The sequence below is a fragment of the Stenotrophomonas sp. TWI1149 genome (assembly GCF_039673155.1).
Classification (GTDB): domain Bacteria; phylum Pseudomonadota; class Gammaproteobacteria; order Xanthomonadales; family Xanthomonadaceae; genus Stenotrophomonas; species Stenotrophomonas maltophilia_AA.
The window spans coordinates 1-208932 of record NZ_JBDJLB010000010.1; the positions used below are offsets into that span (position 1 = coordinate 1).

The window sequence follows — 208932 nt, forward strand, 5'->3', positions numbered from 1 at the left end:
GCTCCAAGGTGTCCTGCCGGCCAGCGGCCGGCACTACCGTTGATGGTGTCCTGCCGGCCAACGGCCGGCACTACCGCTCATGGCGTGATGCCGGCCAGCGGCCGGCACTACCAGGTTCTGGGCAGCGCAACGTCAGCGCAGGATCCGGAACCGGACCTGCGTCCAGGCACCATCGGCGGCCAACGCGGTCAACGTGTGCTCGCCCACCTCATCGAAATCGCGCTGGAACAGCCGCGCGCCTTCGGTGCGGGCGATCCAGCGGTCATCCAGCAGCCAGTCCACCGTGGTCTCATTGCCCAGCGCACGCAGTTGCAGGCGCACGCCGTGTTCGGCATTCGGCGCGCGTGCGAGGGTCGCGCGGTCGTTCAGCCCCTCGATGTGCAGGGTGCCGCCACTGTCGCGGCCGTCCGCGCTGCAATCCGGCGACAGCACCGGCAGTTGCGAGGCCTGGCGCTGCGCCTGCGGCAGCCACGGCGACAACAACGCCGGCCAGCGTGCGATCTCACGCGACTCCGCCTCATGCGGCCGGCTGCACTCCGGCGACAGCCGCAGCCCCGTGCGCGCATCCACCTGGAAGCGCTGCAGGCCCGGCTGCCACAGCCGCGCATCGCGCTCGGCGAAGGTCGGCGGTACCGCGCCGTCCAGCACGAACGCCGGCATCCGCCGCTGGCACAACGCGGGCGTCGTCTGCTCGGCCAGACCCCCGGTCGGCCAGCAGATATCGGCCTGCGCCACGCTCGCCGGCATCGGCGCTGCACTGGCATCGCCGGCCTGGCGCGGCAGACTGTCGATCACCTCGAACATCAGCGGCAACGCGGTCACCGCGCCGTACTGCCCGGGCAGCGGCGTGCCATCCGGGCGCCCGACCCAGACACCTACCGTGTAATGCCGCGTCGTGCCGATCGCCCAGGCATCGCGGTAGCCGTAGCTGGTGCCGGTCTTCCAGGCCACGCGCGGGCGGCCGGTGACGTCGAAGGTGCCCGCGCCATACCCCGGGCGGGGATTGGATTCGAGCATCTCGCGGGTGATCCAGGCCGCGCCCGGTGACATCAGGCGACGCTCGATCACCGCATCCTCGGCGGTGTAACGCACCCGCCCGGCGATGCCGTTGCGATTGAACGCGGCAAAGGTACCGACCAGGTCCTCCAGCCGCGCGCCGGTACCGCCCAGTATCAGCGACAGGTTCGGCGCACTGCCGTGCGGAAAGCGCAGGTTGATGCCCGCATGCGAGAGGCGTGCCGCGAAGCGCGCCGAGCCGACCCGGTCCAGCAGGTCCACGGCCGGCACGTTGAGCGACAACCGCAGCGCCGTGGCCACACTGACCGGCCCGTTGAAAGCCGCATCGAAGTTGCCCGGCCGGTAACCGCCGAAACTCTGTGGCGCATCCACCATCAGGCTTTCCGAATGGATCAGGCCATCATCCAGCGCCATGCCGTACAGGAACGGTTTCAGCGTCGAGCCCGGCGAGCGCCAGGCCTGGACCATGTCCACATGGCCGAGCCGTTGCTTGTCGCCGAAGGCGACCGAGCCGACATAGGCACGCGCCTCCAGCGTGCGGTTGTCCACCACCAGCAGCGCGGCCGAGGTGCGCTCGGGCAACTGCGAAAAGTACGACGACACGCGTTCTTCCAGCGTGCGCTGCAGGCCGATGTCCAGCGTGCTCTCGATCCGCGCCACCCGCGGCTGCGCCGAGCGCAGCCGCTGCGCCAGCAACGCCGCATGCAGCGGCGGCTGCAGGGCACGCGTGACCACCGGCTCGATGCGCGCATCGTCGACCTCCTCGCGTGACCACACGCCGAGCGACACCATCCGCTCCAGCACCTTGTCGCGCGCACGTTGCGCCGCCTCCGGGTGACGGTCCGGACGCAGCCGGCTGGGCGACTGCGGCAATACCGCCAGCAACGCCGCCTCGGCATGCGACAGCTGCGAGGCCGGCTTGCCCAGATAGGCCCAGCTCGCCGCCTCCACGCCTTCGATGGTGCCGCCATAGGGCGCGCGTTCCAGGTACAACGCCAGGATCTGCGCCTTGCTCAGGTGCAGTTCCAGCTGCACCGCGCGCAGCAGCTGCTTGGTCTTGCCCCATGGCGTGCGCGTATGCGGATCGAGGATGCGCGCGACCTGCATGGTCAGGGTCGAGCCGCCGGAGACGATCCGCTGTTCGAACAGCCATTGCTTGCCGGCGCGCAGCAGTCCCCACGGATTGATGCCCGGATGCCGCCAGAACCAGCGGTCTTCGTAATTCAACAGCGCCTGCAGGTACAGCGGCGAGACGCTGTCGGCGGAGGCCGGGTAGCGCCACACCCCGTCGGCATCGGCGAAGGCGCGCAGCGGGGTGCCATCGCGCGCGACGACCAGGGTGCTGGTGTCGCGCTGCCTGGGCAGCGGGGGCGGGAACGCAAGATCCATCACCAGCAGCAGCGCGAGCACCGCCGCCGTGCCCCAACGCAGGCAGGGCAGCACGTTGCGTCGTACGGAGGCCCACGACCGCTTGGAAAAAAGAGACGTCATGTCCATTCAGCAGCGAGGCAGGCGGGCCGTCATCGCGACGGCCCGCCCTGCGATCAGGGCTGCACCACGGTCAGCGAGGCCGGGAGACTGCGACCCACGCCACGCAGGTCGGGACGGTACATGTCCTCCACCAGCGGCGGCGGCACGCGATACGTGCCCGGCGTGACCGCACGCACCAGGTAGAACACCTTGGCGGTGCTGCCACGCGAGAGTTTCAGCGCGGCCACATAGCGGTCGTCGCGGAACTCTTCGTGCTTGATGTTGGCCGCATCGCCACGATCGTTGACGCTCAACCCGTCGACAACGACATCCGCCCACTGCTTGGCATCGCCCAGGTTGAAGTTCTCGATCTCCAGCCCGGCCGGCAGCAGATCGGTCAGCAGGGCATCGGGCATGTCCACGTTCGGGGTGACGCTGACCCGCACGATCAGGGCCTCGCCTTCCTTCAGCGGACGCGGCGTCCACGGCTTGCCGTCGGTGGTGTACCAGCTGCGCTCCACGCCGAGCGTGCGGCTGTCCGGTTCCGGCGGGTTGCGCGGAATGCCGGCCACTTCCAGGCTGGCGAACATCGGCGGCTCCCCCTGCGGGGTGAAGCGCACACCCTTGGCCAGCGCGGCGTAGTCGAAGCTGCGGCCGAACATGCGGCGCGCCGAGATGCTCTCGCTCTCGCCACCGACCACCAGCTCGCCGGACACCAGCTTCTTCTGGTTGGCCGACAGCGCCTTGCCCATGCGCGCCAGCGCCACCTGCTCCTGGGTGCTCAACCACATCCAGCCGCTGTTGCGGCGGGCATCCAGCGCGCGGCCGAGATCGACCGCGCGTGCATCGTAGGCCGGCTTGGACAGCTTGCGTTCGTGCAGCAGCGCGATCATCAACGCGTCATCGCGCACCGCGCTGCCGTAATCGCCGAAGTAGGCCGGACGGTCGTCCGCGCTCTTGGCAAAGCCGGCGGCAATGGCCGCATCACCGCGCTTGTGGTCGCCCTGCAGAGACAGCGCGATGCCCAGGTGCACCAGCGACAGGCCGGTCAGCGACTTGCTGCGCTCGTTGTCATACAGCGCACGCAGGGTACCCAGCGGCGCGCGGTTGACCCGGGCCAGCACGTAGCCCGAATAGGCCTGGTTGGCGAACTTCAGGTTCTCGCGGCGGTCCTCGCCATAGAACTGGTTGCCGCCGGACAGCAGGTCTTCGCTCAGGCGGTTCAGCGCCTTCTGCAGCACGTTGTCCGGTACCGCGAAGCCGGCGTCCTTGGCGTCGAGCAGGAACTCGGCGATGTACGGCGTCAGCCACGGATTGATGTAGCCGTCGTCGCCCCACATCGAGAAGTTGCCGTTGGCCACCTGCATCGAGGCCAGGCGGCCGAACGCACCTTCCATGCGCTCGCGGCGGGTCTTGGCATCCAGCCCGTCCGCACCCAGCATGGCCGAGGTCGCTTCATCCAGCATCAGCGCGGCATAGCCCTTGCTGGTGGTCTGCTCGGCGCAGCCATACGGATAGTTGAGCGCGCCGTTCAGGGCACTGGCGAAGGGAATCGGCGGCAGCGCGCTGACCAGCATGCGTGCGGTCACCGAGTCGTTCATGAGGCCGTCGGCCAGCCCGGCTTCCATCGTGACCGCGGCCAGCGGATCCAGCGTGCGGGTCTGTGCGCGCAGCACCTGCGGCCACGCCGCGCGCACCGGCAGGTCATAGCGGCGATCGACCTTGAAACCGTTGCCGTCCACGCGTACGCGGACCTTGGCTACCGTGTAACCCTCGCGCGCGGTCAACGGGAAGCTCAGCGTGCTCTTGGCGTCGGCGTTGAGCTTGAGCGTGCGACTGGAGTCGCCCAGGGTCAGCGGCCCGATGCCATCCACCTGCACCTTGAACTCGCCCGGCGTGCCGGTGAAGTTCTGCACGTCCAGGGTGACCGTGCTGGTATCCCCGGGCGCCATCACGCGCGGCATGCTGGCTTCGGCCAGGATCGGCGCGCGCACCACGGTCTCCACATCGCGCTTGCCGTACTGGTCATCGGCGTACACCAGCGCCGAGACGCGCAGGGTGCCGTTGAAATCCGGCACCTTCAGCGCGATCCGCGCGATGCCCTTGGCATCGAGCTTCACCGGGCCGGAGAACAGATCCACCGTCTGCACGCGCGCGGTCGGACGCTTGGCCTGGGGCATCGCGGCCAGGGCCATGTCGCCACCGAACTTCAGCTTGCCGCTGCTGCCGTCGAAGCTTTCGATCACGCGGCTGTAGATGTCATACGCATCCACGCCCAGGCGGCGCTGCGCAAAGAAGTGCGCGGCGGCATCGGGAACCGGGAAGCGGGTGATGTTGAGGATGCCCACATCCACCGCCGAGACAGTCACATGCGCGACCTTGCCGGCCAGCTGCGGGGCACTGACGGTGACCGGCAGCGTCTGCTCCGGGCGCATCTGCTTCGGTGCCACCAGGCCGACCGCGATCTGGCGGGCCTTGCGGTCCATCGGCACATGCACCACGCCGACCGCACGGGCCGGGGTGATCTTGCTCGGCGCACTGCCACCACGGAACACCAGCGCGGTGATGTAGACGTCGTGGCGTTCCCACTCGGCCGTGACTGGAATGTCGTAGGTGCTGCCCGGCTTGGCGTCGATGTCCTGGACGTAGAGCATCTTGTCGCTCTCGACCATCAGCACGCCCTTGCCGGCATGCGGCGGGGTCACGGTGACGCGCACGGTATCGCCGGCCTTGTAGCCGGTCTTGTCCAGCGCCAGCTTGACCTTGTCCGGGCGCGCATCCAGGCCGCGGTTGTCGTCGTTCCAGCTCCAGCCGGCGTTGAACGGATAGCGGCTGGTCAGCCCGGTAGCCGGGTCGAACACGTCCAGCCGGTACTCACCCCACTCCACCGGGACATCAACACCGACCGCCGCGCTGCCGGCATCGACGGTGCGGGTGTCCTTGTTCTCGAAGCGGCGGGTGAAGTCGTAATCCCAGCGGTTGTCGTTGAAGGTCCAGTGGTAATCGCGCAGCTCCCGTACCAGCGTGACCTTCAGGCCCTTGGCCGGCTGCGGCTTGCCCGCCGCGTCCACGCGCATCAGTTCGAAGCGCGCGTTGCTGTTGGCATCCGCGCCATCCTTGGGATCGAACAGCGGGCGCACGCCGACCAGGGCCGCGGCCGGCCACATCACCCGCTTCAAGGTGCGGGTCACGGTGCGGCCACCGGTTTCATACACGCTGCCGGACAGCACCACGGCGATCGGCGCGGTCGGCTTGACCTCGGCCGGCAGTTCCACGTCCTGGCGCAGCTTGCCGTCGGCCGGGAATTCGGTATCGATGACGTCGCGCGCCTCGCGCGGCAGCGCGGTGGTCGGATCGCCGAAGAAATAGCCCGGCAGCGACTCCACCGGCGACTGCTCGGCCGCCACGGCCAGGCGTGCGGTAAAGCGGTTGCCGTCGGCCGGCGCGCCGTACAGATACGCGGCGTCGGCCTGCAGCTTGAGCGGCTCGCCCGGCTTGAGCGTCTTCTGTGCGCTGTCCAGGTCCAGCTTCATGCGCTCGGGCAGGAACTCCTCGATGCGCAGGGTCATGCCCTGGATCGCTTCCTTGCTGACCGGATTGGTGCGGAACTCCACCTGCCAGCGCCCGGTCGGGGCCTCGGCCGGGATCAGCTGCTCGAAGCTGAAGTAGCCCTGCTCGCCCGGGGTCAGGCGGGTCTCGCGGAAGGTCTTGCCGTCCGGCTGCTTCAGGCGCAGGAAGACGGGCTGTGGCTTCACCGGCTTGCCGTCGTTGTCGCGCAGCAGCGCCGAAATGCGCACGGTCTCGCCGGGACGGTAGAGGTCGCGGCCCGACCAGGTGAACACGTCGAACCAGGCATTGTCGCGCCCGGCCACGGCGAACTCGCTCAGGTCCAGCGCGGGCTGGTTGAACGGCAGCATCGAGGTATCGCCGCCACTGCTGGCGATCAGCACATGGCTGGCATCCAGCGTGTAATTGAGCAGCGCATTGCCGTTGCCGTCGGTCGCGCCCTTGAGCACCACCTCGCCCTTGCCATCCAGGATGCGCAGCTCGATCTTCTTCAGAGACGCCCCGCTCTGCAGCGAGGCCGTGTGCACGAACAGCTTGTCCTTGTAGGCCCGCGTATGCAGGCCGATGTCGCTGACGGTGAAGAAGGCGGTGTCGTACTCACCTTCGAACGAACCGCTGCGCTTCATCACCGCGAAATACAGGCCGGGCTGCTGCAGCTCCTTGATGTCCTGCGTCGGCAGGTAGGTGAGCACGCGCTCGTTCTGCTTGCCGCCGATCACGAAGCGGTTCACGTAGACCGGCTCGGCCAGCTGCGACATCGGCGTCTTGTCGCCGTAATCGCTGTCCAGCTCCCAGCTGCCGCGGCGGCCGCCACGCTGGTACTGGCTGAAGAAGTTCGGCAGTTCCTTCTCGCGCACGCGCAGGAACTCCACATCCACTTCCGGCACGTTGACCGACACCACCGGCAGGCCGCGGCTGTCCTTGGCCGGCAGCACGCTGCCCTGCGAGGCGAACCCGGCCACCGGCTTGAGCTCACCGGTGAAGACTTTCTGGCGCAGCTCCTTGCCGATCCGGCTGCCATCGGCGGCAAGCAGGTCGGGCGAGACGATCAGCGAGTATTCCTTGGCCGCCTCCACGAACGGGTAGCGCAGGGTCTTGCCGTCATCGGACAGCGACCAGCTGCTGTCCTCGGTCCCGACCTTCTCGGCGAAACGGACCAGCGTGTCGAAGTCCTGGGTGCCGACCAGCGGGCGCGAAAACTCCAGCGCCAGCGACAGGCCGTCGCTCTTCTGATCGGGGTAGGCCCGGACCAGAGTGAACTCGGTGACCGCCTCGGCCTTGGCCGTGATCGGCGCGCCGGACGGTGCCGGCAGCTGGCCGCTGTCGTTGCGCTTGCAGCCCCCGACGCCGATGGCCAGGCCGGCGACCAGCGCCAGGCCCGCGATTCCCTTCCAGCTCCACTGCCCGAACCGACTGCGGCTAGCCATGACGTCACTCCTTGAACAAGGCCGCCAGTATACGGGCCGTCCCCGCTCGTTCGCGGGCGACCCCGGGCGATCCGTGCGTCATGGGCGGCGGGCGGGTCCACGGCGAAGGGCAGCCGACCAGCGGTCGGCGTCTACCCCGCCACGTAGAGATCCACATACTCGTGCACCGGCATCGCCTCCAGCGCCACCGGGTCCAGTGACGCCTCCAGGATCCGGCGCTGCTGCACGGTCGGGAACACCCCGGCCAGGTGCCGGCGGAACTTGTCCTCCAGCAGCGGGATTCCCTCGGCGCGGCGGCGGGCATGGCCCAGCGGGTACTCGACCACCGCGTCCATCGTGCTGCCATCGGTGAAGGTCACCTGCAGCGCGTTGGCGATGCTGCGCTTGTCCGGGTCGATGTAATCCGCGGTGAACCCGGGATCTTCCACGCAGGTGATCTTCGCCCGCAGCGGATCGATGCGCGGATCGGCCGCCACGTCGTCCTCGTAATCCTCGGCGACCAGGCGGCCGAAGATCAGCCCGATCGCCACCATGTACTGCACGCAGTGGTCGCGGTCGGCCGGGTTATGCAGCGGGCCGGGCTTGTCGATGATGCGCAGGCAGGCCTGCTGGGTGCGCAGGGTGATCTGCGCGATGTCTTCGCTGCGCTTGCCGCTGGCGCGCATCTGCGCGTGCAGCTGCATCGCTGCCTCGACCGCGGTCTGGCCATGGAACTCGGCCGGATAGCTGATCTTGAACAGTACGTTCTCCATGACGTAGCTGCCGTAAGGCCGCTGGAAGCGGAATGGCTGGCCGCCGAAGGACACATCGTAGAAGCCCCAGGTCGGCGCGGTCAGCGCACTCGGATAGCCCATCTCCCCGGCCGCGGCCATCAGCGACAGGCGCACTGCACGGCTGGTGGCATCACCGGCCGCCCAGCTCTTGCGCGAGCCGGTGTTGGGCGCGTGCCGGTACGTGCGCAGCGACTGCCCATCGACCCAGGCCAGCGACAGCGCATTGAGCATGCGCTCGCGATCCAGGCCCAGCATGTGCGAGACGACTGCGGTGGAGGCGACCTTGACCAGCACCACGTGATCCAGCCCGACCCGGTTGAACGCATTCTCCAGCGCCAGGCAGCCCTGGATCTCATGGGCCTTGACCATCGCGGCCAGCACATCGCGCATGGTCAGCGGCGCCCGGCGCAGCGCCTCGGCATTGCGGCTGAGCCAGTCGGCGGTGGCGAGGATGCCGCCGAGGTTGTCGGAGGGATGGCCCCACTCCGCCGCCAGCCAGGTGTCGTTGAAATCCAGCCAGCGGATCATCGCGCCGATGTTGAAGGCGCCCTGCACCGGATCGAGCTCGAAGCGGGTGCCGGGCACGCGCGCGCCATTGATCACCCGCATGCCGGGCACCAGCGGCCCGAGCAGCTTGCTGCAGGCCGGGAACGAGAGCGCCGCCAGCCCGCAGCCCAGCGTATCGATCAGGCAGTGCCGCGCGGTGGTGTACGCCTGCGGCGAGCTGACCTGGTAGTCGCGGACGTAATCGACGATGTCGGTCAGGACCGTGTCCCATGGCGGGCGCTGGTTGCTGTGGCTGTCGTGACCGGACATCGCGATTCTCCTGTGGGGTATTACAAGGGAGTGGCAGGCACCCGTACCGCACCGTCCATCAATACGCGGGCGCTGCGGCTCATGATGGCCTTGGTGACCGTCCACTGACCGTCAACGTGCATCGCCTGTGCACCCACGCGCAAGGTGCCGGAGGGATGACCGAAGCTCACCGATTCACGCTCACCACCGCCGGCGGCGAGATTCACCAGCGTGCCCGGAATCGCGGCGGCAGTGCCGATGGCGACCGCGGCCGTACCCATCATCGCGTGGTGCAGCTTGCCCATGGACAGCGCGCGCGCATGCAGGTCGATCTCGCCGGCGGCGATCTGCCTGCCGCTGGACGACACGTAGTCCTGCGCCGGCGCGACGAAGGCGACCTTGGGCGTGTGCTGGCGGGTCGCAGCCTGTTCGATCGTCTCGATCAGGCCCATGCGCACCGCACCGTACGCGCGGATCGCTTCGAAACGCGCCAAAGCAGCCTTGTCCTCATTGATCGCCGGCTGCAGTTCGGTGCCGGTGTAACCCAGATCCGCGGCATTGAGGAAGATGGTCGGAATGCCGGCGGTGATCATCGTGACCTGGAAGCTGCCCACGCCGGGCACGTCGAGCGTGTCGACCAGGTTGCCGGTCGGGAACATCGCCCCGCCCTCGCCGTCATCGGAGGGATCCAGGAACTCCAGCTGGATCTCCGCGGCCGGGAAGGTCACGCCATCCAGCTCGAAATCGCCGTCTTCCTGCACCTGGCCATCCACGATCGGCACGTGCGCCAGGATGGTCTTGCCGATGTTGGCCTGCCAGATGCGCACGGTGCAGAGGCCGTTGTGCGGAATCCGCGCCGGATCGATCAGGCCGTTGCTGATCGCGAACGGGCCCACTGCTGTGCTGAGATTGCCGCAGTTGCCGCTCCAGTCGACGAACGCGGTCTCGATCGAAATCTGGCCGTACAGATAATCCACGTCATGCTCCGGCACCGACGGTGCGGAGAGGATCACGCACTTGCTCGTACTGGAAGTCGCGCCGCCCATGCCATCGGTGTGCTTGGCATACGGATCAGGCGAGCCGATCACGCGCATCAGCAGCGCATCGCGCGCCGGGCCGGGCACCTGCGCCGCGGCAGGCAGATCGGTCAGCTTGAAGAACACACCCTTGCTGGTGCCACCGCGCATGTAGGTGGCGGGAATGCGGAGCTGGGGGAGAAACGCCATATCGAAGTCCTGAGGGAAAGACGGCCCGTTGCCGGGCCGTCGTGATGCGGGTGGGATCAGGCAACCTGCGCCGATTCCAGGAAGTCCTGCGCGAACCGCTGCAGCACGCCACCGGCCTCGTAGATCGAGACTTCTTCGGCGGTATCCAGCCGGCAGGTGACCGGCACCCGCAGCTGTTCACCGTTGCGGCGGTGGACGACCAGGGTCAGCTCGGCGCGCGGCACGCGGTCGCCGAGCACGTCGAAGGTTTCAGTACCGTCGATGCCCAGCGTCCTGCGGTTGACGCCTTCCTTGAACTCCAGCGGCAGCACGCCCATGCCGATCAGGTTGGTACGGTGGATGCGCTCGAAGCCTTCGGCGGCGATCGCCTCCACGCCGGCCAGGCGCACGCCCTTGGCGGCCCAGTCGCGCGAGCTGCCCTGGCCGTAGTCGGCACCGGCGATGATGATCAGCGGCTGCTTGCGCGACATGTAGGTTTCGATCGCTTCCCACATGCGGGTGACCTGGCCTTCCGGCTCCACGCGCGCCAGCGAGCCCTGCGTGACCTGGCCGTCGATCACGGCCATTTCATTGATCAGCTTCGGGTTGGCGAAGGTGGCACGCTGCGCGGTGAGGTGATCGCCACGGTGGGTCGCGTAGGAATTGAAGTCTTCCTCGGGCAGGCCCATCTTCGCCAGGTACTCACCGGCCGCGCTGCTGGCCATGATCGCGTTGGACGGCGACAGATGGTCGGTGGTGATGTTGTCGCCGAGTACCGCCAGCGGTCGCATGCCGGTCAGGCTGCGCGCACCGGCCAACGCGCCTTCCCAGTACGGCGGGCGGCGGATATAGGTGCTCTGCGGGCGCCAGTCGTACAGCGGGCTGATCGGGGCGCCGTGTTCCACCTTGAAGGTGAACATCGGGTCGTAGACCTTGCGGAACTGCTCCGGCTTGACGCTGGCCTTGACCACCGCGTCGATCTCGGCATCGCTGGGCCACAGGTCCTTAAGCGTGATCGGGTTGCCGTCGGCATCATGGCCGAGCGCGTCCTTCTCGATATCGAAACGCACCGTACCGGCGATCGCATAGGCCACCACCAGCGGCGGCGAGGCCAGGAAGGCCTGCTTCGCATACGGGTGGATGCGGCCATCGAAGTTGCGGTTGCCCGAGAGCACGGCGGTGGCATACAGGTCGCGGTCGATCACTTCCTGCTGGATCTTCGGGTCCAGCGCGCCACTCATGCCGTTGCAGGTGGTGCACGCGAAGGCGACGATGCCAAAGCCCATCTGCTCCAGCTCGGTCAGCAGGCCGGCTTCTTCCAGATACAGCTGCACGGCCTTGGACCCCGGCGCCAGCGAGCTCTTCACCCACGGCTTGCGGGTCAGGCCGGCACGGTTGGCGTTGCGCGCCAGCAATGCCGCGGAGATCACGTTGCGCGGGTTGCTGGTGTTGGTGCAGCTGGTGATCGCGGCAATGATCACCGCGCCATCGGGCATCAGGCCGTCGGCCTGTTCCAGCCTGCCCGAGGCCAGCTTGCCTTCATCGGCGATGCCGCGGGCGGCCAGGTCGATGGTCGCCACGCGCTTGTGCGGGTTGGACGGGCCGGCCATGTTGCGCACCACGGTGGACAGGTCGAACTGCAGCACGCGCTCGTACTGCGCGGTGACCAGATCGTCGGCCCACAGGCCGGTGGCCTTGGCGTAGGTTTCCACCAGCGCGACCTGGGCATCTTCGCGGCCGGTCAGGCGCAGGTAGTCCAGGGTCTGCTGGTCGATGTAGAACATCGCCGCGGTGGCGCCGAACTCCGGCGTCATGTTGGAGATGGTGGCGCGGTCACCGATGGTCAGCGCGTTGGCGCCCTCCCCGTAGAACTCGATCCACGCACCGACCACGCGCTCCTTGCGCAGGAACTCGGTCAGCGCCAGCACCACGTCGGTGCAGGTGATGCCGGGCTGCGGGCGGCCGGTCAGCTCCACGCCGATGATGTCGGGCAGGCGCATCCAGGAAGCACGGCCGAGCATCACGCTCTCTGCTTCCAGGCCGCCCACGCCGATCGCGATCACGCCCAGCGCGTCCACGTGCGGGGTGTGGCTGTCGGTGCCCACGCAGGTATCCGGGAAGGCCACGCCATCGCGCACCTGCACGACCGGCGACATCTTCTCCAGATTGATCTGGTGCATGATCCCGTTGCCCGGCGGAATCACGTCGACGTTCTTGAACGCCTTCTTGGTCCAGTTGATGAAGTGGAACCGGTCTTCATTGCGGCGGTCTTCGACGGCGCGGTTCTTCTCGAACGCCGCCTTGTCGAAGCCGGGGAATTCCACCGCCAGCGAGTGATCGACGATCAGCTGGGTCGGCACCACCGGGTTGATCTGGGCCGGGTCGCCACCGGCATCGGCGATGGCATCGCGCAGGCCGGCCAGATCCACCAGGGCGGTCTGGCCCAGGATGTCATGGCAGACCACGCGGGCCGGGAACCACGGGAAATCCAGGTCCTGGCGGCGTTCGATCAGCTGGCGCAGCGAGGGCTCCAGCGTGGCCGGGTCGCAGCGGCGCACCAGGTTTTCGGCCAGCACGCGCGAGGTATACGGCAGCGTGGCATAGGCACCGGGCTGCAACGCGTCGACGGCGGCACGGGTATCGAAATAGTCCAGCGCTGTGCCGGGGAGGTTCTTGCGGTACTGAGTATTCATGGCTGGCGATAGCTGCTTGTTGGCGGGCCGGGGCGTCGTGACACCGGCGAAGAAGGAGTAGCGACGCCGCAACGGAGCAGACCGGCATCGCGCCGGCCTGTTCCGCAAGGCACCCGCGAACGGGTGCGGTACGTCTGTCTTACTTGCGCTGGTCGATCGGCACGAAGGCCTGGTCTTCCGGGCCGGTGTAGTTCGCGCTCGGGCGGATGATCTTGCCGTCGATGCGCTGCTCGATGATGTGCGCGCTCCAACCGGAGGTGCGGGCGATTACGAACAACGGGGTGAACATCGCCGTCGGCACGCCCATCATGTGGTAGCTGACCGCGCTGAACCAGTCCAGGTTCGGGAACATCTTCTTGATGTCCCACATCACCGATTCCAGACGCTCGGCGATGTCGTACATCTTGACGTTCTGCTGCTCGGCGGACAGGTCGCGCGCCACCTCCTTGATGATGTTGTTGCGCGGATCGCTGACGGTGTAGACCGGGTGGCCGAAACCGATCACGACTTCCTTGCGCTCGACGCGGGCCTTGATGTCAGCCTCGGCATCGTCCGGGCTGTCGTAGCGCTTCTGCACTTCGAAGGCCACTTCATTGGCGCCACCGTGCTTGGGACCGCGCAGCGCACCGATGCCGCCGGTGATCGCGCTGTACATGTCGCTGCCGGTGCCGGCGATGACGCGGCAGGCGAAGGTCGAGGCGTTGAACTCGTGCTCGGCGTACAGGATCAGCGAGGTGTGCATCGCCTTGACCCACGAATCCTGCGGCTTCTCGCCGTGCAGCAGGTGCAGGAAGTGGCCACCGATGGAGTCGTCGTCGGTTTCCACGTCGATCGCACGGCCGTTGTGGCTCCAGTGGTACCAGTACAGCAGCATCGAACCCAGGCAGGCCATCAGCTTGTCGGCGATGTCGCGCGCGCCCGGATGGTTGTGGTCGTCCTTCTCCGGCGACACGCAGCCGAGCACGGACACGCCGGTGCGCATCACGTCCATCGGGTGCGCGGACGGCGGCAGTTCTTCCAGCGCGGCCTTGACCGCGGCCGGGATGCCACGCAGCGACTTCAGCTTGGTCTTGTAGGCGACCAGTTCGGCGCGGGTCGGCAGCTTGCCGTGGACCAGCAGATGCGCGATTTCCTCGAACTCGCTGGTGTTGGCCAGATCGGCGATGTCATACCCGCGGTAATGCAGGTCGTTGCCGCTGCGGCCGACGGTGCACAGCGCGGTGTTGCCGGCGGCGGTGCCCGACAGGGCGACGGATTTCTTCGGCTTGAAGCCGGGGGCGGTAGTGGTGTCGCTCATGATCCCTCCAGAAAACAGTGTGCGGTCTTACTTCTTGGCGGCGAACAACGCATCGAGCTGCTGCTCGAAGGCGTGGTAACCGATACGGTCGTAGAGTTCCTCGCGGGTCTGCATCGCCTCCACCACATTACGCTGGTGGCCCTCGCGGCGGATGGTCTCATACACGTTCTCTGCCGCCTTGTTGGCAGCGCGGAACGCGGACAGCGGGAACAGCTGGATGGCGACGCCGGCCGAGGCCAGCTCATCGCGGCTGAACAGCGGCGTGGCGCCGAACTCGGTGATGTTGGCCAGCACCGGCACCTTCACCGCATCGACGAAGCGGCGGTAGGTCTCCAGATCGTAGGCCGCCTCGGCGAAGATGCCATCGGCACCCGCCTCGACGCAGGCGATGGCGCGTTCGATCGCGGCCTCCACGCCATCGACCTGGATGGCATCGGTGCGCGCGATCAGGAAGAAGTCCGGATCGGTCTTGGCATCGGCGGCGGCCTTGACCCGGTCCACCATCTCGCCCTGCGACACGATCTCCTTGCCCGGGCGGTGACCGCAGCGCTTGGCGCCGACCTGGTCTTCGATATGGCAGGCGGCCGCGCCGGCCTTGATCAGCGACTTGACCGTACGCGCGATGTTGAACGCGCTCGGGCCGAAACCGGTGTCGATATCCACCATCAGCGGCAGGTCGCACACATCGGTGATGCGGCGCACGTCGATCAGCACGTCTTCCAGGGTGTTGATGCCCAGGTCCGGCACGCCCAGCGAGCCGGCCGCGACGCCGCCGCCGGAGAGGTAGATCGCCCGGTAGCCGGCGCGCTTGGCCAGCAGCGCGTGGTTGGCGTTGATCGCACCGATCACCTGCAACGGCGATTCGGCGGCCAGTGCGGCGCGGAAACGGGCGCCAGCGGAAGAAACGGGGGTGCTCATGCGGCATTCCATCGTGATTGACCGGTTGATAAGCGCAAGCGCCGTGCCAGGTGGCAAGTGTCTGATTTCATTGAGGCAGCAAGGTGACTACGACGTTTCACCTTGAAACATTGAAACATCTGTAACATGGCTGCAACTGAAACATTGAACACGACCATGTCGATCAGCCTGCCCCGCCACCGCGCCCGCCTGTACGATCCCGATGCCGGCCAGCTGCCGGTGATCTGGACCGTCAGCGTGTCGCGCCTGACCGGCCTGCTGGGGGATGTGATCCCCGAGTTCGACCGCCGCGCCCGCATCGTGCCGATCAACCTCGGTTTCGAGGAGGCAGTGGATGTCATCGGCCAGCGCCTGCGCCGCGAACACTGCGATGTGGTGATTGCCGGTGGCTCGAACGCGGCCTACCTGCGCAGCCGGCTGGAAGTACCGCTGGTCCCGATCCAGGCCAATGGCTTCGACCTGATGGAAGCGCTGGCGCGCGCGCGCCGGATCGCGCCGCGGATCGGTCTGGTCACGCACGCCACCGACGTGCCGACGTTCGGCAGCTTCCAGCACAGCTTCGGGCTGGATATCGAGCACCGCCGCTTCGTCACCCGCGAGGATGCGCGCGACTGCATCGCCGACCTGCGCGCCAACGGCATCGAGGTGATCGTCGGCACCGGCATGGCGATCGACCATGCCGAGCAGGTCGGGCTGCCCGGCGTGCTGCTGTACTCGGCCGATTCGGTGCGGCAGGCGTTCGAACACGCACTGGAGCTGACCCAGACCCTGGCGCGCTCCGGTGCGCCGTCACCGCGGCGGCGCACACCGGCCAGGCCACGCGACGCCGATCACGCCCTGCTCGGCGACAGCGCGCCGATGCAGCAGGTGCGCGGGCACATCGCGTTGTATGCGCCTTACGACAGCACGGTGCTGGTGACCGGCGCCACCGGTACCGGCAAGGAACTGGTGGCGCGGCAACTGCACGTCGCCAGCGGACGACGCGGCCGCTTCGTCGCGCTGAACTGCGGGGCGATCAGCGAGTCGCTGCTGGAGGCCGAGCTGTTCGGCTACAACGAAGGTGCGTTCACCGGCGCGCGGCGCGGCGGTCGTGTCGGTCTGGTCGAAGCTGCCGAGGGCGGCACCCTGTTCCTCGATGAAATCGGCGAACTGCCGCTGCCGTTGCAGACCCGGCTGCTGCGGGTACTGGAAGAGCGCGAAGTGCTGCGCGTGGGCGCCACCGAGCCGACACCGGTGGACGTACGCGTGGTCGCGGCCACGCTGCAGACGCTGGAATTGCTGGTGGACACACAACGTTTCCGCCGCGATCTGTATTACCGCCTGGCCGCGCTGCGCATCGCGCTGCCGACGCTGCACGAACGGCGCGAGGATGTCCCCTTGCTGGTGAGCCACTTCTTCCGGCAGCTCGCCGGTACGGATGCACCGTTGTCCGCCGGGGCGATGGCACGGCTGCGCGACTACGCGTGGCCGGGCAACGTGCGTGAGCTGCGCAACATGGTCGATCGCCTGCGCATCCACTGGCAGCAACAGCCGGGCGAGCTGACGTTGCCGCAGATGCTGCAGTGGTTGCCGGAGCTGCACGCGGCGCAGCAGCCACTGGCGGTTCCAGGCGCCGGCGCCCCGGCAGCCCTCACCGCTGCCTCGGCAGCGCGGCCGGATGCGGCCGCGCTGCGGCGGCTGCTGGCCGACTGCGGCGGCAACCGCGAGCAGGCGTGCGCGCAGCTGGGCGTATCGCGGACGACGCTGTGGCGGTGGTTGCGCGAGCTTCCGCCGGCCTGATTACGGAAACAACATCCGCTTGCTCCACTGCCCGTCCACACCGGTCTCATAGCACCAGCGCTCGTGCAGGCGGAACTGCGCGCCGTACCAGAACTCGATCCGCTGCGGCACCACGCGCAGCCCGCTCCAGCCTTCCGGACGCGGCACGTCGCGGCCCTCGAAGCTGGCCTCGGTGGCCGCCACGCGCGCGTCGAATTCTTCGCGCGAGGCCAGCGTCTTCGATTGCAGTGACGCCCAGGCGCCGATCTGACTCATGCGCGGGCGCGAGGCGAAGTACGCATCGGCCTCGGCGTCGCTGACCTTCTTCACCCCGCCTTCGATCCGCACCTGGATGCCGGCTTCGCGCAGGCTGCGCCACAGGAACAGCAGCGCGGCCCGTGGATTGGCCTGCAGTTCTCGCCCCTTGTGGCTGTCCAGGTGGGTGTAGAAGACGAAGCCGCGTTCGTCGAAGGCCTTCAGCAACACGGTCCTCGCGGAGGGCTGGCCGTTCGGGTCGGCCGTGGCCACCGTCATCGCATTCGGTTCGACTTCGCGGCTTGCCTTGGCTTCTTCGAACAGCCCGGCAAAGGTGGACAACGCTTCGGCATACAGATCGGTCATGGCGGTTTTCTTGTCACGCGGTTTGGGTTTATTGTCGCTGCATGCCTGCACCTGCGTACATGCCCCCGACGAAAGGTTTTCCGGATGCACTGGTGGCACAGGCGCTGGACGACGCACTGAGCTGCGCCGCGGCCATCCCAGTATTGGCGATCAGCGGCCTGCAGGGGAGCGGCAAATCGACGCTGGCCGCCCAGGTGGTGGCACTGGCCGAATCGCGCGGCCTGCACGCGGCGATGCTCTCCATCGACGATGTCTACCTGACCCGCGCCCAGCGCCAGCGCCTGGCGCGACAGGTGCACCCGCTGCTGCTGACCCGCGGCCCGCCCGGCACCCACGATCTGGCCCTGGCCCATGCCACCCTGGACGCGGTCGCGGCCGGCGGCCCGGTCGCCCTGCCCCGCTTCGACAAACTGGCCGACGAGCGCCAGCCTGAGAAAGACTGGCCGCGCATTGACCGCCCGCTCGACCTGCTGGTGTTCGAAGGCTGGTTCCTGGGCACGCCGGCACAGGACGAGGCCGACCTGGATCCTCCCCTCAACGCACTCGAACGCGACGCCGATGCCGACGGCCGCTGGCGCCGCTGGTGCAATCACGCGCTCGCGCAGGACTACCCCGCGCTGTGGCAGCGTTGCGACCAGCTGTGGTTCCTGCAGCCGCCGGACTTCTCGGTGATCCCGCGCTGGCGCTGGCAGCAGGAGCAGAACCTGCAGGCCGCCCAACCCGACCGCAGCAGCATGAGCCGCGCCCAGCTGGAGCGCTTCGTGCAGTACTACGAACGGGTCAGCCGGCAGGCGCTGCGTACGTTGCCGGCGCTGGCCGATACCGTGATCGCCCTGGACGAACAGCGCCGGATCGTCGCGCCGCGCTGACCGCGGCATCGACGGAAACGCAGCACTCAGCCGACCAGGAAGGTCACCCGCAGATTCACCCGCCACTCGGTGATGTTGCCCTCGCCATCGGTGACGACCTTGGTTTCATTGATCCAGGCGCCCTGGATGCCCTTGACCGTCTCGGCCACCTTCTTCAGGCCGCTGCGCACCGCGTCCTCGACGCTGGTCTTGGAGGAGGCGTTGATCTCGATGATTTTGGCTACGGACATGGGTCGCTCCAGTGGCGCGCGGGACACTCCGCGCCGCACCACCATGGGGGCCGCCGCGTAAAGGCGATGGCACGGAGATGTTAGGATCGAGGGTAATGAATCCCGCTCCGAACCTCATCCTGATTGGCCCGATGGGCGCCGGCAAAACCTGCATCGGGCGCCGGCTGGCCGAGCGCTTCACGCTGGACTTCGTGGATGCCGACCAGGCCATCGTGGAGAGCACTGGCGCCAGCATCCCGGCGATCTTCGAGCACTCCGGGGAAGCCGGCTTCCGCCAGCACGAGCGCGAGGTCCTGCACGCGCTGCTGGACGGACACGGCCAGCTGGTCTCCACCGGCGGTGGCGCCGTGCTGGACCCGGACAACCGCGCGGCGATCGCCCGGCGCGGTTTCGTGGTCTACCTGCGGGTCAGCGTGCCGGCCCAGCTGGAGCGGCTGGCCCGCGACCGCGGCCGCCCGCTGCTGCAGCGCCCGGACCGCGAGCAGGTCCTGCACGAGATGGCTGCTGCCCGCGACCCGCTCTACCAGGGCCTGGCCGATCTCACCCTGGATACCGATCTCTACACGCCCGCCGAGGCCACCGCGCAGCTGGTGCTGCGCCTGGCCGCGCAGTGGCAGCGACAGGAAACATCCGAATGACCGCCTCCCCGCGTACCGTTGCCGTCAGCGGCGACACCCCCTACACCATCCACATCGGCCCGGGCCTGCTCGGCGAGGGCGAGCTGCTGGCCCGCCACGTGCGCGGCCGCCATGTGCTGCTGCTCAGCGATTCGTCGGTCGCCCCGCTGTATCTGGCCGGAGTGAAGTCGGCGCTGCTGGCCGTGCGCCCGGATCTGCTGATCGGTGAGCTGGTGCTGCCCGCCGGTGAAGCCTCCAAGACGCTGGCCCACTTCGGCGATGCGATCACCGCACTGGCCACCCTCGGCGCCACCCGCGATGCCTGCGTGATGGCGCTCGGTGGCGGCGTTGCCGGCGACCTGGCCGGCTTCGCAGCCGCCTGCTGGATGCGCGGCGTGGACTGCGTGCAGTTGCCGACGTCACTGCTGGCGATGGTCGACTCCTCGGTCGGCGGCAAGACCGCAGTGGACATTCCCGAAGGCAAGAACCTGGTCGGTGCGTTCCACCCGCCGCGTGCCGTGATCGCCGATACCGCCGCGCTGCGCACCCTGCCGCCGCGCGAGCTGCGTGCCGGCCTGGCCGAGGTGATCAAGTACGGCGCGATCCGCGACCCGTTGTTCTTCCGGTGGCTGCAGGCCGAACACACCGCGCTGCTGGCGGGTGATGACACAGCGCTGGCCCAGGCGATCGCGCGCAGCTGCGAGCACAAGGCCGAGATCGTCGCGCGCGATCCGCTGGAAAAAGGCGAGCGCGCCCTGCTCAACCTTGGCCACACCTTCGGCCACGCCATCGAGGCCGAACAGGGCTACGGCGCACCGGGCAACGACAACCTCAACCACGGTGAAGCCGTCGCCGTCGGCATGGTCCTGGCCGCACGGCTGTCCGCGCAGCTGGGCATGAGCGGGGATGCCGACACCGCGCAGCTGCGCGACCTGCTGCTGCGCTACGAACTGCCGGTCGCCATTCCCACCGGCCTGCAGCCCGAAGCGCTGCTGGCCCGGATGCGGCTGGACAAGAAGAACGTCGCCGGCCGGCTCCGCCTGGTGCTGTGGCGTGGCATCGGCCGCGCGGAGGTCGTCGCCGACGTCGACGAGGCCGACGTCCTGCGCGTGCTCGCCGCCGGCTGAGCCTGCGACGTTATGCCGCATCCGCGCCGTCGCTGACGGCCGCGTCCAGCGTTCACGGCTACAATCGGGGCATGCGCGTCTTCCTGCACCAACACGCCCGCGGTGCCGATCCGGCCCGCTATCTCCAGCTCACCCTGCAACCGGACCTGTTCGGGGGCTGGGAGCTGCTGCACGAGTCCGGCCCGATCGGCGGGCGCGGGCAACTGCGCCGCGAGCAGTACCTGCAGGAAGACCTGGCGCTGGCTGCATTCGAGAAAGCGCGCGACGCACACCTGCATCGCGGCTACGACGTGACCTACACCAGCGGCGATGCGCCGCCCTGAGCGGCCACCGCCGCCACACCCCCTCCGGCCCTGCGCCACCAGATCCCAAGGAAGCGTTCCGTGACCAGCCCCTCCCGCCATGATCGCCTGCTGCGCGCCCTGCGCCGCGAACCGGTGGACTGCACCCCCGTCTGGCTGATGCGCCAGGCCGGTCGTTACCTCCCCGAATACCGCGCCACCCGCGCCAAGGCCGGCAGCTTCCTGGCCATGGCAAAGAACCCGGACATCGCCTGCGAAGTCACCCTGCAGCCGCTGCGCCGCTTCGACCTCGACGCCGCGATCCTGTTCTCGGACATCCTCACCATCCCTGACGCGATGGGCCTGGAGCTGTACTTCGTCGAAGGCGAAGGCCCGAAGTTCCGCCACCCTGTCCGCGACGCGGCTGCCATCGCCAAGCTGGCCGTACCGGACATGGAAACCGAACTGCGCTACGTGATGGATGCCGTCCGCGTGATCCGCCGCGAACTCGACGGCAGCGTGCCCCTGATCGGCTTCTCCGGCAGCCCGTGGACGCTGGCCTGCTACATGGTCGAAGGCGGCGGCAGCAAGGACTTCGCCCGCATCAAGGCCATGGCCCTGAACGAACCGGCCGCCCTGCACCAGCTGCTCTCGGTCGTGACTGACGCGGTGATCGCCTACCTCGCCGCCCAGCGCGCGGCCGGCGCGCAGGTCCTGCAGGTGTTCGACACCTGGGGCGGCGTCCTCAGCCCCAGCATGTACCGCGAATTCTCCCTGCGCTACCTGACCCGCATCGCGCAGGAACTCGAGCGCGGCGAAGGTGCCGAGCGCACCCCGCTGATCCTGTTCGGCAAAGGCACTGGCCTGCACCTCGGCGCCCTGGCGGACACCGGCGCCGACGCCCTCGGCGTCGACTGGACCCTCGACCTCGCCGACGCCGTCGCGCGCACCGGCGGCCGCGTCGCCCTGCAGGGCAACCTCGATCCCACCACCCTCTACGGCAACCCCGCTGCCATCGAACGCGCCGCCGGGCAAGTGCTCGACAGCTACGCCCAAGGCAACGGCGGCTCCCGCGAAGGCCACGTCTTCAACCTCGGCCACGGCATGTCTCCCGACATGAACCCCGAGCACGTGCAGGTCCTGGTGGAAGCAGTGCATCGCTTGAGCCGACGCTGATCGGCGTCGGCAGGTAGTCGGCCCCGATCATTGCCGCGCTGCGCGCGGCCATCCACGCATGGCGTGGATCTACCAGATCCCAACATCGGGCCGAGCACCTGATTGCCTGCACTTCCTTGCCAGCCAGCCCACTGTCTTGGGTGTGGCACGGGTGGGTTGGCGGGACCATGAGCGCCATGGATGGCGCGACATGAGCCTCCATGGACGGATCCACGGCGTGTCCCGCCAACCCACCCGTGGCGCACCCTCTCCGCGATACCGACCGACCCAATGCTCCGGCTCCGGCTTCGGCTTCGGCTCTTGACCACACCCTGATCCCACATCGGCGATCATATCGCCCTCGTTGACGAAGGCCCGCACCATGACCACCAGCAGCTACGCCTCGATCCGGCCCCTGTTGTGGCTCGTATCGCTGGCCATCTTCATGCAGATGCTGGACTCCACCATCGTCAACACCGCCCTCCCGGCCATGGCCCGCAGCCTCGGCGAAAGCCCCCTGCAGATGCAGTCCGTCGTCTTCAGCTACGCCCTTGCCGTCGCCACCTTCATCCCCGCCTCCGGCTGGATCGCCGACCGCTTCGGCACACGACGCACCTTCCTCGTCGCCATCATCCTGTTTACCCTCGGCTCGCTCGCCTGCGCCCTCGCCCAGACCCTGCACCAGCTGGTCGGCGCCCGCGTCCTGCAGGGCATCGGCGGCGCCATGCTGCTGCCGGTCGGCCGCCTCGCCGTCATGCGCTCTGTCTCCCGCGAAGAATTCCTCCGCGCCATGAGCTTCATCGCCATCCCCGCCCTGATCGGCCCGCTCATCGGGCCCACGCTCGGCGGCTGGCTGGTCGAAGTCGCCTCCTGGCACTGGGTGTTCCTGATCAACCTCCCGATCGGCATCATCGGCTATGTCGCGGCCATGAAAATCATGCCCGACCACTACGCCGAACACCGCACCCGCTTCGACATTGCCGGTTATCTGATGCTCGCCTTCGGCATGGTCGTGCTCTCGCTCGCGCTGGATGGCATCTCCGGCATGGCCACCCCCCATGCCCTGGTCATGCTGATGACCGTCGCCGGCCTCGCCGCCCTGGTCGGCTATTGGCTGCACGCCGCCAACTCGACGGCGCCGCTGTTCTCGCTCGCCCTCTTCCACGTCCCCAGCTACCGCATCGGCATCCTCGGCAACCTGTTCTCGCGCATCGGCAGCAGCGCCATGCCCCTGCTCATCCCGCTGCTGCTGCAGGTCGGCATGGGCATGAGCCCGATGAACGCCGGCCTGTTGATGATCCCCGTGGCAGCCGCCGGCATGGTTTCCAAACGCTACGCGGTCAAACTGGTCGAACGCTTCGGCTATCGGCGCGTGTTGATGGTCAATACCGTGCTGGTCGGCCTGGCGATGGCGAGCTTCATCTTCATGACACCGGGCCAGCCCCTGTGGATCCGCATCGTCCAGCTGGCGTTGTTCGGGGCCGTCAACTCCTTGCAGTTCACCGTCATGAATACCGTCACCCTGCGCGATCTCGACCGCGACTTCGCCAGCGCCGGCAACAGCCTGCTGTCGATGGTGATGATGCTCGCCACCGGGTTCGGTGCGGCCGCCGCCGGCAGCCTGCTGGCCGCCTTCAATCACCTCGATGCCTCGCACGGCGCCACCGCCGCGCTGCACGCGACCTTCGTCTGTGTCGGCGCCATCACCCTGACCTCCACGCTGATCTTCTGGCAGCTGCCCGATACGCGGCCCTCGCCGCGCGACGTCGAAGAAGTCGCCGAGTAACCGCGGGGAGATGGGGTCACCCTCAGCGGACCAACGGTCCGCTGCTACCGGGGGGCGTGCAGGACCCGCGCGATCGCCTCCACCAGCAGGTCACCGGTCACCGGCTTGCGCAGGAACGCATCGAAGCCGGCATCGCGGGCCTGCTGCTCGATCGACGGATCGGTCCGCGCGGTCACCGCAATCAAGGGCATCTCGAAGCCCTGGCTGCGCAGATGCCCGGCCAACGCGATGCCGCCGAGGCCCGGCAGGTCGAGGTCCATCAGCGCCACATCGAACGGCGCCTCGCTGACCTCGCGCAACGCCGACAATGCGTGCTCGGCATGCACCACCTCATGCCCGCGCGCGGACAACAATCCGCTGACCACTTCAGCCACCGTCAGATCGTCCTCCACCAGCAGGATCCGCAGCGGCGGCAGCACCCATTGCGCGCCCTCGGCGGCACCGGGCGCGCCGGTCGTGCCCGGCTCCAGCGGCAACGGCAGCGTCACCGTGAAGCGGGTCCCCACGCCGAGCTGGCTCTGTACGCCGATCTGTCCCTGCATCGCCAGCGCCAGTTCGCGGCAGATCGCCAGCCCCAGCCCACTGCCGCCGTACTGCGCCGCAGTGCGCGCGCCATCGGCCTGCTCGAAGCGGCGGAACAGCCGCTCCTGCTGATCGGCACTGATGCCCGGCCCGGTGTCGGACACTTCGATATGCAGCCCGCGACCGGGCGTGATCGCCCGCAGCGTCAGACGCACTTCGCCGTGGCTGGTGAACTTGACGGCATTGCCGAGCAGATTGAGCAGGATCTGGCGCACGCGCAGTTCATCGCCGATGGTGCGGGTACCAGGCGCCACCGTGTTGTCGACCACGAACCGCAGCCCCTTCTGCCCCGCCAGTGCGGCCATCAGCGCGCAGACATCGTCGATCGGCCGCTGCAGCTGGAACGGCTGCGCCTGCAGTTCCAGCCGGCCCGATTCGATCCGCGCCAGGTCCAGCGCATCGTTGACCAGGTGCAGCAGGTGCTCACCGGCATGCCGGATCGATTCGGTATAACCGCGCTGCTGCGCGTTCAACGGCGAGGACAGCAGCAGTTCGCTCATGCCCAGCACCCCGGTCATCGGCGTCCGAACTTCGTGTCCCAGGTTCGCCAGGAAACGCGTCTTGGCCATCGAGGCCTGCTCGGCCAGCTCCTGCTTCTGCAGCGCCAGCTGGTAGGCATGCCGGCGCTGCAGCCGGCGCCGGTACAGCCAGGCGAACAGACTGAGCAGCAGCAGCACGACGGAGGTCAGCAGCAACAGCCCCGACAGGCTCCGCCACCACGGCGGCAGCACCCGGAACTCCAGCACCTGCACGCGCGACCAGATCTGGTCGGCCGAGCGCGCCTGCACCTCCAGGCGATACCGGCCCGGCGGCAGGCGGGAGAACAGACGCTCGCCCCCCGGCCCCACTTCAACCCAATCGGGATCGTAGCCGGCCAGGCGGTAGCGGTAGTTGTTGGACGTGGAATCGGCGAACGACAGCAGCCGCGCCACGATCCTCAGGTCGCGGTCGCCATCGGCGATGTCCAGCGGCACCGCATGGGTCAGGTCCAGCACGCGCTCGCCGCGGCGCACCTCGACCCGCTCGATCACCAGCGGCGCACGGCGCGTGGCCGGCTTGACCTGCGCGGGATCGAATATCACCACCCCGGCCGGCGTGCCGCCGACGATGCGCCCGCTCGCGGTCAGCGTCAGAGTGCGGCGACGGAATTCCTGGCTGGGCAGGCCATCGTGCACGCCATACTGGCGCACGCTGCCGACCTGCGGATCGACCCGCACCAGCCCCCGTGCGTTGGCCGCCCACACCACGCCCTGCCGGTCGACCACCAGGCCGGTCGCGGTGATCGCCGGATAGCCCGCACCACTGCCGATCACTTCCTGCAGGGTCAGCCGATCGCCCTGCCAGCCGTAGTGCGACAGTTTGCCTTCTTCGGACAGCCACACACTGTCATCGCCGGCCAGCGCCATGGCATACACGCCTGCCGCGGGACCGCCGGGCAGGGGCGCGAAACGCGATTCCGCCGCCACCCACTCCAGCAGACCCTGTCCGGTGGCGACCCACAACCGATCCTGCGGTCCACACTGGATGTCCAGCACGCTCTGGCCGATCTTCAGCCCGGCATGGCCCAGGGCGACCCGGTGCAGCACGCGCCCGTCGAGATCACGTTGCTGCAGTCCGTTGGCCGACGCTGTCCACAGGCGCTGGCCATCGCACAGCGCCAAGGATTCGATCGGGCCCTCCATGGCCGCATCGACCGCCGCATCGCGCCCCCAGCGCCGGATCTGCTTCTGGCGGGGGTCGTAGCGCAGCAGCGCATCCCAGGAACCGATCCAGACCTGCCCGTGCGGATCCTCGAGCACCGACTGCAGCCACTGCGTGCCATCCACCCAGGTCCGGTGCTGCTCGATCTTCCCGCTCACCGGGTCGAGCTTGTCCAGCGCGCCATGCGTGCCCACCGTCCACACGCCTCCGTCCGCCGCCGCGCCCATGCCCAGCACGTATGCGTTGCGCAGCGACGCTGGATCGTCTTCCAGCCGCGAGAGCACCGAGAACTGCCACCAGCGCGGCAGCAGGTGCCACAGGCCGCCGTTGGTGCTGGCCAACCAGATGCCCCCCTCGCGATCTTCGTAGGCGCCGGTCCAGTTCGGCCGCACCTGCCCACGGGCGATCGCGCTGTACAGCGGCACCTGCTGGAACTGACCGTTGATGGCGCGACCCAACCCGGAGCGCGTGTCGAGCCAGTACCCGCCCTGCTCGTCGCGCAGCATCATCCCCAGAATCTGATCGCCTTCGGCAACCGTCCACGGCGCCGGCGCGAAGCGACCGTCCGGGCGGCGCACGGTGACCCCGGCATTGCTGTTGATCCACAGGCTGCCGTCCGGCTCGGCGGTGAGCCCGGTGATGACGCGCGCCGACAACTGCGCGCTCGGCACCGGTGCGAAATCGTGCCCGGTCCAGCGCGCCAGGCCCGCCTGCGATCCGATCCACAACGTGCCATCGAGCGTGGTGGTGAGATAGCCGACCGAGGCCGCCGGCAGGCTGCGTGGATTGCCGGGCTCGGGCATGAAGCGGGTCAGCGTTCCGTCGCGCTCGAGCCGATGCAGCCCGCCCTGGTAGGTGCCGAACCAGATCGCGCCGTCGGGCGTGGAGGCCACGCTCCAGATCGTGTTGCTGCCGATCCCGGGATGGCTGTTGCGGTCGTAGAAGCGGATTTCGCGCCGATCGGCCGACATCATCGCCAGGCCGGCATTCTCCGTGCCGATCCACAACTGGTTGCGCGCATCCACGTGCACGCTCCAGACATGGTTGTCGCGCAGTCCATCCTCGGCGCGCCAGATCCGGTAGTTGCGGCCGTCGTAACGGGCCAGGCCATCGTTGGTGGCAATCCACAGGTAGCCGTAGCGATCCTCGGCCATGCGGTTGACGGTGTTGGACGGCAGACCATCGAACACGGTCAGCTGCCGCGGCGTCGGCGGTACCGGCTGGGCCGACGCGACCGCCGGCCAAAGCACACACAGGCCGATCAACAACGGCCACAGCACACGCAACACCTGATGGCTCTCCCGGGTCTGTCCGTGGATTCACTGCCGTCGCCCGGAATGGGCCTGTCACCCCCGACCACCCCGGTCATCGGGCAACGCCCCGCATAGTAAACCGTTCCCCAGGCCCGCACGATCCACGTTCCCTGCCATGACCCGCTGCATCGCCGCGTGCAGTGCATCGCCCTGCAGCGGCTTGTGCAGCAGACCGTCGGCCCCGGCAGCGGTGACCGAGGCCTCCAGCTCCGGCTCGCGGCGGGCCGTGAGTATCAGTACCGGCAGGCGCTGGTCGCGCTGGCGCAGCAGCCGCAGCAGCGACAGTCCGTCCATGCCCGGCAGATCCAGATCGAGCAGCATCAGCTGCGTGCCGGGCCGGGCCAGGGCAGTCAACGCCGCCAGCGCATGCCCGGCAGCAACCACCGCGTGACCCCGCATGCGCAGCAGACCGGTGACGACCTCGGCCACGAGAGGATCGTCTTCCACCAGCAGGACCTGCAGGCCATCGTGGTCAGTCACCGTCACCTGGGGATCGGGCAGCTGCGTGCCGCAACCGGCCAGCGGCAGGCTCAACACGGCCTGCCACCGATGATCGGGCAGCTGCAGCACCCGCAGCTGTCCCTGCATCGCAGCGGCCAGCACGTCCACGTCGGCCAGCATCTCGCGCACTACGGCCAGCGCAGGCGATGGAAGCGCACCGGGCACCGCGATGACGTCCAGCAGCAGGCCGGCGCCGCCCGGCAGCCAGGCCATGCGCAGGGTCACGCGGGTCGCCCCGACCTGCAGGGCGAGCCCCCGCACGAGCAGGTGGACGGCCTGTCGCAGCCGGTCCGGATCGCCGATGCCACAGGCACCGGCTGGGAGCGGCGGACCGAGCGACAGCCGGCAACCGTGCAGGTCCAGGCAGGCCGCCAGCGCCGCCTCCATGTCCGTTCTCCAGGGCCCGATGGCGAAACGGCGGGGCTGGACACGTACTTTTCCGGCCTGCAGCCGGGCGTCCTCCAGCGCTTCATCGACCACCTGCAGCAAGGCGCGCCCTCCCTGCTCGATGTGCAGTATCTGCTCCCGCGCGTCCGCAGACAGCGGCCCGGCCAACAGCAGTTCGCTCATGCCCAGCACGCCGGTCAGCGGCGTCCGCACTTCGTGGCCGAGCGTGGCGAGATACTGCTGCTTGGCCTGCGCTGCCCGTTCGGCGCGCGCCTGCCGGCGTGCCGCCGCGCGCCGCGCGTTCGCCCGCCGCTGGTGACGCCGTACGGCCCCTGCCAGCAGCACCGCGCCGCCCATGGCGACCAGGCAGGACAACGCCCATGCACCGGGATGGGCCCAGCCGCTGTAGTCCACCTGCAGGCGCACCTGCTGCAGCGGCGTCCACTCGCCGTCCACGCCGCGCGCCTGGAACTCGAGCACATGGGCACCGGCCGGCAGGCGTGGAAAGCCACGCGTCCCGCGTTGTCCGGCGCGGACCCACGCCGGATCCTGCCCACGCAACCGGAACCGGTAGTCGGTCATGCCGCGCTGCCCACCAGACAGCAGCCTCGCCGACAGCTGGATGTCGCGATCGTCGGCGTTGAGTCGCAGCGGATCGCCCACAGGCAGCTCGATCCATCGCCGCTGTCGACGCACCTGCACACGATCGATGACCAGCAGCGGAGGGACGGTGGTCGCGATCATGCCGGCCGGATCCAGTGCCAGCACGTCGCCGGCCAGATCCATCGCCAGCAGATGACCGCCGACCGCGAGCAGGCCGAGGTCGAACACCATCGGCGGCAGGCCATCATCGACCGTGTACAACCGGGCGCTGCGGCGGTCAGGTGCCAACCGCACCACGCCACGCGCGGTGGTGGCCCACATCGCCCCGTCGTCCGCATCGGCCAATCCACGCGGTACCGCCGCCGGCAGCCCCTGCGCCGTGTCGACCCGCGTGGACCGGTGCAGGCCAACCGGTGCGCGCCGGTAGACGGTCCAGCCGTCCGCATCGGCCGCCCACAGCTGGCCGTCGACGGCCAGATGCAACGCCCCGACCGCGCGGCGGGGGCTGCCCGGCACGGGATCGAAACGAGCGTGTGCCGGTTGCCACTGCTTCAGCCCCTCGCTGTCACCCAGCCACAGCTGCCCGGCAGGGTCGCATTGCAGGACGAAGGCCGTGCCGCCCGGGCGCAGTCGCGCCGCGTCATAAGTGCGCTCGACCAGGACCCGGCCGTCGTCCGCCCGCTGTTGCAGCCGCCCGTTTCCGGCCAGCCATATCCGGCCATCGCAGGCCAGCAGGGCGGTCTGTGTCGACACCGCCGACCCGGCATCGTCCGCACCCACCCGCCAGCGCCGCCGCAGCCCCCGCGACGGATCGATCCGGGTCAACCACGGGGCCGCGAACACCCACACCCTGCCCTGTGCGTCTTCGACCACCGCGTGGCGATCGGGACGCAGAGGATCCTGCGTGTAGGACCACCGGGCCCGCGAAAACCCGTGTACCGGCGAGACCTTGCCCAGCCACCCGCCCCGCGCCCACCACGCCTGCCCATCGGTCGCGGCGGCCAGCCCGCCCGACGCAGCGGCCGGTGGATCGCCCGGTGCCCTGAAACGCTCGAGGTGTCGCCACTGCGCGCCGAGCCTCCACACCCCCTGATGACTGCCCAGCAACCAGACCCGTCCCTGCCGGTCTTCGACCACCCGCACGATGCGCGGCATGCTGCGACCGTGCAGGTGGGGCAGCGTGATCGCGTGGCGGTCCAGCCCATGCCGGTCCTGCCACCACAGCTGCGCGCCGTCGGCAAACCAGTCTCCGCCGGCACGGCTGGAGCCGAGCCACCGTGCCGGTTCGCGCGGCCGTGGCGCCGGCTGCAACGCCGGCAGGTACCGCACCTCGGTGCCATCGGCGGTACTCGAGCGCATCGCGCCCTGCGCATCCCGCCCCAGCGCCGTCACCGGCAGCAGGGAGGCGCCCAGCATCGCCGGCGTCTGGAACCGATCGTCATGCCACCGCGCCAGACCCGCCGCACTGCCGATCCATACCCCGCCCTGCGGATCGGCCGCGAGGTGGTCTACCCGTGCCGACGGCAGGCCGCCGCCAGCGCCCGGCAGGTACTGGCGCAGCCGGCGGTCGCGTCCCAGCCGGAACAGCCCCGCGTCGCGGGTGCCAAACCAGACGTCGCCCGCGTCCATCGGCTGGATCGCCAGTACCGGGCTGGGCGGGGCCGCCGACGCAGGCGGTCCCGCCCACCGCTCGAACCGCTGGCGATCGGCCGACAGTCGCTGCAGGTAGCCATTCGCGGTCCCGATCCAGAGCTGGTCGCGGGCATCGAGCGCCATGCTGCGCACTTCGTTGTCGGCCAGACCGTGCTCCATGCGCCACACCCGGAAACCGCCCCCGTCGTAGCGGGCCAGGCCATCACCGGTCGCGAACCAGAGGTAACCCTGCCGGTCCTCGACGATCTGATGCACCACATTGGACGGCAGGCCGTCCACGGTGGTGACGCGCGCGCCGTGGCTCGGCAGCGCCAGTGCCGACACCGCCGGCAGCAGCCCGCCGAGCAGCACACCGACCCATCGCCGTCGCAGCCCGTGCTTCATGCGACGCGCCTGCAGCGCGCCAGGCCATCGGCCAGCGCCGCCCGGCTTACCGGCAGCCGCAGAAACACATCGAAACCTGCTGCCATGGCCTCACGCTGGGCCCCGGCATCCGCGCGCGGGGTCAAGGCGATCCGTGGCACCCCCGGCCAGCAGCGCGACAATCGCGCACCCGCCCGTTCACCGCCCACGCGCAGGTCGGGGTCGACCATGATCACATCCCAGCCCATGCCCTCGCCCGCTGCGGTCGGCACGTCATCGAGCCCCGGCACATACCGCGCCGAATGCCCCAGCGATGCCAGCACTGCCGGCAGCACCTGACCAACCACCGGCAACGGATGCACGACCAGCACCTGCAGCTGTCCGCCACCGATCGGTTCGGCACGCGCGTACAACGGCGTGCCTGCCTCACCGGCATCGACGCAGGGCAACGGCAGGCAGACGTCGAAGCAGGCGCCCTCGCCGGGACGGCTGCTGACGGTGATGTCGCCGCCCATGGCCAGCGCCAGATCGCGGGAGATGGACAACCCCAGGCCACTGCCGCCATGGCCTGCGGCCGTCCGTGCACCGTCGGCCTGTTCGAAGCGCTGGAACAGGCGCTGGCATTGCGCGGACGTCATGCCGGGACCGGTATCGAGCACCCGCAGCAGCACGCCATCACGCCCGTCCGCCCACCGCGCTTCCAGCCGGACCGCGCCCTGCGCGGTGAACTTCAGCGCATTGCCCACCAGGTTGAGCAGGATCTGGCGCAGGCGTCGTGCATCGCCGATGAAGCAGGCCGACGCCGGCACCGTGCTGGACCACTCCAGCACCAGCGCCTTGCCCTGCGCCACCGGCAACAACAGCGCATGCAGTTCTTCGATCAGATCCTGCAGCACGAACGGTGCCGGCTGCAGCTGCAGCTGCCCGGACTCGATGCTGGCCATGTCCAGCGCATCATCCATCAGCCGCAACAGGTGTTCGCCGGCGTAATGGAGGCTGTTGATCCGGTTGCGCTCCGCCGCAGCCAGCGGCACGCGCAGCAGCAGTTCGCTCCAGCCCAGCACGGCGGTCATCGGCACGCGGATGCGCTCGCCGAGCGCGGCGAGAAAGCGGGTGCGCTGCACGGACGCGCGGTCGGCATGTTGTTGCCGGGCGCGCAGCCAGCGCCAGCGTCGCTGCCGTCGGCGACGCGCCTGACAGCCGCAGCCTCCCAGCCACGCCACGCCGATCACGCTGGCCGCGGCGGCCCACCGCGCCGGCGGTGTCTGCCACCACGCCGGCGTGACCTGCAAGGTGACCCGGCGAGACGGCGACCAGCTTCCGTCGCCCTGGCGGGCCTGTACCTCCAGCGTCTGCAGACCTGCCGGGAGACGTTCGAACACGCGCAGCCCGGCGGCACCGCTTTCCTGCCACTCCGGATCATGCCCCTGCAGCCGGAACCGGTAGCGCACATGGGCCTGATCGCCGCCACTGAGCAGGCGCGCGGCGACGCGGATGTGCCGGTCCGCCCCCGACAGCGGCACGGGCCCGGTGCCGACCGGCACGCTGATCTGCGCGTTGCCGCGACGGGCGGTAATGGCGTGTATCACCAGGCCCGGCGTTCGCGCGGGACGCAGCACGGCCACCGGGTCGAACAGCAGAAGCCCGCCCTCATGCACCGCTGCGACCACATGGTCGCCGGCGGTCCGCACCAGCCGACGTGGCAACACATCATGCGCCGGCAGGCCATCGTCGCTGCCGAAGCGGCGTACACCGCCCGCATGCGGATCGACGCGGACCAGCCCACGGGTGTCGCCGGCCCACGCCACGCCGCGCGCGTCGATCACCAGCGCGCGCGCGAGCAGCTGCGGGTAGCCCTGCGCCTGGCCAAAACCGTGCGTCACGCGCAGCTGCTGCCCATCCCACCGATAGCGGCGCAGCATGCCCGGACTGCTGACCCAAACGTGGCCGTCCCCGCCGCGTGCGATCGCGCCCACCGCGTCACGGGGTGCGCCTTCAACGGAGGCGAAGCGTTCCTGTGCGGGCAGCCAGCGCTTCACGCCGCTGCGATCCACCGCCCACACCTCGCCATCGTCGGTACACAGCAATTGCGGGCCGTGCGCCGGCGGCACCAGGCCAAGGGTCTGTGGCACGGCGGACAACTGCAGCACGCCCTCGGCATCGCGTCGCTGGATGCGGTCGGAACGGGCCAGCCAGAGCGAACCGTCGCCGCAGGCCTGCAGGTCCACCGCGCCCGTACCGCCCTCCCACCCCAGCAGCCAGTGCCGCAACCGGCCGGTGCCGGGCGCGTATCGGGACAAGGTGTTGCCGCTGGTGACCCATACCTGGCCGCGGCGATCTTCAGCAATGCCGACGGCACCCGTGCGCAGCCGCGCGGGGCGGTAGTCGAAGCCACGGTCGGCGCGCCCGGTACGCAGGTCCACGCGCTGCACGCTGCCGCTCTCGCTGGCCACCCACACCTGCGCGTCGCCGGCGGGTGCCAGCGCAAGGACATGGTCGCCGTCCAGTCCCGGTCCGCCGTCGCGTGCGCCCGGCAGCAGCGTGAACTGGTGCCAGCGCGCGGGCAGATGCCACAGACCCTGGCGGCGACCGATCCACCACAGGCCGCCGACCCGGTCTTCCAGGGCATGAACGACCGCAGCGGTCTTGAGCGTGGTGCCGTCATGCCCGCGCAATGGCACGGGCTGCGCCGCGTGGCCGCGCGCATGACGCAGCAGGCCCTCAGGTCCGCTGGTCCACAGTTCTCCCGCCGCACTGCGCAGCAGCGGCATGTCGGGTTGCGCCGGCGAGGGCAGCACTGCACCGTCGGCGGTCCAGCGGTGCACGGCCCGCCGTGTTTTCGCCCACACGCCGCCGTCGGGATCGGGCCACAGCGATTGAATGTCGCCGCGTACACCGGGCGGCAACGCCACGGCCACGAAGCGATTGCCCTCGCGCCGCAGGACGCCCTCGGGCGTGCCGACCCAGAGCCGGCCATCGCGATCGGTGACCAGGGCATTCACCCGGGCGGCCGGGACGCCCTGCAGCTGCAGCGGCACGACCTGCCAACGACCATCGCCGTGCCGCGCGAACAACCCAGCGTCGCGGGTACCGACCCACAGCATCCCCTCCGGCGTGCTGGTGATCTGCACGATCCCGGTGCGCGGCAACAGCACGCTCCCGTCGCCCGGCACAGGCTGGATCACGCGCCGATCGGCGGAGACCATGACCAGGCCCTCCGAGGCCGTCGCCAGCCAGAGTCGATCCTGTGCATCGACATGCAGCGCGCGCAGGTCCACGTCCGGCAAGCCCTGCTCACGGCGCCACGCGCGGAAGCGATGGCCATCGAAGCGCAGCAGGCCATCATCGCTGGCGAACCACAGGTAGCCGACGCGGTCTTCGCCGATCGCACGGATGGCCGGGGTCGGCAGTGCGTCTGCAGGGCCCATCGGCCGCGGCCACGGCAACGTGACCAGGGTGCCGGCGGCGGCAAGCGCTGGCAGCCAGAGCATGACCCCCAGCATCACCCCCACCCACCGCCTGCCCACCGGTTCGGATCGGCCTCCTGCCACACGCACCCCGACCGCCTCCGCTGCTTGAACAGCACGGTACGTCAACGCCGCGCGAACGCAGCCGTCAGAACGGGACCACGTCACATGCCGATCAATGAAGTTTCAGATCAACAATCAGGAATCAAGACGAATCGGCAATCGCAACAGCAGGCGACCGCTCAATACCGGGGAGGTTTGCCCGCGCGCGCCTGTGCGATCGCATCGACCAGCATGTCGCCGGTCACCGGCTTGCGCAGGAAGCCATTGAATCCGGCCGCCAGCACCTGCTGCTCGGCATACGCATCCGAGCGTGCGGTCACCGCGATCAAGGGCAGTTCATAGCCCATGGCGCGCAGCTGCCCGGCAATCGCGAGGCCATCCAGCGCCGGCAGGTCCAGATCGAGCAGACCCACATCGAAGCTGCCGGCCGCCACCTCCGACAATGCCGCCAGGCCGTGCAGCACATGCACCACTTCGTGCCCGCGCGAGCGCAGCAGCCCGGCGATGACATCGGCCACGGTGGCATCGTCCTCGACCAGCAGGATCCGCAGCGGCGGCAGCTGCGTGCGCGTTTCCTGACCCGGATCACGCGGCGTGCCGAGCGGCTGCACGGTCCAGGGCAGCGGCAGCGATACCGTGAAGCGGGCGCCATCGCCCAGCCGGCTGTCGATCTGGATGTGGCCGCCCATCGCCACCGCCAGTTCCTGGCAGATCGCCAGGCCCAGGCCGCTGCCGCCATAACGCGAGGCGGTCCGCGGACCGTCGGCCTGTTCAAAGCGATGGAACAGCCGCTCCTGCTGGTCCTGGTTGATCCCCGGCCCGGTGTCGGCGACCTCGAAGATGATCGTGCGGCCGTCGTCGGCCAGCTCGACACCGAGCCCGACATGGCCGTGGTCGGTGAACTTGATCGCGTTGCCGAGCAGGTTCATCAGGATCTGGCGTACGCGCATCTCATCGCCACTGACCTGCACCGGACCGGGCAGATTGAAGCTGCGTTCGAAGGCCAGCCCACGGTGATGGGCCATCGGTTCCATCAGCGCCTCGACCTGGTCGAGCAGGGACATCAGATCGAACGGCCGCAGATCCAGCTCCAGCCGCCCCGCTTCGATCCGGGCCAGATCCAGCGCATCGTTGACCAGCCGCAGCAGGTGTTTGCCGGCGTGCTGGATCGAGCCGGCATAGCCGCGCTGCACCTCGTCCAGCGACGTGGACAGCAGCAGTTCGCTCATGCCCAGCACCCCGGTCATCGGCGTGCGCACTTCGTGCCCCAGCGTGGCCAGGAACCGGCTCTTCGCCTGCGAGGCCTGCTCGGCCAACTGCTGCTTGTGCACCGTCAACTGCCATTGCTGGCGACGGCGCAGGCGCGCACGCGCCACGTAGGCCAGCGCCGCGATGCCGACCAGGCCGAGCAGCACGTAGCCCACGATCGCCCAGCCACTGCGCCACCACGGCGGGCGCACCTCCAGCTCCAGCGTGCTCGGCGGCGTCCACGCGCCCTGCGACGTGGCCGCCTGCACCTCGATGCGGTAATGCCCCGCCGGCAGTCGCGACAGCATCCGCTCCCCATCGGCGGCCTGCATCACCCAGTTCTGGTCGTAGCCGGATACCCGGTAGCGGTAGCGGTTGCCCTGCGGATTGGCGAAGGACAGCAGGCGGGCGGACACGATCAGGTCGCGGTCCTGCGGTCCCAGCACGATGGGCGCCTGGGTCGGCAGCATCTGCTGGCCTTCGGCATCGTCGCGGCGCACCTGCACGCTGTCGATCACCAGCTGCGAGGGCGGCAGCACCCTGTCCGCCGCATCCGGATCGAAGCCGACCAGCCCGGTCGCGGTCACCGCCAGAACGCGCCCGTCGCGCGCCTGCACCGGCGGGCGATTGCTGAACTCCACATCCGGCAGGCCGTCGCGCTCGCCGTACAGGCGCAGCCGCCGCTCGGCGCCATTCCATCGGATCAGGCCGCGTGGCGTGGTCGCCCATACCTGCCCATTGCTGCCCAGCGCCAAGCCGCCCATCGAAACCGCGGGCAGTCCCTCGGCCGCCCCGACGCGTTCGCGCAGGCTCATGCTCAGGCCATCCCAGCGATAACGCTCCAGCGCGCCCTGGCGTGCCAGCCACAGTTCATCCTGGCCGGTCCACGCCGCATCGTAGATGCTGCCGCGGGAAATGCCCGGCACCTGTTCGAAGCGGTCGTTGCGCCATCGCATCAGGCCCATCGCGTCGCCCATCACCCAGAGCTGCCCGCGCGGGTCGAACACCATCTGCTCGACCGGATTCTCGGTCAATCCGCGGTTCTGGTCGTTGCGGATCGTATCGAGCACGTTGCCCTGTGCATCGCGGCGCTGGATGCCGAAGTTCATCACCGACAGCCACAGCTCGCCGTTGGGCGCCTGGCGGATCAGGTCGATGCGCTGGCGCACATCGGCGCCGCCCCCGATCTTCCAGTCGCGCAGCGTGCGTGTCGCGGGCTGGTACAGGCTCAACCGACCGGCGCGACCGAGCCATACCGCGCCGTCCTCGCGGGGCAGCAGCGACCACGTCGCGCCCACCCCGATCTGCGTGTCGTCGGCGATCTGCCGCAGCTGGCCCTGCGCATCCAACGTGTACAGGCCGTGCGCACCGGAGATGTAATAGGTGTCGCCGAGCGCTGCCGCGCCGAGCAGATAGACGCTGTCCAGCGGTTTGCCGTCGAGCTGGTACCAGCTGGAGAAGCGCTTCCAGTCCGGTGGCAGATACGCCAGCCCCTGGGTCAGCATCGCCACCCACAGGCCGCCTTCGTGGTCCTGCAGCATGTCCAGCACGCCGCTGCGGGCGGTCAGGAAGCCACTGCCGGCATCGCCCGCAAGCAAGCGTGCGGTGCGCGCATCACCGCGGTACAGGCCATCGGCCGTCCCCAGCCAGTAGCCGCCGTTGCGATCGTGGATGACGGTGGCCGCACGCACGTCGGCGCTGAGCGTCCAGGGCGCGGGCCGGACCTGGTCATCGGCACCGATCCGGAACAGGCCGCCTTCGGTTCCCGCCCAGACCGTGCCGTCGGGCTCCCGGGTGAGGCGGAACACGCTCTTGCCGCCGAGCAGCGCCGGCGCGATGCGGGTGAAGCCGTCGCCATCCCAGCGGGCCACGCCGTTGGAGGTGCCCACCCAGACCCGCCCCTGCGGATCGGCCAACAGACTGTAGATGGTGTTGTCGGGCAGGCTGCGCGGATCGTCCGGGGCGGCCTGGTACCTGACCAGGGTGCCGTCCTCGCCGCGCCGGCAGATGCCGTGCTGGTTGGTGCCGATCCACAACGATTGCGAGGCATACGCCAGCGACCAGAACTGGCCTTCGCAGGCCTCGCCCAACGCAGGAAAGCGGGTGAACGCGGTGCGGTCGGGACCGAGCATGCTCAGGCCGACCCCGTTGCTGCCCACCCAGACGCGATCGAGTGGATCGATCAGCAGCGTTTCCACCTCGTTGCCGGGCAGCGAACCCGGGTCGGCCGGATCATTCCGCCAGACCCGCAGGCCCACGCCATCCACGCGGGCCAGGCCATCATCGGTACCGGCCCAGATATATCCCTGCCGATCCTGGGCCAAGGCCAGCACCATGCGCGAGGGCATACCCTCCGCCGCGCCGAGGCGGCGCAAGCGTGGCGTTTCTGCCGATGTCCCTGCGGCTTCCAACACTGACGGCACTGCGCACAACCACAGCCCCAACAGCACGATGCCTGCACCCCAGCGGCGCGTGCTCATCGATCCGGTCTCCCTGTTGGTACGGATTGTCACACAGCGATCAGGACGGCGTCCGCATCCTGGCCGGGCTGACGTGGATGGAACGGCTGTTGTCGGCCGCACCACGATCTGTTGCAGCCATGCGCTGCATCCCGGCACACGGCTGTGCGTATGATCGCCCCAGACCCTGACGGAGCCAGCGCCTTGCTCACGCGCCTGACCCTTGCCCTGCTGCTGGCGGCCACCCCGCTGCTGGCCATCGCCGCCCCTGACCGCTATCGGCTCGATCCGGTGCACACCCGTGTGCTGTTCGCGGTCGAACATGCCGGCTTCTCGCATGCACTGGGCACCGTGTCCGGCAGCGAAGGCGTGCTGGTGTTCGATCCGGACGACTGGCGCACGGCGCGTCTGGACGTCACCGTGCCGATCCAGCGCCTGGACCTGGGCGACGCCAAATGGAACACGGCCACGCTCGCGCGCAACCTGCTCGATGGCGAGCGCTTCCCCGAAGCGCGGTTCGTCTCGACCCGGGTCGAACCGATCGATCCGACCCACGCCAACGTCATCGGCCAGCTCACCGTGCGTGGCGTCACCCGCGAGGTCACCCTGGCGGTGACCCTCAATGCGCTCAAACGCCACCCGCTGCCACCGTTCCGCCGTACCGCCGGCTTCTCGGCCACCGCCACGCTCAGCCGCAGTGCCTTCGGCGTGGATGGCTGGGCCTCGATGATCGGCGACGAGGTGCAGCTGCGGATCGAAGCCGAAGCCGTGCGTGACCCCAACGCCGGCGATCCTGCCGATGCCGCGCCCACCGATGCGCCGGGAACTCCCGCCGCCCCGGCCGACTCAGATACCCCACAGCCGGTCCAGGAGACCACGCCATGACCGCCAAGAACACTCCAACCCGCTGGGGCGGCGTCAGCCAGACCCTGCACTGGCTGATCGCCGTGCTGATCCTCGCCCTGGGCATCGTCGGGCTGACCATGGGCGAACTGCCCAGGACCCCGAAGTACTTCTGGGTCTACACCATGCACAAATCGATCGGCATCACCGTGCTGGCGCTGGTCGTGACCCGCCTGCTGTGGCGCCTGTACGCCGGCGCACCCCATCCGGTGCCGGGCACGCCGACCTGGCAGGAGCGCATCGCCTCGGCGACGCATTGGCTGCTGTACGTGCTGATGTTCGGCATTCCGCTGTCGGGCTGGCTGTACGACTCGGCCAGCGGCCTGCGCCCGTTCCGCTGGTTCGGCCTGGTCGATGTGCCGAAGCTGAGCCCACCGGACGAACGCGTCACCCAGATCTCGCACGCCATCCATGAGTGGGGCTTCTGGCTGCTGATCGCCGTGGTCGTGGCCCATGCCGGTGCCGCGCTTTATCACCATTTTTACCAACGCGATGCCACGCTTGCGCGCATGCTCCCGCAGCGCTGGCTTGCCTCCCCCCAGAAGGATTGACCATGAACATCAAGCTCACCTCCCCCGCCGCGGTCGCCGCCGCCCTGGCCGGCCTGCTGGCCACCGCCCCTGTCCTGGCCGCCGACTACGTGCAGGCGCCTGGCTCGGTACTGGCGTTTGCCACCACGTACGACGGCGAAGTGTTCACCGGCACCTTCCCGGGCTTCGATACCAAGATCAGCTTCGATCCGGCCAAGCTGGACGATGCCAAGCTGGAAGTGACCATCCCGCTGGCGGGCGCCAAGAGCGGCAACAGCGACCGCGATTCGACCCTGCAGGGCGCGGACTTCTTCAACGTGGGCAAGTTCGCCCAGGCCAAGTACAGCGCCACCAAGTTCCGCTCGCTGGGCAACAACCAGTACGCCGCCGACGGCACGCTGGAACTGCGCGGCGTGAGCAAGCCGGTCACCCTGACCTTCACCTGGACCCCGGGCGCGCAGCCCGTGCTGGCCGGCAAGGCCACGGTCAAGCGCCTCGACTTCGGCGTGGGCGGCGGCGACTGGGCCGACACCAAAACGATCCCGAACGAGACCGCGATCAGCACCAAAGTGGTACTGAAAGCGAAGTAACGCCATCCGCGGCGAGCGCCGGGCACACCCGGCGCCTCGCAGCGCTGCCCGGTAGTGCCGGCAGCTGGCCGGCCTCGCGCGCGGTGATCGACTACGGGGCGCCGGCCCGCGGGCGGCCCAAACCCAACCGGCAGCGCCCAGCCCCAACAGACACATCGAGCCGCATAACGCACCCCCCAGCGGCATCGGCACCGACGACCGAGGTCAGGCGCCTGTTGGCACGCACAGTCTCAGCCGATCCAGGCCCGCAGTCCCGCCACATCGAACGGCCAGTCCAGTTCCCGCCCCTGCGCATCGCGCACTACCGGCACCCGCAACCCGTAGCGGGCCTCCAGCGCGGCATCGTCATCGATGAACACACTGTCCAGATCGCCCACCCGGGCCTGGGCCAGTACCGCCAGGGCCTGGTCGCACAAATGGCAGTCATCACGCTGGTACAAGGTAAACACCGGCCCACCCGCCTTGGGAAATGTTGCGCCGCAGCCAGAGCCGGCGGCGCGAAGCGCATAGAATAGCGCTCCATCCGATACCCGCAGTTTGGCAATCATGGCTGTCAGCACGTTCGACGTTTTCAAGATCGGCATTGGCCCGAGTTCTTCGCACACCGTGGGACCGATGAAGGCTGCCGAACGTTTCGTGCACCGCTGGCTGCTCGATCCGGGCCACCTGCAGGACGTGGTGCGCATCCGCGCGGATGTCTACGGCTCGCTGGCGCTGACCGGCCGCGGCCATGGCACCGACAAGGCCGTGCTGCTCGGGCTGGAGGGCCAGCGCCCGAACCTGATCGACCCCGACATCATCCCGCAGACCCTCGAGCGCATCCGCAGCAGCAAGCGCATCCGGCTGATGGGGCAGCACGAGATCGCCTTCGACGAGAAGCGCGACCTGGGCCTGAACAAGCGCCAGAAGCTGCCGTACCACACCAACGGCATGCGCTTCACTGCCTATGGCGCCGATGAGCAGGTGATCGCCACGCGCGACTACTACTCCGTCGGCGGCGGCTTCGTGGTCAACCAGGACGATGCGGCCGATGACCGCATCGTGCCCGATGAAACCCCGCTGCCCTACCCCTTCAAGAGCGGCGACGAACTGCTCGCGCAGACTGCACGCAGCGGTCTGAGCATCTCCCAGATGATGTTCGAGAACGAGAAGTGCTGGCGCACCGAGGATGAGATCCGCGACAGCCTGCGCGAAATCTGGAGCGCCATGCAGGCCTGCGTGGAGCGCGGGATCCGCCAGGAAGGCACCCTGCCCGGCGGCCTGCATGTCTCGCGCCGCGCACCGGCGTTGTACCGCGAACTGTCCTCCAAGCCGGAAGCGGCGATGCGCGATCCGTTGACCACGCTGGACTGGGTCAACCTGTACGCGCTGGCGGTGAACGAAGAAAACGCCGCCGGCGGCCGCGTGGTCACCGCGCCGACCAACGGCGCAGCCGGCGTACTGCCGGCGGTGCTGCACTATTTCGACCGCTTCTGCCCCGGCGCCAACGAACAGCGCGTGTTCGATTTCCTGCTGACCTCGGCGGCGATCGGCATTCTGTACAAGGAAAACGCCTCGATCTCCGGTGCCGAAGTCGGCTGCCAGGGCGAAGTGGGCGTGGCCTGCTCGATGGCGGCCGGCGGCCTGGTCGCCGCGCTGGGCGGCAACCCGAGCCAGATCGAGAACGCCGCCGAGATCGGCATGGAACACAACCTCGGCCTGACCTGCGACCCGATCGGTGGCCTGGTCCAGATCCCCTGCATCGAGCGCAATGCGATGGGCGCGGTCAAGGCGATCAACGCCTCGCGCATGGCGATGCGCGGCGATGGCAAGCACAAGGTGTCGCTGGACAAGGTCATCAAGACCATGCGCGACACCGGCCGCGACATGCAGGACAAGTACAAGGAAACCAGCCGCGGCGGGCTGGCGGTCAACGTCATCGAGTGCTGATCGACCGCCCCCGACGGTAGAGCCGACCTCGGGTCGGCCGCTGTCGTTCGCATCATCGGCCCGCCTGCACGGCCGCTCCGGTACAGTCAGGTCTTCCCTGTTCCGGAGACTGCCATGCGCATCCTGGCCGCCGCCCTGCTCGCCTGCCTGCCGCTGACCACTCTCGCCGCCGAGACGTACGGCGCGCGGCTGGAAGGCTTCGATTACCCATACCCGGTCAAGATCTTCCGCTTCGAGTCCCAGCGCCAGCCGCTGGAGATGGCCTACATCGACGTTCCTGCCGGTGGCAAAGGCTTCGCCGGGACGGTCGTGCTGCTGCATGGCAAGAACTTCTGCGCGGCCACCTGGAAGGACACCATCGCGGCACTGAGCGCGGCCAGCTACCGGGTGATCGCGCCGGACCAGGTCGGCTTCTGCAAATCGAGCAAGCCCGAGCGCTACCAGTACTCGTTCGGCCAGCTGGCGGCCAATACGGAAGCGCTGCTGGAGCATCTGGGCTATGGCGAAGGCAAGCTGCACATCGTCGGCCATTCCATGGGCGGCATGGTGGCGGCGCGCTTCGCGCTGATGTATCCCCAGCGATTGCTCAGCCTGTCGCTGGTCAACCCGATCGGCCTGGAAGACTGGAAGGCCAAGGGCGTGCCGTGGCGCAGCATCGATGCCTGGTACGCGGGCGAGCTGAAAACCAGCTTCGACAGCATCAGGAAGTACCAGCTCGACGTCTATTACAACGGACAGTGGAAGCCCGAGTACGAGCAGTGGGTGCGCATGCAGTCGCGCATGTACGACGGCCCCGGCAAACAGGCGGTGGCGTGGAGCCAGGCGCTGACCTCGGACATGGTGTTCAACCAGCCGGTCGTTTATGAGTTGCCGACGCTGACCGTGCCGACCACGTTGTTCATCGGCCAGACCGACCGCACCGCGATCGGCCGTGATCTGGCGCCGCCGGCGCTGAAAGCGACGCTGGGCAATTACCCGGCGCTGGGCAAGGCGGCCGCCGCGGCGATTCCGGGCGCCACCCTGGTGACCTTCGAAGACCTCGGCCACTCGCCGCAGGTGCAGGATCCGGCCCGGTTCAATGCGGCATTGCTCAAGGCGCTCTCACAACACGACTGAACCGACACCCCGGTAGTTACGCCATGCGTGGCAGCGGCCGTCCTCAGCGTTCTCCGCCGACGCAGCCAGCCCACCCTGGCGCTACCGTGTGCCTGGGTGGGATCGCGCGGCAATCAGCGCCGCACGATCGCCAGCACATCGTCCAGCAGCGCGGCGGCGGTGACGTCCGCCCCGGCGCCCGGCCCCTGGATCAACAGCGGCTGGGCGTGATACCGGTCGCTGTGGATCGCCACCCGGTTGTCGGTCTGCGCGCCGCCGGCCAGCGGATGGTCGCGCGGCAGTACACGCAGCCCGACAGAGGCCCCGTCGTGATCGAAACCACCGACGAAACGTAGACACCCTGCTTGTTCCTGCGCCTGCTGCCAGTACGCCTGCAACGGTGCGTCCAGCAGTGAAAGCTGGCGCAACGCATCCGCCGGTGACTGCGCGGCGAGCGCCTCCGGTACCAGCGAGGCGACCTGTACCTGCTCGGCGCGCAGCGCGATGCCGCTGGCCCGCGCCAGGATCAGCAGTTTGCGACGCACGTCCTCGCCGGAGAGATCCACGCGCGGATCCGGCTCGGTGTAGCCGGCCTCGGCCGCCTCGCGCACCCACGCCGAAAACGGGCGCTGGCCATCGTAGTGATGGAACAGCCAGGCCAGCGAACCGGACAGTACGCCCTCCACGCGATGGATGCGGTCGCCACCGGCGACCAGCGCGCGCAGGCTGCTCAGCAGCGGCAGGCCTGCACCCACCGTGGCACTGTCGCCGTAATGCGCAGCACCCTGCTGTCCGCTGTCGGCGATGGCCTGGGCACGGGCCAGCTGCGCGCCCTGGCCAAGCTTGTTGGCGGTCACCACGTGCACGCCACGCGCCAGCCACTGTTCATGCCAGTTGGCGACCTCGTCACTGGCGGTCGCATCGACCACCACGTCGCCGCGCTGCAGGCCTTCGGCTTCCGCCCAGGGCTGCAGCGCCACCGCGCCGCGCGCCGCCAGGTTGGCCTGTGCAAGCTCCTCTGCGGGGGTTTGTTCACAGGCCCGCGCCGTACGCGAATTGGCCAGCCACGAGAACGACGGCAGGGTGACACCGCGGTCCTGCAGCGAGGCATACCGCTGGACGAAGGCGGTGCCGACCGTCCCGGTGCCGAGCAGCGCCAGCTTTCGATGGGCGGCCAATGGCAGGGTCAGGACCGCGCTCATGCATCCACCTGTTTGCGCCGCTGCACATCACGATGCTGATCGATCACCACCTGCGCGCGCTCCAGCCCGCCCTGCAGATCGGCCACCAGATCTTCCGGCGACTCGATGCCGACCGAGAGGCGCAGCAGCCCTTCACTGATTCCGGCATGCGCACGCGCTTCCGGGGTCATCGCGGCGTGGGTCATGGTCGCCGGATGCGCGACCAGGCTCTCGACGCCGCCCAGCGACTCGGCCAGGGTGAAGCAGCGCAGGCCATCCACGAACGCGCGCACCGCCGCATGCGGATCCTCGCCCGGGCACGAGGCCAGTTCGAAGGACAGCATCGCGCCGAAGCCGCTCTGCTGGCGGGCCGCGATGGCATGGCCGGGATGATCGGCCAGGCCGGGGTAGTACACGCTGGCGACCGCATCGCTGGCGGCCAGCAACTCGACCACGGCCGCCGTGTTTTCCTGGTGCGCACGCAGGCGCGCACCCAGCGTACGCAGGCCGCGCAACGTCAGGAACGCATCGAACGGCGAGCCGGTCAGGCCCAGCGCGTTCGCCCACCACACCAGCTGTTCGTGCACTGCCGGATCGCGCGCGATCACCGCCCCGCCGACCACATCACTGTGGCCGTTGATGTACTTGGTGGTGGAGTGCAGCACCAGATCCGCACCAAAGCTGATCGGCTGCTGCAGCGCCGGCGACAGGAACGTGTTGTCGACCACCACTTTGGCCCCGGCCTTGTGCGCGGCATCGATGACGAAGCGCAGGTCGGTGATGCGCAGCAGCGGGTTGGACGGGGTTTCGATCAGCACCAGGGTCGGCGACTGCGCCAGCGCGTCGGCCAGCGAACGCGGGTCGGTCAGGTCGGCGGTGATCAGGCCGAAGTGGCCCTTCTTCGCCAGCGCGTTGAACAGGCGCCAGCTGCCGCCGTATGCATCGTGCGGCACCACCAGCGTATCGCCGGGCTGCAGCAGTGCATTGAGCACCAGGTTGATCGCGCCCATGCCGGTCGAGGTGATCACCCCGCCCGCGCCACCTTCGAGTTCGGCCAGCGCTTCACCGAGCAGGTCCCGGGTCGGGTTGCCGCTGCGCGTGTAGTCGTACTGGCGCTTGTTGCCGAAGCCATCGAAGCTGAAGTTCGAGGACAGCACGATCGGCGGAGTCACCGCGCCGTGGGCGGTGTCACGGTCGATGCCGGCACGCACGGCGGCGGTGACGCGGCTACAGGACGGCTCGGTACCAGCGGAACGGCTCATGCGGTTTCTCCGGGGGATCGAAAAGCGGTGGCGAGGATCGCGTCGATGCGATCGGTTTCTTTCAGGAAGGCGTCGTGGCCATACGGCGAGCGCAGCACGCGCAGGCTGCCGCGCGGGCCCAGCCCCTCGACCAGGCCGACGCAGTCGGCCAGCGGCACCAGGCGATCGCCTTCCACGGCGACCACGACGGTCGGCACCAGGATGGCGGCCGGGTCGATGCGATGCAGGTCGATCGATTCGGACAGGCGCAGGTAGGCGTCGACCGGAGTACGGGCGACGTACTGCGCACCGGCGGCATCCAGATAATCTTCTGCGGCGACGCGCACGCGGCCATTGACCACTTCCGGCGCGGCGTCGAAGCGCTCGCCGAATTCTTCCGGCGTGCGGTAGCTGAGCATGGCGAACTGGCGCGCCAGCGACAGCCCGTGGCTTTCGGCGCACTGCAACTGGCCCAGCGCGACCGCGCGGCGCTGCAGCGCGCGCCAGGCCGCGGCATACGGATGCGGACGATGCGCGCCGCTCACCGCGATCAGCTTCTGCAGGCGCTGGCGGTGACGGATCGCGAACTGCTGGCCGACCAGCGCGCCGTAGGAGTAGCCGACGAAGCACTGCAGGCGGGCGATGCCGAGATGATCCAGCAGCAGGGCCAGCGCATCGGCCTGGTCGGCGGTATCGATCGGCAGGTCGAGCGCACCATCGGCACCGATGAAATCGAAAGCCAGGACGCGCAGCGAGGCCGGATCCAGCGCGCGGCCCGCGGCGACCAGGCCCTCGGCCCAGCCCTTTTCGGGGAATTCGGCATTGGCCGCCACGTGGCGATGCGCGGAGATGCCGCCGGCCAGCACCACCACCGGCGCATCGGCGCGACCGACGCATTCGTAGCGCAGGCGCACCGGCCGCGGCCCGCCGTGACGCATCGACAGCACCGCCGCGATATCGCCGCGCACGGCGTTCAGCCCGGCGTCGACGGGGACGCTGAGCGGTGCGAAAGAGTCGGTGGCGACAGGGGCGGCGGTGGCGAAGCTCATGGCGGTATCCAAAGTAGGAGTCGGCCATCGAGCTTTCGCGGAGCTCGCGTTCGAAGCGCACGCACGGTGCACGGTTCGAACCATCTTTCGGAAGACACCAACGGTCTCCGCAGGATTTGGCACCTACGCAGGTCGCTTTCGCGTCTGCGGGCTGCCCCGGCTTCAAAGGGCCTGTCCCTCTGCCGGTCTCGATGGTGGAGCCACGATGCCAGTGCTTCCGGGTCATGTCAATCCCTTCATCGGCATGAAGCGATATATATTCCAGATGATCATCAGTCACGCATACTCGGGGCACCTTCCCAATCGGCCAGAGCCTTGCGCTGCCTACGTCTGCCCACCCTGATCCTCGTCCTGGCCCCGGCGCTGAACGCCGGCGCCGCGCCGGCCAGTGACTGGCGCAACGGCTGGCGGATCGACCGCCCGGCGAAAACCAGCACTGCCCGTCCCGCCCCGGTGGCGGCAGCGCCCGGCCTCGCCGTGCTGACCCTGGAAGGCGCCGGCGAGCGCTGGCAGGCGCGGGTCGACAACCGTCTGGCCGGTCCGGTCCAGGTCTCGGTGCGGCCCGCCGCAGGCACCCCGGCGATGCCGGGTCTGCCCCTGCAGACGGTGATCGCCGGCGCGGCCAGCGTGGTGGTCACCCGCCTGCAGCCCCCCGCCGGTGCGACCGCGATCCGGCTGGACATGATCGCCGTCCCGGGGGATCCGGCGGCGCGCCCACGCGATGTGGCCTATCTGCTCCCCTTCGATGCCGCCCGCATCCAGGTCAGCCAGGCGCCGCAAGGGCCATACAGCCACACCGACCCGGAGAACCGCGACGCCATCGACTTCGCGCTGCCCGAAGGCAGCCCCGTGCTCGCGGCGCGGGCCGGCACCGTCATGCAGGTCCAGGACGGGTACCAGGGCAATGGCCAGGACCGCGACCACGATCTGGGCCGGGCCAACCTGGTGCGGGTGCTGCATGAGGACGGCAGCATGGCCGTGTACGCCCATCTGCAGCACAACGGCGTGCTGGTGCGCCCGGGCGAGCAGGTCCAGGCGGGGCAACGCATCGGGCTGTCGGGCAATACCGGCTACAGCGCGGCCCCGCATCTGCACTTCGCGGTCCAGGTCAATGCGGGCATGCGGCTGCGCTCGATCCCGGCCCGCATCGTCAGCCCGCAGGGCGAGCTGCGCTTCGCCCGGACCATGGACGAGGCCGGCGCATCCGCCCTGCCCTGACCCCGGCCATGCCCGCCCCCGCTATACTGAGCGGCTTATCTCCATGAAAAGCGCCCCGGGCGGGCGCGTCACGCCATGTCCGAAGTCGCTACCGAAGCTGCGCGCCGCCGCACCTTCGCCATCATTTCCCATCCTGACGCCGGCAAGACCACGCTGACCGAAAAGCTGCTGCTGTTCGGCGGTGCGATCCAGATGGCCGGTTCGGTCAAGGGTCGCAAGGCCGCGCGCCATGCCACCTCCGACTGGATGGCGCTGGAAAAGGAACGCGGGATCTCGGTCACCTCCTCGGTGATGCAGTTCCCGTACGAAGGCAAGATCGTCAACCTGCTCGACACCCCCGGCCACGCCGACTTCGGCGAGGATACCTACCGCGTGCTCACCGCGGTGGACTCGGCGCTGATGGTGATCGACGTGGCCAAGGGCGTGGAAGAGCGCACCATCAAGCTGATGGAAGTGTGCCGCCTGCGCGACACCCCGATCATGACCTTCATCAACAAGCTCGATCGCGAGGGCAAGGAGCCCATCGACCTGCTGGATGAAGTGGAAAGCGTGCTCGGCATCCAGTGCGCGCCCGTCACCTGGCCGATCGGCATGGGCCAGCGCCTGAAGGGCGTGGTGCATCTGATCAGCGGTGAGGTGCACCTGTACGAGCAGGGCCGCAACTTCACCCGCCAGGATTCGACCATCTTCCCGTCGATCGATTCGCCGGGGCTGGCCGAGAAGATCGGCGAGCGCATGCTGGCCGATCTGCGTGACGAGCTGGAGCTGGTGCAGGGCGCCAGCCATCCATTCGACGTGGAGGCCTACCTGGCCGGCAAGCAGACCCCGGTGTTCTTCGGCTCGGGCGTGAACAACTTCGGCGTGCAGCCGCTGCTGGACTTCTTCGTCGAGCATGCGCCGTCGCCGCAGCCGCGCGCGACCACCGGCCGCGTCATCGCCCCGCAGGAGAACAAGCTGACCGGCTTCGTGTTCAAGATCCAGGCGAACATGGACCCGCAGCACCGCGACCGCGTGGCGTTCATGCGGGTGTGTTCGGGCCGCTTCGTGGCCGGCATGAAGACCTTCCATGTGCGCACCGGCAAGGAAATGAAGCTGCCCAATGCGCTGACCTTCATGGCCAGCGACCGCGAGATCGCCGCCGAAGCGTGGCCGGGGGATGTGATCGGCATCCACAACCACGGCACGATCTCCATTGGTGACACCTTCACCGAGGGCGAAGCGGTCAGCTTCACCGGCATCCCGAACTTCGCGCCTGAGCTGTTCCGCCGCGCACGCCTGCGCGATCCGCTCAAGCTCAAGCAGCTGCAGAAGGGCCTGGCACAGCTGTCCGAAGAGGGCGCGACGCAGTTCTTCCGCCCGTTGATGAGCAACGACCTGATCCTGGGCGCCGTGGGTGTGCTGCAGTTCGACGTGGCCGCCTACCGCCTGAAGGACGAGTACGGCGTGGAAGCGACCTTCGAGCCGGTCAGCGTGACCACGGCACGCTGGGTGACCTGCAGCAACGAGAAGAAGCTGGAGGAGTTCCGCGAGAAGAACGCGGGCAACCTCAGCATCGATGCCGCCGGCCAGCTGGTGTACCTGGCACCGACGCGGGTCAATCTGCAGCTGGCGCAGGAACGCGCGCCGGACGTGCGCTTCGCGGCCACGCGCGAAGCCGCGCACAGCGTGTCGGTCAGCTGATCCTTCGCCGATCTGTCGGCTGAACGGCCGCGCGTGCATGCGCGGCCCATCTTGGCGATGATAGGGGGGAGTGGGATCCCCCTCCCCGCACATCCGATCATCGCCATGACCTCTGTCGTTTCCGTTCGAGAAGAAATCGCCAGCGCCTTGACCCACGGGCTTGGCGCCGTCGCTGCCCTGGCTGGCAGCGCTGTGTTGATCACGTTGGCCGCCATCTATGGCGACGGCTGGCAGTTGGCCAGTGCGATCGTGTTCGGGGTGGCGCTGCTGCTGTTGTATACGGCCTCGACGCTCTATCACGCGATCCAGCATCCGGTCGCGAAGGGCCGGTTGAAGGTGTTCGATCACTGTGCGATCTATCTGTTGATCGCCGGTACGTATACGCCGTTCACGCTGATCGGGCTGCGCGGGGGTCCGTGGGGCTGGGGGATGTTCACGGCGATCTGGGCGCTGGCGTTGTTCGGGGTGGTGTTCAAGTTGTTCTATACGGGCCGTTTCAAGCTGTTGTCGACGATCATCTATATCGCGATGGGCTGGATGGTGATGGTGGCGATCAAGCCGATGTGGCATTCGCTGGACGGGTGGACGCTGGGCTGGTTGTTGGCCGGCGGCGTGTTCTATACGTTGGGGACGGTGTTCTATCACCGGGAGTCGGTGCCGTATTCGCATGCGATCTGGCATCTGTTCGTGATCGGCGGGAGTGTGTGCCACTTCGTTGCGGTGACTGCGCAGATTCTTTGAGTGCTGTTTTCTTGCCGGTAAGGCAACGGCCACGACAACGGCAACGGCAACGGCAACGGCAAGATCTCTAGTACCAGCCACAGCAGCAACAGCAGCAGCAAGAGCGGCTCGGGCTTCAGGGATGCGCCAGGCTGGGTCGGCACGGGTGGGTTGGCGGGACACGCCGTGAATCCGTCCATGGAGGCTCATGTCGCGCCATCCATGGCGCTCATGGTCCCGCCAACCCACCCGCACCGCCCCGCTCTCGGTTCGCTGGTGCGCATGGAAAGATCAACGGCATTGCCTGTCTGGTCCGGCGGTGTCCGATCCATGCACGCCGGGGTGGGAGCGGGCAATCCTCCGGCCACCCTGACACTACGCTTACCAATGCTTCGCGTTGTCTGCACGATGCAAGGACAACCATGGGGATGTGAATACTGTCCCGTCCCCTGCTCCGTCCGATGCTCCTTCCCGTTCCCGCTGGCGCTGGCGTCGTCCCGGCAAGCGGGGGCAGCGGTGGTTGGCCATTCTGGTGTTCCTGTTTGCGGCGCTGTTGATCCTGATCGCGCTGTGGGATTGGAATTGGTTCAAGGGGCCGGTGGAGCGGGCGGTGCAGGCCAAGACCGGGCGTGAGTTCCATATCACCGGGGATCTGGATGTGGACCTCGGTCGGGTCACGACGGTGCGCGGTGATGGGCTGACCTTTGCCAATGCGACGTGGGCCAAGCAGCCGCAGATGGCGACGGCGGATCGGGCAGAGATCGATCTGCGGGTGTGGCCGCTGCTGCGCGGGCAGGTGCGGATTCCGGAAATCCGGCTGACGCGGCCGGACCTGCTGCTGGAGACGGCGCCGGACAAGAATCAGCCGGGCAACTGGGATTTCCTTGGCCCCAGCGATGGCGATCCGCCGGTGCTGCAGCGGTTGCTGATCGAGGATGGCCGCCTGCAGTTCCAGGACGCGGCAGGCAGGACGGATGTGCTGGTCTCGCTCAACAGCGGGAAGTCGCGTGATCGCGACAGTGGTCCGCCGCTGTTCGTGAAGGGCAAAGGGCGCTGGCAGGGCAATGCGTTCTCGCTGGATGGCAATACCGAGTCACCGCTGGAGCTGACCAATACCGGGCATCCGTTCCGCATCCATCTCGATGGGCGCGCGGGGAATACGCATGCGATCGCGAGCGGGACGCTGACCAATCCGTTCCAGCTGCGGGTGTTCGATCTGGAGCTGATGCTCAGCGGCCAGGACATGGAGGATCTGTTCCCGCTGATCGGGATCGCGATCCCGTCGACGCCGCCGTACCGGCTGAAGGGACGGTTGAAGCGCGACAATGCGATCTGGCGCTACGAGAATTTCACCGGCACGGCCGGCGACAGCGATCTGGGCGGTACCGCGCAGATCGACGTGAGTGGCGAACGGCCGTTCCTGAAGGCGGATCTGGTGTCCAAGCGGTTGGACTTCGACGATCTGGCCGGCTTCATCGGCGCGCCACCGAAGACCGGCGCCGGGGAATCGGCCAATGCCGAGCAGAAGGCGAAGGCGGCCGAGCTGGCCGCGCGCACCAAGGTGCTGCCGGATACGCCGTACAACCTGTCCAAGCTGCGCGCGATGGATGCCGATGTGCGCTGGAAGGCGCAGCGGATCAATTCGCCGACGCTGCCGCTGGATGACATGGATGCCCACCTCAAGCTCGACGATGGCCTGCTGCGCCTGGAACCGCTGAACTTCGGCGTGGCCGGTGGCGATATCCGCAGCACGATCCGGATGGATGCGCGCAAACAGGCGATCTCCACGCAGCTGCAGGCGACCATCCGCAAGGTGCAGCTGGGCAAGCTGTTCCCGGATGCGAAGCTGGCCGAGCAGGCCTCAGGCGGGATCAGTGGCGATGTCAAACTGACGGGCCAGGGCAATTCCATCGCCGCGATGCTGGGCAGTTCCGATGGCACGGTGGCGGTCGGTATCGGCCGCGGGCACGTCGGCAATCTGATCATGGAACTGGCCGGCCTGGATGTCGCCGAATCGGTGAAGTTCCTGTTCACCGGCGACAAGCAGATTCCGCTGCGCTGCGCCTGGGGCGACTTCGGCGTGGACAACGGGGTGATGCAATCGCGATCGCTCGCCTTCGATACGACCGATACGTTGATCCTCGGCGAGGGCAAGGTGGATCTGAAACAGGAACAGCTGGACCTGCTGCTGCGCCCGCGCCCGAAGGACATGAGCATCCTGGCACTGCGCTCGCCGCTGCGCATCGGCGGCACCTTCAAGGATCCCTCGTTCCGCCCGGACTTCAAGGCCTTGGGCATCCGCGGGGCGATCGCCCTGGCGCTGGGCAGCATCGCGCCGCCGGCGGCGCTGCTGGCGACGATCGAAACCGGTCCGGGCGAGGACAGCAACTGCGGCGGCCGCTACGCCAAGTAAGCGCGTGGACGCACGGGCAGGGACCGACGTGGGGTCGGCCTGCCCGGCAGCACGAATGCCCGCTCAGCCAGCGACGATGTACTGCTGCAGCTGGTCCAGTTTCTGCGCCTGTTCGTCGATCACCGACTTGACCAGATCGCCGATCGAGATCACGCCGAGCACGCCCGTGCCGTCGACCACCGGCAGGTGGCGGATGCGGTAATCGGTCACCAGTTGCAGGCAGTGTTCGACCTGTTCGCCAGGGGCGACGGTCACTACCTTGGGCGTCATGATCTCCCGCACTTCGGTCGTGCGCGAGGAGCGCTCGTGCAGCACGATCTTCCGCGCGTAATCGCGCTCGGAAAGGATGCCGACCAGCTGCCGGCCCTCCATCACCAGCACCGCGCCGATGCCTTTTTCGGCCATCAGCCGGATCGCGTCGATCACCGCCGACGTCGGGGCGACGGCGAATACCTCAGGGGACTTGCCTTCCAACAGCTGTCGTACCGTGGTCATCTCGCTGCTCTCCACCGATGGGATGCACGGCCGAGTCTGCCACGAACGGTGGTTGCCAGGTGTCAATCAGGTACAGCGGGCGCTGCTTGGATTCCTCATACAGCCGGCCCAGGTATTCACCGATCAGGCCCAGCGCGATCAGCTGGATGCCGCCCAGGAACAGGATCACCGCCATCATCGTCGGCCAGCCGGCGACGCGGTCGCCGTACAGGGCCGCCTTGGACACGACCACCAACGCGAAGAGGAACGCGAACGTCGCCGCCGCCAACCCCAGGTATGTGGTCACGCGCAGCGGCGCGGTCGAGAATCCGGTGATGCCTTCCAGGGCGAAGTTCCACAGCCGCCAGAAACCGAACTTGCTCTCGCCGACCAGCCGCGCGTGGCGATGATAGGGCAAGGCCCTGCGGCGGAAGCCGACCCAGCCGAACAGCCCTTTCATGAACCGGTGACGCTCACGCAGCTGGCCCAGCGCCTGCAGCGCGCGCGGCGACAACAGCCGGAAATCGCCGGTATCGGCCGGGATCGGAGTCTTGGACAGGCGCCCGATCACCCGGTAGAAGACCTTGGCCGTCGACCGTTTGAGCCAGCTTTCGCCATCGCGCACCAGGCGCGTGCCATACACGTTGTCGTAGCCCTGCTGCCACAACGCGACGAACTCGGGAATCAGTTCGGGCGGATCCTGGCCGTCGGCGTCGAGGATCATCACCGCGCCCTCGTCGACCAGATCCAGCCCGGCCGTGAGCGCGGCCTCCTTGCCGAAGTTGCGCGACAGCCGCAGAACGCCGACGCAGGCATCGGTCTCGGCCAGGCCCTGCATCACCGCCCAGGTGGTATCGGTGCTGCCGTCATCCACGTACAGCACGCGGCCGTCGATGCCCTCCAGCCCATCGAGCACCGCGCGCAGCCGCGGGTGCAGCATCGGCAGGGCCAGTGCTTCGTTGTGGGCGGCGACGACGACGGTCAGGCGAGGGCTGTTCATGCGGCGATTGTAGCGTCAGGCAATCACGTACATGAATGCTCAGTCCCGGTCGAGGTAGGCATCCCCGCCCAGCTGCCGCGCCTGTCGCTGGATCCATGCCGCGCGGCGCTGCACGTACGGTCCGGGCTTGGCCGCGCTGTAACGCCGGGGCGATGGCAGCACCGCCGCCAGCCGCGCGCTCTCGGCCGGGCTCAGCCGGGACGCGTCCTTGTTCCAGTACTGCCGCGACGCGGCCTGCGCGCCATAGATGCCATCGCCGAACTCGGCGATGTTGGCGTACATCTCCAGGATGCGGGACTTGGGCCACAGCGCTTCGATCAACACCGTGTACCAGACCTCCAGTCCCTTGCGGATCCAGCTGCGGCCCTGCCACAGGAACAGGTTCTTGGCGACCTGCTGGCTGATCGTGCTGGCGCCGCGCAGGCGACCGCCGCGCGCATTGTGGTCGCGCGCCTTCTCGATCGCCTGCAGGTCGAAGCCGTTGTGTTCCGGGAAGCGCTGGTCCTCGGCGGCCACCAGCGAAATGGGCAGGCTCGGCGCCATCTGCTCCAGGTCGCGCCACTGGTAGTGCAGGCGGTAGCTCCAGTCGCCCTGCCCCAGCGCCTCGCCATAACGCCACAGCATCACGCTGGAGACGGGCGGATCGATGACGCGCAGGGCCAGTACCTGCAGCACGCTGACCCCCACGAACAGGACCGGCAGCCACAGCAGGCGCTTCCAGTGCCAGCGGCGTGGACGTGAGGGTTCCAGGTCCGGTTCGACCTTGAGGTTGCTGCGCTCTGCCCCCATTACTGGTGCATCCTTTACTTGCACGGTGGTCGGCGCATTATCCGGCAACCGGCACTCCTTTCGCGCAGCCACCGAACCGATGACCGCCCAATCCGACTCCCTTGTCCGTTTCCTGCTTCCCGATGCCGGCGTCCGCGGCGTGCACGTGCACCTCGATGACACCTGGCGGGAAATTCTCTCCCATGCGGTCTATCCGCCGGGCGCCGCTGAGCTTCTCGGTGAGGCGAGCGTCGCCTCTGCGCTGTTCACCGGGCACACCAAGGTCGATGGCCGCCTGTCGATCCAGCTGCGCAGCACCACCGCCATGCGCACCCTGTTCGCCGAGTGCACCGCGGCCGGCACCCTGCGCGGCATCGTGCAGCTGGCCGACGGCGGCGGCGACGCGCCGCGCGACCTCACCGCCCTGGGCGAGGATGCGCTGCTGGCGATCACCATCGAGAATCCCGGCCTGGATCCGCGCGAACCGCAGCGTTACCAGAGCCTGGTCGGCCTGACCGCGGCCGGCCTGGACGAAGCCTTCGAGGATTATTTCCGCCAGTCCGAACAGCTGCCGACCCGCTTGCTGCTGGCCGCCGACGGCACCCGCGCCGCGGGCCTGCTGCTGCAGAAGCTGCCCGGCGATGAAGGCGACCAGGATGGCTGGTCGCGGGCCAGCGCCCTGTTCGAGACCTTGGGCAAGCAGGAACTGCTGGAGGTGCCGGGCCACGATCTGCTGCACCGGCTGTTCCATGAAGAGACGCCGGAACTGCTGGGCGACAAGGCCCTGCGCTTTGCCTGCTCATGCTCGCGCGAGCGGGTGGAAGGCATGCTGCAGTCGATCGGCGAGGAAGAGGCCCGTGCCGCCGCCGAGCCCAGCGGCGCGGTCGAGGTGCGCTGCGAATTCTGCGGGCAGGAGTATCACTTTCCGTTGACGGAATTCGACATACTGTTCCGCGGAATGGATGTTTCCTCGCCGGCACCTGAACGGCTTCAGTAATCTCGGCGCGAGTTTTGTTCTGGGGAGAACGAAGACTTGTTAAGAAATCATAAACGCCCTAGGATCAATGTCCCGCTTCGGCGGGAACTTGTGTTCACTGCGCTTGTCTGAGAGTTCCCATGCATCCCCTTCTGCGTCTACCGCTGGCCCTGATGATCGCCCTAGGCGCGATCCCGGGCGCGCATGCGCAGGCCAAGGGCAAGCAGGACGGCACCGTGTTGCCGGTCTGGAACAAGGGCAGTGGCAAGGTCGAAGCCCTGCTGTACCTGGAACCGACCGGCGAGCAGGCCGTCGGGGCCCGCTGGCATTTCGGGCGCAGCTCGCTGGATGCGGCCTTCGGGCTGTCGTCGGGTGACTCGCTGGGCCTGCTCTGCAACAGCAGCCGCGGCACCAGCATCAGCGGATTGGCCAGCCATTGCATGCTGGCCACGCTCGGCGATGAAGACGACAACACGCTCAGCCGCCGGGTCAGCGGCACTGCCGCGTTCAACCGCCCCGGCGGTCGCGTCGGCCTCACCGCCGGTAGTGGCCGTGACACCCTGCCGGCCTGGCTGGCCGGTCCGAACAAATCGCCGTCGCTGCGCGCCGAACAGAACGATCTGACCGTGTTCGGTCAGAAGAACATCGGTCGCGAGGGCTTCGTCTCGATCGGTGGCACCTATGCCAAGGCCCGCCTGGTCCCGATCGCGGACGCCTCCCCGGCGATCGTCGACCGCTGGGACAGCAAGAGCCTCACCATCGGCGCCGGCTATGGCAACTTCAGCGGCAACATCATCGGGCGCGTGGTCGATGTCCCCGGCCAGCCCGGCAAGTGGGAAGGCCTGGGCGTCGGCCTGACCTGGCGCACGCCCTGGAGCGGCCAGCTCACTGTCGGCGCCGAGAACGTGGTCACCCGTGGCAAGAATCCGTTCGCCCCGCGCAACGAGAGCACCGACGAAGGCACCGTGCCCTACGTCCGCTACGAGCAGGACCTGTAAGCCAGGCATCCCTGCCCAGTTTCGCGATGCCCTACCGCGCAGCAGGCGCCTCCCCCGTTTCCCTGATCCACGCCGCTCGCTCGTAGCGGCGTTTCTGTATGCGTCCGCCGCCGCCGATTGCATGCACGCGCGGGCGTCCGCCTAGCATAAGGCGTGCCTGAATACTCATTGGCGGGACAATCGCGACAGGCCGGAGGCTGCGGGCGCCGCGCGCCGGGTGCGAACCCTGACCCGTATTCAGGTAGAAAAGATACAAATCGACATAAAAAATGTGCCAAAAGTCATCACTTCTTAGCCTTGGCCAATGGGCCGTGCCGCCGGGTAATGCCCCGCAAGCCCTGCGGCACAACGACTTTGCCGAATTTCACCTGAATCACATGAAGTATTAACGGGTCTTTAATTTCTCCGAATACGTGGTTACTATCGAGTCAGCTTCGCGGCTTGGAGACGCCTTTCGTTTCCGCGCTGAAGCCCATCCCGATACGTTGCACCCAAGTCAACTTGGAGAGAGAGCCCAATGAACCGCAACAGCAACAAACTGCGCGACGCCGTCGTCCTCGCGCTGATCGCCAGCGCTGCCGGCACCGGCAGCGCCGTCGCTCAGGAAGCGAGTGGCACCACCAACCTGGACCGCATCTCGGTCACCGGCTCGCGCATCAAGAGCACCGATGTCGAGACCTCCCAGCCGGTCCTGAGCCTGACCCGCGCCGACATTGAAAAGCAGGGCGTGACCTCGGTCGCCGACATCCTGCAGCGCATCTCCGCCAACGGCGCCGCGCTGAACCGCACGTTCAACAACGGCGGTGACGGCACGGCCGGCATCAGCCTGCGTAACCTGGGCAGCCAGCGTACGCTGGTGCTGGTCAACGGCCGTCGCTGGACCACCGGCCTGGACGGCAGCGTCGACCTGAACACCATCCCGGTCGCGATGGTCGAACGCATCGACGTGCTGAAGGATGGCGCTTCGACGATCTATGGCTCGGACGCCATTGCCGGCGTGGTGAACATCGTCACCAAGCAGAACTTCGACGGCGCCGAAGCCAACGTCTACAAGGGCCAGTACAGCGCCGGCGACGGCGAGCGCGAAGCCTATGACTTCACCATCGGCACCACGACCGACCGCGCCAGCCTGATTCTGGGTGCGTCGTACGTCAATGAGCGCGAAGTCATGGCCGGCGATCGCAAGATCTCCGCCGGTGGCCCGCCGTTCTTCAGCGGCCAGAGCGGCACCGGTATCCCGGGCTCTTACGTCCGCAATGACCAGCGCTACATCATCATCAACGGCGTCGAGACCCCGTTCGTCAGCAACGTCCACGGCTACAACACCTCGCCGGACAACTACCTGCTGACCCCGAACGAGCGCACCTCGCTGTTCGCGTCCGGCTCGTTCAACATCACCGACAACGTCACCTTCCGTACCGAGGCGATGTACAACGAGCGCAAGTCCGAGCAGCTGCTGGCCGCCATGCCGGTGACGGGCATGACCCTGAGCGCCGACAGCATGTACAACCCGTACGGCGTCGACCTGACCGGCGTGAACCGTCGTTTCAATGAAACCGGTGGTCGTTCGTTCAACCAGAACGTCAAGAACTGGCACTTCTACGGCGGCTTCGAAGGCTTCTTCGAGTTCGCCGACCGCACCTTCGACTGGGACGTCGGCTACCGCTACGACAAGACCGACCAGAACGACCTGACCTACGGTCTGTTCAACATCTCGCGCCTCGACGAAGCCTATGGCCCGTCCGCGCTGCGTGGTGGCGTGCCGGTCTGCCTCAACGGCGCTGGCGACGTGATCGCCGGCTGTACGCCGATCAACCCGCTGGGTGGCCTGGGCTCGATTTCCCAGGATGCCTTGGACTACACCTCGTTCACCGCGCATGATTCGGCCACCCAGATCTCGAAGGGTTACTACGCCAACATCTCCGGTGAAATCGTGCAGCTGCCGGCCGGCGCCCTGGCCTTCGCAGCCGGTTACGAGTACCGCAAGGAAAGCGGCCAGTTCGACCCGGACGCCTTCATCGCGTCGGGCCTGAGCACCGGCAACGGCGCCAGCCCGACCAAGGGTGCCTACGATCTGGACGAAATGTTCCTGGAACTGTCGATCCCGGTGCTGGCTGACCTGCCGGGTGCCAAGCTGCTCGACTTCAGCGTGGCTACCCGCTACTCGAAGTTCAGCAACTTCGGCAACACGACCAACAACAAGTTCGGCTTCCGCTGGAAGCCGATCGACGACCTGATGGTCCGCGGCAACTACTCCGAAGGCTTCCGCGCGCCGAGCATCAACGATCTGTACCGCGGCGACACCGACTCGTTCGAAACCTACGCCGATCCGTGCGCCGCCGCCAACGGCCCGTCCGGTGCGATCCTGGCGCAGTGCCGCGCACAGGGTGTGCCGGCTGGTCTGGTGCAGCCGGGTACCGACGGTGATGCAGGTCCGCTGCAGACCGTTGAGCCGTTCACCTGGCAGTCCAACCCGAACCTGAAGCCGGAAACCTCGACCAGCAAGACGCTGGGCCTGGTGTGGAGCCCGAGCTTCGTGACCGGCCTGAACGTGACCCTGGACTGGTGGAAGATCGAGATCGAAGACGCCATCACCCGCCCGGCGATCGGCGACATCATGGATGCCTGCTACGGCGGCACCGCGCAGCAGCAGGCCACCTACTGTGGCCTGATCACGCGTGACCCGAACTACGGCACGGCAAGCGAACGCTACGCGATCACCAACGTCAACATGCCGCTGCTGAACCTGTCCTCGTACACGGTGGAAGGTTGGGATCTGGGCCTGGCATACCGCCTGCCGGAAACCTCGATCGGTCAGTTCACCGTTACCTGGGACAGCACCTACCTGAGCAAGTGGGAAACCAAGGTCACCGACGACGCCCCCGTCGACGGCCGCCAGGGTACGTACCTGAACCAGGATCCGTACTGGCGCATCCGTTCCAACCTGTACGTCGACTGGTCCATCGGTGACTTCGGTGTCAACTACGGCCTGCGTTACAAGTCCGGCCTGACCGAGGCCTGCCTGTTGGGTGCCGCGACCCGCGCGTACTGCTCGGACGCCCCCAACCGTGAGAACCACATCAGTTCGACCACGTACCACGACATCCAGTTCCGCTACAACACCCCGTGGAACGGCACCGTCATGGTGGGTCTGAACAACGTGTGGGACAAGGATCCGCCGCAGTCCTACGCTGTTGCCTACAACATGTTCGACCCGCAATACGATCTGCCGGGCCGCTACATGTACATGCAGTACAAGCAGAAGTTCTGATCGCTGCACTGATCAGCACCTGATGCAGCAACGGCCCCGCAAGGGGCCGTTGTTTTTTGTGCCACCGTTGCAGGCCCGGCATCCGCCGCGCACAAAAAAGGCCGCGTCTCCGCGGCCTTCTGCATATGCACGACGAACCGATCAACCGAGCGGAATCAGCGTCTCGATCACATGCTCCACGTAGGCCTCGAAATCCTCGCGCGCCTGCTTGGGCTGCTGCAGCTGCAGCGACAACTGCAGGAAACCCACATAGGCCGCGTAGGCCAATCGTGCACGGTGCTGCGCATCGGTGCGGCTCAGGCCGGCCTGGCGGAACGAGGCGACCAGATACTCCAGGCGCCGGTGCGAAACACGGTCGATGACCGGGCGCACCATCGGGTGATCGAGCGCCTTGAGCAGCTCGCTGTAGATGATGTGCGGCTGCACTTCATGCGCGACCACCTGGAACAGCTGGCGCAGGCGCACGCGCGGATCGGTGACATCGGCCAGGCTGCCGAAGACCTGCTCCTGCTCGAACAGTTCCCAACGCTCCAGCGCGGCCTGCAGCAATGCGTCGCGCGAGGGGAAGTGCCAGTAGAAGCTGCCCTTGGTGACACCAAGACGTCGCGCCAGCGGCTCCACCGCGACCGCGCCCACGCCTTGTTCGGCAATCAGATCCAGTGCGGCCTGGGCCCAGTCTTCGGCACTGAGGCGGCTGTTGCGGCCGGCACGTGGCTCGCCGGCGGAAGCTTCGGGTTCATTCATAGGTGGATTTAACCATACGCCGGGGTTGGTTGCAGTATGTGAATCGGTGAAAGTCCGCTTCACGCCTGCTGGCACAAGGGATGAGACCACCATACTCCGAAGTATTGACATCGCACAGGGCAGGTCCATACTAGCGAGTATGGTCACTCCTTCTTCTACCCTGCCCCGCTTTGACGATGAGCGACTGACCGGCGCGCATGACGCCGTGCTCGCCGCCACCCGTTCGGGCCCGGGGCGCCGCGGCACCGTCCTGTTCGCCCACGGCTTCGGCCAGACCCGGCATGCCTGGAACGCCACCGCGAACGCGCTGGTCGAGGCCGGCTACCAGACCCTGGCCTACGACGCGCGCGGCCACGGCGATTCCGACTGGAACCCGGCCGACCTTGCCTACCACGGCGAACAGTTCGCCGATGACCTGATCGTGCTGGCGGGCGAACAGCCGCAGCCGCCGATCCTGATCGCCGCGTCGATGGGCGGCCTGTTCGGCCTGCTCGCCGAGTCGCGCTGGCCGGGCCTGTTCTCGGCGATGGTGCTGGTGGACATCACCCCACGCTGGGATACCGCCGGTGTCGAAAAGATCCTGATGTTCATGACCGCGCACCCGGAGGGTTTCGCGTCGCTGTCGCAGGCCGCCGACGTGATCTCTTCCTACATGCCGCACCGCCCGCGCAAGTCCGACGACGCCCTGCGTGCGCTGCTGCGCGAGGACGGTCACGGTCGCTGGCGCTGGCACTGGGATCCGCGCCTCGTCGCCGAGCTGGCGCGTGACAGCGAACAACACCAGGACGCGCTTGCCGAGGCGGCGCGCCAGGTGAAATGCCCCCTGCTGCTGGTCAGCGGTGGCCGCAGCACCCTGGTCACCCCGCAGACGGTGGCCGAGTTCCTTGCGTTGGTGCCACATGCACGCCACGTGCAGCTGCCGGAGGCCACCCACATGGTTGCCGGTGACGACAACAACGCCTTTACCGCTACTGTGTTGGACTATCTGGACGTGTTGCCCTCGGCCTCCGCCGTCGCATCGTCCGTCACTACCGAGCACGTCACCGGAGCACGCTCATGAGCATTGTCGTTCCCTTCCTCGCGATCCTGCTGGCAGGCGCGTTCGTCGCCTACCACCGGATGCGCCTGATCACCTGGACGATCATCAGCCTGGTGCTGCTGGCCGCCTGCTGGTTCATTCCCTACGTCAACCAGACCGCCACGATCGTGGCCGCGGCCATCGTCGCCGTCATCGCCGTGCCGCTGCTGCTGCCCTTCATCCGCAAGCCGCTGCTGACCGCGCCGATGATGAAGGTGTTCCGCAAGGTGCTGCCGCCGCTGTCGCAGACCGAACGCATCGCGCTGGAAACCGGCTCGGTCGGTTTCGAAGGCGAGCTGTTCACCGGTGATCCGGACTGGAACATCCTGCTCAACTACCCCAAGCCGCAGCTCACCGCCGAGGAACAGGCCTTCCTGGATGGCCCGGTCGAAGAGCTGTGCAGGATGGTCAACGACTGGGAAATCACCCACGTCTACGCCGACCTGCCGCCGGAGCTGTGGAGCTTCATCAAGAAGAACAAGTTCTTCGGCATGATCATTCCGAAGGAATACGGCGGCCTGGGCTTCAGCGCGCTGGCCCACCACAAGGTGATCCAGAAGCTGGCCTCGGTGTCGAGCGTGGTCAGCTCCACCGTCGGCGTGCCGAACTCGCTGGGCCCGGGTGAACTGCTCAACCATTACGGCACCCAGGAACAGAAGGACCAGTACCTGCCGCGCCTGGCCGATGGCCGTGAAGTGCCCTGCTTCGGCCTGACCGGTCCGTTTGCCGGCTCGGATGCGACCTCGATTCCCGATTACGGCATCGTCTGCAAGGGCGAGTGGAACGGCGAGCAGGTGCTTGGCGTCAAGCTCACCTTCGACAAGCGCTACATCACCCTGGCCCCGGTGGCCACGCTGATCGGCCTGGCCTTCCGCATGTACGACCCGGATGGCCTGATCGGCAGCACCCGCGACATCGGCATCACCCTGGCGCTGCTGCCGCGTGATACCGCCGGCGTGGAAATCGGCCGTCGCCACTTCCCGCTCAACTCGACCTTCCAGAATGGCCCGATCCGCGGCAAGGATGTCTTCATCCCGCTGACCCAGCTGATCGGCGGCGCCGAGAAGGCCGGCAAGGGCTGGAACATGCTCAACGAGTGCCTGGCCGTCGGCCGCTCGATCACCCTGCCCTCCACCGCCAGTGGCGGTGCCAAGGCCGGTGCGGTGGTGACCGGTGCCTATGCGCGCATCCGCAAGCAGTTCGGCCTGTCGGTCGGCCGCTTCGAGGGCGTGGAAGAAGCGCTGGCCCGCATCGGTGGCAAGGCCTACGCGATCAGTGCGCTGTGCCAGGCCACGGCCGCTGCGGTGGACCGCGGCGACGTGCCGTCGGTGCCGTCGGCGATCGCCAAGTACCACTGCACGACCATGAGCCGTGAAGTGATCTCGGACGTGATGGATGTGATCGGCGGCAAGGGCATCATCCTGGGGCCGCGCAACTTCGCTGGCCGCAGTTGGCAGGCGGCGCCGATCGCGATCACCGTCGAAGGCGCCAACATCATGACCCGCAGCCTGCTGATCTTCGGCCAGGGTGCGATCCTCTGCCACCCGTGGGTGCTGAAGGAAATGAAGGCCGCGCAGGACCCGGACACCCGTGCCGGCCTGCAGGAATTCGACCGCAGCCTGTTCGGGCATATCCGCTACGGCATTTCCAACGCCGTGCGTTCGTTCTGGTTCGGCCTGACCGGCGCGCGTTTCGGTGCCGCCCCGGGCGATGCCTACACCCGCCGCTACTTCCGCAAGCTGGACCGCTACTCGGCCAACCTGGCGCTGATGGCCGACATCTCGATGATGACGCTGGGCGGCAAGCTGAAGTTCAAGGAATCGCTGTCCGGCCGCCTGGGCGATGTGCTGAGCCACATCTACATGACCAGCGCGATGCTCAAGCGTTACCACGACGAAGGCGCACCGACCGCCGACCAGCCGCTGCTGGCCTGGGCCTTCCATGACAGCGTGCACAAGATCGAATTGTCGCTGTCGGCCGCGCTGCGCAACTTCCCGGTGCGTCCGATCGGTTGGCTGATGTGGGCGCTGATCTTCCCGTTCGGCCGCCGTGCCGAAGCCCCGGGTGACCGCCTGGGCCACCGCGTCGCCGCGCTGCTGATGGCGCCCAACGAAGCCCGTGACCGTCTGGCCAGTGGCGTGTTCCTGACCCCGTGCGAGAACAACCCGGGCGGCCGCATCAACAGCTACCTGTCCAAGGCGATCATGGCCGAGCCGGTGGAGCGCAAGTTCATCAAGGCGCTCAAGACCAAGGGCATCGAGGCACTGGACTTCGTCACCCAGCTGGACGAGGCCGTGGCCGAGGGCGTGATCACCCAGGACGAGCGCACCCTGCTTGAGGAGCTGCGTACGCTCACCCTGGAAACGATCACCGTGGACGACTTCGATCCGGAAGAGCTGCGCTCGGCGGGCTACTACAAGCGCGCCCAGCAGGATGCGCAGTCCGAAGCCGCCTGATCCCGATCCCGGCCATCATGTGAACGAAAACGGCGGACTTCGGTCCGCCGTTTTTACAGGGAGATTCTGCATGTCCGCTCCACTGTTGAATCTCTACCGGCGCATGCAGCGCTGGCCCGCCGGCCCCTGGCTGTTCTCGCGCGCGGTGTGTTTCAAGGCACCCTATTTCGCCAGCATCGCCCCGCGCATCACCTTGCTTGAACCGGGCCGTTGCGAAGGGCGCATCGCCCACCGGCGCAGGGTCACCAACCACATCGGCACCGTGCACGCGATCGCGCTGTGCAACCTGGCCGAACTCACTGCCGGGCTGATGGTGGATGCGTCATTGCCCAAGGGCATGCGCTGGATCCCGAAGGGCATGGAGGTGCAGTACCTGGCCAAGGCGACCGGTACCCAGCATGCCGTGGCGACACCGGAGCAGCCGATCGTCGCCGCCGAGGCCGGCTACGCGCTGCCGGTGAAGGTGCAGGTCCGCAATGACGCCGGCACGGCGGTGTTCGAGGCGCGGATCGCAATGTGGGTGTCGCCGGTCAAACGTTGATCGTGCGCGCGCAGCCACCCATGGGGTGGCTCCACATCGCAGATCAGGCCGGCACCATCCACCACGCCGCCACGGCCAGGATCGCCGGCACCGCCTGGATGAAGAAGATCCGCTTGTTGACGCTGTACGCGCCATAGCAGCCGGCCACGATCACGCAGCCGAGCATGAAGTTGACCAGCATCGGCAGGTGATCGAACAGGCCCCAGAACAGGCCGGCGGCGAGGAAGCCGTTGTACAGGCCCTGGTTGGCCGCCAACACCCGCGTGGTCTCCGCCTTCTCCGGCGTATTGCGGAAGGTCTTCAGGCCCAGCGGCTTGGTCCACAGGAACATTTCCAGGACCAGGAAATACACGTGCAGCAGGGCGACCAGCAGGGTCAACGACAGCGCGATCCAATACATGGGCAGGCTTCCAGAACGTAATGCAGAGAGCTTACTCCGGGCGCTCGCCCGGCAGCTTCTTTTCTTCGCGCAGCAGGCCCAGCGCTGCAACGGTCATCGCACCGGCAACGACCAGGCCACCGACGAACACGATGTGCGAACCGAACAGGGACAGCCCCTTGTGCAGCCAGGCGAAGCTCAGGTCCGCACCGCGGTAGACCACGGTGTCGATCGCCGCGCCGGCCTTGTAGCGCCACTGGCGGTCCACACGGGTGTAGAGGGTCTCGCGCGCCGGCTTGGCCAGTGAGAATTCACTGGCGCGGGTCATCACCTGCACCATCGCGACCATCAGCGGCAGCGGCGAGGCAGCCAACACCGAGAACCCGATGATGATCGCCACACCTGGAATCAACAGCGCCGGGGCGATCCCGTACCGCGACAGCAGCCAGCGCGTCGCCCCGAGCTGGATGATCAGGGTCAGCGCGTTCACCGCCAGGTCCACGCGCGAGAAAAACGCGGTGCTGGCGGCCGGGTCGGTGTACAACCGACGCACGATCGAGGCCTGCTCGTTGTACAGCAGCGTGCCCACGCCCACGCCGAACAGCACCATCAGCGCCAGCCAGCGCAGCAGCGGCTCGCGCACGATCAGCTTCAGGCCATCGAACACGCTGCCGCCCATCGGCGTTTCGCCGGACACCAGCTGCCGCTCCTGTTCGCGTGCCACCGCCCACAGCCGCAGCCGCCAGATGCAGCCCAGGCAGATCAGCAGGAAGCCGGCCGAGACCAGCATCAGGTTGGCGATGCCGACCTTCTGTACCAGCGCCGAGGTGATGATCGGCCCCAGGAACGCCCCGATCGTGCCGGCGGCGCCGAGGTAGCCGTAGTACGCGCGCGCCTCCACGTTGGAGAACACGTCGGCCATGAAGCTCCAGAACACCGCCACCGCGAACAGGTTGAAGACCGTGATCCAGAAGAAGAACGCCATGCCGCGCCCGGGCGTGCCGGTCTCGAACATCACGTAGAACCCGAGCAGGGTGACGATGAAGAACCCGTACACCACCGGCAGGAAGACCCGGCGCGGATAGCGGCTCACCAGCGCCCCGTACAGCGGCTGCAGCACCAGCATGATGAAGAACACGCAGGTGAACAGGAACTGCAGCACGTAGTCCTGCAGGGCGATGCCATGCTCGGCGAACCACGCGATCAGCGGCAGCGGGAACACCGTCTGCAGATCGGAGGAGGCCGCCATCGCTTCGCGCACCGGGCGCAACACGTAGTAGCCGCTGAGCAGGCAGAAGAAGTAGATCGAGGCCCAGATCAGCGGGGGCGATCGGCGCCAGGCACCCAGCATGCCACTGGCGGCCGCGCCGGTTCCGGCCGCCGCGGTCATTGCCCGCTCTCCGCGGACAAGGGGCGTTGCAACGGCAGCATGCGGGGAACTCCGGTCGTCGAAGCGCGCAAGGTAAACGATGCACCGCAACATCGCCAGCGTCCGGCGCGGCCATCGGCGCAACGCTGCGTGGCCCATGGCGCAGCCCCGGCCTGCCCCAACCTGTCTTATGCTCGGCGGGCACCCCGGCAAGGAGCGGCATGTACGACTACATCGTGATTGGGGCCGGCTCGGCCGGCTGCGTGCTGGCCAACCGGCTCAGCGAAGACCCGGCCTGCCGGGTGCTGCTGCTGGAAGCCGGCCCGCGCGATACCAACCCCTTCATCCACATGCCGGCCGGGTTGGCGCGGCTGGTCAACAACCGCCGCATCAACTGGAACCTGGAGACCGAGCCGGAGCCCGCGCTCGGCGGCCGGCGCCTGTGGTGGCCACGCGGCAAGGTGTTGGGAGGATCGAGTTCGATCAACGCGATGTGTTACGTGCGCGGCGTGCCTGACGACTACGACGGCTGGGCAGCCGGCGGCGCCACCGGTTGGGGCTGGGAGCAGGTGCTGCCGTGGTTCCTGCACAGCGAGCGCAACAGTCGTGGGGCCAGCGCGCTGCACGGCGATGCCGGCCCGCTGTCGGTCTCCGACCTGCGCCACCACAATCCCCTCTCGGCTGCCTTCATCGCCGCCGCACGGGAAGCCGGCCACGCGCACAATCCCGACTTCAACGGCGAACAGCAGCTCGGCGTGGGCCTGTACCAGGTCACCCAGCGCGACGGTGCACGGTGTTCGAGCGCCGATGCCTACCTGCGCCCCGCGCGCCAGCGGCGCAACCTGACCGTGCTCACCGGCGCGCAGGCGACCGCGCTGAGCTTCGAGGGCACGACGGCGACCGGTGTGCACTATCGACGCGCGGGTCGCCACCTGCATGCGCGCGCGGCAGCGGAGGTGATCCTCAGCGCCGGCGCCATCCACTCCCCCCACCTGCTGATGCTGTCCGGCATCGGCGCAGCAGATGCGCTCCGCTGCCATGGCATCACCCCGCGCGTGGACCTGCCCGGGGTCGGCCGCAACCTGCAGGACCACCTCGACATCTGCACCGTCGTGCACACCGGGCCGGGCGTCAGCTACGACCGCAGCAGCGAGCTGCGCATCGCCGTCGATTACTTCCTGCGCGGCCACCGGGGTGCCGGCACCAGCAACCTGGCCGAGGCCGGCGGCTTTGCCCGCTCGTCGCTGGCCACCGATGCGCGCGCCGACGTGCAGTTCCATTTCGTCCCGGCGATGCTCGACAACCACGGGCGCCATCGGCTGCCCGGCGATGGCTACACCCTGCATGCCTGTCCCCTGCACCCGCGCAGCCGTGGCCAGCTGCGCCTGCGCGATGCCGACGCACGCTCGCCGCCGCGTATCCAGGCCAACTATCTGGGCGATGCCGACGGCCATGACCTGAAGATGATGCGCGAATGCGCGCGCCTGTCCGCGGAGATCCTGCGCCAACCCGCCTTCGATCGCTGGCGCGGCGCGCCGGTGTTTCCCTCCGGTACCGATCTGGACGACGCCGCACTGGACGCCTTCATCCGGGCCAAGGCCGAGACCATCTACCACCCGGTGGGCACCTGCGCGATGGGCCGGCACCCCGAGGCCGTGGTCGACCCGACCCTGCGCGTGCACGGCACCGAGCGGCTGCGGGTGGTGGATGCCTCGGTGATGCCGCGCCTGGTCAGTGGCAATACCAACGCGCCGACCCTGATGATCGCCGAACGCGCCGCCCACTGGATCCGGGCGGCCGCGGCTGGCTGAACAGGGGTGCGCTGCGCCCCCGTTCGACGTGTGCGACCTCAGCCTGTCGGGACCGGCAAAACCCGCACGTTTTCAATGTGATACGCATTCATCTTCGATTCGTTTGTGCAATGGCGAAAAGCGGCGCTAGAATCGGTCCCAGCAGTCGCGCACGGGCACCCACACGATGAACCAGAACAACAGGCGCCGACCGATCCGTTCGGCGGCCACCGGGTTGTTGGGCATGTTGATGCCCATCGCCATGTCTTCCACCGCGCAGACGCCCGCCACGGCGCCCGCCGCGTTCCCGGTCAACATCGAGGAGTCGGCGCCCAGCGCCGCCCCGCACACCCAGCCTGCCGCGTATCGCACCACGGCCGCCGGCCTGAAGGTGCAGCCGCCTGCGCAGGGCTTCAACGTCGCCTCGATCGAATCGATGGCGCAGCAGCTTACCTATGGTGAACGCGTGCCCGGCATGGCCGTGGCGATCGTCCAGGGCGGACGCGTGCTCAGCGCGCGCGGTTACGGCGTCACCGACGTCAACAACCCGCAGCAGGTCGATGCCCACACCGTATTCCGCCTGGCCTCGCTGTCCAAAGCTTTCGCCGGCACCATGGCCGGCCTGCTGGTCAACGACGGCACGCTGCGCTGGGACAGCAAGGTCACCGACTATGTGCCCGGCTTCCAGCTGAGCACGCCCGAAGCGACCGAGCGCCTGACCGTGGCCGACCTGCTCAGCCATCGCGTCGGCCTGCCCTACAACGCCTACGACCGCGACGTCGAAGCCAACGCCGAGTACTACACGCTCACCCACAAGCTGGCCGCCACCTCGCTCAAGTGCCTGCCCGGCGACTGCTATGCGTACCAGAACGTGGCCTTCAGCCTGATCGGCGACGTGGTCTACGCCGCCTCGGGCAGCTTCTACGAGCAATCGGTCGAGCGCCGCCTGTTCAAGCCGCTGGGCATGGACGACGCCAGCCTCGGCCTCGCCGGTATCCAGGCCAGCTCGCGCTGGGCACGCCCGCACGTGCGCAGCCGCAACGGCTGGGTCGCACTGACACCCAAGCCGACCTACTATCGCCTCGCCCCGGCCGCCGGCGTCAACGCCAGCGCCAGTGACATGGCGCAGTGGCTGCTGGCCCACACCGGTCACCGCCCCGACGTGCTGCCCGCCCCGCTGCTGGCCACGCTGCACGCCAGCCTGATCAGCACCCCGGGCGAATTGCGTTCGGGCTGGCGCCGCGAACGCCTCAACTCGGCCGGCTATGCCCTCGGTTGGCGCACCTTCGATTACGCCGGCCACGAAGTGATATTCCACGCCGGCGCCGTCCAGGGCTATCGCGGCCTGGTCGCGCTGATCCCCGAGCGCGACCTCGGCATCGCGATCATGTGGAACGGCGAAAGCAGCCTGCCCAGCGGCCTGCTGCCGACCGTGCTCGACCAGGCGATGGGCCTGCCGACCCAGCGTTGGCTGGACGTGGACACCGACTTCGGCAGCGACAACCTGATGGCCGAAGACGCCGCCCCGCAGGGCAAGCGCAAGGGCGTTTCGTCGAACCGGGCGGTCGCCTCGCCGCGCTGATCCCGCCCGCGAGTGGCATCAAAAAAGGCGACCTCAGGGTCGCCTTTTTTGTGCGCTCTTTTGGCGTCGCCCATAAAAAAACTCCTTCCCCGCTGGGCTGCCAGGGAAGGAGTCTCAGGTACGGCTATCGGGAAAAACTTAGATCAGCGGTGCCGGGGTTGCCGGCAGGGCGACCGGAGCGGCCTTCTTCTTGCGAACGGCCGGCTTGCGCTTTGCGACCTTCTTCACTGCCTTCTTGGCCGACGCCTTCTTGGCCGGAGCCTTGCGGGCGGTCGCCTTCTTGGCCGTGGCCTTCTTGGCTACCTTGCGGGTGGCCTTCTTGGCGGTCTTCTTGGCAGCCTTCTTCGGAGCGGCTTTCTTGGCTACCTTGCGGGTCGCCTTCTTGGCCGTCTTCTTTACCGCCTTTTTCGCGGTCTTCTTGGCGGCTGCCTTCTTCGCAGTCTTCTTGACGGCCTTCTTCGCCGTCTTCTTCACTGCCTTCTTCGCGGTCTTCTTGGTCGCGGCCTTCTTTGCCGTCTTCTTCACGGCCTTCTTCGCCGTCTTCTTCACGGCTGCCTTGCGGGCGGTCGCCTTCTTGGCCGCCTTCTTCACCGTCTTCTTGGCAGCCGCCTTCTTGGCTACCTTCTTCACGGTCTTCTTGGCAGTCGCCTTCTTAGCGACCTTCTTGGCTGCCTTTTTGGCGGCCGGCTTTTTCTTCGCAGCTTTCTTGGTTGCCATGGGATGGCTCCTCGTCAGTGATCTATGGAGTGGAAACGCCCAGGTAAAGCAAACCCGCCGTTGCTGCGTCGCGGGGACCGCCGTCGCGTCATGCGCGTCGTGACGGATACGGAGACACCTGCCATGTGCGGCCAGGCAGATATCGGATCAGGAAGGGTCTTGCGGTTCGCTGAAGGAAGCGAAGCCATCTCCACCGTCATCGGACGCGAGGTGGATGTCCAGGTTGTGCTTCGCGACTTGATGTCGATTCTGCTCACTCTGTTCGCAGGCAAGGTCTGCTGAGGCGAAACCTAATCACGCTTTTTTTCACTGTCAACAACCCCGGCGAAAAATTTTCACACCGGCGCCTTGCCGCGACGCCCCCGCCGCGCCCTGCGATCACCCCGCAAGCGCGCCACGGCATCGCCCGCGCGGGCACCGCATGCAAGCAGGCGCTGACACCGTCGAAAAGAAAAACACTTAAAAGAAGCACTTTCGTGTCGCGACATCGCAACATCGCCGTGTACTGCGGCATCGCCGTGGACGCGCACCGGGTTGGACCGCACCCGCCGCGGGACTGCCCGTGCGGACCTTAAACGGACCGAAAAACTTTTCACATCCGCCCGCGCTTTTTTCGACCCGATTCGCGTAACTGCGCAAACTTTTGACCGTCCGGCACCGACGCGTTCGTGCCTGCCATCGGCGCTAGAACGTCGCCGACGCGTCCACATCGATCCCGCATCGGCATGCCGTCGGTCGTCGACGCGGGCCAGATCACCGGCGCGCATCGACACCGGACCGATCGTCATGAGGCGGTCGGTTCGCGCGCTATGCAGGTCCGCAACACGCACGACCCTCACGCACTACTAACGGCATCGACACGCACCCGGCGCGCGGGCAAAAAAAAACGGCCGCACCAGGCGGCCGTTCTTCTCACCGGAAACGCGATCAGTGATCTTCGTTTTCCAGCAGCTCGGCGTAGTCGTCCGGACCCAGCAGTTCGTTGACTTCGTCCAGGCCGGCCACTTCGACGACATAGATCCAGCCGTCGCCGTAGGCGTCTTCGTTGATGGTTTCCGGCTTGTCGCTCAGGGCCGCATTGACCTCGACGACGGTGCCGGTGATCGGGCTGTACACGTCCGAAGCCGCCTTGACCGACTCGACCACCGCCGCCTGTTCGCCGGCCTTGACCTCCTGGCCAACCTCCGGCAGTTCAACGTAGACCAGGTCGCCAAGCAGGCCCTGGGCGTGGTCGGAAATACCGACGGTGACGCGGCCGTTGCCTTCAACGCGTGCCCACTCGTGGGACTTGAGGAATTTGAGGTCGCCGGGGATCTCGCTCATGGGACTGCTCCGAGGAATATCAGGGGGGGTCAAGAAACGGGGGTAGTGTAACCAACCGGCGCGGATGCGCATGCGTCCGCACCGGGTACTTCACGGCATCAGCCGTCGATCAACACGCCGGGCTGGGCCTGGCCTTCGCGCACGAACGGGAACTTCACCACGCGCACCGGGACCTGCTTGCCGCGGATGTCGACGCGGACGTCGCCCAGGTCGCCGCCCGGCACGCGCGCGAACGCGATGCCCTTGCCCAGCGTCGGCGAGAAGGTGCCGGACAGGATCTCGCCTTCGCCGCTGGCGGTCAGCACGACCTGGCCGTGGCGCAGCACGCCCTTTTCGTCCATCACCAGGCCGATCAGCTGACGGGCGTTGCCGGCCGTCCTCTGCGCCTCGAGCACGTCGCGCCCGATGAAGTCACGGCCTTCGTCCAGTGCCACGGTCCAGGCCAGGCCGGCTTCGTACGGGGTGATCTCTTCGTCCATGTCCTGGCCATAGAGATTCATGCCCGCTTCCAGGCGCAGCGTGTCGCGCGCGCCCAGGCCGGCCGGGCGCACGCCGGCGGCGGTCAGCGCCGTCCAGAACGCGACCACGGCGGTCTGCGGCAGCAGGATTTCGAAACCGTCCTCACCGGTGTAGCCGGTACGCGCCAGGAACAGCGGGGTGCCGTCGGCGGTGGTGGTTTCCAGCGCGGCGAACCGGCCGAGCTTTTCCAGCGCGGCGCGATCGCTCTCGCCCAGCAGGCCGATCACCCGCTCGCGTGCCGTCGGGCCCTGCACCGCGATGATGGCCAGGTCTTCGCGCTCGATGACCTCCACGTTGAAGGCGGCCGCCTGCTCACGGATCCAGGCCAGGTCCTTTTCGCGGGTCGAGGCGTTGACCACCATGCGGAAGAAATCGTCGGCCATGTAATAGACGATCAGGTCGTCGATCACCCCGCCGCGGGCATTGAGCATGCACGAGTACAGCGCCTTGCCGGTCGCCTTCAGCTTGTCCACCGAGTTGGCCAGCAGGGTGCGCAGGAACGGCTTGACCTGATCACCGCGCAGGTCCACCACGGTCATGTGGCTGACGTCGAACATGCCGGCATCGCTGCGCACCAGGTGGTGCTCGTCCAGCTGCGAACCATAATGAATCGGCATGTCCCAGCCACCGAAATCGACCATCTTGGCGCCGAGTGCGCGGTGGGTATCATTGAGAAGCGTCTTCTGGGTCATGACCGGTTCCGGGGGAATGAAGGCAAGAAAGCATTATCCCAGAACCGCCTTCACAACGCCTGCGGCGGTGCGGGAAAACCGCGGATCAGGCCTGCTGCACCTTCAGCGTCATGCCCTCCACCGCCACCACCCGCACCGGGCTGCCGGCCGGCAGATCCGGCCCGGCCACCACCCAGAACGCATCGTCGATCTTGGCCCGGCCCTTGCCGGCCACGATGGCCTGGTCGAGCACGACCACCCGTCCGATCAGCTGCTCGGCGCGCCGGTTCAACAGCGGCTGGTCGCTCTGGCGATCATGCGATCGCCCCCAACGCCGGTAGCACTGGATCGAGACGACGCTGAGCACCACGAAGGCGACCACCTGCCACAGCAGCGGGATGTCGGCGAACACCGCGACAAGCACGAACACGGCGGCGGCGCCGATCCCGATCCACAACATGAAGGCGCCGGGCGCGAGCGCCTCGGCGGCGAACAGCACCAGTGCCAGCGCGCCCCAGGCCACGACTTCCCAGCGCATGTCAGCCTCCGATCCGCGGCGGGACGCCGCGCGTGGCTTTCTTCTCTTCCTGCTTGGCGAACGCCTCGCGTGCCAGTTCGGCGACACCGGCGATCGAGCCGATCACGCCGCTGGCCTCCATCGGCATCAGCACCAGCTTCTGGTTCGGCGACGTCGCCAGTTCCTTGAATGCTTCCACATACTTCTGCGCGATGAAGTAATTGATCGCCTGCACGTCGCCCTGGGCGATCGCCTCGGAGACCATCGTGGTCGCCTTGGCTTCCGCCTCGGCCAGGCGCTCGCGCGCTTCGGCATCGCGGAAGGCGGCTTCCTTGCGGCCCTCGGCCTCCAGCACGGTGGCCTGCTTTTCGCCCTCGGCGCGCAGGATCTCGGACTGGCGCGAGCCTTCGGCTTCCAGGATCTGCGCGCGCTTCTCGCGCTCGGCCTTCATCTGCCGCGCCATCGCGTCGAGCAGGTCGCGCGGCGGCTGGATGTCGCGGATCTCGATGCGGTTGACCTTTACGCCCCAGGGGTTGGTGGCATGGTCGACGACGCTCAGCAGCTGGGCGTTGATCACCTCGCGCTGGCTGAGCGATTCATCCAGGTCCATCGAGCCGATCACGGTGCGGATGTTGGTCTGCACCAGGGCGATCATCGCCACTTCCAGGTTGGCAACCTCGTAGGCGGCCTTGGCGGCATCGAGCACCTGGAAGAACACCACGCCATCCACGCGCACCGCAGCGTTGTCCTTGGTGATCACTTCCTGGCTGGGCACGTCCAGCACCTGCTCCATCATGTTCACCTTGCGGCCCACCCCGTACACGATCGGGATCAGGAAATGCAGGCCGGGCGACATGGTGTGGGTGTAGCGGCCGAAGCGCTCCACGGTCCATTCGTAGCCCTGCGGCACCATCCGCACGGCCTTGAACAGGATGACGACGGCCACGAAGGCCAGTACCAGCGAGAACAGCATGGTCGGAAACATCAGGTCACTCCCTTTCCCCGGAATCGTAGGTCCGAGTATAGCCACGCCGTCTTCACGCGACCGTAGGGGTTTTCCGCGGACCGGTGCCGATCCGGATCAGGCGGTGCGCGGGGCGAACATGATGACCATCATGCCGGCCAGGCACAGGCCGACGCCGAGCAGGTCCCACCGGCCGGGGCGGATGCCGTCGACCAGCCACAGCCACAGCAGCGCGGTACCGATGTAGACCCCGCCATAGGCGGCATAGACCCGCCCGCTGGCGGTCGGGTGCAGGGTCAGCAGCCAGGCGAACACCGCCAGGCTGGCGGCGGCCGGCAGCAGCAGCCACGCGCTTCCGTCCCTGCGCAGCCACAGCCACGGCAGGTAGCAGCCGACGATCTCGGCCACCGCGGTCAGCACGAACAGCAGCAGCGTCTTCACGGCTTGGGCTCGTCCGCCTTGGCCTGCTGCCAGAGCGCTTCCTGCGCGTCCAGGTCGAGTGCGGCCATCGACTGCCCGGCGGCCTCGGCCTGGGCTTCCATCGCCCGGAAGCGGCGTTCGAACTTGTGGTTGGCCAGGCGCAGGGCGGCGCCCACGTCCACCTTGGCGTGACGGGCCAGATTGGCGCAGACGAACAGCAGGTCCCCGAGTTCTTCCTGCAGGCGCGCGTGGTTCTCCTGGACCGGGCCGCGCGCGAATTCCGCGGCAACCTCGTCCAGCTCCTCGCGCACCTTGTCCATCACCGGCGCCGGGCCCGGCCAGTCGAAACCGACCCGTGCCGCGCGCGCCTGCAGCTTCACCGCCCGCTGCCATTCCGGCAGGCCGCGCGAGATGCCGGCCAGCACGGAGGTGTCGGTGTGGCCCCTGGCGGCACGCTCGGCGCGCTTGATCGCCTCCCAGTTGCTGTTGACGTCCTCGGCCCCGTCCACCTGGACCTGGGCGAACACGTGCGGATGGCGGCGCTCCATCTTGTCGCTGATCGCGCGGGCGACGTCGGCGAACGCGAAGGCGCCCTGCTCCTGCGCCATCTGCGCATGGAAGACCACCTGCAGCAGCAGGTCGCCGAGTTCGTCCTTGAGATCGTCGAGGTCGCCGCGGTCGATCGCATCGGCGACCTCGTAGGCTTCCTCGATCGTGTAGGGCGCGATGCTGGCGAAGTCCTGCTGCAGGTCCCAGGGGCAGCCCTGCAACGGATCGCGCAGGCGCGCCATGATGCCCAGCAGGCGGTCCAGTTCAGGGGTGGCAGGCATCGTTGCTCCAGTCAGGTCAAGCGGGCAGCCACGCGCGCCACGGCAGGCGGGTATCGCCCAGCGCGATGAAGTCACCGTTCAACAGGGTGTCGCGGCGGTTGTAGCGGAACGGCTTGCCGGTCTCGGCCGAGAGCACCGCGCCACCGGCCGCGTGCAATACGCACTGGCCGGCTGCGGTATCCCATTCCGAGGTCGGGCCCAGCCGCGGGTAGACGTCGAGCGTGCCTTCGGCCAGCCGGCAGAACTTCAGCGAAGAGCCCTGGGCGAGCACCTCGATATCGCCCATGCGGTCCAGCAGGGCCTGCGTCTGCGCGCTGCGATGCGAGCGGCTGGCCGCCACCCGCAGCGGTGCCGAAGCCGGCGTGCGGGTGCGCAGCACCGAATCACGCATGCCATCGCGGCGGTAGGCGAGCTCGCCGCGCATGGCGTGCCAGACCTGGCCGGTGGCCGGGGCCAGCACCACCCCGAACGCGGGCGCGCCCTGGTAGATCAGCGCGATGTTGACGCTGAACTCGTCGTTGCGTTTGACGAATTCGCGGGTTCCATCGAGCGGGTCGACCAGCCAGTAGGCGCCCCAGTGCTGGCGGATCTCCCACGGCACCTGCGCCGATTCCTCGGAGAGGATCGGCAGCTCCGGGGTCAGCTGCGCCAGCCCGCGCTCGATCACCTGGTTGGCACCGAGATCTGCAGCGGTGACCGGACTGTGGTCGGATTTGATCTCCACATCGAACGGCGTGGCGTACACCGCCATGATGGCGGCCGCTGCGTCCTGGGCGATGGCGATGACGGTTTCGCGCAGATCCGTCGTGAGTTTGATCATTCCTTCCGTCCCAGCCACTCGCGGGCGATGAACAGCGCCGCCAGCGATCGGCCTTCGGAGAAATCCTCGCGCAGCATCAACTGATCCAGATCGGCCAGTTTCCACGGCACGACCTCCAACTCCTCCGGCTCGTCGCCGACCAGGCGCTCGGGGTACAGATCGCGCGCCACCACCAGCCACGACTGGTGGCTCATGTAGGTCGGGGCCAGGGTCATCGCGCGCAGCACGTCGACCCGCCGGGCACCGTAACCGGCCTCTTCCTTCAATTCGCGGTCGGCGGCCTGTTCGGGCGTTTCGCCGGCGTCGATGCGGCCTTTCACCAGGCCCAGCTCGTAACGGTGCATGCCGGCGGCGTATTCACGCACCAGCAGCACGGTCTCGTCATCGAGCATCGGCACCACCACCACGGCGCCGTGGCCGCGGGTCACCAGCCGCTCGAAGCGGCGGCGTTCGCCGTTGGAAAACTCCAGATCCAGATGCTGGCGCTGGAACGGCCCGCTTTCCTCGTCCGTGATCTGGTGGATGATGGGCAGGCGACGGCTCATGCGAGCATCTCTAGAATGGGTACTGGTGAAAACGTGTTCATGAGCCCGAAATGCTAGCAGACCCAGCCCCCCTCACGCTGGCCGATCAGTGGCGGCAACGCGATCTGGCCGTGCTGTGGCACCCGTGCACGCAGATGCGCGAGCACCCCGACACCCTGCCCCTGCTGCCGATCGCTCGCGGCGAAGGCCCGTGGCTGATCGACCACGATGGCCATCGCTATCTGGATGCGGTGAGCAGTTGGTGGACCAATCTGTTCGGCCATGCGCAACCGCGCATCGGTGCGGCCATCGCCGAGCAGGCCACCCGGCTGGAACAGGTGATGCTGGCCGGCTTCAGCCACGAGCCTGCGGTACGGCTGGCCGAGCGCCTGCTGGCCATTGCCCCGCGCCAGACCGGGCGCGATCCGCTGGCCAAGGTCTTCTATGCCGACAACGGCTCGGCCGGGGTCGAGGTGGCGCTGAAGATGGCGTTCCACTACTTCCGCAACCGCGGCGAGAACCACCGCACCCGCTTCGTCGCGCTGGAGAACGGCTACCACGGCGAAACCCTGGGCGCGCTGTCGGTCGGTGACATCCCGCTGTACCGACGCGTGTATGCGCCGTTGCTGACCGAGGCGCTGTTCGCCCCCTCGCCCGATGCCTACCTGGCCGAGCCGGGCCAGAGCGCCGCGCAGCGCGCGCACCAGGCCGCCGATGCGCTGGCCACGCTGTTCGACCAGCACCCGGGCGAGATCTGCGCGGTGATCCTGGAGCCGCGCCTGCAGTGCGCCGGTGGCATGCGCATGTACGACCCGGTCTATCTGCAGCGTGCGCGCGCGCTGTGCGATGCCAACGGTGCGTTCCTGATCGCCGATGAGATCGCCACCGGTTTCGGCCGCACCGGCACGATGTTCGCCTGTGAGCAGGCCGGGGTGATGCCGGACCTGCTGTGCCTGTCCAAGGGCCTGACCGGCGGGTTCCTGCCGCTGTCGGCGGTGCTGGCCACGCAGGCCCTGTATGACGCCTTCCTCGATGATTCGCGCGAGCGCGCTTTCCTGCATTCGCACAGCTACACCGGCAATCCGCTGGCCTGTGCCGCCGCGCTGGCCACCCTGGACATCTTCGCCGGGGAGGACGTGATCGCGCGCAACCGCAGCACCGCCGAGGTGATGCGCACCCTGGCCGCGCCGTTCGCCGACCACGCGCACGTCGCCGATGTGCGCCAGGCCGGGATGGTGGTGGCCTTCGAACTGACCCGCAATGGCGACAAGCGCACGCCGTTCCCGGCCGAGGCCCGGGTCGGGCTGCACGCCTACAAGGCCGCGCTCAAGCGCGGGGTGGTGCTGCGCCCGCTGGGCAATGTGCTGTATTGGATGCCGCCGTACTGCGTGGAGGATGAACACTTGGATCTGCTTGCCCTGACCACCCTGGCCGCCATCGACGAGGCCGTCGCATGCGCGTGACCCGCAGCCATATCGATCATCCGCTGGCGGTCGGCCAGACCCTGGCGCTGCCCGAGGACGCCGCCAATCATCTGGTCCGCGTGATGCGCCTGCGCGAAGGCGACGGCTGCGTGCTGTTCAACGGCGATGGCCAGGACTACAGCGCCACCCTGGTCACCGTGGGCAAGCGCGATGCGCAGGTGCGGATCGAGAGCGCCACCGCACTGGACAACGAATCGCCGCTGCACATCACCCTGCTGCAGGGCATCGCCCGCGGCGAGAAGATGGACCTGATCCTGCAGAAGGCCACGGAGCTGGGCGTGCAGGCCTTCGTGCCGGTCAATGCCGAGCGCACCGAAGTGAAGCTGGATGCGGCCCGCGCCGAGAAGCGCCTGGCGCATTGGCACAGCGTGGTGGTCTCGGCCTGCGGTCAGTCCGGCCGCGCCCGCGTGCCCAGCGTGGCCCCTCCACAATCGCTCCAGGACGCCGCCAATGGGGTCGCGGCCGAGGCATTGAAGTTGACCCTGGATCCGCAGGGCGAGCACCGCTTGTCCACCCTGTCAGCCGCACCGGGCGGCGTGGTGATCGCGATCGGCCCGGAAGGCGGCTGGTCGCCGCGTGACCGCCAGGCGCTGGCCGCAGCGGGCTTCCAGGGCTTGCAGCTGGGCCCGCGCGTGCTGCGCACCGAGACCGCGGGTCTGGCCGCCATCGCCGCCGTGCAGGCGCGTCTGGGCGATCTGGGCTGAAGCAGAAACGGGGACAGAAACGGGGACGGACAGAAACGGGGACGGAGGTAGTTAATCGTGCCGATTAACTACCTCCGTCCCTGTTTTTTCCTCACCCCGCGACGGGGAAGGCTTCGTCGAGCGCCGCTTCCAGCGCATCCAGATCGGGCAGCAGCGCGCTCTGCTCGCCCAGCAGCACGCGCATGTGAACGCCCTGCGGCAGGGTGTCCTCGGAGGCGTCGGCCAGCAGGCCGTCGCGCGGAACCGCGATCAGCTGCGGGAAGGTCTGGGTCAGCAGGGCGAAGTACGGCCGGCGGGGATTGCCCCCCAGCGCCTTGAGCACCACCACCTTGTTGTTGGCCACCACCGGCTCGTCGCCCTGCCCGGACAACCGGGCGAAGGACAGCAGCGGGACGTCCCAGCCGTGCCAGGCGATCTGCCCGACCAGCCAGGCCGGTGCATCGGGGACGGTTTCGACCGGCACCTTGGACATCATTTCGGCGACGGTGGCGTTGGGCAGCAGCACGCGTTCGTGCCCGGCCTGGATCAGGACACCGCGGATTTCGTCGTTGCTGGCGTAACTCATGGAGATTCCTTCAAGGGTCCGCGGCGCGCTTACGCGTCCACGCCCCAGCGTTCGGCGATGGTGGCAGCGAGCTGCGGCGGTTCACCGGCATCCTGCCCGGCAACCACCACCGCACTGGCGGCGGTCGGGTCATAGCAGCCTTCACCCACCTGGCCGGCGACCCACGCACCGGCGGCCGCCAGGGCAAGGACTGCATCGACCTCGGCGGCGTCCGCACCACTGAGCAGGACCACGCCACTGTGCTGGGCCGGCAGTGCCGCGATCTGGATGCCGGCCGGGTCGGCGATGAAGTGCAGGCCGCCCTGGCGCACGGCGATGCCGATGTCGTCGGGCAGGATATAGGCCTGCCCCGCCGCCACGGCCTGGGCATCCTCGGCCAGCAGCACCGGCAGCGCGGAAACGCGTGCCATCTGCTTGACCAGATTGCCGTAACGGCCACCGTCCAGGCGCATATGCACCAGGACCGCAGTCGTCAGCGTCGCGGGCAGCGCGGCCAGGAGGCGGCGCAGCGCATCCGGCCCACCGATACCGGCCAACACCAGCACCGCGCCGGGACAGCCACCGTCGGGACCGGCCTCGGGTTCAAGCTCGACCAGTGACAGACGCTCGGTGTCGAAACGCTCCGGCTCCAGCGCCGGCCCGCTGGCCGACGATGCGGTGGCGACGACGGCATCCTCCTCGACCAGCGACCAGCGGCTGTGATCGCCGATCGACACGGCAGCCGCAGCCGGCGGCGCCGAGGCAGGGATCGGTGGAATCGGTACGCCGACCGGATCGGCGTCCACGGGCTGCAGCGCGGCCAATGCCTCTTCCAGCGAGACCGGCTCGCTCAGCTCCGCCGGCACCTGGTACAGGCCATCGGCGGGCACGTCGGACGCCGCGTCCTCCGCTTCGCGCAGATGGAACTCCAGCGGCGCATCGGCGTGCAGCTGCGCCGGGGTGACCGGCAGGCCCGGTTCGGGCTGCAGTTGCTGATCCTGTTCCGAGCCCGGCGGCAGCACGTCCTGGTGACCGTGCAGCTTGGCCACCAGATGCCGCGCCCAGCGCTGCGCTTCCCAGCCGTCGCGGCGGGCGGCCAGCTCGGCTTCGTCGAAGATCAGGGTCAGCGAAGGCGAGCCCAGGACCGGATCCAGCCGTTCCAGTGCGTCTTCGATCGCCGGTTCAAGGGCGATCAGCACCGCGCCCGGATCGGCATCGCGCAGGGACTGCAGGTCGAGCGTGTTGGGATCGTCCTCCAGCACTACGCGCGCGCCGGCATGGGCGAGCGCCTCGCGCAGGCGGTCGCGCGCCGGCCCGGGGCGGGCCAGCAGGGCCACCGACAACAGCGTAGGAGCGTCACTCGCGTGCACGGGCGATCCCCAGCAGGTCATACACGTTACGCATCAGATCCAGTTCCTGGTAAGGCTTGCCCAGGTAGCGCTGGACACCGAGTTCGAAGGCGCGTTGACGGTGCTTGTCACCGCTGCGCGAGGTGATCATCACGATCGGCACGCCCTGGTAGCGCGGATCGGCGCGCATGACGCTGGCCAGCTCGTAGCCGTCCATGCGCGGCATTTCGATATCCAGCAGCATCAGGTCCGGCACGCGCTCCTCCAGCCGCTCCAGCGCTTCGATGCCGTCGCGGGCGACCGCCACTTCGAAGTTGTGGCGCTCCAGGATGCGGCCGGTGACCTTGCGCATGGTCAGCGAATCGTCGACCACCATCACCAGCGGTACATCGCGATCGCTGACCTTGGCGGCGGCGGTGATCGGCTTGTGCGGGTTGGCCAGGTAGCGGCGCACCAGCGGGGCGACGTCCAGGATCACCACCACGCGGCCATCGCCGGTGATGGTCGCACCGTAGATGCCGGGCACCGAGGCGATCTGCAGGCCCACCGGCTTGACCACGATTTCGCGGTTACCCAGCACCTGGTCGATCGCCACGGCCACGCGCAGGTCGCCGGCCCGGACCAGCAGCAGCGGCACCTGGGCCTGGCCTTCGGCGCGGGCCTGGGCCTGGCCGATCAGCGTGCCCAGATCGTGCAGCGCGAATTCCTCGCCACCGTAGTGGTAGCCGCCGTTGGCGGTTTCGAAGCGCTCGCGCGAGATCCGGCCGATACCACTGACCGAGGCGACCGGCACCGCGAACGTGGTCTCGCCGATCTGCACGAACACTGCCTGGGTGACCGCCAGCGTCTGCGGCAGGCGCAGGGTGAAGGTGACGCCCTGGCCGCTGACCGAGTGGATGTCCACCGAGCCGCCCAGCTGGCGCACTTCGTTGTGCACCACGTCCATGCCCACGCCGCGGCCAGCCAGCTGGCTGACCTGGTCGGCGGTGCTGAAGCCGGGCGAGAAGATCATCGCATCCAGCTCGGCATCGCCCAGCACGGCATCGGCGGCGATCAGGCCACGCTGTTCGGCGCGGCGACGGATCGCCTCGCGATCCAGCCCGGCGCCATCGTCGGCCACTTCCAGCACGATTTCCGAGCCTTCGCGGCGCAGGCGGATGGCGATTTCGCCCTCCTCCTGCTTGCCCGCGGCACGACGCTGTTCCGGGGTTTCCAGACCGTGCGCGACCGAGTTGCGCAGCATGTGTTCCAGCGGCGCGACCATGCGGTCGAGCACGTTGCGGTCCAGTTCGCCGTGGGTACCTTCGAGGATGACGTGGACCTGCTTGCCGGTGTCCTGGCCGGCCTGGCGCACGACCCGGCGCAGGCGCGGCACGAGGCCATCGAACGGCACCATGCGCGCGCGCATCAGGCCGTCCTGCAGTTCCGAACTGACACGCGACTGCTGTTGCAGCAGCACGTCGTACTGGCGCGACAGATCGTCCAGCACGCCCTGCAGACCGCCCAAGTCAGCCGCGGACTCGTTCAGCGCGCGGCTGAGCTGCTGCAGCGTGGAGAAGCGGTCCAGTTCCAGCGGATCGAACTTGTGGTCGACCTGTTCCTGCTCGCGCTGGTAACGGGCCACGATCTGCGCTTCGGTTTCCAGGTCCAGTCGGCGCAGCTGATCGCGCAGACGGGCATTGGTGCGGTCCAGTTCGCCCATGGCGCCGCGGAAGGCACCGAGCTGCTGTTCCAGGCGCGAGCGGTAGATCGCCACTTCACCGGCGTGATTGACCAGGCGGTCGAGCAGATCGGCGCGCACGCGCACCTGTTCCTGCTGCGGCCGCGGCAGACCATCGTCTTCGCTGACGGTTTCCAGTGGCACCGGCGCCGACAGCGGCGCCGCCACCAGCGCGGCAATCGCCGCTTCGACCTGGGCATCACCGGACGGCAGCGCGGTGCCCACGGTCTCGTCCGGCTCGGGCGCGGCCCGACCCTGGGTGCGCTGCTCGAACGCCGCGATCAGGTCGTCCGGCATCGCCACGGTGCGGTGCTGGCCGGTACGGGTCAGCAGCTGGTGCAGGCGATCGAAGCCGCGTTCCAGCAGGTGCACGTCACTGCGGTCGATATCGGTCCGGTTGGCCGCAACGGCTTCCAGCAGCGACTCGATACCATGGCCCAGGTCGCCGATCGGATTGATCCCGGCCATGCGCGCGCCGCCCTTGAGGGTGTGCAGATCCCGCTGCAGGCCGGCGATCACGTCGCGGTCCTGCGGCGCGGCGCGCAGCTCGCTGATCAGGCCATCGCAGTGGTCGAGCAGATCCTTGCCCTCCTCCACAAAGATATCGACCAGCTCCTGGTCCAGCTGGGTGAAATCGAGCGCGTCGCCCGGCGCTGCGTCGTCGTTGTCGTTGTCGATGACATCGCCGGCGGGGGCGGCGTCGTGCGCGGACGCCTGGGTGAGCGATGCGGCCGGCGCGTCTTCCAGCTCGAAGAAGCGGGACGGGGCGGTATCAGCGGTTGGCGCGTCGGGCGCGGTGGCCTCGATCGCCTCGGCGAACGCATCGGCTTCGCCGGTGTTGTCGTCGGTCGCGTCCAGACCCAGTACGCCGGTATCGGAGGCATCCGGCGCATCGACGACGGTCAGACCATCTTCCACGGCCTGCTGTGCGTCCACCACCTCGCCAAACGCCGGTGGCGGCGGCAGGACCTCGTCCAGTGCCCGTGCGTCCTCGTCGTCGTCCTGCCCGGTGTCGCTCCAGCTGTCGTTGGCGGCGTCATCCACGGAGACCGCGTAGGCGCTGTCCGGTTCACGGACGGTGTCGGTGTTGGTGTCGGTCGCGAACTCGGCCTCGCGCGTTGCTTCGGTTTCGGTTTCGGTTTCGGTTTCGGTTTCGGTTTCGGTTTCGGTTTCGGCTTCGGTTTCGGCTTCGACTTCGACTTCGACTTCGGCTTCGACTTCGGCTTCGACTTCGACTTCGACTTCGACTTCGGCTTCGGCTTCGGCTTCGGTACCCATATTGGACACCACCGGTTCGGCCGGTTCGGCGAGCTGATCGAAGTAGCGCGAGAGATCCTCGGCGGAGGTAAGCTCGACCGACTCCAGGCCCGCATGGACCGACGCCAGATCGGCGTCCTCGCGCTCGTCAGTCACCGCATCCAGCGTCTGCGGCGCATCGCCCGCACGCACTGCGTCGGGCAGCGCGGCATCGGGCAGTTCTGCGTCCAAATAGGCCGACAGGTCATCGGTGCCGGTCAGCTCCATGGCGACCAGTGCATCCTCGTCGTCAGCCTGCGTGGACGAATGATCCGGCGTGATCACGCTCAGTCCGTCGGCCTCGAGTTCGGCCTGCTGCACGTCGGTCCCGGCGACATCGTCGGCGGTGGCGCGGACGGGCGCAGCATCGTCCGTCGCGATGGCTGCGTCCGCTTCGTCGGTTTCGTCAGCCTGTTCGGCCCGCTCCGCTTCGTCAGCCTGTTCGGCCTGCTCCGATTCATCAGCCTGTTCGGCCTGCTCGGCTTCGTCAGCCTGTCCGGCCTCCGCCTCTTCGGCGTACAAAGCTTCGTCGAGCAGGTCCAGATCGTCCTCGACCAAGGCCGGCCAGCGCGCTTCGGGCAGGGTATCCGCCAGGGCGACCAGGCGGGCAGCCAGGGCGTTCTGCACGGGCACGCGCGGTGCCTCGTCCTGCAGCGCCGCCATCGTGGTGGTGATCGCGGCGCAGGTGTCGGCCAGCGCAGCCATCCCGGCCGCACCCGGCAGCGCATCGGCGGCCAGCGAGCGCTTGATGTAGCTTTCCGCGGCGCCGGTGACGGCCGTGATCTCGGGCACGTCGGTCATCGCGAACGCGCCATTCATCGTGTGCACGGCGCGCAGCAGGCCATCGGTGACCGGCTGCGGGCCATCGGTCGCAGCATCCAGCCACGCCTGCAGCGTCGCCTGGTGCACCTCGACCTCGGCTTCCAGGATCTCGCGCAGGACGCTGTCGATATTGGCGGGGGTGCTCTCGACAACCAGCGCAGCCTCGGTCGCAGCGACCTCCTCCGTCGGCGTCGATACAGCGACCGCGGCAGCGCGCGGCAACGGCACATGGAAGGTTTCTTCGCCCGCGGACACGCGATCGGCGATGCCCTGCATGGCCTGCAGATCGGCGGTGACACGGCTGCCATCGCGCAGCGCGGCATTGAGCTGCGGCAGCACGTCATAGGCCTGGCCGACCAGCGCGACCACGGCCGGCGAGGCCGGGCGGCTGCCGTCGAGCACGCGGTTGAGCATGCCCTCGATCTTCCAGCTGAACTCACCCAGCGTACGCGCACCGACCAGGCGGCCACTGCCCTTGAGGGTATGGAACACGCGGCGGATCGGGCGCAGGCGGTCCAGGTTGTCCGGCGCGATGCGCCAGGCCGGGAGCAGATTGCCCAGGTTCACCAGTTCTTCGTCGAACTCTTCGATGAAGACCTCGCGGATGTCCTGGTCGATGTTCTCGCCATCGTCTTCGAAGCCGGCCTCGATGCTGGTGTCTCCGGCGATCGTGGCGGCAGGCGGGTTGACCGCCGCAGCCGCGGTCACCGGGGCATCGATCGGCGCCCCTTCCGGGCGGAACTGCGCGGCCGCCGCATCCAGCTCGGCCAGGAAGCGGGTCGAGGCATCGTCCAGTTCGATACGGCGGATCACCGCGTCCTGCACGGCTGGCGCCGGCAGCGTCGTCTCGACGGCGTCGGGGGCAGCGTCGAGATCCGTCGCAAACGTGCTGGGGGGTGCTTCGGCGCTGTCTTCCGCGGCGGCGACCGGGATCTCCTGCAGGAAGGTCGGCAGTGCTTCTACATCCACCTCGCCCTGCGCGAAGGGAGCGGAATCCCCGCCCCCGGCGGCACCCGCATCGGTGTCGTCGATCTGCAGCGACAGCACATCGTCGGCGTTGTGCAGATCCTCATCGAAGGTGAATTCGATCGGCTCGTCGCTCAGCTCCAGGGTGTCGTGCTCGGCGGCGACCGGATCGAATCCGTCGCCTGTCGCAACGAAGGCCGGCAGCGCCTCGGACGCGCGTGCGTCGTCGACGTCGGCAGGTTCAGGTGACGCCACGGCGGCGTCGGCCTGCGCAGCGTCTTCCCCTGCGGCATCGGCCTGCGGGGCGGAGGCCAGCGGCGACACGTCCCAGGTGGCACCGGCCGGTGCTTCGGCAATGACCGGGTCGAAATGGGCAAAGGTCGGCAGCGTCTCCAAGTCGTCGCCGCCCGCCAGGGTCCACTGCGGTGCATCGGCGGCGATCGGGGCGGTGGAGGCATCGAACACCAGCGCCGCCGGCGCGGCGACCGTCGGCGGCGGATCGAACGTGAAGTCCGGCAGCGGCGGCGGCAGGTTGGCCGGGCGCGGAACCTCGGCCGTCACGCCAAGCGCGATCGGCTCGGGCGCAGGCGCGTCCCACGGCGTCAACTCGATGGGTTCCGGCGCGACCGGCAGCGATTCCGGACCGGTCTCGGCACTCGGCTGGTTCGCGTCGGGCAGCGGCCAGTAACGCAGGGTTTCCAGGCTGCTGCGGGTGATGTCGAGAATCTCCTCGCGCCCCGGCCGGCGCTCGCGCAGGGCCTCGAGGTAGTACTCCAGGCTGGCCATGGCATCGGCCAGCGTGTCCAGCTGGCGACCGCTCGGCACGCGCTGCTTGTCCAGTAGTTCCACCGCGATGTACTGGCGCACGCCCTGCAGGTAATCGGCCGGCTCCGACAGATTGAGCATGCGCAGCGCACCAGCGACCTCGCCGAGCAGGCGCGGGACTTCCTGCAGTTCCTGGTGGTTCCAGTTGGTTTCGATGAAGGCGACGAAATGCTCGCGCGCGGCGGCGAAGTTGGCGATGGCTTCATGCGCCAGCACCTCCACCGTGCGCCGGTTTTCCACCGCGCTGGGATCGTCTTCGCCACTGCCGCCGGCGCCCAGGTGGGCGACCTGGTCGTCCAGCGAGGCATCCACGTAGAGCAGTGCACCGGCGATGTCCAGCAGCAGGCTCTCGTCGATCTGCTGCTGCCCGTCCACCACCTCGCGCAGCGCGTCGCGCTGCTGCACGACCACGCCGCGGGCCACGCCCAGGCCCATCATGCCCAAGGTATCGGCGACCGCGCCCAGCTCGTTGACCTGGGTCTGCAGCTGCACCGGCTCGCCACCGGTACGCAGGTGCAGGTCCAGCGCGTCCTTGATCCGCAGCAGCTCTTCCTTGACCGCGTTGCCGACGGTATCCAGCAGTTCGCGGTTGCGTCCGCTCAGGCTGCCGCGCGCATGGTCCAGCTCGGCCTCGGTGGCGCTGGCGCTGTCCGGGGCGAAGGCGAACAGCACGCTTTCATTGATGCCCGGCAGGGCGCGCGCCGAACGGATGTCATTCAGCAGCGGCAGCAGCACGATCGGAATGTCCCGATGGCCGTTCTGCAGGCGCTCCAGGTAGTCGGGCAGCAGCACGCTGCCGCGCATCAGCGTGGCGCAGGCTTCGTCACGGTCCGGCACTTCGCCGGCACCGATCGCGTTGGCCAGCTGCTCCAGCTCCTCGGCCACCATCGCCGGGGCGTACAGCTCGACCATGCGCAGGGTCCCCTGCACCTGGTGCAGGTAGCCGGCGCAGAAGCGCATGCGGCTGCCATCGGCAGGGTCTTCCACGTAGTACTCGACCTCGTTGCGCACCTGGCGCAGGGTCTCGTCCAGCTCCGGCTTGACCCAGCCCAGCGCAGCGTGGCTCATGGCATCGCGCAGCGTGCTCATGCCAGGTCTCCCGGCAGCTCGGCGCACATGGCGTGCGGTGATTTCTCGCGATGCATCATCTGCTTGTTCCTTCCCTCTCCGCCCTGCCCGCGGCTCACGCCGGCAGCTTGAAGTCGGCAACCGAGCGGCGCAGGTCGGCCGCCAGCTGTGCCAGGTGGCCGATCGACTCGGCGGTCTGTCCCGCGCCCTGCGAGGTCTGGCCGGTAATCTGACGGATCACGCCCATGGTGCGGGTGATGTCCGATGCCGCGGCCGACTGCTGCTGGGCAGCGATCGAGATGTTCTTGATGAGGTTGTTCAGTGCGTTGGAGACGCGCTCGATTTCGGTCAGGGCGGTACCGGCGTCTTCGGCCAGGCGCGCACCGGAGACCACTTCGGCGGTGGTCTGCTCCATCGAGCTGACCGCTTCATTGGTATCGGCCTGGATGGCCTGCACCAGGTTCTCGATCCGTCGGGTTGCACCGGACGTGCGTTCTGCCAAGCGCTGCACTTCGTCGGCCACCACGGCGAAACCGCGGCCGGCCTCACCGGCCGATGCCGCCTGCACCGCGGCGTTCAACGCCAGGATGTTGGTCTGCTCGGAAATGTCGTTGATCAGTTCCACGATCGAGCCGATTTCCTGCGAGGACTCGCCCAGCCGCTTGATGCGCTTGGAGGTCTCCTGGATCTGGTCGCGGATCTGGTCCATGCCCTGGATCGTCTCGCGGACCACGCCGGCGCCTTCGGCGGCGATGATCACCGAGCGCTGCGCCACCTCGGCCGACTCGGCCGAGTTGCGCGACACCTGCTCGATGCTCGAGGCGATTTCGCCGATCCGGTCCGACGCGGAGGTGATCTGGTTGGCCTGGTGGCCGGCCGCTTCGGCCAGCTGCATGGCGGTGGCCTGGGTTTCCTGGGTCGACACGGCGACCTTGGCCGAGGTGTCGTTGATCGTGGTCACCAGGTGGCGCAGTTCGTCCACGGCGTAGTTGATGGCGTCGGCGATGGCGCCGGTCATGTCCTCGGTGACCGAGGCCTTCACCGTCAGGTCGCCTTCACCCAGCGAGCTGATTTCATCCAGCAGCCGCATGATCGCCTGCTGGTTGCGGCTGTTGAACTCGACCTGGGTCTGGTAACGCAGCTCCTGCTCGCGCGAGCGGCTGCGCACGGTGCTGCCGACGAAGCCGACGATGGCGATCAGCGAGAACGCGCCGGACACCACGCCCAGCCAGAAATTCGGGAACAGGCGGGTGTCGCGCAGCGAGCCGAACGACGAAAACGCCTCGAACAGCTTCTTGCTGTCGCGGAGCATGTCCGCCGAGCCACCGGTCAGGGCCGCGGCCGAAGACTGCGCCGAGAACAGCTGGCGCGAGCTGGCCAGGATCGCATCGGCGTCCTGCTTCATCGTGTCCCACTGCTTCTGCGACTGTTCCAGCGCGGCCAGCGCCGGGCCGTTGCGGACCGCGGCGATGCCCAGTTCCTCGTTGCCGTTGCGCAGCGCGTCGAGCACCTGGGTGAACACCACCGAGTCGCGTGCCAGCGCATCACCCGCGGCCGCGGCATTGGCGCCACCGGCGCGCATTTCGGTCACGCGGCGGGCCATCGAGCCGACCACCACGACCTGCTGCAGGGCGTTGTAGAGCTGCGAAGACGGCGCGCCACTGGCCGACATCGCCCGGACCACTTCGTTCAGCTGTGCCTGCAGTGCGGGCACGCCGTTGACGAAGTTGTTGGCATTGCCGGCCAGCGCCAGCACCGCCGGTTCGCTGGCGACCAGCTGGCCGGCGCTCTTGCCGAGCGGCTCCCAGGTCTTGATCAGCGCGTTGAGCGGGCCGGCGACATTGGTCTCGGCACCGTAGCGGCCCTGCAGGGCGCTGACGGTGCTTTCGATGTCGCTCTTGGTCAGCTTGAACGCGGTGAACGCCTGGGCGTTGCCCGAGACCGCTTCACGGCCCTGGTTGGCCAGCTGCTGCGAGAGCACCTGCAGGTTCGCGGCATCGGTGCTGGCACTGGCCAGGCGACTGCCCTGCCAGGTCGCCACGCCGGTGTTCACGCCGAACACGATCATCGACACGGCCAGCAGGCCGAGCCAGAAATTGGTGCCCACCGAACCGAACTTGCCGGCCTTGGCGGATTCCGAAGCAGTACTCATCGTTCAACCTCGATCTTCGATACGGAGAGACAGGCGCCTGCGGTCAGGCCGCGGCCTGCCTGAATTCGGGGGTACGCGACAGCAGCGACAGCGAGAACACGCCCCAGTCATGGCCATCGCCGTGGAAGGCGCGGTCGATGAAATGCGCATAGCGGCCGGTGGCCAGATCGCCGGCGACGATGTCCTGGTCCAGCTCGAAGCTGCGCTGGCCGAACAGTTCATCGATGGTCAGCGCCACGTCGCCGCCGGCCTGACGCATGATCAGCACGCGCTGGCCCTCCTGCTGCACGGTGCGCTCGCCTTCCAGGAAGAACTTCAGGTCCACCACCGGGAACAGGTTGCCGCGCAGGTTGCCGACGCCCAGCAGCCACGGCTGTGCGCCGGGCACCGGGGTGATCGGCGGCATCGGCACGATTTCCACCACCTCGCGGAAGTCCGAGACCAGCCGGCGCTTGCCGACCCGGTAGCCGACGCCACGCCACAGGTCCTGCGAGAACTGCCGCTCGGGCAGCTGCACGGCATGGGCCAGGCTGCGCCGTTCGTAAGCCTGGAGGATGTCGAAAGGAGAGCGCATCAGACCACCAACTGGTTGATCCGCGCGATCAGTTCCTCCTCGCGCGGCGGCTTGACGATGTAGTCGGCCGCCCCCTGGCGCAGCCCCCACGCCTTGTCGGTTTCCATCGCCTTGGTGCTGACGATGACCACCGGGATGTGCTTGATGGCCGCGTCGCGCGCCATCGCGCGGGTGGCCTGGAAGCCACTCATGCCCGGCAGGACCACGTCCATCAGTACCAGCTGCGGCGACTGCTCGCGCACGAGCTTGAGCCCGTCCTCGGCGTTGTCCGCTTCCAGGACTTCATGACCGGCCTTGGTCAACCACTGCGTGAACACCGCACGGTCGGTCGGTGAATCCTCGATCAGTACGATTCGAGCCATTGTGCCTTTCCCCCCTGGTCAGGCGTTGACGTATGTGCGGATGGCACCCAGCAGTTCTTCACGCGTGAATGGCTTGGTCAGGTACTGCTCCGAGCCGACGATGCGGCCGCGCGCCTTGTCGAACAGGCCGTCCTTGGAGGACAGCATGATCACCGGCGTCGACTTGAACAGCTGGTTGCCCTTGATCAGCGCACAGGTCTGATACCCGTCCAGCCGCGGCATCATGATGTCCACGAAGATGATCTGCGGCTGTTGGTCGGCGATCTTGGCCAAGGCCTCGAAGCCATCGGTCGCGGTCACCACCTCGCAGCCTTCCCGCTTCAGCAGGGTTTCCGCAGTCCTGCGGATGGTCTTCGAATCATCGATGACCATCACGCGCAGCCCTGCGAGTTCCCCACCCGCAGCCATGTATTCAGTCATTACCTTTCCCCAAGCGCGCGACGCTTGCCAGATCCCCGGCGTCGCTGCGAAAGCGTATCTATATCCCAATACCGGCGCGCGCTTCAAGCAGACCCACCGCGGCCCCGCCGCCAGCGGCCCGGGAGGCGCCCGTCCCGCGCCGTTTGCGCAAACCCGGACCGGCCGGACACTGCGTTCCGGCCCCCGGGGCGGGCATTGCCGGGCCTTTGTCGCTACCATCATCGGCCTGCCCGCCAGGTTGCGACCATGCCGTTGAATGTCATCGTGGTGATGGACCCCATCGCCCATATCAAGATTGCCAAGGACACCACCTTCGCGATGCTGCTGGAAGCCCAGCGCCGCGGCCATGCCCTGCACTACGTCAGCCCCGGCGGGCTGGCCCTGCGCGACGGCCAGGCCATCGCCCGCACCGCCCCGCTGCAGGTGCGCGAGGACAAGAACGACTGGTTCACCCTGGGCGAGTTCAGCCAGACGGTCTTCGGCCCCGGCCAGGTCGTGCTGATGCGCAAGGATCCGCCGGTCGATGCCGAATTCATCTACGACACCCACGTGCTCAGCGTCGCCCAGCAGGCTGGTGCGATGGTGGTCAACGACCCGCAGGGCCTGCGTGATTACAACGAGAAGCTGGCTGCCCTGCTGTTCCCGCAGTGCTGCCCGCCGACCCTGGTCAGCCGCCGCAACGCCGACCTGAAGGCCTTCGTGCTCGAACATGGTCAGGCCGTGCTCAAGCCGCTGGACGGCATGGGCGGGCGTTCGATCTTCCGCAGCGGCACCGGCGACCCGAACCTCAACGTGATCCTGGAAACCCTGACCAACGGTGAGCGCACGCTGGCCCTGGCGCAGAAGTTCATCCCGGACATCACCGCCGGCGACAAGCGCATCCTGCTGGTCGATGGCGAGCCGGTCGACTACTGCCTGGCACGGATTCCGCAGGGCGATGAGTTCCGCGGCAACCTGGCCGCCGGCGGCCGCGGCGAAGGCCGCCCGCTGAGCGAGCGCGACCGCTGGATCGCCGCCCAGGTCGGGCCGGAAATGAAGCGCCGCGGCATGCGCTTCGTCGGCCTGGACGTGATCGGTGACTACCTGACCGAAGTCAACGTCACCAGCCCCACCTGCGTGCGCGAGCTGGATGCCCAGTTCGGGCTGAACATCGCCGGCACCCTGTTCGACGCGATCGAGGCCGGCCTGCCGCGATGAGCGCCAGCGTCGTCCCGGTGCCGACGTGGCAGGCGCGCGAATCCCAGCGGCTGGGCGCGACCCTGACGCTGTCGGTGCTCGTGCATGCGCTGCTGATCCTCGGCGTCGGTTTCGCGGTCAGCGACAGCGCGCCGCTGGTGCCGACCCTGGATGTGATCTTCAGCCAGACCCAGACCCCGCTGACGCCCAAGCAGGCCGATTTCCTGGCACAGGCCAACCAGCAGGGCGGTGGCGACCACGACAAGGCCCAGCGCCCGCGCGACAACCAGGCCGGGATCGTGCCGCAGGCGCAGGCCGGGTTGTCGCCGGTGCCGCAGCAGCGCCAGGAGGCCGCCAGCGTGCCGCCGCCGCAGACCCGCGTGGTCAACAGCCGCAATGGCACCGACACCATCGCCGAGGCGCAGCCACAGCCGCTGCCGGAGCAGCCCCGCCCGGACGCGCCGATGACCGCGCGCGAGCAGCGTGACGTGGAGATGGCGCGGCTGGCAGCGGAAGTACATCTGCGCTCGGCGCAGTACGCCAAGCGCCCGAACCGCAAGTTCGTCTCGGCCAGCACCCGCGAATATGCCTACGCCAACTATCTGCGCGCATGGGTCGACCGCGCCGAGCGGGTCGGCAATCTGAACTACCCCGATGAGGCCCGCGCCCGCCGGCTCGGCGGCCAGGTCGTGATCACGGTCGGGGTGCGACGCGATGGCACGGTGGAGAGCGCGCGCATCCTGCAGTCCAGCGGCACGCCGTTGCTGGATGAAACCGCGCTGCGGGTGATCACCCTGGCCCAGCCGTTCCCGCCGCTGCCCAGGACCGAGGATGCCATCGACATCCTGCAGGTGACCCGCACCTGGGTGTTCCTGCCGGGTGGTGAGCTGCGCGACGACCGCTGATCGGGCGCACGGCGCGGATCAAGCGCAGAGCGCAGCCACGCATGGCGTGGCTCTACCGTGCTGGACGCATGGCCGGTAGAGCCACGCCATGCGTGAGCCTTACGAGCTGACCTGCTTCACGAGGCGGCCAGCTTCGCGGCCCGTGCGGCCTGCTGTTCCACCAGGGTCAGCGCCACGTTGTCGCGCAGATAGGCCGGCTCCACCCGCTCCGGCGCCATGCCCTCGCCGCGCTGGAAGGCCGGTACCGCCAGCGCCAGCACATCGGACGCACGCGGCAGTGCCAGCGCATCCACGCCGGTCAGCTGATCGGCCAGCCGCGTGGCCAGTACGCCCTCGGCCGCGCCGAAGCCGGTGCCGACGCCGAACCAGCGCGTGCTCTCGGGCAGCGCCACGGCCTCCGGCGCACAGACGATTTCCTCGCCCTGCAGCTGCCACTGCCCGTCCACCCGGATGTGGCGCGCCGCATACACCTCGCCCATCCGCGCATCGATGCTGGCCAACACGTGATCGGCCTCGGCCGGTGCGCGCAGTGCCAGCGCCTGCAGCGTGGAGACCGGGATCAAAGGGCGATCCAGCGCAAGGGCGATGCCCTGCGCGATCGCGATCGCCAGCCGCACGCCGGTGAACGCGCCCGGGCCACGCCCCAGCGCGATCGCGTCCAGCTGCGAACGCGCCACGCCCGCCTCGGCCAGCAGCGCCTCGGCCCAGGGCAGGCTCAGTTCGGCGTGGCGACGCGGAGCGATCTCGAAGCGCTCACTGACCTGCCCATCCACATACAGGGCAACGGAGCAGGCTTCGGTGGCGGTTTCAAAGGCGAGCAGTTTCATGGCGGTCAGAACAGGGAAGTGGGAAAGTCATCGGTGGCCTGCACGGCCTGCACCGGCTGCGCAGACGCAGCCGCAGGTGCGGGCGCGGGTCCAGCGACGGGCCATTGTGGCGCAAAGAAGGCCTGCACATCGCCCAGCGAGCGGGTGCGGCGGAAGGGGGGCAGCGAATCCAGGAAGATCCGCCCGTAGCCGCGGCTGAGCAGCCGCGGGTCGCACAGCACCAGCACGCCGCGATCGGTCTCGCTGCGGATCAAGCGGCCCACGCCCTGCTTGAGCGCGATCACCGCCTGCGGCAGCTGCTCGTCGCGGAACGGATTCCCGCCGTCCCGGCGGATCGCATCCAGCCGCGCTTCGAACACCGGATCGTCCGGCGCGGCGAACGGCAGCTTGTCGATCACCACCACGCTCAGCGCATCACCGACCACGTCCACGCCTTCGCGGAAACTGGCCGAGCCCAGCAGCACCCCGTTGCCGGACTCGCGGAAGCGCTGCAGCAGGGTCGCGCGCGGGGCCTCACCCTGCACGAACAGCGGCCACGGGGCATCGCGCAGCGCCTCGGCCGCTTCGCGCAGCGCGCGATGCGAAGCGAACAGCAGGAACGCCCGGCCGTGCGAGGCCTCCAGCACCGGCGTCAGCGCCCGGATCAACGCGGTGCCGAAGCCGCGTGCAGCCGGATCGGGCAGATCGGTCGGCAGATAGCACAGCGCCTGCCGGGCCCAGTCGAACGGGCTGGGCTGCAGCAGGCTGACCGGATCGTCCAGGCCCAGCCGCTGGGAAATGTGCTCGAACCCACCGTCCACGGTCAGCGTGGCCGAGGTGAATACCCAGGCCGCCATCGAGCGCTGCCGGTGCTCGCGCAGCGGGCCGGACACATCCATCGGCGTGCGCTGGCAACGGAAGCCACGCGGGGTCAGTTCGTACCAGAGCACCTCGGCCGGCGCCGGCGCCTCGTCCGGATCGGTGTCGAAGTCCAGCATCGGTGCGTCGTCGCCGAGCCAGCGCGACAGCCGCGATACGGCTTCCATCGCACGCGCATGGCAGGCATCCAGGCCGGGCGATGCTTCACGCACGCCCGCCAGCGCGTCGCGCAGCTGCACTAGCGTGCTCATCGCCGCATCGAAGCCATCGCGCACCTGCGGTACGGTCAGCGCACGCCACTGCGTGCCGCGCGGCGGCAGGCCATCCATCGCCACGCGCAGGTCGCGCAGGGTCTGTTCGAGTGCGGCAGCCGGCTCCTGCAACGCGGCCTGTGCACCGGCCACGCTGCGGCTCTCGGCCAGGCAGTCGCGTGCCAGCTCCTGCCACGGGCGCATGCCGAAGCCTTCGCCGAAGAAGTTCGCGGCCAGCTCCGGCAACTGATGCGCCTCGTCGATCACGAACGCCTGGGCGCCGGGCAGGATTTCGCCGAAGCCTTCCTGCTTGAGCGCCAGGTCGGCCAGCAGCAGATGATGGTTGACCACCACCACGTCGGCGGCCTGCGCCCGCTGCCGGGCCTGCACGACAAAGCAGTCGTCCCAGAACGGGCACTCGGTGCCGAGGCAGTTGTCGACCGTGGAGGTGACCATCGGGTACAGCGGCGAGTCCTCCGGCAGCGCCTCCAACTCGGCCATGTCGCCGAACTTCGTGCGCCCGGACCAGGCGAGGATGCGCTGGAACTGCGCGACCTGCTCCGGCGAACTGAAGCGCGGTTCGCCGCGCGCCTGCTGCAGCCGATAGCGGCACAGGTAGTTGGCGCGCCCCTTCAACAGGGCGCTGCTGTGGCCCACGCCGAGCGCGGCACGCACGCGCGGCAGATCGCGGTGATACAGCTGGTCCTGCAGCGCGCGGGTACCGGTGGAGATGATGGTCTTGAGCCCGGACAGCAGTGCGGGCACCAGATAGGCATAGGTCTTGCCGGTGCCGGTGCCGGCTTCGGCCAGCAGGACGTCGCGCTGGTCGAACGCTTCGGCGATCGCCGCGGTCAGGCGCAGCTGGGCCGGGCGCGGAACGAAGGCATCGAGCTGGCTGGCGAGCGCCCCGCCCTCACTGAGGGCATCGCGGCTGGCGTGGGCAAGTTGGGACATGACGACAGTGTAGTGCCGGCCGTTGGCCGGCCGGCGCTACATCAATACCGCATGATCCCCGGCACCGTGCAGCCTTCCAGCTGGGCATGCGCCGATGCCGCGTTTTCCTTTTCACCACGGGCCAGACGCGACTGCTCGATGGTCGCCCAATGGCGACGGCACAGCGGGCCGGTCTTCGAGCCCAGTTCGATGGACTTGCGCGCGAACGTTTCCGCTGCCGCCCAGTCGCCCTGCAGCAGCGCGATCTCGGCGCGATCCTGCAGCACCGACGGATCCGAGGCCATGATCGCCAGCGCCTGATCCAGCGCGACCGCGGCGCCGGCCAGATCATTGGCCTGGCGGCGGGCGTGCGCGGCCTGGCGCAGGTCCTCCACTTCGCTGTCGCGCAGCGGCTGCACGGCCAGTTCCTTGTCGTCATTGCCGGCGGCGGCATCCACGGCGGCCAGGCGCTGGGCCGGCGTGGTGGTGTCGACCGGGGCCTTCACGACCGGGGGCGGCGTGACGCAGGCCGCCAGGGCCAGGCACAGCGTGGCAAGCGAAGCGGAACAGATCAGGAATCGGGTGGTCATGCAGGCAGGCCTCGATCAGGGTTGACGCGCGGGGGTGGCGGCCGGTGCATTCTGCGCCGGTTCGGGGGCGGGCTCGGGCTTTTTCTCCAGGCCGAACCAGCTGCGCCAGCCACCGCCTTCACTCTGTTCGCCGCCCTCGCCTTCCGGCAACGCGCTCGGCGCGGTACACGGCACGTAGGCCGGGGTGTAGCCGACCACGAACGGGAAGCGACGCGCGCCCGGGCAGCTTTCATCGGTGGTGGCCGTGCCGCTGGCTTCCACGTACTGCCAGTCCAGGCCCTTGTTGCTCACCTTCAGCGGCGAGCTCGGCAGGCGCTGGAAGATGCCCGACCAGACCCGCATCGAGCCGGTGGCGCCATACAGCCCCGCTTGTTCGTTCTGGTCGTTGCCCATCCAGATCACTGCCAGATGGTCACCGGTGTAGCCGGCGTACCAGCTGTCGCGGCCGTCGTTGGTGGTGCCGGTCTTGCCGGCCGGTTGCAGGCGGCCCAGGCCGTCGGCATTGAGGCGCTGTGCGGTACCACTGGCCACGACCTGCTGCAGGCCGATGCTGATCAGGTTTGCGGCGATCGAGTCGCCTTCCTGGGCCGGCGCCGGCGTCTTGTCATAGCGCTTCATCAGCTTGCCCTGCGGGTCGAGCACGCCGCGCACCGCATGCAGCGGCTGGATTTCGCCACCGGAGGCCAGGAACTGGTACAGCTGGGCCATCGCGTAGGGGCTCTGGTCCGTGGAACCCAGGATCACCGCCGGATTGGGATCGGCCTTGAGACCGGCAAGGACATGGATCAACTGCGTGACCCGCTCCGGGCCGACCTGCATCCCGACCCGTACCGTGGCCTGGTTGTAGGAATGGGCCAGCGCATCGATCAGGCGGACGGTGCCGTGGCTGCGGTTGTCCGCATTGCCGGGCGACCACTGCTTGCCGCGGCTCAGCTGCACCGTCACTGGTGAATCGTCGACCCAGCTGGACAGCGAATAGCGGTCCGGCTGCGCCAGCGCCAGCAGGTAGACGAACGGCTTGAGCAGCGAACCGACCGGACGCTGGGCCTCGATGGCGCGGTTGAAACCGGGTTCGGAGACATCGCGGCTGCCGACCACGGCCAGCACGTCGCCGTTGTGCACGTCGGTCAGCACCAGGCCGGCCTGCAGTGCGGGACGACGTTTGCTCTCCAGCGATGTGATGGTCTTGGTGACCGCGCCTTCGGCATACGCCTGCGCCGACGGCGCCATGCCGGTCATGACGCTCAGGCCCGCGCCCTGCAGCACCGACTCGGGATAATCGTGGCCGAGCTGGCGACGGACCAGATCCACGTACGCCGGGAAACGGTTGGCCGCGATCAGGCCCGGGGTCTTGGGCACGCCCAGCGGCGCATCGACCGCACGCTTGTACTCGGCATCGTCGATCAGGTTGGCTTCGCGCAGCTTGCCCAGCACGAAGTTGCGCCGGTCCAGCGCGCGTTCGGGGTTGCGGCGCGGGTCGTAATAGGACGGCCCCTTGACCAGGCCGATCAACAGCGCGACGTGTTCGGTATTGAGCGAGGCGAGGTCGCGACCGAACCAGAACTCCGCGCCCGAGGACATGCCGTGGATCGCCTGGCTGCCGCGCTGGCCCAGGTACACCTGGTTGAGGTAGGCCTCCAGGATGGTGCGCTTGTCGTAGCGCGCCTCCATGATCAGCGCGTACAGGACCTCGTTGAACTTGCGGGTGACGGTCTGCTCTTTGCCGATCCCGAGCAGGCCGCTGCGGGCCAGCTGCTGGGTCAGGGTCGAGGCGCCCTGGCGGCTCTGGCCACCGGAACGCACGGTCACCCAGATCGCGCGGGCGATGCCGCTCAGATCGATGCCGTGATGGCGGTTGAAGTCCTTGTCCTCCACCGCCTGCAGGCCGGTGACCAGCAGTTCGGGGGTCTCTTCGATCCGGACCAGCCGGCGCTCTTCCTGCTTCTGGCCATACAGCGTCGCGATCCGGGCCGGATCCAGGCGCGCGGCCTTCAGGGCCTTGCGGCTGTCGGGGTCGCGCAGCGAAGCGATCGACCCGCCGGACAGGCTCAGCTCGACCCGGCGCGGGGCGACCCGGCCGTCGACGTCGTTATAGCCGCGGCTGGAGATGACGAAGCGGCCGCCTTCCTGCGAATACGTGGCCGGCGATTTGCCGATCCCGTCATCGCGGTAGGCCGAGGCCGCCAGCTCGGTCTTGAGCGTGGCCGCATCCATCGCCACCCCGGGCGCCAGCGCCAGCGGGCGCGCATAGACCCGGGTGGGAATCTGCCAGCGCAGCTCGCCGAAGCGCTGGGTGACCTGTTGGTTCAGGTACACCGTATAGGGGATCAGAAAGCCCAGCCCGAGCGCGACAGCTGCCATGCCCCAGGTGATCAACCGGCGCCGCCACAGCGGGCCGCGGCTTTCGGTGTCGTCGTCGAACTCGTCGATGTCGTCGGAATCGTAGCGTCGGGGCACGGGGATGCGAGAATATGAAGTCCGGCGAGTCTAACGCAGCCGCCGCGAGCGGCGCGTTCTCCCGGGTTCCCCCGCTTAAGCTGGAGTTGCAACGGGATGTCGATGTCCTTGGCCGATGCTCGCTATTTCCTGAACCGCATGCTCGGCCTGTTCCGTCGCAGTCTGGCCAGCCTGCGCACCCGGGGCTGGCGCGCTACCTGGCAGCGGATCCGGGTCCACACCCAGGCCGTGCCGGCCCCGCGCGGCGCGCCGCTGTACCTGCCCGCGGCCACGCCGTTCGCGCCGTTCACGGTCCCGACCAGCGAACGCCCGGTGGTCAGCATCGTGATTCCGGTCTACAACCACGCCGCGCACACCCTTGCCTGCCTGCGGGCGCTGGCTGCCCATCCGCCGCTGGTCGACTGCGAGATCCTGGTGGTGGATGACGGCAGCAGCGATGAGACCACGACCTGGATGCCGCGGATCGGCGGCCTGCGCTATGAGGTGCGGGCGGCCAACGGCGGCTTCATCGAGGCCTGCAACGACGGCGTCGCGCGTTCGCGCGGCCAGTATGTGGTCCTGCTCAACAACGACACCGTGCCGCAACCGGGCTGGCTCGATGCCCTGCTCGCCACCTTCGCACGGGTGCCGCGCGCAGGCCTGGTCGGCGCACAGCTGCTCTATCCCGACGGCCGCCTGCAGGAATCGGGCGGGGTGATCTTCCAGGACGGCAGCGGCTGGAGTTATGGCCGCTTCGAGTCGCCCGAGGATCCCCGCTACAGCGCGCTGCGCGACGCCGACTACTGCTCCGGCGCGGCACTGATGATCCCGCGCGCCCTGTGGGACGAACTCGGCGGCTTCGATCTGCGCTACAAGCCGGCCTACTACGAAGATACCGACCTGGCGTTCGCGGTCCGCGCCAGTGGCCACCGCGTGCTGGTGCAGCCGGCCAGCCGCGTGGTGCATGACGAAGGCACCAGCAACGGCACCGATACCGGCAGCGGGATCAAGGCGTACCAGGTCCGCAACCGCAGCGTGTTCGCGGCGAAATGGGCCGAGGCACTGCAGGCGCAGCCCGCGGTGGGCAGCGTGCCCTCGCCGGCGCTGCTGCACCGCACCCAGCGCCAGGTCCTGATCCTGGATGAGGAAGTGCCGCAGCCGGACCGCGATTCGGCCTCGCTGCGCCAGTACAACCTGATCCGGATGCTGCTCGACGACGGCATCCACGTGGTGTTCGTGCCGACCCGGCGCGAGCATGGCGGCGCGGCCACCGAGGCGCTGCAGGCGCTCGGCGTTGAAGTCTGGTACGCCCCCTATCTGGTCGGCGTGGCGCCGTGGCTGCGCGCCAACGGTGCCCGCTTCGACGTGGCGATGATGGTGCGCTACCACGTCGCCCACGAGTGCCTGCCGCTGCTGCGCAGCTTCGCGCCGCAGGCCCGCACCGTGTTCGACACGGTCGACCTGCATTACCTGCGCGAGCGTCGTGGGGCCGAGATCGCCGGCGACGCCGGCCTGCTGCGCAACGCCGAGCGCACCCGTGCGCGCGAGCTGGCGGTGATGGAGCAGGTGGATGTGACCGTACTGGTCAGCGCCGCCGAGCGCGAACAACTGCGTATCGATGCACCGACCGCCATGGTCGAACTGATTTCCAACCTGCATGAAGTGGCCGGGGCGGGCCCGGACTGGGCCGAGCGGCGCGACCTGGTGTTCGTCGGCGGCTTCCGCCATCCGCCGAACCTGGATGCGATGCAGTGGTTCATCGGCGACGTGTTCGCGCGGATCCGCGCACAGCTCCCCGACATCCGTTTCCACTGCATCGGCGCGGCGGTGCCGGACACGCTGCGCGACCTCGCCGCGACCCAGCCGGGGGTGGAGATCCATGGCTTCGTGCCAGACGTGGTGCCGTACATGGATGGCGTCCGCATCGCGGTCGCACCGCTGCGCTTCGGCGCCGGTGTCAAGGGCAAGGTCAACCTGAGCATGGCGCATGGCCAGCCGGTGGTCGCCACCACCTGCGGCGTGGAAGGCATGCACCTGCGCGATGGCGAGGATGTGCTGGTTGCCGATGATGCCGAGGCGTTCGCGCAGGCCGTGATCCGGCTCTATCAGGACGAGGCGCTGTGGCGCCGGCTTTCGGCCGCCGGTCTGCAGAACATCGTGGACCACTTCTCGCTCGATGCCGCCCGCGCCACCGTGCAGCGGGTGTTCGGGGACTAACTGCCGGCGCCACCGCCGGCACTGCGCAGGCGCTCGGCGAACGCCGGCAGCTCGGGCAGGTCCGGCTGCCAACGGCGGGCCTGCAGCAGCGCCTGCTGCGCGAAGGCGATGTCCCCCGAGCCGAGGCGCTCGCTGCCGATGGCCAGCCAGCGCTGTGCCAGCCGACGCCGTGCGGCCGCCTGGCCCGCCTCGTTGTTCGACAGCGTCTGCCAGGCGTCCAGGCAGGCACCGGCGGCCAGCACACGGTTCTCGCGCAGGCGATCCTCGAAGCACTGCCGGCTTGCCGGCAGCAGACGCCTGGCCGCGGCACGCACCCGCGGATCCTGCGGCGCCACGCCCTGGGCTTCACGCAGGGCGTCATAGGCACTGCGTCCGGGCGGCTCGAGGAACTGGCCACCGCGTTCCGCTTCCTCCAGGCGTGCGAGCAGGCGCTGCAGCGTGCGTTCGCGCTGCGCGCGCGGCACTGCCGGGGTCGTCAGTGCCGCCTGGGAACCGCGGGCCTGCTCGATCGCATGCCGCGTTGCCTCCAGCGCACGTGTGGACGCACCCAGTGTTTCAGCCGCCTGCACGGCCTGCGCGGCCTCGTCGAAGCGGAAGTTGCCGGCCAGCCGCGTCGCGCGTGCCAGTTGCGCATCGGCCACCTGCAGCTGGCCACGGCGCGCGGCAGGATCGTCCGGCAACGCTGAGAGCACCGCGGCGAAGGCCTCCGCCGCGACGTCCAGCTTCTGCCGACGGACCGCGGCTTCGCCGTCCCGCTGGCGGCGCTCCAGCGCATTGTTCACCGCCTCCTGGGTGGCGGGCAGATCGACATGCCCGGCATCGAACCCCCGGGCACTGCGCACCAGCTCCGCCGCGCGTGCGACATCGCCGCGATCGGCGGCGGTGCGTGCCTGCTGCAACAGGTCCGAGAGGGCATCCTCGCGCCCTTCCAGCGCGCGGAGCTGGTTGGGCGACAGGGTGAGCACCTGCTGGAACAATGGCAACGCGCTGTCCGGGCTGCCATCGAGCCGTTGCGCCTGCAGGGCCGCTTCGGCACGGCCGAGCAAGGCACCGATCCCCGCGCGTGCCTGGTCGTGTGCGTGCGGTTGCTGCGCCACCGCGTCGGCGTCGCGCTGCGGCACCTGCAACGCGCGCGCCAGCGCGAGCGCAGCCGTCGCAGCCGGGACGTCGCCACGGTCCAGCGCATCACGGGCCTGCTGGAGGGCGGCCTGGCCGGTGCGGGCCAGGCCGCTGCGCGCCTGCAGGCGGTCGTTGTCCAGCGCCAGCGCCGCCTCGAAGGACTCGCGTGCGCCGCTGCCATCGGCAGCACTCAATCGGCCCGCGGCCAGCGCGCGATCGCCTTGGTCGAGCAGCTGTTCGATCTGCGGCTCGTTCCAGAACCAGTTGGCCAGCGGCCGGCGCAGCAATGCCAGGCCGACGAAGAGCAGCACCGCGACCAGCAGCGCCCAGCGCCAGATCCGCCGCGCATGACGCGCCTGCACCCACCACCAGCGGCCCTCGCGGCGCACGCGTCGCAACGCCTCGTGGGCGGCCTCATGCCTGTCATCGTCCCGGCTCATGGCGCGAGCCTAGCGTGGGGCACGTGAGCTCAGCCTAGACGCCGGGCTTCGCTGACGCCGGGCAGTGCATCGAGCTTGCCCAGCAGGGTGGAGAGCTGCCCGTAGTCGCTGACCTTCAAACGCAGGCGCAGGTGCGCACGGCCGCTGTTGCGGACGTTGTCGCTGTGGATGTCCAGCACGTACGCATCTTCCTGTGCGATCAGGTTGGTGATGTCCTTGAGCAGCCAGCGCCGGTCGACCGCATCGACCACCACGTCCACTTCGTAGCCACCACCGGCCTGGCCCCACTCCACCGGCAGGATGCGCTGCGGACTGGCGGCCGCCAGCCGCGCCAGCGCGGCGCAGTCGGTGCGGTGCACGGTCACGCCGCGCGCACGCGTGAGGTAGCCCACGATCGGCTCACCGGCCACCGGCTGGCAGCAGCGCGCCAGCTGCACCAGCAGATTGCCCACGCCCTGGACGGTGAAGTCGGCACTGCGCACGCTGTCGCGCCGCGCGGTCGGGCGTGGCAGGACCGGCGCGGCCGGCTGGCTGGCGGCACGTTCGGCTTCCAGCAAGGTGCGGCTGACCTGGTTCGGCCCGGTATCGCCCAGCGCCACCTGGATGTACAGATCATCGACGCTGTCGGCGTGGAACTTCTTCACCGCGATGGCCAGGTCGGCGTGCTGCAGGCCGAGGCGCTTGAGTTCGCGCTCGAGCAGCTCGCGGCCGGCCAGCACGTTGCGCGCGCGGTCCAGCTTGTGGAACCAGCCACGCACCTTCTCGCGCGAGCGGTTGCTGGCCAGGAAACCGCTGGAGGCCAGCAGCCAGTCGCGCCGGGGATCGGCTTCCTTGCCGGTCAGGATCTCGACCCGGTCGCCGCTGCGCAGGCGGTAGGTCAACGGCACGATGCGGCCATTGACCTTCGCGCCACGGCAGCGGTGCCCGACCATGGTGTGCACGTGGTAGGCGAAATCCAGCGGCGTGGCGCCCTGCGGCAGGTCCATCACCTCGTCCTTGGGGCTGAGCGCGTAGACCCGGTCCTCGGTCAGCTCGGCGTCGAGCGCGCCGGCCAGTTCGCCGCCATGTCCTTCCTGGGAGTGCTCCAGCAGCTGGCGCATCCAGGTGATCTTGCGGTCGAAGGCCTTCTCCGCACCCTTGCTGCCTTCCTTGTAGCGCCAGTGCGCGGCCACGCCGAGCTCGGCCTGCGCGTGCATGTCGTGGGTACGGATCTGCACTTCGATGGTGCGCCCTTCCGGGCCGACCACGGCGGTATGCAGCGAGCGGTAGTCGTTGGCCTTCGGGCGGGCGATGTAGTCGTCGAACTCGCTCGGCACCGGGGCCCACAGGGCATGCACCACGCCCAGCGCGGCGTAGCAGGCGGCCACGTCATCGACCATCACGCGCACGGCGCGGATGTCGTAGAGCTGCTCGAAGGCCAGCCGCTTTTTCTGCATCTTCCGCCAGATGCTGTAGATGTGCTTCGGGCGGCCGCTGACCTCGGCGCGGATGCCCTGGGCCATCAGCTCACGCGACAGCGCTTTCTTGACGCCCTCGACATACCGCTCGCGGGCCAACCGGGTTTCGTCGACCTCGCGGGCGATGCGGCGGTAGGTGTCCGGTTCCAGGTGGCGGAACGCCAGGTCTTCCAGTTCCCACTTCAGCTGCCAGATGCCGAGCCGGTTGGCCAGCGGCGCGTGGATGTCGCGGGTGAGCTGGGCGAGTGCGCGCCGCTCTTCCGCGGGCAGCCGATCCGCACCGCGCATGCGGGCCAACTGGCGGGCCAGCAGGATCGGCACCACGCGCAGATCGCGGATGATGGACAGCAGCAGGCGACGCAGGCCTTCGCTGTTGCGCCCGGCCTCGCGCCCGGCGTGCAGCGCCCACACCTGGTCGGCGGCGTCCAGGCCGTCGAGCAGGCCGACCACCACCGGCTTGAGCGCGCCGACCGGCAACGCGTCCAGCCCGGCGCGCAGCCAGGGCAGATCGAACAACAGCGTGGCCAGCAATGCCGACTCGTCGGCCGACAGCAACGACAGCGCATCCAGGGTGTCGGCCAGCACCGACCAGCCTGCACGCATATCCAGATCGGCCTCGGGCTGTTGCCAGCGCTGCAGCAACGCGTCGCGCAGTTCAGCCGGCAGCGAGGCCACCGAGGGTCGGTTCAACAAGGCATCCAGGCCGGGGGCAGAAGCGCGGTTCACAGCATCGTACAGACAAGACAGAGGCCACCTACACTAGCGCCGCAGCGCCCAACCGACAATCGCCGTCGCCGGCATGTGCACATGCCGGGGCGCTGGCACTACACTGCGGCCATCCCTAGGAGAAACCCTGCCATGCGCTATTCCCGTCTGCGGTTGTTGGCCTGTGCGGCCGTTCTGATGAGTCTTTCGCTGCCGGCCCTGGCCCAGCGCGTGGTCGACGGCGATCTCCAGCAGCAGATGTCGCCGGCCGAATTCAAGGCGGCCGGACTGGACAAGCTGAGCCCGCAGGAAATGGCCTCGCTCAACAACTGGCTGCAGGGCAAGGTGGCCGCGGCAGCCGCCGATGCACGCGAGCAGGTGCGCGAGCAGGCCCGCGAAGAAGGCCGCCAGGAGGTGATCGTCAAGAACCGTGGCTTCTTCGACTTCGGCAGCAAGGACCCCATCAACAGCACGCTGCCTGGCGAGTTCACGGGCTTCGGCAAAGGGCGCACGTATACCCTCGCCAATGGACAGGTGTGGGAGCAGACCGATGCGGTGACCGTGGGCGGCGTGCGCAAGACCGACGCGAACGTCTCGGTCATTCCGGGCATTTCCAGTGTGTGGTATCTGCGCGTGGAAGGCATCAACACCCGCGCCAAGGTCCGCCGCGTCAAGTAATCCCTGCGCCCCGTGCCACATCGGCACGGGGCGTTGGCCGGATCAGGCGGCCTGCAGCGCAGCCACGCGCTGGGCCAGTTTCTTGGCCGATATGCCGGTCCTGGCACCCAGCTCCTGGGCAAACAGCGAGACCCGCAGCTCTTCCAGATCCCAACGCAGGTCCTGCCACTGCGGCCGCGCGCGCAGTCCACGTGCATCGGCCTGCGCCAGGGCATCGACGAACGGGCGCAGTTCCAGCATCCGCGCCTGATCGCGCGGCGGATCGCGCTTGGCGCGCTCGGTGCGCAGGATCATCGCGCGCAGATAGCGCGGGTACTGCGCCAGTGCATCGGCCGGCGTCTCACGCAGGAACCCGGGATGGACCAGGGCGGCAAGCTGCTGCTCCATGTCGTCCAGGTTGCCACGCGCCCAGCCCATCAGCGGCGCTTCCAGCTGCGGCTTCAGTTCAGCCACGTGCGCCAGGATGTTCTCGGCCAGTTTCAGGCGCGCCATCGCCTCGCCGAACAACGCCTTGCCCGCCTCCGCACTGCGCTTGGCGAACGCGGCCGGATCGCGGATATCGCCCAGGCCCTCGGCGAGCACGGCATTCATCGCCGCATCGACCAGATCGCCACGCAGGCGCTCCTGCGATTCGATCGCGGCATACAGCAGGCCGGTCTTGGGCGGCACCGGCAACTGCTTGCGCGCGTGTTTGGCCTTGTCGGCCAGCGCGATCTCCAGCAGGCGACGCACGCCGCGCGGATGCTGTTCCAGCGCCTCGTTGCGGTCGGCGAAAATCTTCAACGCGGCGGTTTCGCCCTGGTCCACCAGCGCCGGGTAGGCCGGCACGCCGGCTTCGCCGGGCACCTGCAGCGGGATGGGGCTGGCGGGGAAATCGCGTAGTTCCTCCGCCGCCAGCGCGCGCCCGGCGCGTGCGGCGAAGGCATCACCGGCCTTCGCCCCGAAGCGCGCACGCAGCGCGTCCAGATCGCGCGAGGTCGCCAGCACCTTGCCATCCGCATCGCGCAGGCGCAGGTTCATGCGCAGGTGCGGCTCCAGCGAGGCGTCGTCGAAATCCGTGGCGGCCAGCTTGGCACCGGTGGCGCGCGACAGGAACCGCGCCAGTTCGCCCCGGATGTCATCGGCGGTGGGTTCGGCGAACGCTTCGGCAAACGCACGCCCGAAGTCCGGTGCCGGCACGTAGTTGCGTCGCATCGCCTTGGGCAGGCTGCGGATCAACGCGGCGGCCTTGTCCGCGACGAAGCCGGGGGCCAGCCACGACAGGCGCGCCGGGTCCAGCGCGTTGAGCAGGTGCAGCGGCACCTCCAGGGTCACGCCATCTTCGTCGGCGCCCGGCTCGAAGGTGTAGTGCAGCGGCAACCGTGCGTCGCCCAGCGGCAGGTACGTGGGATAACGCTCGGCATCGCTGCCTTCGCCCGGCAGCAGATCGGCCAGCGTCCACGACAACGCGCGGCGTTTCTCCGGCGCCAGTGCCTTCCACCAGGTATCCAGGCCCATCGCCGAATGGATCTCGGCCGGAATGCGGTCCAGGTACCAGCGCGCCTGCCAGCCCTCATCGGCGACGATGCCGGCGCGGCGCAGTTTGGCTTCTTCTTCGCGCGCCTGCTCCAGTACCTTGAGGTTGTCGGCAACGAAGCCGGCGCGGGTGTTGATTTCGCCGGTCACCAGGGCCTGGCGCACGAAGATGTCGTGCGCCTCGCCCGGCGCGATGCGGCCGTAGTGCACCGGCTTCTTCGGTGCCAGCACCAGACCGAACAGGCTGATCTGCTCCGAGGCCAGCACCTGGCCCTGCGCGCGCGACCAGTGCGGGTCGAAGTGCTTGCGCAGCAGCAGGTGCGGAAGTTCGTTGATCACCCAGTCGGGCTCGATCGCGGCATTGGTCAGGCCCCAGATTTTCTGGGTGTCCAGCAGCGTCGCGGTCAGCAGCCACGGCGGCGGCCGCTTCGCCAGGGTCGAGCCCGGGAACGGCAGGAAACGGCGCTGGCGCGGTGCCAGGAAGTCGCCCTTCTCGCTGCGGTGGCCGATCTGCGTGGGCAGGCCGGCGATCAGCGCGCGGTGCAGGGTCTGGTAGGCGGCGGCGCGGACTTTGTCGCTGAAGGCGTTGCGCGCCTCGGTGTCGGCACCCTTGACCGATGCCGGCGTGCTCTCTGCCGGCGCCGGCTCGGATTTCCCTTCGCGGGCCAGGCGCGCGGCACGGTGCTGCTGACCGCGCGTCGCCTTGATCTTCGCCTCGTCATCGCGCGCCGGTGCAGGCGCGGACGAACCGGCCAGCAGCGGTGCCAGGGAGGTCTCGGCCGCTTCTTCCGTCCAGCCCAGCTCCTCGCACAGCACGCGCAGCTGGCGATGCAGCTCTCGCCACTCGCGCATGCGCAGGAAGCCGAGGAAATGCCGCCCGCACCAGTCGCGCAGCTTGGACTGGGTCAGGTCTTCGTGGGCCTGGCGGTAGCCGTCCCACAGGCGCAGCACGCCGACGAACTCCGAGCGGCCATCGGCGAACAGCGCATGCGCGTTGTCGGCGGCGGCGCGCGCTTCCGGCGGGCGCTCGCGCGGGTCCTGGATGCCCAGGAACGAGGCGATCACCAGCATCGGCCGGAGGCAGCCCTGGGCCTGCGCGGCAACCAGCATGCGGGCCAGTTTGACGTCCACCGGCAGGCGCGCCATCTGGCGGCCGATCGGGGTCAGGCGGCGCTCCGCATCGACCGCGCCCAGCTCACCCAGCTGCTGCCAGCCATCGGCGATGGCGCGCTCATCCGGTGCTTCCAGGAACGGAAAATCCTCGATCTTGCCGAGGCCGAGCTGCAGCATCCGCAGGATCACCCCGGACAGGCTGGAGCGGCGGATTTCCGGATCGGTGAATTCCGGGCGTGACTGGAAATCCGCCTCGGAATACAGCCGGTAGCAGATGCCCTCGGACACACGGCCGCAACGGCCCTTGCGCTGGTTGGCGCTGGCCTGCGAGACCGCTTCGATGTGCAGCCGATCCAGCTTCTGCCGCGGGCTGTACCGCTTGATGCGCGCAAAACCGGGGTCGATCACATAGCGGATGCGCGGCACTGTCAGCGAGGTCTCCGCGACGTTGGTGGCCAGCACGATGCGACGGTTCGCACCCGGGTTGAAGACCAGGTCCTGGTCCTTCACCGACAGCCGCGCGTACAGCGGCAGCACGTCGGTCCCGCGGTATTTGCGCCGCTCCAGCGACTGGTGCGCATCGCGGATTTCGCGCTCGCCCGGGAAGAACAGCAGGATGTCGCCACGCGGGTCGATGCGGGTGATTTCATCCACCGCCGCGACCACCGCATCATTCACGGTGCGCTCGCCATCGCGGCCGCCCTCGGCCTCGCCACCGCCCTCGCCTTCCAGCGGGCGGTAACGGACCTCCACCGGGAAGGTGCGGCCTTCGACGCTGATCACCGGCGCATCGTCGAAATGCTGGGCGAAGCGCGAGGTGTCGATGGTCGCCGAGGTGACGATCAGCTTCAGGTCCGGGCGCTTCTTCAGCAGCTGCTTGAGATAGCCGAGCAGGAAATCGATGTTGAGGCTGCGTTCGTGCGCCTCGTCGACGATGATCGTGTCGTAGCTGGACAGCCAGCGATCACTGCTGATCTCGGCCAGCAGAATGCCGTCGGTCATGAACTTGATGCGGGTATCGTCACCGACGCGATCGGTGAAGCGCACCTGGTAGCCGACCGTCGTCCCGAGTTCGGACTGCAGCTCCTGCGCGACGCGGGTCGCCACCGCACGTGCGGCAATCCGTCGCGGCTGGGTGCAGCCGATCATGCCGGCGGTGCCGCGGCCGGCGGCCAGGCACAGTTTGGGCAGCTGGGTGGTCTTGCCCGAGCCGGTCTCACCGGCGATCACCACGATCTGATGGTCGCGGATCAGCGCGGTGATGGCCTCGGCTTCACGCGCAATCGGCAGTTGCTCGTCCAGAGTGATGGCCGGCTGATTCAGCGCGCGCGCCTCGCGGCGCTGCACGGACGCCTGCAAGGCCTGCTCGAACGCCGCCGCCAGACCCGCATCCGCCGGTTTGGCCCGCCAACGCGAGAGCATCCCCAGCAAACGACCGCGGTCGCGGCTCATGGCCCCGTTGATCGCGGCCTGCTGCTGGGCCAGGCGTGCTGCTTGTGGTTTTTCGATAGCGCTCATCAATCGATTCGTTTAGAACTTTTGTTTACTACTGAAAGGGTAGTCTGATCTATTGTGAAGGCCATCCGATTCATCCCATCCATAAGGAGTTCTCCCATGGCGAAGACGACCAAGACCCCGGCAAAGACCAAGACGGCCAAGCAGAAGCTCGGCGCGGCGGCCCCATCGGCCCCGAACATCGATATCGGGATCAAGGAGGGCGATCGCAAGAAGATCGCCGATGGACTGTCGGCGTTCCAGGCAGATGCGTTCACGCTCTACCTGAAGACCCACAACTTCCATTGGAACGTGACCGGGTCGATGTTCAATTCCCTGCACACCATGTTCGAGACCCAGTACACCGAACAGTGGGCGGCCCTGGATGACGTGGCTGAACGTATCCGTGCACTGGGCTTCAACGCCCCGGGCTCGTACCGCGAGTTCGCGGCCCTGACCTCGATCGCCGAGGAGCCGGGCCTGACCGACAGCGCGGACTGGCGTGAAATGGTACGCCAGTTGGTCACCGCCAACGAGGCGGTGTGCCGGACGGCGCGCAAAGTGCTGGACGTGGCCGACGATGCGGACGATGCACCGACCGAGGATCTGATGACCCAGCGCCTGCAGACCCACGAAAAGTACGCCTGGATGCTGCGTTCGCTGCTGCAGTAAGGGTTGCGTTGCGGCAGGCTTGGCTGACTCAAGGCGAAAGCGAAAGCGAAAGCGAAGGAAAAGGCAACGGCATTGGCTGACGGGGTCTCCGTGTTGGCGAGCGGGGGCCAAGCCCTGCCGGGACGCGCCGTAAACCCATCCCTGGGGGTTCGTGGGCGCCATCCTTGGCGCCCCGACGGTCCCGTCAGGGCCTGGCCCCCACTCGCCAGACTGATCTGGATGGACGGTTGGGCAAGCCGGAGGGACTGCCGCAGGCCGTAGCCAATGGACAACTGCGACAAGAACGCACCACCACAGGCGCCGATTGGCGCCTGTCTGCGTTTGAGTGGTTCGTGACCGGCTCTTGAGCGGCTCTTGGCTGGCTCTCCTTTGAGCACCAGCCAAGTGTCGGAGGCGCGGTGTGGGTGGGTTTGCAGGACCGTTGGGCGCCATGGATGGCGCACTACGAGCCCCCATGGACGGGTTCACGGCGGGTCCTGCAGGCCCACCCACACCGCGCCAAACCCGTAAGACGGAACGCCCGGCGCTTTGAGCCTGCCTTTGAGGCCTTGAGGCTTTGATGCCTTGGCTCCTGGCATCCCTACACGCCGACCCGGCATCAGAGGACACGGCCCGTAGCCCGGGCAAGGTAAACTAGCGCGATGTCTTCCCGCCCCGCGCACGACCTGCTCAGCCGCATCTTTGGTTACGACGAATTCCGCGGTCCGCAGCAGGCGATCGTCGAGCATGTCGCCGCCGGCAATGACGCGCTCGTCCTCATGCCCACCGGTGGCGGCAAATCGCTCTGCTACCAGGTGCCCTCCCTGCTCCGCGACGGCACCGGCATCGTCATCTCGCCGCTGATCGCCTTGATGCAGGACCAGGTCGAAGCCCTGCGCCAGCTCGGCGTCCGTGCCGAATACCTCAACTCCACCCTCGATGGCGACACCGCCGCACGGGTCGAGCGCGAACTCCTCGCCGGCGAACTGGACATGCTCTATGTCGCCCCCGAGCGCCTGCTCACCGGCCGCTTCCTGTCCCTGCTCTCGCGCAGCAGGATCGCCCTGTTCGCCATCGACGAAGCCCATTGCGTCTCGCAGTGGGGTCATGACTTCCGCCCGGAATACCGCCAGCTCACCGTCCTGCACGAACGCTGGCCCGACGTCCCGCGCATCGCGCTGACCGCCACCGCCGATCCGCCCACCCAGCGCGAAATCGCCGAACGGCTGGACCTGACCAACGCCCAGCACTTCGTCAGCTCCTTCGACCGCCCCAACATCCGCTACACCGTCGTCCAGAAAGACAACGCCAAGCGCCAGCTGCTGGACTTCCTCAAGGTCCACCGCCAGGAAGCCGGCATCGTCTACTGCATGTCGCGGCGCAAGGTCGAAGAAACCGCCGAGTTCCTGTGCAAGGAGGGCTTGAACGCCCTGCCCTACCACGCCGGCCTCCCCGCCGAGGTGCGCGCCGCCAACCAGCGCCGCTTCCTGCGCGAGGATGGCATCGTCATGTGCGCCACCATCGCCTTCGGCATGGGCATCGACAAACCGGACGTGCGCTTCGTCGCGCATACCGACCTGCCCAAATCGATGGAAGGCTACTACCAGGAAACCGGTCGCGCGGGGCGCGATGGCGAGCCTGCCGAAGCCTGGCTCTGCTACGGGCTGGGCGACGTGGTGCTGCTCAAGCAGATGATCGAACAGTCCGAAGCCGGCGAAGACCGCAAAACGCTGGAACGGTCCAAGCTCGATCACCTGCTCGGCTACTGCGAATCCATGCAGTGCCGCCGCCAGGTCCTGCTGGCCGGGTTCGGTGAGACCTACCCCCAGCCCTGCGGCAACTGCGACAACTGCCTGCTGCCGCCGGATGCCTGGGATGCCAGCGTCGCCGCCCAGAAGGCGCTGAGCTGCGTCTACCGCAGTGGCCAGCGCTTCGGCGTCGGCCACCTGATCGACATCCTGCGCGGTGGCGACAACGAGAAGGTGCGCCAGTTCGGGCATACCGAACTGAGCACCTACGGCATCGGCAAGGATCTGGACGCCCGCACCTGGCGCAGCGTGTTCCGCCAGCTGGTCGCCTCCAGCCTGCTCGAAGTGGACAGCAGCGCCTATGGCGGCCTGCGCCTGACCGATGGCAGCCGTGAAGTGCTCAAGGGCCAGCGCAAGGTCATGATGCGCCGCGAGACCCCCAAGGCCGCCCGCGAGCGCGACCGCAGCGGCCAGCGCACCGGCCTGTCAGTGCTGCCGCAGGACCTGGCCCTGTTCAACGCGCTGCGCGGCCTGCGCGCCGAACTCGCCCGCGAACAGAACGTCCCGGCCTTCGTCATTTTCCACGACAGCACCCTGCGCAACATCGCCGAACAGCGCCCCACCAGCGTCGATGCGCTGGGGCGGGTCGGTGGCATCGGTGGCACCAAGCTGGCCCGCTACGGCGACCGCCTGGTCGAGATCGTCCGTGAGGAAGGCTGATGCCACGGCACGTCCAGGCAGACCCGGCTCCAGAGTTGAACCAGGCGTTCAGCCGCAGGTGCGGTCGCCGGGCTTTGGCAGTAAGGTGAGCCCCATGTCCGCCAGTGGCCTTCTCCTGCGAGTGGTCTTGATGCTCAGCCTGTTGCTCAACGGGCTGAACGTGGCCATGGCCGGCCCGATGGCGCTGGCCCTGGCCGAGCCGACCCCCGCCAGCAGCGCGGCACCGCCCTGCCACGGCGACGCGCCGGCTCCCGCCGCACACGATCACCACGCGATGGCCGCCGCCGATGCCGGCGTACAGGCGCCGCACGATGGCGACCACTGCAAGATCAAGGACTGCCTGCGCAGCTGCGCCCAGCAGCCCAGCCTGACCGTCCAGGTCGCCTGGCTGGCCACGCCGCCGCCGGTGTCGATGGCCCCGCTGACGGCCGCGCACCCCACGCTGCCGACCCCGCCGCTGGACCGCATCACCCGCCCTCCGATCGCCTGATCCGCCGCGCTCTGCGAGCGCCCGCCTGAGCTCTGTCCGCGCGCCCCCGGTGCGCGGGCGTTGACGGCACCGCGTGTGCCATTCGAACCGGATTCGGAGTTGCAATGTCTTTCCCCAAAACACCCGGCACGGGCACCCCGCCCATGCCGTCACGTCGCCTGTTCGTGCAGGGCGTGGCTGCCGGCGGCGTAGTCGCCGGCCTGGCCGCCACCGGTCTGAGCCCACGGGCGTTCGCCGCCGCCGGCCCCGGCCTGGTCGGCACCCCGCAGGTGCTCAGCAGCCAGGACGTGCAGCTGAGCATCGGCGAATCGCTGGCCAACTTCACCGGCCGCACCCGCCCGGCGATCACGGTCAACGGCAGCCTGCCGGCGCCGATCCTGCGCTGGCGCGAGGGCCAGACCGTCAGCATCCGGGTCGCCAATACGCTGCAGGGCCATCCCACCTCCATCCACTGGCACGGCCTGCTGCTCCCGGCCAACATGGATGGCGTGCCCGGCCTGAGCTTCAACGGCATCGCCCCCGGCGAGGCCTATCAGTACCGCTTCACCCTCAAGCAGTCGGGTACGTACTGGTACCACAGCCACTCCATGTTCCAGGAACAGGCCGGCCTGTACGGCGCGCTGATCATCGACCCGCTCGAGCCGGCGCCGTACCACTTCGACCGCGAGCACGTGATCCTGCTCTCGGACTGGACCGACATGGACCCCGGTGCGCTGTTCCGGCGCATGAAGAAACTCGCCGAGTACGACAACTACTACAAGCGCACCCTGCCCGACTTCCTGCGCGATGTGCGCAGGGACGGCTGGGCCGCGGCCACCGCCGATCGCGGCATGTGGGGCCGGATGCGGATGACGCCGACCGACATCTCCGACATCAACGCCCACACCTACACCTACCTGCTCAACGGTACCGCCCCGGCCGGCAACTGGACCGGGCTGTTCCGCAGTGGCGAGAAGGTGCTGCTGCGCTTCATCAACGGCGGTTCGATGACCTACTTCGACGTGCGCATCCCCGGGCTGAAAATGACCGTGGTCGCCGCCGATGGCCAGTACATCCACCCGGTCAGCATCGATGAATTCCGCATCGCCCCGGCTGAAACCTTCGACGTGATCGTCGAACCCAGCGGCCAGGACGCGTACACGATCTTCTGCCAGGACATGGGCCGCACCGGCTATGCCGCCGGCACGCTGGCGGTCCGCCACGGCCTGCAGGCGCCGATTCCCGAGCGCGACGCGCGCCCGCTGCTGACCATGAGCGACATGGGACATGACATGAGCCATGCCTCGAACGGGATGGCGGGCCACGACATGAAGGGCATGGAAGGCGGCTGCGGCGCCAGCATGGGCCACGGCGCGCACGGCGCCGATCCCAAGGCACCGCGTCACCCGGCCAGCGAAACGGGCAATCCGCTGGTGGACATGCAGAGCATGGCGACCGAGCCGAAACTGGATGACCCCGGCATCGGCCTGCGCGACAACGGCCGCGACGTGCTCACCTACGGCGCGATGCGCAGCCTGTTCGACGATCCCGATGGCCGCGAACCCGGCCGCGAGGTCGAGCTCCACCTGACCGGCCACATGGAGAAATTCAGCTGGTCCTTCGATGGCATTCCCTTTGCCAGTGCCGAACCGCTGCGCCTGAACTACGGTGAGCGCATGCGCATCGTGCTGGTCAACGACACCATGATGCAGCACCCGATCCATCTGCACGGCGTGTGGAGCGATCTGGAAAATGCGGACGGCGACTTCCACCTGCGCAAGCACACCATCGACATGCCACCGGGCACCCGCCGCACCTATCGCGTGCGTGCCGACGCGCTCGGCCGTTGGGCCTACCACTGCCATCTGCTGTACCACATGGAAGCGGGCATGATGCGCGAAGTGAGGATCGAAGAATGAGCCGCTCTCCTCTCACCGCGACGTCGGCCTTGAGCACCGCCCTGCTGCTGGCATTGTCGGCACCGGCCTGGGCGCAGTCGCATGCCGGCCATGCCACGACGCCGACCACGACCACGGCCGACACAGCACCGGCAGATGGCGGCAAGGTCGATCACAGCCAGATGGATCATTCGAAGATGGACCACGGCAGCACTGATCACGGCAAGATGGACCATTCGAAGATGGACCACGCCGCGATGGGCCATGGTGTGCCGAAGGCGTCTGCGCCCACCGAACCGCTCGAGCCGATTCCTGCCGTGACCGCCGCCGACCGCCTCGCCGCGTTCCCGCCGATCGACCACGGCGCGATGGAGCATGCGCCGGAGATCCACAGCATGCTGCTGCTCAACCGCCTCGAACACTGGGACGGTCAGCACGGCACCGGCCAGGCATGGGAGGCCAGCGGCTGGGTGGGCGGCAACATCAACAGGCTATGGCTGCGCAGCGAAGGCGAGCGCAGCGACGGCCGCACCGAATCGGCCGATCTGGAAGTGATGTACGGCCGCAGCGTGTCGCCGTGGTGGGACGTGCTGGTCGGCGTGAAGCAGGATTTCCGTCCGGCCGATTCACGCACCTGGGCGGCATTCGGCATCCAGGGATTGGCGCCGTACAAGTTCGAGACCTCGGCCACGGCCTATGTCGGCGAAAGCGGCCAGTTCGCGGCCACGGTGGAAGTGGAGTACGAGCTGCTGCTGACCAACCGCCTGATCCTGCAGCCGCTGGTGGAAGCCAGTTTCTCGGCCAAGGACGAGCCGGAGTATGGCAACGGTTCGGGCCTGAACAAGGTCGAGGCCGGGCTGCGCCTGCGCTACGAGTTCAGCCGCCGCTTCGCGCCTTACATCGGCATCAGCCACGAGCGGCTGTTCGGCGATACCGCTGATTACCACGAGGCGGCCGGCGAGCGCGCACGCGATACCCGCTGGGTGGCGGGCGTGCGGGTCTGGTTCTGATCCCGCGGCCGTGACAGGTTCCGGGTGCCGCAGGTACCCGGACCTCCTGCCGGTTGGAGCGATGGCGTAAGCTGCCGGCCCGATCTGCCTGCCTTGCGCCATGACGTTGACCCTCCGCCGCGCCACCCTTGCCGATGCCGAAGCGCTCTCGGCGATCGCCATCGCCACCTATACCGAAACCTTCGGCGATTCCTACCCGCCGCAGGATCTGCGCGAATTTCTGGACAGTCACTACGCGGTCGAACCGCAACGCCGCGAACTGGCCGATCCGCGCAACGCAGCATGGCTGCTGGAGGATGGCGGCCGCGCGGTGGGCTATCTCGCGGCGGGGCCGAACGGACTGCCACATGCCGAGGCCAGCGAGGGTGATATCGAGCTCAAGCGCCTCTACCTGCTCGCCAGCCATCAGAGTGGCGGCCACGGCGCGCGCCTGATGGACGCGTTCCTGGCCTGGCTCGATCACCCACGGCGGCGCACGCTGTGGGTTGGCGTGTGGTCCGAGAACCTGGGTGCGCAGCGCTTCTATGCGCGCTATGGCTGCAGCAAGGTGGGCGAATACGATTTCCCGGTCGGCGACAGCGTCGACCGGGAGTTCATCCTGCGCCGCGCCTGAGCGCCGCGCACGCGTGCATCAGAAGTCGAACAGGTCCGACAGGAAGCTCTCTTTCTTCTTCTTGCGGTAGCCGTGCTGATCGCCGTACGGCTGTTGGCCCAGATGGCGGGTATCACGGTGCTGCACGGCAGCCGGCGGCGGTGCGGCAGCGCGTACCGGAGCGGATGCAGGCGCGGCGGCACCGGCGGAGCGCTCGATGATCTTGTCCAGTTCGCCACGGTCCAGCCACACGCCACGGCACTGCGGGCAGTAGTCGATTTCGATGCCCTGGCGCTCGGACATCTGCAGCGCTTGGGTTTTGCATACGGGGCATTGCATGGGCGGTAATCCAAGGGGCAAAGCCGCACTCTAGCCGGTCATACCTGACCGTGGTGCAACGCGGCCATGACCGATGACCCCCCGACCTATGCCCCATGCTGCTGGCGAGGGAATCACGAACAATCCACGCCGTCCCTGGATATGGAGCGTCCCATGCCGTCCCTTCGCCTGCCGACCTGGCTGGCCGCCTGCGTGGTGGTGCTGACCCTGGCCGTGTCGATCAATCTGCGCGACCTCGCCGCGTGGCTGGGCACGCCGATTCCGAAGCTGCCGATCCCCTATGGCGGCGCCATCCTCGACAACGGCCTGGGCGTGCTGTTGGTGCTGGCCGTGGCTGCGCTGCTGCTGCGCCCGGGGCAACGCCTGCACGCACTGCTCGGGTTGCGCTGGAATGGCTGGCAGGGGCCGGGATTGGCGCTGCTGGCCACGCTGCCCTGCTGGCTCGGCCTGTGGTGGCTGGGCGGGGTGAATCCCACCCAGGATGTCCTCGCGCTGCTGATGCTCGGCGTGCTGTTCCCGTTCGCCGAGGAAATCATCTTCCGTGGCTTCGGCTTCATCTTCGCCCATCGCCAGCAGCGCTGGCCGTGGCTGGCCGCCGCGCTGGTACAGGCGGTGATCTTCGGTGCGATCCACTGGTGGTCGTTCGGCGGCGGCGGGGGCATGGCGCTGCAGGTGTTCGCCATCACCGGCATCGGCGGGCTGGTATTCGCCTGGCTCAACGCCCTGGACGACTACACCCTCTGGAGCGGGCTGGCCCTGCATGTCTCGCTCAACCTGGCCTGGAACGTATTCGTGATCAGCGAGGCGACCGCGGTCGGCTGGCCGGCGACGGTGCTGCGCCTGTCGGCGGCGGGGTTGGCGGTCGGGCTGGTGTGGGCCTGGCACCGTGGACGCCGGCGGTCGGCGGCCGTTGCCTGAGCGCCGTGGGCGCTACGGGCGGTACGATCCCGCCCTCGATTCACCCGGCATTTGGTCGCCGTCGACGGTCTCCTCACCGGCGGCCCGCGATACTTGCGCGCCCCTCTCCGGGGGTAAGCAGGAACCACGCTCCATGTTGTTGTCCAAGCACCATCCCGAACCGCGCGTGCTGTTGATCGAAGACACCGAAGACACCCGCGAACTGAGCCGCATGGCGCTGGAAAGCCAGGCCTGCGAGGTCGTTGCGGTCAGCTCCGCCGAAGCCGCCCTCGGCCTGCTGCAGGCCGGCGAGCGCTTCGATCTGGTGTTCACCGATGTCTGCCTGGGCGAAGTGAGCGGCATCGAGGCGGCGCATCGGGTCAAGCAGGAACAGCCCGGTCTGCCGGTGCTGGTCACCTCGGGCCTGGAGCCCTCCGTCGTGGTGCCGCAGCTTGGCCCGGGCATGCATTTCCTGCCCAAGCCCTACACGATGAGCGAACTGCTCGACGCGATCCGTGCCTGCTTCCAGCACCCGTTGGCGGCCTGCGCCTGAGGCGATCTTCCTGCGGAGCGACTTTCATCCGGATTTCATGTGTGCGTGCCCATCGTCGGTGCCAGGGAACGGGGGTTTCCCGCTTCCCATACGATGCGACGCGCTCCTTTTCCCTTCCGGAATCGACGACATGCTCTTCCGTATGCTGCTGGCCACGCCCCTGCTGTTGATGCTGCCGTTGGAAGACGCGCGCGCGGACGACTTCGTCACCTGCGAGAGCCGCGACAACCGCTATCAGTCCTGCACCCTGCCCCGCGCGGGCTACGTCACCCTGGACCGCAAGCTGTCCGGTGCGGACTGCCGCCAAGGCCGCACCTGGGACTACGACCGCCGCGAGGTATGGGTCGATGATGGCTGCCGCGCCTCGTTCCGGGTGCACGGCGGCAGCGATCGCGATGACCGCCATGACGATGACAACCACGACGCGAAGGTTACCGCCGGCGTGTTGATCGGCGCGGCTATTCTCGGCGCGTTGGCCCACAACGCCAACAAGGATGACGCGCGCTACGACGACGAAAACTACCAGGGCGCCCGCCACACGTCCTATGTGCCCGACTGGATGGTCGGCGAGTTCGAGGGCTACAACCCGACCTTCAACGCCGACATCCGCATGCGCATCGACAGCGACGGCCGCATGAGCGCACAGACGCGTGGGCAGTCGTTGAACGGCTGGGTCAATGGCGGCCAGCTCAACGTCGGCAGCAGCGTGTTCGACATCAGCCAGAGCCGCGACGGCTTCGTCACCACCGAAGTGGGCGACCGGCAGAACGAGGTGCGCTACCGCCGCGTGCGCTGAGCAACGCGGCGGGGGCTGCCCTTACCTGGCGACCTGGCAGTGCAGCGTGGTGCCATAGAACTCCAGCGTGGTCTGGTCGTTGTGGGTCCGCAGGTCCACGCCTTCGCGCCCCCAGCGACCGCCGTTGTTTTCATCGCGGGTGACCGGCACCGGGAACACGATGGCCTGGTCGTTGCCCCAGCTGATCACGGCCGCAGTGGGATCGATGTCGTTGTAGAACACCGCAGTCACCGGCTTGCTGTTGTCATCGCAGCGGTACTCGACCTTGGCCGGCACCTGGATGCCGCCGCCGTTGATGGTCAGCTCGACCAGACGCGTCTGGTAGGACTCCACCAGGCAACGGTGCGGATCCACCGCACGCGAACAGGCATCGCGGCCTTTGATCCAGCCACGCTGCTCGGCCGCGATGTCCAGCTCATCCGGGCTGGTCTGCACCCGCTTGTAGAGCGCGGCCAGCTGGCGATCCAGCGCGGCCAGTCGCGCGTCGCCACACACCTGCTGCTCGGCCTCGGAGTGCGCCTTGGCGCAATCGAACGACGGCGGCTGCAGGGTCGGGCTGGCGGGGGCGGCGGGCGCGCTGGCAGCGGGGGCCGACGTGGCCGGCGCGGCCGGCTCTGCCGGAGTCGCGGTATCGGACGGCGCCGGCTTGGAACAGGCCGCGAGCGCAAGCGCCCCCACACCCAGCAGGACGAAACGGTTCATGGCACCTCCAACAACGATCAACGAATGACTGGCTATTGTGCCCCCGTAAGCGATTCTGCGGTGTGCACAGGCAGACCGCTCATGGCCCACGCGCCTCTCTGCTGACCGTCATTCGAGGACAACCGATTGCCGGGCACCCGCAGGATGCCCAGGCGACGCATGCTGCGCACCGGGTTGCCGCCCTGCCCCGGGTCACCTACGCTCCATGCCCGAATCGATCCAAGGACCATGCTCCGGATGAGTGGCAGCCCGTTTTCTTCTCTCACGCGACGACTGGCACGGCCGGCGCGTGCGCCTGCCCGGACACCGCTGGGCGCGGCCCTCCTCGTGATGGTGCTGGTCGCCTCACCCGCACGTGCCGATGATATACCGCCGCAGTTCATGGCGCAGTACGAAGCCACGCGCGATTACCTGCAACTGCTGCAGCAAGCCGACGCCGACAACGCACCGGAGCAGCTCGAAAGCCCACGCGCCATGCAACTGCTGGCGGCGGTGACCAACCAGACCGACGTCCTGGCACCGGACTACGCGACGGCGGACCTGGGTCTGCTGACCAACGCGTGCCAGTACGGCGTAACGCTGTCCACCCGGTTGATGCAGTTCGGCATGGGTGCGATGCCAGCCGCCGTGCTCCTCCATTCCGGCGAGCAGGCCCGCCAAGGCAACCGCAACGCCGAGCGCTTCCAGGCACAGCTGGGTCTGCTGCTGCCGTACCTGCTGCAGTGCGGTGCACGGATGCAGCCACTGGTGGATACGTGGCTGACCGTGGCAACGCCCGCAGAGCTCGCCGGTCTGGGACCGGGCGGCACCGACACCCTTCGCCGCAATGCGCAACGCCAGTATCTGGAGATGCTGGAGGTGATGCGTGCCCAGCCGGCGGGCAGCACGCTGAAGCGGACCCTGGTCCGTGCGCTGGCGGAGACGGCGGCGCCTTACGCGCAGATGCTGCAGCCCGCGCAACGGCAGCCAGTGCGTGACGCGTTGAGGGACGCGCTGGAACAGGTGGACCCAAGCGACGTTCCGCTCCTGCAGCAGGCCATTGCCGGGTTCAGCAGCGAACATTGCGGGACACTCTGCCAATCCTGATACATCGACGGCCGCGGCCTCCAACTCGGCGTCTCGGATAAAGGCACGTTGCGGACCCGCAGCGTCGTGGGTGGTTACACCCACGCGGTGTAGCACTTGGTCATGAGACTACCCTGACCCGATGCTCATCCAAGTGCGACCCTCGCGTAACAGCGGCAGGTCCACGCTGGGGTTGCGACATCACGTCGCCTTGGAGTCACACCATGTCCAACATGCAGAACAACGAAAACAACGTCAAGAATGCCGCTGCTGCACAGAAAGGCCCGCAGTCCGAACAGGATCGCAAGGACGCGCAGGCCAAGCAGCAGAAGCAGGAACAGGACACCAAGAACGCCCCTGACGCAGGCAACAAGCCGCAGCAGAAGTAATTCGTCTGCCGCATGGTGGGCTGCGCATCCGCGCAGCCCTCACATGCAGACGGCGCCCAAGCGTAGTCGGCGCCCTCTCGCACCCTTCAACTTCCAGCGTCCTTCAACTTCTAGCGTCCTTCACTACGAAGCTCATTCGCGACGCGGTTGATTCGCGACGCTGCGCATGCGCGTGCTTCCTTGAAGGTGTGGGTGACGGTGTGGATGACTATGCATCCCGGCCCCGCAGGTCAGCTACCTCTTGGCGCATGTCGTCCCAACCGAGGCGCGTCTCCAGCAGCATGCCGTTGAGCGTTCGTCGCGCATGTGCCGTCAGTGCGCCATCGCGCGCGGCCACTTCGAGTGCCCTCACCAGACGCGCTTCAGCTGCCTGGCTCTCACTGGCGTACTGGATGCCCGCATCCCCGAGTGCGGTGCCCAACCTGCCGAAGCCGCCACGGAGGCTGCCGGCGAAGGTACCGTGGCGGGCGGGCTGGCCACCGGCGTCGCGCACCAGCCGCGTGACCCCATCGATGACCTGCACTTTCGCTGCGGCCATCCGCATCATCAGCGCATTCAACTGCGGATCCTGCGCCCCGTCGGCGACGGCTCTGGCGTAGATGTCGTGGCCATCGCGCGCGATGCCGATGATCTGGTTGAGTTCGCGTATCGCGTGGCCGGATTGGACGGTACTCATCACACCGCTCCGTGGGATCGTGGGCCCACTGTGGCCGGGTATGGCCTGATCGTGCGCGCGTCGTGGGGACGGTGGCGTGATGCGACTCCGGGACTTCCGGGGAACACGCGCATTGGCTACGATCGACCGGAGTCGATCGCACACACGATCCCGTCACCCTTGCCCCGTGCGGCACTGCGCCGGGTCGCAAGGAGGCTGTATGGCAGGGATGAGTGGCACTGTATTCATGCTCGCGATGCTGGGTGTCGCCGCACCGGGGGCATCCGTTGCCGCGCCGGCATTCGATCGCAGCGCCTGGCAGGCCGACCATGTGGCGCTCAAGCGCGCCTTGGAGCAGGACTACGCGCATCTGGCATGGGTCGCCTCGCCACAAAGTGGCGTGGACCTTCCCGCACTGGATGCCGAGGCGCAGCGTGCGCTCGCTGAAGCACGTACGGATACGCAGGCGCGCCAAGCCCTGCGCACTTTCCTGGCCGGGTTCCAGGATGGTCACCTCAGCCTGCTCGAGCCGCTTGAACAGGCGCCCGACACGGCCTCGCCCACTGCCGTGGACCCGCGCACGCTGGGCGCGAGCGCAGGGTGTGCCGCGCTCGGCGTGGCCGATGAAGGCCGGCACGATTTCAGCCTGCCGGTGGAAACGCTGGCCGGTTACCACCCCCTCAACGACGACGCCGATCCTGTGCTGCGCGCCGGCATTCTCTCGCTGCCGGATGGGCACACGGTGGGGCTGCTGCGCCTGCATGAGTTCGATGCCCTTCGCTATCCGGGCCTCTGCCACGCGCTGTGGCCACAACTGCGGCATGCGGACTCCACCGACGACATGCGCGGCACCCTGGCCCGTGGCTGGGTCGCGGTGATCGCCGCCAGCCTGCGGCGTTTCCAACAGGACGGCGTGGACGCCGTGCTGGTGGACGTCGGCGACAACCCGGGCGGCGACGACAGTGGCGATACGCTGGCGCGGCTGTTCACCCCGCAGCCGGTTGCCTCGGCCGTGCTCCAGGTCAGCCAGTCCCCGGCCGGCAAGCCCTATCTGGACGAACAATTCGAGCGGCTCGACGACGCACTGCGCAATCACCGCCCCAACGCCGTGGCGCGCAGGCTGCTCACTACAGAGCGGCAAGCGTTCCAGGCGTCGCGGCAGGCCGCGGCACTGCCGGCCTGCGATCTGTCCTGGGCCTGGCGGGTGCAGCACGACTGGAACGGCCCAACATGCCGGCGCCTGGTGCCTGCAGGTACCTCCGGCGGCCCGTTGCCGAGCGCTGCCGTGGACACCCTCGATGATTTCCTCATCGCGCACCGCCTGGACTGGTCACAGGATGTGCGCGAGCACTGGGGCGCCTGGAAAGGCCCGGTATATGTCCTCACCAATGCGAAGACGGCCTCCTCCGCCGAGATGTTCGCCGCGCGGATGCAGGACAACCACATCGCCCGCATCGTCGGCACGCACAGCGGAGGGTACGGTTGCGGCTTCATGAGTGCGCAGGCGATGCCTGAACTGCCCCATTCGCATCTGCACCTGCGCGTTCCGAACTGCGTACGCCTGCGTGCCGATGGCAGTGACGAGGTGGCCGGCATCCGCCCGGACCTGCCGGTCGCGCCGCGTCGTGGCGAAGGTGCACGGGCCCGCGCGCAGCGCCTGGTCGATACGCTCATCGGCGACATCGCGCTGCATTGAATGCGGACCGCGGCGAAGCCAATCCGGCACGCAGGCACGCGGTGAGCCCCGCTACACTGTGCACGCTGCAGGATCCGCAGCCTTCGGCATCGCCTGTCCCATGGAAAGAAGCTACTTCGCCACCCTGCTCGCCCTGATCGTTCATCAGATCGACGCCGCGTTCTGGCGTGAGTGGGAGATGTTCCTGCTGCCCGGTGGCGTGCAGGGCTTCCTGGTCTTCAACCTGCTGGCCGTCGGCGTGGTGCTGCTCGGCTACCGCCACGTGCTGCTGCAGACCAGCAAGGCGCGTGGCTTTGCGATGGTCTGCGCGGCGCTGGGCATCGCGACGTTCCTCATCCACCTCGGCTTCGCCATGTTCGGCCACCGCACTTTCCACCTGCCGTTGTCGATGACGGTGATCGCGGCCTGCCTGGTCTCGGCGATGTGCCTGTTGCGATCGCTGCGCACCGTTGCGCAGGGCCGCCCAGGCGCCTGACCGACACTTGGGAGGCACTGCGTCGGTGTCGGGCACAGGTGTGGAAGCGGCCAGGCCGTCCGACCTGCCGGCGTGCCAATGCCGAGCGCGCAGCAGCACACCAAACAGGGACAGCACCGTCGCAAAGACGACGGCGGTCTGCAGGACTTCCATCACCAGTGCCATTGCAGTGCTCCGGATCGACCGTCGGCATGCACGCGTTCTCCGGGAAGCGGCATGTCGTGCTCAAGGTCGGGAGGTACAGCGTGCGCGTCCGGGCGATGGACAGCCATCGGTCCTTGCCCTGCTGCGCCTCGGTGAAAGGCGCAATTCGCTGTGATGCAACTCGGGAGCGCCCTTCCCGGCCGCAGCCAACGGCAGCCCGAGCTGTCAGTTCGACTTGCCGACCCGAGTGCCTTCCGCCCGCCGCATGCTGGCGTACTACCGCAGCAGCAAGCTCACGTTAGGGATCAGGGCACAAAGCAGATTCCCAGAACAATTGCATTCCGCATGCGTATGATTTCTTCCGCATGCGGGACAGGTACGGATACTTTTCAACGCGTGAGGCATCCATGGCTGCAGCTAGTCGTCGGAGTTATGAATGCCACTCCTGAGTTCCTGACAACGTTTAGCCAAAATCCTGCCTCCGTCACTATCTGAAGTGATGGAGCCGTCATGCAGCAGAGGAAAAACCTCGCGTCTTACCAAGTAGGCAGTCTCTGAGGAGTTCCGCGTCGCCTCATCCGCGCCGTCCGTCAACGGGGCGCCGGGCAAGGCGGATTCCGGAATTGATCCGATTACCTCAAGCTGTGCACATAACCCAGCGTAGTAGGCAGTGCACTCATCTCCGCCCCGCCGGTCATTCGCCAGGATGCCAAGCGCGTGATAAGACTCATGCGCGACCAAATCCACCAAGTTACCGTCGAATCTATTGCGCACGCTGAAGTCAGCTGTCGCTAATGTCACGTGAATCGAGTTGATCACGAGGCTACGCCTCTTTACATATATCGAGTGCCCTTCCGGGACGACAATGATGGAATACCTCGCGCTGCGCCCTGGAAACCAATGCTCTGCCTCTCTGGCTGCAGAGCTGACGTCAAGGCATGTACTTTCAAGGTCGGAGATGGAAGCGCCGTAGTGTTCGACCCTAATGTCATGCGACACAGATCTGCATTTCGTAATGACCGGCTTTTTTGATACAGCAATCGCACCGGGAACATACGTTTCATTTTCCAGATAGATCCAGCCGCCAAATTTCCAGGATGTGAGGGCTGTAAATCCGGCCGATGACACCTGTGGAGGCACGCTTCGAGGTTGCGAACCGCAGGCTGGGAGCAGAGGGAAAAGCAAAGACAACACGAGCGTTCGCCATTGCATACAGAGGCCTGTAATACATTTCTACCAAGATCAAGTGGTACCAGGCATTTCGCGATTGATAAGCTCCACCGCTAGCACCGGTAACGAGATGTGGGGGTGCCTGATCGTGGATCATATCCAGCGTCGCCGATGTAAGATAAAGCCGGCATTCTTGTCAGAATATACCCACTCTTCAAACACTGGAGTTGAGTCCATCAGGGGGCGCAGCTTACCTTCGCGAATTCTCCGTCGCTTCATTCCATCTCTTGTCATTGTCTTCCAGGCCTGTCTGCTCAGACGTTTAATCTACTGAAAAGAGTTACGCCTCATAGCGTGAGAAGAGCCTGGTGCGAAATTCGCCGTGCCGTTTTTCCAAGGCCTTCAGCAGCGTGCTGTAGGCCAGCCGGCGGACACGCAGGTAGTCGCCCTTGCGCAATCGAGCGGACTTTGCGGCCAGGGCGGTAGACACCTTCCGTTCCGGCCACGAGAGGCCTCGTACTGCGTCATGGATCACAAAACGCGCGCGCCAACGATCAGCGGACTGGTCGTGCTCGAGCGTCACCGTGGGATCGCGGCAGCGCGCGAGCAACCCGCCGGCACGCCGGCCACGCGTCCGCGGGGGTCGCCACGGCCACCAGGAAGTCCTACGCCACCCTGACGCGCATCAGCCCAGCGACAGGTTTTCAGGAGGCAACAAAAAAGGCGCCCATCGGGCGCCTAAGTTGTTGATGCAGTGGTGGGCCGTGATGGATTCGAACCATCGACCAAAAGATTAAAAGTCTCGTGCGCTCAGCAGTCGTGGCGCGGGTTTCGGACGCGTTCGATTTCAGGAGTACGCCGCGTGGAACGCTTGACCCAGCTGGGGCGTCCTCGCTGATTTCAGGAGGCCCAGAGGCGTTGATCACCCCCACCCCTGCCAATTTGCAGCGAGGTGCGCGCGATCAAAATGGCGCGTCGTCGGTCCATTCGTCTGGCCCCTCCAGACGGGTGGCCATCCGCTCGTACCCAGCGGCTTCGTGCACCAACCGGCTGGCAGCGCGCCGACGGCGCGCCTGGACCTGCCAGTCCCCGCCTCTCATCGCCTCCAGAGCGTTCACCCGGTCCCAGAGCCTGGCCGCCTTACCACGGGCCCAGCGGGCCTTTTCCTCGACAGTCTTTCCCATGGCCTCAATTCTGAATGCGCCTCGTCGCACGGCCTGATACGTCCCCGGCCGCCCCCTGAACAGGCGCCGCCGTGAACCGGTCATCCGGCCAGTTAGTAATTGTACTAACATTCGGCCCGTCTCTCGTCATGAGACACCGCCCAGCCAGAGTTCCCGCCATGCAGTCCCTTCCCCTTCCCACGACGATCGCTACGTTGATCGGCGCCGCGGCCATAGACGGTCCGGCGCACTTCGTTCCTTTGGCCGGTGCGCGAGCCCGCCTGGGCTTCCCCTCCCCGGCCGACGACTTCATGGACGATGCGGTTGACCTGCACCGCCTGCTGGTCCGGAACCCCGCCGCCACCTTCCTGTACCGTGCCGACGGCTGGTCCATGCTGGGAGTCGGCATCAGCGATGGCGATATCCTGGTCGTCGACCGGTCCGTGCAACCGCAGCCCGGCGACCTGGTAATCGCCATCTGGGATGGCAATCAGCCAACGTGCAAGGTGCTCCAGCTGTTCGAGCACCATCTGGAGCTGCATTCTGCCAACCCCGAATTCCCGCCCATCGTGCTCGAGCAAGGCACCGAGGTGGAGGTGTTTGCCGTAGTCGGTGTCGCGCGCCAGATTCAGCGGAGGCGCGGCCATGTTCGGGCTCGTTGACGGCAACAATTTCTATGCCAGCTGCGAGCGGGTCTTCCAACCGGCTCTGCGCGGCAAACCGTTGGTGGTGCTGAGCAACAACGACGGGTGCGCGATCGCCCGATCAGCAGAAGCCAAAGCCCTGGGCATCAAGATGGGCCAGCCCGCGCACGAGCTGAAGCACCTGGTGCGGCACCACGGCCTGCAGCTGCGCTCCGCCAACTTCGGACTGTATGGGGACCTGAGCAGCCGCGTGGTATCTGTGCTGCGCGATGCGGCGCCCCGCGTCGAGGTTTACAGCATCGACGAGAGCTTCATCGGCCTGGATCGCGTTCGGAACAGGGAGCGTTTTGCGCGGGAGCTGCGCGCACGGGTTCATCGGTGGACCGGCATTCCGAATTGCATCGGTATCGGCCCGACGAAGACGTTGGCCAAGCTGGCGAACAAGGCGGCGAAGTCGGCCGATGGCGTTGTCGACCTGAGCGACCCGCGGAAGCGGGAAGAGCTACTGCGCCGGTTTCCAGTAGAGGACCTGTGGGGCGTTGGGCGGCGCTTGGCGCCCAAGCTGATGAACATGGGCATCAGGACCGCGGCCGCCCTGCGTGACGCGCCCCCCGATGACATCCTTGCCACCTTCGGGGTGACCCTCGCGCGGACCCAGCGGGAGCTGCAGGGGCATGCGTGCATGGAGCTGGAGGAGGTGGAACCCGACCGGCAGCAGATCATGGTGAGCCGCTCGTTCGCGGATCGGGTGGCCGACCACGACGCCATTGCCCAGGCGCTGGCCACCTTTGCGGTCCGGGCCTGCGAGAAGCTGCGTGCGCGTGGGCTGGTGGCCTCGGGCCTCTGGGTGTTTGCCCATTCCGACACCTTCCGGCCCGAACTGCCGCAGCACAACGCGACGCGATCGGCCGTGCTGCCGGCGGCGACCTCGGACACCACCCTCGTGCTCGGGGCCGTGAGACAGCTGCTCCGCGGCCTGCTGAGAGACGGCATCGGGTACAAGAAGGCCGGAGTCGCGTTGCTGGACTTGGCCAAGCCCCACGACCTGCAGGCCGATCTGTTCAGCCCGGCCGTTGCTGGAAACGATGCGCTGATGGCGACCCTCGATCAGATCAACCGGAAGTTCGGCCGCGGCGTGGCCGGGCTCGGCGCGTCGGGCTGGCAGAACAAGCCCGCCTGGGGCATGCGCCAGCACATGCTGTCCCCCAACTACACTACTTCGGTCCTAGAGCTGCCGCGCGCGCGCTGCTGAGAGGAGCGCGCGGAAGTCCATTGCAGTGTCACGCTGCTTGAAGAACGCGCTCCGCGCCTTCTTGGGCAGAGGTAACCGGATAGAAACGGAGGCTGGCCGCGACGGCCTCAGCCTCGATTTCCTGCCTCGCCACATCTACCGCCTGACGCTGCCGTCGATCAAGAGTCGCATCATCGTTGCGGCTCACTGCACCGATGAGGGCAGCATTTGCAATTCCGGTGAGCTCGCGCGCACGTTGTAGTTCGAACAAGCGGGCTCGTGCGTCTCGAATGCTCGCGCTGACACGGGCAGGATGCAAGACGCTGAAATGCATGACGGCACCGGGCGAGCAGAACCCGAAGCGCACACGCTGACCGCCCTGAACCAGCTGCGCGGTACGGCCGAAGTAGTCTGCGAATTCCGGCCGCAGCCCAATTACGATGTCGCGCACCTCGGTGCTGAAACGCCTATTTATCTCTTCCGGAAGAGGCGTATCGGACTGGTCGAGTTCCTCAAGCTTAGCCAGATTAGCCATGCTGGAATACAGCAATGCCGCCGTCCTGAGCAACGCTGGTATGGTTGCGGCACTGGTCAAACGAACTCCGCCCGGGAAGAGGCCCATGAATGGACGATCCAGCTGGCCAAGGCCATCTTCACGTTGATTCGCCATTGCCAAGAATGACTTTAGGGAGTGCTCGATCAGTTTCCGAGCTCCACCTGCTTGCTTGCCAAACATCCCGTCCAGCACCTCGTCACGGATCAGACGCGACACTCCGTGGGCACCGTCAAAGGAATAGATGATCCCCGCGAGGATTCGCTCCCCAGTTCCAGACACTGGCTCCCAGAACAGAGGGCGCCAGGGGTGCATTGCCCTGCTGTCTGTGGCGCTGCCTGTTTCGGTCAAGATTGTATTCATGGAGTTTGGCCTAAGAGATCGTGGGGCTGCGGAAAGCGCGCCAGAATCCGCATGCCGAGGGTATCAAGGCGCCGTAGAACCAAATCTTGCCAGGCAGTGCAATCGTGCAATACGCCGATCTCACCAGCTGCGTCGGCAACGGCGTCGCGGTCCAAGGCGGCCCATCTTGCTATGGCTGCCTGGCTGCTTTGATCGGCGAGCCCATTGAAGGTTGCGATCTCGCACAGAATGTTCCGATCCGGCATTGCAACGCCGTTGCCAAGCGCAAACGCATGGTCAATCCACGCTTCTTCTGAACCGTCCCAAAGAATGTTCCCCAAATTGCGATCTCTGTTATCTATCGCCTCATCGAGGGCGATCGCCAGCGAAGTAGTGGGGAACGACATCACGACATCGAAAGCCAATCGCGTCAACTCGTCAGCCTCCTCCGCAGAGAGATTCTGACTGTCGAGACCCAGTGCCTTCTTGAGGTTTGGATACCCTACGTCGGCACTCGCAAATGAAATCCGATCCGGCTCATTGACAAGGTAGGGCGCGGGGACCTTCAGGCCCCATTTCGTGAGCAACATGCCGCAGAGTGCCTCCGCGAACACCAAGTCTGGAGTGTCCCTTTTCAGGACCGCCGCGACTTGTTCTCCATCCTCAATTTCTATGACACAGCGTAAAGCGCCGGTGATTCCGTCGCCTGCAGGGGTTTCCGTCCCTTCAACCAGTGTTGCCCAAGCCAGCGTCATCCTTTCCCCCTGCCCAAGACCAAATCGTCGGTGAACATCGAGCCACCGTTCGACAGATCATCAACTGATCCTTTCCGCCAGTCCAGTTTTCGGGCCAGGGGGCGGCAGAGCCCAAAGTCCGCCTCTGCCTGCGGGCTATCACCTGGAGGAAGGAGCAGGCGAACCGGCGAACAGGGCCACATCACATCGCCCCGGCGGCCTACGCTGTCAGCCGGCTCGGGCTACCCTCTTACGCAGCCAACCGGTGCTCGTAGAACGGGTGCTGCTTGTCGTCGAAGATGGCGTATAGAGCGTCAAGGTCGGCCGGGTCAGGGTTGAGCCAGGAATCGACGTACTCAGGCTTGATATTGATGATCGTCCGATCGTGGCCGGCGGCGGCGACCTCGGGCTCCGGGTCATCGGTGATCGCGGCGAAGGACAGTAGATCGGGCTCCTTGCCGGCGGGGTCCACCCAGTGCGACCACAGGCAGGCCACCAGCATCGGATCGCCCGTGCGCGGTGTGAACTGCACTACCTGGTTGCCGCCGTCCGGCCCCTCCACGTTCTCGTAGAAGGTATCGACCACCATCAGCGCATGCGTGTGGCCGAAGGCGGGCCGCCAGAAGCCCTCCAGGCTGTCGCGCCTGGCGTTGTAGGTGCCGGGGTAGCGCTGGTCGTAGCTCGCCGGCTTGCCCGCCAGCCGACACTGGTAGCGCATCGGCTTCACCACCCGCTTGCCGCCTTCGGACACGATGACGGTGCCGTACACCCCTGGGTAGATTCGCGAATCCCTCGCCACATGGTCGGTCCGCCGCAGGTCGGCCAACTTGCCTTGGGCGCGGGCGATCTTGTTGGTGGCCACGCGAACGTCGTTCTGGGCCTTCTTTGTGACCTTGGTCTGCAACGCGCGTTCAGCGGTTACCAGGCGGGTCTTCTGGGTGAACAGCTCCTGCTCGAATGCCGTTGCGTCTCGGGCATCCCAGCGCTGAATGGAGGCCCAGATGGCCCGCTCGGCCGGACTCTTTCCGGCGGCAAAGGCGTCGTCCATGGCTTTGGGGGTCTTTGGCCGCTTCTTGCCAGGGTCTTCTGCGAACAACACGGCGAACTCGTCGAGCGAGACCACTGCGCCGAACTCGCGCACCAGCTTCTGGTAGTCGGCCTTGATTTGGGCTGAATAGCACATTGCCTGATTACAGCATGTCCATCGGGGCCGGGAGTGATTGAAGGCACCCCCGCCGCCCCCCCTCCCCCCGCCAGGCAAACCTGACATCCGGCAGCGCCCTGTCACGCTATTTTCATTTTATACAAACAGTGATAATATGAACGAGTCGCGCAATTTTGCGTGGCGCTCGCCTGATTTCAGGCAACCAACTAGGGAAAAGATCATGACAAGCATCCGGATATACCTAACCCAACGAGGTAATTACTATGCCCCCAAGCGATGTAACGGAACCCGCTGATCATCAGCGTGAAATCAAGTTCGAAGGCTCAACCCTTAAGGACTTGAAAGCTTTGCCGGTTGGACCGCGCGATCAAATCGCCAACTCGCTTACGGCCCTTCAAAGTGGGGCAAAAGCCGAGCTGGAGATTAGTCATCTCTCACTGCCCCGCGGTATGGTGGCAATGGAGCTGAAGATCCAAGGAAGTCCGGCTTACCGATGTGTATTCAACATGAAGGATGCAGGGATCCTTTATGTGCTTTATGTCGGGAAGAAGACGGCGACCGGCACGGACAAGCAACTGATTGAGACCGTTATCAGCAGGCTCAAAGCAGTTGAAGCAACGAAGAGGGAGGCGGCGCGAGAAGCAAAGAAGAGCACGAAGGCTGGAAAGGCGGGCAGGAAGTAGTCGGCACAAAAGGGCGATGGCTGTTACAGCATCGCCCTTTTTACTTCCATGGAAATTGGCACACGGACGTTTGCCGGATCGAACGTCGTGTCAATCTTGTAGCCACTTTTCACAAGCATGACCAACAAGGCATCGATTGAGAACTTCTCCAATCTAAGCCTAAACAGGTTACTCATGCGCGGCTGGGTGACGGACAGCTTTTCAGCAGCTGACGCTTGGGTCAGGCCCTGCTCTTTGATGAGCTCGACCAAGGCTATGGCAAGCTTGGCCTTGAGGGACTTCATGTTGTACTCGACCGGGTCGTCGGTGAGCATTTCAAATATATTTTTCGTGGTCATGAGTGTACTCCGCGCCAACATGGGAGGGGGAGTTCTTGATCAGAGATCGTATGTAGACAGCCGCATATTATACAAATATTGATATCGACGTCAATAGGCCAAAACGGCAATGAAAGCTGAACGCAACGGGTCTGTGACGCGTATCACACAAGAGCGTCACAGCGAGATGGCAAAAGCCTGCTGTAGAGAAGCGGCGCCATCGTTGTTCACCGCCACCACACGCCATTCCACGTACCCAACCGTGTAGCCGTACACGGCCACCTGCTCGAGGGCTGTGAAGTGCTCCGCCGGCGCCGCCACGGTGCTCGAGCGTATGACAGTGCCGTTGCTCACGTTCAGCAGCTCGAAGAGCCACGTGGCTGCACCGTTGGCATCCCACGCCAGCGCGATGTCACCGTTTGCCGCCTTGGTCGCTGTGCCCCCGCTCGGCTGGGCGGCGCGAGCGGAGTTCCCGTTCCACGCCACCTTCGGGCCCACGGCCCCGCGACCAGCGTCGTATTCGTACAGCTCGAAAGAGGCGAACAGCGCGTCATAGCCGTAGGCCGCCACTTGGGCCGCGTAGGTGAAATTGAACTCGGCACCTGTGATCACCTGCTCCGTCAACACCGTCATATCCACAGCGCTGATGTTGCGGTGGAAGTAGGTATCGCGGCCCGCGCGCGCGTCCCAGCGCATCACGATGTCGCCGGCGGCGTTCTTCACTGCCGCCAGCCCGGTCGGCTCCTGCAGCGCTGCCCCGTACACGCTGCCGACGAAGGTGCCGTAGGGCCCAGCGCCCGTGGCTTCGTCAAAGTGCGCAACGCTCAGGTGGACGTAGACCGCCTCGTTCCCGAAGTGGGCCACCTGCGCGGCGAGCGTGTACAGATAGCTGTTGTCGGAGACCACGGCCTCGGCCAGCACGCTGCTGTCGTTGGGGTTGTGGACGCGGACCTTGAACTGCAGCGATTCGGTGGCCCAGGTGAAGCGGACATCTCCGTTCGGCAGCTTGACGGCGTCCAGATCGTCAGGCATTTCAACGCTCGCCCAGGGTGGCGGGGAGAATGCGAGGTTCTTGTTACCCCCGATGGACTCACCCATTTCCTTTGCAGTTGCGTGGTATTCCTCCACGGTGTAGTGGACCCACCCGATGCCGATCGCCATCTCGTTGAGATAGACCTCCCAGCGGTTCGAGTCAGGCACGTAGGACCCGATCTTGAACCCCGGGATGTTCCGCGCCATGTCGATCTGCGCATCTCGCAACAGCTTGGTGCCCGCGAAGTTGGTCTCCACCGGTGGCGCCTCGCCCCAGAATGAAGTGGTCGGCCCTTGGAACCAAATCTCCAGCGTCGGATTGCCCCAGTTCGCCCGCATCCAGTCACGCATGGCGACGTTCGACGCCTTCCATGCGGCCACGATGCCGGGACGATCGGCCTCGGGCGCATAGCTGATACCGGTCGTTTCGCCAGGGCCAGATTCGATGAAGTAGTCCGGTGCCCGGCCCAGCGCGCGGACTATGTCCGTGGCGTAGCGCAGGTTGGGCCCAGGCTCCCCGGCCACCGGGTTCCACCAGTGATTATTGAGGTCGAAGCCGGCCTGATACGGCATCGGGTTGATCGGCGAGGACCCAACAACGGTCATCACCGGCATCACCTGGACCGGCCGCAGGCCCAGCGCACCGGCGAGCGCCAGGCGGAAGGTGGACGCCGCCACCTGGTCCCGGCGTCCTTCCCGGCCGCTACCGCCCGGGTTGAGTCGATCCGACAGGTCGTTGAACATGCCACCGACCAACGAGTTGATCCCCATGGCGACCACCTTCTTGACGAAGGCGTTGTTATCCAAGGGCACGGCCATCGTGACCTCATCACTGAGAAAATCGTTCTCGATGCACCTGACCTGCCAGGTGAGGTACTGCCAGGTGTACTGATCGCCGCGGTGCAAGACGGCGTCCGGGACGTTCAGCTCGTTGGGGTAGTCGCAGAACACCCGGCCGTCACTGAAGTGGCCTGAGCCCGAAACAGTGAGGGTGCGGATCACCTGGCCGGGGTTGTCGGGGTTGGTGATCATCACCTCGTAGGTCTTTCCTGCGTGGGCGTCGCCGTTGGTCTTCCACGTGAAAACGACATCACCCCAGCTGCTGCGCGCCGCGGCGAGCTCGATCGGGCTCCCCAGCAGCGGCAGGTAGTCCTCCACCACGCGCGAGGTTCTACCCGACACGACACGAAGCCGGTAACGGATGCTCGAGGGCGGCGGGTCGCCGAACAGCTGCTTGGCCTGCGCAAACGGGAAGGTCGCCCGCAGCAGCGGCGTGGTGACGCTCCAGGCAACGTTGTTGTCGCGGAAGACCTCGAACACGAAGGTTGCCCCCGGTGCCGGCGCGGCCAAGGCCCAGGCGACCACCACATCGCCGTCCGTGTTGCGCGAGCTGCTGAAGGTCACGCCGAGCTCTTCCAGAACAGAGAAATCCGGAAGGCGCGACTGGATGTAGGTTTCCGCCGCGCCGATGGAGTAATCCGACGCCGCGGTGGCGAATACCACGAGCTGGTAGAGGTCCATTCGAAGGAACCCGCTCGCTGCGTTGCGTGATCCCACGCTCAAGACGCTGTTGTTGTACTCCGGCCAGGCGCCTTGCCGGGCCGTGGACTTCGCTACGAGCGTCTTGTTGACGCGCAGATCGACCGTGTTGGGGACGATGCTCGTTACGGCGGAGGCGATGACATGGCCGGTGGCCACGGGCGAGGCGGCGACGGCGCCGAAGTAGCCAAACGACCGCATTGCCAGGCCGGCGCCCAGCTTCATCAGCCCGAAACTTCCTCGCTCGGCCTCGGAATTCAGGTTCGACTCGACGATGACGCCATCGGCTGCCCCGGCGTCGAAGCGAAGCCCGGCGAACACGGACGCCTGCGAATACGGATAGTCGATCTGTCGCCCGGTGGCGAGCGCAGTAGTCGCCCCGTCAAACTCGAGGAAGCGCTTGCCGGTGGCATCCTGGCGCAGAACTGGGCGACGCGCGGCATCGGGCTGGACGAAGTGAAGGCCGTTGCCCGACTTATCCAACGCCATCATCACCCGGCTGCCTACCTCGGCGCGCACCAGGCCTCCGGAATCAACAAACAGGGTCGCTGGATCGGAAGGGTCCAGCCAAGCACCGAGGGTGCCCTGGTCGAAAATGAATTGAAGATCGCCGCGCGTCCTGTCGAACCGAAGTGCCGGACCGGGAACCCCGCTCGCTGGGTCGAACTCTTCGATCGTCACGATCACGCCGCCGGCGACGAACCCGTACGCGGCGACCTGCTGTGCTTCGGTGAAGATCAGCGTGTTCCCGCTCTGCACGGTCGAGCTGATCGGCGCCATGTTGTCGAGACGATGGTTCGTGACCCGGAAGCTGCCTGTGCTCGAGCTGGCAGGCTGCCACGTCACGACAACGTCGTTCACCTGCCACCGTACTACCGGGGCCGACACGATGCCCATCGTGGCCCACGCCGGCGCGCTCAGGATCAGCGAGGTATCGGAGCCGATGCTCTGCCCCAGCTGCTGCGCGGCCGCATGCGCGGCCGACGGGGTCGGGTTGAGCCAGGAGCTGTTCTCGTTCCAGTAACCTGCCGCGGTTTCCGCTCCCGGCGCCCACGTGCCAACGCGGAAGGTGCCGCCGTTGTTGCGCACCGCGTTGAGCAGGGCGGCGCGCATCTGGGCATGCGCATTGCCGCGCACCTCACCCGGACTCGAGGCGCCGTAGAAGGCGCGCAGGTGTGGGTGCAGCCAGAGTCGGAATGTGCCCTTGCTGTGGTGATCCCTCAGATACCGGAACACGCCGATCATCGCGTTGCGGGCGGCCACGAGCAGCTGCTCGGAGCGCTCGGGAAAGGCGTCCAGCGCGTCCGTGTCGGCACCGCCGCCCCACACCATGCTGGTGATGCGGGTGGCACCGAGACGCGCGGCAGCGGCCAGCAGAACCGGCCCAGGCGCATTGTCGATGTCGTTCCACCAGTAGCGGGTGCTGCCGACGGCGTTGGCCGCAGACCTGGTCATGAAGCTGCCGCTCTCGGCCAGGTTGTGCACACCCACCTGCGATGGGTCGAGCCCTGCCGCAGCGGCGGTCGCACGCTGCAACGTATAGGCGGCGACAGCGAAGCGGCCGCCCTCGCCTCCCGTCGTGCCGGGATTGGCCGTATCGGTGAAGTCGGTGAAGAAATTGCCGATGTAGCTGCCGCCGACGAGAGCGACCTGGTGGCGCACCCAGTCAGGCACGGTCTCCAGGTTGCCAACGAAAAGGGCGGAAAAGTCGCTTCGGAACACCGTGGACTTCTCGGCCACCTCGAATACCAGGAATGCCGGCGGGAACCCGAAATCGGCGATCGAGTCTTGGATCGGGTAATACGCCTCGGGCACGCCGCTGCTGGTGTCGTAGGTGCGCACCACCTTGTTGCCGGCGGTGTCGTAAATCTTGACGGTGTAGCCGGTGACCTTGGCGTCGGGGCTGCTGGTGCGCTGCCAGGTCATCCGGATATCGCCCACGTCGTTCGCGGTGGCGGCCAGGTTGTTGGGGGTCGTCACCGGGATGGCACGGTTCACGCGCTGGATCAGGTCGGAGCTGATGTAGTTCGGGCCATCGAAGAGCCATAGGCGCCCCTCGTTGTTCACCTTGGTGTACTGGGAAACGCGCGCGGCGTACTCGTTGGGGGACAGCTTCAGGAAGTAGGTGCCGTCGGTGCCATCCCAGGCCGGATTGATCCTGAAGACCTCGCAGATGACGTGCACGCGTTCCTTGCCCAGGTGCCGCTCGAGCTGGTGCACTCGCTCCCGGGCAAGGGACAGCTCGAATCCGAATGCGCCCACCCCGTCCTGAAACAGAAGGGTGACATCCGGGGGCAGCAGCTCAGCCAGCCACTGAGCGGCGACCTCGCCGTTGATGTTGTTGCCGTAGTAAGCCGAGATATACAGGGGCCTTGGCAGGCGCGGCCAGATATCGCGCATGTCCTCGATCGCGGTGGTCCACGTCGGGTCAATTTCCACGGGGAAATAGAAGCCCTTGACGTTCGACGGGTACTGGAGCGTGCCGAACTTCTCGGCCCAATCTGCCATCAACGGCAAGCTGGTGCGCGACGTGTGCTCGTTGAAGAAACCGGGCAGGCCGACGATGATTTCTTTCGCCCACGGGTAGGTGGCGAGGTCATTCATGTCCAGCTTGATGTTGTAGGTTGGCAGCCAGGGGTTGTCCACGAAGCTGTAGCCGTCCACGGCGATCCACTGCAGCAGCGTCTTGTGGACGCCCAGGGTCTCCCACGAGCGACGCACAGCCACGTTGTTCAGCAGCATCTGCCACAGCATGCCGCCGGCCGGCGGCCGGCCCGTGCTGGTCTTGCGCAGTCGAATGTCGGTCATATCAAACCAGGTACAGGTAGCGCAGCGTGCCGGTGAACCCAGTAACGCTGCCGGTTTGAACCATGAACTCCAGACCCTCGTCGTACCCCAGCGAATGCGGGTTGAGGGTGAGCACACCCACGCCGCCGTTGATCACCACGCTGGCCAGCAGGTCCTTCTGCGCGGAGCCCTTTCGGACACGCAGCAGATGTACCAGCGCGGTGTCGCCGGCGGCAGAGGTGAAGTACCAGTCCTGCGCCGACGTCGGGGCGGCGAGCTGCTGGTTCGGCCAGTTGCGGGTAATCACCGCGCCGGGTCCCAAGGTCGCCCGTTCGAACACGTTGATGTCGTAGCCTGAGGCCGCCTGGACGGCGGCCCAGCTCGGGACCGATACCGGTGTGCCGTCGGCGCCGGTCACGGTCACCATGGAGCCGCTGCTGGTGTACAGGTTGACCTGTTCGTTCTTGAACCGAGCGACCTTGTCGACAAGGTCTTGCACCAGCGCCGCGAGCGCTGCAACCGATTCAGCCATTATCGAACTCCTTGCATAGTCACGTAGGCGCCCTTGAAGGTCCAACTGCCCCAGCGGTTGGTGCCGCGGCTGATCCGAATTCGGTATTGGCGCGCCACAGTTGCCTGGCTGTCCTGCACGATCATGAAGTTGGTCACGTTCGTGCTGGCGGCCATCGTGAACACCTTTTGTCTCACCGCCTGCCACGCCGCGCCGTTGTAGACCTCGAGGGTTACGACACCGTCTCGGGAGTGATCGCCACCGTTGTCCATGGTCAGTTCGATCAAAAGCTGCGGCGTGTGCGCATCGCCGACGCGAACCGGCGCATCCAGAACAAAGGTCGGTGTGAAGCCACCTGCGTCAGGCGAAATCGTGCCCTCCCACGACCAGGTGTTCCTTCGCTGAAATAGCCCGGTGATGGAGTCAGCCACGACGGTGCCGCGAATGGTCACATCGCCGGCGAAGAGCGCCGAACCGTCCTTGTTGAGGCGCCAGCCCGCGAATGTGCCGCTCCCCACGTCCCAGACAAAGTTGGCAGATTGGATGACCTCCCCGATCTTGGCGTTGGTGATCGAACCGTTCCGGATGCGCGCCTCGTCGAGGTAGACCACCCCCCTATCCACAATGAAGGGTCGATAGGCGTTGCCGAACGCGTCATCCGTCAGGATTTCGAAGGTCTCGGCAAGCACAATGACCTCGCGCTGCACCGTGGCACCATCCACGTACACGCCCGCGGAGATACCGGCCATGTAGTAGCGGCCGTTCTCTGTGACCTGTGCCTTGTAGGACCAGCTCGCCTCCAACCGGCCGTTCATCCCGGCGACCACGTTCTTAGTTTCCTGAACGGCAGAACGGAGGTCACCGACAGAGGCGCTGATCACCTCCTGGCTGATCGCACGCGCGCTATCGGCGTCGACCTTGGTTTCTTCCAGCCGCGAGAGATAGGCGCGGTGCGTCCGGGCCGTGTCCTGCAGGTCGAACTGCGCAACGGATTGCTTGACGATCGAAGCTGCGTTCTCGTCGATGTCCTCAATGGCCTTGAGGATTTCCTGCTCGTGCCTGGTCAGCTGCTGCACGACCTCGATGGTCTGCTCTCCAAGGTTCTTGGACAGCACCTTCTGCACCGTGCGCATCGACAGCGACAGATCGCCGGCGGTGTTCACCGACCGTACGGCGAAGGTCCAGCTGCCGGCAACCGGCAGCACCGAGTCAAACGCCGCGGCGTGGAACCCAGCCTCCCCCCCGAGCGGTGTCATATCCGCCCAATTCGGCGCGGGCACGCTGCCGTCGATGTAGCGAATCTGGACCCCGACGAAATCGGGCGACTGGATGGTGTCGGTTTCGAAGCTCCAGGAGTAGCGCCGGACCCCGCCGGGCTCTTCGCTGATATACAGGTTGTCGACCAGCACCGGCGCCGCGCCGGCGCCAACCGTCCTGAAGGTCACGCTGACCGCTTCACCGGCCAGGCCGTCTGGGCTGTATGGCCGCACCACGATGGCGTACTCGCCGGCACCAGGAATGCGCCACGTAGCCGTCCGCGTGCGTGTGGTGGCCACCTGCTCCAGCTCACCATTGCCGTCCATATCCGACAGCACCACCACGTCATCAACCGGCCCGGTGATGTCGAACGTGGCCGTGAGCTCGGTGAATACCGTGTTGCCCTGCACAACCTGCTGCTCGGTCACCTGCAGGTTGCTGGCGATCGGCCGGGTCTGTAGGTGGGAGCCTCCCGGCGAGGGAATGTACTCGCCGGATTCGACGTAGTGCCAGAACTCAGGGCCTTCCGGCACCACCGTAACCGATGCGCCCTTGAGGTCGGATTCCGGCTCCACCCCGACCACGCGGACGCGATAGCCTGGCGTCTGCTTGAAATCGTAAATCCAAATGGTGTCGTGGGCTGGGTTTTCCGGCGTATTGCCGGGCAGCGGAGCATCGGCGGGCCACGGGTCCATCAGGTGAATCCGGCGCGTCTCGGCGTTGATCGGCCGCACCCGGAACACCCGGTACACGCGCTCGCCCGGAATTCTCAATCCAATGAACGCGTTTCCATTGGCCGCCGGCGGCACTGGCTCGTCCAGCTCGAGGATGGCCTCGCTGGCCTCCAGCTCCACCGACACCAGGCGGCCGCCGAACCCCCATTGTGTGAGGTCGTGCTGCAGGGCGAGCACCGACAGGCGCCGATAGCTCAGGTGCTCGATGTCGGTGCTGTAGGTGATGTCCTTGTACTGATACAGGGACTGGGCGAGGTGATAGCGGGCCATCTTGGCCGCATGTGCCTCGTTGGTGATGCCCTCGCCGGTGAGCTGCGCCGGGTTGAGCATCGTCTCTACCCCCGGTGCCGTGACGCGCAGGGTCTTGGTGGACCAGTCGGTGCGATCGAAGTAGGAAAACTCGATCCCATCAGCCGCGTTGGCCAGGGTGTAGTCGACTTGGAACTGCCCCTTCTTGATCGTGGCCATGTTGACCACGCCCGACAGCGGCTGCCCGTCGGCCGCCCAAACCACGGAAAGGCGGCCAGCGGCCCAGGTGACCTGGCCGAAGCCGGCCAAGGCCACAGCCTGCAGGACGTCATCGTGGCTGCGGACGTCGCGGATCAGGTTGTCGTAGGCCAGGCCGCCAGCGGCGCAGTGCAGCATGAACGCCTGTAGCGCCGCGACGTCGATCTGCGCATCGGTCAGCCCCAGGCCGGCGATCAGCTGCCCATCCGGATCACGGAAGCCTCGGGCATAGGCCAGGATGTGCGCGCCAGGATTGCTGGTTTCCTCGATGACCCACGTCTGGCCGTTCCAGACCGGAACCGGGCTGGAATGGGCTACGCATCGAATCTCGTCGGGCGACCCGTTGAGCTGCCCGGTGGCCTTGATACGCACGCCGATGCGGGGAATCCCCGCGTAGCTGGCGTTGTCGGTCTGGATGCTGGTGAGGGTGGACCAGGTGAAATCGCTGGTTGCCCCCTTGCCGTCGGTATTGCGGCCCGCGATGCGCACTCGGACGTCGTACTGGCCCTCGTGGACGTCGAGCGAGTAGCTGCGGCGCTGCTGTTTCTGGCTATTGCTGGTGATGTGGTAGCTGCCGAAAGTCATCCAGTTGGTGGCGCCGGCCACCTTGTACTGGACCTCGATCGTCTCGCTGTTGTCCTTCTTCTTGCCCTTGCTGGTGGTGTCGAACAGCATGAAGTCCATGTCGACCTTCAGGCGGATCGTGTTCGGCGAGCTGGTGCGCTGCACCCATGCGCTGGGCTGTCCCTTCTCCGCCTCCAACGCGCCACCGGAAATGGTGTCGGCATTGCTGTAGAGCGGAATCTGCTGCTCCGGCATGCCCGGGAAGCCGCTGTGCCACACCTGGACGCCCTCATACACCGAAAGCAGGGCGTCCCCGTTGTACAGCTCATCGATGCGGCCCACGTTGAGGCCGGGCGCCATCAGCATGGCCATGTACTGGTCGTTGGCTTCGTACCAGCTGTAGGGATTGCTGGCCAGGTCCGGCGCAATCCGGACGCTGCCGAGCAGTAGCGCCAGCGGCTCGTATGGCCTCGCCTGGTTCCGCGACCCGCCCAGGTTGAATACCGCTGCGGCGTCGCTCTCAGTCGGCTTTGGGGGCTTGGGCCCCAACACCTTGTTGATCAGCAGCGAACCGACGGCGTAGATGGCCGCCTGCGCCAAGCCGGCGGCCATTGCGCTGTAGCCCGCCGCCACCATCGCGGTTCCTACGCCGGCGGTGAAGATGGTCAGAGCGATCATCGCCACGATGAGCAGCGCGGTCTTGCCGACCACGCCACGCACCTCTATCACGGTGCCGCCCTTGGGCCGCACGCGGTGCATCACCTCGTGTGGGACGACCACGCCGTTGATGCGTACTTCCCAGACATCGCCCTCGTAGTCCGGAACAGTTCGCGCCAAGAACGCCCCGAGGTTCTCGCCGGTGCGCAGCTCTGCAGCCAGGGTGCGCTGGCCGTCCAGGGTTACTGGGTGCGGCGTGACGATCAGCGAGGGCAGCGGCTTCATCACACCCATGAATAGAAACCCTCGATCCTTGCGCCGAATTCCGGCAGGTCGCGAACGCGGTGCAGCACGCTGCAGCCGTTGCTCTCGTTGGTGTGGAGAACCCAGCCCTCATGGGCCAGGAAAAAGAAAACCCCGGCATGGCCGGGGCGTTTCTGGGCGTGCTCGAACATCAGCACGAGGTCGCCATCCTGTGGCGTTCCTATTCGCGGGCGGGCGTACTCACGGGACTGCTGCCCGATCACCGCCTGACCGGCAGTGCCGCGCGCGCGCCGCTGCGGCAGGCTCACTTCACGGCCGAACAAATCACGCTGCACCAGCGCGACCAGGTCGGCACAATCAAACTCGTCCTCGTCGTATGGAATCCCGACGAAGCGCTCAACGTCCGCCAGGGGGATCAATTGAATATCCCCGGCATGGTGAAGGGGTTGGCGCGTAGCTTGACCGCCTGCTGCCGCATCAGGTAGTCGACGCCACACTGCGCGGTTGCCGTGGCGCCGCTGATCGTCACTGCGGTGATCGGCAGGTAGTAGTCGCGCTCGATGGCGTTGGGGTTTACCCGATCGGACACCATCAGGCGCGCCATGACCACCTCGTTCGCCTGCAAACCTTCCAGATCGTCCGAAATACCCCGGCCCACGTTGTCCAGCACCAGCTGGGCCCGGGGTGACTGACCCCGCGTGTCGTCCGGCAGCTTGAAGCCAAACGGCACGCCCAGATACAGCACTCCGTTGCTGGTCCAGTTCTGGGTATCGTTGACGATTCGCAGCGGCCCGCTGAACGAGGGCGCATTTACCTCGAGAAACAGGAGAACCCCGGACCTGTCAGTGACACGCTGTTTGCGCTCGGTGAAGCTCATCGCAAATACTCCACGACCAGGTCGCGGCGATAGTCCGCCGCGAACTTGTCCTCCGGCACCAGGTCACCGATCGCGCCATTCTCAAACCGCGCGGTGATCGTCGCCCCCGTGTAGGGATGCACCATGGTGAACCAGTCAATCCGCCCAATCACGCCGAAATACCAGGCTTCGAACTGCTCGGCATCGTCGATGTTGGCGAAGTAGAGCGACATCGACTGTTTGACCAGGACCTGCGTGTTGAGCAGGCGTTGCTTGGGCACACCACGCTCCATTTCCGTGCGAAGGACAGACGGGTCGAAGGTGCGCTGCTGGCCGTCGAACATGACCAGCGCCACGCCGGGAAGAGAAGCCATTACACGCTGTCCTTGGCGCCGAAGCGCCCCTTGATGCTGGTGTACGTTGAGCCGGCGCCCGTGGCGATCTGGCCGCCGATGTAGCTGTCGACCTGCCCCAGCAGCACGTCGATGTCGACACCGCCCTTGTCGTTCTTCGAAGCGCTCGCGGTTGTCCCGGCGGGCGCGTTCCGCACCGTGATGTTGACCCCGCCGCCGGCGGGTGCCGGAGTGGAAAGGCCACCGACGACACCGCCCTCGGCGTAGCCGCGGAACCCCTGCCGCATGGCTTCCACAATGCCCACACCACCAGCGCGCGCCACGTCCGCCTGGGACCACACCACTTCACCGGCGTGCACAATGCCCTTGGGCTCATACTTGCCGCCCGGGCCCGTGTAGCCACCTTCAGACTTCCCGCCGGCCATCAGCTTGTTGAACAGGTCCTGGTTGATGCCCTGGGTACCGTTGGTGACGGCTGCATTGCCGGCGGTGTTCACGCCACCGAAGTACGAGCCGAAGGCACCCGCGACGACGTTTGCCAAGCCCGTCACTGCTTGCTTTGCGGCGATGCGGGCCAGGTCCTTGATGATCGAATCAGCCAAGTCGCTGAAGCTCACCTTGCTGCTGGTTGAGAACTGGACGAACTTGTCCTCCCAGCCAGAGAAGACGTTGCCGACAACATCCCGCATCTGGCCGGCGACATCCCCGGCCTGCTGCGCGTAGTTCGACCATGCAGAGGTGGCACCAGACAGCCAGTTGCCTTCGGCAGTGGCCAGGTCGGCGTAGCCGGCCCGGATAGCCTCGATGCGGTCGCCCGTTTTCTCCAGCAGCACGGCCTTCTCGGAGTCGAACATGCCCTGGTCGATCTGCTTGGCGTTGAGCTGCAGCTGCAGCTCGCGCAGCTTGTCGGCCTGGTCGGCGTAAGCGTCGTTGATGCGCTGCTGGACTTCGTACTCGCGATCGCCCATGCCCACCTTGGCGACCATCGCGCGCATCTGGCGCTCCAGCGCATTGTTGCTAGCGTCCAAGGCGTTGGCGTAGGAAGCGATGGCGTTCGCCCGCGCTGCGGCGGCGCCGCGTTCCTCGCTAGCCAGGACTTCAAGCTTCGCTGCGCCTTCGGTTCGGACCTTGGCCAGGCGCGCCTCCAGCTCGCCGACCTGCCGGCCGACCCCAATCGCGTCCTTGCCGGCTACGGTCTGCTTCTGGAGATAGTCGATCTGGCTCTGCAGCGCCGCGGCCTCCGCAGCCGCACCGCGGGTGAGCAGCTCCCGCATCTTCCCGTAGTACTGGTCGGCGGAGATTTCGCGGGCCGCGTACTGCGCGCGCAGAGTCTGGGTGCTGGCGGCAATCTCCGCCTGCTCTTCCACCAGCTCATCCTTGAATGCCTGCAGGCCGGCCCCTCGCGTCGCCGATCCAGTCCCGCCCGTGTTCTTCTTGGCGTACTTTTCCTGAATCGCCGCGATGGCCTTCTGCCGCCGCTCTTCCAGCTCGGTGACCACGTCGGTCAGGCCGGCGGCCTTTGCCTTCTCGATGGCTTCCTGCGCGGCCACCTGCACCCGGGCGACCTCGCGGCGCTTCTTCTCTTCCTTGGACGCCTGGGCGTCGATGATAGCGTCCAGCTCCTGCGCCACTTCCTGCGACGTGGACTGTGCGGCGGTGACCTGGGCTTCTTTCGCTTCCTTCTGCTGCTGGGCGGCGATTTCCCTGATCCGGGCCGATCGCGACTTGATGGCGCTCTCGTACTGGTACACCCAGGCGTAGCCCATGCCATCGGCTACGCCCTTGTTCATGATGGCGACGTCGCGCTGGTTGTCCTGAAGCAGCTTCTGCATCTCGACAGCCGCCGAGCTGAGCCCCAGCCCGTTCTTCATCGCCTCCCAGGCCCTGCTGGCCTCTACGAACAAATCCTTGAAGCCCCGAATTACTGGGTTCTGACTCGCGCGGACTTTGGCCAGGGCCTCGGTCGTAGCATCCGCCGCAGACCGCGTCGCAACCGTTGCTGCCTCCTGGTTGCGGCCCTGCTCCTGCAGCGCGCGGATTTGGTCATAGATTTCGACCGTCAGGAAGTTGACCTGCTTGTTCAGCTCCTGCGAGTACTTCACAGGGTCGCCTGCCAGCTTTGCAAACGCTGCGACCGTGTCGTCGATGGCAGCGCCGTTGATTTCCTCCATGGCTACAGCAGCCCGCGCCACAGCCTCGAAGTTCTCGCGTGCGACCTGTCCGCTTTGCCCTATGGCCACCGCGGCTGCCTGAGCTTTGCCTACGCTCACATCCTGCGAACTGGACGTGCGTGCCGACAGATCGGCCAGCACAGCGCTGGTCGCGGCAGCTTCGTTCCGAGAGAGCACCAGGGAACGCGCGTATGCCTCCGAGCTGCGCGCGGCGTCGTACCAGGCGTAGGCCAGCACACCGACGATGGCTGCGTACGCCGCGGTGGGCGTCATCAGCCCCGCGATGCCCTTACCCACACCGCGCAGCGCCGGACCAACACCACCGAAGCTGTCCTTGATCTGGCCACCCTGCTGGACCAGCACCGTGAACCAAGGCATGCCGCCCTGCAGGCTGGTGAACACGTCGGTGAACTGCGCCGGCAGCTGCCGCATGGCCTGGGCGGTCTGGCCCGCCGACACGCCCAGCTGGTTGATCGCGTTGTTGGTCGGCAACGGTCGGCCGGCGGTATTGCGGACCTCGTTGAGGTCCTTGCGCAGCAGCACCAGGCTCTGCTTGATGTCGTTGAAGTCGGCGCCAATGCGCACGCGCAGATTGGCTGTGGGTTCGGCCATCAGGCAGGTTCCTGTTTCAGGAAGGTGGCCCAGGCGCCAGCATCCGCGCCCATTGCCATCCGTACGGCGATTGCCAGGTCCACCTGCCGCTGCCGGTCATCCCGAGCAGCGGCGGCGGTGTAGGCCCGGAGCTGGGCCAGCGTGTACGTCAGGACGTCGCGTCGGTTGTGCCCTCGGGCGACGAGGTACTGGACGAGGTCGTCCCATCCTGCTGTTGCGCTTCGGCTTCCGGCGGCGACGTGGGTGCCGTGGTCGCCGGCCTGGCCGCCGCCAGCAGCGCGGGCAGGCGGCGGACGAAAAAATCCTTGTTCAGCGCCACCACGGCCTCAACCAGCGTGGCCACCTCGTCCAGCTCGCCGGCGGCAAGCCAGTCCGGCTCCTTGCCGGTGACCACAGCCAAGGCCTGTGCGAACGCCAAGGCGTCCTGCTCGAACAGGTCAAGAATCATCGCGCCCACCTCGACCGGCGCTGCCTGGCCCATCAGGCCGGAGGCGAGCACCACCCGCCCGATAATCGGGCGAGAGGCGGTGATGAAGGGCGCGAGCTGCTCCAGCCGCAGCGGCCCCACCACGAGCACCTCGCCGCGGAACGGGACGCTGCGCCGCAGGGGTGTGATCGTCTGCAGTGCTTCCATGACGATCAGTTCTCCTGCTGCCAGAAGAAGTAGGCCGACTTGTCGTCGGTGGTGGCCTTATCGGCGTCCTTCACCAGCGCACCGGTAACGGAGCCCGCGCCGAACTGGTCGCCCAGCAGGCCCAGCTGCTCGATCATGCCGCCGCTCACCTTGTGGGCGACCAGGCGCACCTGCTTGCCACCGCGCGCTTCGTTGGTCCCGATGAACTGCATTTCATAGAAGCGCTGCGGGCGGACGCCAGCTTCAACCTGACCCAGCTCACCGTGCTTATAAGCAACGACGACGTTGGCGGCGGCAGAGCCGTTGCCCGGATCGGTGATCGCGGAATCAGCCGGGATGAACAGCATGCCCCGACGCAACACGTAGTCCTTGTCCTTTTCATAGGTAGTGGCGGGGGCGGACGCCAGCTTCACGCTGGTAATTTCGATGGCCGGGAACTTCAACGGGACGAAACGCCCCTTACTGGTGCGCACCGCCTCGTCGGGCACAGCGCCTGCGGCTACAGTCGTTGCCACGCCGCGCGTGGTGCGGGCAAAGTTGTCCTTGTTGAAGTCGTGGAAGGTGTAGGCAACGTCGTAGCCGGTCACCCGATCCACGCGGTTGGCGATGCCACCGCCCGGGTTCTGGTTGTCGGCCAGCTCGATCGTGTTGGTCTTGGGCGACACGCTGAATGCGGAGCAGTTGCCGACCTCGTCGAACGGCGCGCCGGTGTTCCATTCGCGGATCAGGATGATGCCGCTGCCCAAGTAGCTGAATTCTTCTGCCATGTTGGCGTTCCTCGTCGGTGATGCCGCGTGGGCGGCGGGATTACTTTTTCGGGATGTGGGACTGGTAGGTGACCGCAACGCCCATCCAGCCGGCGCCCGGGTCCGGGCTCAGCGGTTCCATGGCGACGTACACGGGGTACTGGAGGCCACTCGGAAAGGCCTGCTGCTGCTCGTCCATCGCCGCTTCGATGTCGGTGACCAGATCGTCGAGCCGCTGTTGGTAGTTCTCCAGGCTCGCCGGCACCTTGCCGATCACCGCAACGGTCGTCAGCCGGTGGGTGCGCACCAGCGCCGCGTCGGTGGCGCGCTGCTGCTTGTCGATCACTGCCGTCAGCACTGCCGTGGCAGCTGCGTCGACCTGCTGCGGCTCGGTGGTCCAGCTGGTGCCGGCGTCGGTGAGATATCCGTTGTTCGTGCTGATGCGGTCCAGGCAATCGCCAAAGGCGGCCAGGAGCCTCGCGCGCGGGCTAGACATGCAGCACCACCCACTGTTGGGACGACGCGTCACCGCGCAAGCGCTTCTCCAGCTTCAGGCGCGCACCGGTGCCGGTGATGCGCACGATGCCGCCGATCCGGGGCTCTACCTCGCGCAGCTGTAGCGTCACGCGATCGTAGGGTGCCGACACCGGTGCATCGTCGTCTCCATAGTCCTGCACGCCCTCGTCCAGCAGTGCGGTACAGGGCACCGGCTGGCCCGAAGGGTTCTCGTAGGTGGCGGCGTCGGCAATGCCGGCGCCGGCGAACGCGGCGAACATCAGCGCGTCCATGTTTTGCAGTGTCCACTTCTGGCTCATGGCAGGGGTCTGGCCGTTTGCATGGCCTTTTCCAGCTCGCGCTGCAGGAAGAACGGCATCAGCTTCTGCCAGGTGTCGCTGGCCATGCCGAAGATGTCGTAGCGCGGCTTGTACTTGGGCGCATCGGTGAAAATGAAGATCGACCGGACACCGGAGCCGAAGCCCGTGTTCAGTCGCTCGTAGATGCCTGGGCGCAGCTTTCCGCGGCGCTTCGTGATGACGAAATACTCGCCACCGCGGCGCTTCTTGGAGCGCCGGCGCTTGGTGCTGGCTTCGGATTGATTCTGGTAGTGGTCCCGCTGGGCCCCCAGCTGGGACAGGATGCGGTTGACCTGGCCGGCGGGAACGTTGCCGTAGACGTCTGGCGTGGCCCCTCTCCCCATGACTGCGTATTGCTTCGCCGATATCAGGCCTCGCGACTGCAACAGCCGCTCGAAACCCTTTTTGCGGCGCTGGCCACCTTCGACTTCAGGCAGTAGGTACTTCGCCGGCGGCGTGCCCTTGAACGCCTCGTCGCGGATGTAGACCTCCGCAAAGGGGTCCTTCTTGGTCGCCTTGCGGTACATCGCCGCATTCACCGTCAGCGGCGCTGGTCGGTCGAACACCTTGGGCGCGGTGCGTTTCCACCGCTCCCGGACCTCGAACGCCACAGCGTTGGCGGCCTGCATGGCCGCGTAGGGCAGCTGGCTTTTCTCGAGGTCCGTCAACTGGCGGTCGAGCGCCTTGTCGGCGTCGACCTCGATCTTGAGCTGGCTCATGGCTTCCCCGGGAGCCCGGCCTGCAGATGCAGACCGGGCCGGTTGATCAGCCGCCGGCGTTGCCGCCGCCAGTGGCCTTCAGCCGGATGACGGCGCGCGGTCGCGTGTTGATGTTCAGCGGGTTGGACTGGCTTTCCAGGTCGAGGCCCTTGTTCATCCGCAGCGGCTCGGTCTTGCTGTAGTACGGCAGGCCGACACCCTTCACCGTCTCCATGTAATCCGCCGGCGCAAAGCGGGTGATGAACATGTCCGGCACGTCCAGCGGGAAGGCCAGTGCCTCACCGGCCGGGATGAAGGGACGGTCTTCTTCCTCGGTGGCCACCTGGCCGCCGACCACCTCTTCGAAGGTGACGCCACCGAAGGTGAAGCCACGGCGGGGGTCGTCGCGCAGCGCTTCGCCATCCTGCCAACGTGCGTAGGCGGCGACCACGTTGTCGTGGTCGATCAGCGCCTCGAAGAACTCGGGGCTGCAGAAGACGTGGATGCCGTTGTGGGGCACCTGGCCGAGTTCCTTCTCGATCGCCCGCTTGATGGTCAGAACCTTGCCGCGGACCTTGGTGCTCGCCGTGGTCAGAGACATACCCAGCACGATCTGCTGAACATTGAACTCCTTGTACAGGTCCCACATGACCGAGCCATCGGCGTCCAGGACCTTGCCGCTGAGCGCGCCCATGCGGTGATACTCGATGGTGTAATCCAGGTCACGGCGGTGGGTGAGCTGGTGCGCGTTGATCACGCTGGCCACGTTCTGCCCTTCCGGGTCCGTCTCCGGAGAGAACACGTTGAGCAGGGTGTCGGCCATGATGGTCGAGCGCTGCGGCAGGTGGGCGGTCTGGAAGAGCTTGACCTTGCCGCGCTCCAGCGACTTGGGCTGAGCCGGCGCGCCGCGCGGCACGTTGGGCACCAGTACCAGTTTGGTGCCGTTGATGCCGATCTTGACGATGTCGGTACCGACCAGGCCCTGTTCCTTGAACAGGCCGAGTTCGGCGATACGGGTCGGGACGCGCGGCAGGTTGTTGATGTGGGCGTTGAGCGAATCGAAGCTCAGCACGCCCAGGGCCAGAAGGGTCTGCAGATCCATGTGTGTCTTCCTCATGCGGAAATAGAAAGCCCCGCACTTGGCGGGGCTGGAGGTGTAACGACGACCGGAGGCGGTCAGGCGGTGATGACGATCTCATCGCTGGTCGCGGCGACCAGGCCGGCGGAAGTAGCGGTCAGGGTGTACGTTCCGGCCGCGCTGAACTCGACGGCATCCCAGGTGACCACGCCGTTGACTGCGGCCTTGGCGCCGCCGCCGCTCAGGGCGCCTGCGCCCGTCGCCTTGGCCAGGCTCACGCTTGCCGAGCTGCCGGTCACCAATGCACCGAAGACATCGGTGATGTGGGCAACAACTTCACCGGCGGGCTCACCTGCCGCGGCATTCAGCGGCACATCGACGAACACCAGGTGGTGGGCGCTGTTCGAGCTGATCGGACGCGAGGTCCAGCGCACAATGATGCCCGACTCGGCCAGGCTGGCAGCAGCCAGCAGGCGCTGATCACTGCCGGTGCCCGGGGCCCAACCCAGCAGCTCGCCGTGCACCTCGGCGTCGCGAGCGACCGCCGCGCCCTTGACGGCCAGGCTGTCCGGATCGCTCCCGGTGTCGACCTGGCCATACAGCACCTTGACGGCATCAGCGCCGCTACCAGCCTTCGTGTTGTCGGCTTTCAGCAGGGTGCCCGCGGCGAGAATGCCCTGGCCGGCGGGAATGTGGATCAGCTCCCGGCTGCGTTCGCCGGCAGCCTCGGAAAGCAGAAATTGGGCGTTGCGGACGCCATCGCGGTTGATTTCCATCAGTTGCCTCGCATTTTGTAGATGGTGGTGGGATTGAGCGACGCCTTCACAGCGGCGGCGCGTTTCTCGGCGTCCGGCGCCGGGAGAGTGGTCACGATCTGCGTGGTGCGCCCTTCTTCCGCTTTCAGGGCGATCAGCTGGGCACGCACCGCAGCCAGATCGGTGTTCGATTTGATGTAGTTGCCCGCCAGGCTTTCGCCGCCGGTCATCGCCGCGGCGCATGCGTCGCGCACCGCAGTGGCATATCCCAAGGCCGCAGCCACGTCCTCACCTTGCTGCGGGCCGCGCTGGATCAGTGCCAGGCCGATCCCCGCAGGCAGCGCGCTGGCGGCAACAGCAGTTGCAAGCGTTTCGGCGGTAGCCGCCGGCGGCGCATCCGCGTGGGAAGCATCCGGCGTCGGCGACGGCTCATGCGCGAGCTGCTCCAGAAGGGTCTGCCCATTGCCGGCGACCACCTTGAACCCGTCGGCGGTAACCATGACCTGGGCCGTGGCTTCCGGCTCTGCTGCAGCATCGTCGGCTGCTCTGGCGTGCTCTACGGGCGCCGGCACGTCGCGATGGCCAAGCTCGGCCACCAGCTCGTCCCAGGTGCCGAGGCGGCTTGCAAGGCCTGCATCGACCGCCAACTGCCCGCGGTAGGTGGCGGCTTCGGTCGCTCGCACAGCTTCTTCGCCCAGGCCGAGGTTGCGCGCTACCGTCTTGACAAACAGGTCGTGGAGCAGCTCCACGTCTGCCTGGGCCTCCGCCTTCGCTTCATCCGTCAGCGCAAAATTCGGGTTGAAGTCGACCTTCCTGGCACCCGCGTAGATGGGGGTGACCTTGACCCCGATTTGCTCGTTGCCCTTGCTCCAATCGTGGTGGTACGCGACCACGCCGACGGACCCAGCGCCGCCGGTACGGCTCACCCAGATCACATCGCAGGCGCTGGCGATGGCATATGCCGCCGAGTACGCGTAATCGTCGATGAGCGCATGCAGGGGTTTGCGGCCACGTGCCTGGTAGATGCGATCCACCAGGTCAAAGCAGCCAGACGCCATGCCGCCCGGCGACTCGATGCGCAGCACGATGGCGCCGACACTGTCGTCCTCGAGCAGCTCGTCCAGCTTCTCGCGTACCGCTGCGTAGCTCACCGGACCACCACCACTGGGACCGGGCATCGGCCGGTTGACCAGGCCACCCGTGATGTTCAGCACTGCGATGTTCTCAGCGGCGATCACGTCGGTGCGCAGCTCGGTGTCTGCGCTGGTCACGGCCCCTTCCAAGTAGGCGCCAATCAACGCCTCACCCATCGCCGGATGTACCAGCAGGGGCTGGTTGAGCGCGGCAGTAGCGAGCGAGGCCACGACAGGGTGCTTGCTGCGGCCGAACAGCCGACTCAACAGCCCAGGCTTATTGGTCATCATCATTTCCTTCATCGGTGGCGTCGTTTCCGGCGCCGGGAGACTTGTTGCTGGACTGGCCAGTACCGCTGGAGTTGGTGCGCCGAGGATCGCTGTCGAACGTCAGACCCAAGCTGTCGGCACGATCGTTGTCGGCAGCGATCTCAGCGTCGACCTGCTCGGGGTCTTCGCCAGCGCCCAGGACCACCTTCGTACGGGACTTGAAACCGGCACGAACGGCCTTGGATTCGGCACCCACGTCCTGCACGGGATGGCTCCAAGGCCAGCCCTCGGGCACCCACAGGGTCTCGGTGACGTCATCGCGCAGCTCGGCGTAGCCGGGCACGTTCAGGGCGCCCACCAGCACGGCCTGGTCAAACCAGGCGTCGCGAATTCGCTGGCAAAACATCGGGATCATGAACAACCACTGGTCCTGCTCGATGACCCGCCGGAACTCGTTGAGGATGAGGCGCAGCGCGCGGTCGGATACCCCTCTCAGGTCCCCGGTGAGCACCTCATACGGCACGTCCTGGCCAGCCGCGATCGCCATCAGGTGGCCGCGCAGAAATTCTGCGTAGTCCGAGCCCGCGCTCGGCGGCTCGGCGAACTTCACGTCATAGCCTGGCGGCAATTCCTGCATGGTCGCCGGTTCCAGGCCGCCCAACGGCGTGCCGTCGGCATCCTCGCCGCTCTGCAGGTCGCCGACCATATGCGTGTCACCGTCCCCGTCGGGGGACTCGGGCACCGTGTAGAAGCCAGCGAACAGGTTGGCGATGGCCTGCCGCTCGAGTACCGCATCGTCCAACCTGTCCAGGTTGAACATCCGTAGCAGGGTAGCGGCCGAACTGGGCACGCCTCGCATGGCGCCGGCGCGGCTGGGCCGGTAGAGGTGAATCACCTGCTCCGCCGGCACGCGCACAAGTTCGTTTCCATCCACTGCTACCTGTGCATCACCCGGGTGCTCTCGGAACATCCAGTAGGCAACTCGGCGACCGATGCGGTCAAACTCGATTCCGTGGCGGATGGCGTTGCCGTTGCTCGCCACGCTGTTGAAGTACTGCGGGCATTGTTCCGACTCGATCAACTGGACCTGCATGGGAACGGGCAGGCCATCCTCTGCCCGACGGTAGCGAATGCGTGCGAAGACCTCGCCCGCCTCCTTCCATTCCCTCCAGGCCAACGCCTGCAAACCGCCCCAGTCCAGCACGCCGTCGGCATCGCTGTACTTGCTCCAGCGCTTCCACAGGCTCGCCGCTCGTGCCTTGAATTCCGGAGCGCCCCAGATCGCCTTTGCCTGAATTCCCGTGGCAATGCCGTTGGACACGCTCTTGTTGAGGGCACTGACCATCCATGGGTCGTTGCGGGCCAGGTGCCGTGCCCGCGCCAGCAGGGTTGGGAGGCCGAGAAGCGCCGCATTCGGGCCCAAGGACATGGGGCGGAACATGCGCAGGCGACGGCCGTTGCCGGCTGCACGGTAAGTTCCCTCGGCAGCGTCAGACATTGCCGGTCCCCGATTGGAAGAGACGGATGGTGCGTCGACGGGGCTTTGCTCCGGTGACGGCCGACACCTCGCCACGCATCTGCCGGAGCACGCGCCTCATGGCATCGAGGCTCTGGTAGGTGACCGTGCGGTCGGCGTATCGCACAGTCAGCACACCGGATGCGATCGCCGCCTCCAGGGTTGCCACCTGCTCTTTCGTGAATGCCATATCAGCGTCCCAAGTACTTACTGCGGATGACGCGACGCGGGCGCGCGCGCGGCGCAAAGGCCGCGCCGGCATCGCCGACGACCACATCAGGGTTGTTGTCCCAATCCGCCGCCCATAGCGGCGGCGCGTCCCACCGGATGGCCGGGACCTTGAGCCAAAGGGCCAGACCTTCGGCGTAGCCGGTGAGGTCGAATGCTTCGTTGCGGCGTCCAGCGAGGTTCTTCCAGCCGTTTGGCGTTCGCGTCTCGGCGGTCAGTTCCGCGAAGAATGCTTCGGGCAGCCAATCGGGGAAGTGGTAGTAGCCCGGACCGGGTTCTGCCCGCTTGATGTTGGCGTCAACGGTGTCTTTCAGCCGATCGACGTTGAGCAACAGCTGTGGAACGTCACCGGCAGACCCGGATTTGCGGTCCTTGCGTTTGCGGCTATCGGGGTAGGTTTCGCGGAACAGTGCGCCGCTGCGGTTGGCGTCGCCCTTCACCAACCGGACCCGTGCATGCAGCTGCCGCGCCTTCAACGAACGCCAGAATTCCAGCGCGCGAATCGACGTCCCTGATTTGCCGCCCCAGTCGATGCCGACCGCACGCACCGGCATCGTGCGGCCCGTTTCATCGTTCAGCGGGTATCGGCGGCCGATCACCTTCTCTACTAGCCGCTCCCAGTCCTCCAGGTACTTGGGCGGGTCCAGTGGCAAGAAGCCACCCGATCCGTCCTCACGCTTGGACGTACGCAGCGTGAAGGAGTCAACCACCCAGCGCTCAAGGTCTCCGTTCTCGCCTACGCCGTAGCCCAAGACGAGCACCACGAACCGGTTTGCCTGCACGTCGACCGTCGCGATCAGGAAGCGAACACCGGCCGGTACGGTGTTGGCCGGCCAACCCTCCGCGCGATCGCTCATCTCGTTGGGATCGCTGGAAGAGCGCGCCGCCATCGGGACGTAGTTGATTGCACCATCGACGTTGTGCGTGGTCTTGAGCGGGCGCTCCTCGCCTGTCGTCGCGAACGTGCGCAACGCCTGCAGGTAGCGCTCTATCAGCGATTCCCACGACTGGTAGGCAGCCGCCACACCTCCAAGCCAGTAGCTCGCGATGCGTGTATCCAGCGCCTCTCCTACCACTGTGCCGTCTGGGTAGACGATCTGGCCTTCGGCTGCCCACACGCCGGCCTGGTTCATATCGTCTTTCCAGCGATGTTCCAGACCAACACCGCACCGCGGGCAGTGCAGCAGCGAGTACCGGCGCGCCATCTGCTGGATGTCGTCGACCTGTACCCGCTCGAGCAGCTCTTCCATCGGCGGCAGCGCGAAGCCCTCGTACCCCGGCGTGGCGATGAATCGCTCACCGCATTCCGGGCACGGCCAGTACCATCGGCGCCGGTCGCCGCGTGCGTACAAGGCGGCGATACCGGCCGCGGGCGGGCCCTGGTGAGCGTGCGCCGGCTTCCAAGCCCCGTCGGTGTAATCCGTAGCCGGGCTGGACTCAGCGACCACCATGCCGGCCGACATAAACGTCTGCGTTCGTTTCAGCGCCAGGCCGAAGCACTCGTCAATGCCCAGGTCACCGGTGTAGTTGTCCACGTCCGTCATCAGGACGTCGTGGATGTCCTTGCCCGACAGCACCGATATCGAGGGCCACCCCATTCGCAGCGACATGCCCGACCGAAAGAACTTCAGCAGAATGTTGTCGTCGTGGGCGCGAGGACTGAGCCGCTTCCGCAGTTCAGGACTGGCGGCGATGCCGCGGGCGATGCGCGTCTTGCTGTAGTCCTCGGCCGCGTCCTTGGACATCTGCACGACCATGGTGTCGGCCGGGTTGCAGGTGATCAGGTACGCCAGCCGTGCGTCGATCAGCGATATCGTCTTCCCGGATCGAGCCGGGCCCACGAACACCACCGCCTCGTACTGACGGCTGCCGGTCATGTTCAACGGCTCGACCATGTACGGCGACACGGTCGGGTCCCACGCACCTGCGGCGCCGCTTGCGTTGGCGACGTGCAGGGCCTTAGCGCCTTCGCTCACATTGATGCGCCTGGGTGGCCGGATCATCTCCGCTACGCCCAGCCGTACCTCACGCGCTGTCGCGTACGTCATCAGTGATTGCCTCGAACATCGACTGACGGACGCGATCGCATTCGTCCTGCACCTTTACCACCTGCTCAGGCCTGAGCCCGGCTTTGCGCTCCAGCACGTCCGGCAGCGTGTCGAAGAACTGCACGACCTTCTTCACCAGCGCGGCGTAATCAGCCTCGACCTCCGCCGCCGGCACCAGCTGGCCTGTCGTCGTCTCGACCTTCAGGCGCTCGTTCTCCGATTGGTAGAAGGCGCGGCGCTCCATCGGCGGCAGATCGCGCGGGTCGACCACGCCGTCAGCGCCGACAGCCCCGGCCTGCACCTGCACCAGTGCCGGCGCCGCATCAGCCAGACGGTACACATCGTTGCCATTCCGCTTCGCTGCGGGCGGCACGCCGGCTTCGCGCAACCGCTTGGCTGCGGTGCGCCGATCCATGCCGAACTCGTCCGCCAGGCGGGCGACTGACCAGCCTTGGGTGAAGTCTCGAATGTCGGCCATGTCCTACCCGATGCGCAGCTCGTCTGTCGCTAAAAGCCCTCTTTTCCCCTGAAAAGCGGCGGAAATCACTGGCCTGTGGTGGAGCACCCTAGAGGCCGAAAAACGCTCAATTACCGGGGTCCGAATTCCCCCCGGTTGACCGGGGAGCGCCCAGGGGCCCCCGCCCGTTCAGGTTTCTGTGGATATCTTGTGGATATCGTCATTTCGGTGCCAACGCCCCGGATGGGCGCCTGGTTCCGCCGATGCTGCGCGCTTGCCGCGTGCCCAGAGCACGTCGGTGCCATCGAGGAAGACCTGCAGGTTCACCGTGCCGTCCGCATGCACACCCACCACGAGGGCCGGCTGCACCATGCCATCACGGGCGGTAGTACCCACGTGCGCCTGTGCGCCGACGGGCCAGCGCGCCTCGAGCACCTGGTCCTGCACGTCGGCAGGCGCGACACGCCGAGCATTGACGTAGACCGCGTCGTCCTGGCTCAGCGTGTAGAGCACCAGCTCACCGGCCCGGGGCGTGGCATCGCACCTCATTCCCTGCCGTCCGGAACCGGCTTGCCCTGTGTGCCGTCGATGCCATCGAGCTGGGCCTCGTATTGCAGCAGGCAGCGCTTTCGGCCGTTGCTGACCTCGAACACGGCGGAGGGCTTACCCTCTCGCTCCCAGCTGCAGCGCTTCCGCAGCGCGGGGTCGATGGGCACATAGGTGGCCACAGGCACGTTGATTACGGCGGGCGCTGGTGGGTTCTGTTTGTGGGCGGCTGACTGGCAACCTGCCAGCAGAGACGCCGCAGCGATAGCGAAGAGGCGCATGTCAGTATCCCTTCAGAGCCGGGCAGGCCGAGTCGAGCAGCTCGAGCGCGGCTTTGCAGCTGTCAGGCCGCTGCTGGTATCGCTCGCGCCAGGTGGTGGCATCCTTCTCGGCCGCCTCGATCTTGACGGCCAACCCGTTCAGGGCAGCGGCGCTTTCGGCCTTCATGGCTTCCAGCTTCTGCGCTTCGGCCCGGAGCGTCACCGCCACCTCGGCGAGACGCGTATCGCGTTCCTCGACATCGGACTGCAGGCGCGCGGTATCGGCTTTCCAGTCCGCGCGTACCTTCACCACCTGCGCGCTCAGGTCCTGAATCCGCTGTTCCTTCTCATACGCGGAGAGCCCGGCCACCATGAACCCGAAGGCCAGCACCGCGCACACCACCTTGATCTTGCTACCAGGCTTGCGCAGCCAGACCACCGCCTCGGTGAGCGCGTCAACGATCAGGCCCCACAGCGCTGTCGACAATCGAATCAGGCCGCTCATGGCTTTTCACCTCCGATGGTGCCCGTGGCCTTCTCCACCAGGCGCACGTAGCCAGGCAACAGCCGGCGAATCATGACCCCGGAAAGACCTGCAAGCGGAAGCTGCGGCGCCCCGGCGAGGGACGTAAAAATGGATGCTGCGACTGCGATGACCCATGCGGCCACGATGGCGTAGGCGACCACTGCCACGCCCAGCGCCAGCCAGCGCGCCACGGTCTGCAGCAAGCGGTGCCCCCGGCGCCGGCCAGCATCTGCGGCCACCCGCTCGGCGTCTTTCTCCGGCAGCAGCAACACACCAATGAGGGCGCCGGCCATCGCGACCAGCAGTACCGATTGGGGCACGCCCAGGATGATGCGCTCAGCTTCACGCAATGCATCAGCCGTGGCAGGTGCCACAACTGCCGCGGTGAAGGTCCCTACAGCGATTTTCATGGTGCTCACGGGCTCGGTCACGACACCAGTGTCCCGCCGGCCTTGCGGTATGCCGCCAGCAGGCTGTCGAGCTTGTGCTCAAACTGGCCATACCCGGCGCCGGGCAGGCTGGCCCAGATGTTGCGGACGGCGGCAATCGCCTGGGGGATTCGCCCAGTTTGGATCAGGGGCAGCGCGCGGCGCTCACGAATCAACTGGATTGCCCAACGGTCCTGCGAAATAGGCCCGAAATCCGGGAGCTGCAGCTGCGCCCGGTAGTGCGCATAGTCCTTCAGCATGAACTGGTAGCGCCCGGACGCATTCGACGTCAGGCCCTTGCCGTTGATCACCTTCGACTTGCGGTCGCGCGAGAACGGGTGCACGGAGTAGTCGGTGAAAATTTCCGGCTTCCGATCCGAACCGGTCACGATCACATCGTAGCCATCGTCCTTCGTCGCCGGGCTGGTGCTGGTCCCCTCGGACCAGGCCAGCATGTCCAGGAATGCGACGACGTTTGCGCCGCCTGCGTGTTGGGAGGTGATGCGTGCCATGGTGATCCCGGGATAGGTGCCCGCCTCGCGGCCGGCTGGGCGCGATGGTTGATCCGGTCTGGAGGCGGGCAAAAGGTATACCGGGCACGTAGCCCGGTCAGGTGGTGTAGATCAGTTCGGTCCGTGCCGCACCGGCGCCGCCGCCAACCGTGTAGCGGATGGGCACGCTGATGCACTGAAAGCGATCGAACAGCGCGCGCATCGCCGGGTGGTCGTTGATGGTGAGGATCGCCCTGCCCTTCAGGCCCGCCATCACCTCGGCCAGCTGCTGGTACTGCTCTATGGGGAAGTCGTTTCCGTAACCCATGGTGTCCCAGTACGGCGGGTCCAAAAGGAACACGGTCTCGGCCCGGTCGTATTTCTCGATGCACCGCTGCCATGGCAGCTGCTCGACCACCACACCCTGCAACCGCAGGTGGGCGTCACTCAGGTCTTGCTCCAGCCGAAGCAGGTTTATCCGCTTTGTGGATGTCGGCCCTACCCCCAGCGTCTGCCCCTGCACCCTACCCCCGAAGCTCAGCTTCTGCAGGTAGTAGAACCGCGCGGCGCGCTGGATGTCGGTCAGTGTCTCCACGTTCTGCAGCTGTGCCCACCGGAACATCTCCCGGCTGGTCAGCGACCATCGGAAGTGCCGCACGAACTCGTCAAGGTGGTTGGCCACTACGCGGTACAGCCGCACCAGCTCGCCGTGGGTGTCGTTGAGCACCTCCACCTTGGCCGGCTCGCGCTGGAACAGGATGGCTGCGCTGCCCGCGAAGGCCTCGACATAGCAGGTATGGGGTCGGGCGTGGATCAGCGGCAATATGTGCGCCGCAAGCCTGGTCTTCCCACCAGGCCATGGAAACATGGTTCTCGTCTTCAATTCTCAGCCTATGAAACTGCGTTCGGCCAGACTTGCCGCGCTCTCCGGAGAGCAGCAGGGCCTGGCCAATGGCACGCGGTTCATACGCGCGTCTGCGGTGGCGGCCCGATGCCTGCCAGCATCGGGTCGCCCCCTGTCTTTCTATCAGGTGCAATGGTTGCACCGGTGCAATGGTTGCACTATACTGTGCCCATGCCGACGATCAGCCGCCTACCGAACTGCACCATCACGATGTACGCCGCTGATCACCAGCCGCCGCACTTCCACGTAAGGATGCGCGATGGCCGTGAAGCCCTGATCGTGATCGATACCCTTTCCGTGCTGTCCGGTTCGATCAAGCCCCGCGAGCTGGCCGAAGCCCTCGCATGGGCTGGGGCGAACATTCCAACCCTCAACGCCAAGTGGCAGGAGTTGAACCCATGAACCAGCCGCAATTTGTGATCCGAAACGTCGCGGCCCTGGCACCGGGTCGCCTCGGCCTGCAGTTCGGTGACGGCTTCGATGCCGTTGTCGACCTCAGCGAGGTGATCACCAAGCATCCCTCGCTTGCGAGGCTTGCCGACCCAGTTGTCTTCCGCGCCGTCGCTCCTGATGAATGGAATCGAGGCGTCATCTTCGCCGATGACGACGATCTGACCTTGGCCAGCGACAACCTGCGGGCCATGGCAATCGAGCAGACCGGCGAGTACTCGCATCAGCAGGTAGTTGCATGGATGCACCACCACGGTCTGTCCTTGGACACCGCCGCCGACGCGCTTGGAATCAGCCGCCGCATGCTGGCGTACTACCGCAGCGGCGAGCGGCCCATTCCGAAGACTGTCGGCTTGGCGATGCTGGGCTGGGAGGCTCAGGAGAGCGGGCACCACCTGGACGCGTACGACAAGGTCGCGTAACCGGCGGCGCGTGCGCTGGAAAATCGAAGGCCGCAGGCCGGTGGACCTCCCGAGTCCAGCCGACCTGCGGCCTTCATGCTGCGCGGGACCCGCAGGACCGCCCACGATATGAATTAGGACACGATGCTGGTTCCCGCGGCAACTGCGGTTCCGCATGCGGATGATTTCTTCCGCATGCGGATCAGGTGCGGATGATTCCCACCACCTCACGTTTAGTAGAGCTTCTTACCAGTTGCTTTAAACACATGTTGGTTGACCGCACCGCCAGTCTTGGCTGCGGCATGTTTCACGAAAGCCAAGAAATTCTGCACTTGGACTTTGGAGACAGATGTCTTGGCCTTGCCTCGATGAGCAATCTCGCCGCGAAGCTCCACGAACTCGTCGAGCTTGGCTCTTGCTTTTTCCACCGTCAGCTTTTTCGACCAAATCCACTTTGAAGAAACGTTCGAAAGACCAATCGCCGATTCAAATAGCTCGTCGATGTTGCGCCACTTCGGAGTATTGAGTTTCCTATCTCTAGCTTCCTTGAGTCCGGCCATGTGATCACGGAGATATTGCCGCCATTTGTCGTCAGAAATAGACCAAATAGCAAGTTCATTTGCGTCCGATTTCAGCCTCTTAGCAATGATCTTCTTGATCTCTTTTGGAAGTGAATCTGCGTCTTTGGAATTTGTAACAATGAACTCTAACCCTTCCGCAGCAATATCTTCGCAGTAGGCTTCCCAAAAAGAAGTCAATAGAACGATTGCTGACTTATTGAGAACTTCTAAGCCATGGCGCCGCCCTGGGCCCGCTCCGCCTACTGTCGCGTGCAGAGCAAGTAAATTCTCAACGTCTTTCAAATTATTGTCGAACGCAACTCGTGCTTGGCTTGGCATCGCGTCAAATCTCCTTGAGAAGTAAATGATAGCTGCACCGCAGTAACTAGCTACCTAGCTTGTCCGTGTCAAAATTCAACGCCCATCATCATGGTGGATCGTAGTGCTCGACCATCTGGAAAACAAGTGGACTTGAGAAGCACTCTCAGCGACGCCCTTTGACAGCGTTCAATTCAAGATCGGAAATGCGCTCATTGTTGCTCCGGCTCCTATCGGTTGGAGAATAGCCGGATCGTAAACTCGTCACGCCCCTTCTCCAAAGCCTCCAGCAAGGTGCTGAAGGCCAGGCGGTGGACGCGCAGGTAGTCACCCTTGCGCATCCGAGCGGCCTTGGCGGCCACCCCGGCAGACACCTTCCGTTCCGGCCACACGAGGTCTCGCACTGCGTCGTGGATCACAAGACGCACGCGCCAGCGGTCAGCGGGCTCGTCGTGCTTGAGCGTCACCATCGGATCGTGGCGCAGCGCGCGAGCAACCCGCCGGTAGACCGGCCACGACAGCCTCGCCAGAGCTGCGCCGTCTGCGCGGGTGGCCACCGCCACAATGGTGTCCTTCGCCACCCTGTCCCGCATCAGCCCAACAGCAGCGGCAATGTCGGCGCTGCTCAACGTGGGAAGCGTGCTGCGCCCCCCGGTGGGGACGCGATATCCACCCGACACCAGCATGCGCGCCAGCAGCTCCAGCGCATCGCGGCCATCCACACTGCCGCGAGCGGTCGCAACCCCGGGCGCTGCCGGCCGCGCGGTCGATGGCAGTGCCGGAACCAATGGGGGCAACCGTACCCATGCGGACAGCGCGCGCTGTGGGGCGTGGTCACCATCGAACCAGCCGGTGTTGGCCGGGCATGCTGTACAGCCGATCCAGATGCGCGTGCGGGCACGGTTGGCCTGCAGCTTGGCGATGCCACCGCAGTTGGCACAGCCAGGGACATCGGCGGTGCCGGTGACGAAGACCGCGCTCACGCAGCCACCGGCTCGGGTACCAGCAGCGAAGAGCCGTCGCGCCACACCTTCCAGGTCGAGCCGTCGACCACGCACAGGATTGGGCCGGCCTCGTCGACTAGGTATAGATGATGGGATGCCTCGTCCAGGCTGGCGAAGGTTGGAATCATCGGGAGTTCTCCAAGTTGCTGTTGTTATTTGGTACCGGTGCCGGGGCCGTAGCTGCTGTGCAGTGCGTCGCCGTCATTCGCCCCTTGCCTTGTAGCGCGCAGCCAGCTTTTCGAACTTGCCGATTTCCTGAATCTCGCGCGCGCGCACCGACGGATCGCTGGTGTCGTGGTAGCGCTGACGTGCTTCTTCCGCCATGGCGAGGGCCCATTCCTGCTTGGTCCGCTTCTTCGCCGCGCCGCGCGCACCGCCGGTAGCAGGTTGCCGGCGACGAGTCGTGCCACAGCGTCGCGCCACTTCGGCCAGCAGGTCGTCGGTTGAGACGCCGGAAAGATCGATCCGACTCAACGCACCACCTCCACCGAGCGCGCGCCGCTGCTGGCCATGGCCTGGAGGTGATCACGGTTTCCCCATGCGAGATGGTCCCGGCTCAACAGGTCGGCCAGCCGTGCCAGGCCTTTTGCGGTCACCAGCACCTGGTCGCTGATCCGCTCGGTTCCATCCTCGAGCCGGATCACCGTCGCCTTGTGCTTGAGCACGCCAGACTGGATGCGCGGCTGGTATGCCAGCCAGCTGCGCCCACCTGCCCGGCGATAGACCCACGCGTGCTGTTGCATCCAGTCGAACAGGCGCCGGGGTGGCACCTGCAGCAGCTTGGCGGCCTCGGTGACGTTGAAGGTCCCTTCCGCGTCCGCCAGCCGCTCCAGCGCATGCACCTTGGGCTGCTGAATCAGCACTTCCGCCTCGAGCGCCTCAACGCGCCCCGCATAGTCCAGCAGAAGGCCGCGCAACGTCGCGGGGTCGGCGAGTGCTGCCAGCGGGGTCACCGGCGGCGCCATCACCAGTTGGTCGTACGCCCGGATGACCTGCAGGTGGAAGGCCGGGCTGATCCACATCGCGTACGCGTACACCAGCTCGCGGGCAACGAAGGTCCCGCCGCCGCGCCCCTCCAAGGTAACTACCGGAATCACGGTAGATCGAAGTTCCGCCACCAGCTCACCGGCCGACTGCGTCGCCAGCCAGTAGCTGGGACCGTGCTTCTTCAGACCGCCTGCCGCCTGGTGCAGATCGTTGAGGGAAAATCGCCCGTCGGCGTCGCGGCGTACCGCGGTCTTTGCGACATTCAGATTCATGCGAAGTGCTCCACTTTCCAGCCGCAGCTGTCCTTCTGAACTGCCAAGAATCGGAACGGGTACATCGCCGCAGCGACCTTCACCTTGACCCGAGCGTCTTCCTCCCAGTAGCCCTTTACCTCGTGGGCCTCCAGCTCGCCGGCGGCGGTCATTACGAAGAAGTCGATGGTCAGGTGCGTGTTGCGCGCCAATTTCAGCTTCACCGACTCGAACCGATACCACTGAATCTCACCAGCGTGCAGGCGGCGATCCAGTTCTTGGCCGTAGGCCGCCTCCGTTTTGTTCATTTCGCCTGCTACGTGGCGTGGCCGGCCGCGCGCGACCTTGCCGCCGGCAGCGCCTGTATCACCCGCGGCACCGGCCACAGGCCGGTAGGCGCGCGCTGCCGTAGTCGCATCCGCGCCGGCGGCACTTCCCGCCTTGCCCAGAAGCTTGCGCATGCCCTCGGGCATGTCGGCGGTGCTGGAGTAGCGCAGCGCGCGCGATCCCTTCTTCATGCGCGCGGCTCCACTACCTGCAGCACCCGCTTCATGCGCTCCCGGAGCGCGTCCCACTCTTGGCGCGCCTTCTCCATCGCCGCAGCGTGCTCGCGCTCTCGCTCGCTGATCCAAGTTTCCAGCTCGATCTGCATGAAAGCCAGGCGCTGGTCCAGGGATAGCGTCTTGAACGGTGACAGCGCGGCCTGATCGGTCGTGCCGCTGGTGGCGAGCTGCGCGGCCGGCGACCGGGGCACTACCACCACGAGCTCGCCGCGCGCTGCCCACACCGGTACACCACGGCCGTCCCGAGGGCTGTGCTTATTGTTCCGCCGTTCGACGTGGCCCAGACCATCCAGTTCGCGCAGGAGCCCGGCGACGGCCGCTGTGGATGCGATCAAGGCCTCGCGCGGATGACCGGCATCGAGCGCCACCATACCCATCTGCTCCAGCAGCTCCGGCGCCGTGCATTCGCCGGCAACAGCGAGGCAGTAGCGTGCCAAGGCGCGGTGGTACTGGCGGAGCGCGTCGGGCGTGATCATGCGTCGCTCCCTGCGGCGGCCATCTTGCCGGTGGCCGGCCTGCTGTCGGTATCGGACGCGGCAGGACGGTGGCGACCGAACATTGCGTCGATTGCGCTGGCGGCTTCGGCGACGGTCTCCGGCTTTGCCAGCTTTTCCTTCGGCGGCAGCGGGTCGGTCTTCTCGGCCGCCAGCCTCAACGCAGGAGGCGGCACGGTCAGCTGGCCAGCCATCACGCCCTGACGCACGAACTCGTAGGTTTCGCGCAGCAGGTGATCGCCCTGCTCGGCGCTGCTCGTCTCCAGGCGGTGGGTGTCGATGTACTGCCAGACCAGCACGGTGAATCCGCTACGCTCGCCGTTCAACCGCAGCTCGAGCTTTACCTGTGCCAGCGACGGGATGCCCAGGCAGCGCGCGCGGAACGTCGGCAGCGACGGCGGCCAGCCATCAGCACCGGCAACGCATGCCTCGATGCCGGCAACGATCTGCTCCTGGTTCAACCCGGCGAGGCCGCGAGCCCATGTGGTGCCGGCGCCCTTCGATGGGTCAACACCGAAGTCGCGTGTGAAGCGCCCGCCGTACACGTCGGCCAGCGCCACCCACAGGCCTTCAATCAGCTCCATCGAACAGGGGCCCTGATCCGCCGGCGGCGCGTGCATCGCTGCGCCTTGCGATCGAAGCTCGGACCTTTTCGCCGGGAGAGAGGTGGTGATCGACTGCATGGTTGGATGCCCCCTGGGTGGTGGGTGTAACGGGTAGCGCGAGCCCAGCCGCCATCGTCTGGCGCAGGGATTCGTTGAGGTCGTGGTGCTCGCTGGCCAGCTGCTTGAACCGCGGCAGCAGCTCCAGCCATGCCGATATCGACACCGGCTTGCGAATGGCGCGGCGGTGCCGAATGAACCTGGCCAGCACCTCACGGTCGAGGCCGGCGGGAATCGGCTGGTAGCCGACGAGCGTCTGCTCGACCTCGGCGTGTGTCAGCCGCCCGGCTTCGTCGTCGCTGCGCTCGTGCGCAGATGACGGTTCCTTACGGTTCCCTTTAGTTTCTGACGGTTCCGTGTCCCGTTTTTGGGACTGTTTCGCGGAAAAACGGTACTGTTTGGCGGGAAAAACGGTACTGTTCCCCGCCGTTTTCGGAACTGTTCCGTTTTCGGAACTGTCCCGGTTTTGGAACTGTCCCGTTTGCGGTACTGCTTGAATCAAATCCGGCCCTCGAAGGCGATACACGATGACCTGCTTCGTGTCGCCCATGCGCTTGCCGGTGTCCTCGATCAATCCGCATTCGCGCAGACGGGCAAGGTTGGTCAGCACTGTCTTGCGGTCCTGCCCGGTCGCGTCTGCGAGGTAGCCGGCCGATGGGTATGCCTGCCAGGTGTCACCGCTGGCACAGTTGGCCAACACCACCAGCACAAACTTCGTGGATGACTGCTTGATGGGCTGCTTGAGCGCCCAGGTGATGGCCTCAACGCTCATGCAGGCGGCCCATTCGACATTTCCCCCAGGTCCAGCCCATACGTTTCGGCGAGCGCGCTGCGCCAGCGAAAGGCCGTAGCACGGCTCACCCGGAAGCGGCTGATGATCTGTTCAACGGACGGGAACTGATCCAGCTCCACCGCCCACCGGGTGAAGATCATCACGATCCTCGTCTGCGTATACCCGACCAGCGCGTGCTGTGGGCGGTGCGCGCGCGGCGGCGCCGCGGCGACACCGACCACGTCGCTCTCACTGAACGACGCAGGGCGCGCATCGGTGAGGCGCGTCCCCAAAGAAGACATCAGGCTCACTGCTCAACGCCTCCCGCCACGTCCCCTGCCCTCGCAGGGCCAACGGCCGGCGAATCGAACTGCAGCGGGCGATCGCCCAGCCTGGGCGCAGCTTCCTGCTGCTCGGCCACCAGCATTCGATACCAGCGGTAGCCGGTCGCCTTGGACACCGGAAAGCGCTTGCGCAGGGCTTCGACACTGATGGGGCCGGTGTGCGACCTCGCCCAGATCACGACATCGGCATAGGGCAGCGCCTGAAGCACGTTGCGAGCTTCGCTCAATGCGATTCCGTCTCGCTCCAGCGCGCGCATGACCTGAAGCGTCTGCTCTATCGCGTGTGCGCTCATCGTGTGCTCCCGGAGACAACCCGCATCGGCTGCATCTGCTGCAGGTGGCCGTCGACGTAGCAGGCCATGGTCTGCACCTCGGCCAGAAGATCGGCCAGTTCACGCCTCGCCTTGCGCAGCTCGGGGATGTCCTGCGGGCACACCCTCCCGTCCTCGAGGACGTTGGAAAGCGCTTGGAGCGTGTGGCCAAACTCCACCGACATGCGGGCAACGCCAAGCACGCCGGCTTGCGTGTCCATCTGAGGTGCGCGCGCGCCCAAGAAGCCATACCGCTGGGCAAGCTCGCGCGCGCAGTCGTCGCTCCAGGGCTGCGGCAGCGCCTGAATCCATGCTTCCTCCAGGTCGACAGGCAGTTTCACCGTGCCGGCGCGGAACCGCGCGATCAGCTGCGCGTTCGCCTTCTGGGCCTTCTCGATGGAGTCGGCGCACGTGCCCGCGTGGAACGCGATAACGCGCTCATTCGGGGCAACGGTGGCCATGTACTGATCTGCCACCGCCTGGGCGAAGCTGGCGTCGGTGTGATGGCTGTTTCGGATGCTCTCGGTGGTGTATCGGAACACCACGGACGACCGCGGTTCTTGGAACTGAGGTTCCGGCTTCATTTACGCACCTCGGGAGGCGATGCAAGGTGTCGGCCATGGATAGGACGACAGGTGACTGGGATGTCAGAGGAACTCAAGGCAGTGATGCGACACCGCGCGCTGGCCGTGTGGCCGGCTCGGGCTGGCCGCCTCGTAATGCCTCTCGGCGAAGGCGGCCGCGAAAAGAGGGGGTGCTCCCCGGTGGTAATCTGGGATTGCGAAGTCACGGATTCACCAACCGGAGAGCACCAATGAGTCAAGAAGTACAGGCCTTAGCAATGGCGTGGTTTGAAGAGAGCGACTACGAGGCATTTCGATTAGTCCTCCGCGATCGCCACTGGCACAACACGTTTGAGGACTGGGAAGCGGACGCCGAGCAGGGCGTCGAACGCTTCAAAAACCAGGGAATTCGGGCCATCAAAGCAAAGGTGACCTCGGTCGAGCTCGTCGCCTGGTGCCATGCTTCCGGCAGAAATGTCGATACACAGGCACTCCTGGCTTACGCCAACGAGGCTGCCTATCGGCAATTGCTGGACGAGCAGTGAAAGGCGCATATCAGCAGGTCTCGACCGGGACAATCCGGTCGGCGTCGGGGTCTAAGTCGGCCGCGCGCTTGGCGAAGTAGTCGGGTTTGAGGACGAAGCGCAGTTTCAGCGCCCATTCGTCGACGATCGGCCCGTCCGGCCATTGATAAACCGCGGACGGGGTGATCCCCAGTGCACGGGCGAGGGCTGCACCGTTACCGCCGTAGGCGGCAATGGCGTCGGCTTTGCTGATACGGGGCATGTTCATGGCCCCAGTATAAGCGCGCTAACTCTTGCTGTGCAAGCACGCTTCTACGTCGACCACATAAGCTCGCTAACACTATGCCTACCACCCTCGCCTCCCGCCTGAAGCACGCGCGCATCGCGTCTGGCTTCGAAGAGCCTGCCGAAGCCGCGCGCCGGGCAGGCATCACTCCCTCTGCGCTGTACCAGCTCGAGGACGGGCGCACGAAGTCTCTCAGCGGCGAAACCGCCGTCAAGTTGGCGCGTGTGTATCGACCTTTTCGCATCGAGTGGCTGATCGACGGTACTGCACCTGAGCGCGATGGCGGTTCATCAGTCGCCACTGGATCGTCCAGTGAGACACCCACCGGGTACGTTCGCCTCAGAGTTATGGAAGGCGAAGCGTCAGGAGGGTATGGGGCGGTGAATCAGGACTTTCCTGAAGTAGTGCGTGAGATTGATGTTGCCGAGTGGCAATTGCGGCAGCAGATCGGCTTCGTGCCGGAAGGCGATCGCGTGCGCCTGGTCACTGTGCGCGGCGACTCGATGTATCCGGACATCAAGAACGGTGACCTGCTGTTCGTGGACACCGCGCGCCCTTACTTCGACGGCGACGGCCTCTACCTGATCAATTTGCACGGCCAGACCTACGTCAAGCGCCTGCAGGTGCTGCGTGATGGGCTACACGTAATCAGCACGAATAAGCGGTATTTGAGCGAGGTTGTGCCACCGAACGAGGCCGATCAGTTACACATCGGCGGGCGTGTCCTGGGCCTGGCGCTGATGCGCAGCGCAGAAGAGGTCTAGCTCTTCCTACCCGTTCGTCCATAGGACGGGAAAAGCTCGCCGGCGCAATGCCGGCGATGCCTATGCCGGCAAGTCGGCCGCGCAGTACCGGCACTTCACCGCTTCAGCGCGCACCTGCTCCGCACAGAACGGACACTTCTTGTATCCCACGACGGCATCACCGTCGGCCAGCTTCTGCGCGCGGCTCTTCATCGCCAGCGCCGCGACCAGCATTGCGGCAAGGGAAGCGAATCCTGCCAGGGCCATGGCCACGCCGTTCCCCCCCGACGCCAGCGAGACCAGGATGGCTGCAACGAATCCGATAATCGGGCAACCGATCAGGAAGAGCACCCAAGGCAGCTTGCGCACTGCGGCAATGACGGTGACCAACACCGTTCCCGCCAAGAACAACATAAAGCCGATTGCCGGTTCCATCTCTCGCTGCTTCCTATCCCTGTGCCGGTGTCTGGCCTTGGAAATCCTCATGGCTTGACCGCCACGGTCATTCAGCCTGTCCGTTAAGGATAGAAGCGCGCTGTATAAGCGTGCTTGCATTATGAATGTAAGCGTGCTTTCATTTGCCTCGCCAAGAGCGTAGCGGCCTCCAACGAAGGCCGGCGTATCCAGGAGGGCAAATCATGTTCTTCCCGAAGTTCCTCGGCCTCGCAGCAGTGCTGCTCTTGGCCTCCGCCCCGAACCTTGGACAGGAAGCGCCGGCGCCGGTCGGGGCTGCCTCTCATCGCCCCACCAACCTGGTCGTCACCAGCCCGCGAATCTGCGCCGCTCTCTCGGTGTACGAACTCGCCCAGGAAAACGACTGGGGCCTGCGCGCCACGGTTGCCCAGGCCACCCTCAACGGCTTCACCTTGGAAGGGCGCGTCCCGGACTGCGCCGCCGGTGTCGGCGTCGCCCTCACGACAGACTTCGAACCCGCCCGGTGGCAGCTCGCCCTGGACGCGGTGGATGCAGTGTCCAGCGACTCCTACGCCGTTTCCCCCGACGCCTGTGCCCGGGCCAATACCGTCGTCCCCCTGTCGGCGGAAGCCACCTCCCCCGTGGCGGCCCGGGCGCAGTGCGTCATCTATGGCCTGGCCTTCGTCGAGGTGCGCCCGTGACCGAGGCCACCGTTTCCACCGACCCCGGGCTGACGGTGAAGCCGGATGGGCGCGCGCTGATCGTCGACGGAAAGCTGATCCCCCTCACAGCCGGCGAACTGGTGCTGGTGGGCGTGCTGGTGAACACGGCTGGCGTCGTGGTGACCCGCGAAGCCCTGCACACCGCCCTCTATGCCGGACGCAGCAGCGAACCCGCATCCAACGTGGTCGAGGTCCTGATTTCCCGCGCCCGCGACAAGCTGGCTGCGGCAGGCGTGGTGAGCACGATCAAGACTGTCCGGGGCATCGGTTACCGCTTCGTGCAGCACCTCGGAGGTGACGCGTGCACCAGGTAAGCATGAACGTTGAGGTCGACATCGACCTTGAGGAACTGGTCGAGAGCCTTGGTGCCAGCGGCAAGGAGCACCTGCTCAACCTGTTACGTGATTCAACAAGCGAGCGAAGCGCCTGCGGCCGCTCGCACGACCAGGTGATCGACGCAGCGCACGCTGCAGTGCGTGCCATGCCGAACCCGCCGCGGGAGTTCTCCGATCTTCTGTGGATCGTCCACAACAGGGCAACGCCATGAGCCGCCCCGTCCCCGACCCTACCCCCGACCAAGTGGCCGCGATGCAGCGCGCGAAGAAGCCGACCTATCACCCCTATCGGGTGTGGCATGCGCCGGCGGACGTCGCCCGCGCGCTGGTTGAGGAATCCGAGAAGGTCCTGCCGCGGCGCGAACGGCTGGTGCGTGGATGAGCAGCAACCTTCGCCTCCTGGGCCGCGGGCTCGACGCAGTGCTGCTGCCGGACACCGCCCCAATCACCGCCGACCAGCGCCTTGAACGCTACTACCTCGCCGTCTTGGCGCACCCAGGCGCGATGCGCGGCCTGCGCATCCAGCTGGGCGAGTGCTTCCAGTCTGCGTGGAAGCGCGGCGCAAAGCCCCGCCTGTCCCATCTGCATGTCGACCACCCGCTGATCTTCAGCGTCCTTCGAGAGCCCTGAGCCATGTTCTTCCGCAACTTGACGATGTTCAGCTATCCCCAGCTGCCGATGTTCGATTGGCAGGATGGCCTCAAGCACTCAGCGCTGAAGCCGGTTGGTCCGCTGGAAATGGTGTCGGCCGGCTTCATTTCCCCCTTCGGCCGCGAAGAGAAGGAACTGCTGTCGCACAGCATCGGCGATGCCATGTGGCTGGCAGTGGGTGCAGAAGAGAAGATTCTGCCCGGCGTGGTGGTCAACAACTTGCTGGCGCACAAGCTGGAGGAAATCGAAGAGAAGGAAGGCCGCAAGCCCGGTGGTCGTGAGCGCAAACGCCTCAAGGACGACCTGTTCCATGAGCTGCTCCCCCGCGCCTTTGTCCGCACCTCTCGCACCGACCTGATCCTCGATCACCAGCGCGGCATCGTTTTCGTCGACACCAGCAGCCGCAAGACGGGCGAGAACATGATCAGCCAGCTGCGCAGCGCGGTCGGCAGCTTCCCTGCCCTGCACGTGAACCCCGAGGTATCCCCCATGGCGATCCTCACCGGTTGGATTGCCGGTGGGGAGCTGCCGGACGGTCTGAGCCTGGGCGAAGAGTGCGAGCTGCGCGACGTGGCCGAGGGCGGCGCAATCGTGAAGTGCCAGCATCAGGAACTGCGTTGCGAAGAGGTCGATCTGCACCTGAAGTCGGGAAAACTGGTTACCCGGCTGGCGCTGGTGCTCAACGACCACCTTTCGTTCGTCCTCGGCGACGACCTGGTCGTGCGGAAGCTGCGCTTTATGGATGGCGCGCTGGACCAGCTGGAAGACACCGACGATGGCGGTCGCCGTGCAGAACTGGATGCGCGCTTTGCCTTGCAGTCGGGCGAGCTGGGGCAGCTGTATGACCTGCTGGCCGCCACCTTCAAATTCTCGAAGGTGGCCTGACATGGCATCCCCGAATTGCGCTTGCGTACGACCTGATCTGGGCGAGGTGCCAAACGGACTATGCAGTGTCTCCGGAGAGATTGATTCCCGGGACGAGGCCTTGGGACACCGCTTGGTACCGCTCCACAAACGGACTGCCTTGTCCCTTGTACTGCTCATAGCTACGCTTGAGAGATTCGGCAACTTTCTGCAGCGTTTCTTCGCTGGCTTCCGCAAGAAGAGCATCGGCGACGGCCGAAAGCGCTGTTTCGGCAGCGGTAAGCGTCGTGTTTGCGTTCACGAGGTACAGGAAATTTGCCTTACTGCGTTTCTCTATGTCGAGAACGTGGCCGTTCACCACCCCCAGGACCGATTTGAGGTCTCTGACCTCCTTCTCCAATTCAATAAGCCGCCTCTCATGGTTGGCTTGGGTGTCCGACATTCGCTTTGCTCCGGTTGTGTGGGCTTAGATTCTATTCCGGGTCCAACAGAATGGTTTGGCTTGAACGAGTTCGACGCCAACGAGCAGCCGCTCGGCACAAGCGAGGCCGGCTGGAAGCTGGCCGCGGCTTTCATTGCGGTAGTGCTGGACGACTGCGTGCATAGTTCCGGCGGCCTGGCCGCGCGGCGTGCAGAGCAGCTGGCCCTCCGCGCGGACAGCGCGCGGCTCAGCGCGCTTCAGCAGCACTGCTGGGCGCTTGAACCCGTGGCCCTGCCGGTGGCGGGCGGCGAAGACGCCGACATCGGCTGGAGCGTAACCAACTTCCACTGCGCGGCACCCGAGCGGCGCACCGTCTCCGAGGTAGTTGAGGACGACCCGCGTGCGGCGCTGGACGCGGCGCGGCGCGCGCTGCAGGCGGCATCGGCATGAATGAGCACCTCGTGCTCGACGCGGTGACTGAGCGGCCGCCACGGCGGATGAAGCAGCCCACCAAAGACACGATCCGCGGCTGGCTCAGAAGCGCGGAGGCCCGGGCAGCACAACTGCAGACCGAAGTGCGCGACCTACGCGCCGAGCACCTCCACCCGGATGAACGCACCCGGCTGGTTGCCGACCTGGTGCACGCCGCGGCCGCTCTCGGCCACCACAAGACGCTGCGCAGCAGCAGCGATCGAACGATCAACCACTGGCAGGCCCGCGTAGACGCGCTCGCGGCCGCCCTGAAAGGAGAACAGCATGGACGTTGAAAAGACCCCCGCACCTACCTGCACCTGCCCGTCGGGCGATGGCTCGCTGCGATCGGCCTGCCCGGCCCACGGGGCGTTGCCGGCGATCAAACTGCAACACGAGTCGCTCGGCTTCGTACTGATCCCGCTCTCCCCGGCCGCTGTCGCGCCGCACGTCGCCGAGTACATCATCGGCTTCGATTTCGACGAAGTGCGCGACGTGTACGGCGAGCGCTTCGCCGTGTTCTGGCGGGGCCTGGTCGGCATGTTCGCCGGGCAGGCCGCCACCGTTGCACTCCCCGTAACTGGCACGCAGCAAGTCGCCGGGCAGCAAGCGCCGTCACACCTGGCGACCAGTGAGGGCGGTCGCCGTTTCATCGCCGAATTCTTCGCCACTGAGCTGCGCCGGCACGATTTCGCCCACTACATCAGCACGCGCCTGGCTGCGGACTTCGCCTGCGCACTGGCCCAGCACCTCGCCGCAACTGGTCGGCGAAAGGATGTTGAGGTGCACGGGGATGCGCGGGTCCAGTTTGAAGCATGGCATTGCGAGAAGTTCAAGACCCGCTGGCAAACTGGCGCTCCGACACGCGACATGCACAACGGCGTGTATGCGGAGAAATATGGCCCAGCCGAACAGCAGGTTCGGTGGGAAGCATGGCAAGCCGCTCGGCAAGCCGCCCTCGCCGCCCGCCCGCCGGTGGCTCAGGTGCGTCAGAACGGCGGCCACACCAGCCCGGAGGTTTGGTTCTACCCCGAAACCATCTACGGAACAAAAATCCCGGACGGCGCGGACCTGTTCCTGGGACCGGCCGCACAGGGCATCGACCTGGGGCAGCAGCAGGACGCCGCCCGGTGGCGCTGGGTGCGCGAACAGAGCGGCGTCACCGTGTCGGTGGAAGAAGCAGATGACGATGGCGACTTGGCGTTCGTATCCGGGCACACGCCAGAAGAGCTGGACGCAGCGATCGACGGCCAGCGCGATGCAGCGCCGGGGGTGGGCAATGGCTGATCACAAACAATGCTGCCCGAAGTGCAAGGGCACTTCCGGATACTTCTTCAGCCTGACCACCGTGCATGGAATGGCCGCATGCGGATGGACGGCGGACGATGAACCTGAAGCCGGGGAAGGAGTCCGGGGAAGTGGCGGGTCCGGCGTCTCGCTTTTCGAGTGCATGGACTGCGGCCACAAGATGCGCGAGTCAACTGTGCGGGCTATCCGTGGGGTGACCAATGGCTGATATCGAACAGCAGGTCCGCTGCATCCGGCTGAACGTCAACGGCGAATGGGGCAGCTTCTTCCTACGCGAAGGTGTCAGTGGCGAGGGAGACCGCCAGAACCACTGGTGCGAGCTGACCTGCAACACCAGTTTTGGCACCGTGGGCCACTACTGGGGAAGCATGGGCCGTCCCGCCGCGCGCTTTCTGGCAAAGATTGACCGGGGATATGCCCTGAACAAGCTGTGGGGCGCTGATGCTCACGTCTTCGACGCCGAGGTAGCCATGGCCGAGGCGCGGGCAGTGATCCTGAGCAAGCGCCAGGCAGGCGACCTCAACAGCGAACAGGCTCGCGAGCGGTGGGATGACCTCGCCGCTCACCGTCCCGCTGACGAATTCGAGTTCCGCGAATTGGTCTCCAACACCGAATGGCTGTACGCCTATCTGTGTGACGGCCATGGTCCTATGGGCCGGGTCACGAACCCGCAATCCATCGGCTTCTGGGAAGAATTGTGGCCAGCCTTCATCTCCGAGCTGGCCGCCAGCGCCGAGCCCGTCACCCTGGCCAACGTCAAGCCGCCGCGTGACCTGCGCACCAGGCTGCGGGAGGACGTGTGATGCGTCAGCACGGCTACGATCCGAAAACGCTAGCTGGCGCAATCAAGCTTCGAGCGTGGGACATCGGCGTGCCACTCACAGCCTTGGCGCCTGTAGTTGGAATGCGTCCTGATTCGCTGCGGCAGCGACTATCGAAGGCCAGGGGGAAACGGGCCCTGCAGCCATGGCAGGTCTCGGCCCTCGCCAAGGCATTGAGCATGGACGAGCGGCAACTACACGCACTGGCAGCCGCGCATGAGGGCTGGAAGGTATGACCCTCGCTCTTGCCTACAGCAGAGCCCTGAGCGGCCTATCGACAGCGTATTTCTTCCAGTTCCGCCAGCACGTCGGCAAGCCCACTGTTGCTGGTCAGCGCGCGAGCGTGCCTGCACATTCCGCCATCGACAGCGCTCAGCCAATCATCCGCGCGGCTGCGCAGGGTGATGTTCGCGGCTTCCAGCACCACCAAGTGCCGGCCGTTGCGGATGTGATCCGCCAGCTTCGGGCCGAAGACCGACAACAGTGTGGCGCCTGGGTGCTGCAGCGCTCGCTCGCCGCCGTCTGCGGCATTGCCGCCGTGGTGCACGTGGTCCGCGAGCGCTTCGAAGAGGTCGGCCATGCTTCGGTCCTTCCCCGGAGCCGGCGACACGCGGCGCCGTTGGCGCGCAGTGGCGCGGTTCCCGGCTATGAGGTCGTGGATTTCCGCCTGCTCCCGAAGCCCAGCGGCATACCCCAGCGCGGAAGCGCGCAGCTCCGCGTGGGTGAATCTGGCGAACTGATTTTTCATCGCGGCGATCGTACGGATCGCCGTCTCAAGAGTTGATAGAGGTACCCGATGAATTGTGATCTTTGCGCCGTGCGGGCGGCGATTGAACCCGTGGCAGATGGCTGCGTTCTATCCCATGGCGCTGGGGGGTTGCATGGGCGCCGCTGAGAAACTATCGGAGATTTACACGTTCCGCGATCTGCAGAAGATGTGCCAACCCGGCAAGAACCCCCGCCGCGCCACCGTAGAAGCATGGGCGGATCGGGAAGGTATAGCCTATCGGTATGACGGCTGCGGCGGAATCTGGACCACACACCAGGCCCTCAACGTCGCCTTGGGCTTGAAGAAGCCTAGTGCCGTCGAAGCGCAGTATTCACCCGAGGACATCGCGTAATGCCACGCCCACGCAAGCACAACCCCACCATCCCTGCCCACATCGACCAACCCAGGATTCCGAAAGGGGTCTACTGGGATTCCTCCGGCAACGGACGGTGGTACGTGCTCGATTTTCCTCGCAAGGCTGTGACCGTGGCCAGTTCAAAGGCGCTCCTGTCCGACCTGCACGCGATTGTGGAAGCCCGCGCGGGCACGGCCGCGCGCGGAACCGTGGGCTACGTAATGGACCGGTTCCACGAGAGCACCAAGTTTGCTGAGCTGTCTGCCGGCACAAGAAAGGGCTACGAGCACCAGCGACAGGTAGTGCAAACATACAAAACCGGGCTTGGCCTGACACTCGACAAGCTGGCCGTCTCGAGGCTGTCGGTGCCAGCGATTCAGCGCATTGTTGAGGTGATCGCCAAGGGTCGGGGCGAAGTGCGCGGCATGCCATCGAAGGCGAACCACCTCCTGCGATACCTGAGCCGTGTGTTCGCTTGGGGCGTGCAGCACGGGGCGTGCCAGAACAACCCCGCCAGCGGGGCCGCGCAGGTCAAGGAACGCGGCCAGTTCAAAATGCCCACGCCCGAAACATTCAGCAAGGTGGCGCACTTCGCGGTCGCCCGGGGAGAACGCAAGGCGCACACCGAGGGGAGCGTCGCCCCCTACCTGGGCCACCTGATGATCATTGCCTACGCATGCCGCCTGCGCGGCATTGAAGCTGTGACCCTAACCGACGCCAACGCCACCGATGACGGTGTGCTGAGTAACCGCCGGAAGGGGAGCCGGGACAACGTGACGCGCTGGACACCGGAGCTGCGTGACGCATGGGACGCGTTGGTCAAACTTCGCAAGGACGCCGAGAAGCGGCACGACAGGCCCGCGCAGCTTCGACCGGAACTGCGCTACCTGGTGGTCAGTCAGCGTGGCACGCCATTGTCAAAGTCAGCGCTTGACACAGCCTGGCAGCGGCTAATGGCCCTAGCGATGAAGCCAGATGCAGACGGTGTTTCCCTGCTGCAGGAGAGCGAGCACTTCACCCTCCATGGCATCAAGCACCGCGGCATCACCGACAGTAAAGATAAAGCCTCGGGAGGTCACAAATCGGAGCGAATGAGGCAACGTTATGACCATGAAATTCCTTTGGTCGATTCTGCAGTTCTACCTGGCCGCATAGCGTCTACTAAATCGAACGACGCAAAGTCTCGCTGACCGAAATAACGTGGGTCACTCAACTACTTTGCCCTCATCGTTCGCCGCCAAACTCGATTTCGCAATGCTCTTCCTGGCAGCCTTCCGTGCCGTTCGGCCGACGCTAATTGCCTCTTTAGACAAAGTCCACGTACCTTCCTCCGGAACGTGATACAGCGGAAATGCAAGGTGAACAACACCGATTAGCTGCCCTGAACCGTTCCTATCATCGTCAGATCTAAACGACAGTGGCACCGGGCCGTCTTGGATATTAGCGCCAGGAATTTCATGACCTAATGCCGCCTTCCAACTCTCCATAATCACGCTTGCCCGATCATGCATGCAGTACAAGAGCAATCCACCAGCGGTTTGGCCAGGCTGCCCTGTAGCATACCGTGATGTTAACTGCTGATATCCGTGAAAAATCTTTTGCAGATCACCGGCTATCTTCGCTTCCCCGAGCCACTTAAAGCCTCGCCACTCGATAACCATGTCTACATTTCCATTGACAACCTTCGCACTGCAATTCAAGCCAAGATTATCAAGAGCGAGCTCTACTACGGTTGTGATGGCATCTTCACCCAAATCCTTCAGATAGTGCCTCTTCTCAGCAACCTTATTGATCTGATAGATCATCGCCCCCTCGACTAGATCAACCCACGCAGCATACTGGGGCACATCAAAATCCCACATTAGAATCTGAAAGCTGAGGGCGCTGGCCGGCGTTGCAGCTGCTCGCTGCCGCAATTGACTCACTGTTGGATCACCCATGATTGGGCGCTCCATGCACGGTGAAGTACGGCACTATTGCGTCTTCAAAGTCGTGAATCTCAATGCCTCTCCGGGGATCGACCAAGTAGCCATGCTCATATGCTGCCGCCACATCCTTGTCTTCAATCTTCTCCCCATCTGACTCATCATCATTTGGATCAAAGAAGAGAAAATGCATATCTAACATGCGACCCCGATCCCCTGTCGCCAGTATGCGAAGTGCTGCAACCAGCATTGGATCATCCGGCTCTATTCCAACCAGCTTGGACAGGCTGCTAAAAGTCCACATTTCATCCTGATCACCAAGATGAGCCTGTAGCTTTGCCACCAATCGACTGACAACGGCCCGCAATTCATCATCGGAAATATCCGCGACAAATTTCTGAGTGTCGTCAGCTTTTGTCATATCCAGTTCTTAATGTGCGGTTGAAGCTTAGACACTAGCAAAGCCAAGTCTCGAGTCGTGAGACAGTCACGCACGATGCAATGATCGATTACCGCAACTCCTTTATTAAGGTCTTTTGCAACCCCTGGAATTAGCGCTTCCGGGTCCGTGAAGATCCCGTCGGGATGCTTGACTGACCACTGCATAGCCACCTTGAAGAGCTCTAGCGATTTGCCTGAAGCTTTGACAGCAGCTGCGCCTGCGGCGTCATAGATCGCCTTTCTAAGGCATAGCGATGTGCGGCGCCTAGCTCGATGATGATTTACAGACTGCCCTCCGGCGGAAAACCCGTAATCCACCAACTTGCCATCCACCGCCTGATACAGACCCTCAATAGCGTGCCAGAAGTTCGCCTTCTGCACTGGCCTCGCCAACATCTGTCTTACAGTTGCAGTCAAAAACGCGGCACCATCTTTAGGGAAATTCTGCCTTGGACCCTCGGATGGAAAATCAACTGCCAGCACAATGTAATCGCCAACATTGGGCAGCCACACCGCATCATAGGCTTGAATGACAACATTCTTAAATCCGACAATTCGCTCAAATCCTGCTGCAGCTGCAGGCTTTAGATCGCTGGCCGGAACTGGCACTGATTTAACGTAACCTCTTGCAGCTGTATACAAAGCTCCAATACCGCTCTCCAACTCAACATATCCGGCAGATGTAGGTTCTTGATGGCGGAACGGCGTGATTTCCGCTTCAGTTCCAACGCCAGGAAATGCTTCGGTGAGCACGTTTTTGTGTCGACGTTTGCCACGTATCCAGGCTTCAACATTTTTTCTTTCACCTGGATGTAGCTTAATAATCTGAATATATTTCTCACCTGCGACGAGATGCTCAATTAGAGCCTTTTCTAGCGCCTCAACCTTAACGACATCAATCTTCTGCTTCAAGATTGCACTGACTGTCTTCTCGTAGCCCTGAGATGTGTCGTAGTCGGCTCGAGCAAAAATATGTTTGGCGACGGCGCGCCAAGGTGCGCGCTCAAGGCCGTCCAAGATGTTTTTCAGCCCCATAGATCCCCCTGTCTTTTTAGCACTTGAGGATACGGCCTATGCTCTTGACAAGCTGTAGGGATATCCCTACCCCCACATGATCGGCACTACCGATGGCCGAGTCAGGACCGTCGGCGTGGAACCATCACGATCGCATGCGTTTTCAGGAGTGTTTTCAGGAGGCAACAAGAAGGGCGCCTAGAGCGCCCTTTAAGTCTTTGATGCAATTGGTGGGCCGTGATGGATTCGAACCATCGACCAAAAGATTAAAAGTCTTCTGCTCTACCAACTGAGCTAACGGCCCATTGCATCCCCGACGTGACGCCGGGGGTGCGCATTCTAACGCATCTTGGCGCTCATGCGTACCCGTCCGGCATCACGCGTAGTGGGTCGGGTCCGGCACGCCGGCCTCCGTGAAACCCTGCGCACGCAGGCGGCAGGCGTCGCAGTGACCACAGGCGCGGCCCTGGTCGTCGGCGTTGTAGCAGGACACGGTCAAGCCGAAATCCACGCCCAGGCGGACGCCTTCACGCACGATGTCGGCCTTGCTCAGGAACTGCAGCGGGGCGTGGACCTGGATGCCGGCGCCTTCCACGCCCGCCTTGGTGGCCAGGTTGGCCAGCGCCTGGAACGCCTCGATGAATTCGGGGCGGCAATCCGGGTAACCGGAGTAATCCACCGCATTGACGCCGCAGAAGATGTCATTGGCGCCCAGCACTTCGGCCCAGCCCAGCGCGACGGACAGCATGATGGTGTTGCGTGCCGGCACGTAGGTGACCGGGATGCCCTCGCCGCCCGCTTCGGGGACGTCGATGTCGTCGGTCAGCGCGGAACCGCCGATGCTGCGCAGATCGATGGTGACGGTCTTGTGGGCGACCACGCCCAGCGCGCTGGCGACCGCGGCGGCGGCATCGAGCTCGGAGGTGTGGCGCTGGCCGTAGCGCACGCTGAGGGCGTGGACGGCGAAGCCCTGTTCGCGGGCCATGGCGACGACGGCGGCGGAGTCCATGCCGCCGGACAGGAGGACGACTGCTTTTTTCATGGGGTGTTTCCGGTGGTTTGCGGGGAACCAGCACGCTGTCCCGCGCCGGGTACATCAGGGTACGTCGAGACGGAGTTACCTTCCGGGCTCGTCGTCCCAGAGCAGCTTGTGCAATTGCATCTGGAAGCGGACCGGCAGGCGGTCGGCGACGATCCAGTCGGCCAGTTCGCGCGGGCTGACCTCGCTCTTGCTCGGCGAGAACAGCACCATGCTGCGCTCGTTGAGCCGGTGCTCGCGGACCATGCCGCGGGCCCATTCGTAATCCTCACGGCTGCACAGGACGAACTTGATCTGGTCGCGCCTGGTCAGCAGCGGCAGGTTCTCCAGGCGGTTGCGGGCCATCTCGCCGGAGCCGGGCGTCTTCAGGTCGACCACCCGCGAGACGCGCGGATCCACGCCGCTGACATCCAGCGCACCGGAGGTCTCCAGCGAGACGTCCAGGCCGGCGTCGCAGAGCTTCTCCAGCAGCACCAGGCAGCGCTTCTGCGCCAGCGGCTCGCCACCGGTCACGCAGACGTGGTGGACGCCCTGGGCCAGCACTTCTTCCACGATCGCGTCGATGTCCCACCAGGTTCCGCCATGGAAGGCGTAGGCGGTATCGCAATAGGTGCAGCGCAGCGGGCAGCCGGTCAGGCGCACGAACACGGTCGGCCAGCCGGCGGTATCGGCTTCGCCCTGCAGGGACAGGAAGATCTCGGTGATCTTCAGTCGCGGCAGCGGGGACTGCACGATCTCACTGGGGAGAGCGGCGGCAGCGGACAGGGTCGTGGTCATGGCGGTGATTCTTGGGGGGACGGCTTCGGAAACGACAACAGCCGGGCATGGCCCGGCACGGAGGACCGGGCAGCGCCCGGTTGGCGATCAGACATTATACCGGGCCCGGCCGCTCCAGCGGCCCGGGGCGGGTTCAGCGGATCTGCTGACCCAGCCGGATCGACTGCAGACGGTCCTGCGCGGTGCGCGCGGCGTCGGAGCCGGGATACGTGGACACGACCTGTTCGAGGGTCGCCTGGGCCTGGTCGACCTTGCCTTCGCCATACTGCGAGAGGCCGATCTTGAGCAGGCCACCGGACGCCTTGTCATGGGTCGGGTAGCGCGAGAGGAGGTCGCGGAACTGCGCCTCAGCCTGCGGGAAATTACGGGTGGCGTAATAGCTTTCGCCCAACCAGTACAACGCGTTGGGGGTATAGACGCCGTTGGGATACAGCTCGAGGAAGCTCATGAACAGCTGCGCCGAGTCGTCGTACTTGCCGGCCTTGAGCGAATCGAAGGCGACATTGTAGGCCGTGCGCTCGTCGCCACTGGCAGCCAGGCTGCCGGCATCGCCGTGCACGGAGGGCGGCCGCTCGGAAGCGGCCGTTGCCGGTTTCGGGGAAGCAGCGGGTGCGGCTGCGGCCGGGGCGGCGGGAAGCACGGGGGCCCCACCTTCCAGGCGGTTCAGGCGGCTGTCCAGGTCCAGATACTGGTCCTTGCCGGTCTGCTTGAGCTGCTCGTTGTCGTGCTGCAGCTGCTCGACCTGCGACTGCAGGGCCTGCAACTGGGTACGCAGCTGATTCAGCTGATTGAGCATGTCCATGTTGGACTGGTTGTTGTTCGCCTGCTGCTCAAGCGCGCCGACGCGGTCGGCCAGACTCTGGCGCTGCGCATTGGCCGGTGCGGCAGCCACGAGGGCTGCCGCAACGATCATCGATAGAAATCGAAAGCGCATCTATTACTGAGCCGTGTACACGATCTCGACGCGACGGTTCTGCGACCAGCAGGACTCGCCCGACTCGGTGCAGACCGGACGCTCTTCACCGTAGGACACGACGGTCAGCTGCGAAGCCGAGCCACCGTTGGCCTGCAGTGCCGAGGACACGCCGTTGCCACGACGCTCGCCCAGGGCCTGGTTGTAAGCGCGCGAACCGCGCTCATCGGTGTGGCCCTGCAGGGTCATGCGCGAGGACGGACGGTCACGCAGGTACTTGGCGTGGCACGCCATGATGGCCTGGAACTCCGGCTTCACTTCTTCCTTGTCCAGGTCGAAGTACACCACGCGCTGGCGCAGGCAGGAATCGGTATCCAGATCACCCGGACCGTACAGGCCCGAGGTCGACGGGCCGGTCGGAGCGGTGGTGCTGCCGGTATCAACCGGGGCAGCCGGCACTTCCTTGACCTTCTTGGAACAACCGGCCAGGGCGGCCACGGACAACAGGGAGACAAGCAGAACGCGGGTGGTCTTGTTCATGGCGATACCTTTGAGGCTCCTAAAGCCGGATGAGGGATGAATACGGCGAAATCTTAACACTCTGTTAGCGCTTTGTACGGTATGGCGACCAAGAAGGCTCACGAACATCACCGTCAGCCAGAACCAGCCGCTGGCGCACGCGCGCATCGGCCGATACGGCGTACAACACTCCACGACCACCCTCACGGGCGGCGTACAACACCATGCTCGCGTTGGGCGCAAAGCTCGGCGATTCATCCAGCGACCCCGGCGACAGCGTGTTCCAGCGGGCCGAGCCCGTGCTGCTGTCCATCATCGCGATCTTGTAGGTGTTGCCGCTGCCCTGGGCGACCACCAGCTTCTTGCCGTCGTAGGACAGGCTCGGGGTGGCGTTGTAGTTGCCCTGGAAGGTCACGCGCGAGGCGCTGCCGCCGCTGGAGGCCACCTGGTAGATCTGCGGGCGGCCGCCGCGGTCGGAGGTGAAGTAGACGCTGCTGCCGTCCGGGCTCCAGGTCGGCTCGGTATCGATGGCGAAGTGGTTGGTCAGCTGGGTCAGCTGCTTGCTGCCCAGGTCCATCACGTAGATTTCCGGGTTGCCACTGCGCGACAGCGACAGGGCCAGGCGACGGCCGTCCGGGGAGAACGACGGGGCGCTGTTGATGCCGCGGAAGCTGGTGACCAGCTCACGGGCGCCGCTGGAGATGTTCTGGATGTAGATCGCCGAGTTGCCGCGCTCGAAGCTCACGTAGGCCAGCTTGTTGCCGTCCGGGCTCCAGCTGGGCGAGAGCAGCGGCTCGGCCGAGCGCACGATGGTCTGCGGATTGAAGCCGTCCGAATCGGCCACCATCAGCGCATAGCGCATGGCATCGCCCTTGCCGCTGGCGGTGACATAGGCGATGCGGGTCCAGAAGGCGCCGCGCACGCCGGTGATCTTTTCATAGATGGCATCGGCCATCTGGTGGGCGACATCGCGCATGGCGTTGCCACGAGCCGTCATCGCCAGGCCGAGCAGGCGCTCGCCCTTGGGCACGTCGTACAGCTCGTACTCGACGCGATAGGCGCCGGCGCCGGCGTCCATCACACGGCCGACCACGATGTAGTTCTGCTTCAGCGCCCGCCAGGTAGCGAACTGGATCTCGCTGCCGCGGGTCGGCTTTTCGACGATCTGCGCTTCAGGCAGGTTGCGGAACTGGCCCGAACGGTCCAGATCGGCGCGCACGACCGCGGCGACGTCGGTCTGGGGCGCACCTGCCGAACCCTGGTAGGGCATCGGGACGACCGTGATCGGGGTGGCGGAGGCGTTGCCGCCGATGATGTCGATATCCAGCCCCTTCTGCTGCGCCATGGCAGCAAAGGGCAACAACAGGGCCGCAACAACGGCAAACCAGCGAGGCATCTTTTTCATGGAGCGCTCAATAGGGGAGAAACCAGAACGAGGGATAACAGGACGGCGGTGAACAGTTTCGCAATCATGAACCAAGGCCGTGTGAATTCCGAGTCACCGGGCGCACAAATCTCACGAGCCGTTAACGACAGGGTCCCGCCCGGGATCAATCCTGGGCGGTGAAGGTGAAATTGATCGTGCGTGCGAACACCGACTCGAAACCGCGGTACGGCAACGGCTGGGCGTTCAGCACGGCGGCCTCGATCGAGCGGCGGCCGGCCTCGTCGAACGGGCAGTTGCCGCTGACCTTGGCCTGGATCACCTGCCCGCCGGGGATCTGGGTGATCGAGACCTGGCAGCGCTGGCCCAACGGGACCGAGTCCGGACGGGTCCACTGGGCGGAGACCTTCTGCTGGATCGCGGCGGCGTACTTGGCGCTGAGGTCGTCGCTGGTGCCCCCTGCCCCGGCCGCCGGCTTGGCCGCACCGGTGGCGCCGGCGGTCGAGGCCGAGGCATTGGCCGCCCGCGCGGCGGTGACCTGCCGCAGCTTCTGCTCGGCCAGCTTGGCTTCGTTCTCGGCCTGGGCCCGCTTGCGGCGGATCTCGGCCAGCTTCTTGTCGCGCTCGGCGTCGGCCTTGGCGTCGTTGGCCTTCTGTTCCTGCTCGGCCAGCTTCTTCTTTTCCGCCTCTTCCTGCTGCTTGGCCAGGCGCAGCTTCTGCTCGGCCTGTTCCTGGCGCTTGCGCTCGGTCAGGTCGATCTGTTCCTGGCGGCGCTTGGCTTCCTGCTCCTGCTTGGCCTTTTCAGCCGAGATCGCCAGTGCGTTGACCGCTTCCTGGTCGACCGTGTCGGGCTGGGCGATGCGCTCCTGCGCCTGCGACTGCTGCGGGGTGGGCGCGTCCTGCGGGCGCGGCTCGGGCAACGGCTGCGGCGGCGGCACGGTGTCTTCCGGAATCGGCTCGGGCTCGGCAACCGGCTCGGGCAGGTCCGGCAGCGATTCGGAGGCGCGCAGGGCCTGGCGCGCGGCCGAGGCTTCGGACGCGGACAACTGCAGGCTGGCTTCGATGGCCGGATCGCCGGCGGCCGCTTCGGTGGTGCGCTGCGGCGACCACAACCAGGCGGCGATGAAGATCAGTGCCAGCAGCAGATGGACGCCGAGCGCCAGCGCGATCGGCAGGCCCCACTCCTCATCCCGTGCGCGCTGCGGTGGCAGGGCTTCAGTGTGCATCGGTCGCCAGGCCCACCTTTTCCACGTTGGCGCGCTTGATCACGTCCATGGCCGCGACCACCTTTTCATAGGCCACGGCCCGGTCCGCGGCGACGATCACGCGCAGGTTCTTGTCCTGCGAGGAAAGCGCGGACAGCTGGGCCTGCAGGCGGGCCGCATCCATCGGCTCCGGGTCCTTGGCCTCGGGCAGCTTCAGGCTGAGCTGGCCATCCAGGCGGACGGACACGACGACCGGATCCTGCTTGCTCTCCAGGGCCTTGGCCTGGGAGGTCGGCAGATCCACTTCAAAGCTCAGCGTGAGCAGCGGCGCGGTCACCATGAAAATGATGAGCAGCACCAGCATGACGTCGATATACGGCACGACGTTGATTTCGGATTTGAGCTTTCGGCGCTTGCGGCGGCCAATGGCTGCGGTCATGGCAGGACTCCTGTGCTGGGCGCTTACTCGTCGCCCGCGGTCTGGCGCTGCAGGATCGAGCTGAACTCTTCTGCGAAGGTTTCAAAGCGCACCGACATGCGCTCCACGCGGGTGGTGAAGCGGTTGTAGGCCCACACGGCCGGGATCGCCACGAACAGGCCGATCGCGGTGGCGAACAGGGCTTCGGAGATACCCGGGGCAACCGAGGCGATGCCGGCCTGCTCACCGCTGTTGATCATGTCGTGCATGGTCACCATGATGCCGAACACGGTACCGACCAGGCCCACGTACGGGGCGGTCGAGCCGATGTTGGCCAGCAGCTCCAGGCTGCGCTCCATCTGGTCCACTTCACGCGTATAGGTGGTGCGCATGGCGCGCTGGGCGCCCTCGAGCTGGGCCCGGCCATCCAGGCGACGCTTGTCGCGCAGGCGGGTGAACTCGCGGAAACCGGCTTCGAAGATCGCTTCCAGGCCGCCGACCTTGCGGTTGCGGTCGGTCGCCGAGCTGTACAGCTTGCCCAGGTCCGCACCGGACCAGAAGCGGCTTTCGAACTCGTCGGCCTCACGGTTGGCGGCATTGAACACGCGCGCCTTGCGGAAGATGATCACCCAGCTGATGAACGAGCCGGCCAACAGCAGCAGCACGATGATCTTCACCGGGATGCTGGCCTTGATCATCAGGTCCAGGTAATTGATGCCACCGCCATGCGCGGCTTGGGCGACAGTCTGCGCCGCAGCGCTGGTGACTTCCTGCGGCAGCGCTTCGGTCACCGTGGCCTGCAGGGCCAGGAGCATTGCGATCATCCGTTGTTCCTCAGTGTGCGGATTCTGGAAATTCGAGGTGTTTCAGCGCGGCATGCAGTGCATCGTCCATGCCACGCGGCTTGAAGGTGGTTGCATCGAGCGCGGCGATCTTCACCTGCGCGGTCAGCAATGTCTGGTCGCCCCGGCACACGGCCTGGGCGAACACCATGCTGGCGCGCTTGCACTGCACCAGCGTGGCGGTGACATCCAGCGCGTCATCCAGGCGCGCCGGCTTGAGGAAATCCATGGTCATGCTGCGCACCGCGAACACCAGGCCGTGGTCGCAGCGCATGCGCTCCTGACCATACCCCAGTGCACGCATCCATTCCGTGCGCGCCCGTTCCATGAAGGCCACGTAGCGGGCGTGGTATACGACCCCGCCAGCGTCGGTATCTTCCCAGTAAATGCGTGTCGGCCAACTGAATCGCGGCTCAACCCGGGGATCAACCGACATCCGGGACCTCCGCGAACAGGTCGGCCGGCGGGTTTTTCGGTTTCAGGCCCATGTGCCGGTAGGCCTTGTGCGTGCACATGCGGCCCCGCGCGGTCCGGATCAGGAACCCCTGCTGGATCAGGTACGGCTCGACCACGTCTTCCAGCGTGCCGCGTTCTTCGGACAGGGCCGCGGCCAGCGATTCGATGCCGACCGGGCCACCGTCGAAGTAGTCGACCATGGTCCGCAGCAGGCGCCGATCCAGCTCGTCGAAGCCTTCCGGGTCCACCTTGAGCATCTGCATCGCGGCCTGGGCGACGTCCTGGTCGATGTGGCCGGCGGCCTTCACCTGGGCAAAGTCGCGCACGCGGCGCAGCAGGCGGTTGGCGATACGCGGGGTACCGCGCGAACGCCGTGCGATCTCGGCCGCGCCTTCGGCGGTGCAGTCGATGTTGAGGATGCTGGCCGAGCGCCGGACGATCTTCGTCAGCTCTTCGGGCGTATAGAACTCCAGCCGGTGCACGATCCCGAAGCGGTCGCGCAGCGGCGCGGTCAGCAGGCCTGCACGGGTGGTCGCGCCGATCAGGGTGAACGGCGGCAGATCGATCTTGATCGAGCGGGCCGCGGGGCCCTCGCCGATCATGATGTCGATCTGGAAATCTTCCATCGCCGGGTACAGCACTTCTTCCACGACCGGCGAGAGGCGGTGGATTTCATCGATGAACAGCACGTCGTGCGGCTGCAGATTGGTCAGCAGCGCGGCCAGGTCACCGGCTTTTTCGATCACCGGGCCGGAGGTGACGCGCAGCGCGACCCCCAGCTCGTTGGCGATCACGTGGCTCAGGGTGGTCTTGCCCAGGCCCGGCGGCCCGAAGATCAGCACGTGGTCGAGCGCGTCGCCACGGGCCTTGGTCGCCTCGATGTAGATCGACAGCTGCTCGCGCACCGGCGCCTGGCCCAGGTAATCGGCCATGCGCTTGGGGCGGATGCTGGCGTCGGTGCCCTCGTCTTCGCGGGTGGCACCGGCGGCGATGATGCGGTCGTCGGTCATTCGGCAATTATGCGGCAAAAGCGGCGCGATCCGCGTCCGGTAGTGCCGGCCGCTGGCCGGCTCCGCGGGATGCAGATGTCATGAGGAGCCGGCCAGCGGCCGGCACTACGGGGAAAGCATCGGAGGAAGAGCCCCCTTGTTGTTCAAGGGGGCGCGCCGAAGGCGCGGGGATAAGGTGGATGCGCGGACACCCCAGTCCGCCAAGGGCGGATGGGGTGTTCAAGGGGGCGCGCCGAAGGCGCGGGGATAAGGGGGAATGCCGCCGGGGCCCACGGTTTGCATCGCAAACCGTGGGGTAGCGGCCGACCGTTGGTCGGCCGTCCGGTCAGATCTCCACCTGCGCCCCGAGCTCGACCAGCCGATTACCCGGAATCCGGAAGAACCCGGTCGCCGGGGCCGCGTTCCGGTGCATCAGCGCGAACAGCTTGTCGCGCCAGATCGGCATGCCGCGGTTGGCGGTGGCCACGATGGTCTCGCGGCTGGCGAAGAACGTGGTGTCCATCGGGTCGAAGTAGATCCCGCCGTGGTCGCACGAGCGCATCAGCGCCAGCGGCACGTCCGGGGTCTCCATGAAGCCGAACCGCACGTAGATCCGGTAGAACTCATCGCCCACCGATTCGATCTTCAGGCGCTGGCCCGAGGGCGCGTACGGCACCGGCAGCGTCACCACGTGCAGGAACACGTTGCGCTCGTGCAGCACCTTGTTGTGCTTGAGGTTGTGCATCAGCGCATGCGGGGCCACCGAGGGGTCGGCGGTCAGGAACACGGCGGTGCCCGGCACCCGCACCGGCGGGGCCAGCATCAGGCCCGGCAGGAAGGTGTCGATGCGGATGCCGTCCTTGCGGATCTCATCGCGCAGCAGCTCGCGCCCACGCCGCCAGGTGCGCATCATGGTGAACAGCACGATGCCCAGCACCACCGGGAACCACGCGCCCTGCAGCAGCTTGGCGCCGTTGGCGATCACGAAGCCCAGGTCGATGACGAAGAAAATCACGCACAGCGGGATGATCCAGTAGCGCGAGGTCGGCCACAGCGCGCGGGCCACCAGCGCCAGCAGCAGGGTATCGATCAGCATGGTCGCCGACACCGAGATGCCGTAGGCCACCGCCAGGTTGGAGGAGCTGCGGAAGGCCAGCACCAGCCCGATCACCATCACCGCGATGCCCCAGTTGATGCCCGGGATGTAGATCTGGCCGATGGTGTCGTGCGAGGTATGGGTGATGCGCATGCGCGGGATGTAGCCCAGCTGCATGGCCTGGCGCGAGACCGAGAAGGCGCCGGTGATCACCGACTGCGAGGCGATCACCGCGGCCATGGTGGCCAGGATGATCATCGGGTACAGCGCCCAGTCGGGCACCGCTTCGAAGAACGGGTTCTTCACCGCCTCGGGGTTGTTGAGCACCAGCGCGCCCTGCCCCAGGTAGTTCAGCACCAGGCACGGCAGCACGAAGAAGTACCAGGCATGGCGGATCGGCTTGGCGCCGAAATGGCCCATGTCCGCATACAGCGCCTCGCCACCGGTGACGGCCAGCACCACCGCGCCAAGGATGAAGATGCCGTGCCAGCCATGCTCCATGAAGAAGCGCAGCGCCCACATCGGGTTGAACGCCTTGAGCACCTCGGGCGCATCGACGATGTTGTAGATGCCGATCGCGGCCAGCGAGATGAACCAGATCGAGGTGATCGGCCCAAACAGTTTGCCGATCTTCTCGGTGCCAAAGCGCTGCACCGCGAACACCGCCAGCAGCACCACCACCGTGATCGGCACGATGAACGCATGCAGCCCGGGCGCGGCGACCTCCAGGCCTTCGACCGCACCCAGCACCGAGATGGCCGGGGTGATCACCCCGTCGCCGAAGAACAGCGAGGCCCCGAAGATGCCCAGGATGCCCACCACGTAGGCCGAGCGCGAGCCGTGCCGCAGAGTGCGCTGGGTCAGCGCCATCAGCGCCATGATCCCGCCCTCGCCCTCGTTGTCGGCGCGCATGATGATGGTGACGTACTTGAGCGTGACCACGATGTTCAGCGCCCAGAACGCCAGCGACAGCACGCCCAGGACGGTGTCATGGTCGCTGTTGAGGCCGTAGTGCGGAGAAAAGGCCTCTTTCAGCGTGTACAGCGGGCTGGTGCCGATATCGCCGAACACCACGCCGATGGCGCCGATCATCAGCGCCATGCCGCCGGCCGCCGGCGCGTGGCCGTGCGGGGTCTGGCCGTCGCTGTGCTGGGGGGAAGTGGTGGACATGGGGCTCCGGGCGGACGCGGTCGTTGGTGTCGTTGGCTAGGGAAAGACAGGCGCGCGGCTCAGCGCAGCGCGGCCTGCAGGGCCTTGCGGATGACGGTGGCGACGTCGTCACCCTCGGCATTGGCGTCACGCGCCATGCGTGCGGCCTCGGTCGGCTTGTAGCCCAGCTGCTGCAGGGCCACGGTCGCCTCGGAGACCGGATCGGTTGCCGGTGCGGCGCCGGCGATCGGCGCGCCGCCACCGCCGAAATGGGCCGCGCGGTCGCGCAGTTCCAGCACCATGCGCTCGGCGGTCTTCTTGCCGATGCCCGGGATGCGGGTCAGCGCGGTGATGTCACCGGCCTGCAGCATGCGGGCGAATTCGTCCACGCTTACGCCGGACAGCACCGCCAGCGCGATCTTGGCGCCGATCCCGCTGACCTTCTGCACATCGCGGAACAGGCGGCGCTCGCCCTCGCGCAGGAAGCCGTACAGCGAGACGCTGTCTTCCTTCTGCGCGTAATGGGTAAACAGGGTGACCTCGCGGCCCAGCTCGGGCAGGTCGTAGAAGGTGCTCATCGGCGCCTCCAGTTCGTAACCGACGCCATTGACGTCGACCATGAGCCACGGCGGCGCCTTGTAGGCCACGATCCCGCGCAGACGACCAATCATGCAGTGTTCCTCATTTCCGGCTCCAGGCCTGGCGCGCATTGACGCCCAGGCGCAGCGCCGTGGCCCGGACATGGGCGTGGGTGATGGCCACGGCCAACGCATCGGCAGCGTCGGCCTGCAGCTTGGTTTTCAGGTTGAGCATGAGCCCGACCATGTGTTGGACCTGTTGTTTTTCCGCGCCACCGCGGCCGACCACGGCCAGCTTGATCTCGGTGGCGGCGTACTCGCTGACCGGCAGGTCGCGCATCACCACGGCCGAGATCGCCGCGCCGCGCGCCTGGCCCAGTTTCAGGGCCGAATCCGGATTGCGCGCCATGAACACCTTTTCGATGGCCACTTCGTCGGGGCGGTATTCCTCGACCAGGGCGGTCAGGCCGACCACCAGCAGCTTCATCCGCTGCGGGAAGTCGTCGGCGCCCAGCAGGACCAGCGGCAGATGATGCACGTGCACCACCTTGCCGGCGGCGTCCACATCAATGATGCCCACCCCGGTGCGCTGCGAACCGGGGTCGATGCCAAGAATGCGCGTCATGCGGCACGCACACGGCCGCCCGCGGCCCGGGAGGGACACATGCGGCGGGGATAACGGGGAACGCCTGGGGTCATCATGGTCCGCATTGTCCGCTCACCGGTCGCGCAAAGCGACCGGTGAAGCGCCCGCTCAGGCGTAGGCGTCCGCGCCGAGGTCGGCGTTGGAGAACACGTCCTGCACGTCGTCCAGGTCTTCGAGCATGTCCAGCAGCTTCTTGACCTGCAGGGCGGTGTCGCCCTCGACCTTGATGTCGTTGTCGGCGCGGTAGGTGATTTCGGCGTGGTCGGGCGTGAACCCGGCGGCTGCCATCGCATCCTTGACCGCGTGGTAGCTGTCGGCCGCGGTGACCACGTCGATCGCCCCGTCTTCCGGGTAGACCACGATGTCGTCCGCGCCGGCGTCGATCGCCGCTTCGGTGACGGCTTCTTCGTCCGCACCGGCGGCGAAGTGCAACACGCCCAGGCGCTTGAACATGAACGACACCGAGCCTTCCGTGCCCATGTTGCCGCCGCACTTGCTGAACGCATGGCGGACATCGGCCACGGTGCGCACGCGGTTGTCGGTCAGGCAGTCCACGATCACGGCCACGCCACCGGGGGCATAGCCCTCGTAGCGGATCTCTTCGTACTCGACGCCTTCCAGCTCACCGGTCGCCTTCTTGATGGCGCGCTCGATCACGTCCTTGGACATGTTCGAGGACAGGCCCTTGTCCATGGCCACGCGCAGGCGCGGGTTGTTGTTGGGGTCGCCTCCACCGCCGCGCGCGGCTACGCCGATCTCGCGGATGATCTTGGTGAAAATCTTGCCGCGCTTCGCGTCAGACGCGTTTTTGCGGTTCTCGATGGAGGGGCCTCTACCCATGGGGTGACTCTCGTGTTTCTGTCAGGAACAGGGCGCGAATTCTACCTGATCCGCCGGCCGGCCCGTGTCACTGCCCGGCCCGCTCAGGCGGCGTGGGCCGCATCATCACGCCGGAACCGGCCATCGCGCAGGAACGCGGCGGTCTGGCGCGCGGCATCCGGCGAGAACACCAGCCCGCTGTGGCTGGCCGGGATCACGCAGTGGTCGGCCAGGCCCGGCAACTGCGTCTCATCCAGCGCCACGGTGCCATCGGAGGCATCGCCACAGGCGCCGAGCAGGCTGCCCAGCCCGTGCGGGACCGAGCCGGCGATCAGCCCGACCTGCGCCCTGCCCTCCCACGCCGGCAGGCCATCCAGCAGCAGTTCCGAGCTGCGGCCGAGCGCCAGCGACCAGCCGTGATCGCTCAACGAGCGCGCGGTCACGCTGCCGCGCAGCGGCGAACCCAGGCAGACCACCCGCGACACCGGCAGGTCGGGCGCGCGCCGCAGGGCCTCCAGCGCGACCAGTCCGCCCAGGCTGTGGCCGACCAGGGAAATCGGGCCACTGCCCTGGAGCCGCTCCAGCAGCTGGGGCACGGCCACGTCGGGGCCGCCGAACACGCTCGAATAGCCGAAGGTATCCACGGCGAAGCCACGGGCGCGCAGGCGCCAGGCCAGGGGGCCGACCCAGGCGCGTGCGTTCCAGATGCCGTGCAGCAGTAAAACAGGGGGATTCATGGTGTCAGCCTAGCCCGTCGGGCGGGGCGCCTGCATAAGGAAACAGCGTCATTAGACGAATGGACCGGACAACGGCAGGTGAAGCCGCTGCGGGCCATGAAGGCGTCGCGCTCAGGCCGCCGTGGGCGGGCGGCGCAGGATGAACTCCAGGTCGAGCACCTTGCCGACCGGGAACTCATAGGTACCGACCTTGCTGAAGCCGTAGCGGGCGTAGAAACGCTGCGCGCCGAAGTTCTCCGACCACACGCCCAGCCACAGCGTGCGCGGGCCCTCGCGTTCCAGCCAGGCCAGCGCGGTTTCGAACAGGCGGCTGCCCCAGCCACAGCTCTGCTGGTCCTTGATCAGGTACAGGCGTTTGAGCTCGCCATCGCCGGGCTGCACCTCGGCATGCGGCAGGCCACAGGGACCGGCGGCGGCATGGCCCACGGCGACACCGTCCAGTTCCAGCAGCCAGACCGCGTAATCGGGGTGTTCAAGAATGATGCGCTGGCGCGGCGCCGGGTACGCCTCATCGAGGAAGGCCTGCAGGTCCTCCGCCGGGTACAGATGGCCGAAGGTTTCCACGAACGTGCGCGTGGCCAGCACCGACAGGGTCTGGGCGTCGTCCGGGGTGGCGCGGCGGATGGTGTAGCGGCCTGGGGTCACGGCGGGAGCATCGGCATCGGCGAGACTGCCAATTTACCTGAACGTGGCGGCGATGGCGCCCCACGACCCGTGAACCTGTCGATCATGGCGGGCAGGATCCGCAGCAGGCACCGACCACCGGTCGGTACCTGCCACGCGTCGACGCCTACCGGGGGCCGGCGCGTCCCGGCTTATTCCTTGACGGCGCGCGGGCGGACCTGCACGTGCACTTCGGCCAGCTGCTCGTCCGGGATCGGCGACGGCGCGCCGGTCATCAGGCACTGCGCGCCGGTGGTCTTCGGGAACGGGATGACGTCGCGGATCGACTCGGTACCGGCCATCAGCGCGGCGATACGGTCGATGCCGAACGCGATGCCACCGTGCGGCGGCGCGCCGAAACGCAGCGCGTCGAGCAGGAAGCCGAACTTGCCCTCGGCCTCTTCGGCGCCGATGCCCAGCAGCTCGAACACCGCGCTCTGCATGTCCGAACGGTGGATACGGATCGAGCCACCGCCGATCTCGTTGCCGTTGAGCACCATGTCATAGCCGCGCGACACGGCGGTTTTGGCATTGGCGCGCAGGTCGGCGATGTCGTCCACCGCAGGTGCGGTGAAGGGGTGATGCAGGGCGACGTAGCGCTGGGCTTCGTCGTCGTATTCGAACATCGGGAAGTCGGTGACCCACAGCGGTGCCCAGCCGGCGCTGACCAGGTTGAAGTCCTTGCCGGCCTTCAGGCGCAGGGCGCCCATGAAGTCGGAGACCTTGTTGTAGCCACCGGCGCCGAAGAACACGATGTCGCCGTTGCCGGCACCGACGTGGGCGACCAGCGCGGCGAAGGCCTCTTCGCTGAAGAACTTGGCGATCGGCGAGCTGACTTCACCACTGTCGCTGATCTTGATGTAGGCCAGGCCCTTGGCGCCGTACTTGGCGGCATGCGCGGCGTATTCGTCGATCTGCTTGCGCGACAGGCTGGCGCCGCCCGGAACGCGCAGCGCGGCCACGCGGCCATCGGCATCGTTGGCGGCGGCGGTGAACACCGGGAACTCGCTGGTCTTGACCAGCTCGGCCACGTCCACCAGCTCCAGCGCGATGCGCAGGTCCGGCTTGTCCGAGCCATAGCGACGCATCGCCTCGGCCCAGGTCATGCGCGGGAAGCTGGCGGCCAGTTCCACGTCCACCACTTCCTTGAAGATGGCGCGGATCATGTTCTCGACGAAGTCCTGCACATCCTGCTCGCGCACGAAGGCGAACTCCATGTCCAGCTGGGTGAATTCCAGCTGGCGGTCGGCGCGCAGGGCCTCGTCGCGGAAGCAGCGCGCGATCTGGTAGTAGCGGTCGAAGCCGGCCACCATCAGGATCTGCTTGAACAGCTGCGGGCTCTGCGGCAGGGCGTAGAACTCGCCCGGGTGCATGCGCGCCGGCACCAGGAAGTCGCGGGCGCCTTCCGGGGTGGCCTTGGTCAGGATCGGGGTTTCGATGTCCTGGAAGCCGGTGGCGTCCAGGTGGCGGCGCAGGGCCTGCACCAGCTTGATGCGGGTGCGCTGCATGCGCTGCATTTCCGGGCGGCGCAGGTCCAGGTAACGGTACTTCAGGCGGGTTTCCTCGCCCGGGTTCTCGTGCGCGTGGAACGGCAGCGGCTCGGCCTTGTTGAGGATGGTGATGGCCGTGGCGATCACTTCCACCTTGCCGGTGCGGAGCTTGTCGTTGGCTGCATGGCGCGCGCGCACCACGCCTTCCACCTGCAGCACGTCCTCGTAGCCCAGGCTGGCGGCCACGGCGAACACGGCCGCGTTGTCGACTTCCACCGTCACCTGCACGATGCCTTCATGATCGCGCAGATCGATGAAGCACACGCCGCCCTGGTTGCGGGCGACGTCGGTCCAGCCGGCGAGGGTAACGGTTTGGCCAATCAGGGTCTCGTCGACCAGGCCACAGAAGTGGGTACGCATGGGGGTAAAGCTCCGCAGGAGAATGCCGGCACCAGGTTGCGCCGGACAGCCCTTTATTCTGCGGCGTCGGCCCGGCCGGGGCAAATCCCCTGCGCCATGTGCCGGGCCAGCGGCGCCCGGATGGCCCGCCCGGGCGGCATCACGCCTTTTGAACCCTGACTCTTCCTATAGTCCGCGCACCAACGACCGCAAGGGATGCCGCCATGAACAGACGTCTGACCGTTGCCTGCCTGGCCGCCGCACTGGCCTGTACCGCCCCGGCCGCCCAGGCCCAGATGAGCACCCGCGCCTACGCCCCGGAAAACCTGTCGCAGCTGTCCAGCAGCGACCGCAGCCGGGTCATCACCCAGGAATACGCCGACCAGTCCAATGGCCGCCGGATTCCGGACGACCAGCTGCGCTTCTACCTGGCCCAGGTCAATTCGGGCTGGAACTTCTCGCGGATCAAGCAGGACATCGCCACGTCCCTGCGCGGCAATGGCAGCGGGGGCGGCTGGAATGGCGGCGGCAACGGCCCGGGCAACAGCGGCACGGTCCGCTGCGAAAGCCAGGACAACCGCGAGCGGGTCTGCAACACCGGCTGGCGCAGTGCCCGGCTGTCGCGCCAGATCTCCGGCACCACCTGTACCGAGGGCCGCAACTGGGGCTCGCGCAACGGGACGGTGTGGGTCAGCGGCGGCTGCCGCGCCGAGTTCGTCGAGGGCCGCGGCAACGGCGGCAACTGGGGCGGCGGCGGCGGTGGCACCGGCGCGACGATCCGCTGCGAGAGCCAGGACAACCGCGAACGGAGCTGCAACACCGGCTGGCGCAATGCGACCCTGGTCCGCCAGATCTCCGGTACGGCCTGTGTCGAGGGCCAGACCTGGGGCGTGCGCAATGGCGCGGTCTGGGTCAACCGCGGCTGCCGCGGCGAGTTCGCCGAAGCACGCGGCAACAGCGGCGGCAACTGGAGCGGTGGCGGCGGCAACAGCAATTACAGCGTGACCTGCAGCAGCAACGACAAGCGCCAGCAGACCTGCGCCTGGGACGACCGCCAGGGACGTCCGGCACTGGTCCAGCAACTGTCCGGCACGGCGTGCGTGGAAGGCCGCAGCTGGGGCTACAGTAACGGCAGCCTGTGGGTCAGCGGCGGCTGCCGCGCCCGTTTCGGCGCGCGCTGAACGCCCCCTCGCGGTAGGTGCCGACCGTTGGTCGGCACCCTCCGCTCACGGTGCCGGAGAACAGGCTCCGGTGCTATCGGACGGAATTACGGCGCAGGGGTCTCGCTGCCCCACGGCGCCGGCGGCAAGGCCACCGGCTTGCTCAGATCGAACACCACCTGGAAGTGGCGCCCGCCGGGACGGGTCAATTCGTAGACGAAGCGCTGGTCCGGCTCGACCTCCATCGCCCACGTGTTCTGCACCGAGGCGAGCATGTCGGCCTTGCGGAACATCGCCACCGAGTCCGAATCCACCGGGAATGACTGACGCTGCGCGGTGCCTGGCGGCTTGCTGTCGCCGCCATACAGTGTGACCGCATCCGGACTGCCGTCTTCGTGGCGGTGATCGTGCTTGAGCCGCAGCCCATTTTCGGTGCGGCTCAGCACCCAGGTGCGCGAGTGGTCGTCGCCGACATGGAAGGGAATCCGCAGCTCATGTGCCGGATCCTCACAGCCACGCACATGCATGACCAGCCGTTTGCCCTCGAAGGGATCAGGTGCATCGGTGCGCGGCTCGTTGACCGCGATGCGGCCTTCGAACGCCTTGCCGCAATGCGCAGCGACGGCAGCCATGAAGGCATCGGACGGCGCCATCGAGACTTCATGGCCGACGGTATCGTTGGAGCCGCTGCAGGCGGTGATCGCCAGTGCAGCCGCCAAGGGAAGAAGTTTGACTACATTCATGGCCCCACCCTAACGGGCGCGAACGACCAGCGCAAACCATGCGTCCAGCCCCACCGCGACGCGCGCATGCGCACCCGCAGCGCTGCAACCGGGGCTTCATCCCCCCTGTGTTATGGTCGGTCACGTGACTCGTTCGCCTTCTTCCCCACGAAGGACGCACGCATGTTGCGGTTGACCGCCCTGCTCGCCGGCGTGGCGCTGTTGCTGACCGGCAGCGGCCTGCTTGGCACTCTCTTGGCGGTGCGCGGTGGTGAGGCCGGCTTCGGTGCCGGTACGTTGGGGTTGGTGATGTCCGGCTATTTCGCCGGTTTTTTCATCGGCACCTTCTTCGCCCCCTCGCTGATCGGCCGCATCGGCCATATCCGTGCGTTTGCCTTCTTTGCCGCCCTCGCCGCCATCGCGGTGCTGCTGCACCCTCTGTGGATCAATCCCGTGGGTTGGGGTGTGCTGCGCATCCTCACCGGCATCGCGCTGGTGGGCCTTTACACAGTGATCGAGAGCTGGCTCAACGCCGAGCCCGACCCGCGCCTGCGCAGCCGCGCTTTCTCGCTTTACATGGTGGTCAACCTCTCGGCACTGGCGCTCGGCCAGGTGCTGCTGATGCTCGGCGACGCCGGCGCGACATCGATGTTCATGCTCACCGCGATCCTGGTTTGCGCGGCGGTCTTGCCGGTCACCGCTACGCGCCTGCGCCCGCCGGAAATTCCGTCGGTGCCGCGCCTGAAACTGGCGCGGCTGTATGCGATGGCGCCGGTGGCGACGGTTGCCGCCGGCCTTTCCGGCCTGGCGATGGGTGCGTTCTGGGGCCTCCTACCGGTCTACGCCGGCGAGGTCGGCCTGGATGGCAACGGCGTCGCTCTGTTCATGCTCACCGCCATCGCCGGGGGTGCCTTGCTGCAATGGCCCTTGGGCCACATCAGCGATGGACATGACCGCCGTACCGGACTGGTCGCACTGAGCCTGGCCGCCGCCGGCATCGCCGTGGTGGCCTCCTTGCCGATGATCCAGCTGCAGACCCATCTGCTGTTCGGGCTGTTCTTCTTCTACGGCGGGCTGGCGTTCGCGCTGTATCCCTTCGCGGTCGCGCACATGCTGGATTACCTGCCGCGAGAGGACCTGCTGTCCGGCTGCTCCAGCCTGCTGCTGGTGCATGGCGTCGGCGCGGCGCTCGGCCCCGCGCTGGCCGGTGCCGCCATGCAGCGTTTCGGTGCGCCGGCGCTGCCGCTGTACTTCGCGGTGGTGCTGATGCTGCTGGCGCTGTTCACCACCGCGCGCCTGCTCAGCTTCCAGCGCCTGCGCACGCATCCGGTCGGGTTCCGGCTGATGCTGCGCACCACGCCGTCGGCACTGGAGCTGATGCCCGAGACCGACACCGCGCCGCCGGATTCCGATTCCCCCCTCCCCTCTGACTCCGATAAGGAAGTGCATTGACTGTTTCGACACCGACCTCCCTCACTCCAACCCGTACACCGCCGGCCCCGCCGGCACCGCAACTGATCCTCGCCACCGATCTGGATGGCACCTTCCTCGCCGGCGATCCCGCCGCGCGCCATCGGCTCTACCGGCTGGTCGACCAGCACCCCGGCATCCGCCTGATCTTCATCACCGGCCGCGGCCTGGAAGCGGTGATGCCCCTGCTCTCCGATCCGGCCATCCCGCGCCCGGATTACGTAGTCTGCGATGTAGGCGCCACCGTCGTCGACGGTCACACCCTGCAGCCGCTGCAGCCCCTGCAGTCGATGATCGATGCGCACTGGCCGGGCGAGCAGGTGGTCGCCGCGGCGATGCGCCCGTTCACCGCGCTGCAGCGCCAGGACGTTCCCCAGGAACGCCGCTGCTCGTACTTCTGCGATCCCGACACGCTGGCGCCGCTGCGCGCGCAGATCCAGGCTGCCGCACAGGCGCTGGGCTGCGACGTGCTGTACTCGGCCGACCGCTACCTGGACATCCTGCCGCCCGATACCGACAAGGGCCGTACCCTGGCCGCGCTTGCGCGCCTGCTGGAACTCCCGCGCGACCGCATCCTGGTGGCCGGTGACACCCTCAATGACCTGTCGATGTACACCTCCGGTTTCCGCGGGGTGTGCGTCGGCGATTCCGAGCCGGCACTGACCGCCGCCACCGCCGACCTGAAGCACACCTACCACGCGCAGGCGCCCGGCTGCGGCGGCATCCTCGAGGCCATCGAACAGTCCGGCCTGCTCGCCGATGACGATCCCTTCCTGCGCCCGCCGGCACAGGCGCGCGCCGACGGTGCGGACCTGGTGATGGTCTACCACCGCCTGCCCTTCGATGAAGTGATGGAAGACGGCGTGCTGGTGCAGCGCCCACCACGTTCGCCGAACGGCATCATTCCCTCGCTGCTGAGTTTCTTCGAAGGCGGCCAGAAAGGGTCGTGGGTGGCCTGGGGCATCGACGAGCCCAAGCGCGGCCCGTTCCAGACCCATCTGGCGGTGGATGCCGAGCGCTACCCCACCCTGACCGCCGCGCGCGTGCCGCTGAGCAAGCAGGAGGTGGACATCTTCTACAAGCGCTTCTCCAAGGAAGCGTTCTGGCCGATGCTGCATGTGTTCTGGGAGCGCGCGAAGTTCCGCGAAGATGACTGGCAGGTATTCCTGAAGGTCAACCGCAAGTTCGCCGAGGCCACCGCTGCCGAAGCCGCGCATGGCGCGACCGTGTGGATCCACGACTACAACCTGTGGATGGTGCCGGCCACGCTGCGCGAGCTGCGCCCGGACCTGAAGATCGCGTTCTTCCACCACACCTACTTCCCCTCGGCCGATGTGTTCAACGTGGTGCCGTGGCGCCGCGAGATCATCGGCAGCCTGCTCAGCTGCGACTACATCGGCTTCCACATTCCGCGCCAGGTGGAGAACTTCGTGGACGTGGTCCGCGGCGCCATGCCGGCCGAGCGGCTGGCCTGGGAAAGCTGCGCGCCGCGCTTCCTCACCTACGGGTGTGCCGTCGGCCTGGACACCATGACCACGCGCCTGCGCGTGGGCGATCGCGAAGTCGCGCTCGGTGCGCATCCGGTCGGCACCGATCTGCGCCGCATCCACAACGTGCTCGCGCGCAGCGATGTGCGCAACGACATCTTCAAGCTGCGCCGCGAGATCGGCGCGCGCAAGCTGGTGCTGTCGGTGGAGCGGCTGGACTACACCAAGGGCACGCTGGCCAAACTGGAAGCCTTCGAGCGGCTGCTGGAACAGCATCCGGATCGCCAGGGCAAGGTCACCCTGCTGATGATCTGCGTGCCCGCCGCGCGCGAGATGACCATCTACCGCACGCTGCAGAACCAGATCGAACAGGCGGTCGGGCGGATCAACGGGCGCTTCTCGCGGCTGGACTGGACCCCGGTGCGCTTCTTCGCGCAGGCGTTGCCGTTCGAGGAAGTGGTGGCGCATTACGCGGCCGCGCAGGTGATGTGGATCACCCCGCTGCGCGATGGTTTGAACCTGGTCTCCAAGGAGTTCGTCGCCACGCAGGGCATCGAGGGCAGCAACGGTGTGCTGGTGCTCAGTGAGTTCGCCGGTGCGGCCGCCGAGCTGAAGGGCGCGGTGCTGACCAACCCGCACGATCCGGCTGATCTGACGGCCGGGCTGCTGCAGGCGTTGTCGATGCCCGACGACGAAGCGACCGGGCGCATGCGGCAGTTGTTCGGCAGCGTGGAGTACTACGACGTGGACCGCTGGGGCCGGGATTTCCTGGAGGCGGTACGCAACAGCCACCCTGAAGGCTGACGCGGGAACGGTGGTGCCGGCCGTTGGCCGGGTCTGCTGCAGGCGGTGCGGGCGGCGGGCGATGCGGGTTTCGTGGGTAGTGCCGGCCGCTGGCCGGCTCCAGGCGGTCCTGGCGGCGGGCGATCACGGCGGTGGGCGGTGACGGCTTCATGGGGAGCCGGCCAGCGGCCGGCACTAACCTCAGTGCGCACCGACCGACGGTCGGCGCCTACCTTGCGTGCGCCGGCCAACGGTCGGTGCCTACCGGGCGGCGTGGCCTACCCGGCCTGCTTCAGGATGCCTTCGGCGATCACCGCTACCTGGCGCAGCACGTCGTTGCGTCCGGCATCATCGACCGTCGCGCCCTGCAGGTAGCTGGTCAGCACCCACGGAGCGCCGCCGGCGAGCGGCCACAGGATCGCGATGTCGTTGGTGGTGTCCTCGCCATTGCTGCCGGTCTTGTCTCCGACCCGCCACGCCTTGGACAGCCCGGCGCGCAGACGCGTATCGCCGGTTTCGTTGTCGATCAGCCAATCGGCCAGCTGCTGTTTCGAGCCGGGCTTGAGGACGTCGCCGAGCACGAAACGCTGCAGGCTGGCCGCCATCGCGGCCGGGCTGGTGGTGTCGCGCGGATCGCCCGGGGCGAACCGGTTCATCTCCGGCTCGAGCCGATCATTGCGGGTCACCGCGTCGCCATTCGCGCGCAGGAACGCGGTCACGCCGGCCGGCCCGCCAACCACGCCCAGCAGCAGGTTCGCCGCAGGATTGTCGCTGGTGATCATGGTCGCCCGGCACAGGTCACGCACCGTCACGTCCTTGCCGATATGCCGCGTGGTCACCGGGGCATGCGAGAGCATGTCCTGCTGGCGCACGGCCACGCGCCGGTCCAGCGAGAGCCTGCCCTGGTCGGCCAGAAGCAGGACAGCCGCGGACAACACGAACTTGAACGTGCTGCACATCGGGAAGCGTTCGTCTTGCCGATTGCCGGTGCGCCAGCCGGTGCCGGTGTTGAGCAGGGTCACGCCCAGGCGCCCGCCGCTCGCGGCTTCCAACGCCGCGAAGTCCTTCGCCGCGGCGACGGATTTCGGCGAGGGCAGCGGGGTCTTGGCAAAGGCGGTGGCGGCCAATGCCGATGCGGCGGCCGCGCCGGTCCATTGCAGGAACTGTCGTCGAGCGATCATGCGGTTCTCCGTGGCGAAGGCCTGAGTATTGGCAGGTTGCGGCGCCGCCACCAGCGAGGATTTTCAGCGGGAGCCATTACCTGCCCTCACGTCTACGGGGACCAACCTCTGGGAATGAACGCAGGAACGGCCCTCATCCCTGCCAGCTGCTCCCCGCAGCAGCCCCCTCAGTGCGAAGATGCATCACTCCTGCTCACGGCTCGGCCCATGCTCCGCCCCCAGTTGCCGCTCAATGCCCTGCGCGCCTTCGAGGCCGCTGCACGGCACCAGAATTTCACCCGCGCCGCGTTGGAGCTGTGCGTCAGCCAAGCCGCGCTGAGCCATCAGATCCGGGCGCTGGAGGACCGGCTGGGTGTGTCGCTATTCACCCGGTTGCCGCGCGGGGTCGCCCTGACCGATGAAGGAGCCCGCCTGTATCCGGTGCTCAATGAGGCCTTCGACCGCATCGCGGTGAGCCTGGACCGTTTCGTCGGCGGGCACTTCCGCGAGGTACTGAGCCTGGGCGTGGTCGGCACTTTCGCCACCGGCTGGCTGCTGCCACGCCTGGGCGATTTCAACGCGCGGCATCCGGATATCGAGCTGCGCCTGCAGACCCACAACAACCGCATCGATCTGGCCGGTGAAGGGCTGGACCTGGCGATCCGGTTCGGCGATGGCGATTGGCAGGGGCAGGTCAGCGATGCCGTACTGGAGGCACCGTTCGCGCCCCTGTGCGCACCCGCGCTGGCACGTACGCTGCGGCAGCCGCGCGATCTGGCCAATGTGGCCTTGCTGCGCTCCTACCGAAGCGACGAGTGGCCACGCTGGCTGCAGGCGGCCGGGGCACCGGAGCTGGAAGCGCGCGGGCCGGTGTTCGATTCGTCCCTGACGCTGGCCAGTGCCGCCGCCGCGGGCGCCGGCGTGGCGCTGCTGCCGTTGAAGATGTTCGAGCAGGACCTGGCCCAGGGGCGCCTGATCCAGCCGTTTGCACAGACGCTGGACCTGGGGCGGTACTGGCTGACGCGGCTGCGCTCGCGCGCCGAAAGCGATGCGGCGCGCAGGTTCCGGGAATGGCTGGAGGCGCAGGACGATGTGCCGACCAACGGTCGGCACCTACCGGTTGCCTGAGGGTGCCAGGTAGATGCCGACCGTTGGTCGGCATGCCGTTTACGCGTCCAGCAATTCCATCCACGTCTGCTCGGCCTTGCTGAGCAGGGTCGCGGTGGCTTCACGGTCGCGGCCGAGGACGGCCATGCGGGTCGCATCGGCGTAGTTGGCCGGGTTGGCCAGCTCGCGGTCCAGGTCGGCCAGCAGCGCCTCCAGTTCGCCCACCTTGGCTTCGGCAGCAGCCAGCTTGTGGGGATTGACCGGCTTCTTCGGCGGCAGCGGCGGGGTCGGCGGCACCGGCTCCGGGGCGGCCGCGGCCATCTTCTGCTTGGTGCCCTGCGCGGCGGGACGCGAACGCAGCCAGGCGGCGTAGGCATCCAGATCGCCGTCGAACGGCTCGACCACGCCATCGGCGACGCGCCAGAAGGTATCGCAGACCAGGCCGATCAGATGGCGGTCATGCGAGACCATCACGATCGCGCCCTCGAAGTCGGCCAGTGCTTCGGCCAGCGCTTCGCGCATTTCCAGGTCCAGGTGGTTGGTCGGTTCGTCGAGCAGCAGCACGTTCGGCTGCTGGTAGGCGATCAGCGCCAGCGCCAGGCGCGCGCGTTCGCCACCGGAGAAGCCGTCCACCGGTTCGAAGGCACGGTCGCCGGCGAAGTTCCACTTGCCGAGGAAATCGCGGAAGGACTGGTTCGGTGCATCCGGCGCCAGGTCGCGGAAGTGCTCCATCGGCGACTGCCCTTCGTGCAGCGACTCCACGGTGTGCTGGGCAAAGTAACCGATGCGCAGGTCCGGATGCGCGGCGCGCTCGCCGCTGATCGGGTCCAGTTCGCCCACCAGGGTCTTCACCAGGGTGGTCTTGCCGGCGCCGTTCGGACCAAGCAGGCCGATGCGCTGGCCGGCTTCCAGGCCGAAGCCCACGTTGTGCAGGATCACCGAATCGGCGCCGTAACCGGCCTCGACATGGTTCAGGCGGATCAGCGAGAACGGCAGTTTGGCCGGCGGGGCGAATTCGATGCGGAACTCGCGCTCGGCGCGCACGGCTTCGGTGCCGGCCAGCTTGGCCAGGCGCTTCATGCGGCTCTGCGCCTGCGCGGCCTTGCTGGCCTGTGCCTTGAAGCGGTCGATGAAGCTCTGCAGATGCGCGCGCTCGGCCTGTTCCTTGTCGTGGGCGAGCTGCTGCTGGCGCAGCTGTTCGGCACGCTGGCGCTCGAAATCGGTGTAGCCACCGACGTACAGCTTGGCGCCGCCACCGTGCAGATGCAGGGTGTGGGTGGCCACGTTGTCGAGGAACTCGCGGTCATGCGAGATCAGCAGCAGGGTGCCCGGGTACTTGAGCAGCCACTGTTCCAGCCAGAACACCGCGTCCAGATCCAGATGGTTGGTCGGTTCGTCGAGCAGCAGCAGGTCGCTGGGCATCATCAGCGCGCGCGCCAGGTTCAGGCGCACACGCCAGCCGCCGGAGAACGAGGAGACCGCGCGCGAGTGCGTCTCGGCCGGGAAGCCCAGGCCGTGCAACAGCTTGCCGGCGCGCGCTTCGGCGTCATAGGCGCCGATCTCGGCCATGCGCTGGTGGGCGGTGGCGACCGCTTCCCAGTCTTCACGCGCGGCGGCGGCGGCTTCCTCGCGCATGACGGCGGCCACCTCGGTGTCGCCCTCCAGCACGAACTGCAGCGCCGGGTCGGGCAGCGACGGGGTTTCCTGGGCCACGCTGGCGATGCGGATCTTGCCGGGCAGATCGACGTCGCCCTTGTCCGCCTCCAGCTCGCCCTTCACGGCGGCGAACAGGCTGGACTTGCCAGCGCCATTACGGCCGACCACGCCGACGCGGTACCCCGCGTGCAGGGTCAGGTCGACGTTGGACAACAGCAGCCGCTCGCCACGGCGCAAGGCGAAGTTACGAAGGGAAATCATCTTGGGGGTCCATATAACGGAATGGAATGTGCTCGTGAGCACCTTTCCTGCGACGTAATTCTAGCGTTAACGAATACTTGACGGGCCCCGGGATGCGCGGCAGGCCTCGTTTCTCTCTCCCACGACCCTGCCTGCGCTCCCCCGGGACCCTCCTGTCAGATCCTCGACCGCACGTAAATGGTTGCTGCTGCAACGTTTTTTACGAACATGGCAAATATTTGACAAGCGATGAATATCCCGTTAATCCGTCTCTTGCGCACCGCAACAACCGCCTTCGCAGACCCGATCCTCGATGTCGTGATGTCGCTTTGGTGCAGCACCGCCCCTACCGGAGCCACATCCTGATGAACCGCAAGACCAGTACGCTCGCCGCCGCCGTAGCTGTCGCGCTCGGTATGTCCAGCTTCGCCGCCACCGCCCAGGAGGCACCCGCCCGCACGGCGGCCAACACCCTGGACACCATCATCGTCACCGGTACCCGCGTAGCCGACCGTACCGTGGCCGAGTCGCAGTCACCGATCGACATCATCACCCCCGAGGCGCTGCAGTCCACCGGCACCACCGAGCTGGCCACCGCGCTGGCCCGCGCCCTGCCCTCGCTGAACTTCCCGCGCCCGGCGCTGACCGATGGCACCAGCGGCATCCGCCCGGCGCAGCTGCGCGGCCTGTCCCCGGACCAGGTGCTGGTGCTGGTCAACGGCAAGCGCCGACACACCTCGGCGCAGATCAACGTCAACGGCAGCATTGGCCGTGGCTCCTCGGCGGTGGACATCAACGCGATCCCGATCGCCTCGATCGAGCGCGTGGAAGTGCTGCGCGACGGCGCCTCGGCGCAGTACGGTTCGGACGCCATCGCCGGTGTGATCAACATCGTGCTCAAGGGTTCGTCCTCCGGCGGCAGCCTGGCGCTGGACGCCGGCCAGTACTCGGCCGGTGACGGCAACAAGTACCAGCTCTCCGGCGATACCGGCATCGGCTTCGCCGACGGTCGCGGCAGCGTGCATGTGGCCGGCCAGATCGTCCAGCAGGACGAGAGCAACCGGGCCGGCCCGTACCAGGGCACCGCGCCGAACACCGGCAACTTCCCCAACATCGGCCAGACCACCTTCGTGGTCGGCGACCCGCAGGTGGATGCAACCGCCGCCTCGGCCAACGCCAGCTTCCAGTTCAGCGACCACGTCTCGGCCTACGCCACCGCGATGGCCAGCAACCGCGACATCACCTCGTTCGCGTTCTATCGCTCGCGCAACAACAGCAACCAGGGCCCGCTGCTGGCGCAGACCTACCCGGACGGCTTCGTGCCGGAGATCAACCAGTACTCCAAGGACCGCTCGCTGGTCGCCGGGGTCAAGGGCGGCTCCGACAACGGCTGGAACTGGGATGTCAGCTACAACTATGGCGCCAACAAGATCGACTTCCACACCCGCAACAGCATCAACTACGCGCTCGGCGTGAACAGCCCGCGCTCGTTCTACGACGGCGCGCTGGAGTACACCCAGAACATCGTCAACGCCGATGTGACCAAGACCCTCGATTGGGGGCTGGCCTACCCGGTCACGCTGTCCTTCGGCGGTGAGTACCGCAAGGAGAAGTGGGAGCAGTCGGCCGGTGAACTGAACTCCTACACCGGCAGCGGTGCACAGGGCTTCGGCGGCTTCACCCCGCTCAACGCCGTCGACGCCGACCGCGACAACTACGCTGTCTATGCCGGACTGGAAGCCGACCTTACCGACAAGTTCTCCGCCGGCGTGACCGGCCGCTACGAGGACTACTCGGACTTCGGCGACAAGTTCTCCGGCAAGCTCTCCGCACGCTACGCCTTCACCGACAAGGTCGCCCTGCGCGCCACCGCCTCCAGCGGTTTCCGCGCTCCGTCGCTGGCCCAGCAGAGCTACCAGGCGGTGACCAGCACGATCGTCAACGGCGTGTTCGTCGAACGCGGCACCTTCCCGACCACCAGCCCTGCCGCGCAGGCGCTGGGTGCCAGCCCGCTGAAGGCCGAGAGCTCGACCTCCTACAGCCTGGGCCTGGTGCTGCAGCCGGTGGATCGCCTGTACCTGACCGTGGATGCGTACCAGATCGACATCGACGACCGCATCGTGCTCTCCACCAACATCACCACCAATGACGCGGCCAATGCGCTGCTGTCCGGGCTGGGGCTGCCGGGCGTCACGGCGTTCTCCTACTTCACCAACGGCGTGGACACCCGCACCCGCGGCGTGGATGCGGTCTCCAGCTACACGATTCCCTTCGCCGCCAGCTCGCTGGAGCTGACCGCTGCCTACAGCTACAACGAAACCGAGGTGAAGAAGTTCATCGGCTCGCCGCCGGTGTTCGGCACGCTGGGCATCACCCAGTCGCTGATCGGCCGCGATGAGATCGGCCGCATCGAGGACAGCTACCCGCGCGACAAGACCATCCTCAGCGGCACCTGGCGTTCGGACCGCTGGGACCTGAACCTGGCGGCCACCCGCTATGGCTCATTCACCGTGCGCAATTCGGCGACCGCCCTGCGTGACCAGACCTACGACGCCTCGTGGGTGCTGGATGCCTCGGCCAGCTACAAGCCGAGCGAGAACTGGACCCTCACCTTGGGCGCGGACAACATCCTGGACGAATACCCGGACCGCACCGTGGACCTGCAGAACTCCACCTGGGGCATGCTGCCGTACAGCAACTACTCGCCGTACGGGTTCAATGGTGCGTACGTATACGGGCGCGTGACCTACAAGTGGTAACAGGAGTAGTGGGGGCGGCCGGCCCGGCCAAAGGTGAGCCCCACCCCGCATCTAAACCAACGCGCCAAGCCCCACAACCACCG

185 protein-coding genes, 1 tRNA gene and 1 riboswitch are annotated in these 208932 nt (G+C 66.9%); of the genes, 67 read left to right on the forward strand and 119 right to left on the reverse strand.

Annotation, left to right across the window (positions count from 1 at the left end):
- Window positions 1–132 precede the first annotated feature (132 nt).
- The 7 genes from pbpC to prpB all read right to left on the reverse strand — a co-directional run bounded on the left by pbpC (window position 133) and on the right by prpB (window position 15162).
- Complete coding sequence (pbpC, locus tag ABE424_RS12385) at window positions 133–2508, reverse strand: penicillin-binding protein 1C (RefSeq protein WP_346491617.1); 2376 nt, start codon at window positions 2506–2508, stop codon at window positions 133–135.
- 53 nt (window positions 2509–2561) lie between these two features.
- Entirely contained in the window at window positions 2562–7481 is a 4920-nt protein-coding gene (locus tag ABE424_RS12390; protein ID WP_346491616.1) for an alpha-2-macroglobulin, read from the reverse strand.
- A gap of 131 nt (window positions 7482–7612) precedes the next feature.
- Complete coding sequence (locus ABE424_RS12395) at window positions 7613–9070, reverse strand: bifunctional 2-methylcitrate dehydratase/aconitate hydratase (protein WP_346491615.1); 1458 nt, start codon at window positions 9068–9070, stop codon at window positions 7613–7615.
- A 20-nt stretch (window positions 9071–9090) separates the two neighbouring features.
- Window positions 9091–10275: a 2-methylaconitate cis-trans isomerase PrpF gene (prpF, locus tag ABE424_RS12400; protein WP_346491614.1), complete on the reverse strand. Its 1185-nt coding sequence runs from the start codon at window positions 10273–10275 to the stop codon at window positions 9091–9093.
- A 56-nt stretch (window positions 10276–10331) separates the two neighbouring features.
- The gene (gene acnD, locus ABE424_RS12405) at window positions 10332–12947 is read right to left on the reverse strand and encodes a Fe/S-dependent 2-methylisocitrate dehydratase AcnD (protein ID WP_346491613.1); all 2616 of its coding nucleotides are present in this window, start codon (window positions 12945–12947) and stop codon (window positions 10332–10334) included.
- Window positions 12948–13086: 139 nt separating this feature from the next.
- Window positions 13087–14244, reverse strand: coding sequence for a 2-methylcitrate synthase (gene prpC / locus ABE424_RS12410; RefSeq protein WP_123730477.1), 1158 nt, complete (start codon window positions 14242–14244; stop codon window positions 13087–13089).
- Between the two features lie 27 nt (window positions 14245–14271).
- On the reverse strand, window positions 14272–15162 hold the full coding sequence (gene prpB, locus ABE424_RS12415; protein WP_346491612.1) for a methylisocitrate lyase: 891 nt from the start codon (window positions 15160–15162) through the stop codon (window positions 14272–14274).
- Window positions 15163–15318: 156 nt separating this feature from the next.
- Between prpB and prpR the strand changes: the two genes are divergently transcribed.
- A complete protein-coding gene (gene prpR, locus ABE424_RS12420) occupies window positions 15319–16941 on the forward strand; it encodes a propionate catabolism operon regulatory protein PrpR (protein ID WP_346491611.1) in 1623 nt (540 codons plus the stop codon).
- Here prpR and pdxH read toward each other — a convergent pair whose 3' ends face one another.
- Window positions 16942–17541, reverse strand: a complete 600-nt coding sequence (gene pdxH, locus ABE424_RS12425; RefSeq protein WP_346491610.1) for a pyridoxamine 5'-phosphate oxidase — start codon at window positions 17539–17541, stop codon at window positions 16942–16944.
- Between the two features lie 41 nt (window positions 17542–17582).
- Between pdxH and ABE424_RS12430 the strand changes: the two genes are divergently transcribed.
- On the forward strand, window positions 17583–18410 hold the full coding sequence (locus tag ABE424_RS12430) for a kinase (protein WP_346491609.1): 828 nt from the start codon (window positions 17583–17585) through the stop codon (window positions 18408–18410).
- Window positions 18411–18436: 26 nt separating this feature from the next.
- Here the strand turns inward: ABE424_RS12430 and ABE424_RS12435 are convergent, their stop codons facing one another.
- The gene (locus tag ABE424_RS12435) at window positions 18437–18640 is read right to left on the reverse strand and encodes a dodecin family protein (protein ID WP_123730473.1); all 204 of its coding nucleotides are present in this window, start codon (window positions 18638–18640) and stop codon (window positions 18437–18439) included.
- A 95-nt stretch (window positions 18641–18735) separates the two neighbouring features.
- On the opposite strand from ABE424_RS12435, the gene ABE424_RS12440 reads away from it, so the two are divergent.
- The 5 genes from ABE424_RS12440 (at window position 18736) to mdtD (ending at window position 23606) form a co-directional block, all read left to right on the forward strand.
- Window positions 18736–19278: a shikimate kinase gene (locus ABE424_RS12440; RefSeq protein ID WP_346491608.1), complete on the forward strand. Its 543-nt coding sequence runs from the start codon at window positions 18736–18738 to the stop codon at window positions 19276–19278.
- Window positions 19269–20384, forward strand: a complete 1116-nt coding sequence (gene aroB, locus ABE424_RS12445) for a 3-dehydroquinate synthase (RefSeq protein WP_346491623.1) — start codon at window positions 19269–19271, stop codon at window positions 20382–20384. Before ABE424_RS12440 ends, aroB begins: the two co-directional genes overlap by 10 nt.
- Window positions 20385–20455: 71 nt before the next feature.
- Complete coding sequence (locus ABE424_RS12450; RefSeq protein ID WP_346491607.1) at window positions 20456–20707, forward strand: WGR domain-containing protein; 252 nt, start codon at window positions 20456–20458, stop codon at window positions 20705–20707.
- Between the two features lie 60 nt (window positions 20708–20767).
- Entirely contained in the window at window positions 20768–21841 is a 1074-nt protein-coding gene (hemE, locus tag ABE424_RS12455) for a uroporphyrinogen decarboxylase (protein ID WP_346491606.1), read from the forward strand.
- A gap of 361 nt (window positions 21842–22202) precedes the next feature.
- Window positions 22203–23606 carry a multidrug transporter subunit MdtD gene (mdtD, locus tag ABE424_RS12460; RefSeq protein ID WP_179460333.1) on the forward strand — a complete coding sequence of 468 codons (1404 nt, stop codon included), beginning with the start codon at window positions 22203–22205 and terminating at the stop codon, window positions 23604–23606.
- 44 nt (window positions 23607–23650) lie between these two features.
- On the opposite strand, the gene ABE424_RS12465 is transcribed toward mdtD, so the two are convergent.
- The 4 genes from ABE424_RS12465 to ABE424_RS12480 all read right to left on the reverse strand — a co-directional run bounded on the left by ABE424_RS12465 (window position 23651) and on the right by ABE424_RS12480 (window position 37967).
- Window positions 23651–27178 (reverse strand): ATP-binding protein, encoded by a 3528-nt coding sequence (locus tag ABE424_RS12465; RefSeq protein ID WP_346491605.1) that lies wholly within the window; start codon window positions 27176–27178, stop codon window positions 23651–23653.
- Between the two features lie 57 nt (window positions 27179–27235).
- The gene (locus ABE424_RS12470) at window positions 27236–30730 is read right to left on the reverse strand and encodes a two-component regulator propeller domain-containing protein (protein WP_346491604.1); all 3495 of its coding nucleotides are present in this window, start codon (window positions 30728–30730) and stop codon (window positions 27236–27238) included.
- Complete coding sequence (locus ABE424_RS12475; RefSeq protein ID WP_346491603.1) at window positions 30727–34200, reverse strand: ATP-binding protein; 3474 nt, start codon at window positions 34198–34200, stop codon at window positions 30727–30729. Before ABE424_RS12475 ends, ABE424_RS12470 begins: the two co-directional genes overlap by 4 nt.
- Before the next feature lie 218 nt (window positions 34201–34418).
- Complete coding sequence (locus ABE424_RS12480; RefSeq protein ID WP_346491602.1) at window positions 34419–37967, reverse strand: ATP-binding protein; 3549 nt, start codon at window positions 37965–37967, stop codon at window positions 34419–34421.
- Between the two features lie 150 nt (window positions 37968–38117).
- On the opposite strand from ABE424_RS12480, the gene ABE424_RS12485 reads away from it, so the two are divergent.
- From ABE424_RS12485 to ABE424_RS12495, 3 genes are read left to right on the forward strand one after another with little or no spacing between them, the layout of a single operon-like run.
- Complete coding sequence (locus ABE424_RS12485) at window positions 38118–38831, forward strand: YceI family protein (protein ID WP_346501921.1); 714 nt, start codon at window positions 38118–38120, stop codon at window positions 38829–38831.
- Window positions 38828–39400: a cytochrome b gene (locus tag ABE424_RS12490; protein ID WP_123730462.1), complete on the forward strand. Its 573-nt coding sequence runs from the start codon at window positions 38828–38830 to the stop codon at window positions 39398–39400. Before ABE424_RS12485 ends, ABE424_RS12490 begins: the two co-directional genes overlap by 4 nt.
- 2 nt (window positions 39401–39402) lie before the next feature.
- Window positions 39403–39969, forward strand: coding sequence for a YceI family protein (locus tag ABE424_RS12495; RefSeq protein ID WP_346491600.1), 567 nt, complete (start codon window positions 39403–39405; stop codon window positions 39967–39969).
- 230 nt (window positions 39970–40199) lie between these two features.
- Here ABE424_RS12495 and ABE424_RS12500 read toward each other — a convergent pair whose 3' ends face one another.
- On the reverse strand, window positions 40200–40418 hold the full coding sequence (locus ABE424_RS12500) for a glutaredoxin family protein (RefSeq protein ID WP_346478845.1): 219 nt from the start codon (window positions 40416–40418) through the stop codon (window positions 40200–40202).
- A 97-nt stretch (window positions 40419–40515) separates the two neighbouring features.
- On the opposite strand from ABE424_RS12500, the gene ABE424_RS12505 reads away from it, so the two are divergent.
- Together ABE424_RS12505 and ABE424_RS12510 are read left to right on the forward strand one after the other, a co-directional pair.
- Window positions 40516–41898: an L-serine ammonia-lyase gene (locus ABE424_RS12505; protein ID WP_346491599.1), complete on the forward strand. Its 1383-nt coding sequence runs from the start codon at window positions 40516–40518 to the stop codon at window positions 41896–41898.
- A gap of 114 nt (window positions 41899–42012) precedes the next feature.
- Window positions 42013–43014 (forward strand): alpha/beta hydrolase, encoded by a 1002-nt coding sequence (locus ABE424_RS12510; protein WP_346491598.1) that lies wholly within the window; start codon window positions 42013–42015, stop codon window positions 43012–43014.
- 113 nt (window positions 43015–43127) lie between these two features.
- Here ABE424_RS12510 and ABE424_RS12515 read toward each other — a convergent pair whose 3' ends face one another.
- From ABE424_RS12515 to ABE424_RS12525, 3 genes are read right to left on the reverse strand one after another with little or no spacing between them, the layout of a single operon-like run.
- The gene (locus ABE424_RS12515) at window positions 43128–44195 is read right to left on the reverse strand and encodes a homoserine dehydrogenase (protein ID WP_346491597.1); all 1068 of its coding nucleotides are present in this window, start codon (window positions 44193–44195) and stop codon (window positions 43128–43130) included.
- Complete coding sequence (locus ABE424_RS12520) at window positions 44192–45436, reverse strand: O-succinylhomoserine (thiol)-lyase (RefSeq protein WP_346491596.1); 1245 nt, start codon at window positions 45434–45436, stop codon at window positions 44192–44194. Before ABE424_RS12520 ends, ABE424_RS12515 begins: the two co-directional genes overlap by 4 nt.
- Window positions 45433–46464, reverse strand: a complete 1032-nt coding sequence (locus ABE424_RS12525) for a homoserine O-succinyltransferase (RefSeq protein WP_346491595.1) — start codon at window positions 46462–46464, stop codon at window positions 45433–45435. Before ABE424_RS12525 ends, ABE424_RS12520 begins: the two co-directional genes overlap by 4 nt.
- 77 nt (window positions 46465–46541) lie before the next feature.
- A riboswitch (SAM riboswitch) is annotated at window positions 46542–46662 on the reverse strand.
- A gap of 117 nt (window positions 46663–46779) precedes the next feature.
- On the opposite strand from ABE424_RS12525, the gene ABE424_RS12530 reads away from it, so the two are divergent.
- The 4 genes from ABE424_RS12530 (at window position 46780) to ABE424_RS12545 (ending at window position 52495) form a co-directional block, all read left to right on the forward strand.
- Window positions 46780–47682 carry a M23 family metallopeptidase gene (locus ABE424_RS12530; RefSeq protein ID WP_346491594.1) on the forward strand — a complete coding sequence of 301 codons (903 nt, stop codon included), beginning with the start codon at window positions 46780–46782 and terminating at the stop codon, window positions 47680–47682.
- A 75-nt stretch (window positions 47683–47757) separates the two neighbouring features.
- Window positions 47758–49362: a peptide chain release factor 3 gene (locus ABE424_RS12535; protein WP_346491593.1), complete on the forward strand. Its 1605-nt coding sequence runs from the start codon at window positions 47758–47760 to the stop codon at window positions 49360–49362.
- A gap of 99 nt (window positions 49363–49461) precedes the next feature.
- Window positions 49462–50103, forward strand: coding sequence for a hemolysin III family protein (locus ABE424_RS12540; RefSeq protein WP_346489864.1), 642 nt, complete (start codon window positions 49462–49464; stop codon window positions 50101–50103).
- 409 nt (window positions 50104–50512) lie between these two features.
- A complete protein-coding gene (locus ABE424_RS12545; protein ID WP_346491592.1) occupies window positions 50513–52495 on the forward strand; it encodes an AsmA family protein in 1983 nt (660 codons plus the stop codon).
- 63 nt (window positions 52496–52558) lie between these two features.
- Here the strand turns inward: ABE424_RS12545 and ABE424_RS12550 are convergent, their stop codons facing one another.
- From ABE424_RS12550 to mtgA, 3 genes are read right to left on the reverse strand one after another with little or no spacing between them, the layout of a single operon-like run.
- Window positions 52559–52990, reverse strand: a complete 432-nt coding sequence (locus ABE424_RS12550; protein ID WP_123730455.1) for a CBS domain-containing protein — start codon at window positions 52988–52990, stop codon at window positions 52559–52561.
- Window positions 52950–53969, reverse strand: coding sequence for a glycosyltransferase family 2 protein (locus ABE424_RS12555; protein ID WP_346491591.1), 1020 nt, complete (start codon window positions 53967–53969; stop codon window positions 52950–52952). The genes ABE424_RS12550 and ABE424_RS12555 overlap by 41 nt, the downstream gene beginning before the upstream one ends.
- Window positions 53970–54008: 39 nt before the next feature.
- Complete coding sequence (gene mtgA, locus ABE424_RS12560) at window positions 54009–54758, reverse strand: monofunctional biosynthetic peptidoglycan transglycosylase (RefSeq protein ID WP_346491590.1); 750 nt, start codon at window positions 54756–54758, stop codon at window positions 54009–54011.
- A 79-nt stretch (window positions 54759–54837) separates the two neighbouring features.
- On the opposite strand from mtgA, the gene ABE424_RS12565 reads away from it, so the two are divergent.
- The 3 genes from ABE424_RS12565 (at window position 54838) to ABE424_RS12575 (ending at window position 59982) form a co-directional block, all read left to right on the forward strand.
- A complete protein-coding gene (locus tag ABE424_RS12565; protein ID WP_346491589.1) occupies window positions 54838–55734 on the forward strand; it encodes an Hsp33 family molecular chaperone HslO in 897 nt (298 codons plus the stop codon).
- A 152-nt stretch (window positions 55735–55886) separates the two neighbouring features.
- The gene (locus ABE424_RS12570) at window positions 55887–56711 is read left to right on the forward strand and encodes a hypothetical protein (protein ID WP_176990627.1); all 825 of its coding nucleotides are present in this window, start codon (window positions 55887–55889) and stop codon (window positions 56709–56711) included.
- A gap of 517 nt (window positions 56712–57228) precedes the next feature.
- Entirely contained in the window at window positions 57229–59982 is a 2754-nt protein-coding gene (locus ABE424_RS12575) for a TonB-dependent receptor (RefSeq protein WP_346491588.1), read from the forward strand.
- Window positions 59983–60123: 141 nt separating this feature from the next.
- Here ABE424_RS12575 and ABE424_RS12580 read toward each other — a convergent pair whose 3' ends face one another.
- A complete protein-coding gene (locus ABE424_RS12580) occupies window positions 60124–60726 on the reverse strand; it encodes a TetR/AcrR family transcriptional regulator (protein WP_019185113.1) in 603 nt (200 codons plus the stop codon).
- A 139-nt stretch (window positions 60727–60865) separates the two neighbouring features.
- Between ABE424_RS12580 and ABE424_RS12585 the strand changes: the two genes are divergently transcribed.
- The 3 genes from ABE424_RS12585 to ABE424_RS12595 all read left to right on the forward strand — a co-directional run bounded on the left by ABE424_RS12585 (window position 60866) and on the right by ABE424_RS12595 (window position 64801).
- Entirely contained in the window at window positions 60866–61786 is a 921-nt protein-coding gene (locus ABE424_RS12585; RefSeq protein ID WP_179460315.1) for an alpha/beta fold hydrolase, read from the forward strand.
- Window positions 61783–64260, forward strand: a complete 2478-nt coding sequence (locus tag ABE424_RS12590; RefSeq protein WP_179460314.1) for an acyl-CoA dehydrogenase — start codon at window positions 61783–61785, stop codon at window positions 64258–64260. Before ABE424_RS12585 ends, ABE424_RS12590 begins: the two co-directional genes overlap by 4 nt.
- A 70-nt stretch (window positions 64261–64330) precedes the next feature.
- Window positions 64331–64801 carry a hotdog fold domain-containing protein gene (locus ABE424_RS12595; protein ID WP_346491587.1) on the forward strand — a complete coding sequence of 157 codons (471 nt, stop codon included), beginning with the start codon at window positions 64331–64333 and terminating at the stop codon, window positions 64799–64801.
- Window positions 64802–64844: 43 nt separating this feature from the next.
- Here ABE424_RS12595 and ABE424_RS12600 read toward each other — a convergent pair whose 3' ends face one another.
- Window positions 64845–65201, reverse strand: a complete 357-nt coding sequence (locus ABE424_RS12600; protein WP_176990606.1) for a DUF1304 domain-containing protein — start codon at window positions 65199–65201, stop codon at window positions 64845–64847.
- Window positions 65202–65232: 31 nt separating this feature from the next.
- On the reverse strand, window positions 65233–66570 hold the full coding sequence (locus ABE424_RS12605; protein ID WP_346491586.1) for an MFS transporter: 1338 nt from the start codon (window positions 66568–66570) through the stop codon (window positions 65233–65235).
- Between the two features lie 200 nt (window positions 66571–66770).
- Between ABE424_RS12605 and ABE424_RS12610 the strand changes: the two genes are divergently transcribed.
- Window positions 66771–68360, forward strand: a complete 1590-nt coding sequence (locus ABE424_RS12610) for a choline dehydrogenase (RefSeq protein WP_346491585.1) — start codon at window positions 66771–66773, stop codon at window positions 68358–68360.
- Between the two features lie 223 nt (window positions 68361–68583).
- Window positions 68584–69921, forward strand: a complete 1338-nt coding sequence (locus ABE424_RS12615; protein ID WP_346491584.1) for a serine hydrolase domain-containing protein — start codon at window positions 68584–68586, stop codon at window positions 69919–69921.
- A 138-nt stretch (window positions 69922–70059) separates the two neighbouring features.
- Here the strand turns inward: ABE424_RS12615 and ABE424_RS12620 are convergent, their stop codons facing one another.
- The 9 genes from ABE424_RS12620 to nudE all read right to left on the reverse strand — a co-directional run bounded on the left by ABE424_RS12620 (window position 70060) and on the right by nudE (window position 77247).
- Window positions 70060–70638 carry a hypothetical protein gene (locus ABE424_RS12620; protein WP_346491583.1) on the reverse strand — a complete coding sequence of 193 codons (579 nt, stop codon included), beginning with the start codon at window positions 70636–70638 and terminating at the stop codon, window positions 70060–70062.
- A gap of 927 nt (window positions 70639–71565) precedes the next feature.
- Window positions 71566–71961, reverse strand: a complete 396-nt coding sequence (gene gcvH, locus ABE424_RS12625) for a glycine cleavage system protein GcvH (protein WP_179460306.1) — start codon at window positions 71959–71961, stop codon at window positions 71566–71568.
- 98 nt (window positions 71962–72059) lie between these two features.
- On the reverse strand, window positions 72060–73172 hold the full coding sequence (gcvT, locus tag ABE424_RS12630) for a glycine cleavage system aminomethyltransferase GcvT (protein WP_346491582.1): 1113 nt from the start codon (window positions 73170–73172) through the stop codon (window positions 72060–72062).
- 85 nt (window positions 73173–73257) lie between these two features.
- Entirely contained in the window at window positions 73258–73689 is a 432-nt protein-coding gene (locus ABE424_RS12635; RefSeq protein ID WP_346478795.1) for an NfeD family protein, read from the reverse strand.
- Between the two features lies 1 nt (window position 73690).
- A complete protein-coding gene (locus ABE424_RS12640; protein WP_046272684.1) occupies window positions 73691–74653 on the reverse strand; it encodes an SPFH domain-containing protein in 963 nt (320 codons plus the stop codon).
- A 96-nt stretch (window positions 74654–74749) separates the two neighbouring features.
- Window positions 74750–75073 carry a YnfA family protein gene (locus ABE424_RS12645; RefSeq protein WP_346491581.1) on the reverse strand — a complete coding sequence of 108 codons (324 nt, stop codon included), beginning with the start codon at window positions 75071–75073 and terminating at the stop codon, window positions 74750–74752.
- Entirely contained in the window at window positions 75070–75882 is an 813-nt protein-coding gene (gene mazG / locus ABE424_RS12650; protein ID WP_346491580.1) for a nucleoside triphosphate pyrophosphohydrolase, read from the reverse strand. The genes ABE424_RS12645 and mazG overlap by 4 nt, the downstream gene beginning before the upstream one ends.
- Window positions 75883–75898: 16 nt before the next feature.
- Entirely contained in the window at window positions 75899–76702 is an 804-nt protein-coding gene (gene cysQ, locus ABE424_RS12655) for a 3'(2'),5'-bisphosphate nucleotidase CysQ (RefSeq protein WP_346478798.1), read from the reverse strand.
- Window positions 76699–77247: an ADP compounds hydrolase NudE gene (gene nudE / locus ABE424_RS12660; RefSeq protein WP_121039027.1), complete on the reverse strand. Its 549-nt coding sequence runs from the start codon at window positions 77245–77247 to the stop codon at window positions 76699–76701. Before nudE ends, cysQ begins: the two co-directional genes overlap by 4 nt.
- A gap of 50 nt (window positions 77248–77297) precedes the next feature.
- Here nudE and bioA point away from each other — a divergent pair, with 50 nt between their 5' ends.
- Window positions 77298–78689 (forward strand): adenosylmethionine--8-amino-7-oxononanoate transaminase, encoded by a 1392-nt coding sequence (gene bioA / locus ABE424_RS12665; protein WP_346491579.1) that lies wholly within the window; start codon window positions 77298–77300, stop codon window positions 78687–78689.
- Window positions 78680–79414, forward strand: a complete 735-nt coding sequence (locus ABE424_RS12670; RefSeq protein ID WP_346491578.1) for a 16S rRNA (uracil(1498)-N(3))-methyltransferase — start codon at window positions 78680–78682, stop codon at window positions 79412–79414. Before bioA ends, ABE424_RS12670 begins: the two co-directional genes overlap by 10 nt.
- Before the next feature lie 91 nt (window positions 79415–79505).
- On the opposite strand, the gene ABE424_RS12675 is transcribed toward ABE424_RS12670, so the two are convergent.
- From ABE424_RS12675 to pilG, 7 genes are all read right to left on the reverse strand, one after another.
- Window positions 79506–79979, reverse strand: a complete 474-nt coding sequence (locus ABE424_RS12675) for a chemotaxis protein CheW (RefSeq protein WP_176990619.1) — start codon at window positions 79977–79979, stop codon at window positions 79506–79508.
- 29 nt (window positions 79980–80008) lie between these two features.
- Window positions 80009–81349 carry a chemotaxis protein CheB gene (locus ABE424_RS12680; protein WP_346491577.1) on the reverse strand — a complete coding sequence of 447 codons (1341 nt, stop codon included), beginning with the start codon at window positions 81347–81349 and terminating at the stop codon, window positions 80009–80011.
- On the reverse strand, window positions 81315–88025 hold the full coding sequence (locus ABE424_RS12685; protein ID WP_346491576.1) for an Hpt domain-containing protein: 6711 nt from the start codon (window positions 88023–88025) through the stop codon (window positions 81315–81317). Before ABE424_RS12685 ends, ABE424_RS12680 begins: the two co-directional genes overlap by 35 nt.
- Window positions 88026–88119: 94 nt before the next feature.
- A complete protein-coding gene (locus ABE424_RS12690) occupies window positions 88120–90156 on the reverse strand; it encodes a methyl-accepting chemotaxis protein (protein WP_346491575.1) in 2037 nt (678 codons plus the stop codon).
- Window positions 90157–90199: 43 nt separating this feature from the next.
- Entirely contained in the window at window positions 90200–90730 is a 531-nt protein-coding gene (locus ABE424_RS12695; RefSeq protein ID WP_088432919.1) for a chemotaxis protein CheW, read from the reverse strand.
- Entirely contained in the window at window positions 90730–91092 is a 363-nt protein-coding gene (locus tag ABE424_RS12700) for a response regulator (protein WP_123730426.1), read from the reverse strand. Before ABE424_RS12700 ends, ABE424_RS12695 begins: the two co-directional genes overlap by 1 nt.
- A gap of 18 nt (window positions 91093–91110) precedes the next feature.
- Complete coding sequence (gene pilG, locus ABE424_RS12705; protein ID WP_121039045.1) at window positions 91111–91512, reverse strand: twitching motility response regulator PilG; 402 nt, start codon at window positions 91510–91512, stop codon at window positions 91111–91113.
- Window positions 91513–91758: 246 nt separating this feature from the next.
- Here pilG and gshB point away from each other — a divergent pair, with 246 nt between their 5' ends.
- Both gshB and ABE424_RS12715 read left to right on the forward strand, forming a co-directional pair.
- Complete coding sequence (gene gshB, locus ABE424_RS12710; protein WP_346478804.1) at window positions 91759–92709, forward strand: glutathione synthase; 951 nt, start codon at window positions 91759–91761, stop codon at window positions 92707–92709.
- Complete coding sequence (locus ABE424_RS12715) at window positions 92706–93593, forward strand: energy transducer TonB (protein ID WP_346491574.1); 888 nt, start codon at window positions 92706–92708, stop codon at window positions 93591–93593. Before gshB ends, ABE424_RS12715 begins: the two co-directional genes overlap by 4 nt.
- A gap of 116 nt (window positions 93594–93709) precedes the next feature.
- Here the strand turns inward: ABE424_RS12715 and tsaB are convergent, their stop codons facing one another.
- Genes tsaB through mrcB form a run of 4 tightly spaced genes read right to left on the reverse strand, consistent with a single transcriptional unit; the run spans window position 93710 to window position 99509 of the window.
- Complete coding sequence (gene tsaB / locus ABE424_RS12720; protein WP_346491573.1) at window positions 93710–94420, reverse strand: tRNA (adenosine(37)-N6)-threonylcarbamoyltransferase complex dimerization subunit type 1 TsaB; 711 nt, start codon at window positions 94418–94420, stop codon at window positions 93710–93712.
- Window positions 94421–94425: 5 nt separating this feature from the next.
- Window positions 94426–96483 (reverse strand): ATP-dependent DNA helicase, encoded by a 2058-nt coding sequence (locus ABE424_RS12725; protein ID WP_346491572.1) that lies wholly within the window; start codon window positions 96481–96483, stop codon window positions 94426–94428.
- Between the two features lie 41 nt (window positions 96484–96524).
- The gene (locus ABE424_RS12730) at window positions 96525–97052 is read right to left on the reverse strand and encodes a hypothetical protein (protein ID WP_346491571.1); all 528 of its coding nucleotides are present in this window, start codon (window positions 97050–97052) and stop codon (window positions 96525–96527) included.
- A 15-nt stretch (window positions 97053–97067) separates the two neighbouring features.
- The gene (mrcB, locus tag ABE424_RS12735) at window positions 97068–99509 is read right to left on the reverse strand and encodes a penicillin-binding protein 1B (RefSeq protein WP_346491570.1); all 2442 of its coding nucleotides are present in this window, start codon (window positions 99507–99509) and stop codon (window positions 97068–97070) included.
- A 96-nt stretch (window positions 99510–99605) separates the two neighbouring features.
- Between mrcB and ABE424_RS12740 the strand changes: the two genes are divergently transcribed.
- Window positions 99606–101705, forward strand: a complete 2100-nt coding sequence (locus tag ABE424_RS12740; RefSeq protein ID WP_346491569.1) for a glycosyltransferase — start codon at window positions 99606–99608, stop codon at window positions 101703–101705.
- Here the strand turns inward: ABE424_RS12740 and ABE424_RS12745 are convergent.
- Both ABE424_RS12745 and ABE424_RS12750 read right to left on the reverse strand, forming a co-directional pair.
- Entirely contained in the window at window positions 101702–103264 is a 1563-nt protein-coding gene (locus ABE424_RS12745; protein WP_346491568.1) for a hypothetical protein, read from the reverse strand. The two genes, ABE424_RS12740 and ABE424_RS12745, sit on opposite strands and share 4 nt — an antisense overlap.
- Window positions 103265–103293: 29 nt before the next feature.
- The gene (locus ABE424_RS12750) at window positions 103294–105447 is read right to left on the reverse strand and encodes a bifunctional (p)ppGpp synthetase/guanosine-3',5'-bis(diphosphate) 3'-pyrophosphohydrolase (protein ID WP_346478812.1); all 2154 of its coding nucleotides are present in this window, start codon (window positions 105445–105447) and stop codon (window positions 103294–103296) included.
- A gap of 132 nt (window positions 105448–105579) precedes the next feature.
- Between ABE424_RS12750 and ABE424_RS12755 the strand changes: the two genes are divergently transcribed.
- Window positions 105580–106104, forward strand: a complete 525-nt coding sequence (locus tag ABE424_RS12755) for a hypothetical protein (RefSeq protein ID WP_346478813.1) — start codon at window positions 105580–105582, stop codon at window positions 106102–106104.
- Window positions 106105–106146: 42 nt separating this feature from the next.
- Here the strand turns inward: ABE424_RS12755 and hrpA are convergent, their stop codons facing one another.
- Complete coding sequence (gene hrpA / locus ABE424_RS12760) at window positions 106147–110250, reverse strand: ATP-dependent RNA helicase HrpA (protein ID WP_346491567.1); 4104 nt, start codon at window positions 110248–110250, stop codon at window positions 106147–106149.
- 96 nt (window positions 110251–110346) lie between these two features.
- Here hrpA and ABE424_RS12765 point away from each other — a divergent pair, with 96 nt between their 5' ends.
- The 6 genes from ABE424_RS12765 (at window position 110347) to ABE424_RS12790 (ending at window position 117335) form a co-directional block, all read left to right on the forward strand.
- Window positions 110347–110898, forward strand: coding sequence for a Dps family protein (locus ABE424_RS12765; protein WP_176988442.1), 552 nt, complete (start codon window positions 110347–110349; stop codon window positions 110896–110898).
- A gap of 641 nt (window positions 110899–111539) precedes the next feature.
- Window positions 111540–113345 carry a DNA helicase RecQ gene (recQ, locus tag ABE424_RS12770; protein WP_346490318.1) on the forward strand — a complete coding sequence of 602 codons (1806 nt, stop codon included), beginning with the start codon at window positions 111540–111542 and terminating at the stop codon, window positions 113343–113345.
- A gap of 94 nt (window positions 113346–113439) precedes the next feature.
- Entirely contained in the window at window positions 113440–113835 is a 396-nt protein-coding gene (locus ABE424_RS12775; RefSeq protein WP_346501924.1) for a CopL family metal-binding regulatory protein, read from the forward strand.
- 104 nt (window positions 113836–113939) lie between these two features.
- Complete coding sequence (locus tag ABE424_RS12780) at window positions 113940–115733, forward strand: copper resistance system multicopper oxidase (protein ID WP_346491565.1); 1794 nt, start codon at window positions 113940–113942, stop codon at window positions 115731–115733.
- Complete coding sequence (locus ABE424_RS12785; protein WP_346491564.1) at window positions 115730–116722, forward strand: copper resistance protein B; 993 nt, start codon at window positions 115730–115732, stop codon at window positions 116720–116722. The genes ABE424_RS12780 and ABE424_RS12785 overlap by 4 nt, the downstream gene beginning before the upstream one ends.
- A 100-nt stretch (window positions 116723–116822) precedes the next feature.
- A complete protein-coding gene (locus ABE424_RS12790) occupies window positions 116823–117335 on the forward strand; it encodes a GNAT family N-acetyltransferase (protein ID WP_346491563.1) in 513 nt (170 codons plus the stop codon).
- Between the two features lie 18 nt (window positions 117336–117353).
- Here the strand turns inward: ABE424_RS12790 and ABE424_RS12795 are convergent, their stop codons facing one another.
- Window positions 117354–117653 (reverse strand): zf-TFIIB domain-containing protein, encoded by a 300-nt coding sequence (locus ABE424_RS12795; RefSeq protein WP_346491562.1) that lies wholly within the window; start codon window positions 117651–117653, stop codon window positions 117354–117356.
- Between the two features lie 153 nt (window positions 117654–117806).
- On the opposite strand from ABE424_RS12795, the gene ABE424_RS12800 reads away from it, so the two are divergent.
- From ABE424_RS12800 to ABE424_RS12810, 3 genes are all read left to right on the forward strand, one after another.
- On the forward strand, window positions 117807–118571 hold the full coding sequence (locus tag ABE424_RS12800) for a CPBP family intramembrane glutamic endopeptidase (protein WP_346491561.1): 765 nt from the start codon (window positions 117807–117809) through the stop codon (window positions 118569–118571).
- A 133-nt stretch (window positions 118572–118704) separates the two neighbouring features.
- Window positions 118705–119103 (forward strand): response regulator, encoded by a 399-nt coding sequence (locus ABE424_RS12805; RefSeq protein WP_176988434.1) that lies wholly within the window; start codon window positions 118705–118707, stop codon window positions 119101–119103.
- Window positions 119104–119233: 130 nt separating this feature from the next.
- A complete protein-coding gene (locus ABE424_RS12810) occupies window positions 119234–119899 on the forward strand; it encodes a DUF3011 domain-containing protein (protein WP_346491560.1) in 666 nt (221 codons plus the stop codon).
- Between the two features lie 21 nt (window positions 119900–119920).
- Here ABE424_RS12810 and ABE424_RS12815 read toward each other — a convergent pair whose 3' ends face one another.
- Window positions 119921–120601, reverse strand: a complete 681-nt coding sequence (locus ABE424_RS12815) for a lysozyme inhibitor LprI family protein (protein WP_346491559.1) — start codon at window positions 120599–120601, stop codon at window positions 119921–119923.
- A 237-nt stretch (window positions 120602–120838) separates the two neighbouring features.
- Here ABE424_RS12815 and ABE424_RS12820 point away from each other — a divergent pair, with 237 nt between their 5' ends.
- Window positions 120839–121687, forward strand: coding sequence for a hypothetical protein (locus ABE424_RS12820; RefSeq protein ID WP_346491558.1), 849 nt, complete (start codon window positions 120839–120841; stop codon window positions 121685–121687).
- A gap of 203 nt (window positions 121688–121890) precedes the next feature.
- Entirely contained in the window at window positions 121891–122055 is a 165-nt protein-coding gene (locus tag ABE424_RS12825) for a hypothetical protein (RefSeq protein ID WP_183073690.1), read from the forward strand.
- Between the two features lie 208 nt (window positions 122056–122263).
- Here ABE424_RS12825 and ABE424_RS12830 read toward each other — a convergent pair whose 3' ends face one another.
- Window positions 122264–122731 carry a PA2169 family four-helix-bundle protein gene (locus ABE424_RS12830; protein ID WP_346491557.1) on the reverse strand — a complete coding sequence of 156 codons (468 nt, stop codon included), beginning with the start codon at window positions 122729–122731 and terminating at the stop codon, window positions 122264–122266.
- Window positions 122732–122939: 208 nt separating this feature from the next.
- On the opposite strand from ABE424_RS12830, the gene ABE424_RS12835 reads away from it, so the two are divergent.
- Both ABE424_RS12835 and ABE424_RS12840 read left to right on the forward strand, forming a co-directional pair.
- The gene (locus ABE424_RS12835) at window positions 122940–124406 is read left to right on the forward strand and encodes a S41 family peptidase (protein ID WP_346491556.1); all 1467 of its coding nucleotides are present in this window, start codon (window positions 122940–122942) and stop codon (window positions 124404–124406) included.
- 100 nt (window positions 124407–124506) lie between these two features.
- Window positions 124507–124881, forward strand: coding sequence for a DUF6713 family protein (locus ABE424_RS12840; protein ID WP_346491555.1), 375 nt, complete (start codon window positions 124507–124509; stop codon window positions 124879–124881).
- Window positions 124882–126535: 1654 nt separating this feature from the next.
- On the opposite strand, the gene ABE424_RS12845 is transcribed toward ABE424_RS12840, so the two are convergent.
- Window positions 126536–126685, reverse strand: coding sequence for a hypothetical protein (locus ABE424_RS12845; RefSeq protein ID WP_346491554.1), 150 nt, complete (start codon window positions 126683–126685; stop codon window positions 126536–126538).
- An 852-nt stretch (window positions 126686–127537) separates the two neighbouring features.
- On the opposite strand from ABE424_RS12845, the gene umuD reads away from it, so the two are divergent.
- Window positions 127538–128020, forward strand: coding sequence for a translesion error-prone DNA polymerase V autoproteolytic subunit (umuD, locus tag ABE424_RS12850; RefSeq protein ID WP_346491553.1), 483 nt, complete (start codon window positions 127538–127540; stop codon window positions 128018–128020).
- Window positions 128004–129254 (forward strand): Y-family DNA polymerase, encoded by a 1251-nt coding sequence (locus ABE424_RS12855; RefSeq protein WP_346491552.1) that lies wholly within the window; start codon window positions 128004–128006, stop codon window positions 129252–129254. The genes umuD and ABE424_RS12855 overlap by 17 nt, the downstream gene beginning before the upstream one ends.
- A gap of 28 nt (window positions 129255–129282) precedes the next feature.
- Here ABE424_RS12855 and ABE424_RS12860 read toward each other — a convergent pair whose 3' ends face one another.
- The 3 genes from ABE424_RS12860 to ABE424_RS12870 all read right to left on the reverse strand — a co-directional run bounded on the left by ABE424_RS12860 (window position 129283) and on the right by ABE424_RS12870 (window position 132045).
- Window positions 129283–130005 carry a hypothetical protein gene (locus ABE424_RS12860; protein WP_346491551.1) on the reverse strand — a complete coding sequence of 241 codons (723 nt, stop codon included), beginning with the start codon at window positions 130003–130005 and terminating at the stop codon, window positions 129283–129285.
- Window positions 130006–130145: 140 nt separating this feature from the next.
- Window positions 130146–130883, reverse strand: coding sequence for a hypothetical protein (locus ABE424_RS12865; RefSeq protein ID WP_346491550.1), 738 nt, complete (start codon window positions 130881–130883; stop codon window positions 130146–130148).
- A gap of 229 nt (window positions 130884–131112) precedes the next feature.
- Window positions 131113–132045 carry an SOS response-associated peptidase family protein gene (locus ABE424_RS12870; protein ID WP_346491549.1) on the reverse strand — a complete coding sequence of 311 codons (933 nt, stop codon included), beginning with the start codon at window positions 132043–132045 and terminating at the stop codon, window positions 131113–131115.
- Window positions 132046–132290: 245 nt separating this feature from the next.
- On the opposite strand from ABE424_RS12870, the gene ABE424_RS12875 reads away from it, so the two are divergent.
- Entirely contained in the window at window positions 132291–132710 is a 420-nt protein-coding gene (locus tag ABE424_RS12875; protein ID WP_346491548.1) for a type II toxin-antitoxin system RelE/ParE family toxin, read from the forward strand.
- 23 nt (window positions 132711–132733) lie between these two features.
- Here ABE424_RS12875 and ABE424_RS12880 read toward each other — a convergent pair whose 3' ends face one another.
- From ABE424_RS12880 to ABE424_RS13005, 26 genes are all read right to left on the reverse strand, one after another.
- Window positions 132734–133048 carry an XRE family transcriptional regulator gene (locus ABE424_RS12880; protein ID WP_346491547.1) on the reverse strand — a complete coding sequence of 105 codons (315 nt, stop codon included), beginning with the start codon at window positions 133046–133048 and terminating at the stop codon, window positions 132734–132736.
- 156 nt (window positions 133049–133204) lie between these two features.
- Entirely contained in the window at window positions 133205–138406 is a 5202-nt protein-coding gene (locus tag ABE424_RS12885; protein ID WP_346491546.1) for a hypothetical protein, read from the reverse strand.
- Between the two features lies 1 nt (window position 138407).
- Window positions 138408–138917: a hypothetical protein gene (locus ABE424_RS12890; protein ID WP_346491545.1), complete on the reverse strand. Its 510-nt coding sequence runs from the start codon at window positions 138915–138917 to the stop codon at window positions 138408–138410.
- Window positions 138917–142909: a host specificity factor TipJ family phage tail protein gene (locus tag ABE424_RS12895; protein WP_346491544.1), complete on the reverse strand. Its 3993-nt coding sequence runs from the start codon at window positions 142907–142909 to the stop codon at window positions 138917–138919. The genes ABE424_RS12890 and ABE424_RS12895 overlap by 1 nt, the downstream gene beginning before the upstream one ends.
- Complete coding sequence (locus ABE424_RS12900) at window positions 142900–143295, reverse strand: peptidoglycan endopeptidase (protein WP_346491622.1); 396 nt, start codon at window positions 143293–143295, stop codon at window positions 142900–142902. Before ABE424_RS12900 ends, ABE424_RS12895 begins: the two co-directional genes overlap by 10 nt.
- Window positions 143295–143756, reverse strand: a complete 462-nt coding sequence (locus ABE424_RS12905) for a DUF1833 family protein (protein WP_346491543.1) — start codon at window positions 143754–143756, stop codon at window positions 143295–143297. The genes ABE424_RS12900 and ABE424_RS12905 overlap by 1 nt, the downstream gene beginning before the upstream one ends.
- Window positions 143753–144109 carry a hypothetical protein gene (locus tag ABE424_RS12910; RefSeq protein ID WP_346491542.1) on the reverse strand — a complete coding sequence of 119 codons (357 nt, stop codon included), beginning with the start codon at window positions 144107–144109 and terminating at the stop codon, window positions 143753–143755. Before ABE424_RS12910 ends, ABE424_RS12905 begins: the two co-directional genes overlap by 4 nt.
- Complete coding sequence (locus ABE424_RS12915) at window positions 144109–146871, reverse strand: phage tail tape measure protein (RefSeq protein WP_346491541.1); 2763 nt, start codon at window positions 146869–146871, stop codon at window positions 144109–144111. The genes ABE424_RS12910 and ABE424_RS12915 overlap by 1 nt, the downstream gene beginning before the upstream one ends.
- A 148-nt stretch (window positions 146872–147019) precedes the next feature.
- Window positions 147020–147505, reverse strand: a complete 486-nt coding sequence (locus tag ABE424_RS12920; protein WP_346491540.1) for a hypothetical protein — start codon at window positions 147503–147505, stop codon at window positions 147020–147022.
- Window positions 147506–147510: 5 nt separating this feature from the next.
- A complete protein-coding gene (locus tag ABE424_RS12925) occupies window positions 147511–148272 on the reverse strand; it encodes a hypothetical protein (RefSeq protein ID WP_346491539.1) in 762 nt (253 codons plus the stop codon).
- A 40-nt stretch (window positions 148273–148312) separates the two neighbouring features.
- Window positions 148313–148747 carry a hypothetical protein gene (locus tag ABE424_RS12930; RefSeq protein WP_346491538.1) on the reverse strand — a complete coding sequence of 145 codons (435 nt, stop codon included), beginning with the start codon at window positions 148745–148747 and terminating at the stop codon, window positions 148313–148315.
- A complete protein-coding gene (locus ABE424_RS12935; RefSeq protein ID WP_346491537.1) occupies window positions 148740–149066 on the reverse strand; it encodes a hypothetical protein in 327 nt (108 codons plus the stop codon). Before ABE424_RS12935 ends, ABE424_RS12930 begins: the two co-directional genes overlap by 8 nt.
- Window positions 149063–149824, reverse strand: a complete 762-nt coding sequence (locus ABE424_RS12940; RefSeq protein WP_346491536.1) for a hypothetical protein — start codon at window positions 149822–149824, stop codon at window positions 149063–149065. Before ABE424_RS12940 ends, ABE424_RS12935 begins: the two co-directional genes overlap by 4 nt.
- A gap of 46 nt (window positions 149825–149870) precedes the next feature.
- Window positions 149871–150905 (reverse strand): major capsid protein, encoded by a 1035-nt coding sequence (locus ABE424_RS12945; RefSeq protein ID WP_256775424.1) that lies wholly within the window; start codon window positions 150903–150905, stop codon window positions 149871–149873.
- A gap of 74 nt (window positions 150906–150979) precedes the next feature.
- On the reverse strand, window positions 150980–151657 hold the full coding sequence (locus tag ABE424_RS12950) for a head decoration protein (protein ID WP_346491535.1): 678 nt from the start codon (window positions 151655–151657) through the stop codon (window positions 150980–150982).
- Entirely contained in the window at window positions 151657–153057 is a 1401-nt protein-coding gene (locus tag ABE424_RS12955) for a S49 family peptidase (RefSeq protein WP_346491534.1), read from the reverse strand. Before ABE424_RS12955 ends, ABE424_RS12950 begins: the two co-directional genes overlap by 1 nt.
- Window positions 153047–154537 (reverse strand): phage portal protein, encoded by a 1491-nt coding sequence (locus tag ABE424_RS12960; RefSeq protein WP_346491533.1) that lies wholly within the window; start codon window positions 154535–154537, stop codon window positions 153047–153049. The genes ABE424_RS12955 and ABE424_RS12960 overlap by 11 nt, the downstream gene beginning before the upstream one ends.
- Window positions 154530–154745 (reverse strand): hypothetical protein, encoded by a 216-nt coding sequence (locus ABE424_RS12965; protein WP_256775428.1) that lies wholly within the window; start codon window positions 154743–154745, stop codon window positions 154530–154532. The genes ABE424_RS12960 and ABE424_RS12965 overlap by 8 nt, the downstream gene beginning before the upstream one ends.
- 1 nt (window position 154746) lies before the next feature.
- A complete protein-coding gene (locus ABE424_RS12970; protein ID WP_346491532.1) occupies window positions 154747–156831 on the reverse strand; it encodes a terminase gpA endonuclease subunit in 2085 nt (694 codons plus the stop codon).
- Entirely contained in the window at window positions 156809–157309 is a 501-nt protein-coding gene (locus ABE424_RS12975) for a DUF1441 family protein (protein WP_256775430.1), read from the reverse strand. Before ABE424_RS12975 ends, ABE424_RS12970 begins: the two co-directional genes overlap by 23 nt.
- 168 nt (window positions 157310–157477) lie before the next feature.
- Window positions 157478–157801, reverse strand: coding sequence for a hypothetical protein (locus tag ABE424_RS12980; protein ID WP_346491531.1), 324 nt, complete (start codon window positions 157799–157801; stop codon window positions 157478–157480).
- A 32-nt stretch (window positions 157802–157833) separates the two neighbouring features.
- Window positions 157834–158115 carry a hypothetical protein gene (locus ABE424_RS12985; RefSeq protein WP_346491530.1) on the reverse strand — a complete coding sequence of 94 codons (282 nt, stop codon included), beginning with the start codon at window positions 158113–158115 and terminating at the stop codon, window positions 157834–157836.
- A 1-nt stretch (window position 158116) separates the two neighbouring features.
- Window positions 158117–158599 (reverse strand): hypothetical protein, encoded by a 483-nt coding sequence (locus ABE424_RS12990; protein ID WP_346491529.1) that lies wholly within the window; start codon window positions 158597–158599, stop codon window positions 158117–158119.
- On the reverse strand, window positions 158596–159030 hold the full coding sequence (locus ABE424_RS12995) for a hypothetical protein (RefSeq protein ID WP_346491528.1): 435 nt from the start codon (window positions 159028–159030) through the stop codon (window positions 158596–158598). Before ABE424_RS12995 ends, ABE424_RS12990 begins: the two co-directional genes overlap by 4 nt.
- Window positions 159031–159047: 17 nt before the next feature.
- Window positions 159048–159560, reverse strand: a complete 513-nt coding sequence (locus ABE424_RS13000; RefSeq protein ID WP_346491527.1) for a glycoside hydrolase family 104 protein — start codon at window positions 159558–159560, stop codon at window positions 159048–159050.
- A gap of 97 nt (window positions 159561–159657) precedes the next feature.
- Entirely contained in the window at window positions 159658–160407 is a 750-nt protein-coding gene (locus ABE424_RS13005) for a DNA adenine methylase (protein ID WP_346491526.1), read from the reverse strand.
- Window positions 160408–160614: 207 nt separating this feature from the next.
- Here ABE424_RS13005 and ABE424_RS13010 point away from each other — a divergent pair, with 207 nt between their 5' ends.
- Window positions 160615–160845, forward strand: a complete 231-nt coding sequence (locus tag ABE424_RS13010) for a DUF4160 domain-containing protein (protein WP_346491525.1) — start codon at window positions 160615–160617, stop codon at window positions 160843–160845.
- Window positions 160842–161315: a hypothetical protein gene (locus ABE424_RS13015; protein WP_346491524.1), complete on the forward strand. Its 474-nt coding sequence runs from the start codon at window positions 160842–160844 to the stop codon at window positions 161313–161315. The genes ABE424_RS13010 and ABE424_RS13015 overlap by 4 nt, the downstream gene beginning before the upstream one ends.
- A 212-nt stretch (window positions 161316–161527) precedes the next feature.
- On the opposite strand, the gene ABE424_RS13020 is transcribed toward ABE424_RS13015, so the two are convergent.
- The 12 genes from ABE424_RS13020 to ABE424_RS13075 form a co-directional block, all read right to left on the reverse strand.
- Window positions 161528–162193 carry a HEPN domain-containing protein gene (locus tag ABE424_RS13020; RefSeq protein ID WP_346491523.1) on the reverse strand — a complete coding sequence of 222 codons (666 nt, stop codon included), beginning with the start codon at window positions 162191–162193 and terminating at the stop codon, window positions 161528–161530.
- Window positions 162194–162402: 209 nt separating this feature from the next.
- Entirely contained in the window at window positions 162403–163155 is a 753-nt protein-coding gene (locus ABE424_RS13025; RefSeq protein WP_346491522.1) for a hypothetical protein, read from the reverse strand.
- Entirely contained in the window at window positions 163152–163304 is a 153-nt protein-coding gene (locus tag ABE424_RS13030; protein ID WP_346491521.1) for a hypothetical protein, read from the reverse strand. Before ABE424_RS13030 ends, ABE424_RS13025 begins: the two co-directional genes overlap by 4 nt.
- 73 nt (window positions 163305–163377) lie before the next feature.
- Complete coding sequence (locus ABE424_RS13035) at window positions 163378–163650, reverse strand: hypothetical protein (protein ID WP_346491520.1); 273 nt, start codon at window positions 163648–163650, stop codon at window positions 163378–163380.
- Window positions 163647–164435 carry a phage antirepressor KilAC domain-containing protein gene (locus ABE424_RS13040; protein ID WP_346491519.1) on the reverse strand — a complete coding sequence of 263 codons (789 nt, stop codon included), beginning with the start codon at window positions 164433–164435 and terminating at the stop codon, window positions 163647–163649. The genes ABE424_RS13035 and ABE424_RS13040 overlap by 4 nt, the downstream gene beginning before the upstream one ends.
- On the reverse strand, window positions 164432–164932 hold the full coding sequence (locus tag ABE424_RS13045; protein ID WP_346491518.1) for a hypothetical protein: 501 nt from the start codon (window positions 164930–164932) through the stop codon (window positions 164432–164434). Before ABE424_RS13045 ends, ABE424_RS13040 begins: the two co-directional genes overlap by 4 nt.
- Entirely contained in the window at window positions 164929–165453 is a 525-nt protein-coding gene (locus tag ABE424_RS13050) for a hypothetical protein (RefSeq protein ID WP_346491517.1), read from the reverse strand. The genes ABE424_RS13045 and ABE424_RS13050 overlap by 4 nt, the downstream gene beginning before the upstream one ends.
- Window positions 165450–166091 carry a hypothetical protein gene (locus tag ABE424_RS13055; RefSeq protein WP_346491516.1) on the reverse strand — a complete coding sequence of 214 codons (642 nt, stop codon included), beginning with the start codon at window positions 166089–166091 and terminating at the stop codon, window positions 165450–165452. The genes ABE424_RS13050 and ABE424_RS13055 overlap by 4 nt, the downstream gene beginning before the upstream one ends.
- On the reverse strand, window positions 166042–166905 hold the full coding sequence (locus ABE424_RS13060; protein ID WP_346491515.1) for a helix-turn-helix domain-containing protein: 864 nt from the start codon (window positions 166903–166905) through the stop codon (window positions 166042–166044). Before ABE424_RS13060 ends, ABE424_RS13055 begins: the two co-directional genes overlap by 50 nt.
- Window positions 166902–167216, reverse strand: coding sequence for a hypothetical protein (locus tag ABE424_RS13065; RefSeq protein WP_346491514.1), 315 nt, complete (start codon window positions 167214–167216; stop codon window positions 166902–166904). Before ABE424_RS13065 ends, ABE424_RS13060 begins: the two co-directional genes overlap by 4 nt.
- The gene (locus ABE424_RS13070) at window positions 167213–167542 is read right to left on the reverse strand and encodes a hypothetical protein (RefSeq protein WP_346491513.1); all 330 of its coding nucleotides are present in this window, start codon (window positions 167540–167542) and stop codon (window positions 167213–167215) included. Before ABE424_RS13070 ends, ABE424_RS13065 begins: the two co-directional genes overlap by 4 nt.
- Entirely contained in the window at window positions 167539–168144 is a 606-nt protein-coding gene (locus ABE424_RS13075) for a hypothetical protein (protein WP_346491512.1), read from the reverse strand. The genes ABE424_RS13070 and ABE424_RS13075 overlap by 4 nt, the downstream gene beginning before the upstream one ends.
- A 230-nt stretch (window positions 168145–168374) precedes the next feature.
- Here ABE424_RS13075 and ABE424_RS13080 point away from each other — a divergent pair, with 230 nt between their 5' ends.
- Entirely contained in the window at window positions 168375–168668 is a 294-nt protein-coding gene (locus tag ABE424_RS13080) for a hypothetical protein (RefSeq protein ID WP_346491511.1), read from the forward strand.
- A 10-nt stretch (window positions 168669–168678) separates the two neighbouring features.
- Here ABE424_RS13080 and ABE424_RS13085 read toward each other — a convergent pair whose 3' ends face one another.
- A complete protein-coding gene (locus ABE424_RS13085; RefSeq protein WP_346501927.1) occupies window positions 168679–168915 on the reverse strand; it encodes a Cro/CI family transcriptional regulator in 237 nt (78 codons plus the stop codon).
- A 74-nt stretch (window positions 168916–168989) separates the two neighbouring features.
- Between ABE424_RS13085 and ABE424_RS13090 the strand changes: the two genes are divergently transcribed.
- Window positions 168990–169697: a helix-turn-helix transcriptional regulator gene (locus ABE424_RS13090; RefSeq protein WP_346491509.1), complete on the forward strand. Its 708-nt coding sequence runs from the start codon at window positions 168990–168992 to the stop codon at window positions 169695–169697.
- A gap of 60 nt (window positions 169698–169757) precedes the next feature.
- Here the strand turns inward: ABE424_RS13090 and ABE424_RS13095 are convergent, their stop codons facing one another.
- Window positions 169758–170111 (reverse strand): hypothetical protein, encoded by a 354-nt coding sequence (locus tag ABE424_RS13095; RefSeq protein ID WP_346491508.1) that lies wholly within the window; start codon window positions 170109–170111, stop codon window positions 169758–169760.
- 203 nt (window positions 170112–170314) lie between these two features.
- On the opposite strand from ABE424_RS13095, the gene ABE424_RS13100 reads away from it, so the two are divergent.
- From ABE424_RS13100 to ABE424_RS13125, 6 genes are read left to right on the forward strand one after another with little or no spacing between them, the layout of a single operon-like run.
- Window positions 170315–170791 carry a hypothetical protein gene (locus ABE424_RS13100; RefSeq protein ID WP_346491507.1) on the forward strand — a complete coding sequence of 159 codons (477 nt, stop codon included), beginning with the start codon at window positions 170315–170317 and terminating at the stop codon, window positions 170789–170791.
- Complete coding sequence (locus tag ABE424_RS13105; protein WP_346491506.1) at window positions 170788–171126, forward strand: winged helix-turn-helix domain-containing protein; 339 nt, start codon at window positions 170788–170790, stop codon at window positions 171124–171126. The genes ABE424_RS13100 and ABE424_RS13105 overlap by 4 nt, the downstream gene beginning before the upstream one ends.
- A 2-nt stretch (window positions 171127–171128) precedes the next feature.
- A complete protein-coding gene (locus tag ABE424_RS13110; protein ID WP_346491505.1) occupies window positions 171129–171359 on the forward strand; it encodes a hypothetical protein in 231 nt (76 codons plus the stop codon).
- A complete protein-coding gene (locus ABE424_RS13115; RefSeq protein WP_346491504.1) occupies window positions 171356–171529 on the forward strand; it encodes a hypothetical protein in 174 nt (57 codons plus the stop codon). Before ABE424_RS13110 ends, ABE424_RS13115 begins: the two co-directional genes overlap by 4 nt.
- Window positions 171526–171777 (forward strand): hypothetical protein, encoded by a 252-nt coding sequence (locus ABE424_RS13120; RefSeq protein WP_346491503.1) that lies wholly within the window; start codon window positions 171526–171528, stop codon window positions 171775–171777. Before ABE424_RS13115 ends, ABE424_RS13120 begins: the two co-directional genes overlap by 4 nt.
- Window positions 171778–171780: 3 nt before the next feature.
- Window positions 171781–172683, forward strand: a complete 903-nt coding sequence (locus tag ABE424_RS13125) for a recombination-associated protein RdgC (RefSeq protein WP_346491502.1) — start codon at window positions 171781–171783, stop codon at window positions 172681–172683.
- A 58-nt stretch (window positions 172684–172741) separates the two neighbouring features.
- Here the strand turns inward: ABE424_RS13125 and ABE424_RS13130 are convergent, their stop codons facing one another.
- On the reverse strand, window positions 172742–173104 hold the full coding sequence (locus ABE424_RS13130; RefSeq protein ID WP_346491501.1) for a hypothetical protein: 363 nt from the start codon (window positions 173102–173104) through the stop codon (window positions 172742–172744).
- 60 nt (window positions 173105–173164) lie between these two features.
- Here ABE424_RS13130 and ABE424_RS13135 point away from each other — a divergent pair, with 60 nt between their 5' ends.
- The 4 genes from ABE424_RS13135 (at window position 173165) to ABE424_RS13150 (ending at window position 175665) form a co-directional block, all read left to right on the forward strand.
- On the forward strand, window positions 173165–173533 hold the full coding sequence (locus tag ABE424_RS13135) for a hypothetical protein (protein WP_346491500.1): 369 nt from the start codon (window positions 173165–173167) through the stop codon (window positions 173531–173533).
- Window positions 173530–173850, forward strand: a complete 321-nt coding sequence (locus ABE424_RS13140) for a hypothetical protein (RefSeq protein ID WP_346491499.1) — start codon at window positions 173530–173532, stop codon at window positions 173848–173850. Before ABE424_RS13135 ends, ABE424_RS13140 begins: the two co-directional genes overlap by 4 nt.
- On the forward strand, window positions 173840–174841 hold the full coding sequence (locus ABE424_RS13145) for a hypothetical protein (RefSeq protein WP_346491498.1): 1002 nt from the start codon (window positions 173840–173842) through the stop codon (window positions 174839–174841). The genes ABE424_RS13140 and ABE424_RS13145 overlap by 11 nt, the downstream gene beginning before the upstream one ends.
- Window positions 174842–175062: 221 nt before the next feature.
- Window positions 175063–175665, forward strand: a complete 603-nt coding sequence (locus tag ABE424_RS13150) for a hypothetical protein (protein WP_346491497.1) — start codon at window positions 175063–175065, stop codon at window positions 175663–175665.
- A gap of 289 nt (window positions 175666–175954) precedes the next feature.
- Here ABE424_RS13150 and ABE424_RS13155 read toward each other — a convergent pair whose 3' ends face one another.
- Window positions 175955–176263, reverse strand: coding sequence for a hypothetical protein (locus ABE424_RS13155; protein WP_346491496.1), 309 nt, complete (start codon window positions 176261–176263; stop codon window positions 175955–175957).
- A gap of 265 nt (window positions 176264–176528) precedes the next feature.
- Here ABE424_RS13155 and ABE424_RS13160 point away from each other — a divergent pair, with 265 nt between their 5' ends.
- Together ABE424_RS13160 and ABE424_RS13165 are read left to right on the forward strand one after the other, a co-directional pair.
- The gene (locus tag ABE424_RS13160) at window positions 176529–176804 is read left to right on the forward strand and encodes a hypothetical protein (protein WP_346491495.1); all 276 of its coding nucleotides are present in this window, start codon (window positions 176529–176531) and stop codon (window positions 176802–176804) included.
- Window positions 176804–177997, forward strand: coding sequence for an integrase (locus ABE424_RS13165; protein ID WP_346491494.1), 1194 nt, complete (start codon window positions 176804–176806; stop codon window positions 177995–177997). The genes ABE424_RS13160 and ABE424_RS13165 overlap by 1 nt, the downstream gene beginning before the upstream one ends.
- Window positions 177998–178012: 15 nt before the next feature.
- Here the strand turns inward: ABE424_RS13165 and ABE424_RS13170 are convergent, their stop codons facing one another.
- From ABE424_RS13170 to aspS, 21 genes are all read right to left on the reverse strand, one after another.
- Window positions 178013–178747 carry a hypothetical protein gene (locus tag ABE424_RS13170; protein ID WP_346491493.1) on the reverse strand — a complete coding sequence of 245 codons (735 nt, stop codon included), beginning with the start codon at window positions 178745–178747 and terminating at the stop codon, window positions 178013–178015.
- A complete protein-coding gene (locus tag ABE424_RS13175; RefSeq protein ID WP_346491492.1) occupies window positions 178740–179153 on the reverse strand; it encodes a hypothetical protein in 414 nt (137 codons plus the stop codon). Before ABE424_RS13175 ends, ABE424_RS13170 begins: the two co-directional genes overlap by 8 nt.
- Window positions 179150–180208: a hypothetical protein gene (locus tag ABE424_RS13180; protein ID WP_346491491.1), complete on the reverse strand. Its 1059-nt coding sequence runs from the start codon at window positions 180206–180208 to the stop codon at window positions 179150–179152. The genes ABE424_RS13175 and ABE424_RS13180 overlap by 4 nt, the downstream gene beginning before the upstream one ends.
- Window positions 180209–180415: 207 nt before the next feature.
- A tRNA-Lys gene (locus ABE424_RS13185) sits at window positions 180416–180491 on the reverse strand.
- Window positions 180492–180563: 72 nt separating this feature from the next.
- The gene (queC, locus tag ABE424_RS13190) at window positions 180564–181229 is read right to left on the reverse strand and encodes a 7-cyano-7-deazaguanine synthase QueC (protein WP_346491490.1); all 666 of its coding nucleotides are present in this window, start codon (window positions 181227–181229) and stop codon (window positions 180564–180566) included.
- Between the two features lie 75 nt (window positions 181230–181304).
- A complete protein-coding gene (queE, locus tag ABE424_RS13195) occupies window positions 181305–182003 on the reverse strand; it encodes a 7-carboxy-7-deazaguanine synthase QueE (RefSeq protein WP_176988423.1) in 699 nt (232 codons plus the stop codon).
- Between the two features lie 133 nt (window positions 182004–182136).
- On the reverse strand, window positions 182137–182937 hold the full coding sequence (gene ybgF, locus ABE424_RS13200) for a tol-pal system protein YbgF (RefSeq protein ID WP_176988422.1): 801 nt from the start codon (window positions 182935–182937) through the stop codon (window positions 182137–182139).
- A gap of 3 nt (window positions 182938–182940) precedes the next feature.
- Window positions 182941–183456 carry a peptidoglycan-associated lipoprotein Pal gene (gene pal / locus ABE424_RS13205; RefSeq protein ID WP_176988421.1) on the reverse strand — a complete coding sequence of 172 codons (516 nt, stop codon included), beginning with the start codon at window positions 183454–183456 and terminating at the stop codon, window positions 182941–182943.
- A gap of 64 nt (window positions 183457–183520) precedes the next feature.
- Complete coding sequence (gene tolB / locus ABE424_RS13210; protein ID WP_176988420.1) at window positions 183521–184840, reverse strand: Tol-Pal system beta propeller repeat protein TolB; 1320 nt, start codon at window positions 184838–184840, stop codon at window positions 183521–183523.
- A gap of 145 nt (window positions 184841–184985) precedes the next feature.
- The gene (gene tolA / locus ABE424_RS13215; RefSeq protein WP_176988419.1) at window positions 184986–186044 is read right to left on the reverse strand and encodes a cell envelope integrity protein TolA; all 1059 of its coding nucleotides are present in this window, start codon (window positions 186042–186044) and stop codon (window positions 184986–184988) included.
- The gene (tolR, locus tag ABE424_RS13220; RefSeq protein WP_121039140.1) at window positions 186034–186462 is read right to left on the reverse strand and encodes a protein TolR; all 429 of its coding nucleotides are present in this window, start codon (window positions 186460–186462) and stop codon (window positions 186034–186036) included. The genes tolA and tolR overlap by 11 nt, the downstream gene beginning before the upstream one ends.
- A gap of 23 nt (window positions 186463–186485) precedes the next feature.
- On the reverse strand, window positions 186486–187265 hold the full coding sequence (gene tolQ / locus ABE424_RS13225) for a protein TolQ (RefSeq protein ID WP_121039143.1): 780 nt from the start codon (window positions 187263–187265) through the stop codon (window positions 186486–186488).
- Window positions 187266–187275: 10 nt separating this feature from the next.
- Window positions 187276–187719 carry a tol-pal system-associated acyl-CoA thioesterase gene (ybgC, locus tag ABE424_RS13230; protein WP_176988418.1) on the reverse strand — a complete coding sequence of 148 codons (444 nt, stop codon included), beginning with the start codon at window positions 187717–187719 and terminating at the stop codon, window positions 187276–187278.
- Window positions 187709–188749 carry a Holliday junction branch migration DNA helicase RuvB gene (gene ruvB / locus ABE424_RS13235; protein ID WP_121039149.1) on the reverse strand — a complete coding sequence of 347 codons (1041 nt, stop codon included), beginning with the start codon at window positions 188747–188749 and terminating at the stop codon, window positions 187709–187711. The genes ybgC and ruvB overlap by 11 nt, the downstream gene beginning before the upstream one ends.
- A 325-nt stretch (window positions 188750–189074) precedes the next feature.
- Complete coding sequence (locus tag ABE424_RS13240; RefSeq protein ID WP_346492899.1) at window positions 189075–190925, reverse strand: potassium transporter Kup; 1851 nt, start codon at window positions 190923–190925, stop codon at window positions 189075–189077.
- A 128-nt stretch (window positions 190926–191053) separates the two neighbouring features.
- Entirely contained in the window at window positions 191054–191644 is a 591-nt protein-coding gene (gene ruvA / locus ABE424_RS13245; RefSeq protein ID WP_313210410.1) for a Holliday junction branch migration protein RuvA, read from the reverse strand.
- A gap of 10 nt (window positions 191645–191654) precedes the next feature.
- Window positions 191655–192176 carry a crossover junction endodeoxyribonuclease RuvC gene (gene ruvC, locus ABE424_RS13250; RefSeq protein WP_121039160.1) on the reverse strand — a complete coding sequence of 174 codons (522 nt, stop codon included), beginning with the start codon at window positions 192174–192176 and terminating at the stop codon, window positions 191655–191657.
- Window positions 192177–192305: 129 nt separating this feature from the next.
- Window positions 192306–193037 (reverse strand): YebC/PmpR family DNA-binding transcriptional regulator, encoded by a 732-nt coding sequence (locus ABE424_RS13255; protein WP_176988417.1) that lies wholly within the window; start codon window positions 193035–193037, stop codon window positions 192306–192308.
- Window positions 193038–193120: 83 nt separating this feature from the next.
- Window positions 193121–193753: an alpha/beta fold hydrolase gene (locus ABE424_RS13260; protein ID WP_346478829.1), complete on the reverse strand. Its 633-nt coding sequence runs from the start codon at window positions 193751–193753 to the stop codon at window positions 193121–193123.
- A 111-nt stretch (window positions 193754–193864) separates the two neighbouring features.
- The gene (locus ABE424_RS13265) at window positions 193865–194398 is read right to left on the reverse strand and encodes a GNAT family N-acetyltransferase (RefSeq protein WP_319211709.1); all 534 of its coding nucleotides are present in this window, start codon (window positions 194396–194398) and stop codon (window positions 193865–193867) included.
- A gap of 170 nt (window positions 194399–194568) precedes the next feature.
- The gene (aspS, locus tag ABE424_RS13270) at window positions 194569–196326 is read right to left on the reverse strand and encodes an aspartate--tRNA ligase (RefSeq protein ID WP_346492897.1); all 1758 of its coding nucleotides are present in this window, start codon (window positions 196324–196326) and stop codon (window positions 194569–194571) included.
- 203 nt (window positions 196327–196529) lie between these two features.
- On the opposite strand from aspS, the gene ABE424_RS13275 reads away from it, so the two are divergent.
- Window positions 196530–197486, forward strand: a complete 957-nt coding sequence (locus ABE424_RS13275) for a DUF3011 domain-containing protein (RefSeq protein ID WP_346492896.1) — start codon at window positions 196530–196532, stop codon at window positions 197484–197486.
- 86 nt (window positions 197487–197572) lie between these two features.
- On the opposite strand, the gene ABE424_RS13280 is transcribed toward ABE424_RS13275, so the two are convergent.
- Window positions 197573–198208, reverse strand: coding sequence for a hypothetical protein (locus ABE424_RS13280; RefSeq protein WP_346478833.1), 636 nt, complete (start codon window positions 198206–198208; stop codon window positions 197573–197575).
- A gap of 162 nt (window positions 198209–198370) precedes the next feature.
- Here ABE424_RS13280 and ABE424_RS13285 point away from each other — a divergent pair, with 162 nt between their 5' ends.
- The gene (locus tag ABE424_RS13285; protein ID WP_176988411.1) at window positions 198371–199639 is read left to right on the forward strand and encodes an MFS transporter; all 1269 of its coding nucleotides are present in this window, start codon (window positions 198371–198373) and stop codon (window positions 199637–199639) included.
- Window positions 199640–199701: 62 nt separating this feature from the next.
- Window positions 199702–201948, forward strand: a complete 2247-nt coding sequence (ggpS, locus tag ABE424_RS13290; RefSeq protein ID WP_346492898.1) for a glucosylglycerol-phosphate synthase — start codon at window positions 199702–199704, stop codon at window positions 201946–201948.
- Window positions 201949–202205: 257 nt separating this feature from the next.
- Here the strand turns inward: ggpS and blaL2 are convergent, their stop codons facing one another.
- Complete coding sequence (gene blaL2 / locus ABE424_RS13295; RefSeq protein ID WP_346492894.1) at window positions 202206–203108, reverse strand: L2 family extended-spectrum class A beta-lactamase; 903 nt, start codon at window positions 203106–203108, stop codon at window positions 202206–202208.
- Between the two features lie 207 nt (window positions 203109–203315).
- On the opposite strand from blaL2, the gene ABE424_RS13300 reads away from it, so the two are divergent.
- Window positions 203316–204215, forward strand: a complete 900-nt coding sequence (locus ABE424_RS13300; RefSeq protein ID WP_346492893.1) for a LysR family transcriptional regulator — start codon at window positions 203316–203318, stop codon at window positions 204213–204215.
- Between the two features lie 39 nt (window positions 204216–204254).
- On the opposite strand, the gene ABE424_RS13305 is transcribed toward ABE424_RS13300, so the two are convergent.
- Window positions 204255–206111 carry an ABC-F family ATP-binding cassette domain-containing protein gene (locus tag ABE424_RS13305; protein WP_346478837.1) on the reverse strand — a complete coding sequence of 619 codons (1857 nt, stop codon included), beginning with the start codon at window positions 206109–206111 and terminating at the stop codon, window positions 204255–204257.
- A 344-nt stretch (window positions 206112–206455) separates the two neighbouring features.
- On the opposite strand from ABE424_RS13305, the gene ABE424_RS13310 reads away from it, so the two are divergent.
- Entirely contained in the window at window positions 206456–208849 is a 2394-nt protein-coding gene (locus ABE424_RS13310) for a TonB-dependent receptor (RefSeq protein WP_346492892.1), read from the forward strand.
- The last annotated feature ends 83 nt before the right edge of the window (window positions 208850–208932 follow it).

What these genes read in the sequence shown, in the direction of transcription:
- pbpC (WP_346491617.1), bottom strand. Translation starts at nt 2,508, where the DNA reads ATGACGTCTCTTTTTTCCAAGCGGTCGTGGGCCTCCGTACGACGCAAC.
- ABE424_RS12390 (WP_346491616.1), bottom strand. Translation starts at nt 7,481, where the DNA reads ATGGCTAGCCGCAGTCGGTTCGGGCAGTGGAGCTGGAAGGGAATCGCG.
- ABE424_RS12395 (WP_346491615.1), bottom strand. Translation starts at nt 9,070, where the DNA reads ATGTCCGGTCACGACAGCCACAGCAACCAGCGCCCGCCATGGGACACG.
- prpF (WP_346491614.1), bottom strand. Translation starts at nt 10,275, where the DNA reads ATGGCGTTTCTCCCCCAGCTCCGCATTCCCGCCACCTACATGCGCGGT.
- acnD (WP_346491613.1), bottom strand. Translation starts at nt 12,947, where the DNA reads ATGAATACTCAGTACCGCAAGAACCTCCCCGGCACAGCGCTGGACTAT.
- prpC (WP_123730477.1), bottom strand. Translation starts at nt 14,244, where the DNA reads ATGAGCGACACCACTACCGCCCCCGGCTTCAAGCCGAAGAAATCCGTC.
- prpB (WP_346491612.1), bottom strand. Translation starts at nt 15,162, where the DNA reads ATGAGCACCCCCGTTTCTTCCGCTGGCGCCCGTTTCCGCGCCGCACTG.
- prpR (WP_346491611.1), top strand. Translation starts at nt 15,319, where the DNA reads ATGTCGATCAGCCTGCCCCGCCACCGCGCCCGCCTGTACGATCCCGAT.
- pdxH (WP_346491610.1), bottom strand. Translation starts at nt 17,541, where the DNA reads ATGACCGATCTGTATGCCGAAGCGTTGTCCACCTTTGCCGGGCTGTTC.
- ABE424_RS12430 (WP_346491609.1), top strand. Translation starts at nt 17,583, where the DNA reads ATGCCTGCACCTGCGTACATGCCCCCGACGAAAGGTTTTCCGGATGCA.
- ABE424_RS12435 (WP_123730473.1), bottom strand. Translation starts at nt 18,640, where the DNA reads ATGTCCGTAGCCAAAATCATCGAGATCAACGCCTCCTCCAAGACCAGC.
- ABE424_RS12440 (WP_346491608.1), top strand. Translation starts at nt 18,736, where the DNA reads ATGAATCCCGCTCCGAACCTCATCCTGATTGGCCCGATGGGCGCCGGC.
- ABE424_RS12450 (WP_346491607.1), top strand. Translation starts at nt 20,456, where the DNA reads ATGCGCGTCTTCCTGCACCAACACGCCCGCGGTGCCGATCCGGCCCGC.
- mdtD (WP_179460333.1), top strand. Translation starts at nt 22,203, where the DNA reads ATGACCACCAGCAGCTACGCCTCGATCCGGCCCCTGTTGTGGCTCGTA.
- ABE424_RS12470 (WP_346491604.1), bottom strand. Translation starts at nt 30,730, where the DNA reads ATGAAGCACGGGCTGCGACGGCGATGGGTCGGTGTGCTGCTCGGCGGG.
- ABE424_RS12475 (WP_346491603.1), bottom strand. Translation starts at nt 34,200, where the DNA reads ATGCTCTGGCTGCCAGCGCTTGCCGCCGCCGGCACCCTGGTCACGTTG.
- ABE424_RS12480 (WP_346491602.1), bottom strand. Translation starts at nt 37,967, where the DNA reads ATGAGCACGCGCCGCTGGGGTGCAGGCATCGTGCTGTTGGGGCTGTGG.
- ABE424_RS12485 (WP_346501921.1), top strand. Translation starts at nt 38,118, where the DNA reads ATGATCGCCCCAGACCCTGACGGAGCCAGCGCCTTGCTCACGCGCCTG.
- ABE424_RS12490 (WP_123730462.1), top strand. Translation starts at nt 38,828, where the DNA reads ATGACCGCCAAGAACACTCCAACCCGCTGGGGCGGCGTCAGCCAGACC.
- ABE424_RS12495 (WP_346491600.1), top strand. Translation starts at nt 39,403, where the DNA reads ATGAACATCAAGCTCACCTCCCCCGCCGCGGTCGCCGCCGCCCTGGCC.
- ABE424_RS12505 (WP_346491599.1), top strand. Translation starts at nt 40,516, where the DNA reads ATGGCTGTCAGCACGTTCGACGTTTTCAAGATCGGCATTGGCCCGAGT.
- ABE424_RS12510 (WP_346491598.1), top strand. Translation starts at nt 42,013, where the DNA reads ATGCGCATCCTGGCCGCCGCCCTGCTCGCCTGCCTGCCGCTGACCACT.
- ABE424_RS12515 (WP_346491597.1), bottom strand. Translation starts at nt 44,195, where the DNA reads ATGAGCGCGGTCCTGACCCTGCCATTGGCCGCCCATCGAAAGCTGGCG.
- ABE424_RS12520 (WP_346491596.1), bottom strand. Translation starts at nt 45,436, where the DNA reads ATGAGCCGTTCCGCTGGTACCGAGCCGTCCTGTAGCCGCGTCACCGCC.
- ABE424_RS12525 (WP_346491595.1), bottom strand. Translation starts at nt 46,464, where the DNA reads ATGAGCTTCGCCACCGCCGCCCCTGTCGCCACCGACTCTTTCGCACCG.
- ABE424_RS12535 (WP_346491593.1), top strand. Translation starts at nt 47,758, where the DNA reads ATGTCCGAAGTCGCTACCGAAGCTGCGCGCCGCCGCACCTTCGCCATC.
- ABE424_RS12550 (WP_123730455.1), bottom strand. Translation starts at nt 52,990, where the DNA reads ATGACCACGGTACGACAGCTGTTGGAAGGCAAGTCCCCTGAGGTATTC.
- ABE424_RS12555 (WP_346491591.1), bottom strand. Translation starts at nt 53,969, where the DNA reads ATGAACAGCCCTCGCCTGACCGTCGTCGTCGCCGCCCACAACGAAGCA.
- mtgA (WP_346491590.1), bottom strand. Translation starts at nt 54,758, where the DNA reads ATGGGGGCAGAGCGCAGCAACCTCAAGGTCGAACCGGACCTGGAACCC.
- ABE424_RS12565 (WP_346491589.1), top strand. Translation starts at nt 54,838, where the DNA reads ATGACCGCCCAATCCGACTCCCTTGTCCGTTTCCTGCTTCCCGATGCC.
- ABE424_RS12570 (WP_176990627.1), top strand. Translation starts at nt 55,887, where the DNA reads ATGATCGCCCTAGGCGCGATCCCGGGCGCGCATGCGCAGGCCAAGGGC.
- ABE424_RS12575 (WP_346491588.1), top strand. Translation starts at nt 57,229, where the DNA reads ATGAACCGCAACAGCAACAAACTGCGCGACGCCGTCGTCCTCGCGCTG.
- ABE424_RS12580 (WP_019185113.1), bottom strand. Translation starts at nt 60,726, where the DNA reads ATGAATGAACCCGAAGCTTCCGCCGGCGAGCCACGTGCCGGCCGCAAC.
- ABE424_RS12585 (WP_179460315.1), top strand. Translation starts at nt 60,866, where the DNA reads ATGGTCACTCCTTCTTCTACCCTGCCCCGCTTTGACGATGAGCGACTG.
- ABE424_RS12590 (WP_179460314.1), top strand. Translation starts at nt 61,783, where the DNA reads ATGAGCATTGTCGTTCCCTTCCTCGCGATCCTGCTGGCAGGCGCGTTC.
- ABE424_RS12595 (WP_346491587.1), top strand. Translation starts at nt 64,331, where the DNA reads ATGTCCGCTCCACTGTTGAATCTCTACCGGCGCATGCAGCGCTGGCCC.
- ABE424_RS12600 (WP_176990606.1), bottom strand. Translation starts at nt 65,201, where the DNA reads ATGTATTGGATCGCGCTGTCGTTGACCCTGCTGGTCGCCCTGCTGCAC.
- ABE424_RS12605 (WP_346491586.1), bottom strand. Translation starts at nt 66,570, where the DNA reads ATGACCGCGGCGGCCGGAACCGGCGCGGCCGCCAGTGGCATGCTGGGT.
- ABE424_RS12610 (WP_346491585.1), top strand. Translation starts at nt 66,771, where the DNA reads ATGTACGACTACATCGTGATTGGGGCCGGCTCGGCCGGCTGCGTGCTG.
- ABE424_RS12615 (WP_346491584.1), top strand. Translation starts at nt 68,584, where the DNA reads ATGTTGATGCCCATCGCCATGTCTTCCACCGCGCAGACGCCCGCCACG.
- ABE424_RS12620 (WP_346491583.1), bottom strand. Translation starts at nt 70,638, where the DNA reads ATGGCAACCAAGAAAGCTGCGAAGAAAAAGCCGGCCGCCAAAAAGGCA.
- gcvH (WP_179460306.1), bottom strand. Translation starts at nt 71,961, where the DNA reads ATGAGCGAGATCCCCGGCGACCTCAAATTCCTCAAGTCCCACGAGTGG.
- gcvT (WP_346491582.1), bottom strand. Translation starts at nt 73,172, where the DNA reads ATGACCCAGAAGACGCTTCTCAATGATACCCACCGCGCACTCGGCGCC.
- ABE424_RS12635 (WP_346478795.1), bottom strand. Translation starts at nt 73,689, where the DNA reads ATGCGCTGGGAAGTCGTGGCCTGGGGCGCGCTGGCACTGGTGCTGTTC.
- ABE424_RS12640 (WP_046272684.1), bottom strand. Translation starts at nt 74,653, where the DNA reads ATGTTTCCGACCATGCTGTTCTCGCTGGTACTGGCCTTCGTGGCCGTC.
- mazG (WP_346491580.1), bottom strand. Translation starts at nt 75,882, where the DNA reads ATGCCTGCCACCCCTGAACTGGACCGCCTGCTGGGCATCATGGCGCGC.
- cysQ (WP_346478798.1), bottom strand. Translation starts at nt 76,702, where the DNA reads ATGATCAAACTCACGACGGATCTGCGCGAAACCGTCATCGCCATCGCC.
- nudE (WP_121039027.1), bottom strand. Translation starts at nt 77,247, where the DNA reads ATGAGCCGTCGCCTGCCCATCATCCACCAGATCACGGACGAGGAAAGC.
- bioA (WP_346491579.1), top strand. Translation starts at nt 77,298, where the DNA reads ATGCTAGCAGACCCAGCCCCCCTCACGCTGGCCGATCAGTGGCGGCAA.
- ABE424_RS12670 (WP_346491578.1), top strand. Translation starts at nt 78,680, where the DNA reads ATGCGCGTGACCCGCAGCCATATCGATCATCCGCTGGCGGTCGGCCAG.
- ABE424_RS12675 (WP_176990619.1), bottom strand. Translation starts at nt 79,979, where the DNA reads ATGAGTTACGCCAGCAACGACGAAATCCGCGGTGTCCTGATCCAGGCC.
- ABE424_RS12680 (WP_346491577.1), bottom strand. Translation starts at nt 81,349, where the DNA reads ATGACCTGCTGGGGATCGCCCGTGCACGCGAGTGACGCTCCTACGCTG.
- ABE424_RS12685 (WP_346491576.1), bottom strand. Translation starts at nt 88,025, where the DNA reads ATGAGCACGCTGCGCGATGCCATGAGCCACGCTGCGCTGGGCTGGGTC.
- ABE424_RS12690 (WP_346491575.1), bottom strand. Translation starts at nt 90,156, where the DNA reads ATGAGTACTGCTTCGGAATCCGCCAAGGCCGGCAAGTTCGGTTCGGTG.
- ABE424_RS12695 (WP_088432919.1), bottom strand. Translation starts at nt 90,730, where the DNA reads ATGCGCTCTCCTTTCGACATCCTCCAGGCTTACGAACGGCGCAGCCTG.
- ABE424_RS12700 (WP_123730426.1), bottom strand. Translation starts at nt 91,092, where the DNA reads ATGGCTCGAATCGTACTGATCGAGGATTCACCGACCGACCGTGCGGTG.
- pilG (WP_121039045.1), bottom strand. Translation starts at nt 91,512, where the DNA reads ATGACTGAATACATGGCTGCGGGTGGGGAACTCGCAGGGCTGCGCGTG.
- gshB (WP_346478804.1), top strand. Translation starts at nt 91,759, where the DNA reads ATGCCGTTGAATGTCATCGTGGTGATGGACCCCATCGCCCATATCAAG.
- ABE424_RS12715 (WP_346491574.1), top strand. Translation starts at nt 92,706, where the DNA reads ATGAGCGCCAGCGTCGTCCCGGTGCCGACGTGGCAGGCGCGCGAATCC.
- tsaB (WP_346491573.1), bottom strand. Translation starts at nt 94,420, where the DNA reads ATGAAACTGCTCGCCTTTGAAACCGCCACCGAAGCCTGCTCCGTTGCC.
- ABE424_RS12725 (WP_346491572.1), bottom strand. Translation starts at nt 96,483, where the DNA reads ATGTCCCAACTTGCCCACGCCAGCCGCGATGCCCTCAGTGAGGGCGGG.
- ABE424_RS12730 (WP_346491571.1), bottom strand. Translation starts at nt 97,052, where the DNA reads ATGACCACCCGATTCCTGATCTGTTCCGCTTCGCTTGCCACGCTGTGC.
- ABE424_RS12740 (WP_346491569.1), top strand. Translation starts at nt 99,606, where the DNA reads ATGTCGATGTCCTTGGCCGATGCTCGCTATTTCCTGAACCGCATGCTC.
- ABE424_RS12745 (WP_346491568.1), bottom strand. Translation starts at nt 103,264, where the DNA reads ATGAGCCGGGACGATGACAGGCATGAGGCCGCCCACGAGGCGTTGCGA.
- ABE424_RS12755 (WP_346478813.1), top strand. Translation starts at nt 105,580, where the DNA reads ATGCGCTATTCCCGTCTGCGGTTGTTGGCCTGTGCGGCCGTTCTGATG.
- hrpA (WP_346491567.1), bottom strand. Translation starts at nt 110,250, where the DNA reads ATGAGCGCTATCGAAAAACCACAAGCAGCACGCCTGGCCCAGCAGCAG.
- ABE424_RS12765 (WP_176988442.1), top strand. Translation starts at nt 110,347, where the DNA reads ATGGCGAAGACGACCAAGACCCCGGCAAAGACCAAGACGGCCAAGCAG.
- recQ (WP_346490318.1), top strand. Translation starts at nt 111,540, where the DNA reads ATGTCTTCCCGCCCCGCGCACGACCTGCTCAGCCGCATCTTTGGTTAC.
- ABE424_RS12775 (WP_346501924.1), top strand. Translation starts at nt 113,440, where the DNA reads ATGTCCGCCAGTGGCCTTCTCCTGCGAGTGGTCTTGATGCTCAGCCTG.
- ABE424_RS12780 (WP_346491565.1), top strand. Translation starts at nt 113,940, where the DNA reads ATGTCTTTCCCCAAAACACCCGGCACGGGCACCCCGCCCATGCCGTCA.
- ABE424_RS12785 (WP_346491564.1), top strand. Translation starts at nt 115,730, where the DNA reads ATGAGCCGCTCTCCTCTCACCGCGACGTCGGCCTTGAGCACCGCCCTG.
- ABE424_RS12790 (WP_346491563.1), top strand. Translation starts at nt 116,823, where the DNA reads ATGACGTTGACCCTCCGCCGCGCCACCCTTGCCGATGCCGAAGCGCTC.
- ABE424_RS12795 (WP_346491562.1), bottom strand. Translation starts at nt 117,653, where the DNA reads ATGCAATGCCCCGTATGCAAAACCCAAGCGCTGCAGATGTCCGAGCGC.
- ABE424_RS12800 (WP_346491561.1), top strand. Translation starts at nt 117,807, where the DNA reads ATGCCGTCCCTTCGCCTGCCGACCTGGCTGGCCGCCTGCGTGGTGGTG.
- ABE424_RS12805 (WP_176988434.1), top strand. Translation starts at nt 118,705, where the DNA reads ATGTTGTTGTCCAAGCACCATCCCGAACCGCGCGTGCTGTTGATCGAA.
- ABE424_RS12810 (WP_346491560.1), top strand. Translation starts at nt 119,234, where the DNA reads ATGCTCTTCCGTATGCTGCTGGCCACGCCCCTGCTGTTGATGCTGCCG.
- ABE424_RS12815 (WP_346491559.1), bottom strand. Translation starts at nt 120,601, where the DNA reads ATGAACCGTTTCGTCCTGCTGGGTGTGGGGGCGCTTGCGCTCGCGGCC.
- ABE424_RS12820 (WP_346491558.1), top strand. Translation starts at nt 120,839, where the DNA reads ATGAGTGGCAGCCCGTTTTCTTCTCTCACGCGACGACTGGCACGGCCG.
- ABE424_RS12825 (WP_183073690.1), top strand. Translation starts at nt 121,891, where the DNA reads ATGTCCAACATGCAGAACAACGAAAACAACGTCAAGAATGCCGCTGCT.
- ABE424_RS12830 (WP_346491557.1), bottom strand. Translation starts at nt 122,731, where the DNA reads ATGAGTACCGTCCAATCCGGCCACGCGATACGCGAACTCAACCAGATC.
- ABE424_RS12835 (WP_346491556.1), top strand. Translation starts at nt 122,940, where the DNA reads ATGAGTGGCACTGTATTCATGCTCGCGATGCTGGGTGTCGCCGCACCG.
- ABE424_RS12840 (WP_346491555.1), top strand. Translation starts at nt 124,507, where the DNA reads ATGGAAAGAAGCTACTTCGCCACCCTGCTCGCCCTGATCGTTCATCAG.
- umuD (WP_346491553.1), top strand. Translation starts at nt 127,538, where the DNA reads ATGCAGTCCCTTCCCCTTCCCACGACGATCGCTACGTTGATCGGCGCC.
- ABE424_RS12855 (WP_346491552.1), top strand. Translation starts at nt 128,004, where the DNA reads ATGTTCGGGCTCGTTGACGGCAACAATTTCTATGCCAGCTGCGAGCGG.
- ABE424_RS12865 (WP_346491550.1), bottom strand. Translation starts at nt 130,883, where the DNA reads ATGACGCTGGCTTGGGCAACACTGGTTGAAGGGACGGAAACCCCTGCA.
- ABE424_RS12870 (WP_346491549.1), bottom strand. Translation starts at nt 132,045, where the DNA reads ATGTGCTATTCAGCCCAAATCAAGGCCGACTACCAGAAGCTGGTGCGC.
- ABE424_RS12875 (WP_346491548.1), top strand. Translation starts at nt 132,291, where the DNA reads ATGCCCCCAAGCGATGTAACGGAACCCGCTGATCATCAGCGTGAAATC.
- ABE424_RS12880 (WP_346491547.1), bottom strand. Translation starts at nt 133,048, where the DNA reads ATGACCACGAAAAATATATTTGAAATGCTCACCGACGACCCGGTCGAG.
- ABE424_RS12885 (WP_346491546.1), bottom strand. Translation starts at nt 138,406, where the DNA reads ATGACCGACATTCGACTGCGCAAGACCAGCACGGGCCGGCCGCCGGCC.
- ABE424_RS12890 (WP_346491545.1), bottom strand. Translation starts at nt 138,917, where the DNA reads ATGGCTGAATCGGTTGCAGCGCTCGCGGCGCTGGTGCAAGACCTTGTC.
- ABE424_RS12895 (WP_346491544.1), bottom strand. Translation starts at nt 142,909, where the DNA reads ATGGGTGTGATGAAGCCGCTGCCCTCGCTGATCGTCACGCCGCACCCA.
- ABE424_RS12905 (WP_346491543.1), bottom strand. Translation starts at nt 143,756, where the DNA reads ATGAGCTTCACCGAGCGCAAACAGCGTGTCACTGACAGGTCCGGGGTT.
- ABE424_RS12910 (WP_346491542.1), bottom strand. Translation starts at nt 144,109, where the DNA reads ATGGCTTCTCTTCCCGGCGTGGCGCTGGTCATGTTCGACGGCCAGCAG.
- ABE424_RS12915 (WP_346491541.1), bottom strand. Translation starts at nt 146,871, where the DNA reads ATGGCCGAACCCACAGCCAATCTGCGCGTGCGCATTGGCGCCGACTTC.
- ABE424_RS12920 (WP_346491540.1), bottom strand. Translation starts at nt 147,505, where the DNA reads ATGGAAGCACTGCAGACGATCACACCCCTGCGGCGCAGCGTCCCGTTC.
- ABE424_RS12925 (WP_346491539.1), bottom strand. Translation starts at nt 148,272, where the DNA reads ATGGCAGAAGAATTCAGCTACTTGGGCAGCGGCATCATCCTGATCCGC.
- ABE424_RS12930 (WP_346491538.1), bottom strand. Translation starts at nt 148,747, where the DNA reads ATGTCTAGCCCGCGCGCGAGGCTCCTGGCCGCCTTTGGCGATTGCCTG.
- ABE424_RS12935 (WP_346491537.1), bottom strand. Translation starts at nt 149,066, where the DNA reads ATGAGCCAGAAGTGGACACTGCAAAACATGGACGCGCTGATGTTCGCC.
- ABE424_RS12940 (WP_346491536.1), bottom strand. Translation starts at nt 149,824, where the DNA reads ATGAGCCAGCTCAAGATCGAGGTCGACGCCGACAAGGCGCTCGACCGC.
- ABE424_RS12945 (WP_256775424.1), bottom strand. Translation starts at nt 150,905, where the DNA reads ATGGATCTGCAGACCCTTCTGGCCCTGGGCGTGCTGAGCTTCGATTCG.
- ABE424_RS12950 (WP_346491535.1), bottom strand. Translation starts at nt 151,657, where the DNA reads ATGGAAATCAACCGCGATGGCGTCCGCAACGCCCAATTTCTGCTTTCC.
- ABE424_RS12955 (WP_346491534.1), bottom strand. Translation starts at nt 153,057, where the DNA reads ATGACCAATAAGCCTGGGCTGTTGAGTCGGCTGTTCGGCCGCAGCAAG.
- ABE424_RS12960 (WP_346491533.1), bottom strand. Translation starts at nt 154,537, where the DNA reads ATGTCTGACGCTGCCGAGGGAACTTACCGTGCAGCCGGCAACGGCCGT.
- ABE424_RS12965 (WP_256775428.1), bottom strand. Translation starts at nt 154,745, where the DNA reads ATGGCATTCACGAAAGAGCAGGTGGCAACCCTGGAGGCGGCGATCGCA.
- ABE424_RS12970 (WP_346491532.1), bottom strand. Translation starts at nt 156,831, where the DNA reads ATGACGTACGCGACAGCGCGTGAGGTACGGCTGGGCGTAGCGGAGATG.
- ABE424_RS12975 (WP_256775430.1), bottom strand. Translation starts at nt 157,309, where the DNA reads ATGGCCGACATTCGAGACTTCACCCAAGGCTGGTCAGTCGCCCGCCTG.
- ABE424_RS12985 (WP_346491530.1), bottom strand. Translation starts at nt 158,115, where the DNA reads ATGCGCCTCTTCGCTATCGCTGCGGCGTCTCTGCTGGCAGGTTGCCAG.
- ABE424_RS12990 (WP_346491529.1), bottom strand. Translation starts at nt 158,599, where the DNA reads ATGAGCGGCCTGATTCGATTGTCGACAGCGCTGTGGGGCCTGATCGTT.
- ABE424_RS12995 (WP_346491528.1), bottom strand. Translation starts at nt 159,030, where the DNA reads ATGAAAATCGCTGTAGGGACCTTCACCGCGGCAGTTGTGGCACCTGCC.
- ABE424_RS13000 (WP_346491527.1), bottom strand. Translation starts at nt 159,560, where the DNA reads ATGGCACGCATCACCTCCCAACACGCAGGCGGCGCAAACGTCGTCGCA.
- ABE424_RS13005 (WP_346491526.1), bottom strand. Translation starts at nt 160,407, where the DNA reads ATGTTTCCATGGCCTGGTGGGAAGACCAGGCTTGCGGCGCACATATTG.
- ABE424_RS13010 (WP_346491525.1), top strand. Translation starts at nt 160,615, where the DNA reads ATGCCGACGATCAGCCGCCTACCGAACTGCACCATCACGATGTACGCC.
- ABE424_RS13015 (WP_346491524.1), top strand. Translation starts at nt 160,842, where the DNA reads ATGAACCAGCCGCAATTTGTGATCCGAAACGTCGCGGCCCTGGCACCG.
- ABE424_RS13020 (WP_346491523.1), bottom strand. Translation starts at nt 162,193, where the DNA reads ATGCCAAGCCAAGCACGAGTTGCGTTCGACAATAATTTGAAAGACGTT.
- ABE424_RS13030 (WP_346491521.1), bottom strand. Translation starts at nt 163,304, where the DNA reads ATGATTCCAACCTTCGCCAGCCTGGACGAGGCATCCCATCATCTATAC.
- ABE424_RS13040 (WP_346491519.1), bottom strand. Translation starts at nt 164,435, where the DNA reads ATGAATCTGAATGTCGCAAAGACCGCGGTACGCCGCGACGCCGACGGG.
- ABE424_RS13045 (WP_346491518.1), bottom strand. Translation starts at nt 164,932, where the DNA reads ATGAAGAAGGGATCGCGCGCGCTGCGCTACTCCAGCACCGCCGACATG.
- ABE424_RS13050 (WP_346491517.1), bottom strand. Translation starts at nt 165,453, where the DNA reads ATGATCACGCCCGACGCGCTCCGCCAGTACCACCGCGCCTTGGCACGC.
- ABE424_RS13055 (WP_346491516.1), bottom strand. Translation starts at nt 166,091, where the DNA reads ATGCACGCGCCGCCGGCGGATCAGGGCCCCTGTTCGATGGAGCTGATT.
- ABE424_RS13060 (WP_346491515.1), bottom strand. Translation starts at nt 166,905, where the DNA reads ATGAGCGTTGAGGCCATCACCTGGGCGCTCAAGCAGCCCATCAAGCAG.
- ABE424_RS13070 (WP_346491513.1), bottom strand. Translation starts at nt 167,542, where the DNA reads ATGAGCGCACACGCGATAGAGCAGACGCTTCAGGTCATGCGCGCGCTG.
- ABE424_RS13075 (WP_346491512.1), bottom strand. Translation starts at nt 168,144, where the DNA reads ATGAAGCCGGAACCTCAGTTCCAAGAACCGCGGTCGTCCGTGGTGTTC.
- ABE424_RS13080 (WP_346491511.1), top strand. Translation starts at nt 168,375, where the DNA reads ATGAGTCAAGAAGTACAGGCCTTAGCAATGGCGTGGTTTGAAGAGAGC.
- ABE424_RS13085 (WP_346501927.1), bottom strand. Translation starts at nt 168,915, where the DNA reads ATGAACATGCCCCGTATCAGCAAAGCCGACGCCATTGCCGCCTACGGC.
- ABE424_RS13090 (WP_346491509.1), top strand. Translation starts at nt 168,990, where the DNA reads ATGCCTACCACCCTCGCCTCCCGCCTGAAGCACGCGCGCATCGCGTCT.
- ABE424_RS13095 (WP_346491508.1), bottom strand. Translation starts at nt 170,111, where the DNA reads ATGGAACCGGCAATCGGCTTTATGTTGTTCTTGGCGGGAACGGTGTTG.
- ABE424_RS13100 (WP_346491507.1), top strand. Translation starts at nt 170,315, where the DNA reads ATGTTCTTCCCGAAGTTCCTCGGCCTCGCAGCAGTGCTGCTCTTGGCC.
- ABE424_RS13110 (WP_346491505.1), top strand. Translation starts at nt 171,129, where the DNA reads ATGAACGTTGAGGTCGACATCGACCTTGAGGAACTGGTCGAGAGCCTT.
- ABE424_RS13115 (WP_346491504.1), top strand. Translation starts at nt 171,356, where the DNA reads ATGAGCCGCCCCGTCCCCGACCCTACCCCCGACCAAGTGGCCGCGATG.
- ABE424_RS13120 (WP_346491503.1), top strand. Translation starts at nt 171,526, where the DNA reads ATGAGCAGCAACCTTCGCCTCCTGGGCCGCGGGCTCGACGCAGTGCTG.
- ABE424_RS13125 (WP_346491502.1), top strand. Translation starts at nt 171,781, where the DNA reads ATGTTCTTCCGCAACTTGACGATGTTCAGCTATCCCCAGCTGCCGATG.
- ABE424_RS13130 (WP_346491501.1), bottom strand. Translation starts at nt 173,104, where the DNA reads ATGTCGGACACCCAAGCCAACCATGAGAGGCGGCTTATTGAATTGGAG.
- ABE424_RS13140 (WP_346491499.1), top strand. Translation starts at nt 173,530, where the DNA reads ATGAATGAGCACCTCGTGCTCGACGCGGTGACTGAGCGGCCGCCACGG.
- ABE424_RS13145 (WP_346491498.1), top strand. Translation starts at nt 173,840, where the DNA reads ATGGACGTTGAAAAGACCCCCGCACCTACCTGCACCTGCCCGTCGGGC.
- ABE424_RS13150 (WP_346491497.1), top strand. Translation starts at nt 175,063, where the DNA reads ATGGCTGATATCGAACAGCAGGTCCGCTGCATCCGGCTGAACGTCAAC.
- ABE424_RS13155 (WP_346491496.1), bottom strand. Translation starts at nt 176,263, where the DNA reads ATGGCCGACCTCTTCGAAGCGCTCGCGGACCACGTGCACCACGGCGGC.
- ABE424_RS13160 (WP_346491495.1), top strand. Translation starts at nt 176,529, where the DNA reads ATGGCTGCGTTCTATCCCATGGCGCTGGGGGGTTGCATGGGCGCCGCT.
- ABE424_RS13165 (WP_346491494.1), top strand. Translation starts at nt 176,804, where the DNA reads ATGCCACGCCCACGCAAGCACAACCCCACCATCCCTGCCCACATCGAC.
- ABE424_RS13170 (WP_346491493.1), bottom strand. Translation starts at nt 178,747, where the DNA reads ATGGGTGATCCAACAGTGAGTCAATTGCGGCAGCGAGCAGCTGCAACG.
- ABE424_RS13175 (WP_346491492.1), bottom strand. Translation starts at nt 179,153, where the DNA reads ATGACAAAAGCTGACGACACTCAGAAATTTGTCGCGGATATTTCCGAT.
- ABE424_RS13180 (WP_346491491.1), bottom strand. Translation starts at nt 180,208, where the DNA reads ATGGGGCTGAAAAACATCTTGGACGGCCTTGAGCGCGCACCTTGGCGC.
- queC (WP_346491490.1), bottom strand. Translation starts at nt 181,229, where the DNA reads ATGAAAAAAGCAGTCGTCCTCCTGTCCGGCGGCATGGACTCCGCCGCC.
- queE (WP_176988423.1), bottom strand. Translation starts at nt 182,003, where the DNA reads ATGACCACGACCCTGTCCGCTGCCGCCGCTCTCCCCAGTGAGATCGTG.
- ybgF (WP_176988422.1), bottom strand. Translation starts at nt 182,937, where the DNA reads ATGCGCTTTCGATTTCTATCGATGATCGTTGCGGCAGCCCTCGTGGCT.
- pal (WP_176988421.1), bottom strand. Translation starts at nt 183,456, where the DNA reads ATGAACAAGACCACCCGCGTTCTGCTTGTCTCCCTGTTGTCCGTGGCC.
- tolB (WP_176988420.1), bottom strand. Translation starts at nt 184,840, where the DNA reads ATGAAAAAGATGCCTCGCTGGTTTGCCGTTGTTGCGGCCCTGTTGTTG.
- tolA (WP_176988419.1), bottom strand. Translation starts at nt 186,044, where the DNA reads ATGCACACTGAAGCCCTGCCACCGCAGCGCGCACGGGATGAGGAGTGG.
- tolR (WP_121039140.1), bottom strand. Translation starts at nt 186,462, where the DNA reads ATGACCGCAGCCATTGGCCGCCGCAAGCGCCGAAAGCTCAAATCCGAA.
- tolQ (WP_121039143.1), bottom strand. Translation starts at nt 187,265, where the DNA reads ATGATCGCAATGCTCCTGGCCCTGCAGGCCACGGTGACCGAAGCGCTG.
- ybgC (WP_176988418.1), bottom strand. Translation starts at nt 187,719, where the DNA reads ATGTCGGTTGATCCCCGGGTTGAGCCGCGATTCAGTTGGCCGACACGC.
- ruvB (WP_121039149.1), bottom strand. Translation starts at nt 188,749, where the DNA reads ATGACCGACGACCGCATCATCGCCGCCGGTGCCACCCGCGAAGACGAG.
- ABE424_RS13240 (WP_346492899.1), bottom strand. Translation starts at nt 190,925, where the DNA reads ATGGCGCTGATGATCGGCGCCATCGGCGTGGTGTTCGGCGATATCGGC.
- ruvA (WP_313210410.1), bottom strand. Translation starts at nt 191,644, where the DNA reads ATGATTGGTCGTCTGCGCGGGATCGTGGCCTACAAGGCGCCGCCGTGG.
- ruvC (WP_121039160.1), bottom strand. Translation starts at nt 192,176, where the DNA reads ATGACGCGCATTCTTGGCATCGACCCCGGTTCGCAGCGCACCGGGGTG.
- ABE424_RS13255 (WP_176988417.1), bottom strand. Translation starts at nt 193,037, where the DNA reads ATGGGTAGAGGCCCCTCCATCGAGAACCGCAAAAACGCGTCTGACGCG.
- ABE424_RS13260 (WP_346478829.1), bottom strand. Translation starts at nt 193,753, where the DNA reads ATGAATCCCCCTGTTTTACTGCTGCACGGCATCTGGAACGCACGCGCC.
- aspS (WP_346492897.1), bottom strand. Translation starts at nt 196,326, where the DNA reads ATGCGTACCCACTTCTGTGGCCTGGTCGACGAGACCCTGATTGGCCAA.
- ABE424_RS13275 (WP_346492896.1), top strand. Translation starts at nt 196,530, where the DNA reads ATGAACAGACGTCTGACCGTTGCCTGCCTGGCCGCCGCACTGGCCTGT.
- ABE424_RS13280 (WP_346478833.1), bottom strand. Translation starts at nt 198,208, where the DNA reads ATGAATGTAGTCAAACTTCTTCCCTTGGCGGCTGCACTGGCGATCACC.
- ABE424_RS13285 (WP_176988411.1), top strand. Translation starts at nt 198,371, where the DNA reads ATGTTGCGGTTGACCGCCCTGCTCGCCGGCGTGGCGCTGTTGCTGACC.
- blaL2 (WP_346492894.1), bottom strand. Translation starts at nt 203,108, where the DNA reads ATGATCGCTCGACGACAGTTCCTGCAATGGACCGGCGCGGCCGCCGCA.
- ABE424_RS13300 (WP_346492893.1), top strand. Translation starts at nt 203,316, where the DNA reads ATGCTCCGCCCCCAGTTGCCGCTCAATGCCCTGCGCGCCTTCGAGGCC.
- ABE424_RS13305 (WP_346478837.1), bottom strand. Translation starts at nt 206,111, where the DNA reads ATGATTTCCCTTCGTAACTTCGCCTTGCGCCGTGGCGAGCGGCTGCTG.
- ABE424_RS13310 (WP_346492892.1), top strand. Translation starts at nt 206,456, where the DNA reads ATGAACCGCAAGACCAGTACGCTCGCCGCCGCCGTAGCTGTCGCGCTC.